The organism is Cobetia sp. UCD-24C, from assembly GCF_001306765.1.
GTDB lineage: Bacteria > Pseudomonadota > Gammaproteobacteria > Pseudomonadales > Halomonadaceae > Cobetia > Cobetia amphilecti.
Genome location: NZ_LJTD01000001.1, coordinates 230,687 through 458,555, shown reverse-complemented (window position 1 = coordinate 458,555; position 227,869 = coordinate 230,687). Strand labels below are relative to the sequence as shown.

The window sequence follows — 227,869 nt, the reverse complement described above, 5'->3', positions numbered from 1 at the left end:
CGTTGACCACAGCGGTGTCGTGATCGGCACCGTGGGACAGGGCAACGGACTCGGCGCCTTCCGGCAGAGCGATGTCGGACAGGTGCAGGGTGTGGCCAACTTCCAGCTTGGACACGTCCAGCTCCAGGTATTCCGGCAGGGCTTCCGGCAGGCAGCTGATTTCGACGTCAGTCGCCAGGACGTGCAGGACGCCGTCCTGGTCCTTGACACCGACACAGGCTTCCTGACCAGTGATGTGCAGCGGCACGTTCATGGTCAGTTTGTGGGTCGGATCGATGCGCAGGAAGTCGACGTGAGTCAGCAGCGGCTTGAACGGGTGACGCTGCAGGTCACGGATGACGACTTTCTCGGTCTTGCCCGCAACATTCAGGGTGATGATGGAGGAGTAGAACGCCTCATCGTCAACCGCCTTGTACAGGCTCGGCTTGTCGATCATGACCGGAGTCGGGGCCTGGTCGGCACCGTAGATGATGGCCGGCACGAAGTCGTTCGTACGACGCAGGCGGCGGCTCGCACCTTTCCCCAGGTCTTCACGAACTTCAGCATTCAGTTTGAACAGTTTCATTTTTGCAGATACCTCAAGGGTCTAATGAGAATCCGGTAGCCCCCGCGACCAGAGCGCTACCGGATCCATGAGGCCGGCCCGGAGATTTCCGGGCCGGCCGCTTGTCGGCAGATGACGGATCATCTGCCGTTGTCAGTGCCTCTTCCCCGAGCGGCGGCGAGCAGGGCCCGCCGACAGGACTCAGTGGAACATGGCGCTGACGGATTCTTCATTGCTGACGCGACGGATCGCCTCGGCGATCAGGCCAGCGACTGTCAGCTGGCGGATCTTACCGGAACGACGCGCGGCGTCGGACAGCGGGATGGTGTCGGCAACCACCACTTCGTCGAGGACGGAGTTGGTGATGTTGTCGACCGCCGGGCCGGACAGGATCGCGTGGGATGCATAGGCCACGACGCGGTTGGCGCCATGATCCTTGAGTGCCTCGCCCGCCTTGCACAGGGTGCCGGCGGTATCGATCATGTCATCGACCAGCACGCAGGTGCGGTCCTTGATATCACCGATGATGTTCATCACCTGGGCCTGGTTGGCCTGGGGACGACGCTTGTCGATGATGGCCAGCTCGCAGTTGAGCTGCTTGGCGATGGCACGGGCACGTACTACGCCGCCCACATCCGGGGAGACGACGATCAGGTTGTCATAGTTCTGACGTTCGATGTCGTCGAGCAGGATCGGTGAACCGTAGACGTTGTCCACCGGCACATCGAAGAAGCCCTGGATCTGATCGGCATGCAGGTCCATGGTCATGACGCGATTGACGCCAGCCTTGACCATCATGTCCGCGACCACCTTCGCCGAGATCGGCACGCGAGCAGAGCGCACGCGGCGGTCCTGACGGGCGTAACCGAAGTAGGGAACGACCGCAGTGATACGCGCCGCAGACGCACGACGCAACGCGTCCACCATCAGGATCAGCTCCATCAGGTTGTCGTTGGTCGGTGCGCAGGTGGACTGCATGATGAAGACGTCCTTGCCGCGAACGTTTTCGTTGATTTCTACCGCAATCTCGCCATCGCTGAACTGACCGACGGTTGCATGGCCCAGGCGGGTATCGAGGGCTTCAGCTACCTTGCGGGCGAGAGCGGGATTGGCATTCCCCGCGAATACCATCAGTTTTGACACGCGCAGCCACCTTTGGAGTCTTGTGGGATCTCGGGAGTGGAGAATTCCGGGTTGACCGGGAACGGCCAGGATTGGCTGGGGTACCAGGATTCGAACCTGGGAATGTCGGTACCAGAAACCGGTGCCTTACCACTTGGCGATACCCCAGCAACGTTCACTTCAACCAGTTGCTGTGCTCAGGCCGAAGCCAGAGCGGCATGTAGAGGGGAGATATTGCAACCGCGTGCCGAGAAGGCGTGCCACATCGGGCGCTCGAGTTCGAGTCGACCCAGCACCTCGCTGGCCTGTCGTGCGTCGTCAAACGCACAGAACACACAGGCGCCGGTGCCCGTCAGTCTGGCGGTGCCGAACTGGTCCAGCCAGTCCAGGGCGTCGGCGACTGCCGGGTACAAAGTGCGCACCACGACTTCACAGTCGTTGCGGCCCCCCTGCAGTGCGCGCGCCATACTAATCGCGAGGCTGGAACGTGTCAATTGCGGGTGGCCGAACACGGCCGGTGTCGCGACCTCGACACCGGGGTGGATCACCACGAACCATGGGGTGTCCAGCGGGGCTGGCACCAGGCGTTCACCGATGCCTTCGGCCCAGGCGGCGAAGCCGCGCACGAACACCGGCACATCCGCGCCGAGCGACAGGCCGAGCTCGGCGAGGGCGTCTTCGCCAAGCTCAAGCCCCCAGAGTCTGTCCAGCGCCAGCAGGGTCGTGGCGGCGTCGCTGCTGCCGCCCCCCAAGCCGCCACCCATCGGCAGCACTTTCTCCAGCGTGATATCGACACCGGGCAATGCGGTGGGTGACGCGACCTTGCCCTGCGCATGTGCGGCTTCTCGCAGCAGGCGCGCGGCGCGCACGATCAGGTTGGCCTCTTCGGGCACACCTTCAATAGGCGGCGAGAGGCGGATGGTCTCATCGTCGCGCAGCGTGAAGCTGAGGCTGTCGCCGTGCTCGAGAAACTGGAACAGCGTCTGCAGCTCGTGATAGCCATCGGCACGCTGGCCCGTGATATGCAGCATGCGGTTGAGCTTGGCCGGTGCCGGCAGCGTAAGAGTCATGGTCGATGCGGATGCGGCTGTCGATGTTGTCATGGAAGAAGGAGAAGGTGTCACGATCACAGCGCCTGCCACTGGTTGACGATGAGAGTGGCGGTGAGGTCGCCGTAGTAGAGCTTCATCTTGCGCGGCAGCCACAGGCCTTCGGCGCGGGTCCAATCCTGATAGTCCACTTCCCAGCCGTCCTGGTAGAGGGTGGTCGGGAAGCCCAGCTCATCTGTCTCGATGTCATGCTCGCCAGCGGCCGGTACGCCGCGCACCCAGTTGTCGAGGGCACCCAGCGGCAATGACCAGCCCAGTTGCGCCAGCATCAGGCTCTCGGCATCCGGGGCCTCGAAGTCACCCTCGGAGGAGGAGAGGCGCACACCATCGGCGTCGCGCACCAGGGTCGTGCGCCCCGCACCCAGCGGGCCGGTGATCAGCATGTGGTAGTCATCGCCGTCCTGCTGCCAGTCGAGGTTGGCGCTGTGGCCTTCCTCGGGGGTGCGAATGCCGACCTTGCCTGCCAGCTGCCAGTGGGTCAGGGCGGCAAGTTGCGCGTCCTGTTGCTGCCAGTCGCCGTCGCTGCGTGTCAGATCACCGGCATTGTCGCTGGCCATCTGGCTGGCGCAGCCGCTGAGTACCAGTGTCATGGCCAGCAGGGCTGGCCCGAGCAGGCGGCGTGCCTGGCTCAGCAGGGGAAGTGACAGGGGAGAAGTGATCATGAAGCGAAGGCCTTCCGGATGGCGAGAAGATAAGTGACGGTGAGTGAGACTCCACTCACTGACGGGTCAGGATAATGGACTCGCCAGTGGGCAGAAAGTGCCGGGTAGCGTGGCAGTGCCCTTCAGGGTGCGTCGACGACCGGACGTAGCTCGGGAATGTGCTGGAACAGGGCTTCGAGCTCGCTGGCTTCTTCAAAACGCTCGCTCAGCTCTACCGCCAGGCCGCGGGCTTCATCCTCGCGGCCCAGCGCCCACAGCACCTCGATGAGATGGGCGCCGATCTCGGCATCCTGCTGCTGGGCCCAGGCGGCTTCCAGCGGTGCCAGCGCATTGTCGAGGTCGTCAGTCAGATAGCGGCCCCAGCCGAGGCTATCCAGAATGGCCGCGTCGTCGGGCGACAGCGCATGGGCGCGCTCGATCAAGGCCAGTGCTTCCTCGAGGCGGTCCGTCTCCACCAGCAGGGTGTAGCCGAGCGCGTTGTAGGCGCTGGCGTTGTCGGGTTCCAGCGCGATGACTTCCCGCAGGTCTTCTTCCATGCCGCCCAGCTGATCATCTTCCAGGCGACGGATGCCGCGCAGGAACAACAGGCTGCCCAACTCGCTTTCCAGCGTGTTGCGCGTGTCGGTCTCCTGGGCGGCGATGGCTTGCGCAAGTGCCTTGCGGCGCGTGGTGATGCTGCTGCTCAGCAGGGCATCGGCCTCGGCATGCGCCTCCTGGGAGTCGAGCAGGTCGATCTCGAAGCTGAGCAGCGTCATGGCATGACGCGGATGGCGCAGGCGTTCCACGGCCAGGAACTGACGGGCCTCGTCCGTGCGCTCGTGTTCGACCAGCAACTGGGCGGCGCGGGCGCGGCTGGAAATGTAGCGCTCGCCGTCCGGCACCTGACGGTAGTAAAGGATGGCGTTGTCGACGTCGCCGCTGGACTCGGCGGCCAGCCCCAGCAGGGCGTAGGCGGCGTCCGGCACCGGGTCTTCGTCGAGCAGCGGCAGCAGCAGGCGATGGGCGTCCTCGGGGGAATCGGCATCAAGATAGAGGCTGGCCAGCGCCAGGCGCAGACGTGGCGCGTTGGGATGGCGGGTGATGAGGCTGTCGATGCGCTCGCGTGCGGCGTCCAGATCGCCGCTGGCCAGTTCGGTCTGCGCAGCGCTCAGGATCAGGCGGCTGTCATCGGGAGCGATCTCAAGGCCTTGGGCCACCGCGCGCCGCGCCGCCTCGAGACGCCCCGCACTGCGTTCGATCTCGCTGCGCGCCAGCCAGAGCTCCGCCAATGTGGCGTGAGCGCTTTCCAGGCGCACCAGGCGTGCACGCGCGGCTGTCTCATCGCCCAGCGCTGCCTCGAACAGTGCCGCGGCAATCTCGGGCATCGGCTGCTCGGGATGCTGGGCGATATGCGTCTCCAGCATCGCCAGCAGGGGTTCGAGCTCGGCGCCGGCATCGATCGCCTGCTCGGCCAGGGTCGCCAGATTGCCATTGCCGCCACTGGCGGTGAGCATCAGGCGCTGCTCGAGCGCGGCCTGCCAGTCGCCTCGCTCGACCGCCAGGCGCGCGCGGATGATGCCGGGCTCGCTGGCGGACTCATCGAGTTGCTGCCAGCGTTCGGCGGCGCGCTCCAGCAGGGCCGGGTTGTCGGCGAAACGGGCCGCGAGCACGGCGCGGCGCGCCAGTTCCGGGTCATCGAAGTGACGGCTGGCGGCCAGATAGCCATTGGCGGCGCGGGGATAGTCACCGCGCTGTCCGGCGAGTTCGGCGCTCAGCAGCTGATTGAGGCTGTCGGCATCGAGGCCCTGCTGGATGGGCGGCGCCGTGGCCAACGGGTCGGGCTGCGCCATCAGGGGCGCGGAGTCGCTCATCGACTGACAGCCGGTCATGCCCAGCAGCAATCCGCCCACGACGCAGGACTTCCACCCGCCGCGCGGGCGACGGGGGGCATCAAGGCAGGCGTGCGCGTGCGGGGGGCTATGTTCAGCGGCAGTCGAAGCGTGCATGCAACCTCGCGTTTGTCAGTGGGTGCAGGATGAGAGAACGGGGCGGTCGAGCCGCAGGCCGGGTCATGCGCGCAGTGTGGCGCTGACGAAGGCGTCGTGTCTCGCAGCATAACGGCTGGCGGCGAGCGGGGATAGCGTTGCCGATGCAAGCAAGTGGCATGACCCACCGGACGCCTCGTATGCCGACAGATACGCCGCGCGGGCTGATAGCGATAGCCTGCCAGCATCATGGAAAATCCTCATCGGCTGCGACATGCTGCGGGGTCGCGTGGTACAGACGCTGTGGTAGAATGAGCGCGCTAATATTACGATCTCAGCCGCTTCGGCAGCCCTGTGTGCCTTTATGTCAGCCGCCTTTGTCCCCATTGAGTCGACAGGTGTAAAGGCACCGAGCCTGCGCGGATTACCTGCTGTCCTGGCCTTGGCCTCGCGGCAGGCCAGCACCGAGAGCCGCCTGACATTGACGCCGATTCCTGCCGGCCAGACCCTGACGACTGACTCCATGACCCTTCTTGCCCTTGGCATCAATCACCGCACCGCCGCCGTTGACGTGCGCGAGCGCGTTGCTTTCACGCCTGCGCAGCTCGATGCCGCGCTGGGCGAATTGAAGCGCCTGCCGGCGGTCTCCGAAGCGGCGGTGCTGTCGACCTGCAACCGTACCGAGCTCTACTGCGTGACCAGCGATGGCGCCAAGTCGGTGCTCGAGTGGCTGGGGCGTTTTCACCGCCTGCCGGTGGAGGAGCTGTCGCGTTGCAGCTATCAGCACCTGGGAGAAGAGGCGGTACGCCATCTGATCCGTGTCGCGGTGGGGCTGGACTCGATGGTACTGGGCGAGCCGCAGATTCTGGGCCAGCTCAAGGACGCCTATCAGTTCGCGCGCAACTCGGTGGGGCTGGGCGGTGAGCTCGAGCAGCTCTTCCAGCATATCTTCCAGGTCGCCAAGCAGGTACGTACCGAGACCGGTATCGGCGAGAACCCCGTCTCGGTGGCCTACGCCGCCGTCAGCATGGCCAGCCACATCTTCGATGATTTCTCGCGGGCCAATGCCTTGTTGATCGGTGCCGGCGAGACCATCGAACTCGTCGCGCGCCATCTCAAGGAAGCGGGCATCGCCAACCTGTGCATCGCCAACCGCACCGTGTCGCGCGCCGAGCGTCTGGCCGATGAGCTGGGCGGGACCGCCATCGGCCTGGAAGGCATTCCGCATGCCCTCGAGAATGCCGATATCGTGATAGCCTCCACCGCTTCCCAGCTGCCGATTCTCGGCAAGGGCATGGTGGAACGCGCACTCAAGAAGCGCCGCTACAAGCCGGTGTTCATGGTCGACATCGCCGTGCCGCGCGATATCGAGCCGCAGGTCGGTGACCTCGACGACGTCTTCCTCTATACGGTCGATGACCTGCAGGAAGTGATCGACGAGAATCGTCGCCACCGCGAGCTGGCCGCTGCCCAGGCAGAAGAGCTGATTCGCCAGGGCGTCAACGCCTGGTTGCACCTCAAGCGGGTGCGCAGTGGCGGCGAAGTCATCAAGCGCTACCGCAGCCATGGCGAGCAACTGCGCGCCGAATGCGAGGCGCAGGCGCTGGCGGAGCTCGATCAGGGACGCGACCCCCAGGAAGTGGTCGCGCAGCTGGCACGCCAGCTGGCCAATCGCTTCATGCATCACCCGACGCTGGCACTGCGCCAGGCCTCGGGAGACGATCGCCAGGATATTCTTCAGACGGCCCAGACGCTTCTGCTCGCGCCGGCTGATTCATCACAGGACCCTTCATGAAAGACAGCCTCATCACCAAGCTCGACACCTTCCATGACCGCTTCGAGGAGATCTCCGCACTGTTGTCGGAGCCCGAAGTGATCGGGAACCAGGCCAGGTTCCGCGACCTGTCGCGGGAGTATGCCGAGCTTGAGCCATTGATCGAGGCATGGCGCCGCCATCGCGGCCTGAACGAAGACCGTGACGCCGCGCTGGCGATGGCGGAGGACAGTGATCCCGAGATGCGCGACATGGCGCGTGAGGAAGTCCGCGATACCGATGCGGCGCTCGAGACGCTGGAAGCCGAGATCACCCAGCTGCTGATTCCGCGTGACCCGGATGATGGCGCCAACGTCTTCCTCGAGGTGCGCGCCGGTACGGGCGGTGATGAGGCGGCGCTGTTCGCCGGTGACCTGTTCAAGATGTATTCGCGCTACGCCGAGCTCAAGGGCTGGAAGGTCGAGACCGTCAGCGCCAGCCACGGCGAGCACGGCGGCTTCAAGGAAGTCATCGCCCGCGTGAAGGGCGAGGGCGTCTACTCGCGCCTCAAGTTCGAGTCCGGCGCGCACCGCGTACAGCGTGTGCCCGCCACCGAATCCCAGGGGCGTATCCATACCTCGGCCTGCACCGTGGCGGTGATGCCCGAGGCCGATGAAGTCGGTGACGTCGACATCAATCCGGCCGACCTGCGCGTGGATACCTATCGCAGCTCCGGCGCCGGTGGTCAGCACGTCAACACTACCGATTCCGCGATTCGCATCACCCACCTGCCCACCGGCGTGGTGGTGGAGTGTCAGGACGAGCGCAGCCAGCACAAGAACCGTGCGCGCGCCATGTCACTGCTGGCGGCGCGCCTCAAGCAGGCCGCGGTGGACACCCAGGCACAGGCCACCTCCGATGCCCGTCGCAAGCTGGTCGGCTCGGGTGATCGCTCCGAGCGCATCCGCACCTACAACTTCCCGCAGGGGCGTCTGACCGATCACCGCATCAACCTGACGCTCTACAAGCTCAATGAAGTGATCGCCGGCCAGCTGGACGAAGTGATCGAGCCGCTGGTGGTGGAATACCAGGCCGATCAGTTGACCGCACTGCAGGAGCAATAAGGTGAGAATCGATGTCACCCTGGCAGCCGCGACTGCCCGTCTGAGCGAGGCGGGCAGCGATTCTCCGCGTCTGGATGCCGAGCTGCTGCTGGGCGAGGTAATGGGACGAGAGCGCACCTGGTTCTACACCTGGGGCGATCGGGATCTCGAGAGCGAGGCCGGCGCCGAGGGGGTGGCACGTTTCGAGGCGCTGCTGGCGCGTCGCGCCGAGGGCCATCCCGTGGCGCATCTGCTCGGGCGGCGTGAATTCTATGGCCTGACGCTGGCCTGTTCACCGGCCACACTGATTCCGCGCCCGGACACCGAGGTGATGGTGGAGTGCGCGCTGGAACTGGCCGAGGCCACCAGCGGCAAGCTGCTGGATCTCGGCACCGGCACCGGCGCCATCGCGCTGGCCTTTGCGCGTCACCGCCCGCAGTGGCAGGTGCTGGGGGTCGATCTCATCGAGGAAGCCGTGCAGCTTGCACGTGGCAATGCCGAGCGTCTGGCGATAGCCAATGCCGAATTCCGCCAAAGTGACTGGTTCAGTGCCGTCACCGAGAGCGGCTTTGCGCTGATTACCGCCAACCCCCCTTATCTGGCCGATGATGACCCACATCTTGCGCTGGGCGATGTGCGCTTCGAGCCGCGCTCGGCGCTGGTCGCGGCCGAGGCGGGGCTGGCGGACTTCCTGCATCTGATCGCCACTGCGCCGCAGCACCTGGCCGCAGGCGGCCACCTGATGCTGGAGCATGGTCTCACCCAGGGCAATGAAGTGCGCGAGGCATTGCGTGCCGGCGGCTTCATCGACGTCGAAACCCTGGAAGACCTGGGCGGGCGCGAACGCATCACGCTGGGCAAGCTGGCCTGATGCTCGCCGGGCGCCGTCTAGCGGTGCCCGTGCGTGGCCCCCGCTGACATCCTCGCGCTTGGCACCCCTGTAGTGCATTCCACCGTTTTCAGTGGAGTCTGCGTGGAATCCTCGTCACAGTACCGCCAGTGAAGGCGTATCCCCTGTTGGCCGGGTATGATAGTAATGAACCTGCATGATTGGCATGGTCATCTGATAACCCCCTTGTTATCCGACGGCCTGACTGCACGGAAGCCAGGAGCACGGATGATCCTGCTGCAAGTCACCCTGCTGGGAAAACTATTACAATGAAAGCAAAATCACGCTCTCTGGACCGCATCGACCTCAAGATTCTGCGTTGCCTGCAAGAGAATGCTCGTATCTCCTATGTCGACCTCGCCTCGGAAGTCGGCCTTTCCACCACGCCGTGCCTGGAGCGCGTCAAACGCCTCGAGCGTGCCGGCGTCATCCGCGGTTACAAGGCGGTGCTCGACCCCAAGGCGCTCAAGGCCAATCTGTTGGTCTTCGTCGAGATCAGTCTCGAGACGCAGTCGCCGTCGGTGTTCGATGAGTTCCGCCGCGCCGTCTCCAAGCTGCCGCAGATCCAGGAGTGTCATCTGGTCTCCGGGCAGTTCGACTACATCCTCAAGTGCCGGATTCCGGAAATGTCCGCCTATCGTCAGCTGCTCGGCGATGTGGTGCTGACGCTGCCCGGCGTCAAGGAATCCAAGAGTTATGTGGTGATGGAAGAGGTCAAGGAGCAGTTCTCGCTGCATGTGCCCGATATCGAGGAGCTGGATGCCAAGTAATGGCAAGCCCTGTTGTTGCCAGGCAGGGCTCATGGCTTCTCACTTCATTTACCGATAGGCGGCTTTTCTCCCATGCAAGATTCGCAATTGCTGCGCTACTCGCGCCAGATCCTGCTCCCTCAGGTCGACATCGCCGGACAGCAGCGCCTGTTGGCGGCGCGGGTTCTGGTGATCGGGGCGGGTGGTCTGGGCTGCCCGGCAGCGCTCTATCTGGCAGCCGCGGGCATCGGCACCCTGGTGGTGGCTGATGATGACCACGTCGAGCTGTCCAATCTGCAGCGCCAGATCGCCCATGGTGACGCCGACATCGATCAGCCCAAGGCGCAATCACTCGCCGCCTCGCTGTTGGCGATCAATCCCGATACCAAGGTGATCGCGTTGTCTGAGCGCCTGCAGGGTGAGGCGCTGTCCGAGCAGGTGGCCGCCGCAGACGTGGTGCTCGATTGCACCGATCGCTTCAGCTCGCGCTTCCCGATCAATGCCGCCTGCGTGGCAGCGGGCACCCCGCTGGTCTCCGGCGCCGCGATACGCTTCTCCGGCCAGCTGGCGGTGTTTGATCGCCGTGAGCCACAGGCGCCGTGTTATGGCTGTCTGTATCCGCCGGATGAGCTGGGCGATGAAGAGCTGACCTGTGCCGAGAGCGGGGTCATCGCGCCGCTGGTCGGCATCATCGGCGCCTTCCAGGCATTGGAGGCGCTCAAGCTGATCAGCGGTGCCGGCAGCGTGCATCGCGGCCTTGCCACCTTCGATGGCTTGAGCGGTGAATGGCGGCGCATGGGTCTCAAGCGCGACCCCGGCTGCCAGGTGTGTGGTCAAGCGTCATGATGTAGCCGGTCAAATCGACGGTATATCTGCAAGTCAGCATGTCTCCAGGACAGTCTGTCTCCAGGACAGCATATCTCTAAAAAGCCCCGCAGCCTTTCTGGCTGGCGGGGCTTTTTTGTCGCATGTTGTGGTGGAGCGGCCGGCGCTGCGCATGCCGCTTGTGCGCACCACCAGGGTGCGCCAATGCCGCGGGGTGTTGAAGATTTCTCCCATGCAGCGCAATCAACATGCAGCATTCCAGCGAAACGTGTGGTAAATATCGAAAATATTCCAGTCGATGGTGAATAAACTCAACAAGAGCGGATGAGGAGGTGCATGGGCGGCTTCAGATCAGGCACGCAGAACGAGTGTGCTGGCTCGTATTCCTACTACCAGGCCAGCCAGCGTGTGACGCTTGCCCCATGCCCGCCTCTTGCTGGTGAGCAGCGTGCCGATGTCTGCGTGATCGGCGGCGGTGTCACGGGCTGCTCCGCTGCGCTGCATCTCGCCGAGCGTGGCTATTCGGTCATTCTGCTGGAAGCGCAGACCATCGGTTTCGGGGCCTCCGGGCGCAGTGGCGGACAGATCCTGCCGGGGCTCGGCACCGATATCGCGACGGTCGAGAAGGCGCTGGGGCGCGAGCAGGCACGCGCCATCTGGGAGATGAGCCGCGAGTCCGTGCGCCTGACCGCCGAGCTGGTCGCCCGGCATCAGATTCCCTGCGATTTCACCCAGGGCTACCTGCATGCCGCGGTCAAGCCGCGTCATGTGCGCGAACTGCAGGAGTTCCAGGCGCGCATGGCACGCGATTACGACTATCACGCGCTGCAGTGGCTGCAGGGCGATGCGCTGCGCGAGCGGGTCGTCACCGACGCCTATCCGGGCGCGTTGCATGATGGTGAGGGCGGTCATCTGCATCCGCTCAACTATACCCTCGGACTTGCGCGAGCTGCCCAGCAGGCCGGCGTCATGCTCTGCGAACAGAGCCGGGTGCGTCAGCTCGACCACGGCCAGAGCGGCGATACACCCGATGGCACCTCACGGCGTGCTCGTATCCATACCGAGCATGGCTGCGTGAGCGCCGAATTCGTGGTCGTGGCCACCAATGCCTACCTCAATGGCCTCGTCGCCTCGCTGGAAGAGCGCATCATGCGTGTCGCCAATTACATCGTCGCCACCGAACCGCTCAGCGAGGCTCAGGTCGCGCAGGTCCTGCCGCAGGATGACGCGCTTTCCGATGCCAACTTCGTGCTCGACTACTACAGTCTTTCTGCCGACAGGCGCCTGCTGTATGGCGGTGAGGTGAGCTATACCGGTCAGGAGCCGCGTTGCCTCAAGGCGCGCATGGACAGCAAGATTCGCCGCCTGTTTCCGGTGCTCGATGGCGTGGCGATCGATTACCGCTGGGGTGGTGACGTGGCCATCACCATGAACCGCGCGCCGGACTTCGGGCGTCTCGCGCCGAATGTCTATTACGCCCAGGGCTACTCGGGACATGGCATGTCGCTTGCAGGATTGGCGGGCAAGCTGGTCGCCGAGACCATCGCCGGTCAGGCAGAACGTTTCGATATCTTTGCCGCCATGCCGCACCGCCCCTTCGTGGGTGGGCGCTGGCTGCGAACTCCTCTGCTGGTCCTGGCGACCAGCTTCTACACGTTGCGTGATCGGCTCTAGGCCGAGGCCATGATGAAGGTGCTGCACATTTGACACTGTTGAACACCCCGACAGCCCAAGAGCTGGAAACGACTGGTGAGTAATCGCAAGGGAGGCGCGATGAGCGCGGTGGATGGCAAGGACGCTGGTACGCCCGAGCAGCACACGACGAGAAAGCCTGCCGGCGTGCGGGCGCCTGGCGGCACGCACGCCAGCGAAAGCGTCAGTGAGCATGTCGGTGAGAGCTTCGACGATAATGCCGGTGAGAACCTTGGCGATACCGTCAATGAGAGCATCGGCGAGAGCCACGGCACCAATGCGGATCAGCCCGCGCTGCCGCGACGCGCGGCATCCTCCATCCAGCTCAAGGGGCTGCACAAGCGCTTCGGCAATGAGGTGGCGGCGCTGGATGGCGTGGACCTGAGCATCCAGCCCGGCGAGTTCTTCACGCTGCTGGGGCCTTCGGGCTGTGGCAAGACGACACTGTTGCGGATTCTGGCCGGTCTCGAGGCGCTGGATGAAGGTCAGGTGGTGATCGGCGGGCGGGATGTCACCGAGGTGCCGCCGCATCAGCGCAGCGTCAACACGGTCTTCCAGTCCTATGCGCTGTTTCCGCATCTGTCGGTGCGCGACAACCTGGCATTCGGCCTGAAGATGCGCGGTGTCGCCCCCCGGGAGCGCGAGGCCAGGGTTGCCGAGATGGCGGAGTTCATCAAGCTGGGCAGCCTGATCGATCGCCGGGTCGACCAGCTCTCCGGTGGTCAGCGTCAGCGCATCGCGCTGGCGCGGGCGCTGGTCTGCGAGCCGGATGTGCTGCTGCTGGATGAGCCGCTGTCGGCGCTGGATGCCGGCCTGCGCAGCCAGATCCAGATCGAGCTGCTGCGCCTGCAGAAGCGCCTGGGCATGACCTTCGTCTTCGTTACCCATGATCAGCAGGAAGCGATGGTGATGTCGGACCGCATTGCGGTGCTCGACAGCGGCAGCCTCCAGCAGGTGGGCTCGCCGCGTGAGATCTACGAGCGTCCGGCCAATGCCTTCGTGGCGCGCTTCATGGGCCATGCCAATCTGTTCGACGTCACGGCTCGCGATGACAGCCGCAGTGACGCCATCCGACTGACCACGCCGCTGGGCGTACTGACCGCACAGGCGCCGGGCACTGGCAGTCTGCTGCTGTTGCGTCCCGAGACGCTGGACCTGCGCCGGCGACCCGCCAGCGAGTTCGAGCGTCACGACGTGCTGGAAAATCACTTGCCGGGCCGAGTGCAGGAGCGACTCTACCGCGGCAGCCACGCCGAATATCGTGTCGAGGTAGCGGGTGTCAGCGTGCAGGTGGTGGTCAACAACCGAGGTGGCCAGTTGCCGGAAGTCGGCGACCAGGTCGATGTGGTGGTCGCCGCGCAAGACCTGATCACGCTGGGGAAATGACGATGGCCTATCACGCAACCCTGGCCACTGCGCGCAGCCGCGCGGTGGTCGCCGAGTCACGCCACCTGTTGCTGACGGTCGCGCCCGGTGCACTGTGGATCATCGTCTTTCTGGTGCTGCCCAGTCTCTATCTGATGAGCGTGGCCTTCATGACCAACGGCCCCTATGGGCTGCCGGAAATGCCGTTGTCATTGACCTCGTTTCAGCAGCTGGCCGGACAGGGCTTTCTCGGCTGGAGCCCGGGCAACCTGATGACGCTGGGGCGCTCGCTGTGGCAGACCGTGCTTTCCACTGTGCTGGTGGTGCTGGTGGCCTATCCGATCGCCTATTACATCTCGCAGTCAGACCAGCGCTGGCGGCCGATCATGCTGCTGGCGGTAGTCGTACCGTCCTGGACCAATCAGGTCATCCGCACCTTTGGCTGGATGAACCTGCTGGCGCCGGGCACGCCGTTGGCGGAGCTGGCCGAGGCCATGGGCATGATCGCGCCCAACATGGGGCTCTATCCGTCCAATTTCGCGGTCACGCTGGGGCTGGTCTACAACTTCCTGCCCTTCATGGTGCTGCCGCTGTATGCCGCTTTCGAGAAGCTCAATCTCTCGCTGGTGGAAGCGGCGCAGGATCTCTACGCCTCGCCGCTCAAGGCTTTCTGGCATGCGGTATTCCCCCAGACGTTGCCGGGGCTGCTGGCGGGGGTGGTGCTGGTGGCGATCCCGGCGTTCGGCATGTACGTGATTCCGGAACTGCTCGGCGGTGGCAAGGGCATGATGCTGGGCAATCTGGTCGCCAATCAGTTCTCCGGCAGTGCCAACTGGCCACTGGGGGCGGCGGGGGCGATCCTGATGTTGATCGCGACCTTCATCGGACTCTATGCCATGCGTCGCATCGGCAGGCGCCTGGGTGGCGGTGAAGAGGTGGTGATATGACGCGCGGCGGACTTCACAAGGGATTGCGGGGCTTCTGGTGGCTGACGCTCGGTTTTCTGTATCTGCCGCTGATCGTGGTGATGTTGTTCTCCTTCAATGCCTCCAACAGTGCCGCCAGCTTCACCGGCGTGTCACTGCGCTGGTATCGACGTCTGCTGGGCAATGACGCGATTCTGTCGGCGCTGGGCAATTCGCTGTGGCTGGCGGTGGTGTCGTCATTGCTGGCACTGATGATCGGCACGCTGATCGGGTATGGCATGTATCGCCACCGTCATCGCAAGCTGGGCTGGCTGATCGTGCTGATCTATCTGCCCATCGTGCTGCCGGACATCGTGTTCGGGATCTCGGAAATGACCTTCTTCGTCAAGATCAATGAGTTGACCGGTCTGCTGTCGCCGGGGCTGGGCACCATGATCATCGCGCATGTCACCTTCCAGATTCCCTTCGTGGCGCTGATCGTCTATTCACGCTTCGTCGGTCTGGATCCGACATTGTTCGAGGCAGCCAAGGACCTCTATGCCACGCCGCGCCAGCGCGTGCAGTTCTTCATGTTGCCGACCCTGAAGCCGGCGTTGATCTCGGGCTTCCTGCTCTCCTTCACGCTGTCGCTGGATGACTTCGTGATCAGCTTCTTTACCGCCGGACCGGAGAGCGCCACCTTGCCGATCTACATCTGGAGCGCGATACGCAAGGGCGTGACACCGGAGATCAATGCCATCGCCACCCTGATGATGGCGGTGGTCGCCCTGGCGGCGATCGTGAGTCTTGCGCTGTCACGCCGGCGCGCGGCGTCGTGAGCATACGCAATATCCACAGGCGGTCTGACACTGCTGTCCTTGCCGACGTCGGGCCTGATCATTCATCACGCACACCCCATCATTTCTCAAGCACATTGAGCGGAGCATCACAATGACAAACAACACGCTGCGTTTCGCTGTCGCCATCGGCAGTCTGCTGCTGGCAGGTGCCGTCCAGGCCGAAGACAAGAAGCTGTATCTCTTCAACTGGACCCAGTACATGGACCCGGAAATCATCACCGCTTTCGAGGAGAAGTTCGGCGTCGAGGTAGTCGAGAACTACTACAACTCGCTGCCGGAAATGCTGGCCAAGCTCAACGCGGGCGGCGTCTCCCAGTACGACATCATCGTGCCGTCCAACTATTACGTGCCGCGTCTGATCGAAACCGGCCTGGTGCAGAAGATCGACAAGGCCAAGGTCCCGAACCTGGCCAATGTCGCCGAGCAGTTCAGTGACCCGAACTTCGATCCGGGCGCCGAATATACCGCTCCCTATCAATGGGGCGTGACGGGGCTGGTCTACAACGCCAGCACCTTCAAGGACGCTCCCAAGAGCTGGTCGGTGTTGTTTGACCCTGAGGTCAATGGTGCCTGGCCGTTCAGCCTGATGGGCGATGGCCAGGTCAGCATGGGATCTGCCTGTGCCTATCTGGGGCACGGCTACGACTGCACCGACCTGGATGACTGGCGCGAAGCTGCCAAGTTGCTGATCGAGACCAAGCACCGCGACAACTTCAGCGGCTTCTCCGATGGCACGCCGGCGCTTCAGCAGCTGGCGCGCAAGGTCACCCATGGCGCGCTGTCCTACAACGGCGACTACCTGTTCTATCTGGAGGAAAACCCGGAGTCCTTCGCTGACATCAAGTTCGTGATTCCTGACGAAGGTGCCGAGAAGTGGGTGGATTCGATGATGATTCCGGCCAAGGCACCGCACCCGGAGCTGGCGAACGCCTTCATCAACTTCATTCTGGATGCCAAGGTCGGCGCGCAGCTCTCCAACTACAACTACTACGCCAGCCCCAATGCCGCCGCGGCACCGTATCTGGATGAGGTACTGACTCAGCCACCGATTCAGCCCTCTGAGGATGACATGGCGCGCCTGCGTTTCTCACCGAGTCTCTCCGGCCAGCAACTGCAGGTATTTCAGCAACTCTGGTCTGAGGTGCAGTCGCGCTGAACCGAGGGAGCTCTGAATCGAGGGAGCTCTGATTGATGTCTGAGTCGAAGCCACGCATGGAGCATCACGATGACAACTGACACGCTGCGTTTCGCTGCGGCCATCTCGTCATCCCCGATGAGGACACCGAGAAGTGGGTAGATTCGATGATGATTCCCGCCAGGGCGCCACACCCGGAGCTGGCGAATGCCTTCATCAACTTCATTCTCGATGCCCGGGTCGGCGCGCAGCTCTCCAACTACAACTACTACGCCAGCCCCAATGCCGCGGCAGAGCCGTATCTGGATGAGGTGCTGACTCAGCCACCGATTCAGCCCTCCGAAGAGGACATGGCGCGACTGCGTTTTTCACCGAGTCTCTCCGGCGAGCAGCTGCAGATATTCCAGCAGCTGTGGTCCGAGGTGAAGGCGCGCTGAGCGCTGGCAATCGGGTCTATCGAAGCAGGCTGCCGAGCGCGTGGCCTGCCCTGTAGCGTTCAAGGAAGGTGTCATGAAGTACGAACCCACTGGTCGCGAAGACGACGAAGCCGTGCTGCAGGAATGGTTCACGGCACATGGCATCACCGAGGTGGAATGTCTGGTCACCGACCTGACCGGCATTCTCAAGGGCAAGATCATGCCGGCGCGCAAGTACCTCAATGGCGGGCGACCGCGCCTGCCGGACTCCATCTTCATCCAGACCGTCACCGGCGGGTATCCGGATGATGAAGACAGCCGCTTCTGGAATCCGGCCGAGCAGGACATGCAGCTGATCCCGGATACCAGTGCCGTCTATCTGGTGCCGTGGGCGGAAGACCCCACCGCGCAGATCATTCATGACTGCTATTACCTCAATGGTGATCCGGTGGAGCTGTCGCCGCGCTATGTGCTCAAGCGAGTGCTGGCACTGTATGCCGCACGCGGCTGGAAGCCGGTGGTGGCCCCCGAAGCCGAGTTCTACCTCGTCAAGACCAACAAGGACTCCGACTATCCGCTGGAGCCGCCCATCGGGCGCAGCGGTCGTCAGGAGAGCAGCCGTCAGTCCTATTCCATCGATGCGGTCAATGAGTTCGATCCGCTCTTCGAGGAGATGTATGACTACTGCGAGGCCATGGGGCTGGATCTCGATACCCTGATCCATGAGGAGGGCGCCGGGCAGATGGAGGTCAATTTCGAGCATGGTGACCCGCTGGCGCTGGCCGATCAGGTCGTGATGTTCAAGCGCACGTTGCGCGAGACGGCATTGCGCCACGGCATGTACGGCACCTTCATGGCCAAGCCGATGGCCTATCAGCCGGGCAGCTCGATGCATATCCATCAGAGCCTGGTGGATGTCTCGACCGGCAGGAACCTGTTCGCGGATGATGAGGGGCGGGCCAGCACCCTGTTTCGCAACTTCATCGGCGGCTTGCAGACCTACATGCCGTCCGCGATGCCGTTCTTCGCGCCCAACGTCAATTCCTATCGCCGCCTGATGCGCAGCGAGACCAGTGGCTCCGCGCCGATCAACGTCGAATGGGGTTTTGACAACCGCACCGTCGGTTTGCGGGTGCCGGTGTCAGATGCCGAGGGGACGCGGGTCGAGAACCGTCTGGCCGGCGCCGACGCCAATCCCTATCTGGTGATGGCTGCCTCGCTGGCCTGTGGTTATCTGGGCATGATGGCGCAGATCGAGCCGCGTCCGCCGGCTGTGGGCTCTGCCTGGGAGGGCGGTAATTCCTTGCCGGACGATATCGGGCCTGCACTGAATGCGCTGCACTCCTGCAAGCCGTTGGCGGATATTCTCGGCGAGCGCTTCGTGAAGAGCTATCTGGCCGTCAAGCGCGCCGAGCATCGTGAGTACTTCCAGGTCATCAGCTCGTGGGAGCGGGAGCACCTGCTGCTGCGTGTCTAGCACTGTATGTCTCACCCTGCGGGGCAAGCCCATGACGGAGCCGAGAGGTCGTGACAGTCGTCACGGCCTCTCGGCGTTTCAGGTAGGGCACTCTGTGTTGGCAGGATGCTGCTTGTGGTGATTATTGCATGTCAAAGTCGACGTGATTGGCTCAATGATCCGTGATATCGTGCTTTGATGTTGATTAAAATAACCACAAGGAAATTGTCATGAGTGCCTCTCTGCCCCTGGAACATGCTGCCTCCTGGTATGCCGCCTCAGCCAATGCCGCGCCCGAACGGCCCCCGCTAGCGGGAGATGTCAGCTGTGATGTCTGCGTCGTCGGGGCTGGCTTTACCGGCATCTCGGCGGCGCTGCACCTGGCCGAGCAGGGCCTCAAGGTGATGGTGCTGGAGGCCGCCCGCGTGGGTTACGGTGCATCCGGTCGCAATGGCGGGCAGATCGTCAACAGCTACAGCCGCGACATGGATGTGATCGAGGAGCGTTTCGGCGCCCAGACGGCACGTGCGCTGGGCGACATGGCCTTTGAAGGCAACCGCATCATTCGTGAGCGTATCGCCGGTTATGGCATCGATTGTGACCTGCGCGAAGGCAATCTGTTTGCCGCCTGCAATGCGCGTCAGCTCAAGGGGCTCAAGGAGCACAAGGCGCTGTGGGAGCGCTATGGCAATACCAGTCTCGAATTGCTGGAAGGCGATGCCTACAAGCGTGAAGTGAGTGCCGAAGGCTATACGGGCGCGCTGGTCGATCACTCCGGTGGCCACATCCATCCGCTCAATCTGGTGTTGGGCGAAGCCGCAGCCTTCGAGTCACTGGGCGGCGTGATCTTCGAGCACAGCCCGCTGCTGAGTCTCGAGCATGGCAGCCCCGTCGTGCTCAAGACCGCGGGCGGTACCCTGCGGGCCGACCGCGTCGTAATGGCGGGCAATGCCTACCTCAACGGCGTGCTGCCGGAGCTTGAAGGTAAGTCGATGCCCTGTGGTACCCAGATCATCACCACCGAACCGCTGGCGGAGGATGTGGCGCGTAGTCTGCTGCCCAACAACATGGCGGTGGAAGACTGCAATTACCTGCTCGATTACTACCGCCTGACCCGTGACAACCGACTCATCTTCGGTGGCGGCGTCAATTATGGCGGCGAAGACCCCAGCAATATCGAAGCCTTGATTCGCCCCAAGATGCTCAAGGCCTTCCCGCAACTGGCCAACGTCAAGATCGACTACGCCTGGAGCGGTACCTTCCTGATGACGCTCAATCGTCTGCCCCAGTTCGGCGTGCTCAATGACAACGTCTACTACGCCCAGGGCTATTCCGGGCATGGCGTGACCTGCAGCCATCTGGCAGGGCGCTTGATCAGTGAGGTGATGACCGGCCGTGATGGCCGCTTCGATGCCTTCGCCGGCCTGCCGCACCTGCCGTTCCCCGGTGGCCGCATGCTGCGGGTGCCGCTGTCTGCCGTGGGTGCCTGGTACTACCAGACCCGCGACAAGCTCGGTATCTGATCAGCCTGTTCTCCAGAATGCCCCAAGCCGCCTCCCTTATCGGGAGGCGGCTTTTTCATGGGCTAGACAAAGAGGGACAAGACAGGCGGCCCTGATGAAAGCGAGTGGCCATGGTGAGAGGTGCAGGCAAACAGGTCATGCACAACGCACTGCGCCCCGCCTGTGAAAGCGGGGCGCAGTGCATGTCTTGCCGATTCATGGCGTGAGTGTTGGGTCAGCCGGCGATCCAGAACCCCATCAGCAGGAAGCCCAGCGTCGTGACCAGCGCACCGATCAAGGTGTAGGGCAGTTGCGTCAGCGCATGCTGCATCGGCTGGACCCCGCAACCTTGTGAGGACAGCACCGAAGAGTCCGAGAAGAAGCAGGCGTGGCTACCGAAGCTGGAGGCTGACAGCAGGGCACCGACGATCAGCGGCAGCGAGGCATCCATGTGCAGCGCGATGGGAATCACGATCGGGATCGAGATCACGAACACGCCCCAGGAGGAGCCGGTCGCGAAGACCACGACGGCCATGCTGACGAACACGATGGCCGGCAGGATCGCCGGAGTCAGGTAGGGTGTCAGGCTCTCGATCATGAAGGTGGTCATGCCGAGCTGGTCATTGACCTCGCGCAGCACGAACCCGACCGCCACGATGGCCAGGGGCAGCATCATGGTGCGAAAGCCGTCCATCACCGCGTCCATCAGCGAGGAAAACGACACCAGGCGCTGGGCGAGATACAGCAGGATGGTGAACAGCGTAGCGACGATCACGCCCTTGAGCAGGTCGATCTCGAACCAGGCGCTGGCGCCGATCAGCACGGCCATTGGCAGCACGAAGTTCATCAGGCCGACCCAGGGGCTGGACTGCGGCGCCTGGGCTTCCGGCAGGGGCTCCGGGGTGCCGTCAGGAATCGGCTGGCCGGCCTTGGCGCGTCGCTCGGCGGCCTTCATCGGGCCGATGTCCGGCATCAGGCCAATGGCGACCAGCATGGCCAGCGCCATCGCGATCCAGCCATACAGCATGTAGGGAATCGCTTGGATATAGAGCGACATGCCGCTTTCGGTGGCGCCGCCTTCCTCGAGCAGCTGGGAGAAGTACACCGCCCAGGTCGAGAGGGGCACCAGAATGCAGATGGGCGCGGCAGTCGAGTCGACGATATAGGCCAGCTTCTCACGCGAGACCCCGAAGCGGTCCGTCAGGCGTTTCATCGCCGCCGGCGTCGCCAGGGCATTCAGATAGTCATCGATGAAGATGAGGGTGCCGAGGATCACGGTGCCGATCAGCGACTGACGGCGTGTCTTGAGCAGGCGACCGATCATGTTGCTGAAACTCAGCGTGCAGCCGGACTTCTCCATCATGGCGATGAAACCGCCCATCAGCCCACAGACCAGAATCAGCCAGGCGATGGTCTCGTTCATCATCACGCCCAGCGAGATATCGGCCAGCTCTCCGATGTAGTCGTCAGGCTGCAGTATCAGCAGACCCGCGAGCGCGCCGATGGCCAGGGCTTCCAGGGTGCGATGGGTCGCGATGGCGACCACCAGCACGATCAGCGATGGCACGAGGCTGATCCAGCCGAACGGCGTGCCGGCCTCATGGGTAAAGGTGATGCCCAGCACCAGTGCCAGGATGACGCCGAACATGGCAATGCTGCGCCCCTTGCCACGGACGCTGACGGAGGGAGCGAAGGGGTGTGGGGACGCTGGGGGGACGGGAGAGACCTGATTCATGCCCGGGCCTCCCATGCAGCGAGGAAGTGCTCGGTACTGACTTGGTCAGCGCAGCAGCGCTCTGCGGGGAGCCGGTCTGCAAAGCCGTGGCCATGCAGCGAGTGACCAACGAAGTCGCGGGCAGCGACGGTTTTTATGATTGTCATGTCCTGAGCCCTGGAGTTGGTGGAGAGGTCGGTGTGGATCAGATGTTGCGCAGGTACCAGTCGTATTCCAGACGGCTGATGATCTGCATGGCCGCTTCACGCTCCGCGCGACGGCCAGCAATGAAGACGTTCAGGAAGCGCTCGCTGAAGGCATGGGCCAATGCTTCACTTTCCTCCAGCAGCGTCAGCGCCTCGGGCCAGCTGTTGGTCAGGCTCGGCTCGAACTGGTCATAGGCATTGCCGGTGACCGGCTCGCCCGGCGAGACCTGATGCGTGATGCCGTGGATCACCGAGGCCAGCAAGGTGGCCAGCAGCAGGTAGGGATTGACGTCGGCCCCGGCGACGCGGTGCTCGAGACGACGTGCCTCGTTGGGGCCGGAGGGGATGCGGATGGCGACCGAGCGATTGTCGAAGCCCCAGGTCGGCGCCATCGGCACGTACAGGCCCTGCTGAAAGCGGCGATAGGAATTCAGGTTGGGCGCAAACAGCGCCATCGAGGCGGGCATCAGTTCCAGCAGGCCGCCGATGGCGTGACGCAGGGTCTCGGTGCCCAGCGGATTCTCGTCCTGCGCGGCGAAGACATTGTTGCCGTGCTGGTCCAACAGGCTCATGTGCGCATGCATGCCGTTGCCGGCCTCGTCGCCATACGGCTTGGCCATGAAGGTGGCATCGAAGCCGTGGCGCAGGGCGACGCCCTTGATCAGACGCTTGAGCAGGACAGCGCTGTCACAGGCCTTCATGACATCGTCGAGATGGATCAGGTTGATCTCGAACTGGCCCGGCGCACATTCCTTGAGCGCGGTATCCAGCGGCAGCTGTTGGATACGCGCGGCAGTCTGGATCTCGTCGAGGAAGTCGGCGTACTCATCCAGCTCGCCGATGGAATAGAGCTGGCTTTCGCTGGCGCGCTCGCCTGTTAGCGGGGAGCACGGCGGCTGCACCATGCCCAGGTCATCGCGCTCGCGATCGACCAGATAGAACTCCAGTTCCAGCGCGACGACCGCCGTCAGGCCCATGTCGGCAAGAATATCGACCTGTTTCTGCAGCTGATTGCGCGGGTCGGCAAAGAAGGGGCCATCCTTGTCATCACGCATGTTCATCAGCAGCTGCCCCTGCTTGCCGTTGCGCAGCCAGGGGGCTGCCATCAAGGTGCCGGGGATGGGGCGGCAGACCTGATCACTGTCACCGCTGCTGAGCCCCAGCCCGGTTTCCTCGATGGTGTTGCCGGCGATATCCAGTGCGAAGACGGAGCCTGGCAGGTTGATGCCATTCTCATAGGCCTTTTCCAGATTCTCGCGCGGGATTCGCTTGCCGCGCTGGATGCCGCTGATGTCACTGATCAGCAGATCGATGTTCTCGATTTCCGGATGACGGTCCAGAAATTCTCTGGCCTCATCGACGGGGAGGCTGTACATGGATATCACCTGTGGGCATGGGATGTTGTGGTTTATATATCGCCATCATGGCCATTGTTGTCAAATATTTTACAACACATGATGGTTTGCGTTGCTGGGTGGTCTTGGCGTTATGGCAATAAATTGTTTTAAAACAGGATTTTGCATAGATTTCTGTGAAATCGTCGTTTCGTCGGGTTGGCAAGGAAAGACGTTCAGTCTATGTTGATTAAAACATACCAATTATCCAAGGCCTGCTTGTTCGCCTCAAAGGAGATCCCATGCCACCTCGTCCCCTGGTGGGCGTCATTGCCTGCCGTCGCACCGTAGAAGGTCATCCGGCGCATATGGTGACCGACAAGTACGTCAGCGCCCTGCGTGAATTCGGACTGGATCCGGTGGTCATTCCGGTCTGGGAGGATGTCGAGCCCGACGCCGCCAGCGCCTTGCTGGCACGCCTGGATGGTCTGCTGCTGACTGGCAGCTATTCCAACATGCACCCCTCACGCTACGGCGAGACCAGCGCGCCGGAGAACACCTATGAAGACCCGGCCCGCGATGCTGCGGTGCTCTGCTGGGTGCCGCTGGCGCTTGAGTTGCGACTGCCGCTGCTGGGGATCTGCCGCGGGTTTCAGGAGCTGAACGTTGCCTTCGGCGGCAGCTTGCACCAGGCGGTGCAGAAGGTGCCAGGCCTGATGGATCATCGTGAGCCCAAGGGCGATCTCGAGGCGCAGTTCGCGCCATCGCATGCCATCAGCATCTCGCCCGGCGGAGTGCTGGCAGGGCTTTACGCCGCGCCCGAGGCGCAGGTCAATTCCTTGCATCAGCAGGGGGTCGCCCGTCTTGGTGAGGGCCTGGATATCGAAGCGGTTGCCCCGGATGGGCTAATCGAGGCGGTCTCGGTCAGTGGTGTGGCGTCCTTCACGCTGGCGGTGCAGTGGCACCCGGAATGGAAGCCGCGTGAGCACGCCTTGTATCAGGCGATTCTGGAAGGCTTTGCCGCGGCCTGTCGTGACAAGGCCGAGGGCGGCACCTTGCCGACCTGTTACCCGACTCGCGAGGAGGCGTGAAGATGGCAATGAATGACGCTGGCGAACGCCTGAAGGTGCTGGATGCGCGCCACCACCTGCACCCGTTTACCGACTTCAAGCAGCTGGGCGAGCAGGGCAGTCGTATCATCACCGGTGCCAGCGGCGTCTATATCCATGACGCCGATGGCCAGCGGATCCTCGATGGCATGGCGGGGCTGTGGTGCGTGAATCTCGGCTATGACCAGCCGGAAATGGTCGCGGCGGCCAGCCAGCAGATGACGCAGCTGCCGTACTACAACACCTTCTTCAAGACCGCCCACCCGCCGGCGATCGAGCTGGCGGCCGAGCTGTGTCGTCTCGCGCCTGAGCATATCAATCATGTCTTCTTCACCGGCTCCGGCTCTGAAGCCAACGACAGCATGCTGCGCATGGTTCGGCGGTTCTGGGCGCTCAAGGGCAAGCCGGAAAAGCAGTGGATCATCGCGCGCGAGAATGGCTATCACGGCTCGACCGTCGCGGGTATGAGCCTGGGTGGCATGGCACCGATGCACGCCCAGGGCGGCCCCTGTGTGCCCGGCATCACGCATATCCGCCAGCCTTACTGGTTCGCGGAAGGTCGTGGAAAGGGTAGTGAAAGCCCGGCATCTGACACACATAGCCGAGACGATTTCGGGCGACTGTGTGCCGAGGCGCTGGATGCGCGCATTCAGGAACTGGGCCCGGACAATGTGGCCGCCTTCCTGGCGGAGCCCGTGCAGGGTGCCGGCGGTGCGATCATGCCGCCTGACAGCTACTGGCCTGCCATCAAGGCCGTGCTGGCGAAATATGACATCCTGCTGGTGGTGGATGAGGTCATCTGCGGCTTCGGTCGCCTCGGCGAATGGTTCGGCAGTCAGCATTACGACCTGAAGCCCGATCTGATGCCCATCGCCAAGGGGTTGTCCTCCGGTTACCTGCCGATCGGCGGTGTGCTGGTCGGCGACAGGGTCGCCGATACGCTGATCGAAGAGGGCGGCGAGTTCTTCCATGGCTTCACCTATTCCGGACACCCGGTGTGTGCCGCCGTGGCGCTCAAGACCCTCGAGATCATGCATCGCGAGGATATCGTCACCCGGGTGCGTGACGACCTGGGGCCGTATCTCGCCAGTCGCTGGGCCACGCTTGCAGACCACCCGCTGGTCGGCGAGGCGCGTTCGCTTGGCCTGATGGGGGCGCTGGAGCTGGTGGCCGACAAGGCCAGTGGCGAGCGCTTCGCTGCCAGCCTGGCCGTCGGCAACCTGTGTCGTGATATCTGTTTCGAGACGGGGCTGGTGATGCGCTCGGTGGGTGACACCATGATCATCTCGCCGCCGCTGGTGATCACGCATGAGCAGATCGATGCGCTGGTCAGTCTGGCGCGCGCGGCACTGGATGAAACGGCGCGCCAGCTGGCGAGTCACGCCGCCACTTGCTCTTCCGCAGCGCTGAAGGCCACTTCGCCCTCGTCCTCGCTGCCTTCTTCACTCTCCTCTACTCCATCCTCTGAACCTTCCTCTTCCCTGACCTCGGAATCCTGATCATGAGCCGTCCTCAGACATTGGCCGAATGGCAGGCGCTGGCCGCTCGCCTGACCCCGCAGTTGCAAGGCAATGCCTTCATCAATGACGAATTCGTGCCGGCGGTCAGCGGCGAGACCTTCGAGAGCCTCAACCCGGCCACCGGTGAGCGGCTGGCGATGGTCGCCAGCTGTGACAGCGCCGATGCCGAGATCGCCATTCGTCATGCGCGTGCCGCCTTCAAGAGCGGTGTCTGGTCGCGCATGGCCCCGACCCGGCGCAAGCAGGTGTTGCTCAGGCTGGCCGAGCTGATGGAAGCCCATCAGGATGAGCTGGCGTTGCTGGATAGCCTCGACATGGGCAAGCCGGTCACCAGCGCGCTGAACGACATGGCCGGGGCGATCGGCTCGATCCGCCACCAGGCCGAGTCCATCGACAAGCTTTACGGTGAGGTCGCCCCGACCGGTCAGCAGGCGCTGGGCATGGTGCTGCGCGAACCGCTGGGCGTGGTGGCCTCCATCGTGCCGTGGAACTTCCCGCTGATGATGACGGCGTGGAAGATCGCCCCGGCGCTGGCGGCGGGCAACAGCGTCATCCTCAAACCGTCGGAGAAGTCACCGCTGTCGGCGCTGCGTCTGGCGCAGCTGGCGCGTGAGGCCGGTATCCCGAGCGGCGTCTTCCAGGTGCTGCCGGGCTTCGGGCATACCGTCGGGCGTGCGCTGGCGCTGTCGATGGACGTCGAGTGCCTGGCCTTCACCGGTTCCACCGCCGTTGGCAAGCAGTTGATGCAGTACGCCGGGCAGTCGAATCTGAAGCGGGTGTTCCTGGAGTGTGGCGGCAAGAGTCCCAACATCGTCTTCGCCGATTGCGCCAATCTGGATCGCGTCGCCGAAAGCGCCGCTGCCGCCATCTTCTACAACCAGGGTGAGGTCTGCATCGCGGGTTCCCGTCTGCTGGTGGAGAACTCGATCCGCGATGCCTTCGTCGCCAAGGTAGTGGCGGCTGCCGAACGCATGCAGCCTGGCGACCCGCTGGACCCGGCAAGCTTCATGGGCGCGATGGTCGACAGCACACAATATGAACGCGTGATGGGCTATATCCGGCAGGGCATCGAGGAGGGCGCGGCACTGCGCGCCGGCGGTGAGGAGGTCGACGGGCCCGGACTCTTCATTCGTCCGGTAGTCTTCGACGGCGTCACGCCACAGATGGCGATCGGCTGTGAGGAAATATTCGGGCCGGTGCTGTCTGTGTTCGGCTTCGAGACCGAAGACGAAGCGCTGGCGTTGGCCAATGACAGTGATTTCGGGTTGGCGGCAGGGGTGTGGAGTCAGGACATCGATCGCATCATGCGCGTGACGCATCGTCTCGAATCCGGTCAGGTCTTCGTCAACAACTGGGCGGGGGGCGATCAGACCATGCCCTTCGGTGGGGTGAAGCAGTCCGGCAACGGCCGTGACAAGTCACATCACTCGCTGGCGGAATACACCCAGCTCAAGAGTGTCTGGATCGAGCTGAGCTGAATTGGAATGCGCTGAACTGAAATGAGCTGTGTAGGTTCCCGTGAACTCAGGAGCTTGCGAAGAAAGAAGAGGCCACGCGATTGCGTGGCCTCTTCTTTCTTGCCTTCGCCACAAGGGCTAGAACATCCGCGCCGGCGTCGCGCAGCTGACCAGGCGACACTCGACATCACCGATGTTGCGGAAGCGATGCGGCACGTTGGTATCGAAGTAGTAGGCGTCGCCCGCCTTCAATACCCGCGTGTCGCCACCGATGGTGATCTCTATCTCGCCCTCGATGACCACGCCCGCTTCCTCACCCTGATGGGTGATCATCTCGCGGCCGGTGTCAGTGACGGGCGGGTAGGTCTCGACCATGAACGACAGGGCGCGGTCACGCCGCTTGGCGCCCACCAGCTTGAAGATGACATCGCCGCTGCCGACGTTGATCAGCTCCTCCTCGCTGTAGAACACCTTGGCGGTGTTCTCGAGCTCCATGGTGAAGAAGTCGCCGACACTCATGGGAATGGCGGCGAGAATCTTCGACAGTGAACTCACCGACGGGCTGACCTTGCCCTGTTCGATCAGTGACAGGCTCGAGTGTGTCACACCGCAGCGCTTTGCCAGCTCGCGTTGCGAGATGCCACGCAAGGTACGCAATGCCCGCAGGCGAGCACCGACATCATCTGCCATCAGAACATCCTTCATGTCGCGACGAGTTGAGGAGAGGGGCAAGCCCTTCCAGACCGACGACGGCCAGCCACGGAGCTCCGCGACTGGCCGTCGTTCACGTGCTGGTGGTCAAGATCAGGGGCATCGGCATCAGAGCCGGCGCTGTCCTGATCATCGACCACGCGATCAGCTGAGGCTATCCAGCTTGTCTTTCAGCACCTTGTTGACCTGTTGCGGATTGGCGGTGCCGCGCGAGGCCTTCATCACCTGACCGACGAAGAAGCCGATCATCTTGCCACGCTTGTCCGGCTCGGCTTCCTGATACTGGGTCACCTGGGCCGGGTTGTCGGCGATCACCTGATCGACCACGGCTTCGATGGCACCGGTGTCGGTGACCTGCTTGAGGCCGCGTGACTCGATGATCTCGTCGGCGCTCTTGCCTTCGCCATCCCACAGTGCAGCGAACACCTGCTTGGCGGCCTTGCCGTTGATGGTCTCATCGACGATGCGCTTGATCAGGCCGCCCAACTGCGCCGCGGAGACCGGGCTGACGGTGATGTCGAGGTTTTCCTTGTTGAGACGACCGGCCAGCTCGCCCTGCACCCAGTTGGCGGCCTGCTTGGCGTCGCCGCAGACATCCTTCACTTCCTCGAAGAAGTCGGCCATCTCGCGGCTGGCGGACAGCACGCTGGCGTCATAGGCGGACAGGCCAAGTTCGCTTTCGAAACGGGCGCGTTTCTCGGCCGGCAGTTCCGGCAGGGTCTGGCGCAGGTGTTCGATGTAGGCCTCGTCCACTTCCACCGGCAGCAGGTCCGGGCACGGGAAGTAGCGGTAATCGTTGGCTTCTTCCTTGGTGCGCATGCTGCGCGTCTCGTCGGCGTCCGGATCATACAGGCGGGTTTCCTGCACGACCTTGCCGCCGTCCTCGATCAGCTCGATCTGACGCTCCACCTCGAAGTGGATGGCGCGCTCGATGAAGCGGAAGGAGTTGACGTTCTTGATCTCCGCGCGGGTGCCGAAGGCTTCCTGACCCTTGGGGCGCACCGAGACGTTGACGTCGCAACGAAGGGAACCTTCGGCCATGTTGCCGTCGGAGATGCCCAGGTAGGTGACGATGGCGTGGATCGCCTTCACGTAGGCCACCGCTTCCTTGGCGGAACGCATGTCCGGTTCGGAGACGATTTCCAGCAGCGGTGTGCCGGCACGGTTGAGGTCGATACCGGTCATGCCCTGGAAGTCTTCGTGCAGCGACTTGCCGGCATCTTCCTCGAGGTGGGCATGGTGGATGCGGATCGACTTGCGCGTGCCATCTTCCAACAGGATCTCGAGCACGCCAGGGCCGACGATGGGCTGATCCATCTGGCTGGTCTGGTAGCCCTTGGGCAGATCCGGGTAGAAGTAGTTCTTGCGCTCGAACACCGAACGGCCGGCAACGGCGGCATCGACGGCGAGGCCGAAGCGCACGGCCATGGCCACGGCCTGCTCGTTGAGCACCGGCAGGGTGCCCGGCAGGCCGAGGTCCACGGCGCTGGCCTGGGTGTTGGGCTCGGCACCGTAGGTGGTGGAAGAGCCGGAGAAGATCTTTGACTGGGTGGCGAGCTGAGCGTGAACCTCAAGCCCGATTACGACTTCCCATTGCATCAGGCTTGCTCCTGTCCGAATTCCGGGCGCTGGCGGTGCCAGTCGGTGATTTGCTGGAACTGGTGCGCGACGCCCAGCAGGGTCTGCTCACCGAAGTGCGGGCCGAGGATCTGCAGACCCACCGGACGCTTGCCTGAAAGGCCAGCCGGCACGCTGATGCCCGGAATGCCCGCCAGGTTGATGGCGATGGTGTAGAGATCCTGCAGGTACATGGACAGCGGGTCCTTGTGCGCGCCGAGATCGAACGCCGGGGTCGGCGCCGCCGGGCCCATCAGTACATCGACCTGGTCGAAGGCATCGAGGAAGTCCTGGCGGATCAGGCGACGCACCTTCTGGGCCTTGATGTAGTAGGCATCGAAGAAGCCTTCGGACAGGGTGTGCGTGCCGATGATGATGCGACGCTTCACCTCGTCGCCGAAGCCTTCCTCGCGGGTGCGCTTGTAGAGGTCTTCCAGGTCCTGCGGGTCCTTGCAGCGATGGCCGAAGCGCACGCCGTCATAACGCGACAGGTTGGAGGAGGCCTCGGCCGGCGCGATCACGTAGTAGGTCGGGATGGCCAGGTGGGTATGCGGCAGCGAGATTTCCTGCACGCTGGCACCGGCATCCTCGAAGACCTTGATCGCGGCACGCACGGAGGCTTCGACTTCCTCGGACAGGCCTTCGCCGAAGTATTCCTTCGGCAGGCCGATCTTCAGGCCCTTGAGGTTGTAGTCCAGTCCTTCGACGTAATCCGGCACGCCACGCACCACGCTGGTGGAGTCGCGCGGGTCGGCGCCGGCGATCACGTTCATCAGGCGCGCGCAGTCTTCGGCGGAGCGGGCCATCGGGCCGCCCTGATCGAGGCTGGAGGCGTAGGCGATCATGCCGTAGCGCGAGACGCGACCGTAGGTCGGCTTGAGGCCGGTGATGCCACAGAAGGCGGCCGGCTGGCGGATGGAGCCGCCGGTGTCGGTGCCCAGGGCGGCCGGGGCAAGGCCTGCGGCGACGGCGGCGGCACTGCCGCCGGAGCTGCCACCCGGGACGGCGGACAGGTCCCACGGGTTCTTGACGGCGCCGTAGTGGCTGTTCTCGTTCGAGGAGCCCATCGCGAACTCATCGAGATTGGTCTTGCCGAGAATCACCACGCCTTCGGCCTTGAGCTTCTCGATCACGGTGGCGTCGTAGGGCGCGACGAAGTTGTCGAGCATCTTCGAACCGCAGCTGGTGCGCACACCTTCGGTGCAGAAGATGTCCTTGATGGCCATCGGTACGCCGGTCAGCGCGGCGGCATTGCCAGCGGCGCGACGTGCATCGGCGGCATCCGCATCACGCAGCGCGTCTTCGCGGCACAGGGTGATGTAGCTGTTGAGCTCGCCGTCGAGGCGTTCGATACGGGCCAGGAAGGCTTCCGTCAGCTCGCGGCTGGTGTATTCGCCGGCCTCCAGGCCTTGCGCCAGCTCACTGAGCGTCTTGTCATGTAGTGCAATGGACGATGACATGTTCGATTCCATCAGTGCAGACGATGCGCCGGGCATCGTCCGCAGAAATTCCGGGGCGGACGGGGCGTGCCGCGTGACGTGGTATCCGATGGCAGCCGGTCACGATGCGTGAGCGACCTGCCAGGCGAGATCACTCGACGACGCGCGGAACCAGATACAGACCCTGCTCTGTGGCCGGGGCCACCTGCTGAAAACGCTCGCGCTGATTCGATTCGGTGACTTCGTCGGCGCGCAGGCGTTGCGTGGCTTCCAGCGGGTGTGCCAGCGGTGCGACGCCGTCGGTATCGACCTGTTGCAGCTGGTCGACCATGGCGAGAATCCGGTCGAGATCCTCGACGTAGGCTTCGGCATCCTGCGAGGCAAGACCCAGGCGTGCGAGGTGAGCGGCACGCAGCACATCTGAATGTTCAAGGGCCATTGAAGTTTCCCTGTCTTGGCTTCGAGAGGCTTGAGGTGACGGCAGGAGTCGGAGACGACCACGCGGAATCGGCTGGCGCTACGTGCGCGAAAAGCCGAATTCGAAAATTGTGGTGTCCCGGCAAACCCGATGCCCGTTACCCTGTAAAACAGCGCGCTTTGCAGCGATGGAGCAATCTGTCGCCGAATGCGCCGTTACAGTGTGATTCGGCGTGAAATGTACCACATCTGCGTCGCTCTGGCAGGCGTGTCAGCTTGCCGCCATGGGGTGGCAATGGTACCGTTCGCGTCTGCACAGGGTTCCGGTCTGGACTAGGTGATCAACTTCCATGTTTAAACGTTTACGTGGGCTGTTCTCGAGCGATCTGTCGATCGATCTGGGTACTGCCAACACGCTTATTTATGTGCGCGGTCGCGGTATCGTGCTCGACGAGCCCTCAGTCGTGGCCATTCGCCAGTCCGGGAATGCCCGCAGTGTGGCGGCCGTCGGTGCCGATGCCAAGCGCATGCTGGGGCGTACCCCCGGCAATATCACGGCCATCCGTCCGATGAAGGACGGCGTCATCGCCGACTTCACCGTTACCGAACAGATGCTCCAGCATTTCATCCGCAAGGTGCATCAGAGCACCTTCCTGACACCCAGCCCTCGTGTGCTGGTGTGTGTGCCGTGCATGTCGACCCAGGTCGAGCGTCGCGCCATCAAGGAATCGGCCGAAGGGGCCGGCGCACGTGAGGTCTACCTGATCGAGGAGCCGATGGCTGCCGCGATCGGTGCGGGCCTGCCGGTGGAAGAGGCGATGGGCTCCATGGTGGTCGATATCGGTGGTGGTACCACTGAAATCGCCATCATCTCGCTCAACGGCGTGGTCTATTCCGAATCCGTGCGTATCGGCGGTGACCGCTTCGACGAAGCCATCACCTCCTATGTGCGTCGCCATTACGGCAGCCTGATCGGTGAGGCGACGGCCGAGCGCATCAAGGAAGAGATCGGTTGTGCCTACCCGGGTGGCGAGCTGCGCGAGATCGACGTGCGCGGCCGCAACCTGGCCGAGGGCATTCCGCGTTCCTTCACGCTCAACTCCCACGAGATCCTCGATGCGCTGCAGGAACCGCTGGCGGCCATCGTCTCAGTGGTCAAGAGCGCGCTCGAGCAGTCTCCGCCTGAGCTGGCCTCCGACATCGCCGAGCGCGGCCTGGTGCTGACCGGTGGTGGTGCGCTGCTGCGTGACATCGACAAGCTGATCGCGGAAGAGACGGGCCTGCCGGTGATCATCGCCGAAGACCCGCTGACCTGCGTGGCGCGTGGCGGTGGCAAGGCGCTGGAAATGATCGATCAGCACACCTTCGAGCTGCTGTCGAGCGATTGACCTCGTCCGGGGCCGGGCATGCTGTGTGCTGTACGGCTGGTCCCGGCCTGTCGGAGGAAGTGCTATCAAACCCCTGTTCACGCGTGGCCCCGTGCCCGGCTACCGCATGCTGTTGTGCGCGGTGCTGTCACTCGCGCTGATGTTTGCCGAAGATCGCTTCAGCTGGATGGTCGATGTGCGCGCCAGCATGGCGACGCTGGTATCGCCCGTGCAGTGGGTCGTCAGCTTGCCGACGGAAGGCATCAGCTGGGGCGCGCTGGTGTTTGCCGACCAGCAGGAGCTGGCCGACGAGAATCGCGCGCTGCGCGAACAGCTGCTCAATCTGTCCAGCCGTGTGCAACGCATGGCGAGCCTGACCTCCGAGAATACGCGCCTGCGCGAATTGCTCAATGCCGGGCAGCGTAGCGACATCCCCTATATCACCTCCCAGTTGCTCACCCTCGATGCTGACCCGTTCTCCCACCGCATGGTGGTGGACCGCGGCGAGCAGGATGGCGTGCGCATCGGCTTGCCGGTACTCGATGCCTATGGTCTCGTCGGGCAGGTCATCTCCACCTCGGCCTACAACAGTCGCGTGCTGATGATCAGTGATGCCAGTCACGCCGTGCCGGTGGAGATCAATCGCAATGGTCTGCGCTTCATCGCCCAGGGCAGTGGCAAGATCGACCAGGTCGATGTGCTGCATGTGCCGGATACCGCCGACATTCGTGTCGGTGATCTGCTGGTGACTTCCGGACTGGCGCTGCGCTTTCCGCGCGGCTTGCCGGTGGCACGTGTCACCGAGGTCTACCATGATCCCGGCAAGCCGTTCGCCCGCGTGAGTGCCGAGCCCATCGCGCAGCTGGAGCGTTCGCGCAACTTCCTGATTCAGATGCCGCCGCCGGTGGACACCGACAACCTGTATGTCGATGACAGCCTCGATGAGTTGCCGCGCGACAACCTGGCGGCGCCCAGACCCGAGGGGGACGACGCCGCACAAGGCTCCGCCGAGGATGCGGCAGACGCACAGGCACCCACCGATGCTGCCGGGGAGAACAACTGATGGCCTTTCGTCCCCAGACCACCTTGCTGTGCTGGTTCTCGCTGCTGCTGGCGCTGTGTCTGCAGGTCATGCCATTGCCGGATGTATGGCTGATCTGGCGGCCCCAGTGGCTGGGTCTGATGCTGGTCTACTGGTGCATCGTCTCGCCGCAGAGTGTCGGAGTCTTCCACGGCTTCCTGTTCGGGCTGGCGCTGGATGTCCTGCAGGGCGCACCGCTGGGGCACAACGCCCTGGTGCTGTCGCTGACAGCCTTCATGGGTGTGCTGCTCTATCAGCGCATTCGCGCCTACTCGCTGTTGCAGCAGGCGTTGCTGGTGATCGTGGTGCTGGGCATCGCGCAGTTGCTGGATCAATGGCTGCGCAGTCTGTTCGGTGCCGGCCCCGTCAGCCTGTCGTTCCTGCTCTCGGCGGTCATCGGCGGCGCACTGTGGCCGTGGCTCTATACTCTGCTGCAGATGCTGCGTCGGCGGGTCGCGGCCTGAGTGCCACTGGCATGTCGCTAGCGCTTCTTGTCAGCTTCCAAAAGCCGCCTACGGGCGGCTTTCTGGTACTTGTCAGCCATGTTTCTCTTCATGAGGTCTTCCATGTCGTCCACTTCCAGGTCATCCACTTCCAGGTCATCCAGTTCAAGGTCATCCACTTCCAGGCCATCCACACCTGACACCGAAAGCCCCACTTCCTCACTCTTTGCGAACTCTGACGCCGCGACGCAGCGCAAAGTAAGGTCTCAGGACGTTGTTCAACAGGGCGTTGCTCAAGTGGAATTGATTCTGGCCTCGGGGTCGCCGCGTCGTCGTGACCTGCTGGCCAGTATCGGCATCCAATGTGAGGTGGCGCCGATGGATATCGATGAGACACCGCAGGCCAATGAGTCGCCGGAGCATTACGTGCTGCGTCTGGCGCGGGAGAAGGCGCAGGCCGGCTTCGCGGCCCTGGCTCAGCGGACGGCAGGCCAGACGGCGGGGCGGCGAGTGCTCGGCGCGGATACCGCGCTGGCATTGGATGGACGCATTCTCGGCAAGCCGCGCGATGAGGCCGATGCGCGCGAGATGCTGCTCAGCCTGTCGGGGCGCAGCCATCAGGTGCTCAGTGGCGTGGCGCTGTGTCATGGCGACGCCGGGCGCGACATGCGCTGCGCGAGCGAGCTGGTCGAGAGCCGCGTGACTTTCCGCACCATCACCCCGGAGGAGGCCGCGCGCTACTGGGCGACCGGTGAGCCCGCTGACAAGGCGGGGGGCTACGCCATCCAGGGGTTTGGCGCTGTCTTCGTCAGTCATCTCGAGGGCAGTTACAGCGCCGTGGTCGGGCTGCCGCTGCATGAGACCGCAGAGCTTCTGAGCAAGGCGGGCGTTCAGCCGTGGCAACCGCTCTGACGGGCGATGTTCTGCACTGCGTCAGTCGGGTGTCGAGACAGCTCTCCAGCGGCATCGTGAAGGACGATGGCTTGCGTGCGTGGCACAAAATACCCGTTGCAGGAAATCCTTAGTCGATAGATCACAGCCGGGGGCTCCCTTGCTATGTCATAATCGCAAGCAACGACTTTACAAGGACTTGCGCTATGAGCGGCGAGGTATTGATCAACCTGACACCGATGGAGACCCGCGTGGCGGTGGTCGAGAACGGTGTCCTGCAGGAAGCCTTCATCGAACGCAGCGGGCGACGCGGCATCGTCGGCAACATCTACCGTGGCAAGGTGGTGAGAGTGTTGCCCGGCATGCAGGCGGCCTTCATCGACATCGGTCTCGAACGGGCCGCCTTCATCCATGCCCAGGAAGTCATGCCGGCGCACACGCCGCATGATGAGCAGCTCTCGATCCGCGAGCTGCTCAGCGAAGGCCAGCCACTGGTGGTGCAGGTCACCAAGGACCCCATCGGCACCAAGGGCGCCCGGCTGACCACGCATCTGTCGGTGCCGTCACGCTATCTGGTCTATATGCCGGACTCGCCGCATACCGGCGTGTCGCAGCGCATCGAGAGCGATGCCGAGCGTGACCGCCTCAAGGAGCTCACCGAGCAGTGCCTGACGGCGCTGGACCCGGAAGCGCCCGGCGGCTTCATTCTGCGCACGGCGGCCGAAGGCATCAGCGAGGCGGAGCTCAAGCAGGACATGCACTTCTTGCTGCGCCTGTGGCGCAAGGTCAGCGAGCGTCGCCTGACCGCCGCCGTGCCCAGCGTGATCTATGATGATCTGCCGCTGTTCATGCGCACGCTGCGCGACGTGATGCGTGACGAGATCGAGCGCGTGCGCATCGACTCGCGCGAGAACTTCATCCGGCTCAAGGAATTCGCCAGCGAGTTCATGCCGGACATGGAAGGGCGCATCGAGTATTACCCCGGCGAGCGGCCGATCTTCGATCTGTTCAGTGTCGAGGATGAGCTGCACAAGGCGATGGGCCGCAAGGTGCAGCTCAAGAGTGGTGGCTATCTGGTGATCGACCAGACCGAGGCGATGACCACCATCGACGTCAACACCGGGGGTTTCGTCGGCCATCGCAACCTCGAAGAGACCATCTTCAAGACCAATCTCGAGGCGGCGACCGCCATCGCGCGCCAGCTGCGGCTGCGCAATCTCGGCGGCATCATCATCATCGACTTCATCGACATGGAAGAGACCGAGCACCAGCGTCAGGTGCTGCGCGTGCTCGAGAAGTCGCTGGAGCGTGATCATGCCAAGAACAAGATGACCGGCGTGACCGAGCTGGGCCTGGTGCAGCTGACGCGCAAGCGCACGCGCGAGAGTCTGGAGCAGGTACTGTGCGAGGCCTGCCCGACCTGTCAGGGGCGCGGCACTCTCAAGACGCCGGAGACGGTCTGCTACGAGATCTTCCGCGAGATCATGCGCGAAGAGCGCGCCTACAGCCCGGATACCTACATGGTGCTGGCCTCACAGAATGTGGTCGATCGCCTGCTGGACGAGGAATCCGCGGCCGTGGCGGACCTCGAGAGCTTCATCGGCAAGACCATCCGCTTCCAGGTCGAGGCGCATTACACCCAGGAGCAGTACGATATTGTGCTCATGTGATCTGTCAGCCGCCGCGCCTGCGATGAAGCCGGGAGTCGCGTTATCCACATCGTGAGTCTGTCCTGTTCGGAGAACCACCAGTGACCCGTTCTACCTCACCAGAGGCGGCACGTTCTACCTCGCAAGAGGCGGTGCAGGAGGGCGTCGACGACGCCCCGCCTTCGTCAGCTGCGACGCCAGCGCCACCCTCGCGTGGGCGGCGCTGGGCGCGCGGGCTGCTGATGGCGCTCGCGGTGCTGCTGGCGGTGCTGGCCATCCTGATCGGGGGCCTGCGCTGGTGGTTGACCACGCTGGATTCGCGCAGTGAGTCCATCAGTGACTTCATTGCCACCCAGACCCATTCCAATGTGGGGATGTCATCGCTTGAAGGCCGCATGGATCACCTTGATCCGGCCATCAAGCTGTCGGGGCTGAACCTCTTTCGTCCCAACGAGATGCAGGCGGCGCCGCTGTTGAGCGTGTCCCATCTGGAAACCCGTCTCGATGTACTTTCCTCCCTGCGCCATCTGGCGCCTGTCTTTGATCGCGCCACCGCCACCGGCGTCATCGTGCACCTGTACCAGCGCGAAGATGGCAGCTGGGGCTGGCCGGGGCCGCCGCGTCCTCCCGAAGCGCTCGAACCCGAAGGGCAGATGAGTCTTGCGCAGACGGAGCAGGGGCTGGCGCTTTTGGCGCGTCAGCGTGTGCGGCTCGAGGACGTGCGTCTGGTGCTGCATGGTCGCAACGATACCCTCAACCTGAATGCCGCCGAGCTGTTGCTGTCGGGAGAAGGCGATCGCGCGCATCTGGAAGGCCAGTTGCGGGTCGGGGAATCGCCTCAGGCCGGTGTCAGCGCCGTGCTGGAAGTGCTGCCGGGAGACGACGGCCTCGCCGACTACTCGGCCCAGCTGCAGGTAGAGCTGGACGCCGGTGCGCTGGCGAGTGTCGGGCGCCTGATGGGCGAGCGCGACAGCCTGATGCTGCGCGACGCCGATGGTAACGCGACGCTGTGGGCGCGCTGGCGTGACGCGCGACTGGAAGATGCTCGTCTGCGTCTTGATCTCAATCGCCTGACGCTGGATCACCATGGCGCCCAGCTGGCGCTCAAGGACATTCATGCGCGTGGCCAGTGGCTGCGCGATCTGGCAGGCAGTGATCGCTGGCAGGCCTGGCTCAATCAGATCTCGGTCGGCGCCACGCAACTCGATGACGCCCCGGCGGCCGGCGCCCCGGTGGCCGGCGCTCCGGTGGCCGGCACTCCGGCGGCCGACGCTTCGGTGGCTGACAGTGATGGCCAGACGCCGCAAGCGGCGTCATCGCCAGAAGTCTCCGCGGCGTTTGCCAGCCTGCCCGAGCGTATTTCGCTGTCGGGGGATCTCGCCGAGGGCAGCGTGTCGCTGGTCACCAGCAGTTTCGATCTGGAGAAGGTGGCACGTTGGCGCAATGTGCTGGTGCTCGGCGAGCTGGGCAATGTGCTCGAGTCTCTCGATCCGCGTGGCACGGCCACCGGCCTCTCCCTGTCGCTGGCAGGGATCGGCCTCGATACCCCGCTGACCATGAAGCTGGCGCTGGGCCTGACCGGCGCCGAGGTGGAACCCTGGCAGGGCGCTCCGGGGCTCGGTCCCCTGGCGGCCTGGGTCACCGCGCAGAGTCTTGATGAGGGTGGCATCGCGAGCCGGATCGCGTTTCGTGGTGACTCGGGGATGCGCTTTCACTTCCCCGAGGTCTTCGGCGACGGCTGGCAGCTCGAGGCAGCCGACGGGGTGGTCGAGGTCAAGGTCGATGACAGTGGCAGCAGCGTCTCGGGGCATGACCTGCATATCCAGCGCGCTGGCGCCGATGTGACGGGTGGCTTCGGCCTGCAGATTCCCGCACAGGACCATGATCGCTTCCAGCTGGATCTCGAGATGCGCGACGTGAACGCCCGCAGCATTCCGCTGGCCTCCTGGTTGCCGATGAAGGTGCTGGACCCGGCGCTGAGCGAGTGGTTGACACGCGATGTCGCGGGGCAGGTCCCCGAGGGCAGCCTGCATCTCACCCAGGTGTGGGATGACGACAATGGTGAAAATGGCTATGGCCCCGGCGATTCGATGGACCTTGAGCTGGCCATCGAGGATGGGCGACTCGGTTATGCCGAGGGATGGCCTGCGCTGGAGGGCGTGAAGGGCAACCTCGCGCTGCACGACAATACGCTGAGTGCCACGGTCGCGGCGGCGCGCTCTCAGCCGGCCACGGCGCTGGGCAGTGCAGCGCCCCTGGCGGTGCGTCAGGCCGACGTCGACATGCAGGACAACACCTTGAAGATTCAGGGTGACGTGACCGGCAGCGTCGAAGCGCTGTTCGATTTGCTCTCGCATGCGCCGCTGGAAGATACCGCTGCGCTGATCGCCGAATGGCAGGGCAAGGGCTCGGTGGATGCGACGATGGATATCCGCGTGCCGCTGGAGGATGCCGAGCAGACGCGCATCACCGCGGCGGGCAAGGTTGGCGAGCGCCAGGCGGCGACGCTTGCCTTCCCGGGGCCGGGCATCGAGGTTGACGGCATTCGCGGGCCGCTCGAGTTCGTGCATGACCCATCCCGCCCCGAGGGGCGCCGTGAACAGTTGACCGGCAATCTCTCCGGCAAGCTGTTCGGCGGTGCGGTCAAGGCGGCGCTCAACATCGGACAGGCAGATTCAAGCAGCAAGGGCGCGATCACCTTCGACGGCAAGGCGCCATTGGCACCGGTGCTGAGCTGGCTGGGCGCGCCCGAGCACCTGATCGGCGATGCCGCTGAGAACACCCGGGCCGCCTTGCAGGACGGCGAGACCCCGCGCGCGCTGGGCGGCGAGTTCAACTACCAGGCGCGCCTGATGCTGCCGGATGACGGCGCCAGTCTGGCGCTCTCGAGTGACCTCAAGGGAGTCGCCATCAATCTGCCGGCACCCTTTGGCAAGGCGCGCGATCAGGCGGCTCCGCTGGCGGTGGATATCGGGCTCGCGGAGGGTGGCGGCGATGTTCGCCTCGACAATCGCGCCCGAGCACGCTGGAAAGGCGGCAATACGCGCGACGATGGCAGCACAGTGCCGATGACGGGGCAGTTGTGGCTGGAGCGTTGGCCGAGCGACCCGCAGTGGCCCACCCAGACCGGCTGGGACATCGCCTGGCGCACACCGACCCTCGCCCCCGAGCTCTGGAAGCCGTGGGCGGGAGCGCTCTCCAGTGAAGGTGGCGCGAGTGGTGAGGGCAGCGCGAGTGGTGGGGGCAGCGACGCTGAGCAGAGCGACCCCCTGCGTGCCTTGTCACGCCTGCGCGTTGCCACCGATTGCCTGATGATCCAGTCCCGGTGTACGGGGCCGATGACGCTCGAGGCCGCGCCGCGCCAGAGCTCGCAGCAGCAAGGGCTGGGGCTGGCCGCGACGCTGGATGGTCAGCTCGCCAGTGGCGAGCTGGTGTGGCAGTCAGGCGCCGCGCGACCGCTGATTCTGGACCTGGACACCCTGAATCTCGATGCCCTGTGGCCCGCGGATGCCGAGCAGGAGACGCAGGCCGCCAGCGCGCCAAGCGACTTTACCGAGGCTATCGATGTCGGCATCGAACCGACGCCGTATCCCGCTGAGCTTGCCGACCTGCCCGCGGGCAGTCTGCGTCTGGCACACCTCATCTGGCGCGATCAGCAGCTGGGGCCGATCAGTGCCGATTGGACCGCCGACAGCCAGCAGCTGGTGGTGTTGCCGCTCTCCATCACGCTGGGCAAGATCACCGCGGTGGGCAACATCACCTGGGAAGATGCCGGCGCCAACAGTCTGACGCGCGCTCGCCTGTCCGCCGATGGCAGTGACCTGGGCGGGTTGCTCGAGCGTCTCTCCCAGCCGCGCGGCATCGAGGCGGACCGCGCCCGGGCCGAGGTCAAGCTGGCCTGGCCCGGCGCGCCGCAGGACTTTGCCCTGTCGCGCTCCAATGGTCGCGTCGAGATCAAGCTGGATGACGGACGCTTCCTGAATCTGGGCTCGACCTCCGCCCGCCTGCTGGGGCTGGTCAATGTGGATAACCTGCTGCGCCGGCTGTCGCTGGACTTCTCTGATGTCACCGACAAGGGGACGGCCTTCGACAAGGTGCGCGGCGCAGCGACGCTCTTCGATGGGCGGCTGGAAAGCGATGGCCCCTTGCGTATCGAGGCGCCGTCCACCACCGTGACACTCAACGGGCAGGTCGATCTGCTTCGCGGTACCCTTGATCAACGCATGGCCATCACGGTGCCGGTCAGCCAGAACCTTCCGCTGGCCGCCGTGCTGGCAGGCGCGCCCGCCGTGGGCGGAGCGCTGTTCGTGGCCGACAAGATCTTCGGCCGGTTCATCGACAAGGTGACGCAAATTCACTATCGGGTATCAGGCCCCTGGGGCGACCCGAACATTACTCTGGAAAGTGCTGAATGACGCAAAATGCGAGTTCCGGTCGCGTGCTCGACGATGCCGCGGCCCTGTTGCTGACCCCGGGCGGGCTCAGCCTGGATGATCTGGATGCTGGCCTGGCACATGCCATGGGCCCGGGCACCGACTATGCCGACCTCTACTTCCAGCGTGTCTGGCAGGAGAGCTGGGTGCTGGAAGACGGCGTCGTCAAGGACGCCAGCTACAACATCGATGGCGGCGTGGGCGTACGCTCACTGGCGGGGGAAAAGACCGGCTTCGCATACTCCAATCAGATCGATGCCGCCGCCCTTGCCGACACTGGCCGTACTGCGGCGGGTATCTCGCGCAGCGGCAGCAGCGGCACGGTCGCAAGCTCGATCATCACCGAGGCGCCGTCCTTCTATGCGGGCATCGACCCGCTGAATGGCCTGAGCGCCGAGGACAAGGTCGCGATGCTCAAGGAAGCGGACCGCATCGCGCGCAGCCTTGACCCGTCCATCAGTCAGGTGTCGGCCTCGCTGTCGGCGCTTTACGAGGTGGTGATGGTGCGTGCCAGCGATGGCACCCTCGCCGCGGACCTGCGTCCGCTGGTGCGTTTCAACATCAGCGTGATCGCGGTGCGCAATGGCCGTCGCGAGCGTGGCAGTGCTGGTGGCGGTGGTCGTTTCCCGCTGACCCGTCTGCGCGATGAGAATGTCGCCGAGCGTTACGCGCGTGAAGCCGTGCGCCAGGCGCTGGTCAATCTCGAGGCCATCGATGCACCGGCCGGTCAGATGCCGGTGGTGCTGGGCAATGGCTGGCCGGGCGTGCTGCTGCACGAGGCGGTCGGTCATGGTCTGGAAGGTGACTTCAACCGCAAGGGCAGCTCTGCCTTCTCGGGCCGCATGGGCGAGCAGGTCGCGGCACGCGGCGTCACCGTGGTCGATGATGCGACCCTGGCCGATCGCCGTGGCTCGCTGTCCGTCGATGACGAAGGCACCCCGGGACAGTACACGCCGCTGATCGAGGACGGCATCCTCACCGGCTACATGCAGGACAAGCTCAATGCCCGCCTGATGGGCATGGCGCCGACGGGCAATGCGCGGCGTGAGTCCTTCGCGCACCTACCGATGCCGCGCATGACCAATACCTACATGCTGGGTGGCGATCGCGATCCGCAGGAGATCATCAAGAGCGTCAAGCGTGGCATTTACGCGGTCAGCTTCGGCGGTGGTCAGGTCGACATCACCTCCGGGCGTTTCGTGTTCTCCGCCAGCGAAGCCTATCTGATCGAAGACGGCAAGGTGACCACGCCGGTCAAGGGCGCGACCCTGATCGGCAACGGGCCGGAAGCCATGGGCCGCGTCTCGATGATCGGCAACGACCTGGAGCTGGATACCGGTGTCGGCGTGTGTGGCAAGGACGGCCAGTCCGTGCCCGTCGGTGTCGGTCAGCCGACGCTGAAGCTCGATGAGCTGACGGTCGGCGGCACGCAATCCTGAGCGGGTCGCGTTCACAATGAAGCGATGAATACGACGACACCGCCGTGGCAGGGCCATGGCGGTGTCGAGGAAGCGCTTGAGGATCAGTGCGTGAGGTTCAGCACGAGAGACGCAGCGCGTGAGCGGCAGACCCCGTATCAGAGGTCGAGTTCGGCACGCAGTAGCTTGAAGAGCTTCTTGGCGCTGTTGGGCTGTTTGCCGGCGTCACGTTCGGCACGCGCATTGCGGATCAGCTGACGCAGGGCCTGACGGTCCACGTGAGGATAATCCTCGACGAAGATCACGAAGGCTTCATCGTCGTCCAGCAGTCGATCGCGCCAGCGTTCGAGACGCTGGAAGGAAGCATCGCGACGCACGTTCTGCTGCTCCATGGCTTCGAAGACGGCACGCACGGCGTCCAGGTCTTCCTTGCGCATCAGCTTGCCGACGTACTGCATGTGGCGACGCAGGCCTTCGTGACTACGAATGCGATGGGTCTCCTCGATGGCGGCCAGCATGTCGTCAGAGAGCGGGAACTTGGCGCGCTGGCCTTCCGGCAGATCGATGATCTTCTTGCCCAGCGCCTGCAGCTCGATCATCTCGCGCTTCAACTGGGACTTGCTGGGGCGCTCGACGAGCTCCTCGGGTCTTTCTTTACGCATGCCAATTCCAATGAGTCGGGGAAATTTGCGGCAGTATAGCACTGCCGGGCCCCCGTCTCCTCAGAAGGAGAACAACATGAGCCAGGCCTTTGATGCCGTTGCTCAGCAACAACTGCTCGAGCGTCGCGTCAGCGAAGCTCTCGAGCTTGCCCGCAGCCTGGGTGCCGACGCCTGTGAGGTCGGTGCCAGCGTCGATCAGGGTGTCAGCATCTCGGTGCGTGACGGCGAAGTCGAGACGGTCGAACTGTCACGTGACCAGGGCATCGGCGTGACCGTCTATCTCGGCAATCGCAAGGGCAGCGCAACATCTTCCGATGCAGGCAGCGACTCGATTCGTGCCGCGGTCGAGAAGGCGGTCTCCATCGCGCACTATACCGGCGAAGACAGCTTTGCCGGTCTGGCGCCGGCCGAGCTGATGGCCACCGACTTCCCTGATCTCCAGGCGCATCATCCTTGGGCGATCAGCGTCGATGAAGCGACTGACCTGGCACTGGCCTGTGAGCGTGCCGGGCTGGAAGTGGAGGGCATCGCGCAGTCCGAGGGCGCCAGCTTCTCCAGTGGCGAAGGCGTGCAGGTCTATGGCAACAGCCATGGGTTCCTGGCCAGCCAGTGCGGCAGCCGCCACTCGATGTCATGCATGCTGATCGCCAAGGATGCACAGGGCATGCAGCGTGACTATGACTACACCAGCGTGCGCAATCCGGCAGACCTGCGCTCTCCCGAGTCAGTGGGGCGTGAAGCCGCGCGCCGCACGCTGGCGCGCCTGAATGCGCGCAAGGTGGCGACGGGGCGCATGCCGGTGCTGTTCGACCCGCAGATGTCGGCCGGGCTGGTCGGTCACTACCTGTCTGCCATCGCCGGCGGCTCGCTGTACCGTGAGTCCAGCTTCCTGTGCGATAGCCTGGGTCAGCCGCTGTTCCCCGACTGGTTCACGCTGGGTGAGAAGCCGCGGGAAGTCGGTGGCATGTCCAGCGCCGCCTTCGACAACGATGGCGTCGCGACGCGTGACAATGTCTACTTTGCCGACGGCAAGGTGCAGAGCTACATGCTGAGCGCCTACAGCGCCCGTCGTCTGAACATGCAGACCACCGGCAACGCCGGCGGCGCGCGCAACGTGCGCATCACCGCGCCGTTGACCTCGCTCGATGAGATGCTCAAGCAGATGGGCACCGGCGTGCTGGTGACCGAGCTGATGGGCCAGGGCGTCAATGGCGTCACCGGTGACTACTCACGCGGCGCCTCCGGTTTCTGGGTCGAGAACGGCGAGATCCAGCATGCGGTCGAGGAGTTCACCATTGCCGGCAACCTGCGCGACATGGCGGCCAATCTGCTGGCGGTCGGCGATGATGTCGATACGCGTGGCAGTATCCACAGCGGTAGCTGGCTGATCGATGGCATGACCGTCGCGGGCATGTCCGAAGGCGAAGACGAAGAGCTGGAAGGTTGATCGCTGAGGCCTCTCTGATCGTATGACAGGCGAGAAACAACACGGCCGCTCCCAAGGGAGCGGCCGTGTTGTTTCTAAAGCAGTCACTGGAACCCGTCGGGGGGGATTACAGGTAGAGCCAGGTTGCCAGCCCCAGGAAGGCCATGAAGCCGATCACGTCGGTCACGGTGGTCAATATCACGCTGCCGGAGAGGGCAGGGTCGATATTGAGCTTCTTGAGCAGCACCGGCAACAGCGTGCCCGTCACGGCGGCGATCAACAGATTGATCATGATCGCGGCGCCGATGATGGCCCCCAGCTGGACATCCCCGAACCACACGATGGCGATGCCGGCTACCACCACGGCCCATAACAGGCCGTTGAGCCCCGCGACAATGACCTCGCGCTTGAGTAGCCAGCGGACATTGCCGCTCTTGACGTGCCCCAGCGCGATACCGCGAATCAGGACGGTGAGTGCCTGAGAGCCCGCGATGCCGCCCATGCTGGCGACGATGGGCATCAGTACGGCCAGCGCGGTGATCTTCTGGATGGTGCCTTCGAACATGCCGATCACGGCGGAGGCCATGAAGGCGGTCAGCAGGTTGATGCCGAGCCAGACGGCGCGGCGCCACGAGGTCCGCATCACGGGAGAGAAGGTGTCTTCGTCCTCATCCATCCCCGCCATCGACATCACCTGGTGCTCGGCGTCGCCACGGATGACGTCGACCACGTCATCGATGGTGATACGGCCCAGCAGGTTGCCATCGCCGCCGACCACGGGCGCCGAGATCAGGTCGTGCTTCTCGAACAGCGAGGCGACTTCGGTTTCCGGCATCAGGGCTGGAATCACCACGCTGTCGGTGTCCATCACTTCGCGCACCGTGACGCCGGGGTCCGAGACCAGCAGGCGATTGATGGGCAGGGCACCGATGAATTCATCGCGACGTGAGACGACCAGCAGGGTATCGGTGGAGTCGGGCAGGCGCTCGTGGCGGCGAATGTAGCGCAGCACCACGTCCAGGGTGATGTCCGGACGGATGGTGATGGTGTCCGTGTTCATCAGGCCGCCGGCGGTGTCCTCCGGGAAGGATAGTACCGTTTCGACGCGCAGGCGCTCCTGCGCCTCCATGGAGTCGAGCACTTCGAGAATCACCGCATTCGGCAGGCGCTGAAGAATGTCGGCGACATCATCCGGTTCCAGGTTCTCGGTGGCGGCGAGAACGTCGACGGCGTCCATGTCCTTGAGGAAGTCGGTCTGGATGTCTTCGCCTAGGTACTGAAGGACATCACCCTGCAGCTCGGCATCGACCAGCTCCCAGAGCAGATTACGCTCCTTGGGGGGCGAGGATTCCAGCAGGTGGGCCACGTCCACTGGCGCGAGGCCGCGATTGAGCATGCGTCTTGCCTGTTCCAGCTCGCCGCTTTCCAGCGCCTGTGACAGGCGATCAAGTCTTGGCTTGAGTTTACGAGACGTCTTGCTCATCTGTCGGCTTCCCCTGTCGACATGAAGGACAGCGCTGATTCTACCATTGGCGTAGGGGGGCGCGTCGACAAAAGAAAACAGTGTTTCTTATCGAAAGGACAATCCGCGTCCCGCCATTGGCACAAAAGCAGCGTTGCATGGCTGCCAGGCGCAAGGATAGGTGCAGGGAAAGATATAAGGGTAGGCGCAAGGACAGGTGCAAGATCAGGCGCTAGGCATCCTGCGCGAGCAGTTAATGGTGTCGCCAGGGGCCGCCAGAGGGGGCTGGCCGATAAGCGAGCGGGCCGAAAAGATAGTTGACCCAGAAGCGAGCTGGCTGAGGAAGGAAGGCTGAGCGCACAGCGCAAATGTACAGCACTGTCAGTAGCGGTTATTCGTCTTCCTCGAAACGCGCTTCGAACAGCGCCTCGATGGCCAGCATCGCCTCATCAGCCTGTTCGCCCTCGACATCGATCAGCAACGTGGTGCCGCAGGGCGCGGCCAGCATCAGCAATGCCATCACATTGGCCGCATTGGCCCGTCGCTCGCCATGGCTGACCATCACCGTCGCGCAATAGGGCGCACAGCAATTGACCAGCTTGGTGGCTGCGCGGGCGTGCAGTCCGCGGCGGTTGGTCAGCGTCAGCTCACGAGAGGCCATCGCGATGCTCCTGCTGATGCTCTTGCTGATGCTCTTGTTGCTGACCAATCGTCTCACCCGCGTTGCTCAGCGCGGTATGAATGCCCAGCTCGCGGTGACGCAGGCGCACCTCAGGCAGGCGCTCGGCAAAGTAGCTTGCCAGCTGCTCGCACAGGTAGACGCTGCGATGCTGGCCGCCGGTGCAGCCCACGGACACTGTCAGGTAGCTGCGGTTGCTGTCCTGATAGGCGGGCAGCCAGCGTTCCAGCCAGCCGGCGATATCGTCATGCATCGCCTGCACGGTGGGGTAGCGCTGCAGGAATTCGGCCACGCTGTCGTCGCGACCGGTATCGCCGCGCAGATTGATGTCCCAGTACGGGTTGGGCAGGCAGCGGGCATCGAACACCATGTCGGCGTCGGTCGGCACGCCATGCTTGAAGCCGAAGGATTCAAAGGTCAGCGTCAGGTGGCGGGAGCTGTGCTGGGCGACCTGCTCGGTGATCCGCGAGCGCAGGTCGTGCACGCTCAGGTTGGTCGAGTCGATGACCAGATCGGCCTTCTGGCGAATGGGAGCGAGCGTCTTCTGCTCGATCTCGATGGCCTCGGCTAGGGTGTGGTCGTTGTCGCGCGTCAGAGGGTGACGACGACGGGTCGCCGAGTAGCGTTCCAGCAGCACTCGCGAATCGGTGGTCAGGTAGACGACCTGCACGTCCATGCCGCTCTGGCGGACGTTGTCGAGCAATTCGGGGAAGCGGGTCAAGGCTTCCGGCAGGTTGCGGGCATCGATGGAGACCGCGATGCGCCGACGCGCCGGGCTGTCCTTTTCGAGCTGATCGACCAGTGGCGCCAGCAGCATGCCGGGCAGATTGTCGATGGCATAGTAGCCAATGTCTTCCAGCGCTTGGAGAGCGATGGATTTCCCGGAGCCGGAGCGGCCGCTGATGATCACGATCTTCATGAAGTGCTCTCCAAGGGCGAGGTCAACGTCGAAAGAATGCAGGGGTGGGGCAGAAGGCTGCCCGCTATCAGTGCGCTGCACGTCGGCCGATGGGAGGCCAGCAAGACGAAAGCCCGGACGATGTCCGGGCCTGTCATTCAGCGCGCCGGTAATTCGGCGATGGCTTGGGTCAATGCCTCAAAGAGTGCACGCTGGCTGTCTGCCTGGCGCAGGGCCGAGCGATTGGTCGGGGAATTGAGCAATTCCGCGACCTGTCCGAGCAGCGTCAGATGGGTCTCATCCGCTTCCTCAGGCACCAGCAGCACGAACAGCAGATCGATGGGTTCTCCGTCGATGGCATCGAAGTCGATGGGTTCACCGAGCTTCAGAAACGCAGCGATTGGCGTCTTGCAATGCGGGCTGCGTGCATGGGGCACGGCCACACCGTGGCCAATGCCGGTCGACCCCAGTCTCTCGCGCCCGATCAGGCGCGAGAAGACTTCCTGGCTATCCAGGCTGGGAATGTTCTGTGCGATGAAGGTGCTGAAGAATTCAAGCACCCGCTTCTTGCTCCCCCCGGGGACACCGTAAAGCGTGCGCTCGGGGGGAAGGATCTGATCAAGTGTCATGGCTGAAGGTCAACGGGTCCCGGTGCCCTGAGAGCGAGCCTGGGACTTTTCCTTGTGTTTGACCAGCTGGCGATCCAGCTTGTCGGCGAGCGCGTCGATGGCAGCGTACATGTTGGGGTCTTCTGCCAGGGCGTGGAGGTCAGCGCCTGCCGCGTGCAAGGTGCAGGCAGCCTGCTGGCGCTCCTTCTCGATCGACAGTGTCACCTGAACATTGGTGATGTTGTCGTAATGCCGTTCGAGGCGAGCGAGCTTCTCGTTGACGTAATCGCGGAGAGGATCGGTAAGTTCCACATGATGCCCGGTGATATTCACTTGCATGGACACGCTCCTTTATCCAGCGGGTTGCCATTCAATTGTAACCCTTTTTGACTACGAGCAAACCCTGATCGGACGCTCTGCAACAGGCTTGACGGCCACCGTCTGGCGATGTTTTCGCACCCTTGCCAGTGGCGTCAGATGTCGTGAGCGTCTGTACCGACAATGCCCAAGCTTTGCGCAAAGATCAACGCTGCGCTGCATCGTGGCTCAGTGCTTGTCTTCAACTCAGTGAGGGGTAACGGAGTGGACTTCAAGGGCACGTCTGGTGGGTGGTGCGTGAAAGACGCGCAAGAAGGCGGGTTTTCGTCGCCAATCCCTGCATGTACGTCGCCTTTCAGACGATTCGATTGCGTGGAGCAAGCGGCGTTACGGGAGGTTCGCCGGGTGTCATCCAGGTGCAATACGCGCAAAAGTGACTTTAAAAACATGCGATTGACGGTAAATGACGCTGCCGGAACGGCGGTTTTTTACCATCATTCTGCGCGCCGTCATGGGCCATGACGGGCAATTGGCGAGCGGTTGACGGCATGACAGAGCGCGCGACAGGCATACCGCTGCCCGCGAAGTCAGAGGCTGATGAGCGGAAAAATCCAGTGCTTGAGGTTGGCGGCGGCTGCCATTGTGGAGGTGAGAGCAGGGCATGGCAGCCGCAGGTGATGCGTCAGGCCAGACGCTTGCGCTCGCTGGAGGAGGGGATGCCCATCGCTTCGCGATACTTGGCCACGGTACGGCGTGCGACCTCGATGCCATCGCTGGCGAGCAGATCGACCAGCCGCGAGTCGGAGAGAGGCTTGCGGGCCGGCTCTTCCGCGATCAGCTTGCGGATGCGGGCACGAATGGCGGTGCTTGAGTGGGCGTCGCCACTGCCGCTGCCACCAACCTGGCTCGAGAAGAAGAACTTGAGCTCGAAGACGCCGCGCGGGGTGTGGATGTACTTCTGGGTCGTGACCCGCGAGATGGTCGACTCATGCATCTCGACCACTTCGGCGATGTTGGCCAGAATCAGCGGCTTCATGCCTTCCTCGCCTTGCTCGAGGAAGTCGATCTGGCGCGCCATGATCTCGCGGCCGACCTTGAGCAGGGTGTCATTACGCGATGACAGGCTCTTCATCAGCCAGCGCGCTTCCTGCAGGTTGTCCTTGAGGAAGGTGTTGTCGGCGGACTTGTCGGCACGCTTGATCAGCGCGGCGTATTCCGGCTGGATACGCAGCTTGGGCAGCGCTTCCGGGTTGAGCTCGACCTGCCAGCCATGGCGGGTATGGCGCACCAGCAGATCAGGGATCACGTAATCGCTGGCGGGCTCGCCCCAGGCGGATGCCGGACGCGGATCGAGCGCACGTACCAGGCGGATGACGTGATCCAGCTCGTCATCGTCAAGGCTCAGGCGCCGCTTGAGCAGCTTGCGGTCATCGTTGCCCAGTGCCTCGAGGAATTGACGTACCAGGCGGCGCGCCTGCGCCAGCAGCGGCAGATCATCCGGCAGCAGTGCCAGTTGCAGCAGCAGGCATTCGCGCAGATCACGGGCGAAGACGCCGGTCGGGTCGAACTGCTGCAGACGCAGCAATACCTGCTCGAGTTCGGAGGCCTTGAGGCCGGGCAGGCCCTGGCCGCGCAGGCCATCGACTAGCTCGTCGAGTGACAGGCTCAGATAGCCAGCACCGTCGACGGCATCGATCAGGCTCTCCGCCATCTGGCGTTCACGGCCATCGAGGTCGGTCATCGCCAGCTGCCAGCGCAGGTGGTCCTGCAGGCTCTCGACGCTGGTATTGCGATCGAAGTCCGGCCCTTCTTCGCTCCCGCTGCCACTGCCGGAGCTGGTCAGGCTACCGGCGTGGTCCTGGTAGAGGTCCGACCAGTCACTGTCGAGGGGGTATTCCTCGGGAATCTCGCTCGAGGAGTCGGCAGTGGAGATCTCGCTCGAATCCTGTGTCTCGACGACATCCAGCGACTCGTAGTCCTCGTCGAGCTCCAACATGGGGTTGGACTCGAGGGCTTGCTGAATCTCCTGACGCAGGTCGAGCGTCGACAGCTGCAGCAGCTGGATCGCTTGCTGGAGCTGCGGCGTCATGGTCAGCGAGGTGCCGAGGCGGAGTTGCAGGGTGGGTTTCATGGAGTCAGTCAATTCACGGCAAAGGAACGTGCTTACTACGCTATACCGTGACTCGGGGCACTGACAAGTGGTTGTCGTGAATATTCAAGCAACTTGCATGCCATGTTTCCACCAAGGTGGTATGGACGTCATGCATGCGTCTGATGTCAGACATGAAAAAGCCGCTACGCGATAAAATCACGCAGCGGCTTTTGAAGCTTTTGCCTCGCGAGGACTCAGCGCAGCCGCTGACCCTAGAGCGTGAACTCGTGGCCCAGGTAGACGTCGCGCACCTGCTGGTTGGCCAGGATGGAGTCCGCATCACCGTGGGCGATGATCTGGCCATCGCCGACGATATAGGCGGTGTCACAGATATCGAGCGTCTCGCGCACGTTGTGGTCGGTGATCAGCACGCCGATGCCACGATCGCGCAGTTGGCGCACGATGCTCTTGATCTCGCCCACCGAGATGGGGTCGACGCCGGCAAAGGGCTCATCGAGCAGCACGAAGTCCGGCTCGGTGGCCAGTGCACGGGCGATCTCGACCCGACGACGCTCACCGCCGGACAGGCTCATGCCGGCGCTGGCGCGGATGTGCGTGATGCTGAATTCCTCGAGCAACTCTTCAAGGCGTGCCTTGCGGCCATTGCGATCCAGGTCCTTGCGGGTTTCCAAAATCGCCATGATGTTGTCGGCCACCGACAGCTTGCGGAAGATCGACGCTTCCTGCGGCAGATAGCCGATGCCGGCGCGTGCACGCTGATGCATGGCGGCAGCGGAGAGGTCCTTGTCATCGATGGAGACGTTGCCGGCATCGGCGCGCACCAGCCCGACGATCATGTAGAACGAGGTCGTCTTGCCGGCGCCGTTGGGGCCCAGCAGGCCGACGATGTCGCCCTGGCGGATCTCCAGCGAGATGTCCTTGACCACCTTGCGGCCCTTGTAGGCCTTGGCCAGATGGCGAACGCTCAGCGTACGCGGAGTAGCAGCAGTCATGACTCAGTTTTCCTTGCTGGCATTGGCGCCGCGCGGCGACAGAGTCATGTGCACGCGACCGCCTTCGGTCTGCTGTGCCGTCTTGCTGTTGTTGGCGTTCACCTGGCGCTTGTCGAGGAAGTACTCCACGTAGCCGCCTTCGAAGGTGTCATCGCCTTTCTCGAGACGCGCGTTGCCGACCAGCTCCACGCGGCGCTCAAGTGCATGGTAGCGGATGGTGTCGGCCCAGCCCTTGACCAGCTTCTCGTCGGGTGCGGGTTGCTGTTCCAGGTAGGCACGCTTGCCGGTGGCCTTGACCAGCGAGATCTCGCCGCTGCCGGCGCGGCTGATATCGACGCGGCTGGCATCGAGTTTCATGCTGCCCTGGCGCATCTCCACCTGGCCGGTGTAGGTGGCGGTACCGGCCTTGTCATCGAGCGACAGGGCATCCGCGGCGATGTTGATCGGCTGGCTGGCATCGCTGTCCAGCGCCATGGCGGCCGGGGCGAAGGTGGACATGCCCAGTGCCAGGCAGAGCGCCATGACACCGCTGTTGAGGGTCTGGCGACAGGCCGTCAAGGGCTTGCGAGTCGTGGAAGTCATGGTGGCTCCTTGGCATGACGGGGTCGCCGCCCGAGCAATGATGCCATCGAGCGGCAGAGAAGAAGGTGGTGCGGCGCGGGTCATGGCGTGACGGCCAGCCCGGCGGGTTCATTCACCGCTGGCAGGCGCTGCCTCGAAGGTGCTGTTGACGCGCCCATCATCGGAGGTGGTGCTGTCGGCGCCCGAGTCGATGCGCTCGGCCTCCTTGCTGGCCTCGCTCTGGCCCGTGCCGGGTTGCAGGACGCTGCGAACACGGCCCTGCAGCACGGCGGAGTCCCGGGAGAGGTCGGCGCTGAAGCTGTCGCTTTCGACATGCTGGCCATTCTGGGTGATCACGACCGGCACGTCACTCCAGGCGCGATTCTGATCACGGCTGTAGTGCAGGACATCGGTATCGAGGGTCCAGCGGTCATCGGGCTGGCGCAGTCTGGCATTGCCCTCGAGGGTGAAGGTGTCGCCGCCGGCGCTCAACACGCCACTGTCACCCGTGGCATACCAGCGGCGGTCTTCACTGTCGTTGGTGCGAATCTTCGGGGTCTGCGCCCGGGTCACGTCATCGCCTGGCGTGTGCTCGATATGCGGCGAGGTCATGGACTGGATCGCCACGCCGCGCGCATCGAAGCGTGTCATGTCTGCCCCGTCGAGATAGTAATCCGGCTCACTGCTGTCGACCTCGACGTTGACGGTCGATTCCAGGCTGTTGCGCTGCTCGATCAGCGCCAGCACGCCACCGACGAGCAGCAACAGCAGCATCAGCCAGAGGCGCGGAGAAGGGCGGGGCAGACGTAACATCAGGGACGCGACTCCTGCAGGTAGGTATCCAGCACCGAGGCCCAGTGGCCCTGTGCCTTGAGCAGCAGATCACAGAGCTCGCGCACAGCGCCATCGCCGCCCTGGCGTGAGGTGACCCAGTTGGCCTCGCTCATCACGTAGGCCATGGCGTTGGGCACGCTGACGCCGAGACCGACACGACGAATGGCCTCGCGGTCCGGCAGGTCATCGCCACAATAGGCGACTTCTTCCAGCTCGATCCCGTGCTCGCGGCACAGGTCGGTCAACGCGACCAGCTTGTCTTCACGGCCCTGGATGACATCCTGAATGCCCAGTTCCTTGGCGCGACGCTCGACCATCGGCGAGCTGCGGCCGGTGATCAGCGCGACGCGAACGCCACTGCGCAGCACCAGCTTGAGGCCATGGCCATCCTGGACATGGAAGGACTTGGTCTCGACACCGTTGGCATCGTAGTGCAGGCGGTTGTCGGTGAGCACGCCATCGACATCCAGCGCCAGCAGACGCACGCGGCGTGCGCGGTCGATGATGTCCTGCGGATATTCTTCGCTCAGGGAATTCGTGTCGCTCATGGTCTTTCTCCTCGCACTCCGTGCATGCTTGACGCTGTCCTGTGAACGGCGCTGATAGGCGTTGAGCGGTAGCGTCTGCTGCCGGGACGATCTGCCGTCGAACAGAGACAGCGAACGCCCGCGGGAGTTCAGATCACGCCGCTGGCCAGCAGGCCGTGCATATGGATGGCTCCGATGGGGTGCTCATCCTCGTCACAGACTACCAGAACGCTGATGCGGTTTTCTTCCATGATGCGCACCGCTTCGGCGGCCAGCATGCTGGCGCGCACGGTCTTGCCGCCACGGGTCATGACATCATCGACCTTCAGCGCGCGCAGATCGCCGTGCTGGTCGAGGGTGCGGCGCAGGTCACCATCGGTATAGACGCCGACCAGGTGGTCGTCATCATCGATCACGCAGGTGAAGCCCATGCCCTGACGCGTGATCTCGAGCAGCGCATCGCGCAGCGGGCTGCCGAGCGCCACGCGCGGCAGGGCGTCGCCATGATGCATCACATCCTGCACGCGTAGCAGCAGGCGTCGACCCAGGCTGCCGCCCGGATGGGAAAGCGCGAATTCCTCGGCAGTGAAGCCGCGCGCCTCCAACAGTGCCACCGCCAGGGCGTCGCCCATCACCAGCGCGGCGGTGGTCGAGGCGGTCGGTGCCAGATTCAGCGGGCAGGCTTCCTGGGCGACGCTGGTGTCCAGATGTGCCTCGGCGTCACGCGCCAGGGTCGAGCCGGGCTTGCCGGTCATCGAGACCAGCGGGGTGCCCATGCGCTTCAAGAGCGGCAGCAGCGCCGTGACCTCGGCGGTCTCTCCGGAGTTGGACAGCGCCAGCACCACATCGGCCGGCGTGATCATGCCCAGGTCGCCATGGCTGGCTTCACCGGGGTGGACGAAGAAGGCCGGCGTGCCGGTGCTGGCCAGGGTGGCGGCGATCTTGCTGGCGACATGGCCGGATTTGCCCATGCCGGTCACGATGACGCGGCCCTTGGTCGCCAGCATCAGCTGACAGGCGCGGTCGAAGTCGTCATCGAGATGGCTTTCGAGCGCGGCGATGGCCGCTTCCTCAATGGCGAAGGTGCGACGGGCGCTGGCGCGAAAATCCGCCTGGCTGGCCGGAGTCTCATCGGCGGCGGACTGGCTGGCGGCAGACTGAGTTGAAGCAGAAGTGCCAGGCGTGGTGGCGTGCGGGGTGCTGGAAGGCTCGGTCATGATCGAATTGTTGCCTGTGGTTGGCCAGGGCTCATGCCGCGCGGGAAGGGCGTGTCATCCCGCGCGGCGGCGTGGCAAACGATGATGAAGACGCTGCCGTCAGCGAGTCAGGCTGATGGCAAGCCAGGCCGTGTAGGCCAGATAGCAGGCGAGCAGGATAACACCTGGGCCGCGACCGATGCGCCCACGGCGCTGCCAGATGAGCAGCGCGGCCAGCAGCAGCGTCAGCCCCAGCATCACCGGATAGTCGCGGCTGATGGCGCTGCCATCCACCGGGCCCGGCGCCAGCAGGCCCGGCACGGGCAGCACGGCGAGGATGTTGAACAGGTTGGAACCGATGACGTTGCCGATGGCGATGTCGTGATGGCGCTTGAGGGCGCTGGCCACGCTGGCGGCCAGTTCCGGCAGGCTGGTGCCGATGGCGATCACGGTCAGGCCGATGATCAATTCCGGCACGCCGAGTGCCTGGGCGATGTCGGTCGCCCCCCACACCAGCGCACGCGAGCTGGCGATCAGCACCGCCAGCCCGACCAGCAGCCAGAAGATGGCGCGTCCGGTGCTCATCTCGGGCACGTCATCCTGGCTTTCCGCCTCGCTCGGCGAATCGACCTTGAACAGCCACACCAGCGTGAAGACCAGCAGGGCCAGCAACAGGATGCCATCGAGACGCTCGAGCCCGCTGTTGGACAGCGCATAACCGCCCAGCGCCGTGGCCGCCAGCAGCAGCGGCAGCTCGCGACGCACCAGCCCGAAATGCACCGGGATCGGGGCGATCAACGCCGTGACGCCGAGCACCAGGCCGATATTGGCGATGTTGGAGCCCAGCGCATTGCCGGTCGCGATATCCGGAGTGCCATCAAGAGAGGCCATGATGGAGACGACGATCTCGGGGGCAGAGGTGCCGACGGAGACGATCGTCATCCCGATCAGCAGTTTGCTCATCCCGGCGCGCCACGCAGTGGCCGCGGCTCCTTCGACGAAGCGATCAGCACTCCAGACAAGACCAATCAGGCCGATGACGACTGCAAGGATGGGATATAGCATCAGAACTCTCGGGGCAGGGGGCAGGGCGGTGGCGTATCGCCGGGAACCGCGCCATTAAACGCATCCCCCCAATCCTTTGCAAGACAGTGGCCATGTTCCCATTGTCGAGCGTGCTGCCGAGCGCTTTGTTGAGCGCATCACCACCCGCGGCACGGCTCTGTTGCCTTGATGAGACTGGCGGCACAGGGGTGGGTTCGGATACGATGTTCGCTAACTAACTTGATCCTTGGATCCCATGACTCGGACATTCGACCTGTTCGCGAGCCGACTGCGTGTGGCTCGTCACGGCGAAGGTCCCTCACAGCGGATGCTTCTATGACTGATTTGCCCGGTCAGACCGCAACCCGGACGGGTGCGGACGGCCAGGATGCGCAGGCTTCTTCACGCGGCGCGGCAGGCGAGATCAATCTCGATGACGCCCTGATTCGTGTCGAAGGCCTGCGGTTCACCCGTGGAGAACGCGAGATATTCTCCGGCATCGACCTCAAGATCCCGCGCGGCAAGATAACCGCCATCATGGGGCCTTCCGGTACCGGCAAGACGACACTGCTCAAGTTGATCGGCGGCCAGTTGACGCCCTCGGCGGGGCGCGTCGAGATCGCCGGCTTGCACGTGCATGGCCTGTCGCGGCGCGAGCTGTTTCGCATGCGCCGTCGCATGGGCATGCTGTTTCAGAGCGGTGCCCTGTTCTCCGATCTGAGCGTGTTCGAGAACGTCGCCTTCCCGCTGCGCGTCCACACCGATCTCCCCGATGCGATGATTCGTGACATCGTGCTGATCAAGCTCGAGTCCGTCGGGCTGCGCGGCGCGCGTGAATTGATGCCGGCCGAACTCTCCGGCGGCATGACGCGGCGTGTCGCACTGGCGCGAGCCATTGCGCTGGACCCGGACCTCATCATGTACGACGAGCCCTTTGCCGGACAGGACCCCATCTCGATGGGCGTGCTGGTCAATCTGATCCGTCGCCTCAATGATGCGTTGGGCATGACGGCGCTGGTGGTCTCGCACGACATCAAGGAAACGCTGACCATCGCCGATTACGTCTATGTGATCGCCGATGGCAAGGTGATGGCGCAGGGTACCCCTGAGGCGCTGAACGCCGAATCGGACCCGCGCGTGGCCCAGTTCATCCACGGCAAGCCGGATGGCCCGGTGCCCTTCCATTACCCCGCCCCGGACTTCGCCGGCGACATTCTCGATGGTCGCGAATCGGCAACCCGCAGGAGAGAGTCATGAGTGGTCTGAATCGTGGCCCGCTCGGGGCCATCACGTCACTGGGCCGCAGCAGCATCGACGTGATCGCGGCCATCGGGCGTGCCGGCATGCTGCTGGTACAGGCCGGTATCGGCATTCCGTCCCGTGAGGGCATCGGCCTGTGGGTGCGGCAGATGCACTTCGTCGGTGTGCTGTCACTGGCCATCGTACTGGTCTCGGGGCTGTTCATCGGCATGGTGCTGGCGCTGCAGGGCTACACCATTCTGGTCGGTTTTGGTGCCGAGGAGGCGCTGGGGCAGATGGTGTCGCTGTCACTGCTGCGTGAGCTGGCGCCTGTGGTCGCGGCCTTGCTGTTTGCCGGGCGCGCGGGATCGGCGCTGACGGCGGAGATCGGCCTGATGAAGGCCACCGAGCAGTTGACCAGCATGGAGATGATCGGCGTCGATCCGCTCAAGCGCATCGTTGCGCCGCGCCTGTGGGCCGGTTTTGTCTCGCTGCCGCTGCTGACCATCGGCTTCAGTGTCGTCGGCATCTGGGGCGGCAAGCTGGTGGGGGTCGACTGGCTGGGCATCTACGAGGGCGCCTACTGGAGCAGCATGCAGTCGAACGTCGATTTCATCGGTGATGTCATGAACGGCGTCATCAAGTCACTGGTCTTCGGGCTGGTGGTCAGCTGGATCGCCGTCTTCCAGGGCTATGACCTGATCCCGACCTCGGAAGGCATTTCGCGCGCCACCACACGTACCGTGGTTTATTCATCTTTGGCGGTGCTGGGACTCGACTTTGTCCTCACGGCCGTCATGTTCGGAGAGATTTGATGAAACGTACCCGCATGCTCGAGTTCGGCGTGGGCCTGTTCATACTCGCTGGTTTCCTGGGAATGGTCTTCCTGGGGCTGCGTGTCAGTGGCGTCACGTTCCAGCAGGCCGATGACACCTTCGTGCTCAATGCCAACTTCTCAGGGATCGGAAGCCTCAAGGCGCGGTCAAAGGTCACGATGGCAGGTGTTGCCGTCGGCAGCGTCGAGAAGATCGAGCTGGACCCGAAGTGGTTTGATGCCCGTGTCACGATGAAGCTCGACAGCAGCCTGCGTGGCAAGCTGAGCAAGGACACCACCGCCGCCATCCTGACGTCCGGCCTGCTGGGCGAGCAGTACATCGGCCTGAGTACCGGGGGAGACCCGGACGTGCTGGAGGACGGCGATACCATTCGCGATACCCAGTCTGCACTGGTGCTGGAAGAGTTGATCCAGCAGTTCGTGTCCAATTTTTCGAAGAGCTGATTCTCGAAGCGTTGATATTCGAAGTATTGATATTCGATGCGCTGTTCATCGCAGTGCAGGCACCCGGTGCACGCATGTGATGCACCGGAAGACCTGACTCGGTGCCTGCGGTTTCACGTTCGAGCACGATGTACATTTTCAAGGAGCAACCCTGATGACCTCTAGCCTCAAGAAGCTGATTCGTCCGTTGAGCGTGCTGAGCCTGTCCGCCCTGATGGCGCTGAGCCCGCTGGCCATGGCCGCCCCGCAGGAGCCGGACGTGCTGCTACGCGACACGGTCGAGGGCCTGACCACCAAGATCGATAGCCGCGAGAGCTACTACAAGGACAACGTCGACGAGCTGGAAACCCTGGTGGATTCCGCGCTGAAGCCGGTGGTGGATTATCGCTACATCGCCGCCAGCGTGATGGGCAAGTACTTCAAGGGCGCTTCTCCTGAGCAGCGCACCGAATTTTCCAAGGTCTTCCATGACACCCTGATCGGCACCTATGCCAAGGGTCTGGTGAGCTTCGATTACGCCAGGCTGGACGTGAAGGACAGCGAAGGCGAGCGTCGCTATGAAGACCAGGACACCGTCTACATGGACGTGGTCGATACCAAGGGCAAGGTCTACCCGGTGGCCTATTCCATGCGTCTGCGCAACGACGAATGGAAAGTGGTCAACGTGATCGTCAATGGCGTCAACCTGGGCCTGACCTTCCGCAACCAGTTCGACCAGGCCATGCGTGACAACGGCCGCGACATCGATGCCGTCATCAAGGGCTGGCAGCCGGATGTCGACCTCGAGAAGGGTGAGGGGGATCAGGGCAACAGCTGAGCCCTGTCGTCGCCATGACCATGAAAACTCTCTTCGATCGCGAGGGCGTCACGCTGGAAGCCGGTGACGCACGGCTGAGCCTGAGTGGCCAGCCGGATTTCGACAATGCCGCAGAGCTGGCGGATTCCGGCAGGAAATGGCTGGGGCGCCGCGAGGATGGGGTTTCCATCGATCTGTGCGGCGTGGATAGCGCCAGTACTGCCACCCTGAGCGTACTGCTCGAGTGGCAGCGCCATCTGGCGGAGCATGGTGGGCATGTCGCTCACCTCGCGCTGTCTCCCGCATTGAGCCGACTGGCGGCAGTCTCCGGACTGGAAAACCTGCTGCCGGGGCTGAATGTCGCCGAGATCAGCGCAGAGCCCCCGCTGTCACTCGAGACGTCCTGAGTCAGCGGCGGCCTGACCGTCTGTCAGGCCGCACCGCTCTGCTGGAGGCTCGAGGCTTGTCCGTATCGCCATTCATGCGCGCGGCAACGTGGAGGCAGCGATTGACTGCCAATCGCGTTCCCGCGCGCTTTTGATTACCATGTGCGGTCATATCGCATCGATCGTCGCGCAAGGATTCCCTGCCACGATCCCGACATGTACCGCGAAGGAGTCACCGCCCGTCATGCAACCGAATGATGTCAAGGCCCTGCTCGAGGCTCGTATCGAGAACGTCGATTTTCATATCCAGGGTGAGGGCTGCAATTTCCAGGTCGTCGCCGTGGGGGATGTCTTTGCCGAGCTGAGCCGCGTCAAGGCCCAGCAGCTGGTCTACTCCGCACTCAATGACGAGATCCGCTCTGGCGCGCTGCATGCCATCAGCATTCGTACCTATACCCCGGCGCAGTTCGAAGCTGCCGCCGGCAACGCTCAGGGTTGACCGGAACATTTCATGGATAAGCTGATCATCACTGGCAACGGGCCGGTCAACGGGGAAGTCTGGGCCAGCGGCGCCAAGAATTCGGCACTGCCCATTCTGGCAGCCACGCTGCTGTCGGAAGGTCCCGTGACCATCAGCAACCTGCCGCATCTGCAGGACATCACGACCAGCCTCGAGCTGCTCGGACGCATGGGCGTCGAGCCGGTGATGGGCGACAACATGACCGTGCAGCTGGATGGCTCCAAGGTCGAGCATTGTCACGCGCCCTATGACCTGGTCAAGAAGATGCGTGCCTCGATTCTGGTGCTGGGCCCGCTGCTGGCGCACTTCGGCAGTGCCGAAGTCTCGCTGCCGGGTGGCTGCGCCATCGGCTCGCGTCCGGTGGATCTGCACATCCGTGGCCTGGAGGCGATGGGGGCCGAGATCACGGTCGAGAATGGCTACATCCGCGCCAAGGCACCGGGTGGCCGCCTGAAGGGCGCGCGCATCGTCTTTGACGTCGTGACCGTCACCGGCACCGAGAACCTGCTGATGGCCGCGACCCTGGCCGATGGCCGCACCGTGCTGGAAAACGCCGCGCGTGAGCCGGAAGTCGTCGATCTGGCCGAGTGTCTGATCGCCATGGGCGCCAGGATCACGGGCCAGGGCTCCGACACCATCGTCATCGACGGTGTCGAGAAGCTGCACGGTTGTGAATACTCCGTCATGCCGGACCGCATCGAGACCGGTACCTTCCTGGTCGCGGCGGCCGCCTCGCGCGGCAAGGTGCGTGTCACGCGTACGCGTGCCGATACCCTGGACGCCGTACTGGCCAAGCTGGAAGAGGCCGGTGCCACCATCACCACCGGTGATGACTGGATCGAGCTTGACATGCACGGCAAGCGCCCGAAGGCAGTCAATATCCGCACGGCGCCGTACCCGGCATTCCCCACCGACATGCAGGCCCAGTTCGTGGCGATGAATGCGGTCGCGGAAGGCACCAGCACCGTGATCGAGACCATCTTCGAGAACCGCTTCATGCACGTGCAGGAGCTCAACCGCATGGGTGCCCACATCGCGCTCGAGGGCAACACCGCAGTCGTGACCGGCACCGAGCGCCTGTCCGGCGCGCCGGTGATGGCGACGGACCTGCGCGCCTCTGCCTCGCTGGTGATCGCGGCGATCGTCGCCGACGGCGAGACCATGGTCGACCGCATCTACCACATCGACCGCGGTTACGAGTGCATCGAAGAGAAGCTGTCCGGGCTGAACGTGATCATCCGTCGCTCCGCCGGCTGATCAGTGCCCCACCTCGCGCTGTCGGCCTTGATTGACCGGCAGCGCGTGCCGAATTCCTACGTACAAGCACGGGCGAATACCCCATGAGCAAGCAACTGGTCGTCGCCCTCTCCAAGGGGCGTATCCTCAAGGAAACCCTGCCGCTGCTGGCTGACGCTGGCATCGAGCCGCTGGAAGATCTCGACAAGAGCCGCAAGCTGCTCTTCGATACCAATCTGCCGGACGTCAAGCTGGTCATCATCCGTGCCACCGACGTGCCGACCTACGTGCAGCTGGGTGCCGCCGATCTCGGCATCGCCGGCAAGGACGTGCTGCTCGAGCATGGTGCCGAAGGCCTGTACGAGCCGCTGGACCTGGAAATCGCCAAGTGTCGCCTGATGACCGCCGGTGTCGTCGGTCAGCAGCAGCAGGGCGCTCGCCGCCGTGTCGCGACCAAGTTCGTCGATGTCGCGCGTCGCTATTACGCCGAGCAGGGTATCCAGGCCGAAGTCATCAAGCTCTACGGCGCGATGGAACTGGCCCCGTTGATGAATCTGGCCGACGAGATCGTCGATATCGTCGACACCGGCAACACCCTGCGCGCCAACGGCATGGAGCCGCGCGAGCTGATCACCGACATCAGCACGCGTCTGGTGGTCAACAAGGCCTCCATGACCATGAAGCACGATCGCCTCAAGCCGCTGATCGATCGCCTGCGTCAGGCCGTGGAAGCCCGCCGCGAGGCGTGATGGCGGCGCGCTGTCGCATCGACCCGATGGATACCCAAGGTCGCATAGATGACCGTGGCAGAAGATGACTCTCGAAACGCCAGCTGCCGCCCCTGCTCGTCACGATGATCGTCGCGGTGCTCATCAAGAGTTCATCACGATGCTTATCAAGATGATGCGGGCAGGCGCTGGACGGAGCCCGTCCGGTTCAGCCTTCTCTGCCAAGCAATGAGAAAAGAGGTTCGCATGGATACCTTGATCAACCGGCTTGATAGCCGTGATACCGATTTTACTGCCCGCCTGGACCGCTTGCTGTCATGGGAGGGCGTGTCCGATGCCGAGGTTCAGCATCGTGTCACCGACATCCTCGCTCGCGTCAAGCAGGAAGGCGATGCGGCGCTGGTGGAGTTCTCCAACCGCTTCGACCGCCTGAATGTCTCGAGCATGGCCGAGCTGGTCATCGGTGCCGAGCGTCTGGCCAAGGCCTATGCCGACCTGCCGGCGGATCAGCGCGAGGCGCTGGCCGTGGCTGCCGAGCGTGTGCGTGTCTATCACGAGCATCAGAAGCCGGAAAGCTGGTCCTTCAAGGACGAGCACGGCAGCCTGCTGGGCCAGAAGGTCACGCCGCTGGACCGCGCCGGGATCTACGTGCCGGGCGGCAAGGCGGCCTATCCGTCTTCCGTGCTGATGAACGCGATTCCGGCGCATGTCGCGGGCGTGCGCGAGATCATCATGGTCGTGCCGACGCCGGACGGCGTGGTCAATGAGCTGGTGCTGGCCGCGGCGCACCTGGCGGGTATCGATCGTGTCTTCACCATCGGCGGCGCCCAGGCCGTGGCGGCACTGGCCTATGGCACCGAGACCGTGCCGCGCGTCGACAAGATCGTCGGCCCCGGCAACATCTACGTGGCGACTGCCAAGCGTGCGGTGTTCGGTCAGGTCGGTATCGACATGATCGCCGGGCCGTCCGAGATTCTGGTGGTCAGCGATGGCGTGACCGACCCGGATTGGCTGGCGATGGACCTGTTCTCCCAGGCCGAGCACGACGAAGATGCCCAGGCGATCCTGATCGGGTGGGATGACGAGCATCTGGCCGCCGTCGAGGCCGCCATCGAGCGCCTGGCGCCTACCATGGAGCGTGCCGAGATCATCCTGACCTCGCTGCGTGAGCGCGGTGCCCTGATTCGTGTCAGCGGGCCGGAGCAGGCGCTGGAGCTGACCAACCGCATCGCGCCGGAGCACCTGGAGCTCTCGGTGGCGAATCCCGAGGAGTGGGTCGAGGGCGTGCGTCACGCCGGCGCCATCTTCATGGGCTCGCACACCTCCGAGGCGCTGGGTGATTACTGCGCCGGGCCGAATCACGTGCTGCCGACCTCCGGCACCGCGCGCTTCTCCTCGCCGCTGGGCGTCTATGACTTCCAGAAGCGCTCCTCGCTGATCCAGTGCTCGCCGGAAGGTGCTTCGGTGCTCGGGCGTACTGCCTCGGTGCTGGCGCGTGGCGAGTCACTGACGGCGCATGCGCGCAGTGCCGAGAATCGCATTCTCGACTGAGCCTGAGCCTTGCCTGGTCAGTAAAAAAAGCCCCGCGACGGTCTCCGTCGCGGGGCTTCTTGTCATCATGGGGCGGGGGTCTGCCCAAGGCGTTGCGCCGATGTCCCGCCTCAGCCCTTGTCCTGCAGGGACGGCTCGACGGCCGCCGGTGTGTTGTCGGGAATCGGGCGCTCGCCGACCTTGACGTCGATGTCCAGCGTCTTGCCGTCACGCAGCAGGCGCAACTCCAGCGCATTGCCGGGTTTGACGGCGGCGATGTCGGCCATGGCCAGGCGAGCATCCAGCAGGCGCTTGCCGCCGATGGCGGTCAGGATATCCCCCGGTCGCAGGCCGGCACGCGCGGCAGGGCCATCACGCAGCACGGCGGCCACCACCACGCCTTGCGGGGCGCTCAGGCCGAAGGAGTGCGCCAGCGACGGCGTCAGCTCCTGCACTTCCAGGCCCAGCCAGCCTCGAATCACGCGACCGTGGTCGACCAGCGATTCGAGGATGTCGCGCGCCAGGTTGGCGGGGATGGCGAAGCCGATGCCCTGCGAGCCGCCGGAGCGCGAATAGATGGCGGTATTGATGCCGACCAGTGAGCCGTCGGTGTTGATCAGCGCGCCGCCGGAGTTGCCGGGATTGATCGCGGCATCGGTCTGGATGAAGTCTTCATAGGCGTTCAGGCCAAGATGGTTGCGTCCGGTGGCCGAGATGATGCCCATGGTGACCGTCTGGCCGACTCCGAAGGGGTTGCCGATCGCCAGCGAGACATCGCCGACGTGGACCTGGGTGGAATCGGCGATCGCCACGGTGGGCAGGTTGTCGAGGTCGATCTTGAGCGCCGCGAGGTCGGATTCCGGGTCCACACCCACGACCTTGGCGAATGTCTCGCGGCCATCGCGCAGGGCGACCTGAATCTGGTCGGCGCCCTGGATGACGTGGTTGTTGGTCAGGATATAGCCGTCACTGGAGAGAATGACCCCAGAGCCCAGGCTCGACAGCATGCGCTGGCTGCGCAGGGCGTCTTCCCCGTAGAACTGGTTGAAGAAGGGGTCGGACATCAGCGGATGCTTGCTGTCGTCCTTGATCTCGCGCGAGGAGTAGATATTGACCACCGCCGGGGCGGCGGCGTCCACCGCGGCCTGATAGCTGGCCGGGCCGCTGTTGCGTTGCAGCGGCGGTGCTTCACGCAGTACCGGGTCTGCCGACTCTTCGCGCTGCGCCGCTGACAGCGTCAGGCTCGGAGGCGGCAGCACCTGCTGATTGGCGGCAGAGTTCTGTGACGGGCTCGGGTAGGGGGTGTTGCCTGCCTGCTCGTTCTGCTGCGGGGCGGGTTCGCCCAGGCCCAGCGTCGGAAAGTGATCCAGCACGACGACGGCCAGCAGGACGCCGGTGACGACGGGCCACAGTAGCGGGAGCAGTGTGCTGCGAAGAGAACGGGGCATCGGATTACCTGATAAAAAGTCCGCGCACCGACGCGATGCTGCGGACATGAAGATGAATAGCCTGAAGATCCACGTGCCACGCGAAGGGATGGCCCCGGTCAAGGCGCGACACGCTTACATGGCGCCGATGCGCCGTTACAATGCTCGCCAGTGTAACACTCGATGACTCTGACTGCTGGAGGCCCAATGGCTGATCGTGACACGCTGATGAAGGCGCTGGATGGCTGTCTGGAGGCGCAGGCCTTCAAGGACTATACCGTCAATGGCTTGCAGGTGGAGGGGCGCCGTGAGGTGCGCCGCGTGATGACCGGCGTGACGGCCAGTCAGGCGCTGCTCGATGAGGCGCTCGCCTGGCAGGCGGACCTGGTGCTGGTGCATCACGGCTACTTCTGGAAGAACGAGCCGGCCCAGATCACCGGTATGAAACGTCGGCGCCTCAAGACCTTGCTGGCCAATGACATCAATCTGGCGGCCTATCACCTGCCGTTGGATGCGCATCCGACACTTGGCAACAATGCCCAGCTGGCCGAGCGTCTGGGGCTGGTCAGTGAAGGCTGTCTGGATGGCGTGCCCGGACGTGGTCTGGTGCATGTCGGGCGTCTGGCCGCTGAGGTGGAAGGGCTGGACAGCACCGCGCTGGGGGCCGAGTTCAGCCGGCGTCTCGGGCGTGAGGTGCTGGTCGTGGCCGGTCATGATCGCCCCATCAAGCGCATTGCCTGGTGCACCGGCGGCGCTCAGGACTATATCGGTCTGGCCATCGAGGCCGGTGTCGATGCCTTCCTCTCGGGCGAGATCTCCGAGCGCACCACGCATAGCGCCCGCGAAGAGGGAGTGACCTACTTCGCGGCGGGCCATCATGCGACCGAGCGTGACGGTGTGCGGGCCCTCGGCGAGTGGCTGGCCACCGAACATGGCGTGGAGCACCGCTTCGTGGATATCGACAACCCGGCGTGACATCTGATGCCGGAAACGACAACGGCCACCTCGAGAGGTGGCCGTTGTCGTTGTCGTTGTCGCTGTCGTTTTCAGATGCCGTGAGAGGTTCACGACAGCAGGGCGATCAGATACGCGGCGGGTTGGTGGCCGGTGTCTCGCCTTCACTCGGTTGCGGCTTGAGGCCGAAGTCCTCTGACAGGGTGCCACGGTTGTCGGCGTAATCACGCGGCAGGTCGACCTTGTCGGTCTCGCTGTCGTCCGGCGTGGTGTCAGTGTCCAGCAGGCGGCGCTTGAGCTGGCTGTCATCGCACAGCGCGGTGGCGCCAGTGGCCAGATGCTGGCGCAGCTCATTGCCGGCACGCTGGATCTGGTCGGTCAGGTCGCTGGCCTTGGAGAAGTGGTCGTTGAGGGCATCGCGGAACTGGGTCAGCTCCAGCTCGCGCTCAGCCAGCTTCTGGCGGGTCTTCTGATTGCGGGCCACATTGGCATTCAGCAGGTGGTAGCACAAGGCGCCGATACCGATGCCAGCCAGAAAACAGGCAATGGCCAGGATCCAGTCAATGTTGCTCTCGTTCACGTCGCTCTCCTTGTGTCACGACTGCGGTGATCGTCACCGCTGGGGCATGGTAGCGCTGAGATACGATGCCGGTATTCAATGATGTTCCATCACGCCGATCTCGGGATCGGTCTGGTGTCCAGCAGGTCAGCGCCGCTTGCCGCTGTCCTTCTTGCGTCAGTCTGTCGTGCCGCTTGCGTTTCAAAAGCGTCCACGCGCCATTATATCGGTGTGGTGCAGCGATGCGTCAATTCACGCGGCGCGCGACCTTGGTCGCCTGTCGGCGCAGCCGGCGGGGTGTGGGCGGATGCCAGCTCACGCCTTGCGAGCAATGCGCGCGGCGAAAGCCACGTCGCGCAGCCGATTGCTGGCCGGTGAGTGGGTAAAGTGGCCATCAAGGCGTATAATGCCGCGCAATTTCGTCCTTGCCTGCCCGCCGTGTCGGGTCAGGCGTGATCTTGTTCCTTTCATGTCAGGCGTGCGCCAGTCCGTAGCGCCTGACCTGCAGCGGGTTTCTCAATGCCAGCACCGACGCCTCTCGAGAAGTACCAGGCAGACCTCAAGCGTGATGACTTTGCCTACGATGCCGCCCAGGAAGATGCGGTCCGCCATCTGCAGCGTCTCTACGACGACCTCGTGCGCACGCCGCGCCAGACGCCCGACAAGGTGTCCGACGCGACGGGTGGCGGCGGGCTGGGCTCCAAGGTGCGTCGTCTGTTCGGCAAGCCGTCACGCACGGCGCCTGTCGATGAAGCGCCCGAGATCATGGGCCTCTACTTCTGGGGCGGCGTGGGGCGCGGCAAGACCTATCTCGTCGATACCTTCTACGAGAGCCTGCCGTTTGCCGACAAGATGCGCACGCACTTCCATCGTTTCATGCAGCGTGTCCACAATGAGCTCGGTCACTACAAGGGCGAGAAGAACCCGTTGACTCTGGTGGCGGCCAAGTTCGCCGTCGAGGCGCGCGTGATCTGCTTTGACGAATTCTTCGTCAAGGACATCACCGATGCGATGATTCTCGCCACCCTGTTCGAAGAGCTGTTCAAGCAGGGCGTGGTGCTGGTCGCGACCTCCAACATCGTGCCGGATGATCTCTACAAGGACGGCCTGCAGCGGGCGCGCTTCCTGCCGGCGATCGACCTGGTCAAGCGTCACTGCACGGTGGTCAACGTCGATTCCGGCATCGACTACCGCCTGCGCGCGCTGGAGCACGCCGAGCTCTTCCATAGCCCGCTGGGCGACAACAGTGCCGCGCGGCTGGCGCGGGAATTCCGCTCCATCGCCGGTGCCGAAGGCCATGCCGATGAAGGTCTGAGCATCAATCATCGCGTGCTGCACGCCCTGCGTCGCCATGAAGACGTGGTGTGGTTCCACTTCGATGAGCTGTGTGATGGCCCGCGTAGCCAGAATGACTACATCGAGCTGGCGCGTGAGTTCCACACCGTGCTGGTGTCCGAGGTGCCGCAGATGGGGCGCGACAGCGACGACCAGGTGCGTCGTTTCATCAACATGGTCGATGAGTTCTATGACCGTGGCGTCAAGCTGCTGATGAGTGCCGCGACGCCCGTCGAGGACCTCTATACCGGCGGCAATCTGGATTTCGAATTCCAGCGCACGCTGTCACGTCTGCAGGAAATGCAATCGCGTGAGTATCTCGCGCTGCCGCACAAGCCGTGAGACCCGCGGCAAGGGCAAAATAGCCTTTGTGGTAGGCGGGCATGACATGTACAATGCGCGCTCGCTCGAACTGTTGACCGGTTCTCGAGCCATCCTGAGTCATTCACTCCTGATGGGCGAGGGCAGTCTGGAGATGGGAGGTCAGTGACTGCGCAAGCAGCACGCCGCTCGCTGCCAGACGTCGGACAACCAAGAAAAATAGGGATTGGTCGCGCACACAAGTGCAAGACCCGACTATAGGTGATTCATCCATGAAGACGTTTACTGCTAAGCCGCAGTCCGTCCAGCGTGACTGGTTCGTCGTCGACGCAGCCGGCAAGACGCTGGGCCGTATGGCTACCGAAATTGCTCGTCGCCTGCGCGGCAAGCATAAAGCCGAGTACACTCCGCACGTTGATACTGGCGATTACATCGTCGTCATCAATGCCGAGAAAGTCGCTGTGACTGGTCGCAAGGCAGAAGCCAAGACCTACTACCGTCACACCGGTTACCCGGGCGGCCTGCGCTCCATGAACTTCAACCAGATGATCGAGCACAAGCCTGAGCGCGTGATCGAACTGGCTGTCAAGGGCATGCTGCCGAAGGGCCCGCTGGGTCGTGCCATGCAGTCCAAGCTGAAAGTCTATGCTGGCTCCGAGCATCCGCACGCTGCGCAGCAGCCGCAAGAACTGAACATCTGAGGGAAGCATCGCCATGACACAGCAGCACTACGGTACCGGGCGCCGCAAGACTTCTACCGCGCGCGTCTTCCTGAAGCCGGGCACCGGCAAAATCACCGTCAACCAGCGTGATCTGAACGACTACTTCGGTCGTGTGACAGGCCGCATGGTTGTCCGTCAGCCGCTCGAGCTGACCGAAACTACCGAACAGTTCGACGTCTACGTCACTGTTGCTGGTGGTGGTGGTTCTGCTCAAGCCGGCGCTATCCGTCACGGCATCACTCGTGCCCTGATGGCTTACAACGAAGACTTCCGTCCGGCCCTCCGCGCCGCCGGTTACGTCACTCGTGACGCCCGTGAAGTCGAGCGTAAGAAAGTCGGCCTGCGCAAGGCCCGTCGTCGTCCGCAGTTCTCCAAGCGTTAAGAGAACTCGCGTCGACCACAAGAACGTCCAGTGCCCGCAAGGGTGCTGGACGTTTTTTTTGCGGTCTCGCTGCACGATTGACGAAAGCGGCTTTGGTCAAGGTGGCTTTCTTGAGTTGTGAGCGCTCTGTTCTTGCCCTTTAATACAAGCAAGCATCAAGTGCTCGGCAAGTGGATGGCCCAGCATCAAGCGGTAGTGTTTGGGAGATAACAATAAAATGTCAGATCAAGCTGTGAACCGAGGGCGACGCCGCTTCCTCGTCAGCGCAACCACCGTGGTCGGGGCGGTAGGGGTGGTCGGTATCGCAACGCCCTTCCTGGCGTCCTGGCAGCCAAGTGCGCGTGCCCGTGCGGCAGGCGCGCCTGTCACGGCGGATATCTCGCGGCTGGCACCCGGCCAGCAGATGACCATCGAATGGCGCGGCAAACCGGTGTGGGTGGTGCGTCGCACCCCCGAGATGATCGCCGATATCCGCGCCATTCCCCCCGCAGAGCTGCAGGACCCCGAGTCACTGCGTCCCCAGCAGCCCCTATATGTCGATGCCGTGCTGCGCTCCATCAAGCCGGAATATGTGGTGTTGGTGGGTATCTGCACGCACCTGGGCTGCTCGCCTGGCTATCGTCCCGAGATCGGCGCGGCGGATCTCGGCGCGGACTGGCCGGGCGGCTATCTGTGTGCCTGTCATGGGTCCAAGTTCGATCTCGCTGGGCGAGTCTTCACCGGTGTGCCGGCGCCTTCGAATCTGGAGGTTCCGCCGCATCGCTACGAGAGTGAGCAGGTGCTGGTGGTGGGTGTCGATGAGGAGGCTGCCTGATGGGGAATCCAAACCGTGCCAAGGCGCCACGCGGCATCATGCGCTGGATCGATGACCGCCTGCCGGCCACCCAGTTTCTGCAGGACCATCTGACCGGCTACTACGCGCCGAAGAATTTCAACTTCTTCTACTTCTTCGGCTCGCTGGCCTTGCTGGTGCTGGTCAATCAGATATTGACCGGCATCTGGCTGACGATGAGCTATACACCGAGTGCCGAGGAGGCCTTTGCCTCCATCGAGTACATCATGCGCGATGTGGAGTACGGCTGGCTGATCCGTTACATGCATTCCACCGGCGCCTCGGCCTTCTTCGTGGTCATCTATCTACACATGTTCCGTGGCCTGCTGTATGGCTCCTATCGTGCGCCTCGCGAGCTGGTATGGATCTTCGGCATGTGCATCTATCTGGCGCTGATGGCTGAGGCCTTCATGGGCTATCTGCTGCCCTGGGGGCAGATGTCCTACTGGGGGGCGCAGGTGATCATCTCGCTGTTCACGGCGATTCCGGTCATCGGGGCAGACCTGGCGCAGATGATTCGTGGCGACTACCTGATCTCGGGAATCACCCTGAACCGCTTCTTTGCGCTGCATGTCATCGCCTTGCCGCTGGTGATCGTCGGGCTGGTGGTGCTGCATCTGGTAGCACTGCACGAGGTGGGCTCGAACAACCCCGATGGCATCGAGATCAAGGACAGGAAGGATGAGGCGGGGCAGCCGCTGGAGGGCATTCCCTTCCATCCCTATTACACGGTGAAGGACCTCGTCGGCGTCGGCGTCTTCCTGTTCGTGTTCTGTGCGGTGATCTTCTACTTCCCTGAAGGCGGCGGCTACTTCCTGGAGACGCCGAACTTCGAGCCGGCCAATTCGCTGAAGACGCCCGAGCACATCGCGCCGGTGTGGTACTTCACGCCGTTCTACGCCATGTTGCGCGCGGTCAATTACCCGCTGTTCGGCGTGGATGCCAAGTTCTGGGGCGTTGTGGTCATGGGGCTGGCGATCGCCATCCTGTTCGTGCTGCCGTGGCTCGATCGCTCGGCGGTACGCTCGATCCGCTACAAGGGCTGGCTGTCGCGTATCGCCATCGTCATCTTCGTGGTGAGTTTCGTGACGCTGGGCGTGTTGGGGGTGATGCCGCCCACGCAGGAGCGCACGATCATCGCGCAGCTGGCGACCGTGGCATATTTCGCCTTCTTCATATTGATGCCGCTGTATACGCGCTTCGAGACGACGCGAGCGGTGCCTGACAGGGTGACGGGCCGATGAGCGCGCTGATGAGTGGGTCAAGGGAGTGGCTCAAACGCGGGCTGGCAGCAGGGTTGCTGGCCGTAGTGAGCCTGATGGGGTCGGGCATGGTGAGCGGGGCGAGCAGCGCGGTGCCGCTGGAGACGATGGAGCCGGATCTGCACGATCAGCCCTCGCTGCAGCGAGGCATGCAGCTTTACACCAACTACTGCCTCGGCTGTCATAGTCTGCAGTATCAGCGTTACTCGCGTGCTGCAGAGGACCTGGGGATGCCCGAGGACCTGGTCGAGCAATATCTGATTCTCTCGCCAGCGCTCAAGATCAATGACACCATGCGCACAGGCATGCAGAAAGAAGATGCGGCCGGCTGGTTCGGCACGCCGCCACCGGATCTGTCGCTCGAGGCGCGTCTGCGCGGCACTGACTGGATCTACACCTATCTGAAGAGCTTCTATCGCGATGCGTCACGTCCGTGGGGCGTGAACAATGCGGTCTTCCCCCAGGTCGGCATGCCGCATGTGCTGGAGTCGCTGCAGGGCGTGCAGGAAAAGGTCTGTGGACAGAGTGACCTGGCGGTAGCGGGGGCGGAAATGGATCCCGACACGGGGCGTTATGCGTCCTGTGATATTCTAGAGATCACCCAGCCTGGCAGCATGACGGCAGGGGAGTTTGATCAAGCGATGTGGGATCTGACCAATTTTCTGGCCTATGTCGGCGAGCCTTCGCGACTCAAGGCTGAGAGCATGGCCCCCAAGGTGTTAATATTCATTCTGATCTTTACCTTGCTGGCGTATCTTCTCAAGAAGGAATACTGGCGCGACATTCATTGATGGCCCCCGGGGCGGGGTCTCAGTGATAATGGCGAGCCGGCAGTGACGGGCGCGCGGCTGATCAGTCGCGCGCCCGCTTGCGTCGCCTTGAGGTGGCGCAGGCTGACCCTCTGGCAGGGCCTGTTGTGACAAGGGCAGGCCAGAGGAAACTTATCCCCGTTTGTCAGGCCAAAAGCTGACACGGGCATGTCTCGAACAGATGCGAGGACAGTTTCATGGGTGTTGTGGCCAAGCGTTCATCGATGACCTTCTACTCCGGTGGTGACGACCACTTCAGCCACCGTGTACGGATCGTGCTGGCCGAGAAGGGTGTGGCAGTCGATATCATTGATGTGGATGATGACAGCCGTCCGGCCGAACTGGCCGACCTGAACCCGTACAACAGTGTGCCGACGCTGCTGGATCGCGACCTGGTGCTCTACGAGTCCAAGGTCATGATGGAATATCTGGACGAGCGTTTCCCGCATCCGCCGCTGTTGCCGGTGTATCCGGTGGCGCGCGCCCAGAGCCGTCTGTGGATGCATCGCATCGAGCGCGAATGGGTGCCGATGATGGAAACCATCCAGACAGGCACCAAGAAGGAAGCCGACAAGGCGCGCAAGGAATTGCGTGAAAGCCTGATCGGCATTTCCCCGATCTTCGACGACATGCCGTTCTTCATGAGCGACGAGTTCTCGCTGGTGGACACCTGCATTGCCCCGATCCTGTGGCGCTTGCCGACACTGGGAATCGAGCTGCCGGAGAAGCAGGTCAAGCCGCTGCTGACCTACATGGAGCGGTTGTTCGGGCGTGATGCCTTCAAGGCGTCGCTGTCCGAGGCCGAGCGCGAGATGCGCATCTGATCCGTGCGTGATCCTTCGGTCACTGATCGATCGGTCACGCATTCGGGCTTTCGTCTTCGCTCATCAGTCTGTGGATGATGGATGTGAGCGATGTGCGGGGCGTTGGCCCGTTGGCGGAATGGACTTCGGTCGTCGCTGACACTCATTGCAGTTCAAGAGGTTTTCCCATGCTTTCCAGTCGCCCTTATCTGGCACGCGCACTCTACGAGTGGCTGCTGGATAACGACAATACGCCGTACATCGTGGTGGACGCCGAGCAGGAAGGTGTCCAGGTGCCGCGTCAACACGTCCAGAACGGCCAGATCGTGCTCAATATCGCACCCGGTGCGGTGCGTGATCTGTTGATCGCCAATGAAGGGGTCAGCTTCAATGCCCGCTTCGGTGGTCAGCCGATGCACGTCAGCGTGCCGACGGCGGCCCTGGTCGCACTGTATTCGCGTGAAAACGGTGTCGGTATGGTCTTCGGTCACGAGCCGGTGATGCCGGGTGCCGATGAGATGACATTCGGTGAAGCCGCGCCAGATGCCGAGCCGGCCGCCGCAGCGCGCCCGACGCTGGCCAGTGTCGGCAGTGCGCCTGCCGAGGAAGAGGTGCCTGCCTCGGAATCAGCGGGTGCGTCCGTCGAGCCAGGCTCAGGCGCTGATGCCGAAGTCGCCGATGAAGAGCAGGCGTCCGACTCGGCCAGTGACGAGCAGGGGGCTGATGATAATGATCAGCCCAAGCCGCCGCGCAAGGGTCGTCCTTCGCTGCGCGTGATCAAGTAATCATGTCGGCAGGTGGGGGCGATGGATGAGGGTTGGCCATTGTCCGCTTGATGTCGCTCCTATCATGAAAAATGCCCCGCAGGCCGAAGCCTGCGGGGCATTTTTCATTCTGGGTGCGTTTCGTTCAGGGCACTTTTCGTTCAGGCACTTTGTTGCATGTCTGGCATGCAAGCGCGCCGCCTCGATCAGTCGAGGTACTCGAAGACCTTGGCGATACGCTGGATGCCGCCGACTTCAGAGACCTTGCTGACGATCTGGTCGGCTTCGGCGCGGGTCACGATACCCATCAGGTAGACGCTGGCATTCTCGGTGAGTACCAGGATGCGACCGGAGTCGATGTTGGCATCCGCCGCCAGCGTGGCCTTGACGCGCGTGGTCAGCCAGGTGTCCTGCACGCGTTGGCTGGCCGGGGCATTGGCGCTGATTTCCAGCGCATTGTGCACCTGGCGCACGCGACGCACGTCCTTGGCGATGTCCGTGGCCTTCTGCTTCAGCTCGTCGCTGGCGACCTGGCCGGTCAGCAGCACCATGCCGTTGTAGGAGTTCACGTTGACGTGGGCATCATTGAAGCGGGCATCGGTCTTGCCGAGATTGACCTCGATCTTGGTCTCGATGCTCTCGTCTTCCACCTGGGCGCCCAGGGTGCGATCGCCATAGTCTTCGTCGATCGGGCCGCTGTTGGTCAGGTCGGCGACGGTGGTGCAGCCGGCTAGCGTCAGGAAGCCGGCGGTGGCCATGAGGGAAAGCAGATTCTTGGGCGTCATGCCGTTTTCTCCTGGTGAATGCCGTGGGGCGCGCGGATTACTCGTTGCTGCCGAACAGCTGATGATCAATCAGGTCGCACAGGCAGTGGATGGCCAGCAGATGGACTTCCTGGATGCGTGCCGTAGAGGTGGCGGGAACACGAATCTCGCAGTCTTCGCTGCCCAGCAGTGACGCCATGTCGCCACCGTCGCGGCCGGTCAAGGCGACGACGCGCATGTCACGGTCGTGAGCCGCCTGGATGGCCTGCACCACGTTGGCGGAGTTGCCGCTGGTGGAGATGGCCAGCAGGATGTCGCCGGGCTGACCCAGGGCGCGGATCTGCTTGGAGAACACCTCGTTGTAGCTGTAGTCGTTGGCGATGGACGTCAGCGTGGAGGTGTCGGTGGTCAGCGCGATGGCCGGCAGGCTCGGGCGCTCACGCTCGAAGCGGTTGAGCAGCTCGGAGGAGAAATGCTGGCTGTCGCCGGCGCTGCCGCCGTTGCCGCAGGCCAGGATCTTGCCGTCATTGACCAGGCTCTGGACCATCATCTGGCTGGCCGCTTCGATGAAGGGCGGCAGCACTTCGCTGGCGTAGGTCTTGGTGTCAATGCTGGCGTTGAAGTGGCCGAGAATACGCGATTGGAAATCCATGATGGCTCTTGGTCGTTGGCTTCAGAACGCTTCGAAGGCGTGGCGAATCCAGTGAATGGAACGAGGGGAGGTCCCCTCCACGCCTACCACGTCGAAGCGGCAGGAACATGATAGCCCGTGCTGGGCCAGATAAAAACGCGCGGCAGTGATCAGCCGGCGTTGCTTGGTATGGGTCACGCTTTCCAGTGCGCTGCCGAAGCGGGAGTTGGCCCGGTAGCGCACCTCGATGAAGACCAGGGTCTCGGCGTCTCGCATGATCAGATCGATCTCGCCGCCCTTGGCATGCTGGTTGCGCGTGACGGGTGTCAGGCCACGCGCTGTCAGCCATTGTTCTACCTCCGCCTCGATGACGGCGCCGCGCGCTCGGGCGCGACGCTGGGGAGGCGGGTGCGCCTTGCCAGAGGGTGAGTCGGCGCGTGTCATGTCAGGGCGTGTAGGCTTCGACGGTGCGGCTGTTGGCGCCTTTCAGTGGCGGACGCGGTACGCCACCTCTGAATTCAGCCCAGGGCAGCGTGCGCTCGATGCGGCCATCGTGGCGCGGGAAGAGGCTGCCGGTGGCGCCGAAGAGTTCGCCGCCCGCACCGGCCAGCATCAGCGGTACGCGCTGGGCCAGACGATAGGCATCGACCCCCATGGCGTTGAGCTTGAGCATGCGCGGTGAAGCATCGGACAGGGCGCGGTAGGTGTCGACTTCCGGCAGGGACGCCTTGCCGCCGGAGGAGGCCTCCGGCACTTCCCAGGGAATGTCCACGAAGTCGACGCCATTGAGGTCGCCATCCTGATCGGGCTGCGGTGCGCCGTCATAGAGATGGGAGGTGCCGTAGATCGGCAGGTCGCCCGCATAGTAGAAGTCCAGCATCGGCGGCACCTGACGCGCATAGCTCGGCAGCGCCAGCAGGAAGATCATGTCGATGTTGCCGGAGTGCGCGCGGCCGTATTTGCTGCCGGATTTCTTGGCGGACTTCATGCGCGCCTGATCCTGGCTCGAGACCGACAGCAGGTCCTTGACGGCTGAGCTGACGGCGCCCTTGGGGTTGTAGCGCTCGACGGAGACGATGTCGCCGCCTTCCTGCTCGAAGCGGTCGCGGAAGGCGCTGTAGACGCGCTGACCCCAGGCATTGTTGGGCACCAGCGCAGCGGCGCCACGATGGCCGTCGAGTGCGGCGCGCATGGCGACCTGGCGGGCTTCGTCCTCGGCGGACAGGCCGTACTGGAACAGGTTGTCGGCACGGTTGCTGTCATGGGTGCCGTAGTTGAGGGCCAGTGTCGGCAGCGGCAGGCTGTTCTGGGTCTCGAGCTGGCTGACCAGCTTCTTGTCCAGCGGGCCGAGCACGACCTGGGCGCCATCCATGGTGGCACGGGCATACAGGGTCTTGAGGTCTGCGCTCGAGGTGTCATAGAAGCTCAGCTGCGGGGTGGCCTCGGCATTGTCGATGGCGCTGCGATGGCGCGCCTCGATGCCTTCACGGATGGCCTGGGCGATCCGCTTGAGCGAGCCGGACTCGGGCAGGAAGACGGCAATCTTGCGCACTTCCTGGCCGGAGAGCTCGCGCAGGTCGAGAATGCCCTGCGGCATCTGGCGTGCGGCGGGATGCTGCGGGTTGGCGTCCGACCAGTCGTTGATGGCGGAGAACATCTGGTCGATGTTGCCACCGAAGCGACGCTGCAGACGCAGCAGGTCCGTCCAGCCACTGGCGGTGGGGCTGGCACTGGCCAGCTCATTGAGCTGACTGGGCGAGAGGCGCGTGAGCTGCTCCCACAGGGTGTCGTTGATGCTCAGGTCATCGCTGTCGGCCTGCAGGGCGATCAGGGTCTGGGCACTGGCCAGGGGTTCGCCGACCATGCCGAGTGCCAGGCCGCGACGCTTGCGCAGTGTGCGCTGGTCATCGCCGGACATCTGGATGTTGTCCTCGAGCACCGAGGTGGCCAGGATCGTGTTCCAGCCGTCCTGCTGCTCAAGCGCGATACGCGACAGCAGCAGGGCCCATTGCACGCGCTCCTGCGGCTCGAGGCTTGTCGGGTCGATGTCGGATGCGATGGTGATCGCCTGCGCGTTGTCGCCGCTGCGTGCTAGGATGTCCGCAGCTTGCAGGCGCGTACTGGCCGCTTGCTGACCCTGTTGCTGCTCGGCCTGAGCGAGCAGGGCATCGGCCCCGGGGCCGCTGGAAAGCGGTGACTGGCCGGCACACCCTGCCAGCAGCAGGGCGGAGGCGGCGAGGCCCGCCAGCGTGCGCAGGCCGGAACGTGAACGGCGCGCGGCCTCCTGCCGGATGGCTGACGAAGTGCCCAGCGTATTGGCTGATGCACGATTCCATGTCTGGCGCATGTACGACGGTCCCTTGGCTGATGGGCGATGTGGTCAGGACTGCATCGCCGCCTACTGTGATGAAGGGTGAAAGGCATCATGGCACTCGGTCGATCAGGGCCACGCATGCAGCGTCCTTCGGATGAAATGTCCCAAGGCAATCTGCCTGTGTCTGACGACCATTTCTACCATTGAGTTCAACGAGTCGAAGCATTGAATGTCCGAGTCTTCTGAAGGCGTATTGTACGTGGTCGCCACGCCGATTGGTAACCTCGATGATCTCAGTCCCCGCGCCGCGCGGGTGCTGGGAGAAGTGGACCTGATCGCAGCCGAGGATACCCGCCACAGCGCGCGGTTGCTGCGTCACCTGGGCCTGGAAGTGCCCATGATGTCCCTGCACGATCACAACGAACGTGGCCGTGTCGACCAGCTGTGTCAGGCGCTGAAGGCAGGCCGACGCGTCGCGCTGGTCTCCGATGCCGGCACGCCGCTGATCTCCGATCCTGGCTTCATCGTCGTGCGCGCCCTGCGCGAGCGTGGCTTCAAGGTAGTGCCGCTGCCGGGGCCGTGCGCGTTGATCACCGCCCTCAGCGCGGCGGGCCTGCCGACGGATCGCTTCACCTTCGAGGGCTTTCTGGCCCACAAGGGTGGCCCGCGTCAGGCGCGCCTTGCCGCGCTGCGCGACGATAGCGCCACCCATGTGCTGTATGAATCTCCGCACCGCATCCAGGCGCTGCTCGGCGATATCCGCCAGGTGCTGGGCGAGCGCCGGGTCGTGCTGGCCCGTGAGCTGACCAAGACCTTCGAGACCTTCCTCGATGGCACGGCGGCCGAGCTGCTGGCGCAGATGGACGCTGACAGTGATCAGACCCGCGGTGAGTTCGTGGTCATGATCGAAGGAGCGCCAGCACGTGACGGCGACGAGGCAGCCAGTGTCGAAGGCGACGCCCTGTTGCAGGTGCTGTTCGAGGAGGGCGTCGGCGTCAAGCAGATGGCCGCCATCGCCACGCGTCTGGTGGGCGGGCGCAAGAAAGCCTGGTATGCCAAGGCGCAAGCCATGAAGGACGCGGCAGAGGAATAAGCAAACCTCTGTCATGCCAGACTTTTTTGCCGCTGCCATTGTTCGGCCTGCGCGGGCTTCGTCTTGTGAAAGGCCCATGACACTGGTAGTCTTGCGCGCTTGGGAGACGGCCAGACAGTCGCCGCCAGCGCAAGCTGGGGGAGGAAAGTCCGGGCTCCATAGGGCAAGGTGCCAGATAACGTCTGGGCGGCGCGAGCCGACGGCAAGTGCAGCAGAGAGAAGACCGCCTACGTCAGCTTCGGCTGACCGGTAAGGGTGAAAGGGTGCGGTAAGAGCGCACCGCGCGGCTGGCAACAGTTCGCGGCGAGGTAAACCCCACCTGGAGCAAGACCAAATAGGCCCCCTATGCTGCTGCCCGCAGTGGGGGCGGGTTGGTTGCTTGAGCCCTGAAGTGATTCAGGGCCTAGATGAATGACTGTCCACGACAAGACCCGGCTTATCGGCCATCTCCCGCCTTATAACGTCAGTGTGCTGCCAGCTTTCGCGATGCGAGCGATGGCAGCACACCTTGAATTCGCATGACCGGCGCCGTCCGCTGCGTGTTTCGTGAATGACCATTGCAGTTGGATGGCAACGAACACGCTGCCGTGACAGGCGCCGGTTGTCGGTTATGGCACTTGAATTCGTGTTTCAGCCGCTTGCCTGCTGCACGCAGGCGCTGTTTCCGCTCTTATGCTGTCGGTGCCCTTTGCCACCGGCTTTCACTGCTCGCATCGCGTGCCAAGGTCCAGAGTTTCATCATGTCCAAGCCCAGCGCTCCTTCCGTTACCGAGTCTGCCGATACCGAGTCCGTCGAAGTGGCTGATCGCTTCGCGCATGTCAGTGTCATGCTCGACGGCGCGGTCGATGGCCTGATTCAGGACACGGCCGGCGTCTACTTCGACGGCACCTTCGGTCGCGGTGGCCATTCGCGTCTGATTCTGTCGCGTCTGGCGCCCGAGGGGCGTCTGATCGCCTGTGATCGTGACCCCCAGGCGCTGGCGGAAGCCGCGACCATCGATGACGAGCGCTTCAGTATCCATGCCGGTGAATTCGCGCGTCTTGGCGAATATGCCGAGCGTGAGGGCGTGCATGGCCAGCTGGATGGCATCCTGCTCGACATCGGCGTGTCATCCCCGCAGCTGGATGATGCCGAGCGTGGCTTCAGCTTCATGAATGATGGCCCGCTGGACATGCGCATGGACCCCACAAGTGGCGAGAGCGCCGCCGAGTGGCTGTCGCGCGCCAGCGCCGAGGACATGGCCTGGGTCTTCAAGACCTATGGTGAAGAGCGTTATGCCAAGCGCCTGGCACGCGCCGTGGTGGAGCGTCGCGCCGAGCGCCCCATCACGCGCACCGGCGACTTCGCCAGCCTGATCAAGGATGCCCACCCCAACTGGGAGAAGCACAAGCACCCGGCGACGCGTGTCTTCCAGGCGATCCGCATCCACATCAATGGTGAGCTGGATGAGCTGACCCGCGCGCTGGATGCCGGTCTCGAGGCGCTCAAGCCAGGCGGTCGTCTGGTCGTGATCAGCTTCCACTCGCTGGAAGACCGCATCGTCAAGCGCTTCATGCGTGACAAGGCGCGGGGGGATCAGGCGCCGCGTGGCATGCCGATCCGCGAAGACCAGCTCAACAAGCGTCTCAAACTGGTGGGCAAGGCGCAGAAGGCCTCGCAAAGCGAAGTCGATGCCAATGTCCGTTCGCGCAGTGCCGTGATGCGCATTGCCGAAAAGCTCAAATAGCGTCAGTGCTCCCTCCGGGGAATCGTGCCTCTTTCTGCGCCTGCCTACCGGCAGGCGCGCGCGCAAGTGGGCTGTGGTGAAAGGACGACACAAGTGTTGCCGTGCTGCAACTCTTAGCGGCTAACGCCACTTGCTGACATAATGCGCCGGGCGCTTCAAACAAGTGAGCGAACATCGCGCCTGCACGTTGGCAGTCTGCAAGGATATTCGTGATGCGGGGCATCACGTTCAGAGTGATTAGGGAGTCGGCATGGCGGGACGGAGACAGGATGGCTGGACGGGTAACTGGCCGATAAAGGTGCAGATGCGTTGGCGTCACCTGTGTTTCGCGGTGCTGATGCTCAGTCTGCTCGGCTCTGCCGCTGCTGTCGTGATCAGCTCCCACCTCTCGCGCGGCCAATATGCCCAGCTGCAGAAGCTGGAAGCGGCGCGCGATGATGCGCGTGCACGCTGGGGCCGCCTGTTGCTGGAAGAAAGCGCCTGGTCGGCACCGGCGCGTATCGAAAGCATCAGCATCGAGCGACTCGAGATGCGCGTCCCGGATGTCCACGATGTCGAGGTCATTCGCTGATGGCCACGCGTCGCCCGCCTTCGTCTCGCCCGCGCAACCCGCGCAAAGCCGCCGGCGCTGAGGCGCCCGCTCGTCCCAAGGCCGCCAGCGGTGCCCGCAAGAGCGCGCGCGCGGCCATGGGGCCAGCCCGCTATCGCATCATGCTCTTCATCGTGCTGGCCGGGCTTGTCGCTCTTGTCGGCCGCATCGGCTATCTCCAGCTCTTCGATCAGCAGTTCCTGCAGGATCAGGGCGACGCACGCACCCTGCGTGTCGACAGCATCAATGCTCACCGTGGCATGATCACCGATCGCACCGGTGAGCCGCTGGCGATCTCCACGCCGGTCATCACCCTGTGGGCCGACCCGCGCAAGGTGCCTGACGACCCCGTGCGGCTGTCATTGCTGGCGCGCGCGCTGGGGCAGAAGCCGGATGACCTGATCGCACGCGTCCGCCGCTATCGTGATGCCGGCAAGGGCTTCATGTACATCAAGCGCCAGATGACCCCGCCGCAGGCCCAGCCTGCCATCGACCTCGATATTCCGGGCGTCAGCCACAAGCAGGAATACAAGCGCTATTACCCCTCCGGAGAAGTCTCCGCCCAGTTGATCGGCGTGACCAACGTCGATGACAAGGGCCAGGAGGGGCTCGAGCTTGCCTACAATTCCTACCTTTCCGGGACGCCGGGCAAGCGACGTGTGCTCAAGGACCGCAAGGGGCGCCTGGTGCGCGACCTGCATCTGATCAGCGAAGCCAAGCCCGGTGGCGACCTGACACTCTCCATCGACCTGCGTCTGCAATACATGGCCTACCGCGAGCTCAAGGCGGCAGTGGCGGAGCACCGCGCCGATGGCGGCACCCTGGTGATGATGGATGCGCGCACCGGCGAAGTGCTGGCGATGGTCAATCAGAAGTCCTATAACCCGAACAACCGCGCCGGGCTTGATCCCGCCGGGCTGCGTAACCGCGCGATCACCGATGCCTTCGAGCCAGGCTCGGTGATGAAGCCGCTGTCGATGAGCGCCGGCCTTGCCTCCAGCAAGTATCAGCCGGATTCGGTGATTGATACCACGCCGGGTTACATGCGGGTCGACCAGTTCACCATTCGTGACTTCCGCAACTACGGCAAGCTCGACATGGCGGGCATTCTCTATCATTCCTCGAATATCGGCATGAGCCGCATGGCGCTGAGTCTCGAGGATGATGCGGTGTGGAATCGCTACTATGAGCTGGGCCTCGGCCAGGCGCCGGGCACCGGCTTCCCGGGCGAGACGACCGGCGTGCTGCCGCCGCCGACCAACTGGTCGCGCAGCAAGCGGGCCTCCATCTCCTACGGTTACGGTATCAGCGTCTCGGCGCTGCAGCTGGCCAGCGCCTACACCGCGCTCGCCAACGACGGCCGTCGTGTGCCGCCGTCGCTGCTCAAGGTCAAGACGCCGCCGGTCGGTGATCAGGTGATCTCATCGGACAACGCGCACGCCTTGCTCGGCATGATGGAGAAGATCGTGCAGCCCAACGGGCCTGCCAAGCGGGCGGTGGTTGAAGGCTATCGCATCGCCGGCAAGACCGGCACCGTGCGCAAGGTGACGGCCGGTGGCTATCAGAAGACCGCGTATCGTTCGTTGTTCGCGGGTGTGGCACCGGTGTCTGATCCGCGTATCGTGACCGTGGTGATGATCGAGAACCCCAAAGGGGAAGAATATTACGGCGGCTTGGTGGCGGCGCCCGTGTTCGGGCGCGTGGTGGGCAAGGCATTGCGCCTGCTGGATGTGCCGCCGGACAGCAAGGTCGGTGAGTAACGCTTTTCATGTGGCACGGTCGCCGGCCTCGGGCGGGCGACTGCGTCTTTTTTCTCATGTAGTGAATACGTTCCGGGACATCGGGAACAAGGAAGGTCTTCCGACATGACTTCACCGCACGATTCCAGGCGCCTGGGCGAGTTTCTGGCGCGCCCGTTGGCCACGGCGACAGACATGCTGGCAGCATTGCTGGCGCTGTGGCCAGGCGCCCTCAATGACGATTGCCGTGCACGGCTTGCCGCGCGCGATGACTGGCACCTGACGATCGACAGTCGCAGTGCCGCGCAGGGCTCCCTCTTCATCGCCATCCCCGGCATCGCCAGCGATGGCCGCGACTATATCGCCGCGGCGCTTGAGGGCGGTGCCGAGCTGGTGCTGGCCGAAAGACCCGCCGGCGGGGATGCACGTCTCGCACTGCATTCAGACGATGCCAGAGTCGTCTGGCTCGAGAACCTGGGCGAGCAGCTCGGTGAGCTGGGCCGCCAGGCCTTCAGTGTGCCCGAGTCGCTGACGCTGGTCGGGGTCACGGGCACCAATGGCAAGTCTTCCGTCACCCATTACATCGCCGAGCTGGCCGAAGCGATGGGCACGCCCGCCGGCATGATCGGCACGCTCGGCATCGGGCGTCCCGGCGCGCTGGTCGCGGGCGAGCGCACCACGCCCGACGCCCTGGCCGTGCAGGCGGCGCTCAAGGGCCTGAGCCTGGCCGGTGCCGAGCTGATCGCGATGGAAGTCTCTTCGCATGCGCTGGATCAGGGGCGCGTCAATGGCTGTCGCTTCACCGTCGCGGGCTATACCAACCTTTCGCGAGACCACCTCGACTATCACGGCAGCATGGCGGCCTATGCGGCGGCCAAGGCGAAGCTGTTCAAACGCCCCGAACTCAAGCTTGCGGTGCTCAATGCCGACGATGCGCTGGCGCGTCTGATGCTGGCCGGCATGCAGCGCGGCGTGCGCGTGCTGGCGATGGGGCGTGATGATGTCGCGACCCTGCGCGTGCTGGATGTCTTCCCCGAGCCGCTGGGCCAGGTTGCCGTGATCGCGACACCGGATGGCGAGCGTGAGCTGGGCCTCAATCTGATGGGGCGCTTCAATCTCGACAACGCCTTGCTGGCAATGCTGATCTTGCATGGCCTCGACTATTCGTTCGAGGGGCTGTTTGCCGCCGCGCCGCGTCTGACGCCGGTACCGGGTCGCATGCAGCGTCTGAGCCGTGATGGCGCACCGGTGGTGGTGGTCGACTACGCCCACACGCCGGAGGCCGTCGAGACGGCGCTGACCGCGCTGCGTGCCCATCTGCCGGCGCGGGATGATGCGCGCCTGTGGTGTGTGCTCGGCTGTGGTGGCGATCGCGACAGCGGCAAGCGTCCGCTGATGGCCACGGCCGCCGAACAGGGCGCCGACCGTGTCGTGATCACCGATGACAATCCGCGTAGCGAGGATGCCGCCGCCATCCGTCAGCAGATGATGACCGGCATCCATGCCCGCGAGCGCGTGCTGGATATCGCCGAGCGGGGCGAAGCCATTGCCCAGGTCATCCGCGATGCCGGCGAGCATGATGTCATCCTGATCGCCGGCAAGGGGCACGAGGACTATCAGGAAATCGACGGTCAGCGACTGCCGTTTTCCGATGTGGCCCATGCGGTCGCGGCGCTGGAGCGTCGTGAGCTCTCGATGCTGGAAGGTCAGGAGCGTGACGCATGAGTGCGCCTGAACAGCTCGTCGGTCTGAGTACCTTCGAGGAAGTGGCCGCGGTGCTCGGGGCGCAGTTGCCGCAGGCATTGCGCGATCAAGCGCTGGGCACCATCGAGACGGACACCCGCAAGCTTGGCGAGCAGGTCGCACCGCTGTTCGTGGCGCTGAAGGGTGAGCGCTTCGATGCCCATGACTTCCTCGCCCAGGCTCGTGCCAATGGCGCCGTCGCGGCGCTGGTCGAGCGGGCAGTGGATGATCCGCTGCCGCAGATCGTCGTCGCGGATACCCGCCTGGCCTTCGGGCTGCTGGCGTCAGCGCGTCGCCGTGCCTGGGGGAAGCCGCTGATCGCGGTGACCGGCAACAGCGGCAAGACCAGCGTCAAGGGCCTGGTGCATGCCATCCTTGTGCGGGATGCCGCGCGTTTCGAGGCCGAAAGCCTCGCCAATCATGGCAATCTCAACAACGATTTCGGCCTGCCGATGACGTTGCTGCGCTTGAGCAACGCCCACCAGCACGGCGTGGTCGAGCTGGGCGCCAATCATCTCGGCGAGATCGCCTGGACGACGGCCCTGGCGCGCCCGCAAGTGGCGGTGATCACCAATGTCACCGGCGCCCATGTCGGCGAATTCGGCGGCATGGGGCAGATCGCCCAGGCCAAGGGCGAGATTCTGGCGGGCTTGAGCCCGTTGGGAGGGCGACGTCCGGTCGCGGTGCTCAACCGTGATGACGCCTACTTCTCGCTATGGCAGGCGCTGGCCGCAACCGGTCAGGCGGTCGATGTCATCGACTTCAGCGTTGCGGATGGCGTTGTGGATGGCAGCGTGGATAGCGGTGATCGCCCGGCACGCCTGCAAGCACGCGAGCTAGGCGCGGATGAACTCGGGCGTTATGCTTTCGAACTGACGTTTGATGGCCGCTCGCTCGGTCGTGTCCAGCTGGCGTTGCTGGGGCGTCACAACGTGGCCAATGCGCTGGCGGCGGCCGCGGCGTGCCTGGCACTGGGCATCGACAGTGATCTGGTGATCGCCGGGCTCGAGAGCGCCGAGAGCGTGCCCGGCAGGCTGGGGGTCGTGGCGGGCATCAATGGCTCGCGTCTGCTGGATGACAGCTACAACGCCAACCCCGGTGCCATGCTGGCGGCGCTGGATCTGCTGGCGACACTGCCTGCGCCGCGCTGGTGCCTGATGGGCGCCATGGGCGAACTCGGAGCCGACGCCGAGCGTCTGCATGCCGAGGTGGGCGATCACGCCCGCAAGCTGGGCATAGATTTCATTGCCACCTGCGGCGAGGGCGCTCAGGCGACTGCCGAGGCCTTCGGGGCCGGTGGCAAGCACTTTATCGAGCGGGCAGAGCTGGAAGCTTACGCCCGTAACCATCTACCCACCGGGGCCAGTGTTCTGGTCAAGGGGTCTCGCAGCGCTGGCATGGAGAATGTCGTTGCCGCGCTCAAGGTCGACGCATCAAGGTGAATGTGAGTCATGCTGCTGCTGCTTGCTGAGTTTCTGGCCCAATTCAATGGCGCCTTTACGGTTTTCAATTATCTGACCCTGCGCGTGGTATTGGCCACGTTGACGGCACTGTTGCTGTGTCTGTGGCTGGGTCCCTGGGTCATACGCAAGCTCGTCGATGGCCAGATCGGCCAGGCCGTGCGCGACGATGGCCCCAAGTCTCACCTTTCCAAGGCCGGCACTCCGACCATGGGCGGCGTGATGATCCTGCTGTCGATGGCCGTCTCCACCTTGCTGTGGGGCGATCTGACCAACCTGTATGTCTGGGTGGTGCTGGCCGTCACGCTGGGCTTCGGCGCCGTCGGCTGGGTCGATGACTACCGCAAGGTGGTGGAGAAGAATCCGCGTGGCCTGCCGGCGCGCTGGAAGTACTTCTGGCAATCGGTGGTGGGCATCGGCGCCGCTGTGGTGCTGTACCTGACGGCGAGCACGCCGGCCGAGACGGGCCTGCTGGTGCCGTTCTTCAAGGACGTCGTCATCCCGCTGGGCGTGTTCTACATGGTGCTGACCTACTTCGTGATCGTCGGCAGCTCCAATGCGGTCAACCTGACCGATGGCCTCGATGGTCTGGCGATCATGCCGACCGTGCTGGTCGCCATGGGCCTGGCCATCTTCGCCTACGCCTCGGGCAACCTGAAGTTCGCCGAGTATCTGCACATTCCCTTCATCGCCGGTTCCGGCGAGCTGGCGGTGTTCTGCGCCACCATCGCGGGTGCCGGCCTCGGTTTCCTGTGGTTCAACACCTATCCCGCCCAGGTCTTCATGGGCGATGTGGGCGCGCTGGCACTCGGTGCGGCACTGGGGGTCGTGGCGGTCATCGTGCGTCAGGAAATCGTGCTGTTCATCATGGGCGGCGTCTTCGTGATGGAAACTGTCTCGGTGATCCTGCAGGTCGGCTCCTACAAGCTGACCGGGCGACGCATCTTCCGCATGGCGCCGCTGCATCACCACTTCGAGCTGAAAGGCTGGCCGGAGCCGCGCGTCATCGTGCGCTTCTGGATCATCACCGTCGTGCTGGTGCTGCTTGGCCTGGCCACACTCAAGGTTCGCTGAGGACGCATTCGCGATGACCCTCTCTGTCACCTCTCAAGCACCGGCCTCGCCGGTGCCTGCCAAAGGACCGACCCTGGTGGTCGGTCTTGGTGTCTCCGGACAGGCGATCGCTCGCCATCTGAGTGATCGTGGTATCGACTTTGCCGTCGCCGATACCCGTAGTGCACCGCCGGGCCTCGAGAGCCTGCGCGAGCATGCGCCGCAGGCCGAGGTACATCTCGGCCCGCTGGAAGCGTTGGACCTGTCACGCTTCGGCGAGGTGGTGCTCAGCCCGGGCATTGACCCGCGTCAGGCGGTATTCGATGGGGTTCGCGAGCGACTGGTCGGCGAGATCGCACTCTTCGTGCGCGCGCTGGATGAGCGTCAGGCCCGCGACGCGCAGGGCAAGCGGCCCACGCTGGTCGCGATCACCGGCTCGAACGCCAAGTCCACAGTGACCACGCTGATCGCGCAGATGGCCGCGCGTGCCGGCCGCGATGTGGCGGTCGGCGGCAATCTGGGCACCGCCGCGCTGACATTGTTGCGTGCGCAGCCTGATGCCGAGCTCTACGTGCTGGAGCTGTCTTCCTTCCAGCTCGAGACCACGCCTGAGCTCAAGGCCGATGTCGCCTGCTTCCTGAATCTCTCCGAAGATCACCTGGATCGCCACGATGGCATGCGCGGCTATCAGGCCGCCAAGCGCGGCATCTTCCGCGGCGCAGGCCTTGCGGTCATCAATGCCGATGACGCCTGGAGCTGGCCGGCCGAGAATGATGCGGTGGCGCGAGTCAGCTTCAGCGTGCAGCTCGGTGAGTCAGCTGATGAGTCGACCGATGAGGCTGCCAGGCAGGCGCAATGGCGCCTGGCGGAGGAGGGCGGCACGCTGTCGCTGTGTCATGTCGAATCTGGCCAGCTGCGCGGCGTGATGCCTGCTGCGGAGGTGCGTCTTGCAGGCCGCCACAACCAGGCCAATGCGCTTGCGGCACTCGCGATGGGCACGGCGATCGGCCTCGACGAGACGGCGATGGTCGCCGAGCTTGAAAGCTTTGCGGGCTTGCCGCATCGCGGCGAGCTGATCGCCGAGGTGGCAGGCGTGCGCTGGATCAATGATTCCAAGGGCACCAATGTCGGGGCGACGCTGGCGGCGATCGCCGGTCTCGGCCCGACGCTCGAGGGCAAGCTGATATTGCTGGCCGGCGGTCAGGGCAAGGGCGCGGACTTCACGCCGCTGGCGGCGCCATTGGCCCGTTACGCCCGTGAGGCGGTGGTGTTCGGACAGGATGCGCCGCTATTGACGCAAGCCCTGGCCGATGGCGTTACCGTGACGCCAGTCATGACGCTGTTGGAGGCCATGCGTCATGCTCGACAGATCGCTCAGGCGGGGGACTGCGTGCTGCTGTCACCGGCCTGCGCCAGTCTCGATCAGTTCCCCAATTATATGGCACGCGGCGACGCGTTCCGTGACTGGATCACGCAGCACATCATGTCCGGTGCTGACTGCAATTCTGGCCCTGGCGGCAGCGACAAGGAAGCCTGCGATGCGTAACAAGGCTCGGCGAGTCCATGACACCCTGACAGCAGAGCGTCAGCCCGTCGACGGCTGGCTGCTGTTCTGCGCGCTGGCGATCCTGTGTATCGGCTGGGTGATGGTGACCTCTGCCTCCAGCGAGATCTCGAGCGAGCGCTTCGATGGCAATGCCTTCTACTACAGCATGCGCCACGGCATCTTCATCGTGATCGGCCTGGTGGCCGCGATCTGTACGCTGCGCGTGCCGATGTCCGCCTGGCAGCAGCGCAGCTTCGCGATGCTGATGCTGGGCTTCGTGCTGCTGGTGGTCGTGTTGGTGGTCGGGCGCGAGATCAACGGCGCCAAGCGCTGGATACCGCTGCCATTGGTCGGCGGGGTGCAGGCCTCCGAGATCGCCAAGCTGTGCCTGATGATCTGGCTGGCCGGCTATCTGGACCGCCGCCTCGACAAGGTGCGCGCCAGCGTCGTCAACGGCCTCATTCTGCCCTGCGTTCCCTTGTTGCTGATGATCGTGCTGCTGGCGCTGGAGCCTGACTTTGGTTCCATCGTGGTCATGGGCGGTGCCGTGATGGGCATGCTGCTGATGGCGGGCGTCGCCTGGTGGGGCTTCATCGTCTTGCTGGGCCTGGCGGGCGGCGGTGGTTGGCTCTTGGCGATCGCCGAACCCTATCGCTGGGAGCGTCTGACCACCTATACCGACCCGTGGGCCAACATGTATGACAGTGGCTATCAGCTGACCCAAGCGTTGATCGCCTTCGGTCGTGGCCACCTGAGCGGCATGGGGCTGGGCAACAGCGTGCAGAAGCTGTTCTATCTGCCGGAAGCGCATACCGATTTCGTGTTTGCCGTGCTGGCCGAGGAACTGGGCTTGATCGGGGCGACGGCCGTGGTGGCGCTGTTCGGACTGCTGATCTACCGCGCCTTCAAGATCGGTCGCCGCGCTGAACTCGCCGGCTTGCCGTTCAGCGCCTACCTCGGCTACGGTATCGCCCTCGTGCTGGGGGCGCAGGCCTTCATCAACATCGGTGTGGCCAGCGGACTGCTGCCCACCAAGGGGCTGACCCTGCCCTTGATGAGTTATGGCGGCTCCAGCCTGATCGTCAGTTGCGTGCAGATCGCGATACTGCTGCGTATCGATGCCGAGACCCGCAAGCTGACCCGCACCCCGACAGGAAATGCCGCCGCGCCCCGGCGCAAGGCCAAGAAGCCGACCGAGACACCGCAAGGAGCACAGGCATGACGTCATCTTCTTCTACCATCGCTCCCGAGAGGGCGGTTGACTCGGTAGACACTGTCTCCAAAGGCGTCGTGCTGATGATGGCCGGCGGCACGGGAGGGCATGTGATCCCGGCGCTGTCGCTGGCGCGTGCCCTCGCGGCGGCCGGTCACGAGATCCATTGGCTGGGCAGCCCGCGTGGCATCGAGAACCGTCTGGTGCCCGACGCCGGCTATCCGCTGCATCGGGTCGAGGTCGCGGGCCTGCGCGGCAAGGGGCTGGCGGGCTATGCGGCGATCCCGTTTCGTCTCGCGCGTGCCGTTCTGCAGGCGCGGCGCGTGATTCGTGAGCTCAAGCCAGTGCTGGTGGTGGGCCTCGGTGGCTTCGCCAGTGGTCCGGGCGGGCTCGCGGCGCGCCTTGAAGGCATTCCGCTGATCATTCATGAGCAGAACGCCATCGCGGGCCTGACCAACAAGGTGCTGGCGCGGGTGGCGACGCGTGTCTACGCCGCCTTCCCGGGCGCCTTCCCGCCGGCCCTCGGGGCTCAGGTGGTGGGCAATCCGGTGCGCGATGAGATCGCGAATGTCGGTGCCGCAGGTCATACGTCCGAGTCTACTGTCGAGGCGGCAGGCGAGCGTGCGTTGCATCTGCTGGTGATGGGCGGCTCGCTGGGGGCTCAGGCGCTCAACGAGACGCTCGCGCCGGCGCTGGCCTTGCTGCCGGAAGCCTCGCGCCCCGTGGTGCGCCATCAGGCCGGACGTGACAAGCAGGAGGCGACCCTTGCCGCCTATCAGGCAGCCGGCGTCACGGCTGAGGTCAGCGAGTTCATCGGTGACATGGCCGAGGCCTACGCCTGGGCAGACCTCGTGGTCTGTCGCGCTGGCGCCCTGACCGTGGCCGAGCTGGCTGCGGCAGGTCGGCCTGCGGTACTGGTGCCGTTCCCCCACGCCGTGGATGATCATCAAACCGTCAATGCCGCAGTATTGGTCAAGGCGGATGCCGCGCGCCTGATTCCCCAGAATACGTTGACTGCCGAGCGCCTCGCCGAGACGCTGGCAGAATTGCTCGACCCCAAGATACTCACTGGCATGGCCGCTCGCGCCCGCAATAGTGCGGAACTCGATGCGGTAGCGACCATGCTGGCAGGCTGCATGGAGACTCGCCTTGAACGCTAGCAATTCTGATCGCGGTGCAGGTATGCGCCGCATCCGTCGTATCCACTTCGTCGGTATCGGCGGTGTGGGCATGTGTGGTATCGCCGAAGTACTGGGCAACATGGGCTATGAGGTCAGCGGCAGTGACCTCAAGGAATCCGCCGTCACGGCGCATCTGCGTGAGTGCGGCGTGCGTGTCGCCATCGGTCATGCGGCCATCAATGCCGAAGGCGCGGATGTGGTCGTGGTCTCGACGGCAGTGGACACCACCAACCCGGAAGTGGCCTGGGCGCGGGAGCATCGCATCCCCGTCGTGCGTCGCGCCGAGATGCTCGCCGAGCTGATGCGCTTCCGCCAGGGCATCGCGATTGCCGGCACCCACGGCAAGACCACCACCACCAGCCTGACCGCGACCCTGCTCGCGGAAGGTGGCATGGACCCGACCTTCGTCATCGGCGGCAAGCTGACCAGCGCGGGCACCAATGCCCGTCTGGGCGAGGGCGAGTATCTGGTTGCCGAGGCGGACGAGTCCGATGCCTCCTTCCTGCATCTGCAGCCGTTGATCTCGGTGGTGACCAACGTCGATGCCGATCACATGGCCACCTATGAGGGCGACTTCAATCGCCTCAAGGACACCTTCATCGAATTCCTGCACAACCTGCCGTTCTACGGTCTGGCGGTGCTGTGTATCGATGATGCCAACGTGCGTGAGCTGCTGCCGCGTGTTCAGCGTCAGTTCGTGACCTACGGTTTCAGCGACGATGCCGATTACCGCATCAGCGATTTCCGCCAGGGTGGCGGTCAGCTCAGCTTCACGGCGCTGCGTCCGGAAGGCCATGCACCGCTCGAGATCACCCTGGCGATGCCGGGTGAGCACAATGCGCTCAACGCCCTGGCGGCGATCGCCATCGCCACCGATGTCGGTGTCAGCGATGAGGCCATCGCCCGCGCACTGGCAAGCTTTGCCGGTGTCGGTCGTCGCTTCCAGGTGCACGGAGAATTCGCGGCACCCGATGGTGAGCAGAGCGTGATGCTGGTGGACGATTATGGCCACCACCCGCGCGAAGTGGAGATGGTGATTCGCGCCGTGCGCGCCGGCTGGCCGCAGCGCCGTCTGGTGATGGCCTACCAGCCGCACCGTTATTCGCGCACCCATGATCTCTATGAAGACTTCGTGCGTGTGCTGTCCGAAGTCGACACCCTGTTGCTGCTGGATGTCTACAGTGCCGGGGAAGCGATGATTCCGGGCGCCGATGGCCGCTCGCTGGCGGGCTCGATCCGTCAGCGCGGTCAGGTGGACCCGCTGTTCGTCGAGCACAAGCGTGCGCTGCCGGACTTGCTCAAGAACGTGCTGCGTCCGGGCGATATCCTGATTACCCAGGGGGCGGGCGATGTCGGTGGCATTGCGCTGGCACTGGCGGGGGCCGACCTCAAGCTTGACGAGGTGACGCTATGACCGTCTCTTCCTCCCCATCCGGGTCGACAGGCGTGAATCCTGAACTGGCCACGCGCTATGGACGTGTCGTGGTGCTGTTCGGTGGCCTGAGCGCCGAGCGCGAGGTGTCGCTCAAGAGCGGTGCGGCGGTGCTGGCAGCCCTGCAGGGCGCAGGTGTCGATGTGCAGGGCTATGACATGGCGCACGGGCTGGCCGGTCTCGAGGCATTGCGCCCCGACCGTGTCTTCATCGCCATGCATGGTCGCGGCGGCGAAGATGGCACCTTGCAGGGTGCGCTGGAATTGCTGGGCATCCCCTACACCGGCAGCGGCGTACTGGCCTCTGCACTGGGCATGGACAAGCTGCGTACCAAGAAGCTCTGGGATATCGAAGGCTTGCCGACGCCACGCTCCTGTCGCCTGGCGGCGGACACGGACTGGCAGTCGGTGCTCGAGACGCTCGGTACCCCGGTGGTGGTCAAGCCGGTGCATGAGGGGTCGACACTCGGCATTCATATCGTCGAGGACGCCCAGGCGCTCCAGGATGCCTGGACGGATGCCAGCCGCTTCGATGCGGTGGTGATGGCCGAGCGTTTCATCAAGGGGCCGGAATACACGGTGTCGGTATTGGACGGCGAAGTCCTGCCGGCCATTCGCATCGAAGCCGATAGTGGGTTCTATGATTACGATGCCAAATACATCGCCAATACCACGCGCTATCTGCTGCCTTGTGGTCTGAGCGCTGCGCGCGAGGCGGAATTGGCCGAGATCTCGCTCAAGGCATTCAACGTGCTGGGCTGCGAGGGTTGGGGCCGTGTCGATGTGATGGAAGATGCGGACGGCGCCTTCTGGCTGCTGGAAGTCAACACCTCGCCGGGCATGACCGATCACAGCCTGGTGCCGCAGTCCGCGGCGCATGTCGGGCTCGATTTCGCCACCCTGGTGCTGCGTATTCTCGACACGACTCTCGCCGAGCGGGACGCAAACGACGCGTCAGTCGCTCAGCAGAGTGGTCATTGATCGATGGCGGCGCGTAGCACTACCGGCGCAATCTTCGGCCTCGTTCTCGGTCTTGCGCTGCTGGTCGCGGGCGGACAGGCATTGTGGACCTGGCTTGACCGTCCCATTGAGCGAGTCACCATCAAGGGTGACTTCGATCATGTCAGTGCTGCCTACCTTCAGCGTCATATCGCGCCGCTGATTCGTGGCCAGAGCTGGCTCTCCGTCCCATTGGGCGAGGTTCGGCGTCGCGCGTTGGCGATCGATTGGCTGAGTGAGGTCAGCATCTCGCGTCGCTGGCCGGATACACTCGAATTCGAGCTGTTTGAACAGCAGCCGGTGGCCTACTGGAATGATGGCGAATTGCTCAACGTGCGCGGTGATGCCTTCCAGGCGGGCCCGGTCACGCAGCTGGGCAACCTGCCCAATCTGGCGGGGCCCAAGGGCAGTGGATCCGAAGTGCTGGCCGAGCTTGACGCGCTGCAGAGCCAGTTGGGCGGGCTGGGGCTCAATGTCTCCCAGTTGCGATTGGAGCCACGCGGCGCCTGGCGCTTTCAGGTCAATGATTCGGTGTGGGTGATGCTGGGTCGCAATGATCGAGAGGCACGTCTGGCGCGTTTCATGGCGGCCTGGCAGCGGCGTCTGGGCGATGAGGCGTCGCAGATCCGCTACATTGATCTGCGTTACCCCAACGGAGTGGCAGTGGCGTGGCATGGGGAGACGACGGCACCCGAAGAAGGCAAGGACAGTTGAGTCAAATGGCGACACTCACTACATGCTTCATTTGCGTGTGAGTATTAGCAAAATGGCGATATCGCCAGTTTCATTTGTCGTCAATCCCGCCTATTCTAGCGGGGATTTGCGCCCCTCGGTATTTTAGGCTGGTATGCCCCAAGTGGCTGCTCCTATACTGGGTAGTCAAATCCCTCTGTACGGGTTAAACGGAACGTAAACCCGTTTTGGGTGGTGCGGCAGACATGTTGTCTGTCAAAGCGCGCAATTATTTTCATGATGAACCAGAATCAAGGAGCTGGCCCGACCTATGGCAGGACATTCCAAATCACAGGATATGGTGGTCGGGCTGGACATCGGAACCTCCAAGGTAGTCGCGATCGTGGGTCAGCCGACCGATGATGGCGGTATCGAAATTGCGGGAATTGGCTCCCACCCTTCACGTGGCATGAAGAAGGGTGTGGTGATCAACATCGAATCGACCGTACAGTCGATTCAGCGCGCAGTGGAGGAGGCTGAGCTGATGGCCGGCTGCGATATCCACTCGGTATATGTGGGCATCGCCGGCAGTCATATCAGTTCGATGAATTCCGATGGTGTCGTGGCGATCAAGGATCGCGAAGTGACGCCGTCTGATATCGAACGCGTGATCGACTCGGCGCGCGCTCGAGCGATTTCTGAAGGTCAGCGCATTCTTCACGTGCTGCCGCAGGAATATGCCATTGACCGTCAGGAAGGTATTCGCGAGCCGTTGGGCATGTCCGGGGTGCGTCTTGAGGCGCGCGTTCACCTGGTCACTGCCGCACTGAATGCCGTGCAGAATATCGAGAAGTGCGTGCGTCGCTGCGGGCTCGAAGTCGACGACATCATTCTCGAGCAGCTCGCCTCGAGTCATGCGGTTCTGACCGAGGATGAGCGTGAATTGGGTGTGTGCATGGTGGATATCGGCGGTGGTACCACGGATATCGCCGTCTTCACCGAAGGTGCCATTCGACATACGGCTGTGATCCCCATCGCGGGTGATCAGGTCACGAATGACATCGCCATGGCGCTGCGCACACCGACGCAATATGCAGAAGAAATCAAGGTCAAGTATGCCTGTGCTCTGACCCAGCTGGCCTCCAGCGACGAGACGATCAAGGTGCCGAGTGTCGGTGACCGACCGGCACGTGATCTGTCCCGTCAAGCGTTGGCCGAAGTGGTCGAGCCCAGGTATGAGGAACTGTTCACCCTGGTCCGCGATGAATTGCGTCGCAGTGGCTATGAAGATCTCGTGGCTGCGGGCGTGGTTCTGACGGGTGGAACGTCACGCATGGAAGGTGTCGTTGAGCTGGCGGAAGAGATCTTCCACATGCCGGTTCGCATCGCTTGCCCGCAAAATGTGCGTGGACTGGCGGATGTGGTCCGCAATCCGATTTATTCCACGGGTGTGGGTTTGCTACATTATGGGATGAAACAGGAGCGGCACACGCCATCGTCGACGACCGTCGCGGTGCGCAGAGAGGAATCTGCCGCGCGACGCGTTCACGGCCAAGAGCACGACACCTCCACGCTGGAGCGGATCAAGGGCTGGTTCAAGGGAAATTTCTGACAGGGATTACAGAAAGACTGTGATCCAGGAGACAGGGCATATGTTCGAACTGGTAGATAACGCACCCTCCAGCAGCGCGGTCATCAAGGTGATCGGTGTTGGCGGCGGCGGTGGTAACGCCGTCAATCACATGGTCGAGAGCAACATCGAAGGCGTCGAGTTCATCTGCGCCAACACCGATGCTCAGGCGCTCAAGCGCGTGGCCGCCAAGACTGTCCTGCAGCTGGGCAGTGAAATCACCAAGGGGCTTGGCGCTGGCGCCAACCCGGAAGTGGGCCGCCAGGCGGCGATGGAAGACCGTGAGCGTATCGTCGAGCTGCTGCAAGGCGCTGACATGGTCTTCATCACCGCTGGCATGGGGGGTGGTACCGGTACCGGCGGTGCTCCTGTCGTGGCGCAGGTCGCCAAGGAACTGGGTATCCTGACCGTGGCCGTCGTCACGCGTCCGTTCCCGTTCGAAGGGCCGCGTCGTCAGAAGGCGGCGGAGCAGGGCATGAAGGAGCTCTCCGAGCACGTCGACTCCCTGATCACCATCCCCAACGAGAAGCTGCTGTCTGTGCTGGGCAAGAGCGCCAGCCTGCTGAGCGCCTTCAGCGCCGCCAACGACGTGTTGCTGGGTGCCGTGCAGGGGATCGCGGAGCTGATCACCAGCCCGGGCATCATCAACGTCGATTTCGCCGACGTGCGCACTGTCATGTCCGAGATGGGCATGGCGATGATGGGTACCGGTGACGCCATTGGCGAGAACCGTGCTCGTGAAGCCGCCGAGAAGGCCATTCGCAGCCCGCTGCTCGAAGACATCGATCTGCACGGCGCGCGCGGTATCCTGGTCAACATCACGGCGGGCCCGGACCTCTCCATCGGTGAATTCAACGATGTGGGTGCCACCGTGCAGGAGTTCGCTTCTCCGGACGCCACCATCGTGGTCGGGACGTCCATCGACATGGACATGACCGACGAGCTGCGTGTCACTGTCGTGGCGGCGGGTCTCGACGGTCGCGTCGAGAAGCCGGCGGCGCGTGAAACGGCACCGGCCAAGCGTACCGTCGAGAAGCCGGCGGATTACCGCAGCTTGCAGACGCCGACGGTCACCCGTCAGGCCAAGGAAGAGCAGGAAGCGGCAGCCAAGAAGTCGGAGCCGCGCAAGTCGCGTGATATGGATGACTATCTCGATATCCCGGCCTTCCTGCGTCGCCAGGCTGACTGATGCGCACTGACTGACACGTCATTGACGCTCATGTGCCAGTCGGCACGAGGCTGAGATGACACGGCTCATCATGAGTCTGACTTCACCCATCCGGGGCTTCCCGGGTGGGTGAAGTCGTTTCCGGGGCAGACAAAAGGGGCTTTCGCCGCCGGCGCGGGGCGCTGCCTGTGCGTCACGGGTGCATCCGCCAGTGCCGTGGGCGCGTAGGGAAGGGAGGACTTCAAGCTGTCTTGCACATTGATTATCGTTTTATGGCAGTGCGAGTGAGAACTGTTTGGTGATTGCGTGTTCATACTCAGCACGAGGCCAGCAGGCGCGCGGGTCAGCCTCAATGGTGCTCGAAAGGCAATGTTGAATTTCCCTAACAGCGGCAGGTGACAATTTGTTGAATTCCTGCATTGCTGTTATCATGAACACTGTTTCCAAATTCAGGCTGACTGGCTATCTCCCTATGATTCGACAAAAAACACTCCAGAATACGATCCGCGCCACAGGCGTTGGTCTGCACTCAGGTGACAAGGTTTACCTGACGCTGCGTCCCGCTCCGGTCAACACCGGCATCGTCTTCATCCGCACCGATCTCGAGCCGCAGGCTCATATCCGTGCCGATGCGATGAGCGTCCGTGACACCACCATGTGCACCGCCGTCTCCAACGGTGAAGCCAAGGTGACGACCGTCGAGCACCTGATGTCCGCCTTCGCAGGCCTGGGCATCGACAACTGCTTCGTCGAGCTGTCCGCGCCGGAAGTGCCGATCATGGACGGCAGCGCCGGTCCGTTCGTCTTCCTGATCCAGTCCGCTGGTATCCAGGAGCAGTCGTCGCTCAAGAAGTTCATTCGCATCAAGCGCGAGATCGAAGTGCGTGATGGTGACAAGGTCGCGACCTTCCTGCCGCACAACGGCTTCAAGGTGTCCTTCGCCATCGACTTCGATCACCCGGTGTTCGAGCAGCAGAAGCAGACCACCACGGTCGACTTCTCTACCACCTCCTTCGTCAAGGAAGTGTCTCGTGCGCGTACCTTCGGTTTCATGCGTGATCTCGAGTTCCTGCGCTCCCAGAACCTCGCGCTGGGCGGAAGCCTCGATAACGCCATCGTCGTCGATGACTATCGCATCCTCAACGATGAAGGCCTGCGTTACGATGATGAGTTCGTCAAGCACAAGGTGCTGGACGCCATCGGTGACCTCTATCAGCTGGGCCACAGCATCATCGGTGAGTTCCGTGGCTACAAGTCCGGCCATGGCCTCAACAACATGCTGTGCCGCGCGCTGCTGGAAAATGCCGACAGCTACGAGATCGTCACCTTCGAGAACTCCGATGCGATGCCGATTTCCTATGCCTCTCCGGCGCTTGCCGTCTGAGTCGAGGCCAATGACATCTGCGAAAGCTGCAAGACGAGGTATTTCAGAAGAAAAGTACTCAGAGAGACAGTACGAGCAGAACACTGTGACCTAGCCCGTCCAGCCTGACAGCACTGCTCCGGCCTTAGCCAGCCGAAGATGGAAACGACAACAGCCGCGCCGCCCAAAAGGGCGGCGCGGCTGTTTGCATGCAAGACAAGAAATGCTTGAGTTGGCTCAGGGCGTCTCGGTGTCGTCGCTCGAATCCGATGCGTGGGCCGCCAGTCGCTCCAGGGCGAGGCGCAGACGCTCGTCCCGGGTATGGGAGGCGCAATCCAGCAGATGTTCCGCGGCGGCCTCTGGCAGGTGGCGTGGTTGGCGTGCGGGCACGAAGGCCGGGCGGATCGGGCGGACCTTGAAGGCCAGGCGGGCGAGGGTGGCGAGTTCTGGCAGCTCGCGCAGCACACTGATCAGGCGACGCTGCTCATAGCGCAGCCAGGTCAGCCAGGAGGCGCGGCTGGTGATCAACGTCAAGGTGTCATCGTGATAGCCGCCGACGAAGACCTGTTCCTGCATGTCCTTGGGCAGTGCAGCACGCAGGTGCAGCTGGGCCTGCTCGAGCATGCGCGCCTGGCGCATGACGCTGCCAAGTTGCCCCTTGCCGTTCAACAGGCGCGCCGCGGGCTGGGCGCGGAAACGCTTAGCCTTTATACTCATGGGCTTGCATGCCGGTTCAGTGATTTCCGGCAATCTATCATGAGCGGGAGTCCGGCAACAGCATGAGCCCTGTCGATGCCACAGCACGCCCTCGTGCGTTACCGGATTCCGGTAGCGGCGCTTCGCGTCGCTGGTCGGTACGCACGGCGCCGCGCTGGCTGCTGGCAGGCCTGCTGCTCAGCTGTCTGTTCCCCGCTGGACTGAGCGCGGCGCAGGTCGAGCGCGTCAATCTGACGCTGGCCAGCATCCAGTTGCTGGCACCCGCGGTGATTCGTGCCGAGAGTCGCCGTCAGGGGCTGCGCTGCCTGCGCAAGCGGGTGCGTCGTGCGCCCCAGGCCAGTCCCAACCTCCCGCGTCAGCGCTCCTTCGTTTCCTGCACACGCGTCCTGCTGCGTGGCCTCGTCAATGCCATCGCGCCGCGTGCGCCGCCCCTTCTGTCCTGACACCCCGTTCATCGTCCGCGCCGTGGATGATGAGGTTCGTTTTCTCTTTCGAGCGTAATGCCTGATGGGCCCCGGGCCACATCGAGCTGCCCTGTCATCGCGTTTGGCGGCAGCGCTTGAGTGTCATGATATGTGAAGGCGTGACCCGACCCCGGGTCACGTACAAGGACAGAATATGCTGGGTAAATTCCTGACCAAGGTAGTGGGTTCCAAGAATGATCGCGAAGTGAAGCGCCTGCGCAAGCGGGTCAACGCGATCAATGCGCTCGAGAGCGAGCTTGAGCCGCTCTCCGATGAGGCGCTGACAGCCAAGACCGCGGAATTCCGCGAGCGTCTCGCGCAAGGGGAAAGCCTCGACAAGCTGTTGCCGGAAGCCTTCGCGACCGTGCGTGAGGCCAGCAAGCGCATCATGGGCATGCGTCACTTCGATACCCAGATGGTCGGCGGCATGGCGCTGCACGAAGGTCGCATCGCCGAGATGAAGACCGGTGAGGGCAAGACGCTGGTGGGGACGCTGGCGGTCTACCTGAACGCACTGACTGGCGAAGGCGTCCACGTGGTGACGGTCAACGACTATCTGGCCACCCGTGATGCCAACTGGATGCGTCCGCTGTATGAATTCCTCGGCCTGAGTGTCGGTGTCATCTACTCCGGCCAGCCCAATGAAGACAAGCGCGCCGCCTATCAGGCCGATATCACCTACGGCACCAACAACGAATACGGTTTCGATTACCTGCGCGACAACATGGCCTTCTCGCTGGAAGACAAGGTCCAGCGCAAGCTGCACTTCGCCATCATCGATGAGGTCGACTCCATCCTGATCGATGAGGCGCGCACGCCGCTGATCATCTCCGGTCCGGTGGAAGAGAATACCGACCTCTACAAGATCATCGATCGCATGGCGCGCGAGCTCGAGCAGTGCAGCGATGAGGAAGATCCGGAAAGCGGCGATTTCACCCTCGATGAGAAGCAGAAGCAGGTCGAACTGACCGAGTTCGGTCACCAGAAGGTCGAGGCGCTGCTGCGTGCCCAGGAGCTGCTCGGGGAAGAGGATTCCCTGTATGCGGCCCAGAACCTGAGCCTGCTGCACCACGTGCACTCTGCGCTGCGTGCCCAGAACCTGTTCGTGCGTGACGTGGATTACATCGTCAACAACGGTGAAGTGGTCATCGTCGATGAGCACACCGGGCGTACCATGGTCGGTCGTCGCTGGTCTGAAGGCCTGCACCAGGCGGTCGAGGCCAAGGAAGGCGTTGCCATCCAGAAGGAAAGCCAGACGCTGGCATCCACGACCTTCCAGAATTACTTCCGTCTCTACGACAAGCTGTCCGGCATGACCGGTACGGCCGATACCGAGGCCTTCGAATTCCGTCAGATCTACAACCTCGACGTGATGGTCATCCCGACCAACAAGCCCATCGCGCGCAAGGACATGAATGATCTGGTCTATCTGACCGCGGAAGAGAAGTTCAACGCCATCATCGAGGATGCCCGCGAGAAGGTTGCGGAAGGGCGTCCAGTGCTGGTGGGTACCGCCTCGGTCGAGACCTCCGAGCTGCTGTCACAGATGATGCACAAGGCGGGCGTCAAGCATCACGTCCTGAACGCCAAGCAGCACGTCAGCGAGGCCGCCATCATCGCCCAGGCGGGTCGTCCGGGCGCCGTGACCATCGCGACCAACATGGCCGGTCGTGGTACCGACATCATGCTGGGCGGCAACTGGGAAGCCGAGCTTGCCGAGCTGGAAGCGCCGACCGAAGAGCAGATCAACGAGATCAAGCATGGCTGGCAGGAGCGTCACGAAGCCGTGCTGGCGGCGGGCGGTCTGCACGTGATCGGCTCCGAGCGTCACGAATCACGCCGTATTGACAACCAGCTGCGCGGGCGTGCCGGTCGCCAGGGTGACCCGGGCTCCACGCGCTTCTTCCTGTCGCTGGAAGATAGTCTGATGCGCCTGTTCGGCTCTGACCGTGTTCAGCGTCTGATGGGCGCGCTGGGGCTCGAGAAGGGCGAAGCCATCGAGCACAAGATGGTCTCCAATGCCGTCGAGCGCGCGCAGAAGAAGGTCGAGGGTCGCAACTTCGACGTGCGCAAGCAGCTGCTCGAGTACGATGATGTCGCCAACGACCAGCGCAGCGTGATCTACGAGCAGCGCAACGACATCCTCGAAGCCGACGAGATCGCCGAGAACATCGCCGGCATCCGTCGCGAAGTGCTCGATGACGCCATCTCCCTGCGTGTGCCGCCGCAGAGCCTGCCGGAACAGTGGGACCTGCCGAGCCTCGAGAACGACCTCAAGACCGACTTCAACCTCGACCTGCCGCTGGTGCAGTGGGCGGAAGAGGACGAGCACTTCCATGAGGAAACGCTGCGTGAACGTCTGCAGGCCGCCCATGAAGCGCTTTATGCCGACAAGGTCGAGGCCGTTGGCCCTGAGCTGATGCGCCGCTTCGAGAAGCAGGTCATGCTTCAGGTGCTGGACACGCGCTGGAAGGAGCACCTGCAGGCGATGGACAACCTGCGTCGCGGTATCCACCTGCGCGGCTATGCCCAGAAGAATCCGAAGCAGGAATACAAGCGCGAAGCGTTCGAGCAGTTCCAGACGCTGCTGGTCAACATCAAGTCCGACGTGGTGCGCATTCTCAGCCACGTGCAGGTGCGTCGCCAGGAAGAGGTCGACACGCTGGAAGAAGAGCGTCGTGCCAACCTCGAGCGTGAGCAGGCCAGCGCCGAAACGCGCCGTGTCGATGAAGATGCGGTCAGTGAAGACGGTGTCCAGGCGGCCGAAGAGGTCGTCGAGGCACAGTACGGCGCGCAGCCTCAGGCCCAGGGCGATGGCGAGCCGATGCGTCGCGATGTGCCCAAGGTCGGCCGCAACGACCCGTGCCCGTGCGGTTCCGGCAAGAAATACAAGCAGTGCCACGGCAAGCTGAGCTGACACTGCGCCAAACAGCCTCCCTGCGCGTCACGTCGATTCGGCTCGCAGGGGGCAGTTGTCACAGAACACCATGATTGGAGACGTGAGCGATGGCGGTAGGGCCTTCCACTTTTCCCGCTGACATGCCGGCGATTGCCGGCTTTCAGATCGGGGTTGCTGAAGCCGGTATCAAGAAGCCGGGTCGTCGTGATCTGGTGATCATGGCCCTCGAGGCAGGGTCGCGTCTTGCAGGCACTTTTACCCGCAACGCCTTCTGCGCGGCACCGGTCCATGTCGCACGTGAGCACCTCACGGCAGGCGTCGAAGGGCCGCGTTATCTGGTGATCAACACCGGCAATGCCAATGCGGGAACTGGCGAGCAGGGCATGACCGATGCTCGCGCGACCTGTCAGGCCTTGGCGGAGATCGCCGGCTGTGATGCAAAGGCAGTGCTGCCGTTCTCGACCGGCGTGATCGGTGAACCGCTGCCGATGGATCGCCTGACGGCGGCGCTGCCGACAGCCTTTGCCAACCTGGGCGAGGGCGACTGGTCTGCCGCGGCGCATGGCATCATGACCACTGATACTCGGCCCAAGGGCAGCTGGCGGACGCTTGCGCTGAGCAATGGCGAGAGCGTGACGCTGGCGGGTGTCTCCAAGGGCTCCGGCATGATCTGCCCGAACATGGCGACCATGCTGGGCTTCGTGGCCACCGATGCTGATCTCGCCATCGATCAGGCGGCGCTCGATGCCATGCTGCGCCGGGTGGTGGTCAAGAGCTTCAACAGCATCACCGTCGATTCCGATACTTCCACCAATGACGCCTGCATGTTGGCTGTCACGGGGCAGGCCGGGCGTGTCGAGGGTGAAGACCTGATCGCGTTCGAGGCCGCCCTGGCGGAGGTCATGCTCGAGCTGGCTCAGGCCATCATTCGTGATGGCGAGGGGGCGACCAAGTTCGTCACCATCGAGGTCAGCGAGGCGCGTTCACAGGAAGAGGCGCGTGCCGTCGGCTTTACCGTCGCACACTCGCCGCTGGTCAAGACAGCGCTCTATGCCAGCGACGCCAACTGGGGGCGCATTCTGGCGGCCGTCGGACGTGCGCCGCTGGAAGAGCTGGACGTCACGGGTGTCGCGATCACGCTCAATGGCGTCACCATCGTCGAACAGGGCGGTCGTGCCGACAGCTACACCGAAGCCGCCGGCAGTGCCGCCATGGCCGAGGAAGAGCTGGTGATCGGCATCCGCCTGGGACGTGGACAGCAGGAAGCTCGCATCTGGACATCGGATCTGTCCCACGATTACGTCTCGATCAACGCTGATTATCGTAGCTGACGCCCCAGGGCGGAGGCTTACGCTGAAACGGTAATGCAATATCTCCCGCAGGCTTCGCCTCTCGAGGCGGAGTCGGATGTACAACGCGAGTCAAAGGTACAGGCATCATGCCGAAGCGAAGGGTTCACGTGGCGGCTGCCGCCATCTTAAACGAACAGGGCCAGGTCCTGATTGCACGTCGTCCCTCGACGGTGGATCAGGGCGGCTTGTGGGAGTTTCCGGGTGGCAAGCTGGCGCCTTACGAAACCGGTCTGGAAGCGCTCAAGCGTGAGCTGTGCGAAGAGCTGGGCATCGAGATCATTCGTGCTCAGCCGCTGATCCGTATTCATCACGAATACCCGGACAAGCATATCCTGCTGGATGTGTGGGAAACGCGTCAGTTCACTGGCGAGCCCTTTGGTCGTGAAGGGCAGGCAGTGCGCTGGGTCGAGATCGAGGATCTCTACAAGTACGCCTTCCCGGCGGCGAATCTGCCGATTCTGCGGGCGGTCTCGCTGCCGCGCGAGTACCTGATCACGCCGGAAGAGGCCGATGAGGACGTCTTCGAGACGCGTCTGACGCGTGCGCTGGATGAGGACGGGGTGCGTCTGGTCCAGCTGCGCGCCAAGGAGCTGGATGAGGCGGCCTATATCGCGCGTGCCGAGAAGGCGCTGGCGATCTGTCATGCGCGTGGTGCTCGTCTGCTGCTCAACGCTGAACCGTCCATGCTCGGCAAGGTCGATGCGGATGGTATCCACCTGACCAGCGTGCGTCTGGCGGAGCTGGCGGAAAAGGGCGAGCGTCCGATTGCCGCCAACAAGTGGCTGTCTGCCTCCACCCATGATCAGCAGCAGCTGGACCAGGCCGGTCGTGTGGCGTGTGACTTCGTGTCACTGTCGCCGCTGCGTGTGACGCCGTCGCATCCGGAGCGTCCGCCGCTGGGCTGGCATGACTTCCAGGGGCTGGTCGAGCAGGCGTGCATGCCGGTCTATGCGCTGGGTGGCATGTCCCGCTATGACAGCGATCACGCACGCGCCGTAGGTGCCCAGGGGATCGCATCGATCCGTGATTTCTGGAAATGATGATCGCGCGTTGATGGCAGTTGCCTGAACGACAAAAGACCCTCGAGGCTAGCCTCGAGGGTCTTTTTTATGCCCAGCACCTTGAGTGTCGAGCTTTGTATCGGTCTGAACCAGCAGGGCTCTCTCGAGCGCTACTGCTGATGCATGTCGCGCTCCATGCGCGCCACCATCTCGTCGATGCTGGTCTCATCCATGGCGGGCTCACCGGCGATGCTGTGGGATTCGTCAGCCCAGGCGCCAAGATCGAGCAGTTGGCAGCGCTTGCTGCAGAAGGGACGAAATTCGCTGGCGGCACTCCATACCACGTCGGTACGGCATTGCGGGCAAGCGACGGTCAATGGTGTCTTGCCATTGTGGGAAGCGGTGGCATCAGACATGAGGGGTGTCCTGAAACGGTGTATGGGGGGCGCTCAGTGATCGATAGTAGGCATCCATGGCCACTACCTGTTCACGAAGATGCGCCTGGCTTCCGTCATTGTCGATGACATCGTCGGCCTTGGCCAGTCGTGTCTCGCGTGGCAGCTGGGCCGCGAGGATGGCGCGTACCTGCGCCTCGCTGACACCATCGCGGCTCAGCGTGCGCGCCAGCTGGACATCCTGGCTGACATCCACCACCAGGGTGCGTGAGACGAGGTTGTCCTGACCGGACTCGAACAATAGCGGAGAGACTAGCAGGCGATAGGGACTGGTCATGGCCGCCAGGTGCTGCACGATCCGCTCCCGGATACGCGGATGGGTGCAGCGCTCCAGCCATTGGCGCTCCTCGGGGGCAGCAAAGATCCGCTCGCGCAGCGCGGCGCGATCAAGCTCGCCCTGCGCCGTGACGATTGACTCGCCGAAGTGGGCGATGATCTCGGCCAGTGCGGTCTCGCCGGGGCGCACGATCTCGCGCGAGACATCATCGGCATCCACCCACTGGATGCCCAGCTCGCCGAACAGCCGCGCGACGCTCGATTTGCCGCTGCCGATGCCGCCGGTGACACCGATGATGGGGCCGTGGGTTGGAGAGGACGTCGTCATGCGCCGATCACGCTCAAGTAGAGGCTCATCAAGGGCGTGCCAAACAGCAGAGCGATCCAGCCGGCAACCGCCAGGTAAGGTCCGAAGGGCATCGGTGCGCCGCGCAGACGCGGTACCAGCAGTTGCAGCAGGATGCCCAGAACGGCCCCGAGACCAGCCGACAGAATCAGCAACAGCGGCAACCACTGCCAGCCGAGCCAGGCACCGAGAGCGGCGAGCAGCTTGAAGTCACCGTAGCCCATGCCTTCCTTGCCGGTGACCAGCTTGAATAGCCAGTAGAAGCTCCACAGCACCAGATAGCCCGCCATCGCACCGATGACAGCGCTGGGCAGCATCAGAGGCTGGAACAGCAACTGATAGGCGAGGCCTGCCCACAGCAGTGGCAGGGTGATGGCGTCAGGCAGCAGCTGGGTGCGGAAGTCGATGACTGACAGCACCAGCAGGGTCAGACAGGCGCCGAAGATCCACAGGCTCTGTGCCTCCAGGCCGTAGATCAACGCGATGGAAGCGCCGAGCGCGCCTCCGGCCAGCTCCACCAGCGGGTACTGCGCGCTGATGCGCGTATTGCAGCTGGCGCAGCGGCCACGGCGTTTCAGCCAACCGAGGATGGGGAGGTTGTCGTGCCACTTGATCGGCGTGTCACAGCCCGGGCAGCGTGATGCGGGCACCAGCAGATTGAAGCGCGGTGTATCTTCGGCTTCCAGCTCCAATGCCTCGCGGGCCTCGGCGCGCCATTGGCGCATCATCATCACGGGCAGGCGAGTGATGACGACATTCAGAAAGCTGCCGACCAGCAAACCGAATATACCGGCCAGGCAGGCCTGCAGTGTGGGGGAGAGTTGGGCGAATGAGTCCACGAGTCTTCCTTGTCAGTAAATGACACGGCCGCGTCCTTTTGGTGGCGCGGCCGCTTGGCATGAAAGCTTCTTTCGAGATACTGGCGGCGTTCTAGATCGCGTTGCCCAGCTCGAAGATGGGAAGATACATCGAGACCACAAGCCCGCCCACCAGGGTGCCTAGCACCACGATGATCAAGGGCTCCAGCAATGAGGTCAGCGCATCTACCTTGTTGTCGACATCTTCTTCGTAGAAATCCGCAACCTTGTTGAGCATGGCATCCAGTGAGCCGGATTCTTCGCCAATCGCCACCATCTGTACTGCCAGTGTCGGGAATAACTGGGTATTGCGCATGGCAAAGTTCAGCTGCTGGCCAGTAGAGACATCTTCCTTGATCTGGGCAATGGCGCGCTCGTATACCTTGTTGCCTGAGGCGCCGGCGGCAGTATCAAGTGACTCTACCAATGGAACACCTGCCTGGAAGGTCGTAGCCAATGTGCGTGAATAGCGAGCGACAGACGATTTATCCAGAATATCGCCGAGAACAGGCACCTTGAGCATGAAGCGGTGGCTGGCGTAGGCAAACTTCTCAGAGCGCTTGATTGCCTGCGCAATAAGAACGACGGTCAGGATTATCGCGCCTAGCGCAACATACCAATAATTCTGCGCATACTCGGACAAGGTGATCGTCAGCTGAGTAAATGCTGGCAGCTCTGCGCCGAAGCCCTGGAATAGGCTTTCAAATTGCGGAACTACCTTGATCAACAGGATCGCTGTTACCCCTATCCCGACACCGATCACGGCGATAGGGTAATAAAGGGCTTTCTTGACGCGCGCCTTGAGTGAATCAATTTTTTCTTTATAAGTCGCGACACGGTCGAGCATCTTGTCCAGGGCGCCAGCTTGTTCGCCGGCTTCAACCAGATTGGCAAACAGGTTATCAAAATGCTGGGGGTGTTTACGCAAGGCTTCCGAAAAGCTGGCACCTGCTCCGACCTGATTCATCATGTCTTCGACCAGATGACGCATGCCTGGACTCTTCATGCTTTCAGCCACGATGCCAAATGCCTGAAGTACCGGTACGCCAGCACGGATCATGGTCGCCATCTGACGGGCGAACATGGTGACATCCTTGCCACTGACCTTCTTGCTGCCGCCAAACAGGGAGGACTTCTTGCGCAGGTGCTTGAGCACGATCCCCTGGCTGACCAGCGTGTTCTTGACCTGATCGACGTTGGCCGACATCAGCTCGCCCTTGACGTTTTCACCGCGCGAGTTCTTGCCCGACCATTGCCAAGTTTCAATGCCCGCTTTTTTCTTGTCTTTCTTGGCAGTTCTGGGAGTTGCCATGTCAGTTATCGTTCCCTGATAAATGGGGAGCAGGCATTGAAGGTCGAGCCATGATCAATGCCTGGGTCATCTTGTCTTCAATGTGCCTGATGACTGAGCAAAAGTCAGCTATCTGTCGTATTGATCGCTGTCAGCCAGCATGGATGACTATCACATGCTAGGTTTGCCAGCAGCGACTCAGTCCTTGGTGATGCGATTGACTTCTTCCAGCGAGGTCATGCCAGACATCACCTTGCGCAAGCCACTACGCCTCAGGTCTGAAAGCCCTTCCTTGCGCGCCTGGTCTGCCAGCTCGATGGCGGTGCCCTCACGCATGATCAAGCGGCTCATCTCATCCGAGATCGGCATGACTTCATAGATGCCGACGCGCCCCTTGTAACCCAGCGTGCACTGACTGCAACCGACGGGGCGGAAAATTGTCGCCGCCTCGAGTTCTGCTGCGCTGAAGCCATTGTCTTCACTGAAGCCCATCGAGGCCATCGCCTCGGGCGGAATTTCCGCGGGCTGACGGCAGTGGGTGCACAGGCGGCGAGCAAGACGCTGAGCGATAATCAACGAGACGGAACTCGCGATGTTGAAGGGGGCAATCCCCATGTTGCTCAGGCGCGTCAGTGTCTCGGGCGCTGAATTGGTGTGCAAGGTAGAAAGTACCAGGTGACCGGTCTGTGCCGCCTTGACGGCAATCTCGGCGGTTTCCTTGTCACGAATCTCCCCCACCATTACCACATCGGGATCCTGGCGCAGGAAGGCGCGCAGGGCCGAGGCGAAGTCCAGGCCGATCTTGGGCAGCACGTTGACCTGGTTGACGCCTTCTACCTTGAGCTCGACCGGGTCTTCCGCCGTCGAGATATTGCGCTCCGGTGTATTGAGGATATTCAGGCCGGTGTAGAGCGTCACGGTCTTGCCACTACCGGTAGGCCCAGTGACCAGAATCATGCCCTGTGGCTGATCCAGCGTCTTCTCGAACATGGCGCGCTGTTCAGGTTCGAAGCCTAGCGCCTCGATGCCCATCTTGGCTGAGCTGGGGTCCAGGATACGCAGCACCAGTTTCTCGCCGTACACGGTGGGCAGTGTGTTGACGCGGAAATCGATGGAGCGTGACTTGGAAAGGCGCAGTTTGATCGCGCCGTCCTGCGGTAAACGGCGCTCAGAAATATCCATGCGCGACATGACCTTCAGGCGTGCCGAGATCCGATTGCGCATATTGAAGGGCGGGCGGGTATTCTCGACCAACATGCCATCGATACGAAAACGGATGCGATAGGTGGATTCGTAGGGCTCGAAGTGGATATCCGAGGCACCACGCTTGATGGCATCCAGCAGTACCTTGTGAACAAAGCGCACGACTGGCGCATCATCACTGCTGGCTGTAATGGCCAGATCGTTGTTGTTATCTTCTTCGCCTTCGAAATCCAGCCCATCAAGCGCTTCGCCATCTTCGCTCAGCATGTCCATGGCGCTTTCTTCGCCGGCTTCCAGGTACTGCTCCAATGCCGGCGTCAGCTGGTCGGCGGCGACCAAGACACTCTCGATCGACAAGCCCGTGGCAAATTGCAGTTCATCAAGATGCGTGAGCGTCGAGGGGGAGGGCACGCCCACGGTCAAGCGATGCTCACGGCGATAGAGTGGCAATACCCCCAGCTTACGCAGCACCTTTTCGGGCAGCTCATCAATGGAAGGCAGCGAGTCGGTGCGAACGGCATCGAGATCTACATACGGCAGGCCATATTCCCAGGCCGCCGCCAATGTCGCGTCACGTGCCGGTACCAGGCCGTGCGCGATGATATGCAGCAACAGGCTTCCCCCTGCCTCATTGGCTTCCTGTTCAGCCAGCTGTGCTGCCTGTGGTTCGAGCAGGCCAGAGTCGACCAGTCGAGCGGCAAATCCTTTTAGCGTGTGTTCTGACTGGGGCATGACACTCTTCCTGTTGCAGTTGCCGATGGGGCTACTTTGACTGCTTTAAACGTGAAGCAGGCACTGATGCGCTGTGCGCGAACTCTGGTGCGGTAAGCCATCGTATTACAAACATCGTCTTGCAGAAGAGTGTAGCTGGATTGCCCAGTGCTAGGAATGGCGCATTCGAGTCATGAGAAGGGAATAGAGTTTGTGGAGGGAGCTAGCCAAAAGCTGCTGGGTTGGGAGTAACGTTGAAGGGCGCCTGAGTCTCGATCACAAAGTTTTTGTGTTCGTTGCTTGCAATGTCACCGAGTGTAATCTATTGTAACAAACAAGCAGCCGTCAGCGCCGCCAAGCAAGCGTCTTGCGACATGGCAATGGCACCTGAACTGTGGCTGTGGTATCACTCGTCCCGTCCGGTCGACACCCCGTGATATCAAGATGTTATGCTGACGAAGATGTTGTTGGGGATATTAGAATCAAACGCCCACACTGACATTCTTCTGTAACATCCTGCTGGTCAGGGAAGGTAACCGGGGTTTCAGGACGTACGACCTGATCTCACTACGCAAATGCAAGGGAGTCACACCATGACACGCAAGCAACAAGCTGGTTTTACATTGATCGAGCTGATGATCGTTGTGGCGATTATCGGTATCCTGGCGGCGATCGCTATTCCGCGTTATCAGGATTATGTAGCGCGCTCACAAGTTAGTGAAGCTGTCACATTATCTGCTGGGTTGAAAACTTCAGTTAGTGAAATTTTTGCTCAAGACTCTACATGTCCAGCTAATGCAGACGCAGCTGTGAAAGGAATTGCTGCAGCTGGCGATATTACTGGTAAATATGTGCAGTCAGTAACTACAGCTGGTACTGCAGCTGCAACTGGTGGTTGTACTATTACCGCAAAAATGGCCGCTAGCGGTGTTGCCAGTGGTCTTTCAGAAAAGTCACTCGTCATGACATTATCTAATGCTGATAAAGGTTCTTATAAGTGGACATGCTCTTCTTCGGATATCCCGTCTGAATATCTCCCACAGGCCTGTCGCTAATAAAAAACCGCCCTTTGGGGCGGTTTTTTATTGTGCTCAATAAAGTGCTTCTTCCTCTTCCACCACATCCTTAAGCAGCTCCAGGAACAGCTTGTCTGCATCGGAGTGTTCTGCCGGGTCTTCCGGGATATGGATACTGGTAGTGTCAGAAATCTCGTTGGCGATGATGGCCAGCACAGCTTGCTCATTCTTTCCTTGTTCTGCCCCTTCTTTGAGGCGCGCTCGCGCCACGACCAGTGACTGCTCGAGAATCTTCGGGTCTTGCAGCAGCTTGCGGATGAAGCCTTTCAGCTCACTGATGATGCGTGTCTTGTTCATTTCGCCGGATGCGTTGCTCATGGTGTGCTCCTTGTCTGGTGGATGTCTGTCTTTGAGTTCAGCGTGAATTCTGGTCTAGATGACGATGCCTGGAACGCCTTTGAACGCTTTTGAACGATGAGGGATCAACTCAAGCCTGTCTCTGAAGTTCAGGATGCCATGCCTGCCTTTGCCTGCAGTGTAACCCACACGTCAGCGCTGGTGGATATGTGACATCACACCGATCTCCAACTGGCCAAACCACTCAAGACCCGCTGCAAGGCGTTCCATCTCGGCGATTGATGCGTTGCGCGAGTCGGCGTCGTGGTTACATTGCTGAGCTGTTTCTGAGGCGGCTTGCGTAGCACAACCCGGCAACTCCAGCAGGATATCCACATGCGGGGCTGACGCATCGGTATCAGTAGACGCGGTGGCATGGTTGACGTAATGCAGTGTAAGGCCGCTGCGCGCCTGCCAGAGGGGGGACTGCTGCCAGCATTCATCGAGTGTGGCGATGATATCGCTGCGTAGGGGCAGGGGCTGCTGCCGCGTGGGCTGCGCCAGGCTAGCCTGGCCGAGATGCGAGTCGTCTTCAGGATCGATGTGATAGAGCACATCACTGAGCTGGGGGAATTCGGCCTTGAGGCGAGCCACTGCATGATGACCGATGGCATGGCCTTCCGAGACGCTGATGCGTGGCGCGACCAGCAGGTGGACTTCCAGCACGATACGGCCGGCTAGCGTGCGGCTGCGCAAGTCATGTGCGCCACGCACCTCGGGCAGTGACAGCAAGCACTCACGCATGGCGTGTTGTTGTTCACGTGGCAGGGCGGTGTCGATCAGTTCGCGTGAGGCCTCCCAGGCCAATGAGGCGCCGATCTTGCCCACCATCACGCCAACGACGACCGCCGCGATGCCATCCAGCCAGCTGGCTCCCAGCTGGGTACCGATCAGGCCTATCAGCACCGCCACGGTGGAGAGCGCATCACTGCGCGAGTGCCAGGCATTGGCTTCCAGCAGCTTGGATTTCTGCCTGCGCGCGACCTTCAGTGTGGCGCGAAAGATACCTTCCTTGCCGAGCAGCGAGATGATCGCGATGCCGATGCCCAGCGCGCCGGGTAGCGGGATGGTCAGTGAGCCGAACATCAGCTCCCAGCTGCGCAAAATGCCTTCCCAGCCAATGGCGCCCGCCACGGCCAGCAGCAGACTGCCGAGCACCAGGGTGCCGAGCGTCTCGATGCGCTCATGCCCCCACGGATGTGAGCGATCCGGCGCCTGGCGGCCGTAGTGAGTCGCCACCAACACGAAGGCATCCGTCACCAGGTCTGACAGGGAGTGGATGCCATCGGCGATCAGTGCCTGCGAGCCGACCAGCTTGCCGATGACAAGCTTCGCGACACCCAGCACGCCATCCAGCGCCGCGCCGATCAAGGTGATGCGCTGTGCTTCACGCTTGGCGTTTGCCGTGCTGGCAGCATCTGCGGGTGACGATTGAGGCATGGGAAGGCTCGCTCAAAGGGGAGTCGGGTGCGTCATGAAGTCAGCGCCTACTCCTGCGCAGGGCAGGAGTCAGCGCACGCAGCTGTCTTCAGAGATCTCGCCGCTGGGGCGCAGGCGCCGCGCGAGGCTGTCAACGCCGATATTGAGTATGGCGGTGAGCACCAGCAAGGCAAATGCCTGATCAAACATCAGGTATTCGAAGCTCGAGTCGATATGGAAGCCCAGCGTCACCACCCCCAGCATGCCGAGAATGGCCGTCTCGCGAATGATGGTCTCGGCGCGGTAGAGCAGCAATGCGAACATGCCGGGGGCAACACGCGGGTTGAGCTCATAGAGCCAGCATTCGAACTTGCCCTGCGGGCGGCTGGGCGGCAGCTGAATCTGGTTGGCATGGCGAGCACACAGGAAGGCGATGATCGCGCCGTTGTGCAGCGCCAGCGCCAGCCAGGCGGGCAGCAGCGAGGGCCCCAGCAGCAACAGCAGGATGAAGGCCAGAATCAGCTCCGGCGTGGTGCGCAGGAAGATCAGCAGGCCGTTGGTCGAGTGTTGCGAGAGACGGTTGCCCACATGGCGGCTGGCCAGCGGCCATAGCAGCATGGCGATCAGCAGACTACCGGCGGTGCCCTGCAGGCCGAGCAGCAAGGTATTGCCGATGGCGGGCAGCAGATCGGGCAGGTGGCTGGCCCACTGCAGCAGGCCTGTCGCGAGCTCGCCCGAGACCAGCGACTCGAATGATGCATTGACCAGCGGCGCCGGCCAGATGTCATGGCTGATGAAGCGCCACAGCAGGGGCGGGCTGACATCGGGCCATGGCCCCAGCCACCAGAGGCTGGCGATGGCCAGTACCGGCAATACCCGACGGTGCCCCCACCAGGGTAGCGTGGCGATCAGCAGATAGAAGATCCATAGCAGGGCGCCCGCCTCGGCGTACCGGCCCTCGCGAAAGGCACTTTCCAGATAGAAGCCCAACGTGGGCAAGCCGACGAAGCCGAGCAGAACACTGGCGCGCAGTCCGCATTCGAAGCGATAGCGGGTGTAGCTGGCCATGCGTCTCCACGCCATCGGCAGTTCTGCATACACAAAGCGCATCGCGCGCGAGCTGGCCCAGGGCAGTGCCTTGAGCGGCGCCTGCGGCAGTTGTTCGAGAATCTCGGCATAGACCTTGGCGAAGGTCGCCGCATAGGGAATCGTGATCGCCGCCAGCGCCGTGGCGGCCGATAGCCCGAACACCTGCAGCAACAGCAGCGCCCAGAACAGCTCATGCACCGCACGCAGCCCGGCGCAGATGCCCCGTAGCAGACGCGAGCGGGAGTAGACCAATGCCAGTGGCAGCCCGATCAGCGCGCCCAGCAGAGTGCCCCATAGCGCGAAGGCGATGGTCAGGATCAGAGCGTGCAGCGGGGATTCCAGTGCGCCGGGAGCCGGCGACGCCAGACCCGCCAGCATGCGGCCCAGTTCCTGCCACGGGTCGCGCGAGGTGACGGAGAGATCGGCGAAGGGCACCAATACCAGCATGGCGATCACCAGACCACCACCGAGGCGCAACAAGCGCGCACCGTCACTGCGTGCCTGCCACCAGCGAGGGGGATGGCGCAGCTCTGCCGTCATGGTGGAGGGGTCAGCTGACATCGGATGACTCGCGCGTCGCCGCAGCGGGGTACAGGAAATCCAGGTCGCCAGGCGTCATTCCGTCGGTCGCGACATCCAGCAGCACGTGCCCCTGGCCGTCAGCCTGCTTGCCAAGCCCGATCACACGCGTGAAGTGAGTAAGCGCCAACTCGCGCTGATGAAGCGCTACCACGCTGGTCGCGTGACGGGCATGTATCAGCTGGATCAACTGACTGGCCTGATGCGGGTCCACGCTTGCGACGGGCTCGTCACCGAGGAACAGCTCATGACCCTGATAGAGCGCGCGTGCGATGGCGACACGCTGGCGCTGACCGCCGGAAAGCGCCTCGACGGAGCGTTCCATCAGGCCGGCGATACCCAGCGGTTCGCACAGCGTGGCGACCGCCTGCCAATGAGCCGGTTTCGGGCGCAGCAGATTGAGCAGGTTGGTCAGCCGTGAGTGCTGGTCCAACCGGCCCATGAAGATGTTGTGGTAGACCGACAATTGCGGCACCAGCCCCTGGCGTTGAGGGCACCAGGCGGCTGCTACGTCGCGCTGTTGCAGCGCGGCGCGCAGGGCTTCCAGCAACGTGGACTTGCCTGCGCCACTGGCACCGAGCAGGGCGATGCGCTCACCCGGCAGGAGGCGAATATCCAGATCACGCAAGACCACCTCGGCGCCATGGCCGAGGTGGTCTTGCGAAAGGTGCAGCAGTGGAGAGGGTGTTTCCTGGGTCATGAGTTCAGCGCAGCAGACCGAGCTGTTCACCGACGGTCTTGATCGGCGCGTAGTCATCGTTGCTGGCCGGAATGAAGCCGGAGCGCGGGAAGCTCTCGAGCAGGTCCGGGTCTTTCATGTCCAGCAGGGCCGTGGTGACATGGGCGGTGAAGTCCGCGCCGAAGTGGCTGTCGGCATCGCCACGAATGGTCCACTGATAATCCGGGTAGGCCGGCGTCTGCCACAGCACCTGCACCTTGCTCGGGTCGACCTTGCCGTCCTTGACTGCCGCTTCCCACACCGCGAAGTTGACCGCGCCCACGTCATAGGTGCCAGCGGCGACCAGTGCGATGGTGCGTGAGTGGTCGCCGGAGAAACCGACGCGGCTGAACAGGGCGTCCGGCGCCTGCTGGAACTGCTCGCGCAGATAGTATTCCGGCATCAGGCGACCTGAAGTGGAGGTCTTGGCGCCGAAGGTGAAGGAGTGGCCTTCGAGGGAGTCGGGCAGAGCGTCCAGCGGCTCGGCGGCATCGCCGGCCAGCTTGAGGTCGCGACGCGCGATGAAGTAGCTGCGGAAGGCAGCGTCTTCCACGCCTTGGGCGATGGCGACGGAGCCCGGCACCATCTGACGCGCCTGAACGCCTGTCAGGCCGCCGAACCAGGCCATCTGGATCTGATCATTGCGGAAGGCGCTGACGGCGGCGCTGTAGGATTTGACCGGCACATACTCGACATCGACGCCCAGCTTCTCTTCCAGATAGTCGGCGACCTTGTCGAAACGCTCGACCAGGCGTGACTCGTCTTCATCCGGAATCGCCGTGAACTTGAAGGTGTCGGCCTGAGCCAGACTCATGGTCACGGGAAGGGCGGAAATCAGGGTCAGAGCAGCAGTGGCCAGCCAGCGCATGGGAAGCATCCTCAGCATTCACGACATGAGACATCATGCGGCGAACACCGCATGTCAGGGGGTATGGCGCGTATTGTTGTGTCTTGATCACGCGGGTGCAAGCCCCGCGCCATGCCTGAAGGATCGCTCAAGTGACGCTGAAGCGTCAGTAGCGCGTTGAATGGCTGCGCAGGAAGAGCTCATTTGCCGTGGCTGGGGCTGATGACTTGGTGGCGAGTGCTCAAGACTCCGGTGGGAAACGGGTGTCCTTCAAGCTGTCCTTGATCTTCTTGAGGTGCTGCTGGAAGTCTTCTCCACGGCGCAGCGTCACGCCGGTGGCCAGCACGTCGATCAGGGCCAGGTGGATCATGCGTGAGGTCATCGGCATATAGATATCGGTGTCTTCCGGCGCCATGACTTCCAGCACTTCGGTGCACTCGCGCGCCAGCGGAGAGTCCGGTGCGGTGATGCCCAGTACCGCGGCGCCATTGCTGCGTGCGAGCTTGGCGATATCGACCAGCTCGCGGGTGCGTCCGGTGTAGGAGATGATGACGATCACGTCGCCGGTATGGCAGGCGGCGGCCACCATGCGCTGCATGAGCACGTCTTCATAGGCCATGACCGGCAGGTTGAAGCGGAAGAACTTGTGCTGGGCATCCGCCGCCACCGGGCCTGAGGCGCCAAGGCCGAAGAAGCAGATCTGCTTGGCCTGGCTCAGGTAGTCGACGGCGCGTTCGATGCGTCTGGGGTCCAGTGCGCGACGGGCATCGTCGAGCGCGGCCACGGTGGCGCCGAGAATCTTGTCGCCATAGGCCGCGGCATCATCGTTCTGATCGACGCTGCGCGACACGTAGGGCGTGCCGCCGGCCAGACTCTGGGCCAGCTTGATCTTGAAGTCGGGGAAGCCCTTGGCATCGAAGTTGCGACAGAAGCGGTTGACGGTCGGCTCACTGACCAGCGAGGCCTGAGCGAGCGCCGCGATGCTCATGCCGGTGGCCGCAGCCGGGTCCGCCAGAATGACGTCGGCGACCTTGCGCTCGGAGCGATTGAGCTCGTCGAGACGTTCACGGATGCGATTGATGAGGTCGTGTACTGCCATTCGCCTGTTACCCTGCCATTGTGTAGTGAAATAACTACGTAATCTGGGCATCCTAGCCTCACTCGTCTGGTAGGCCAAGCATCTCTTTGGGTCACTTGCTGATCCAGGGGCGCGAAGGACGAGGTGAAAGCGAAAGCGCCGCTGACTACCACTTTTAGGTAAGTTTACCTATTTGTGGGGCGAATTGTCTTGAGTGACAGCGGCGTTATCGCTACATTTGTTGTTAATATAACCAGCCATGTATCGCCAACGCCTTCCCGGTGCCGTGTGTCATTCGAGCCTCTCCTCGCCGCGCCAGCCTGCGCAGCCTTCCAGGAAGCGGGTTCGAAGTCGCCCACCTTGTCGGTCATTTCGGCATACAGGGCAGTTTCGACGGGAGAAATCGGCGGCATGAGTTCCGACATCATTCCGGGCGTGGATATTGCCCTGTTCGGCGCCTTGGGCGACCTCGCCAAGCGCAAGCTATATCCAGCCCTCTATCACCTCGACCGTGACGGTCTGCTCGAGAAGGCAACCCGCCTGATCGGTCTGGCGCGTCAGGATGTCAGCCTCGAATCCTTCAAGGACACCGTGCAGGCGGCGCTCAAGGAGCGCGTCAAGCCGGAACACCTCGAGAAGGAATGCATCGAGCGCTTCCTCTCTCGCATCAGCTATGCGGCGCTGGATTTCAGCACCGTGGAAGGCTATTCCGCGATCGCCGATTGGCGTGTGGATGCCAAGGGCAAGCCGTCGCCGCGCCCGCTGATGATCTATCTTTCCGTACCGTCGCGTATCTACGGCGACATCAGCAGCAATCTGCAGGCGGCTGGCTGCCTCGACGAGCACTCGCGTGTCGTGGTCGAGAAGCCGATCGGTTCTGATCTGGAGAGCTCGCGCGTCGTCAACGACGCGATCGGCGCCGTCTTCCACGAATCCCAGATCTACCGTATCGATCACTATCTGGGCAAGGAAACCGTCCAGAACCTGATCGCGCTGCGCTTCGCCAACCCGATGTTCGGCAACCAGTGGAATCAGAACCAGATTTCCCACGTCGAGATCACCGTGGCGGAGAAGGTCGGTATCGAAGGGCGCTGGGGCTACTTCGATCAGGCCGGTCAGCTGCGTGACATGGTGCAGAACCACCTGCTGCAGCTGCTGTGTCTGATCGCGATGGACCCGCCGTCCAACCTGGACGCAGACGCCATTCGTGACGAGAAGGTCAAGGTGCTCAAGGCGTTGCGCCCGATCACCGGCGAGCGTCTCAATACGGATCTGGTGCGTGGCCAGTACATCGCGGGTGCCGTCGACGGCCAGCACGTACCGGGCTACCTCGATGAAGAGGGTGCCAATACCGAATCCCAGACCGAGACCTTCGTGGCTTTCAAGACCGAAGTCTCCAACTGGCGCTGGGCCGGTGTGCCGTTCTACCTGCGGACCGGCAAGCGCATGCCGGAGAAGCTGTCACAGATCGTGATCCACTTCCGTCAGCAGCCGCACTACATCTTCGATCCGGACCAGCGCTCGCTGGCGGCCAACAAGCTGATCATTCGTCTTCAGCCGTCCGAAGGCATCTCCCTGCAGGTGCTGACCAAGGACTCCGGTCTCGACAAGGGCATGCGTCTGCGCCCGGGCCCGTTGGATCTCGACTTCAACAGCGCCTTCCCCAAGCGCCGTATTCCGGAAGCTTACGAACGTCTGCTGCTGGAGGTCATCAAGGGTCAGCAGTATCTGTTCGTGCGTCGTGACGAGATCGAACACGCCTGGCGCTGGGTCGATACTCTCATCGATGGCTGGGAATCCCGTGCCGCCACGCCGCGCCGTTATCCGGCCGGCTCCTGGGGGCCCGTCTCCTCGATCGCGATGATCACGCGCGATGGTCGCAGCTGGTATGAGGAGTATTGAGATGAGCGCCACCGTGACTGAGCAGGACCCGCGCGTACAGACCGCACACTCTCTCGCCGAGTATCTGGCCGCTGCCTTGCGTGCTGATCTCGACGTTGATCCGTCAGCGCGTGCGCTGCTGGTGGTTTCCGGCGGCTCCACGCCCAAGCCGCTGTTTGCCGCGCTGCGCGACAAGCCGCTGGACTGGTCGCGGGTCGATATCACCCTCGCCGATGAGCGTTGGGTGAGCGAAGACGCCGATGACAGCAATGCACGCTTCGTGCGTGAGCACCTGCTGAGCGGTGCGGCCAGTGCCGCTACCTTCCATCCGCTGACCAATGCCGAGGCAGAGCCGGAAGACGGTTGCGCAGAAGTGAGTGCTCGCATCGCGGCGCTCCCCTGGCCGGCTTCCGCGCTGATTCTCGGCATGGGCGGCGATGGCCATACGGCCTCGCTGTTCCCGGATGGTGACCGTCTGCAGGAAGCGCTGACCAGTGCGGATTGCTGTGTCCCGATGCGTGCACCCAGCGTGCCGCAGGCGCGTATCACGCTGTCTCTCGAGCGTCTTCGCCAGACGCGTCGTACCGTGCTTCATCTCACGGGGACCGACAAGCAGGCCGTGCTGTCGCGCGCGCTGAGCGATGTCGAGGCGGTCAGTGAACTGCCGATTCGTGCCTTCCTGTCCGCGCCGCTGGCGCTTTACTGGGCCCCCTGATCACATCGGCCGCGGCCAGCCACAAGGGAGGCTGGCCGCGGCACAAGGAGAACGCCATGAGCTTTGAAAAACAGCTTCCGTCGACTCGCACCACCGAGATCGACAGCATCTGCCAGAAAGCCTCCGTGCTGCCGGTGATCGCCGTCGAGCGCATCGAGGACGCCGTACCGCTGGGCAAGGCCCTTTACGAAGGTGGCCTGACCGTACTGGAAGTCACGCTGCGTACCGACTGCGCGCTGGAAGCCATCCGCCTGATGCGTGAAGCGCTGCCCAACGCCAGCATCGGTGCCGGCACCGTGCTTACGCCGGAACAGTATCGCCAGGTGGAAGAGCTGGGTGTCGACTTCATCGTCACGCCGGGCACCACCGAAGCGCTGTACCAGTACGGCGTGACCAGCAGCGTGCCGATGCTGCCGGGTGTCGCGACCGTCTCGGAGCTGATGACGGGCTGGCAGTACGGTTACCGTCGCTTCAAGTTCTTCCCGGCGGAAGCCGCGGGCGGCGTCAATGCGATCAAGTCCTTCGGTGGCCCGATCAGCGAAGCTCGCTTCTGCCCGACTGGCGGCATTTCCCTGAGCAACGCCGCTGACTACCTCGCGCTCAAGAACGTGATGTGTGTCGGTGGTAGCTGGGTCGCGCCGCAGAAATTGATCGATGCGGGTGACTGGGATGGTATCCGCGAGCTGGCGCGTGAAGCCTCAGAGCGTTTCCACCGCTGAAGTCTGATATCTGGATGAGTGCTGGCCACTGATCCAGCGGTTGCCTGCCAACGTCATGCACGCCGTCGTGCTTGAGGCTGACAGGCTGCCAGTACTGCTCTCTCTCGACAGCTTGGCTGTTGCTTGTGACCCGTCTCTTGCGAGGCGGGTCTTTTTTGTGCGCGTCATCTGGGGAGGGAGGCGAGGCTAACTTGTCTGGCTGGAGTCGATGGGCTGGTTGTGATGCCGGTCTCAGCGCTGCGGCGTGCTCAGCTGGCGGTAGAGGTCATCCAGCAAGGGCAGGGCCAGCCCATGTCGGGCAGCGGCAAGGCGCAGCGGGCCAAGGATCGCCTCGACCTCGGTAGGGCGATCGGCGAGCACATCCTGCAGCATCGAGGCGCGATTGTTGGCGGTCGCGCGGATGACCTGTTCGACCAGCGCCTGCCAGCCTTCCCTTGGGGCAGAGATGCCTTCGCTATCCAGTACCGTGCTGATCTCCTCGACCGCCTGGCGCACCATTGGCGCAAATGGCCGGTCACGCAGCTGGCCGTTGCGAATGCGATAGCGTGCCACCAGGGGATTGATCGCCGCATTGATCGCCAGCTTGTGCCACAGGCGAGTCTGGATGTCTGGCGTCTGTTCGCACGCAAACCCCGCAGCCTTGAGCCAGTCACATTGCATGAGAGCGGCCTGATTGGGCTGGCTGTCGGTATCGCCGTCGCCGTCACTCTGCCATGCGCCCAGCCAGGTGTGGCCGCGCCCGGCGTGTTGCACGCCAAGGTGCTGGAGATCATCCGCTGTTGAGCCAGCGTCAGGCGTCGTGTTTTCGCCAGTCTCGGCTGGCAACCAGGCGCCTTCGGTGGTGCTGGCGCATAGCAGGTTGGCGTGGCGTTCGGCCAGCCACGGCTGAGCGCTCAGTCCGTTCTGCCAGCAGGTCACGGGAGTCTCGGGCGTGATATGTGGTGCCAGTTGCTGCCAGGCGGCGGGTACGCCGTGGGCCTTGGTCGTCAGCCAGGTGGCGGAAGGCTTTCTGGGTGGCGAGTCTTGTAGTGTGTCAATTGATGAATAATTTATCTTTACGCTAACAGTAATTGATTCCGGCGTGGTCATGTCGAGCACGACTGCTTGCCCCGCCATTGCCTGACGCCCCAGCAGCAGGACATGCGGTAGCGCGGATGCCCCCTGCTCACGCAGCTCTCGCTGGCGTGCTGCCATCAGTGATGCCGCCAGCAGACGCCCGATGGCGCCCGGACCGATGATCCACAGCCAGTTATCTTCCGGATCAGTCATTGTGTGCATATTTGTCATCTTGTCATGGAGAGCAGAGCGGTGCGTCAGTGCAAGAGGAGGCCGGTTGTACTTCACCTGACCCGCTGTCAGCTATCGGTCTTGCGCCGTGACCCAGTCGCTCGCTTGCGGGGGCTCCTGGTGGAAGCACTTTTACGAGAAGCGCCGTCAGAAGTGCTGCCTGAAGCGGTCTTGCCAGAAGAGCTGCCAGAAGCGCGCTTCTTGTAGGAGGTGGCCTTGCGACGCGAGCCGCCCTTGCCGCCGCCCTTGCGCGGCGCGGGTGTCGCACCGCCGACGCTGGCCAGTGCCGTGCTCAAGCGGCTGGCGGAGCTATCGGCGAGCAGCGCACGCAGATCCACGATCAGCTCGCTCAAGAAGGGCGCCGCCGGGTCGCCTTGTTCGTGGATCATGCTCAGGCGTTGCTCCCACTGTGCGGTGCGCTCCGGGCGCGATACGGCGGGCGGCAGGGCATGAATCAGCGCGCGACCGATACGCGTGGAGCGCATCGCCTGGCCTTCGCGCACCAGATAGCCGCGATTGATCAGTGTCTCGAGCATGCCGGCGCGTGTCGCCTCGGTGCCCAGCCCATCCACATCGCGCAGCGTGCGCCGCACCGCTTCATCCTCGACGTAACGTGCGATGTTCATCATCGCCTGGATCAAGCTGGCGTCATTGAAGGGTTCCGGCGGGCGGGTCTCTCTCTCCTCGATACCGCAGTCGAGTACGCAGGCTGGTTCGCCTTCCGTCAGGGCGGGCAGCGGCGGTGGGGTCTTGTCATCGGCGGCTGCGTTCTTGTCAGAGGGCTTCTTGTCAGCGACATCTTTGTCAGCTGCCTCCCTGACCTCCGCAGTGCGCTGGAACAGCACCTTCCAACCCTCGTCGATGACGCTGCGGCCACTGGCGCGGAAGGGCTCCTTGGCGAAGCGCAGCTCGACCTTGACCTCGCGATAGCGATAGGCCGGGTAGAACTGGGCCAGCACGTTGCGCGTGATCATGCGGTAGAGATTGGCTTCATCGCGCGACAGGCGCGCATAGTCCGGCTCGCGCCCGGTCGGCGCCAAGGCGTGGTGCGCGCTGACCTTGCTGTCATTGAAGGCGCGCGAGCGCAGGCTGAAATCGGCGCCGCCACTGAAGCGTTCAAGCTCGCGGTCACCCACGCAGGCGCTGATCATCAGATTGGCCATGCCGGCGTGATGTTCGCGCGGCAGGTAGCGGCAGTCGGAGCGCGGATAGGTGATCAGCTGATGACGCTCGTAAAGCGCCTGACAGGTGTCGAGGACTTTCTGGGCGGGCAGGCGAAAACGGCGCGCGGCATCGACCTGCAGCGCCGAGAGCGAATAGGGCAGCGGCGCGGGCTGTGACTTGTCGCTGGCCTCGACACTTTCGACATGGCCATCGCCGAGGGTGGTCAAGGTCGCGAGATGGCGGGCCAGGCGCTCGGCGGGACGGCTATCCAGCAGGCGCCCCTTGTCATCCAGTGGCAGCGGGGTGCCCTTGTCCGCCAGGCGTTGCAGCCAGGGCGAGCTGGGCGCATGCCACCAGGCCTTGAAGCTGCCCGCCGCCACGCCAGCCTCTATCCACAGCGGGAAGAAGGCGCGAGGCTCGAAGGCCTCGATTTCCTCGTCACGGCGCACGACCAGCCCCAGCAGTGGCGTCTGCACGCGTCCCACTGACAGCACGCCGTCGTGGCCGGCCTGGCGCCCGGTCAATGTCCAGGCGCGGGTCAGGTTCATGCCATACAGCCAGTCGGCGCGCTGGCGCGCCAACGCGGCTTCATAGAGCGGCTGCCAGCGCTGATTGTCGTCCAGCTTGTTGAGGGCGCGGCTGACGGCAGGGCGGTTCATGTCACTGATCAGCAGGCGTTTGACCGGCCCGCGCCAGCGCATGTGCTCCAGCACTTCCTGCACCAGCAGCTGGCCTTCACGGTCGGGGTCGCCGGCATGCACGACCTCATCGGCCAGCTTGAGCTGCTCGCGGATGGTCTTGAGCTGACCGCGCGCCTGGCTGCGTGGTTTGAGCTTCCATTGCTCGGGGATGATCGGCAGGTGATCCAGCGACCAGCGCCTGAAGCGCTCGTCGTAGTCATCCGGCGGGGCCTGCTCCAGCAGGTGGCCGATGCACCAGGTGACACGGGTGTCACCGGCATCGATATAGCCGTCGCGCTTGCTTGAGCGTCCGGGCAGCGCCTCGGCAATGGCGCGGGCGAGGCTGGGCTTTTCGGCGATGATCAGGCGCATCGGGCATCCTGCGGTCAAAGGCTGTCGATATGATGATCCATACAGTATGCCGTTGGCCCGAGGCGGGGATCAATCGTCGTCGAGCGCGCGACGTGCCTGGACGAGGGCGCGATACCAGTCGCGGTTGGCGGTCTGGATCAGCGGGGGGCGATTGGAGAGATAGCTGACCGGGTGGTGGTCGGCGGGCTGATAGTTGCTGAGCATGTTGAGCGTCGCTTCACGGGCGCCGAAGGTATCGCGCAGGAACTCGATGGCCAGTGGCTCCAGCTCGACGCGGTAGTGGCGCACCAGCGCGATGGCCAGTGATTCGGCGGTGCGTGACAGGTCATCATCGATCTCGCGCACCATGGCGCTGCCCAGCGCCGCCTTGGCCGCCGCGGACTGATTGGGCTCCAGCTGGCCGAAATAGGCGGCATTGGAGCCATTGATGGCGCGCTGCACGGCCGGGCGTGACAGGTGTATGTGGGGCTCCAGCGCGAGGGCGATCTCGACCGCCATCGCCTTGGCCTTGTCGACACCGACGCGCAGCACCGTCTCGCGCGCCTGATAGGCGATCTCGCTGTCGACGCGCTTGATGCGGCTCTCGTTCAAGTGATCGGCCAGATGCTTGCAGACCTCCGCCTTGGCTTCATCGTCCAGCGCGATGGTCTTTTCCTGGATGCGCAGACCACGACGGCCCGGGCCGACCCGCAGGCGGGTGGCGTCATCGGACATCTGCGAGGCGATGTTTTCCCAGCGCTTGGACATCTTGAGGAAGACGGCGTGGCTGCGCCCGACCTGCTCGTAGGCATTGGTCACCGTCTTGTAGAGGCGGATGGCGTTGGTGAGGATGTCGGCGCGCGAGCGTAGCGCGGCGCGGTGTTCACGATCGCCCTCATTGACCGCGATCGCCAGATGCGTCACCTGCTCGGCAAGGGCGTCCATCGCCTGGGTGGAGCGCTCCAGCAGTACCTCGGCGCGCAGGCCGGAGGCGGCATCCTCCACCAGGGTGCCGGACTGCTCGGCCAGATAGACCGTCAGCGCCTTGAGGCGTGACAGGCCGGTGGCCTGACGTATGCGATAGCGCGAGCGGGCATGCTCGAGGTTGTCCAGCGCGCGCGCCAGCTTCCAGCGGCCACGGTATTCGAAGGTCAGCAGCGGGATCTTGCGCCCGCTGATCAGCTCGAAGGCCAGAATCAGCATCTCCTCCACGTCCTGCAGGGTCATCAGCAGGTCGTTGTCCTGCTCGATGGCCGCCAGCACACGCTCGATGAAGTTCTCGTCACGCGGCACGCCGCTGTGCAGGTCGGGCGCGCGCCCTTCGAAGCGCTCACGCAGCAGGCCGATGGCCTCGGGGGCCAGCTCGGCCAGCTCATTGAACTGGGGCTCGAGCCATTCGCGGTTGAGGCTGTTCATGTCGCGGATACGTGCATGCAGGCCCACGCGACGGTAGACGTCGATCTGGCTGATGATGCGCGCGGCATCACGGTCATCGAGCAGCTCCAGCGCCGCCAGCTCGACCCCCTCCGGCGCCAGATCCTGCTTGCGCAGCAGCATGGCCGCCGCTTCACGCCGGCGGGCATCGCCTTCGAGGCTCTCGACGATCAGATTGCGCGTGGCGAGGATCAGCTCCGGCACGGTGTCGATGACGCGCTCGATCTTGGCTTCGGTGCGGTCATAGCGCCGTGAGCTGGTCAGGTTGTGGGCGATATTGGCCACGATGCCCGCGACACCGGTGATGACGGTGTAGGAGATGAAGAAGATGTAGTTCTCGAAGGTCGGTTCCTTGCCGTAACCGAGCAGATAGCCGCCCCAGGCGCCGATCAGCGTCACCGGGCCTGCGGTCCACAGGATCTGCATCAGGCTCACCGACCAGGGCACACGCTCCACGGCCTGGGTAATGCGGCGAATCTCGTCGCGGCCCTCACGCTCCAGACGCACCTGGGGCGCGTCGTTGGCAGTGTTGGCTCGGGGACGAAAGGGGCTCGGCAACAGCAAGGCAGGCTTCCTTGATTGAACGGGGTGGGGCATCTGGCGCGACATGGGCTGCCGAGAGGTTCGTGAGCACGAGCCTCGAGCGCAGCGCGGGGCAAAGGGTGTCGTCAACAGTAGCATTGGGCAGCCTTTTGGCTCCAGTGAGCAAGGGCCGCAAGCGGGTCGAGCGTGGTAGAATTTCGCCCGCCACTGACTGGCCAGCGGGTCTCGCCAGGTCGTCAGGCTCACGCTAGGACATCAAAAAGCTCTGGAGGTTGTGTGGAACGAGACTTGGAAGCAGGAAAGGGGGCAGGTGACGGGGCTGAAGTCGTGTTGCTGGACGGCGGCATGGGCCAGGAACTGGTGCGTCGTAGCGGTCGTGAGCCGACCCCGTTGTGGTCGTCTCAGGTGATGCTGGACCAGCCTGAGCTGGTGCGTGACCTGCACCTCGATTTCATTCGTGCCGGCGCGCGCGTCATCACGCTCAATACCTACACGGCCACGCCGCAGCGTCTGGGCCTGGCGGGTGTCGGCGAGTCGATCGCGGCCATTCATGCCGCCGCCGGCAAGGCCGCGCGGGATGCCATCGCCCTGAGTGGCGAGGCGGATGTGCGAGTGGCAGGCTGCCTGCCGCCGCTGGTCGCCACCTATCGCCCCGATGTCGCGCCGAGTGCTGACGAGTCCCTGGCCAGCTATCGCCGGCTGGTGGGATTGCAGGCGCCGCAGGTCGATGTCCTGCTGTGTGAGGCGCTGTCTTCCTGCATCGAGGCTCGCGCCGCTGCCACCGCCGCACTCGAGAGCGGCTTGCCGGTGTGGGTCTCGCTGACGGTGAAGGATGACCTGACCGCGACCCTGCGCAGCGGTGAGCCGCTGGCCGACGCGATCAGCATGCTGCAAGCGATGGGCGTGGACGCGATCCTGATCAATTGCAGCGCGCCGGAAGCCATTCAGGGTAGTCTGGAAAATCTGCTGGCCAGCCCGCTGCCGACCGGTGCCTATGCCAATGGCTTCACCTCCATCGCGGAGCTCAACCCCGGCGGCACCGTCAAGGACCTCAAGGCGCGCGAAGACCTGGGGCCGGAGCAGTACGCGGCGCATGCGCTGGGGTGGGTCAATGCCGGCATTCGTATCGTCGGCGGTTGCTGCGAGGTGGGCCCGGCGCATATCGCCTGCCTGGCCGAACAGCTCAGGTCAGCAGGTTATCGCTGCGTCAGCCGCTTGAGTGAGTGAACGATGAGGGGCGAGGCTTCCTCGTGATAGACTTCGCCCCTTGATTCGCAGGTTCTGACGGGCATCGCGCCTGAGGAAACGCCGAGGTGAACGCCGAGGCGACGACCGGGATGCGGTGCCTGCAGGGCTGTGAAACGCTTTTTTAGGGAGATGCCATGCTTGCCGAGTGGGTCGAACGGCTCTTGAGTTACGCCAGTGGGGCACTTGATGCCATCCGCGCCGATGAATCCTTTCCTGCCTTCATGCAGTGGGCGCATTCGGAGGGCGTGAACTACAGCGGTGGCGACGAAGCGCTGGCGGTAGCGCTGGCGCCGGTGCTGTGGAGCCAGACTCCGCTGGTGCGACTCGACTTCGCGCGCGAGTCGTTGGCACCGCCCGGGCGCAACGAGCCTTGCTGGTGTGACTCGGGTCGCAAGTACAAGCAATGCTGCGACAAGGTGCAGCTGCCGGCGATTCCGGATCACCTGATGTGGATGCTGTCGCTGCGCGAGTTCAAGGGTGAACAGCTCAAGGCGGCGCTGGCCTCTGGTCTCGCGCCGGCACAGGCGCTGCTCGAAGCGGGGCTGATCAGCGCCGAGAGCGGCAATCGTGGTCGGGCTCAGCAGATCATGGAGGCGCTGTTCGATACCAGCGACTGGTCGCGTCTGCCCGAGCAGGCCGAGCCTGGCTTCGAGCTGCTGCTGGATCTCTATCAGGAGCGCGGCTTCACCCGCAAGAAGGCGCTGCTGCTCGATGAAGTGCTGGAGCGTGGCCCTGCCTTCCTGCGCGGCGTCGCCCTGGAGCATCAATGTCTGCTGCATCTGGACAGCGATGATCTGGGCTCGGCGCGCGCCGCCTTCATTCGTGCCCAGCAGACGCTGCCCGATTCGCCGACGCTGGCGTATATCGAAGCCATGCTGCTGCTGCACGAAGGTCAGCCGGAAGAGGCGCAGGATCGTGCGCGCTTCTGGTGGCGTCGTCTGTCCAAGCAGAAGGACATCGAGCCCGGTCAGCTGGAATTCCTGGCGGATCTGGCCGAAAACCCGCGTGCCACGCTCGCCGAGCAGATGGTCAATTCCGATGAGTCGCTGTCGGATTCACTGGCCGCTCTGCAGGCGCTGTTCGAGGTGATCGAGCATCCGCCGCGTCTGGCGCTGGAAACGCAGGACGATGGCAGTCTGCTGTTCCGTCAGAATGCGGAGCAGGCCGTGACACTCGGGCTCTGGGAGGCGGTCTTCCCGGCGCGCATCGAGGAAGAGGCAGCGCTGGCGCTGGATATCGATCCCTGGGATGTCCAGGACCCCAACGAGTGGCTGCAGCAGCTGTGCGCCAGCCCCGAGTGGCTGGACGTTCCGGCGGTGTGTCAGGGGCTGATCCTGGCGCTGGCCAGTCGCTTCGGTAGCCTGCCGTGGATGTCGGACACCTTCTTCGTGCCGCTGGCACAGCGCTTCGATCGCTGGCTCGATCAGATCGAACAGGCTGGCGGCCTGTTGCGCTGGGAAGATGGCGACAACGCCCAGTTGCTGCGCTGTGGGCTGGGGCTGGTGATCGGCATGGAGCGCGGTGAGCGCGAGCGTTCGCGCCAGCTGGCGGAGCGCCTGCTCAAGCTCGACGAGGAAGACAGCCTCGGCCTGCGTGAGCTGGTGCTGGATCAGCTGCTGCGCGAAGGCCGCAACGACGAGGCCGTGACCCTCGCCGAGCATGATATCGAGCGACGTGCCGTCGATGAGGAAATGCCGCTGTTGGGCATCCTGATGGGCCAGGTGCTGGCGCTCTATCGACTGGGTCGCGACAAGGACGCCGAGCAGGCACTCGAGATCGTGCGGGAAGCCAATTCGCATCTGATCAGCCTGCTGCTGGCGGAGCATCCGCGGCCGGTGAGTCTGGCGGTGGAAGCGCCGGAACCCGGCACGCGTGGTGAGGCCTGGCAGTACCGCACCCTGATGCGCGACCAGTGGAAGCGCAGCGAAGGCGCGCTTGCCTGGCTGGCCAAGCATCGCTGAGCCGGTGTCAAAGGCCGCTCATGCTGCCTGACGAGTGATCGCAAGCGCTCGTATGACGAGGCCCGTATGAAAAAACCCCGCAGTGCCACGGCACTGCGGGGTTTTTTGTGTCTTGCCTTGCATCGGGAGGCGACTCAGGGGGAAGCGTGAACGGGGGCGATCACTGCTGCTTGCCTTGCTGACGCAGACGCCAGGCTTCTCGAATGGCGCCGCGTAGCCCCGGCGTCTGGCCGACCTGGATGGCCTCCAGCGTTGCGGCGAAGGCATCCGGCGTGGCACGCCAATCCGGGGGCTGGATGGCGCCTGCACTGCTGATGCCGACCCTGTCCAATGGCGGTGGCGAGCGCTCGGGCAGAGCCCCTAAAAGCCGCATGCGGCTGTCCTGCACCTGGCGCAGGCGATGGCGAAGCTCCTTGTAGCGCGAGCCGAAGGGGCGTGTGGCCAGGGTGATCAGGGCCGCCAGAATCCGTTCTTGCCACTCGGGGCGTGCCGGGTTGCGGTAGGCGACGCCGCGTTGCGAGGCGGCGCCTGCCTGACGGCGGTCCTTGAGCCAGTGCGGGGCCGTCCTGTCGAGCGCCTCGCCTTCGAACAGGATGCCGGCGTTGACCTGCTGGCCACCGTGTACGCGGGTGAAGGGCAGGATGACGCAGTCCTCGAGCATGGCGCCTTCTTCCACGTAGCTGCCCTGTTCGAGGCAGCAGTGTCCCTTGAGCAGCACGCCGGGCTCCACGTGGGTGGTGATGCCGGCGAAGCCACCAGTGAGGCGCGATTCATCCAGGCGGGTCGCGCCGGCGGCGTAGTAGACGTGGTGCAGGTCCTGCTCGCCGGGCAATACTCCGCGTTCGCCATGCGGTGTCAGGCCTGAGTCATCGGCATCCAGTGCCTGCATCACCGAAGCGTGATAGTGCGACAGTGAGGCCAGCAGGGCCGGCCCAAGCCCGGGATTGTCGCGCAGCTCCGGCCAGTGAAGACGAGCGAGCGACGGGTCTGCCACGCTGGCCGGATGGCAGACCGGCGCACCCGACGCCATGGCCTGCTCGCTGATCGCGAGGCTGTCATCCTTGAACCACTCCGGCATCAGCAGCACATCGGCGCGCAGCACCGGGGCAGGCAGGGCGGCCATGGCGCCGAGTCGCTTGATCTGCTCGCGCGGGTCTCGCTCGCCGGGCATCGGCAGAATGTCGAGATCGATGCCCCAGCGTGAGCCATCGGCGATACGCGCCCGGAACCACTCGGGGTCACGGGCGATGATCAGGCTGATATGCGTCACGCCTCGCCCGACCAGCAGGTCGAGATTGCGCTCCAGCACGCTGCGTCCGGCAATCGGCAGCAGGGCCGGCGAGTAACGGCGGTCAATCGGCGCGACTTCCTGGCCGAGGCGGTCCGCCAACAGGATCACATGCATTGCACACCTCCTTGGCATGAGTCGTGACACTGGGGCAGCGCAGCACGAATGAGAGAGGGAGTCTCACGCATCAGTAGGCTCCACGGCTGGTCAGAACGGCAGGAATCGTACGCAGCAGCAGCTTGATGTCTTCCTTGATGCCCTGACGATGCAGGTAGAAGAGATCCAGATGGATCTGTTGCTCGAAGGAGAGGTCCGAGCGGCCCGACACCTGCCACAGCCCGGTCAACCCCGGCGTGGCATCCAGACGCATGCGCGCACGCGCTTCGTAGAGCGCCACCTCACGGGCGAGGGCGGGGCGCGGCCCGACCAGCGCCATCTCGCCGCGCAGCACGTTCCACAGCTGCGGCAATTCATCGATGGACAGCTTGCGGATGATACGACCCACCCGCGTGATCCGCGGGTCCTGCTTCATCTTGAACAGCACCCCACCCTCGCTCTCGTTGGCGGCCTGCAGTTCGCGCAGACGCTCTTCGGCGTCGATGTACATGGAGCGGAACTTCCACAGCTTGAACGGCTTGCCGTGACGCCCGATACGCTCCTGGCCGAACAGCACCGGGCCTGGCGATTCCAGGCGGATGGCCAGCATCGTGCCCAGCAGCAGCGGCGACAGCACCAGCAGTACGCCGCTGGCACCGACGATATCCATGGCGCGGCGCGCGCGCGGGGTCAGCCAGTTGCTCACTCGCCATCGAAAGTGGCGCCAGTTGGAGCGTGACTTCATCCACAGGCCGCGGCCGGGAATCGCCTCTTCCCCATACTTGCGCACGCTCATCAGAAAGCTCGGGTTGCCAAGCACGTAGCGCTTGAACATGCGGCGTGGCTCCATCAGCAGCCGCCAGGCCCATTCCATGCCCAGTCTGCGCACGACGCCCGGCGCACGCGGGATGCGCTGGGAATAGAAGTCGAACAGACCGCCGACGCCCATGACCACCGGCACCTCGAGTCGCTCACGGTAGGTCGAGATCCACTTCTCCTGGGCCGGCACGCCCATCGCCACCAGCAACAGGTCAGTGCCCTGATTGATCTGCGCCAGCACGTCGTCGATGATTTCCGGGCCGATGAAGCCGTGATGCACGCCACTGATCTCGAGTGTCGGCCATTGCTCGCGGAGCTTGTCAGCCATCCTGTCGGCCACGCCCGGCGCGGCGCCGAGCAGGAACAGGCGCTTGTTCTCCGCCACCAGCATGTCGCACAGGTGGGGCAGCAGGTCGGTGCCATTGAGGTTGGCTTCGAGCTCCTGGCCGAGCATGCGGCAGGCCATCTTCACGCCGCTGCCATCAGGCAGCAGCAGGTCGCTGTCATGCAGCACCTGCATGTAATAGCGATCGACCTGGGCCACGTTCAGGCAGTGCGCATTGACGAAATTGACGGTGCGCGGCTGCGGGTCGCTGATCCAGCTCTTGAGCAGGCTCAGGCAGGTGTCGAGGCTGGTGTTGACGAAGGGCACCCCCAGTACCTTGACGTGAGGCAGCGTCTTGACGCGCTCAGTGGTGAAGAGGGCTTGATCCAATGGCTGGCTCATCATGGCGACTCCACTTCATGAGCGTCCTGCTGTTGATTCGGTCTGGCCGGCTGCGGGCGCGGCGCATTGTCGATCTTCTTCTTCTGCGCCTTGCCGATGACCCCCTGGGCGAGCCCTTCACAACGCAGATAGAGACTCTTGGGCATCACGCGCAACATCAGGGCGGCCCCTGCCGTAGCAGCGGTGCGCCCGAATTCCGCCTTCCAGATGCCCGGCCATGCCTTGACGGCGCGGCGGCAATACTCCCAGGCAGCATCACCGTCACGCAGGCGAATCGCCTGACGCGACAGATAGCGCAGTTGGTAGGCCTGGGCGCGGGGATACCATTGTTCGATGAAGTCAGGCGCGTACGCGCGCGTCAGCTCGACGATCGCAAGCCAGCTCTGGTATTGGCGCTCCAGTTGTGCCGAAAGCCCGCCTTCATTGAGTCGGTAGCGGGTGAGCGGCTCGGGAATGCCTTCCACCGTGGTGCCGGTCTTGAGGGCGATGCGTGTCCAGCACTCGATGTCTTCGCTCTGGCGCAGACTCTCATCGAAGTAACAGGGCAGCACGCCGCCCCCCTTGACCTCACAGTCGAAGGTGATGGCCTCGAGAATCTCGCGGCGGATGACCGGCGCCGAGCCATTGCCCACCGGGTTGCGACAGAACAGCAGCCCCGGCGTGATGTCGGTCAGGCTCGGCATCTGGTAGTAGTCCAGCGGTTCGCCGTCGGCATCGATGAAGGCCGAGCGCGAGAAGGACAGGCCTACCTCGGGGCGTGCCTCGAGGTGCTCGCGGTGGCGCGCCAGCTTGGCGGGCTCCCAGATGTCATCGGAGTCCAGAAAGGCCAGATAGCGGCCCTGAGCGGCACGTACGCCGGTGTTACGGGCCCCGGCCAGGCCGCGATTGACCGGATGCGTGATCAGCGTGACACGCGGGTCGTCATAGGCCTCGCAGATCGCCCGGCTGCCATCGGGGGAGCAGTCATCGATGATGAGCAGTTCAAGATCGCCGTCCTCCTGCGCCAGCACGCTGTTGATGGCGGCCGCGACGAATCGTTCGACGTTGTAGATCGGCATGATGACCGAAAAGGTCGGGGTCATGGTCTGGCCTCCTGGACGTCCCTGTCTGGGGAAAGCGATGCGGTGGATGCTGCGTGAGGTGTGTCTGGTGTGTCTGGTGTGTCTGGTGTGTCTGGTGGCGGCGCATGTGTCACGCGGCCGTCCTGAGCGAGGATCAGCCGGCGTGTCCACAGGTAGCCGGGCAGGGCGGCCAGGCTGATGCCGACCAGAATGCCGGCCGCGACGCCATTGATGCCGAAGGGCACGCCGGCGAACATGCCGGCGCCGAGCATCAGCGTCATGAAGATCTGCAGCTTGAGGTCTGCCCCCGGCATGCCCTGGGCGCGCAGCAACTGGCCGCAACTGTCGAGCAGGATACGCGGCAGGGCGGAGAGGCAGATCAGGATCAGGATCGGCAGGGCGCCACGCTCGACCCAGGCCTCTCCGAACAGGATCGGCACATACCAGGGCGCCAGCAGGCTCTGGGCGATGATGGCGGGCACGGCGACCAGCGCGAACAGACGCATACCGTGGTGCATGCGTGCCAGTCGTTCGCGAGACGTCATGTCGCCGCACAGTTGCGGGAAGATGGCGGTGGAATAGGCGCGCAAGAGGCCAAGGCTGATGCCGAGTCCGGCATTGAAGGCAAAGAAGTAGACGCCGAGCACGTCCATGGCGAACAGGGCGCCGACCAGCAGGTAATCCATCTGCTGACGCAGCACCGAGACCACCTCGACGCCCATCATCGGGCGCGCGAAGCTCATCAGCGGCCGCGACCACAGCGTGGAGGGGCGCTCATCGATGCGCCATGATTCGCACCAGCGGTAGGTCAGGGTCCAGATGGGTGTCACGATCAGCTTGGGCAGGATCAAGGCCCAGAACCCGGCACCCATGGCGGCCAGCAGCATCACGCCGACGGCCTCGCCGATGCTCTGGCCCATCTCGATGCGCGCTGTGATGTGCAGGCGGTTGCTGCGCAGAATTCGCGCCGCGTTGATGGCGGCGGGGGGCAGCATCGGGAAGATCAGTGCCAGTGCCATCAGCGGCAGGGTCAGATCGGGAGCGTCATAGAGGTAGGCCAGCAGCGGGGCCAGTGCCATCTGCAGCACCATCAGGCCAAGACACACCACCCAATTGAACCAGTAGGCATCGCGGCACAGGCGTTCATATCCCTCGCGACCGGCCTGCACCAGAGCGGGTACCACGGCGGCATTGGAGATGGCGTGCATGATCTCGTGCGCGGTGAGCACGATGGCGGCGATACCGAAGGACTCCGGCGCGATCATGCGCGCCGCCACCAGGGTCGCGCCCAATCGCGCGATGCGGTGCACCCCTTGCGACATGCCCATCCAGGCCAGATTGCGGATCAGGCGGCCATTGCCACCGTCTCCGCCACCTGTCAGACGTGTCTTGAGTCGCGTGATCACACCCATCGCCTGGCTCCCTGGCTTGTCGTGCCTTTCGAGGCATCTGGTCTTGTCGGTCATGCTTTTGAACGGCTGGTGTAGCCACTCTAGCGCAATGTACTGATGAATTGGCGTGATCTGGCGCAGCCTTGTTCCACTATCCCATGATCGGGCTAGGTTGCCGTATCGCTGCTGCCGGCATCGGCGGAGGCGGGCGCTGCACTTGAAAGCGGCTTCTCCACATGCACCGGCCCCATGTTGTGGATATGCCCTTCGCTGGCGGGCAGGCCCGCCAGCTGGTGAGCCTTGCCGATCAGGATCAGTCCCGGCCAGATCAGGTAGGCCAGAATCTCCAGGTTCTCGCCGAAGGAGTAGACGAACAGCAGGCCGACCATGATCAAGCCCAGCTGCACGACAGGGCGGCCGACCACGAAGCGCAGCAGATGCAGCAGGCTGACCAGCATCGGCACCAACAGCGCGAACAGGCCGAAGATGCCCTTGACGAACAGCAGCCCATACCAGCTGTGGTGTGAGCCGATCGGCATGTACTCCACCAGGTGCGGGCCGCGTTCGACGATGCCGTGGCCGAACCACGGCGCCTCGTTGCGCCAGCGATCCACCGCGATGCGCCCCAGCGCGGCCCGCACGCGGGTCGAGTCCGCCCGCGAGCCCTTGAAGGCGGCGATGAAGTTGTCGATGGCCTCCAGAATCGGCGCGCCGAGAAAGCCACCGATCAGGCTGACGCCGGAAAAGCTGAACCACAGCCACGGCTTGTGCAGACGCTTGAGCAGGAACATCCCGGCGCTGATCAACACCAGCGACACCAGCGCCATGCGCGAGCCGGACATCAGGATCATCAGCACGCTCCCGCCGATGCCGATCGCCTTCCACAAGGGATGTTTCTCGAGCAGGGCGCAGGCGAAATAGATGCTGGCGACAAAGCCCACCGCCGGCGCCCAGGGCGTGAACAGGCGCCAGCGCGGCATGCCGCTGCCGGGGTCGATCTCATAGAGCGAGACCGCGAAGAATTCCGGCCCCGGCCCACCGATGGCCTGCAGTGGCGAGACGAAGGGCACCTGGGGCAGTCCCGCCAGCCAGGCGCCGACGAACACCGGCAGCAATAGCATGGTATGCAGGCACACATGCATGGCCGCGCGGATGATCACCGCCGGGCGGATCGCCAGACAGCCGATGATGGGGAAGACCGCCAGCAGCGCCCAGCCCTTGGCCCAGCCGATGGAGGACTTGATCAGCTTGCCGGTGCCGAGGTTCTCGATCAGGTGGCCGGCCAGCAGCGAGAACTCCATCACGATCATGCCGATGATCCACACCCACAGTGGCCAGGGCAGGCGCGGAAAACGCTGGCGGCCCTTGAAGTGCAGCCAGGCGGCACGCATCACCAATGACCATGCCAGCACCGGTGCCAGCACATAGAGGCCGCCGACCAGATAGAACAGGTAGGTCGCGGTGATCGAGAACCAGATGATGCGTTCTTCCGGGGTCTCGGGGCGGACATCCGCCTCTGGCCCCGCCTTCAGGGAAAACATCGGCGGCTCACACGCTTTGCTGCAGACGCAGCAGGTAGGGTTTTCTGATCCACAGGAGAATCAGGCCGATGATGCTGAAGACGCTCGCCGCGAGCGCGCCGACGATGGCCAGCTTGATGCCCAGCGAATCCGCCTTCTCGGGCAGTGGCGGCGGATCGAGGATCTGCAGCATCGGGTAGCTGGCGAAGGGGTCGATCTGACCGATGTCGATCTTGGCCAGCGCCGTGGTGTAGACCGCCGTGGCGACCTGTTGCTCGCGCAGCAGGTCCTGCAGCTGGGCGGCCTTGGCGACGCTGTTGTCCAGCCGCTGCTGGCGGGCCGCCAGATTGGCCCGCCCAGTGGCAAGCTCGCTGATCACGCCACGCCGCAGGGTATCCAGGGTGATCAGCTCGCCGACCAGGGTGTCCTGATTGGCATGGCCGGACGCGGCACGCAGGGCATTCTGATTGCGCGAGGACTGGCGGGGCAGCAACTGGCGCATGCGTGAGGCCAGCGAGCGCTCGAGGGAATCAAGCCCCGCGGCCAGATTGATGACCTCCGGATTGCGCTCGCCCCATTTGCCGCGCGCTTCATCGAGACTGGCCGCCTGCTCCGCCGCCTGCGTCAGCAGCGCCTGATAGCGGGCGTCGCGCTGCAGGGCGATCACGCCACCGGCCTGGCCGGCGTCCAGTCCCAGGCGACTGGATAGGGTGGCGAGCCGGGCGTTGAGGGCCGACAGCTCGCCATCCCGCGTCTCGAGTGTGTCCTTGAGCGCCTCGACACTCAGCGTCAGTTCCTTGAATTGCTCCATGGAAACCAGCCCTGAGGTGGACTGGAACTCGAGCAGCTTGCGCTGGGTTTCCTTGAGTGTGCGATCGTAGGTCTCGAGCGAGCGGCGGATGACGGCTTCGCGGCGCGCCTGCTCATCATTGCGCAGCTGTTCGATCACCTCATTGAAGGCATCGATGTGCGCATTGGCGCGTGCAAGCGCGGCCTTGGCGCTCGGCGCGCTGGTCTGGAAGGCGATCAGGGCGGTCTGGTCGGTCAGCTTGATCTTGGGCTTGCCGTAATCGTCGGGATGCATGTCGACCGTGCTGGCGGCACGCTCGAGCACGGCAGGGCTCTCGGCGATGGCGCGGTAGTTGACCTTGGGGTCCAGCGAGGAGCTTGAGTAGGAAGAGTTGGCGCTGGTGCTGGCCTGGCCGATGCTCTCGAAGTTCACCGACAGACCGGAGCCGGTGCCCGGCAGGATCATCGTCCAGCTGGTGGTGTAGGTGACAGGTGCCACGGCGATGAAGGCGATGGTCAAACCCCAGATGACACTCAGGATGGCGGTCGCCAGCAACAGGTAGGCCGCGCGGCGGGTGCGCGGGCGCATGCTGGAGCCACGCGCCGCCCAGCCCAGCAGGACGCCCAGGAGTCGGCGCCCCAGTGAGGGCTTGGCTGCGTCTTGTGGTGTGTCGGGTGAGCGGGACTCTGTCATGCACATCCTTGTCGCGTGGTTGTGATCAGTCGCATTCCATCAACGGACAGGCGATGGGTTACAGCAGAGTGGCCGGCGTGAGCAGGTCAGTCAGCGTGCGGGCGATATCACGGATGTTGGTGACGCCGGAGTCGTAGCAGCCGACCACATCTTCGGGCATCAGATAGGGATTGACGCCCACATCCGCCGGATTGGCCAGCAGGGCATCGATACCGCGATCGACCACGACCGGCTGATGCGTCATCGGGTTGGTACTGATCAGCACCGCGCGGCGCGAACCGGAGGTCGCCTGGATTCCGCCGACGCAGTTGGCATTGATCACGCCCTGCAGCATGCGCACGCCGTAGGGCACCTGCGAGCGCAATACCGTGTAATTGCTGACGTTGTTGTTGTTGGCAGGGGTGGTCAAGTTGGAGGCATAGATGACGATGCCCGGCGCGGTGAGCGGCGAGGGGCGCATCAGTGCGGCCTGGAAGGCGCCGCTGGAGGGCACGTGGATGCGGTCACCCACACGCAGCCAGGGATTGGCGGCATATTCGCCGTCGATCAAGCCGCGCATGTCGAGAATCTGTGTCTGGCCGTCGCGAATCAGCTCGATATGGCTCAGGTCCGCGTCGGGGCGGATGCCTCCAGCCGTGGTCAAGGCCGCCGACAGACGACGCTGTTGACTGGCATCGCCGCCGGCGAAATCGCGGCGCACCATGCGCTCTTCGGGCAGGCGGGTATTGATGACCGCCTCGCCCGGGAAGAACACTGCGCCGGACACCGCAACGGCCAACGGCGCCCATTCCTCGAGCCGGATGCTGACATGCGCCAGACCCGGGCGAATCAGCTCTTCCTGCACCAGACGCCGGGTGATCTCATCCGCCAGGGCGTCGATGGTCTTGTTGGAGGCCTCGACCGGCGAGAGCCACGGCAGGCGCAGGCGTCCGTCATGATCCACCTCGTAGCTGCCATCGAAGAGTTCGCTACCGGCGACCCTGACGCTCAGACGATCGCCCGCCGCCAACCGCTGGTCATCGCCCGCGGGCAGCTGCATGAAGCGATCGTCGGCATGAGGGGCAGGCAGCTCCAGCGGCCAGTGGGTCGCCTGTTGCCAGTGATCCTCGGCGGGGGTGTCGTCCAGCATGATCGGCGTACAGCCGCCCATCAGGCCGGCCGTGATCGCGACGCCCAGCAGGCGTCGAAGAGAGCGGAAAAGGGAGCTGGGCCGAGTCAGGTCGCGTTTCATCAGGCTACCTCACGAGAAGGCCCTGTCCGCGTGTCACCGCTCGACTCCAGCAGCGGGTCGCGCTGATAGTAGATATCGAAGAGCTCGAACAGGCGCACGCGCTCCAGCTCTGTCTGCATGACCGGCGAGGGCTCGACCACCACCAGCGCCGCCGGGGACAGCGCATCATGCAGACTGACCAGCACTGAGAGCCCATCGGCATCGATGGCCTCGACATGGCTGAGGTCCACCGCCAGCGTGCCGGTGTGATCAGGAATCATCGCCAGCATCTCCTGGCGGAAATAGCGCGCGAGTTCGCCTGTCAGCTGGGCAGGCGGCGTGATCATGATGCCTTCGTGAATCCGGGTGGTGATGGGCATGACGGGCTCCCTGTCCTTGATGTCACCGTCTGGCGCCAGCTGGGCCTGCGGTGCAGCTTGTTATCTTTATGCACTATGCCGCATAAGCATCGTTTACCTGCTGTTACAGTGTCAACGACGCCGACTGACTTGCCTCATTCTTTCTTGCTGGGTTTCGTGGTGCTGCCTGCTGTTTTCGGGCTCTCCAGGTTGCCTGCGCGGCGTTGTCACTCGCCCGACATGGCGGGTGACTTGTGCGGCGTGGCCAGCATCGCGCCCCAGTGGCGGAAGCGCAGCAACAGCAACAGGCCCGGTATGGCGGCCAGCGTGCAGATCCAGAAGAAGCTGTCCCAGCCGGCCGCATCGGCCAGATAGCCGGAGGGCGCGGCAATCACCACGCGTGGCAGGCCCATGATCGAAGAGAGCATCGCGTATTGGCCGGCGGTGAAGCGCTTGTCGGTCAGCGCGCCCATGAAGGCGATGAAGGCGGCGCTGCCCATGCCGGCCGCCAGGTTCTCGAAGGCGACCACCGCCGCGAGCCACGCCAGCGAATCACCGACGTGATGCAGCCAGACGAAGCCGGCAGTCGACACCATCTGCAGGATGCCGAACCACCAGAGCGCCCGATAGATGCCGATGCGCATGATCATCAGGCCGCCGAAGAAGGTGCCGGCCAGCAACGGCCACAGGCCGAACAGCTTCACGGTCGCGCCGATCTGGGAGTTGCTGAAGCCGATGTCCTTGTAGAAGGGCGTGGTCAGGTTGCCTGCCACGGAATCGCCCAGCTTGTAGAGCAGGATGAACAGCAGCAGCCAGATGGCACCATCGCGCTTCATGAAGTGGCGGATGGGGTCCCACAGGATCTCATGCAGATGATGGGCGCGCGGTGCGGCCTGTGCCTCGGGCTCCGGTGCCAGCAGTGTCACCAGCATGCAGGCGCCCAGGGTCGCGGCCATGATCAGGTAGGTCACGCGGAAGCCGATCATGTCGGCCAGCACCAGGCCGCCGGCCGAGGCCATCAGCATGCCGATGCGGTAGCCGTAGACATAGAAGCTAGAGCCCAGCCCCAGCTCGTTGTCCGGGAGATGCTCGCGCCGATAGGCGTCGATCACGATGTCCTGGGTGGCGCTGAAGAAGCTGACCGCCAGCGCGATGGCGCCCATGGTCAGCGGCGACATGTGCGGGTCCTGCAAGGCAAGCAGCGCGATCAGTGCGGTCAGGGCCAGCTGGGCGATCATCAGCCAGCCACGGCGCCGACCGAGCACCGGCGGCATGATGCGGTCCAGCAATGGCGCCCACAGAAACTTGAGTGTGTAGGGCAGGCCGACCAGCGCGAGCAGGCCCACGGCGTCCAGTGATACACCGGCATCCGTCATCCAGGCCTGCAGCACGCTACCGGTCAGCAGCAGTGGCAGCCCGGAGGCGAAGCCCATCAGGAACGTGATACCATGACGGCCAACGAGTAAGCGTAAATCCTTTGAAGTCAAAGCCTTGCCTGTCCATGCAGAGGGTGTGGCCGCGCGTGTCACACGCACGGTGAGCGGCTATCTGCCGCTTGCGTCATTCATGGCCGGATTGTCGCACTGCCTGAGGGCAAGAGCCATGCATTGTCCTGCCGGTCAGCCGACAGGCATGATGCAGGTCGAGACACGCATGAGTGGGGCAGGCAGGCAATGAGAGGTCATCATGAGTGAAGCCCGAGAAGCTGCCAAGGCGCATTGGTATCTGATCCAGTGCAAGGGCGGGGAATCCTTCCGTGCGGCGGAGAACCTCACTAATCAGGGATTTCACGTTTTCCACCCCCTGTTGGAGGTGGAAAAGAAGCGCGGCGGCAAGCTGCGTTGGGTCGAAGAGCCGCTCTTCCCCTATTACCTGTTCATACGCCTTGATCAGATGGATGACAACTGGCGTCCGATTCGCTCGACCCGTGGCGTGCTCAAGCTGGTCAGCTTCGGCAACACGCCGACGGCGGTGCCGACGCCTCTGGTGGAAGCCCTGATCGCCAGCGGCGAGCAACGCCAGGAGCAACCGTCGGAGAATGTCTATTTCCGGGCCGGCGAGCAGGTCGAGATCATCGATGGCCCCTTGAGTTCGCTCAGTGGCGTCTTCGAGAGCGCGAAGGGCGATGAGCGCGTCATCGTGCTGCTCAATCTGATCAATCAGCAACAGCGTGTCGAGCTGTCCAGTCGTCAGCTGCGGCGCAGCGAAAGCTGAGCTGCCGACCTGTCTCATCCGACTTGATCCGCGAGACCGCATTGCACCTTTCTTCTGGAGTGGTTCCCATGGCGATTACTTCCCAGCAGGTCGTCAGCCTGCATTACACCCTGCGCACCGCTGATGGCACTGTGCTGGATAGCTCCCTTGAGCGTGAGCCGATGGATTACCTGCATGGCCACGACAATATTCTGGCAGCGCTCGAGAGCGCGCTTGAGGGCTGCGATGTCGGCGACCGCAAGGTCGTCAATCTGACGCCAGCCGAAGGCTTCGGTGAGCGGGATGAGGGCCTGGTGCAGTACTTCGGGCGTGATGCCTTCGGCTCGGGCGAGATCAACGCCGGCATGCGCTTTCAGGCCCGCACCCCGGAAGGCCAGCGGTCGGTCACGGTGCTGGAAGTCGGTGAACAGCAGGTCAAGGTCGACGCCAATCATCCGCTGGCAGGCCAGGCGCTGAGCTGGGAAGTCGAAGTGCTGGAAGTGCGCGATGCCACGCGTGCCGAACTCTCGGCCGGTCATCCGCTCGGTCTCGATGTCAGCCATACCGAGATCGAAGACAAGAAGGTACGTCGCTGAAGCGCTGAAGCTCATTGTTGCAGCCCCTCTTCAACAACAGACAGCCCCGCTGCCGAGGATTCCGGCAGCGGGGCTGTCTGTTGTTGGGGCCTATAGTGATGGAGAAAATTGATATGGATCAGTCGTCTGCGCGCCAGCCGCACGGATCGAGCCGTGAAGCCTTCAGGACTTGATGCAGATCAGATTCGCGCGGGGCATGGCGGGGTAGAGTGTCTCTGTCGAGGCCGCAGCAGGCCGACACAGGCGGAAGAGCTATTGATGTCGGAGCTATTGATATCAGAGCTATCGATGTCAGAAGCAGAGGTGTCAGCTGCCGACAGAGGCTGGCATTCAGGGAGCCCCTTGGGGAAGGGGCAGGCCAGGATGGCCGCTGTCAGAATCGGGCTTTTTTGCAGGTGCCGATTCGCCGTCAGGGGAGGGGGAAACCCCGCTAGCCGACCTTCGGGTCGGCTTTTTTGGTTGTGGGGGCCAGAGAGAATGGCTAGCACCGCGTTTCATGTTGATGGCTTGCCTGCGGGCTGCTTGAAAGCTTTTGCCAGTTCTTGCCAGTTCTCTGGGAGGAAGAGAGTCGCTGGACAGGCAGCCCCGCAACCGACACGAGGTTTGCCTGCCCAGCGAGACGGCTCAACTATTGTTGCTGGCAGTCTTGCGGCTCTCGACTTCCTTGTGGGAATCGACGGCCTTTGGGGTGGTGGTCTTGTCGATGCTCTGGCTTTTCTTGACAGCCTGGCTCTTCTGGATAGCCCCGTCTTGCTTGACCGAGGGGCTCTTCGTGTTGATGGCCGAGGTCGTCTTGCCCGGCTCGCCCAGCGTCAATGTCGTGTTCATGCGCTTGAGCGTATTGGGGCCGATTCCCTTGATCTCGGTCAACTGTGCCACGTCGGTGAAGGGCCCGTTCGCCTTGCGCCATTCGATGATGGCCTGGGCCTTCTTGCCACCGATGCCCTTGAGCTCGGTCAGTTGTGCGGCAGTGGCGGTATTGATGTTCATGTCTGCGGCCTGGCTGGTCGGTGACAGTACCAGCAGGCTGGTCACGAGAAGTGTTCCTAGCAGGGTTTTCATGGTCGCTTCCTATGCTCACATCAGGGCGGTCGATGGGGAGTGCGCGGGGCGACCACCCGAGGCCCTGCGCGAGAAATACTCTGGCTCAGGTATTATGTTTGTAGTCATTTAGGTTTAAACGATTTCTCATCCTTGCGCGGCTTTCTGCGCTCAACGCAAGAAAGCACTACGAGCGTTAGCCCGCTGATTCGATTCGTCTTTCCCTGGGCATACAACGACAGAGCCGAGCGCTATAATGTTGCCCCGAGCCCATGACCTCCTGTCATTGCGCCTGCCACATCGCCTGGAGCCCGGATGCCTGCCACGACTTCCCCCCTGATCATCGCCCTCGACTACCCGGACATGAGTGCTGCGCTTGCCATGGCAGACCAGCTGGATCCTGCGCGCTGTCGCGTCAAGGTAGGCAAGGAGCTGTTCACGCGTGTGGGTCCCGAGATTCTCAAGGCATTGCATCAACGCGGCTTCGAGGTCTTTCTCGATCTCAAATTCCATGACATCCCCAACACCACCGCCCAGGCCGTGCTGGCGGCTGCGGAGCACGGCGTGTGGATGACCAATGTCCACGCCTCTGGTGGTGCGCGCATGATGCAGGCCGCCGCAGAAGCCCTTTCGACTCGCGGCCTCGATACCCAGCTGATCGCCGTCACGGTGCTGACCAGCATGGAACAGACCGATCTGGCCGGTATCGGGCTGGATGTCACGCCGCTTGCGCAGGTCGAGCGGCTGGCGGCCCTCGCCCAGCAGAGCGGCATGAACGGTGTAGTGTGCTCCGCACGTGAGACCCCGAGCCTCAAGGCGCTGTGTGGTCCTGAGTTCCTGAAGGTGACGCCGGGTATTCGCCCGAGCTTCGCGCAGGCCGGTGATCAGCGGCGCACCATGACGCCCGGTGAAGCCATGGCGGCCGGTAGCACCCATCTGGTGATCGGGCGCCCTGTCACCCAGGCGGAGGATCCGCTGGCGGCGCTGGCGCTGATCGAGCAGGAGCTGGGCGCCTGATCGGCTGATTGCCTGCCTCATGGGCAAAAAAAGACGCCAGTCGCAGACTCTGCGGCTGGCGTCTTTTTCATGGCAGTGATCACTGCTGCTGATCACTCGTTCACGCTTTGCGCGACTGCCTCAATCGGTAGACTTGATATGCCAGCTGACCTGAACGCTGCTCTCGAGGCTCAGCTCGCCGGGGCGGTACTCGCTGCCGCTGCTCTTGGCCTCTGCCATGTCGGCACGCATTGCCATCATCTGCGGGCGCGGGCTGTGTGAGGACTCATTGATCGACTGCACGCTGCCCAGGGTCGCGCCGAGGGTCTTGGCCATCAGTTGTGCCTTGTGACGTGCCTTGGTCAAGGCTTCCTGCAATACCTTGTCTTCCAGGGCATCCCGTTCACTGATCTGATACTGCACACCGGCCAGTTGGTTGACGCCAGCGCCCAGCAGCAGGTCGATGACTTCCGGTACCTTGTCCAGGTCATCGAGAGTGAGGCTGATCGGGCGTTCGAGGTGTGTACGGCGCCATTGCTGGGGCTGCTGCTGACCATTGTTGCGCTCGTAGTACTGCTCAGGACGCAGGTTGAGGCTGCCGGCGCTGATCTGACGGCTGTCGATGCCCGCTTTCTCCAGTGCCTGAATCAGGGTCGTCATGCGTGATTCCAGTGACTCGCGTGCCTTGCGGGCCGCCTGGCCCTCGGCCTTGCTGTCGGGAGCCTTGTCATCCACCTTGCGCGCGGGCGTCTTCTCCCACAGGCGCGCCTGGATGGTTGCCTTGTCGGGCGCCGCCTCCAGGCTGGCGCTGGCGCTGACATGCACCAGAGCCGGTGCGGGCGTCTGGTCGGCGCGGGCCAAGTGTGTGGCGCTGGCGGTGCAGAGCGCCAGGCCGCATAGCATGGCGGTACGACGCAGGCGCTGGGCGAGGGGGGCGGGGCCTCTGGTGGCGTGGTTCATCAGCATGGGAAATCCCTTGAGTAAAGTGGCAACATTGTTGCCTGGCGCTTGGTGAGGGGCATGAATGCGGGCGCGATAGGCTTGAAAGTATCAGCAATGAGGGCGATGCGTGAAGGTACACGAGAGACTGCGCTCTATACGTGGCGCTGCACAGGCAGTGTCGGTGCTCGTCATGTCATTACTGATGGCGTCGCCTGCCTTGGCCGCAGAGCGTGAGGTGATCGACGATGCAGGCGATGTCGTGACGCTGTCACAGCCAGCGCAGCGGGTGGTCACGCTGGCCCCGCACGCGGCCGAGCTGGTGGCGGCGGCGGGAGGCTTGCCGGCCTTGATCGGCGTGAGCCAGGGCAGCGATCATCCCCCTGCGGTCAGCGAGCTGCCGCGCCTGGCCAGCTATCACGGGCCCAACCTGGAAGCATTGCTGAGTGCCCGGCCTGATCTGATCGTGGCATGGGGCAGCGGGCTTTCCGATGAGATGCATGCGCGTCTGACGGCGTTGGGGATGCCCGTCTTCGTCAGCGAGCCCGCCACACTCGATGATGTGCTGTCCAATATCGCGCGGCTTGGCGCCTTGCTGGGCACCCGTGACATCGCGGATAAGCATGTGACGACGCTCGCAGCGCGCATCGAGCAGCTGGAGCGCGCGCGCGACAGCGACCCCTTGCCGGTCTTCTTCCAGCTGGGGGAGAGCCCGATGACGACATTGGGTGGCAATCACCTGGTCAATGAGCTGATTCGGCGCTGCGGCGGTGAGCCGCTGCTGACGGACTCGCCCGCCGTGGTGCCGCAGATCAACCGGGAAGCCTTGTGGCTGGCCAGACCGCACCTGATTCTGCATCCGGTCGCGAAGGGGCCGGCGCGCAGGGAGTGGATTGCCGCCTGGCGCGCGGATGAAGGGCCACTTTCCGAGGTGGCACTGGCGGGTCTGACTCCTGACCTGATCAGTCGTCCCGGCCCGCGCAGTGTCGAGGCGATGGCAGAGGTCTGCGCTGCCATCACGAAAGTGCAGGCGTCGGACTGAGGGCGTCAGAGTAAGCGCGTCGGATTGAGGGCGGCGGAGTCAGGGCGGCTTCGTGCAGCACGCTCAGAAATCGATGCCGCGCCGCGCCTTGAGGCCATGATTGAAGCCGTGGCGAATCTCGGTCATCTCGGTGACGGTATCGGCACAGGCGACGATTTCACGATTGGCATTGCGCCCGGTGATGATGACGGTCTGCTCCGCAGGACGATTCTCGAGTGCCGTCATCACTTCCTCTAGCGGCAGATAGCCGAACTTGACCATGTAGGTCAGCTCGTCGAGCACCACCAGATAGACGCTGTCATCGCGCATCAGGCGCTGTGCTTGCTGCCACACGGCCTGACAGGCAGCGGTATCGGCCTCACGATTCTGGGTGTCCCAGGTGAAGCCGGTGGTCATGGCATGCACTTCGAGATTGGCATCCTCGGCGAGCCGTTCGCGCTCGCCGCATTCCCACAGCCCCTTGATGAACTGGATGACACCGACCTTGTAGCCATAGCCGAGCGCGCGGGTGATGGTGCCCCAGGCGGCGGTCGTCTTGCCCTTGCCATTGCCGGTAAACACCAGCAGCTGGCCGCGCTCCTCAGTGGCCTGTGCCACCTTGTCATCGACATGCGATTTGAGCTTTTCCATCGCGGCCTTGTGGCGGGTATTGCGGTCCGTCATGCGTATGCTCCGTGAGTCAAAGGCACAGCACTGTCCCGGGGGACGGTGCTGTGATCGGTGCTGTGGTATGTGTGGCTGCTTGTCGCCCGAGGCTCTTCAAAAGAGGCATCCCGGGAAAGCCGATCAGAAGAAGAAGGTGACGCCGCCTTCCACATAACGGCCCTGGGTGTTGTAGCCATTGACCAGCTGATATTCGCGATCGAAGACGTTATCCAGCTTGGCGCTCAGCTTGACGTTCGGCATCACCTGCCAGCTGGTGCGTAGATCGACCACGCCATAGCCGGCAGTGCGCGTGTCGGTGTAGGTGTCTGCGTCAGTATCGCTGCGGCTGGCGCTGCCACGCAGTGTGGCGCCGAAGCTCCAGTCGTCGAGTGCGTAATCGGCGTCCAGACGCGCAAAGCGCTGGGCGCGGCGCTTCAATTGCTCACCGGTATCGCGGTCCTCCGGGTCCTGCCAGGTCATGGCAAGGTTCACGCTCAGGGCCTCGCCTTGCCAGCCACTGCTCAGCTCGACGCCACGGATGCGCGAGCGATCGATATTGATCGGTGAGAAGTCGGCTCCCTCGTAGCTGATCAGATTGTCGATATCGGTCTGGAAGGCATTCAGGCCCAGATGCCAGTGATGTTGCTGCAGGCGCCAGAACAGCTCGGCCGTGGTGGAGGTCTCGGCATCGAGGTCCGGATTGCCGGAGCCGTAGGGGCTGTAGAGGTCGATCAGATTCGGTGCCTTGAATGCGCTGGAATAGCTGGCCCCGAGCTGTTGCGCGGCCGTCAGATCATAGGCGTAGCTGGAGCCGCCCGTCATCTGGTGGCCATAACGATTGTCGTCGTCGTAACGCAGGCTGGTCGTGACGTGGTGACGCTGTTGCTGAAGATGCCAGCTGCCGTAGACGCCGGTGGCATAGCGGCTATCGACGCTGTAGCCCTCGGCGGTGAAGTAGGGGCCATCGGCATCCAGGCTTTCCTCGCGATGGTCCACCCCCAGACTGAGCGTGCCGAGGTCGGTGTAGAAGTCGTGGCGCAGGCCGACCTCGTTGCGAGTACTGGCGACACGCCCCGCATCGCTGCCGGCTTCGGTGTTCTCGTACTCATCCCGCGTGCGCGCCACGCTGACTGTCATGTCCCAGTTCGGGTTCAGGTGCGTCAGCAGGCTGGCATCCAATACCATCTGGCTGCCTTCGCCGTGGCAGTCTTCCGAGGCACTGAAGCTGCTGTCGTAGCAGTCGTCATAGTCGTAATCGGTCTCGGTGTTGGCGACGCCGAGGCTGAGCGTGGCCTGCTGACCGAAGTCGTGGCCAAGACGCAGTTCGGCGCCCGTGGCCTCGTAGCCATCATCTTCACTGCCGGTATCGCGGGCCGAGAAGCCATCGCTCTCATCATGATGGAGATTGGCCGAGAGGCGCGTGTCGTCTTCCACCGAGCTGAACTGGGCGTTCTGGCGGAAGGTGCCATCGCTGCCGGCACGCAGGGTGACTTCTGCATGCTGACCGACTTCGCTGCCGCCACGCGTGATCAGGTTGATCACACCGCCGATGGCATCGGCGCCGTAGACGCTGGCGCGCGGACCACGCACGATCTCGACACGCTCGACGGCGGCGAGTGGCAGGAATTCGAAATGCGCCAGGCCATCGGCACTGTTGGCGACGCGCTGCCCATTGACCAGAATCAAGGTGTGGTCGGATTCGGTACCGCGCATGAAGAGGCTGGTCTGGCTGCCCATCGGGCCGCTGCGGGCGACCTCGATACCATTGCGTGATTGCAGCAGATCGACCAGCGAATTGGCCTGCAGGCGATCGATCTCGTCACGCGTGATGACGTCGGTGCTGGCCAGCACATCATTCTGCAGTTGCGGAATGCGATTGGCGGTGACCTGAACGGTGTCCAGGTCCTCGGATGAATCGGTGGTCAGCGCATCAGCAGCGACGGCGGGCGGGGTCAGCAGCAGCAGGCTACCGACGAGGGTGAAGCTGGCCTGCGCAGATGCGCGACCACGAGTGTTGTTGTGTTTCATGAATGATCCTCAAGCGTCAGACGCAATGAGGAGGACAGCGTGACAGGGTGTGCGAGCACACGTCCCCCGCACGCGCCCTGATCAATCAGGCCCGTCGCGGGAGACTTGCCACTGGTGAGGCCCTCCGCATCAACCAGTGTGGAAGCGAGGGCCGGTCTCCGGACTGACGCCTGGTGGACTCCAATGGCAGGAGTCTCACCCCCTCATGCGCCTTCCCACCTCCTTCCCTTGGGGGAGGCCTGAATGACAGGACCTCCCGGAGGCAGTGGCTGGCCGTGTCGATCTTGTCGATCGTGGTCGACCTGCATGAGCGTTGCGATCACCGTTGCGGGGGCAGTACGGGGTTTTCACCCGTTTCCCGAACACCCTGGCTTCAACGTGAACCATTGTCTGGGGCGGGGGGGGAGGGAGTCAATCGGCAAACCGGCGTTGCGCAGGCTGCCACCCAGGGCCGCTCAGACGCGGTCATTCAGGGGGAGAAGTCAGAGGGCAAGTCTTCGGTTGTGCCAGATACGACAACGCCCGCACGGGGCGGGCGTTGTCAAGATGACGGTCTGGCCAGATGACGGTGTCTGCTCCATGGAAGCTCATGCTACAGAAGCCAGCTCTCTGGAGACTGGCTCACAAGCGAGCGTCTCTAGAGAGACAGGAACAGGCCGGCAAGACTCGCTGACATCAGGTTGGAGAGAGTGCCGGCGAGAATCGCCTTCATGCCCATCTGCGCGATATCACCGCGACGGTTCGGTGCCATCAGCCCCAGGCCGCCCATCAGGATGGCGACGGAGGACAGGTTGGCGAAGCCGCACAGTGCGAAGATGATGATGGCTTCAGAGTGCTCGGACAGCTTGATCTGGTGGCTGGCGAGATCGGCGAAGGCGACGAACTCATTGAGCACCAGCTTCTGACCGATGAAGCTACCCGCCTGGATGGCTTCGTGCCACGGCACGCCGATGACCCAGGCCACCGGTGCGAAGGCATAGCCCAGCAGCAGCTGCAGCGTGATGTCTTCATAGCCGAACAGGCCGCTGACCCAGCCGACGATGATGTTGCCCAGCGCGATCAACGCGATGAAGGCCAGCAGCATGCCGCCGACATTGATCGCCAGCTGCACGCCAGAGGCCGCGCCGGAGGCGGCAGCGTCGATGACGTTGGTCGGACGATCGATGTCCTTGCCCAGCGCTTCTTCGACGCTCTGGGTCTTGGTCTCGGTCTCCGGGATCAGCATCTTGGCCATCAGCAGGCCACCCGGCGCCGCCATGAAGGAGGCTGCCAGCAGGTACTTGAGGTCGATGCCCAGCGAGGCATAGCCCACCAGTACGGAACCGGCCACCGAGGCCAGGCCACCGGTCATCACGGCGAACAGCTCCGAGCGGGTCATGCCGGCGATGAACGGGCGCACGACCAGCGGGGCTTCGGTCTGGCCGACGAAGATGTTGGCGGCCGCGGACAGGGACTCCGGACGGCTGGTGCCGAGCACCTTCGACAGGCCACCGCCGAGCACGCTGATCACGACGTTCATCACGCGCAGGTGATAGAGCACCGCGATCAGTGAGGAGAAGAACACGATGATCGGCAGTACGCGTAGCGCGAACACGAAGCCGCCGCCGCCGAAGACTTCGAACATTTTGTCGCTGACCAGGCCGCCGAACAGGAAGTCCATGCCGACGTTGGCACTGGACATTACGGCCTGTACACCTTCGCTGAGCCCAAGCAGCATGCTCTTGCCGGCAGGCACGTAGAGCACGAAGATCCCCAGCATCGCCTGGATGGCAAAGGCACCCAGTACGGTGCGCAGGCTGATGGCGCGTCGGTTTTCAGAGAGAAGGAAGGCAATCCCCAGCAGGGCGAAGACGCCCACCAGGCCCATGACGATCTGCATCAAGCAGCTCCTGAATGCGTAGGTGTTACGTTGAGGACAAGGCAATAGCGCTGGCCACAGGACGGTATGGCCAAAACTGGCGCGTACTCTACCAGTATTTTTGCCCTCTGTCGGAGTCTGCCACTAACGTTTGACGGATTTTTTGTGAATCGCGCGAGGCGTGTCTGCGTCAACACGCACGAGGCCCGCCATGGGCGAGCCTCGTGCCTTCCGTCGTGATATTCCGACGTGATGCTGACTATGCCTGCTGTCAGGTGCCGGCGCCCGGCAGACGACTGGCCGGCAGGGGGCCTGACCCCGAGCCCGGCGGCGTCTGTGAGGACTTGCTGCCCGCGCCCTTGTCGGCTTGGGGAGCTTCGGCCTTGTCGGTCCTGGGCTGGGAAGACTTGTTCAGCTCCGGCGAGTCGGCATGGATCAGGCTGATCAGCGTCTCGCCGGCCTTGGGCTCCAGCGCCACGGCCGTGTTGGCGATCCGGATGCGACCCTGGCTGCTGATGCAGAACAGTGGCAGCAGGCGCTCTTCGTGAATTTTGCGGTAATCCTCGAGGCTGAAGCTCTCGGTGATGCGGGCACGCCGGAACTGCGCGCCCTGAGAGAGCAAGCTCGCCAGCTTGGCATAGGTGATCTTGCCATCGAACAGCAGCGGCAGATGCCCCAGCGCCTGGTCCTGCTGGCGCTTGGCATTCTTGCCGTTGTCCTCGGCGAGCCGGAAGACTCGCCCATGCCCCAGGATGTGCTCGAAGTGCAGCGCGGCCAGGCTATTGAGTTCGCGATAGGGCGACAGCGGCATCAGGTGGCCGATACCGGTCAGCTCGAGATGCTGGGCGGCATGTTCAGACAGCGGGTTGCCGTAGTAGACCGGCAGGCCCGCCATGCGCGCTTCCTGCACGGCGTCCCAGTTGGTATCGGTCAGGCGCACCGAGAAACCGGCATCGACCAGTTCACGGGCGACCTGGCGCGATACCGAGTTGGCGCCCAGGATCAGGAACCCCGAGGGCGGCGGCTCGCCGACGCCCAGCACCTTGACGATGGGGCGCGACAGCAGGCTCTGGACCACCACGGTGCCGATGATGACCAGGAAGGTCATCGGCACCAGCATCTCGGCGCCCTCGATGCCCTGGGATTCGAGCTTGAGGGCGAACAGCGAGGCGACCGCTGCCGCGACGATGCCGCGCGGTGAAAGCCAGGCCAGCAGGGCCTTCTCGCGCAGCGTCAGCCCGCTGCCCAGGGTGCACAGCCAGACCGTCAGGGGGCGTGCGACCCACATCAACACCGCCAGGAAGATCCACGCCGGCCACGACAGCAGGGACAGCTGCTCGACGGTCAGGCGTCCCGCCAGCAGCAGGAACAGTCCCGAGATCAGCAGAACCGTCAGGGTCTCCTTGAACTCGATGATCTGCTGGGTCGGCACGCCGCGCATGTTGGCCAGCCACACGCCCATCACGGTGACGGTCAGCAGGCCGGATTCATGGAACAGGGTGTTGGAGATGGCGAACAGCCCCAGCATCACCATCAGGGTGCCGAAGTTGTGCAGCTTCTGGGGTAGCCAGAAATGACGCAGCACCAGCCCCCAGCACCAGCCACCCAGAGCCCCCATGCCGAGCCCGAGGCCCACCGTCTGGGCGAACAGCAACAGGGTATGCGAGGCCGCATTGCCGGTCATGCCGAGCGCGACGTACTCATAGACCAGTACCGCCAGCAGCGCGCCGACCGGGTCGATCATGATGCCTTCCCAGCGCAGGATCTGGGTCAGGTTGCCGCGCGCGCGCAGCGTCTGCAGCAATGGCATCACCACCGTCGGACCTGTCACCACCAGCAAGGCGCCGAGCACGGCGGCCATCTCCCAGCGCATGTCGAGCAGATAGTGGGCGGCCACGGTGCCGATCACGCCGGTGATCACCACGCCGGTGGTGACCAGTCGCCTGACGATATGGCCATGGCCGCGCAGGTCCTTGAAGTCCAGCGTCAGGCTGCCCTCGAACAGGATGACCGCCACCGCCAGCGAGACCAGCGGGAACAAGAGATCGCCGAGCAGCTCATCCGGCTTCAGCCAACCCGTGACGGGGCCGGCGAGGATGCCGACGATCAACAGCGGCAGGATGGCGGGCAGACGCATGCGCCAGGCCAGCCACTGGCAGCCGAGGGCCATCAGACCGATCAGGGTCAGGGCCAGAGCAGGTTCGGTCATCGGGTGTCTTCCTTGGAGTCAGCGAAAATGAGCGGTGCCACTGTTGCGGTCACCGCTCATCGTTTCGTTGTGTCTCAGCCGTCTGTCAGTGGCCCTTGCTCCTGCTGGTCTGTACAGGCTTGAAGCAGGGGGCAGGCGCCACTCAGCTGCCGCGCGGCAGGCCGAAAGGGCGCAGCCTAGCGATTGATTCCGTGGTATGCAACGTCGCGTTGCCTTATCGCGCTCTCCTCATTTCCTTTCTCTCTCGTACCCACGTGATGGCGTCGGGCAGACGCGATCACTCATTGGGCGCGACGCAGCAGCGGCAGCAATGCCTGCAGCGGATGCGGCAACTGGCTGCCGGAGAAACGCTTGCTCTGACTGCGGCACGAGTAGCCACTGGCGACCAGCTTGCCCTGATTGGCGTCGTCTTCGACCACGGCCTTCCACGACAGGTCATAGATGGCACGCGAGGTCTCGAGATTGCGCGCTTCGTGGCCGTAGGTACCGGACATGCCGCAGCAGCCGGTGGCGATGGTCTCGAGCTTGAGGCCGAAGGCGGAGTAGACCTGCTGCCAGGCCTTGGCCGAACCCGGGGCATTGGTGCTCTCGGTGCAGTGGCTCAGAAGTTTCATGCCCGGGTCCATCTTGCCCAGCACTGTCTTGGTGACGCCGACCGGCAGCAGCTTGCGCAGGCTGATCAGCCATTCCTGCAGCAGCAGGACATCGGGCACCGCGTCCGGGCCGAGGGTCTTCACGTACTCCTGACGATAGGTCAGGGTCATCGCCGGGTCGATGCCGACCAGCGGCACGCCGAAGTCGGCGATCGCCTTGAGGCGGTCGGCCTGGGCACGCGCGGTACGCTGGAAGGCGCCGGTGAAGCCCTGCACCTGCAGCGGCTTGCCATTGGGGGCAAAGGGCGCGACGAAGACATGGATGTCGAGTCGCGACAGCAGTTCGATGATGTCGATCACCAGCTGGGCCTCGAAGTGACTGGTGAAGGCGTCCTGCACCAGGATCACGCTTCTGGCCTTCTGGGATTCGGTCAGGCGGCCTAGCTGGGTCGGCGTCGCCTCGGACACGCCCCAGCTCTTGAGCTGTCTGCGCAGGCTGGCGCGTGACAGGCGCGGCGCATCGACCATGCCGATCGGGCCTTCCAGCAGACGACTGACCAGCTTGTTGGTCAATAGGCCGTTATAGAGCGGCGTGACGCGCTCGGCCCACGGCAGCACGAATTCGAGGCTGCCGATCAGGTAATCGCGCAACGGACGCTGATAACGATGGTGATAGACCTCAAGGAAGCGGCTGCGGAAATCGGGCACGTTGACCTTGATCGGGCACTGGCCCGCGCAGGACTTGCACGCCAGGCAGCCGGACATGGCGTCGTAGACCTGCTGGTCGAAGTTGGCGTCAGACTGACCCTCAGCCTGTGCGGTGCCGGCACGGCGTGCCTTGAGCGAGGCGCTGATACGCGCTGGCAGACGCGCCAGCCACATGCCGGTGCCCTTGAGGCCCGGGGTACGCGCGGCCTGGGCCTCGGCGATCACGTCGCGTCCGGCGTTGCCTTCCAGGCGCAGCCACTCACGCATCAGGCTGGCACGCCCCTTGGGCGAGTGGATGCGCTGGCGAGTCGCCTTCCACGACGGGCACATGGCGTCGTTGGGGTCGTAGTTGTAGCAGGCGCCATTGCCGTTGCAGTAGACGGCACTGGCGTATTCCTGCCACACGCGCTCATCGATCTGACGGTCGAGATCACCGCGCATGGTCACGTCATCGATACGCATCAAGCGAGGGTCGAAGGCCTCCACGGTGCTGTCAGCGTGATCACGCTTGGCGCTTTCGCTGCCCCCTTCGCTGGCGCCTTCGCTGGCGCCAGCGTCACTCGCGCCTGCATCCTCGACCAGCGCCACTGACAGGCGCGGGGAGGCGATCTTGCCCGGATTGAGCTGGTTGTGCGGGTCAAAGGCCGCCTTCACGTCCTGCAGCGCGCCGTAGAGGCTGCCGAAGAAGCGTGGCGAGTACTCGGAGCGCACGCCCTTGCCGTGCTCGCCCCACAGCAGGCCACCGTACTTGTGGGTGAGGGCGGCGACCTCATCGGAGATCTCGCGGATCATCGCCTGCTGTGCGGGGTCCTTCATGTCCAGCGCCGGGCGCACGTGCAGCACGCCGGCATCGACATGCCCGAACATGCCATAGCGCAGGCCACGGGCATCCAGCGCGGCGCGGAATTCGGCGATGTAATCGGCCAGATGCTCCGGAGGGACGGCGGTGTCCTCGACGAAGGGCAGCGGGCGGGCTTCACCGTCGACATTGCCCAGCAGGCCCACCGAGCGCTTGCGCATGCCATAGACACGACCGATCTGCGCGCGACCACGGGCTTCGGTGAAGCCGAGACGCTCGACGCTGGTATCGCTGGCCAGGTGCTCGCTGAAGGCGCGGACCTTGGCATCCAGCACCTCTTCGCTGTCGGCATTGAATTCGATCAGGTTGATGCCGCCGATGGCCGGGGTGCCTTCGGCGCTGGCCGGGAAGAATTCCTCGACGCTATCCCACACGAAGTCCTGCATGGCGAGGTTGAGCACGGTGTCATCCACCGTCTCGATGGAGGTCGGGCGATTGCCCTCGACCGCCATCAGCGCCTTGGCGTCGCGCAGTGCATCCATGAAGCTTGCGTAGCGCAGGTTGATCAGCGTCGAGCAGGGCGCGATGGGCAGCGCATTCAGCTCGGCCTCGACCACGAAGCCCAGCGTGCCCTCGGCGCCGCACAGCAGGCTGTTGAGGTTGAAACGCCCATCGGCCTCGCGCAGGTGGGCGAGGTCGTAGCCGGTCAAGCAGCGGTTGAGCGGCGGGAAGATGTCGGCGATTTCCTCGGCGCGCTCATCGGCGATCGCACGTGCGGTGCGGTAGACCTCACCAACGCGATCCTCACGCGCGCACAGTGTCTCGAGCTCGGCATCATCGATGGCATGGCTCGACAGTCGTGTCCCGTCGAGCAGAACGCTGTCGAGCGCCAGCACGTGGTCACGCGTCTTGCCGTATTCGCAGCTGCCCTGGCCGGAGGCATCGGTATTGATCATTCCGCCAATGGTGGCGCGGTTGGAGGTCGAGAGCTCCGGGGCGAAGAACAGGCCATGCGGCTTGAGCGCGGCATTCAGCTGGTCCTTCACCACGCCGGCCTCGACGCGCACTCGGCGGTTCTCGACATCGATCTCGAGAATGCGGTTCATGTGCCGCGAGACATCCACCAGCACGCCGTCATTGAGCGACTGGCCATTGGTGCCGGTACCGCCGCCGCGTGGCGCCAGGGTGACGCCCGAAAAGCGTGGCTCGTGGGAGAGGCGCGCGATGCGCTGGACATCCTCGGCATGGCGCGGGTAGACCACGGCCTGAGGCAGCACCTGATAGAGCGAGTTGTCGGTCGACAACACGGTGCGGTTGGCATAGTCCGGACTGATGTCACCGGCAAAGCCTGCATCTCGCAGGGCGGCCAGGAAGTCCAGATAGAGGGAATCGACGGGGGCGGGCATATCCAGCAGGCGTTCGGTCATGATCTCGCTCGGGCAGTGAGTCGCGTCAGGCAGGCATCCAGGGCCAATGGGCCTAAGCTTACCTGAGCTGGGCGTGTGGCCCCAGCCCAGCGCGGCATTGCGTCACTCGCGAGACGGGAATTCAGGTGAAAGGAGTGAGGAATGACTACGCTGTGAGGAGTCATCAAATCAAGGCGTGAGCGCCCGAATGCAAGCAACAAGGGGGATGATGTGCACATGCTGCGAGCGATTGTCAGACGCCAGTCGCCGCTTCAGTGGTACCGTCAGCCATCGCAAGGCAGGCCGTCATGGCGTATCCCCTCCGTTTCTTCCCCTGAAGCTGTCTTCCCTCTTCCGCTGAGTCATCAGGAGTTAGCTCATGGCATCGTCCACCTATTCCTCGACCTCCACCTGTCATCGCGAGTCTCGCCAGCCGCCCACGCGATTGGGAGTGCTGGGGGTGGGGGAGTTGGCGGAGTCATTGCTGGTCGCGTTGGCGCGCGGTTGTCAGCGCGAAGGCCGCTCGCGGCATGATCTGGAATTCCACCTCTCGCCGCGCAACGACGTGCGCAGTCACCGTCTGGGCTGGCGTTTCGGTGCCATCCGCCACGTAAGCAACGTCGCGGTATGTGAATCGAGCCTGTGCATGCTGGTCGGGGTGCGACCAGAGCAGCTCGAGGCGCTGGCAAGTGAGCTGCGTGAAAGCCACGCACTGAGCAAGGATCATCACCTGATGGTGCTGGCGGCCGGGGTGCCACTGCAGCAGCTGCAGCGCTGGTTCGCGCCGGCGCGAGTGGTGCGGGTGATGACGGGGCTGGCAGTCTGTGAAGGGCAGAGCGCCCTCACGCTCTATCCGGAAGACCCGCTGACGCGCGACCTGCTCGGGCCGGCGGTCCGGCAGATCATCGCCTTCGATGATGAAGCGGCCTTCGAGGCCAGCATGCTGGCGGTCTGCGTGAATGCCTGGCAGATGGCGCAGCAGCAGGCGTTGCTCGACTGGTTCCAGACGGTGCCCGGCATGAGCGGCCCCCAGGCGCGCCTGTTGCTGATGGCGCAGTTGCGCGATGCGCTGGCCTTGATGGAAGCCCACCCCGATACCCCGCCCGGCGAGCTTGCCTCGCGTATCGGCACCCCCGGCACCTGGACGGCACGCGGCCTGGAGCAGCTGGGGGGCAAGGAGGGCGCACACCGCCAATGGCAGCATGTGCTGGAGCAATTGCGCGCGGAGATCGAGCAGGGCAGTGCGTCACCCGGCAGTGAATGAGTCGCTCTTCCGCCTGATGCCTTCCGCTCTCAGCCACCCTCAGACACCCGCGATGCCCATTGGTCAGGAGGCGCATCGCGGGTGTCGTGCTTTGTTCAATCTGCCTTTCGTGAGTCGTGGATTCCCCGTGGCTGGCGATTTTCCTACAATGGAGCGCTAGGCGGCACCCTCGGGTGCCAGAGTGGCTGGCGGCCGATCCATGGCGTAGCGCAGCACTCACTCGCATTGAATCGAGCACGGGGCATACAAGGCACATGGGAACCTGGTTGGCAGTAGCAGCGGGCGGCGCCATCGGGGCGCTGGGACGGTATCTTGTCAGTGGCTGGATCGTCGGCGCCGCCGGGCGTGGTTTCCCGTGGGGGACCCTCGGGGTCAATCTGATCGGCAGCTGCCTGATGGGGTTCCTGTTCATCTGGGTGACCCAGGAGCTCAAGCTGGCCCCCGTCTGGCAGGCGATCATGGTGGCTGGCTTCACCGGTGCATTCACCACCTTCTCCACCTTTGCCCTCGAGGCGCTCAATCTGATGATGAGCGGACGCATGCTCGCGGGGCTGGTCTATGTCGCCGTCAGTGTGGTGGCGTGTCTTGGCATGGTCGCGCTGGGCATGAAGATCGCACGCGTCCTGCTGTGATTCTCGTGCCCGGGCGCGCCCTCCTGTCGCCTGGGCGGCTGCGAAGCAGGGCATGGCTGAGGTAGACTAGTGCGCATAACCTTTCCGCGCCGCGATGCGGCCTGAGTGATCCGACGAGAGAGCCTTCCCACATGCTGGACCCGAAACTTCTGCGCGCTGATCTTGAAGCGACTGCCGAGCGCCTCGCACGTCGTGGCTATCAGCTGGATACCGAAGCCTTTGCCGCGCTGGAAGCGCGCCGCCGTGACCTGCAGGTCGAGACGGAATCCCTGCAGAACGAGCGCAACACCCGCTCCAAGTCCATCGGTAATGCCAAGGCACGTGGAGAAGACATTGCGCCGCTGCTGGCAGAAGTCAGTGATCTGGGCGAGCGTCTCGATGCCGCCAAGTCCGAGCTCAATGAGCTGCAGGCCAAGGCCGACGCCATGGCGGCCAGCCTGCCGAACCTGCCGGACGCCGAAGTGCCGGAAGGCGCTGAAGAAAGCGACAACGTCGAGCTGCACCGCTGGGGCACGCCGCGTGAATTCGATTTTGACGTGCGCGACCACGTCGACCTCGGTGAGCTCAAGGGCCAGCTGGACTTCGAGCTGGCGGTCAAGATCACCGGTTCACGCTTCGCCGTGATGCATGGCTCCATCGCGCGTCTGCACCGTGCGCTGGTGCAGTTCATGCTCGACAAGCAGACGCTGGAGCATGGCTACGAAGAATATTACGTACCCTATATCGTCAACCGTGATTCCCTGATGGGTACCAGCCAGCTGCCCAAGTTCGAGGAAGACCTGTTCAAGCTCAACGATGATCGAGATTTCTTCCTGATCCCGACCGCCGAAGTGCCGCTGACCAACATGGTGCGCGACGAGATCATCGACGCCGGCAGTCTGCCGCTCAAGTTCACCGCCCATACCCCGTGCTTCCGCAGTGAAGCCGGTGCCTATGGTCGTGATACCCGCGGCATGATTCGCCAGCACCAGTTCGACAAGGTCGAGATGGTACAGGTCGTCGCGGCGGAGAAGAGCGACGAAGCCCTCGAAGAGATGCGCGGCCACGCCGAAGCCATCCTGCAGGCGCTGGAACTGCCGTACCGTGCCGTGACCCTGTGCACCGGCGACATGGGCTTTGCCGCCGCCAAGACCTATGACCTGGAAGTCTGGCTGCCGAGCCAGGCGACCTACCGCGAGATCTCCTCCATCTCCAACTGCCGTGACTTCCAGGCGCGCCGCATGCAGGCGCGTGTGCGTGTCGAAGGCCAGAAGAAGCCGCAGCTGGTGCATACCCTGAATGGGTCCGGTCTGGCCGTGGGCCGCTGTCTGGTCGCCGTGCTGGAAAACCATCAAAACGCCGATGGCTCCATCACTGTGCCGCAGGCGTTGCGTGGCTACATGGGTGGTGTGGAAACCATCAACGTCTGAAGTGCGTGAATCGCCGTAGTGGATTCGCGTAGTTAAGGCCCCCGCTTTCCCATGGAAGCGGGGGCCTTCGTTTATCGCGGAGACAGAAGCCTTGCCCGATCGCACCACTCGTTATTCCCTCTGCGCGACTACAACGTAGCATCAGGGTTGTTATTCTTATTGGTTATTTTAGAGAGTGGTTCTTATGCTCTAAAATGCGACCCATCGAAGGCTGCTCCCCAGCCTCGCCGCGTTTGTGGATGTGCCCCATGGAATTTCTCAATCTCTCCTGTGACCCCTCACGACTCCAGCTGTGCCTGATCGGTGGCGGCCAGGAGGCTGTCGCGCTGGCCGAGCGTTTTGCCGGCCTCGGTGCAGACCTGTGTGTCTACGGCGATGCCCGCATGCCGATGCTGGAGACCCTGTGTGGTCGTGAAGGTTGGGAGGTTGCCGATACCCTGTTGCCCGTGCCGGCCCCCGGCCAGCTATGGCTGGTCGCCACCGGCAGCGAAGGGCGCGATCGCGGCATCCTGCGTCATGCGCGCGAGCAGCACGTGATGGTGTTCGCGCCGAGCCACCCCCGGGACTCCAGCGTGCGCCTGCCGCCGCGTCTGGTGGCCGGCGAGGCGGTATTGCCCGTGAAGGAGGAGGACCGCTTCACGGGCACGCAGGGCCAGGTGGCGTTGGTCAGCGCGGGGCCGGGTGATCCGGAGCTGCTGACGCTCAAGGCGCTGCGCCATCTGCAGCAGGCCGATGTCATCATTCATGATCGCCTGGTCAGTCACGAGATTCTGGCGCTGGCCAATCCGGAGGCGCGTCGCCTGTATGTCGGCAAGGCGCGCAGCGATCACAGCGTGCCCCAGGAAGGCATCAATCAGGCGCTGGTGGATTACGCCCGCGCCGGGCATCGCGTGGTGCGCTTGAAGGGCGGTGACGCCTTCATCTTCGGGCGCGGCGGGGAAGAGCTCGAGACCCTGGCCGGCGCCGGCATCAGCTTCGAGGTCGTGCCGGGCATCACGGCGGCTTCCGGTTGCGCGGCTTACGCGGGTATCCCGCTGACCCATCGCGACCACGCCCAGTCGGTGCGCTTCGTCACCGGCCACTTGAAGGATGGCAGCTGTGACCTGGATTGGGAGGCGCTGGCGCGTCCGGCCCAGACACTGGTCTTCTACATGGGGCTCGGCAGCCTGGGGCTGATCTGCGAGCAGTTGATCGCCAATGGTCTGGCGGCGTCCACGCCGATCGCGCTGGTCGAGCAGGGCACCACCGCGCGTCAGCGTGTGCATGTGGCAACGCTGGCGGACATGCCGGCGCAGATCGCCGGTCAGGGCCTCAAGCCGCCGACGTTGATCATAGTCGGGGATGTGGTCAAGCTGCACGATTCGCTCAAGTGGTTCTCGCCGAATGCCAACAGCAGCCTGGGGTGGGAAGATGGCAAGCACCCGACGCCGCTGGCCAATGTGGTATCGGTCTAGAGCGACCCTAGCGAAAGCGCTGAAAGCAGCGCCATGAGCAGTGACAAGACGCCGCCTCGGTAACCCCGGGGCGGCGTCTTGCGTTGTGTCGCTGGTCACGGAGGGGCTGGTGGTCGTTGGCCTGACCATCGTTGGCCTGATCACCGTGCTGGCACATGGCTGGGCGGCTCTTGGGCCAAGGTCGAGATGACGTGGCATCTGATTGCGCCTATTGTTTAAAGCAATCGTTTGAATTCTGCTGAGCGAAGCCCGTCGTTCATCACGGGGTGAGAGGCAAGTCTTTCGCGAAAGCCCTTAGCACATGAGTCAGTGAGGACAGTGATATGGCCAAGTATCAGGCGCCACTCAAGGATGCACGCTTCATTCTCGATGAGGTGTTCGCCGCCGAGCAGGAATGGGCGGGCATGGCAGCCACCGAAGAGGTGAATGTCGAGCTGGCCGAGGCGATTCTCGAGGAAGGTGCGCGCGTGACCCAGGCCGAGCTGCTGCCGCTCAACCTGAGCGGTGATGCCGAGGGCGCGCATTTCGAGAATGGCCACGTCACGACGCCCAAGGGCTTCAAGGAGGCCTATCGGGTGCTCGCCGAAGGCGGCTGGATGGGGCTGGGCGGCAATCCTGAATACGGTGGTCAGGGCATGCCCAAGATGCTCACCGTGGCGTTTGAAGAGATGCTCTACGCCACCAATACCAGCTTCGCGCTCTATCCGGCACTGAATGCCGGTGCCTGTCTGGCGGTGGATAGCCATGCGCCGGAGTCCGTCAAGCAGGTGTTTCTGCCGCGCATGTATGCCGGCGACTGGCTGGGCACCATGTGTCTGACCGAGCCGCATTGCGGCACGGACCTCGGCCTGATTCGCACCCGTGCCGAACCCCTCGAGGGCGATGACCTGCTGCTAGGGCTGCCGCGCTATCGCCTCACCGGCACCAAGATCTGGATCACCGGCGGCGAGCACGACATGGTCGACAACATCGTGCATCTGGTGCTTGCCAAGCTGCCGGATGCGCCGCCGGGCACACGCGGCATCTCGCTGTTTCTGGTCTCCAAGTATTTGCTCGACGCCGACGGCCAGCTGACGACACCGAATGCGGTCAGCTGTGGCTCCATCGAACACAAGATGGGCATCAAGGGCAGCGCGACCTGCGTGATGAACTTCGACGGTGCCGAAGGCGTGCTGATCGGCGAGCCGCATCAGGGGCTAGCGGCGATGTTCACCATGATGAACTACGAGCGTCTCTCCATCGGCCTGCAGGGGCTGGGGCTGGGCGAGGTGGCCTATCAGAGCGCGATGGATTTCGCCGCCGAGCGCCTGCAGAGCCGGGCACCGACAGGCGCCAAGGCGCCCGACAAGCCGGCCGACCCGATTCTGGTGCATCCTGACGTGCGCCGCATGGCGCTTGAGGTGCGCGTCTGGAACGAGACCGGACGCGCTTTTGCCGTCTTCGTGGGCCAGCAGCTGGACCGCGTCAAATATCACGCCGATGACGCGGTGAAGGCCGATGCGGATGCGCTGGTGCAATTCATGACGCCGATCGCCAAGGCGCTGCTGACCGACCGTGGCTTCGATGCCACCGTCATGGCGCAGCAGCTCTATGGTGGCAATGGCTACTGCGTGGAGTGGGGCGCCGAGCAGTACGTGCGCGATGCACGCATCGCGATGATCTACGAAGGCACCAACGGCATTCAGGCGATGGATCTGGTCGGGCGCAAGCTCTACCGCAATCGTGGTGCCCATGTGGCGAGCTTTGCCGCCCTGGTGCGAGCCGAGCTTGAGCGTCAGGCCGACGACGCCCAGACCCGCCCATTCGCCGAGGCCTGCAAGACGGAGCTTGAGCGCCTGGAGCGAGTGTCGGAGCAGTTGCTGGCCCGCGCCGATGACAACCCGGAAGAGCTGGGCGCGGCGGCCTGTGACTACCTCAACCTGGCAGGGCTGTGTGTCTACAGCTATCTGTGGCTGCGCATGGCGCGAGCTGCGGCGCATGGACTGGCGCAAGCAGGTGCCAGCGGTGAGGCCTTCTATCGCCGCAAGCTGGCGCTCGGGGAGTACTTCGTGGCACGCGTGCTGCCGCGCGCCGTCGCTCTGGAAGCCCAGATCAGTGCTGGCGCAGCGCCATTGATGGCCTTCAGTCTCGAGGATTTCGCGCCGGAGCAATGACGCAAGACACCGTGACCATCAGTAGCGTCATATGAAAAGCCCAGCGACCGTGTCAGGTCGCTGGGCTTTTTGTGTTGTCGGAATCCCTGTCCATCGGGTCGTGTCGGCAAGCTTGCATGCCTACTGGCCGCTCATGACCGCTCGGTCGGCTCATCCTACTTCAGCAACCAGTCACGCATGGCGGGGAACAGCTCGACCAGCACGAACAGTGGACCGATGAGCAGCTGACGCAGATCATCGAGGAAGGCCGGTTTGCGGCCCTCGATACGATGGCCGACGACCTGACCGACCCAGGCGACCACGAAGGCTGCCAGCATCATCGGTGTCACCGGCCAGTTGAGCCCGAGCATCACGAACATCAGCGCCAGGCTTGCCAGGGCCCAGACGGCCATCACGCCAAGTACCCTGAGGGAGAAGCGCGCATAGACGGCCAGGACCGCCAGGGTGACCACGCCACCGGGCAGCATCCACACACCCAGCCCCGGTTCACTCGATAGCCCCTGCCCCCCGAGCAATCTCCACAGCAGGATCAAGCTGGCAGTGAAGATGACAGGCACGCAGACAAGATGCATGCGGATGTTCTCACGATGCTGATGACTGGCCGCGTAGTGCTCGAGTGCTTCATGCAGACGCCGGTGAGCGGCTGTCTTGACATGAGGGTGCGATAATATACCCATGAGACATTCTCCAGACAGACATTGAAAACGCCCGCATGCGCAGGTGCGCAGCGGGATCGATGGCGTGTTATGTCAAGGAGCAATGGCGTGAGCCAGCAGGGCCCGGCAACCCTGCTGGCTCCTGTCAGCGTAGCGTATTGCCACGCGGACAGCCTGTGTCAGCACAGGGCTGACTGACGAACCCGGCACTTTTCAGGCGTGAATCAAGTGGCCCTGGCCCTTCAGAGATGGAACTGACCGCAGGCTTCCGGCTGATGCAGGATGGCTTCCAGACGAATGACGTCACTCTGGCCATCTTCCCGGGGCAGCGTGATCTGCTCGCCGACCGCCATTCCCAGCAGCGCGATGCCCAGTGGTGACATGATGCACAGCGCCAGTGAGGTCTCTTGCTCTTCGGGTTGCGGCAGGTGGCTGCGCAGCGACATGCACTCACCATCCTCCGGGGTAGGGTAGTGCAGTGTCAGCTCGCTATCGCCGGAGCGCGACCCCTTGAGACGTAGGCGGCTGCGCATGCTGACGCGGTCTTCGGGGAAGTCATCGGGGGGCACGATCTCTGCCTGGACCAGGCGGCTTTCGAGGCGAAGGGACAGCTCATCATCGTGTTGCTGAGCGTCGATCAGGCGCTGGAGGCGGTCAGCATCCAGGCGGTTGATGATCAGTCGTTGCCGAGTCATCGTGGGGTTCCTTGTTATCGAGTCACTGCGCGATATCATGCGCAGCAAGACGGCGCCAATCCTGGCTTAGTCAATACGGAGAGACGGACAGGGAATCCATCGGCCGTGATTGTCCATGGATTGTCCGCTAATTAATCCTAGCGGCTTTTGACGGGGTGCGGGAGTCGTCTGATGCCGACAACTTTCATGGCGCTGTCACCCAGGGCTGCCAACCTCACGCGAGACTCATCGATGTCGATTCTCTGGATATATCCGCTGGCGGCGCTCGCCGAGATCGCCGGCTGCTTCAGTTTCTGGGCCTGGTGGAAACTGGAGCGCAGCCCCGGTTGGCTGATTCCCGGCATGCTCAGCCTGGCGCTGTTCGCCTGGCTGCTTTCACTGGTCGACGTCAGTCACGCCGGGCGCGCCTTTGCCGTCTATGGCGGTGTCTATATCGCCGCGTCAGTGGCCTGGCTGTGGCTGGTCGAGCAGCAGTTGCCCAGTCGCTGGGACTTGCTGGGGACACTAGTCTGCCTGGCGGGCAGTGCCATCATCGTGCTGGGCGCTCGTGCGCAATGAGCGCAGATGTCTTGTTTATTAGTATTTTATTAAATATGTCGGGCGTTGAGCATGAGAGCGCTCATTGTTGGGTATACTGCGCCAAGATGAGGCAATGACCCTCGGGATTCGATCTGACGCAATGAGGCACCAGCATGCAGTGGGAATGGTTATGGGGGCTGGGCGGCCTTGGCATCGGCGGTTTCATCGGCTTCTGGCTCGGTCGCTGGCGGCCGCGCAGAGAGGAATGGAATCAGGCCGTGCAACCACTGCTATCGGCATTGGTGGAGGCGGAGCCAGACGTTGCGCGTGGTGAGCGGCTGGCACTTGATCCCTCGCTGCTCGACGCCTTTCGCCAGGTGGCCTCGCGTCGCGAGTTCTATCGCTTTACCAGCGGGATCGAATACGTGAACCTGCAGCTCGCCGCGGCGCATGCCGCGCATCATGACCGTGAAGAGCGCCAGCTGTTGCTGGATCAGGCGCGTGTCAGCCTGGCCAATCTGCAGGACAGCCTAAGACGACGCTGAGGTTCGTCCAGACGCGCGAATGCCGCACCGCAGATCGACCGAGGGTCGCAAAGCAGAGGAACGCAGAGCAGGAGAGCGTCGAGCAGGTTGTTTGCAAAGCAGAGTAATGCAGAGCGCGGGCGTGAAACGGGTATAGCAACCAACGGGAAGGCACTGACGATGATGATGGGTGCAGAAGGCATCAGATGACACGACGCATGCACGACAGACAAAAGCGGGAGGACTTGCTGACTGCGCGAGGCAGCTGGGGAGCATCAGCAGAGTATGCTGATGGTGCGGAAGGGGGGACTCGAACCCCCACACCTTGCGGCACCAGAACCTAAATCTGGCGTGTCTACCAATTCCACCACTTCCGCGAGAAGCAGGGCTGCATTTTACCTGTGATGCCTTTCAAGTCAATCGCTTGTGTCGATTATCCCCTGAAATTCCCCGCCTTGCGCTGCGCCTTCAGTGCCTCACTCCTGTATGACATGCACGCTGCGTGATTCCAGCCCGCAGGGCAGTTGCAGATAGCTGGCGGCGCGCTCGGCGGCGTGGCGTGTATTGGAGAGATCTTCATCGCACATCCACGGCACGACGCCTAGGCAGGGGGCCCGCAGCGTGCGTGACAACGTCGCCATGTTGTCTTCGCTGACCTCGATATCCGCTTCCAGATGGTTGATGACGTAGCCGGCGATCTCCAACCCATCGCGTTCGATGGCCTCAAGCGTCAGGCGCGCATGATTGATGCAGCCCAGGCGCAGCCCGACGACCAGAATCACCGGCAAGCCCAGCTCGATGGCCAGGTCCGAGAAATCCTCATCGTCATTCAGCGGTACCCGCCAGCCGCCAGCGCCTTCCACCAGCAGCAGGTCGCGCGGTGCGCTTGTCTGCTGGCCCCGCACATGCGCCGCGATTTTCGCCACCTCGAGATTGACGCCCACCTGACGCGCGGCAATGTGCGGCGCGATGGCCGGCGCGAAGCGCCAGGGGTTGATGCTTTCGTAATCCGCTTCCGGTTCGCACTGCGCCTGCAATGACAGGGCGTCGGCGTTGACCAGACCATCGTGATTCTCGAAGCAGTCAGAGGCCACGGGCTTGAGGCCCAGCGTGGTCAGGCCGCGCAGGCGAGCACGTGCCAGCAGGGCACTGGCGATGAAGGTCTTGCCGATTTCGGTATCGGTGCCGGTCACGAAGGCGGCGATGCCATGTTCGGCTCGCGCAGGCGGAGCAGTGTCCCGTGACGAGCTGTCCGCGGTTTTCATATCAATTTTCATTGTATCCGAGCGAGGCAGGTAATTGCCTTCAAGCAAAGTATCAGTGTTATCCGTACGCAATTCTGAACGGTTTTTCGAGCACAAGTTCAATGACTTGATAGCTTACAGGCAATCCCTTCGCAGTACGCAACGTTTCATGTCGCGCCTTGGCCTGCTGCACCTCGGCGCGTGTCAGGCGCCGGCCAGTGGCGATCTGTGCCCCGATGCCCTTGATCGAGGCCATGACCGCGGCGACATCGGGATAGTGAAATATCCGCGGGCGTAACTGCCAGTGGCAGCGCAATCCGGCGGCTTCTGCATGGCGTGCAAGATGGGCGGCGCTGGGGAAGTGACGCACGGAATCATCCGCGCGCTGCCAGGCATGGCGTACTTCCTTGAGGGTGCCGGGCCCCAGGGTGTTGATGTGCGCTCGAGCGCCGGGTTTCAAGGTGCGTGACAGTTCCGCGAGCCATTGCCGAGGGCTATCGCACCATTGCACGGCGAGGCTCGAGAACACCAGGTCCAGACTCGCATCGGCCAGTGGCAGGCGTTCGGCATCGGCGCGTAGCCAGTGCGGGCGTTCAGGGCTGCCACTCGCAAGCTCGCTCGTCTGGCGTGCGGCTTCACGCAGCATCTCAAGCGAAAGATCCAACCCCATGCAGCAAGCCCCAGAGTAGCGCTGCGCCAGTTCGAGGGTCCAATGTCCGGGCCCACAACCGAGATCGAGCACACGGGCATCGGCTGGCAGCCGCTCAGGGAGCGAGGCGAACAGGGTGGCCGCCATGGCGTGCTGCGCCTGCGCCAGCGTGAGGTAGTCGGCAGCGCCGCGATCAAAGGCGCGGGCAACCTGCTGACGGCTCGTGGCAGGCGTGAGCGAGGGCGTTGCAAGCTCTGCAGGCGGCATGCTGACGGCAATCGACATCTCAGGCCTCCTCGCTGATACGCGTGACGTGGTGGGTGGCGAGGCCCATGCGCGTGAGCAGGGCATCGGCAAGCGCCTCGGTCGCGCTCAATGGCAGGCAGTGGCCACCCTCGAATTCCGCAACCACCTGGCCCTGCGCGCGCAGCGCCGCATTCAGGCCCGGCGCCAGTAGCGGGTCCTGCTTGCCGAGCCAGAACTCGAGCGGTAACTCTGATTGAGGTGCCAGCGACATCTGGCGGCTGGCCAGTTCCGCCAGTCCTGCCGACAGCACCGCTTCGCGACTGACGGGGTGGCGACCGATCAATTCGCGCAACTGTCTGAGGCAGTCACGCGCAGAGGTCTCACCATTGGCCTGCCAGCGTAGAAAATGTTGCCAGCTGGCGGTGGGGTTGCGCGCGAAGGCTGCGCGGAAGGTGTCCAGCACTTCTGGTGCCAGGGCGGGAATCGTCTGTTCAGATGGGGCCTGGTGGATGAAGCTTGGCCCCATGGCCAGCGAGACAAGGGCGGCCGGCGCCTGCTTCTTCGCCAGCGCTTCGGCCCGCAGGGCACCCAGCGACCAGCCCAGCCACAGGGTATCGGCGCCGCCCAGTGAGGCTCGCGAGGCAGTCGGTTCTGAGCCTGCCCGTGACTCGGCTTGCGGGCCTTCTTCTGGCCAATCCGGCGCGATGATCTCCAGCGGGCGACTCTTTGCCTGATCATCTGCCCCGTCATCTGCCTCATCATTCGTCTCGGTGGCGTGAGCGAGGCGTGCTTGGAGGCAGGCGATCAGGGGCTGCCAGATGCGCGCATCGATACCCCAGCCGCTGAACAGCACCAGACGAGTCAGCGTCATGGCGTGACTCCTTCTGGGCTGATGGTTGGGGAATCCGAGCGGGGCTGGGCCTTTTCCGCTGCCAGTACCGCTTCGAGAGCCTCGAGCAGTGCCACGATATCCTCGGCCGTGTGCTCGGCGGAGAAGGTGAAGCGCAGGCGCGAGCTGCCGGCGGGCACCGTGGGCGGGCGGATGGCCGAGACCAGCACGCCACGCTCGCGCAGTGCCGCGCTCCAGGCCAATGTCCGCGCCTCGCTGCCCAGAATCAGCGGCTGAATCGGGGTCAGCGGGGCAGAGGGTGAAATGTTCGTGTCGGCTGGCGTCAGCCCGAGCGCGAGCCCACTGCCCGCCAGCAGATGCGTACAACCTTCACGGAACTGCTGCACGCGCGCCTGCAATTGCTCACGGCGCTGTGGTTCGTGCGCGACGATTTCCAGCGCCGCCAGGGTAGCGGCGGCGACATGCGGTGGTTGCGCGGTGGTGTAGATGTAGGGGCGCGCCAGCTGGATCAGACTCTCGATCAGCGCATCGCTGCCGGCGACGAAGGCGCCGCTGCTGCCGAGCGCCTTGCCCAGGGTGCCGATCAATACCGGCACGTCAGCCAGTGGGGTATCGCGCCCGACCAGCCCTTCGCCATGCTCGCCCAGCACGCCCAGCCCATGGGCATCATCGATCATCAGCCAGGCGCCATGCCGGGCGCAGGCCTGGCTCAGGCCCGCGATATAGGCGCAGTCGCCATCCATGCTGAACACGCCATCGCTGATCACCAGCTTGTCGTCGGCCCGGGAGCGCGCCAGCTGGCGTTCGAGGTCCTCGATATCGCGATGGTGGAAGCGACGCGAGCGCACGGCAGTGGTGCCGGAGGACGCCAGGCGCGCACCATCGAGGAGGCTGGCGTGATTGAGGCGATCATGGAATATCTCGAGGCTGCGACCGGCCTCGCGCGAGGCACTCGCCAGCGCATCGATCACGCCCAGATTGGCCATGAACCCGGTGGAGAACAGCAGCGCGCGTGGCCGCCCGGTCAGCTCGGCCAGGCGAGCCTCCAGCTGGTGGTGAGCGCTCTGGTGGCCATTGACCAGGTGAGCGCTGCCGCTGCCGACACCGAATTCACGCGCCGCGCGACAGCCGGCCTCGACCAGTGCCGGGTGGTTGGCCAGCCCCAGATAATCGTTGGCGGTGAAGTTGAGCAGCGGGCGCATTCCTGCACCGGCTTCCTGCCCGGCGAGGTTGACGTGGGGGCCCTGTGGCGAATCCAGCGTCAGGCGCCGGCGATAACGGCCGACCTGCTCACGCTGAGTGAGCAGGTCCTCCAGATGCGTGAAGCTGGCGCTGGACTGAGGGCTTAAGCGCGCGCTGGCGGGCGTATCGGTGGCCACGAGCGATCAGACCACCAGGCCGCAGGGCTTGCGTTCGCGCACCTGGCCTTCGCTGCTGGCGGGCGTCGCCTCGCGCGTGGCGTCATAGAACAGGCTGCCCTCGACATTGGCACGTGCCTGTTCTTCCATGGCGGCCTTCAGGGCGGCTTCACGCACTTCGTCGCTGGCGACTTCCTGGCGGGTCTCCGGGTGCAGACCGAGGCGCTCGAACAGCTCGCGGTCACGGTTGGCCTGCGGGTTGCCGGTGGTCAGCAGACGCTCGCCATAGAAGATGGAGTTGGCGCCGGCGAGGAAGGCCAGTGCCTGGGTGGAATCGTCCATCTGCTCGCGGCCGGCGGACAGGCGCACGTGACTCTTCGGCATCATGATGCGCGCCACGGCGATGGCGCGGATGAACTCGATGGGATCGAGGTCATCGACATTTTCCAGCGGCGTGCCCGCCACCTTGACCAGCATGTTGATCGGCACCGATTCCGGCTGCGGCTCCAGATTGGCCAGCTGACGCAGCAGGCCGGCGCGGTCGGTGGTGGTCTCGCCCATGCCGAGGATGCCGCCGGAGCACACCTTCATGCCGGCTTCGCGCACGCTGGCCAAGGTATCCAGGCGCTCGCTGTAGCTGCGCGTGGTGATGATCTCGCCGTAGTACTCCGGTGAGGTATCCAGATTGTGGTTGTAGTAGTCGAGGCCGGCATCCGCGAGTTTCCTGGCCTGATCGGTATCGACCATGCCCAGCGTCATGCAGGTCTCGAGCCCCAGCGACTTCACCTGACGCACCATCTCGGTGACCACTTCGAGGTCACGCTCACGCGGGCTCTTCCAGGCCGCGCCCATGCAGAAGCGGCTGGCGCCGGCGTCCTTGGCGGCACGCGCCTGCTCGACCACCTTCTCAATCTCCATCAGCTTTTCCTTGCCAAGGCCGGTGTTGTAGTGGCCGGACTGCGGGCAGTACTTGCAGTCTTCCGGGCAGGCGCCGGTCTTGATCGACAGCAGGGTGGAGACCTGCACCGCATTCGGGTCGAAGTGCTGGCGGTGCACCTGCTGGGCACGGAACAGCAGGTCATTGAAGGGCAGGGCGAACAGCGCCTCGATTTCCGAGACGCTCCAGTCATGGCGTACCACGCTGTCATCAGTAGGCGCAGGGATATTCGTGGCTTGTGTGGTCACGCGGGAGGCTTCTACGGTCATGAGCTTGGGGTCCTTCATCAGGCGGGCAGAGCGAGAGCGCGCTGAGCCGTTCATCCGTGGGTGAGTCCGGGAGTCGGCAGCCGAGCTGGCAAGTGGCCAGTCAACGCATCGAATAAGGTCAGGTTAACTGAGATGATAGAGTTTCCGCGGGCGCTGTCAACGATGAGAACTCTGCTGGTTGACCACTGGCAGCTGTCGCGACCCTGCGCCTTCTGTCAGCGTCAGCTGACGACAGCCATGCCCGGCGCGACCGAACGGCAGAGCGCTTCAGTTTCACCTCCCCCTTCATTTTCCTCTCTAGCGACTCGCTCGCGTCATGAGCGAGAGCTGTCATCGCGCCGCGAGTGGTGCGACGCCTGCGAGGCGAGAATCGCGCGCAATCAGCATGCCTGTCCGCGTTGTGCTGAGCCTGTCGCCTCATTGGCCTTGAGTCAGCAGGCCTGTGCGCGGTGCCTGTCGTCACCGCCTGCCTTTGCACGCTGCTTTGCGCCGCTGCGGTATGAAGGGTTGCTGGCGGGACTGTTCCAGCGCTACAAGGACCAGCATCAGCATCAGCGCCGCGCCGGGCGACTGTTGCGCCAGCTCATGCAGCGGGAGCTGGCGCACTTCTGCCGCGAGTGGCGCCAGGCGCATCCTCACGGCGCAGTGCTGCTGGTACCGGCAGATGCCTGTCGTCGTCGCCAGCGCGGCCATGATGCGCTGGCGGAACTGTGTCGCGGGCTGAGCCCCGCCATTGCTGGCCATCCGCGGGATATGGCGCGGGTGCGCGGCAAGCGCATGCCGCACGAGGCGTCAGTCGCGGTGGCCAGGGCGGCGCCGGATCAGCGCCTGCGGGATAGGCGCGGGCGTCTGAAGGCCCAGCGTGGGCGTTATGACATTGACGGCCTCTTGCCGGAGCACGTGCTGCTGATCGATGACGTCATGACCAGCGGTGCGACGCTCGACAGTCTTGCTCAGGCCTGCCTGCGAGCCGGTGCCCGTGAGGTCGATGCCTGCGTGCTGGCGCGGACTCCCCTGGCCTTGCGCGGGGCGCTGTGACCCGCAAACGCGACACGAAGTAGAGCTGCCCGACACATGCCGCCGGGGCTGAGCCTCGAAACGGGCGTTGAACTCAGCGGGCAGGAGGGGTCAATCAGGGAGAAGACTGGCGTGCAGAGGGTCTAATCTCATAGCATGCAAGGTCCGGCAGCCGTTTGCTGGTCCATGCCCGAGGAATTGCCATGCCTATTGATCCTGTTTCCCCCGATGACTCGCAATCTTTCGGCACCTCGCGCGAGTTGGATGCGCGCTCCAATGGCAACACCTGGTCGACGACATCCGCGCCAGGGGGCCATGGAGACACGCGTTTTCATCCCTTCGATGCTCTCGCGCCGGACCGTGTCGTGGCCGCTGTCGAATCGCTGGGCTTCTGGTTGCCCGGCGAGCCGTTCGCGCTGAACAGTTACGAGAATCGTGTCTACCATCTCGCCGATGATGACCGACGCCGCTGGGTGGCCAAGTTCTATCGCCCCGAGCGCTGGAGCCGTGCCCAGATTCTCGAGGAGCACGCCTTCCTGGCCGAGCTGGATGAGGCCGGTGTCCCGGGGGCGCCCGCGTGGGCGAACGAGGCCGGCGAGACGCTGCATCGATTCGAGGGCTTCGACTTCGCCCTCTTCCCGCATGTGGTGGGGCGTGCCCCGGAGCTTGAATCTGCCGAGCACCTCTATCAGCTGGGTGAGCTGATCGGCCGCGTGCACGCGGTGGGGCGCAAGAGCGCGTTTCGCGAGCGGGAGACGCTCTCGCCGCTGCGGATTCTCGAAGAGAGCTGCGCCAGCGTGCTGGCCTCCGACTGGCTGAGTGAGCGCCAGCGCGACAGCTACCAGCGTGTCATTGAGGCGCTGCGCCCGTTGGTCGCGGAGCAGAGCTGGCCGGAAAGCGCCCTGATTCGTACCCACGGCGACTGCCACATCGGCAACATGCTGGGGCGCGATGACAGCTTCGCGCTGGTCGACTTCGATGACTGCCTGAGCGCCCCGGCGGTGCAGGACCTGTGGATGCTGTTGACCGGTCAGAGCGACCCGGAGCTGCACATGCAGCTGTCCGAAGTGCTGGAGGGCTACGAGCAGCATTGTGAGTTCAATCGCAGCGAGCTCAAGTGGATCGAGACGCTGCGCACACTGCGCATGGTGCGTCACAGCGCCTGGGTGGTGCGGCGCTGGTCGGACCCCGCCTTCCCGCAGGCCTTCTCGCACGTGGCGAGCCTGGGCTACTGGGACGACCACATTCGCAGCCTGGAACAGCAGCGCGTCGCGCTGTCTGCGCCGCGTTGGCTGGCCTAGCGATCGCGACATGGCCTAGCAGTCGTGACATGAGCTGGTAGTCGCGACATGAGCTGGCAGTCGTGACATGACCTGAAGGTCGCCGCGAGGCCTGAGCCCCTTTGGCGAAGTGAGTGACATCGCCCCTTCATGCGCCCCCATCGGTTACCGATGGGGGCGCATGTGTTGCATAGATACGACAATCGCGTGAACAGGCCTGCGTTGACGGCATGCCTGAGGTAGAATCTGGCCCTGACATTGAACACGAAGTTATACGATTTCTTGCCATCTGATCGCTTGTGTATGACTTTTGTGCTTTACCCCTGCTATGCGTGCGCTAGTGCGCGCCCCTGACCGATACCATAGGCAGACGGATGACCGAAGAGATTGCCAACCACTACCGCCAGATCATCACCGCGTTGGGTGAGGATCCAGAGCGTGAGGGCCTGCTGGATACGCCCAAGCGCGCGGCCAAGGCCATGCAGTACCTGACTCATGGCTATCAACAGTCGTTGGAGGAGATCGTCAACGGCGCTGTCTTCACCTCCGATACGGACGAGATGGTACTGGTCAAGGACATCGAGCTTTACTCGATGTGCGAGCATCACCTGCTGCCGTTCATCGGCAAGTGCCACATCGCCTATCTGCCGTCTGGCAAGGTGCTTGGTCTGTCCAAGTTCGCGCGTATCGTCGACATGTATTCGCGTCGCATGCAGATTCAGGAAAACCTCACCAAGCAGATCGCCGAGGCCGTTCAGCAGGTCACCGGTGCACGTGGTGTGGCCGTCGTGGTCGAAGCGCGTCACATGTGCATGATGATGCGTGGGGTGGAAAAGCAGAATTCCAGCATGAAGACGTCCGTGATGCTGGGCGCCTTCCGCGACAATCAGCCGACCCGTCAGGAATTCCTGACGTTGATCAGCTGACAGCAGAGTGAAGACGCCGCCTTTCGAGGCGGCGTTCTTGTCTGGGAGTCATCTCGCGCGTTTCCCTTGATCAGGAGTCCCTGCCGATGCCGATGCATGCCTTGCACGATGAACATCTCGATCACGATCTCGCCACCATTCGCATCAAGAATCTGCGCCTGAGAACCTATATCGGGATCAATGAAGACGAGATCCAGAACCGCCAGGATGTCGTGATCAACGTGGTGATCCGCTATCGCGCGGCACGCGCCGTGCAATTCAATCACATCAGTGAAGCGCTCAATTACCGCACCATCACCAAGCAGTTGATCCGTCATGTCGAGGAAGGGCGCTTCGCGCTGCTCGAACGCATGACCCGTGAGGTGCTGGATATCGTGATGGCGCACGAACAGGTGCTGACAGCGCAGGTCGAGATCGACAAGCCGCATGCCTTGCGCTTCTCTGACTCGGTGTCCATCACCCTGTCGGACAGTCGCGAAGCACATGACTAGTCGGCCCGTGCAGGCGTTGAGAAGCTCAGGTGTCGAGAAAGTCAGATGTCGAGAAGATCAGATATCGAGAAGCTCAGATGTCGAGAAGATCAGGCGCAGAAGCCTGAAGAGTCGGGAGACATGATGTGATCGGGGAAATCATCCGTTTCGATGATGCAGAACAGCAGGGCACCATTCGGGACGAGAAGGGCGGTGAGCATGCCTTCGATCTGGTCGGCTGGCGCGGGCGTGGCTTGCCGGGGCCGGGGCTGGCGGTGGACTTCGAGCTTCGCGACGGGCGTGCAGTGCAGGTCTTCAATGCGCGAATCAAGCAGCAGAAGGCGCGGCGAGTCGTCTCGATGCCGCCCGAGGCCAGGCCGGCAACGCGCAAGCGCTGGTGGCTCGCCGGGCTGGCCATCGTGGTACTAGTACTGGCAGGGTTGTGGATCTAGCGTCACGCCCGCATCTAGGCTATATCAGGTTAGTCTTGAGTAGTCTCGGTTAGCCGGGAATCACTGCCTTGACCCACAAGCACGCCTCGGGAGTCTTCATGGAACATCTCAACGATACCAGTCTGTTTCGTCCATTTGCCTATATCGACGGTGGCTGGGTAGCCGCGGATTCCGGCGAGCAGATCGAGGTCGACAATCCTGCCACCGGCGAGATCATCGGCCGCGTGCCTCGGCTGGGTTACGCCGAGACCGAACGCGCCATCGAGGCGGCGCAGCACTCCTTCGCGGACTGGAAGGAGACGCCGGCGCTGGAGCGCGCTGACATCCTGATGAAGTGGTACGCCTTGATGCTGGAGCACAAGGATGATCTGGCGCAGATCATGACGCTGGAGCAGGGCAAGCCCCTCGCCGAAGCCGCCGGTGAAATCCAGTACGCGGCCAGCTTCCTGCGCTGGTTCGCCGAAGAAGGTCAGCGCGTGTATGGCGACACCATTCCGGCCGCCAAGCGCGATCAACGTATCCTGGTGCTCAAGCAGCCGGTCGGAGTGGTGGGGGCGATCACGCCTTGGAACTTCCCGGCCTCGATGATCACCCGCAAGGCGGGCGCCGCGCTGGCCGCGGGCTGTCCGATCGTGGTCAAACCGGCCAGCCAGACGCCGTTCTCGGCGCTGGCGCTGGCGGTGCTGGCGGAGCGCGCTGGCGTGCCGCGCGGCGTCTTCAATGTCGTGCCGGGCTCGGCCAAGGACATCGCCAAGGCGATGACCGATTCCAGCATCGTGCGCAAGGTGACCTTCACCGGCTCCACGGAAGTCGGGCGTGGCCTGATGGCAAATGCCGCGCAGCATATCCAGAAGATCTCGCTGGAGCTTGGCGGCAACGCGCCCTTCCTGGTGTTCGAAGACGCCGATCTCGATGCGGCGGTGGAAGGCGCGATGGCGGCCAAGTTCCGCAATGCCGGTCAGACCTGCGTCTGCACCAATCGCTTCCTGGTGCAGTCCAGCGTGGTCAATGCCTTCAGCGAGAAGCTGGCCGCCGCCATGAACGCCGAGCTGACCGTGGGCAATGGCCTGGAAGAGGGCGTCAAGGTTGGCCCGTTGATCGATGGCGACGCCGTCGAGAAGGTCACCGAGCACGTGCAGGATGCCCTCGACAAGGGTGCCGAGTTGCTTCTGGGCGGCCATCCGCATCCGCTGGGGGGCAGCTTCTTCACGCCGACCCTGATCTCGCAGGTGACGCCGGAGATGAAGGTTGCCCGTGAGGAAACCTTCGGTCCGCTGGCGGCGATCTTCCCCTTCGAGAGCGAGGAAGAGGCGATCGAGATGGCCAACGACACCGAATTCGGCCTGGCCAGTTACTTCTACAGCAGCGACCTCAAGCGTGTCTGGCGCGTCTCGGAAGGTCTGGACTACGGCATGGTCGGTATCAATACCGGGCTGATCTCCAACGCCGCGGCGCCCTTTGGTGGCACCAAGGCGTCGGGGCTGGGCCGTGAAGGCTCCAAGTATGGCCTCGAGGAATACATGGAAACCAAGTATCTGTGTCTCTCACTTGGCTGATCCATCGTCATCGGGTCCGCAATGTCGATCTTTGCTTGAGCCTTGCATCGCTGATTGATGGTCAACGCTCAATGCAATGATCGGACACGCCATCAACTGGCAAAAAGCCCGCATGGGAAACCGGGCGGGCTTTTTCATGCCATGCATTTATCCCACCTGTCTGCGCTGAGTGTGCCTGCAACTTGGCCATGGAATTTTCGCTGCTGATGAGAGCGATCTTTTTGCTTCTGATGAGAGAGCGGCATGCGCGAGAGGCGGGCAATCTCGCGACAAGAGGCGCATGAGTCATTGGTCGTAGAGATGGAGAGTCTCGGAGATTGATGGCGCTGCGCGTGTCAGACCAAAGCGGTATGCCGCGGCCTTTTTGCGCAGATCAGGGCCAAAGACAGGTGTGCTTTGTCGGCATTCTCTTACTTGTGCATATGCTTATTTACGCTACAGTCAAAGAGCGGGACCTGTGGTGATAGTCTTCAAGGATTGAAGACAGGGCGAGTGGCGTGGCGGACGCGACTCGCCCTTTTTTATTGCCGGATCTCTGATCTCGGGTACGGATCTCGAGTTCGGGGCTCGGCTCTCGTGCCGCAATCCTGATGCCTCAACGCTCACTTCTCAACCCTCCCATCTCAGCCCTCTCTTCTCGGCTCGCAGGTCTCACCCCAGTGGCGAAAGCCCCATGCCCGCCACCAGGCCTTCCAGTGCATGTCGCCCGGCAATCGAGTTGCCGTAGCCGTCCAGGCGTGGCGACCAGACGCAGATGCTCATCTGTCCCGGCAGGATGGCGATGATGCCACCGCCGACGCCACTCTTGCCCGGCAGTCCCACTCGCCAGGCGAAGTCGCCTGCCGCATCGTAAAGCCCGCAGGTCAGCAACAACGCATTGAGCTGGCGTGTCTCCAGCGGCGAGACCACTTCCTTGCCATCCAGCGGATTGACGCCGCGATTGGCGAGGAAGGCGAAGCTGCGCGCCAGTTCCACGCAGTTCATCGACACCGAGCAGCTGTGGAAGTAGGTGTCCAGCAGGTCATCCACATCGGAATGCACATTGCCGTAGGCCTGCATCAGGTAGGCGAGCGAGGCATTGCGTGCCTTGTGGTCCATTTCCGAGCGCGCGACCTTTTCATCGAAGCCGATATCGTCGCTGCCGGACAGACGCCTGAGCTGCTCACGCAGGGTGTTCTGGATCGAGACGATGCGCGACACCAGCAGGTCGGTGATCAGCAGGGCTCCGGCATTGATGAAGGGATTGCGCGGGATGCCGTTCTCGACCTCCAGCTGCATGATCGAGTTGAAGGCCTGGCCGGAAGGCTCACGGCCGACGCGCGACCAGATCTCGTCGCTCTCAAGACGCTGCATCGCCAGTACCAGCGCATGCACCTTGGAGATCGACTGGATCGAGAAGCGAGTATGCGCGCTGCCGGCATACTGTACACGGCCATCGACATGGCAGACGGCGATGCCGAACTGGTCAGGGTCGACCTGCGCCAGTGCCGGGATATAGTCCGCGACCTTGCCCTCGTTGAAGCAGCGGCTGGCATCATCGGACAGGCGTTCGAGCAGTGTCTGGAGAGCATCGGGGTCGAGTGGCGGCGTCATGGCAACCTTGAAGCAGCGGTAGAGGGAAAAGGGCGCGAAACTGGCCGGGCCATCGTGACAACGGCGCCATCGGGCATCAGGTCGAGAGTGGCGCGAGGGGCCGGCAGGGCATTCTAGCGGATATGACCGCAGCTGGCGCGCTCGATGCCGCTGGCAGGGTGTGCCGTCAGGCCGGCTCAATCGCGTGATAGTTGACGCTTATCAGCCAGGTAGGGCAAAGTGATTTCTACATGCAGTTGAGAATCGTTATTATTGGTTCATCAAGGCAGCACGCAGTTGCCTGGCCCCATGACATGCGACGCGCTGAGGCTCAGCGTCTCGCTGAGTAGACCGCCCGGAGGGCAGCCAACATGATCAAGACATTGACCTTTGCCAGCATGCACTTCTCCATCGCCTTCGGCGTCACCTATCTGCTGACCGGCGATATCGTGGTCGGCGGCCTGGTCGCCATCGTCGAGCCGGCGGTCAACACCGTCGCCTTCTTCTTCCACGAGAAGGTCTGGAACCGTGTCACCGCGCGCCGCCAGCAGGCTGCTGAGAGCGAGGCGAATTCGCGAAACGCCATGAGCGGGGCGGCGCTGGCGGGCTGAAGCTGCTTGCGCGTGGCAGGGATGCGCCGCAGAATCGAGCGACCTTTTCCCGGAGCTCCCCATGCTGAAGCTTGCCCCTCGCGCCGCCCGTTTCTCTATTCTTGCCAATCCCTCTTGTCCTGCCCAGCCCTCTCATCCTGCCCGCGCCCGCCAACGTCCTCTCGTCCAGGGGGCGTTGGCGTTGCTGCTGGGGCTTGCCGGCAGTCTGGCTGGCCTCGAGGCCGTGGCCGCAGACGAGACACGCGATTATCACTACAGCGACGCCCATCTGCACTTCGTGGACTTCTTCCAGCAGGGGGATGGTCTGGGGGCCTTGCTGGATGCCATGGACGAGGCGCAGGTCGATCACGCCCTGGTCACGGGCATCGGCGTTGCCAAGAAATGGCAGCAGGACGCACCCAAGAAGCCACGTTACTACATGGGCGATGATGCGCCGGTCTACTGGTATTCCGGTACCGATTACATCCTGGCCGAGGCGCTGACCCGCGCGCCCGAGCCGGTACAGGCGCGTTTCTCGCCGTTCATCACCGGCTTCAATCCCACTGATCTGAATGCTGCCGATGAGATTCGCCAGTTGATGGCGATCTATCCCGGCTTCTGGAAAGGCATCGGCGAGGTCTTCACGCGTCATGATGACCTGACGCGCCTGACCGAGGGCGAGACGCCACGAGCCAATCATCCCGCCTTGAGAAAGGTCTATGCGCTGGCAGCGGAGAAGAGCCTGCCGGTGATGGTGCATTCCAATGTCACCAGCAAGCGTGAGGGGCATGAGGGGCTGTATCTCGAGGAATTCGAGAGTGCGGTGCGCGACAATCCGGACACGACCTTCATCTGGGCACATGCGGGTACCAGTGCCGAGCTCAATCGTCGCCTGGGGCGCATGACATGGCTGCACGGCGAGATCGAGCGCATGCTGGAAACCTATCCCAACCTGAATATCGACCTGTCCTGGTCAGTGCTGGAGCCGTATCTGCTGGATGACAAGGGCCAGCCGCGCCCGCGCTGGGTCAAGCTGGTCGAGCGCTTCCCACAGCGCTTCGTGCTTGGCAGTGACGTGGTCGGGCGCTTCGGCTCGGTGGGCGATATCCTGGCAAGTTACACGCCATTCCTCGATGCCCTGTCGCCACAGACGGCGCACAATGTCGCCCGTGACAACTTCCTGCGCCTGGTCAGACTGCCTGTCGAATAGGGGCAGGCGTTGATGCCCCGGCATACGAAAAGCCCCCGTCAGCGATTCGCTGGCAGGGGCTTTTTCGTGAGCGTCAGAGAGGCTCACACTTCATGTGTCAGAGCCGTCGATCAGTGACGGAAGTGACGCATGCCGGTGAAGACCATGGCGATGCCGGCTTCGTTGGCCGCATCGATGACTTCCTGATCACGCATGGAGCCACCCGGCTGGATGACGGCCGTGATACCGGCCGCCGCCGCGGCGTCGATGCCGTCGCGGAACGGGAAGAAGGCATCGGAGGCCATCACGGAACCCGGCACTTCCAGACCTTCATCGGCGGCCTTGATGCCGGCGATCTTGGCGGAATAGACGCGGCTCATCTGGCCGGCGCCCACACCGATGGTCTGGCCATCCTTGATGTAGACGATGGCGTTGGACTTGACGAACTTGGCCACTTTCCAGGCGAAGGTCAGGTCGTTGAGTTCCTGCTCGCTCGGTGCACGCTCGGTGACGACCTTGAGCTCATCACGGCCGACCATGCCCTGGTCGCGGTCCTGGACCAGCAGACCGCCGGTGACACGCTTGAAGTCGTGACCGCCGGTACGCTCGGCCGCCCAGGCATCCGCGACGTCGAGCAGGCGTACATTGGCCTTGGTGGCGACGATGGCCGCCGCCTCTTCACTGATGCCCGGGGCGATGATCACCTCGACGAACTGACGCGAGACGATCGCCTGCGCGGTCTCGGCGTCCAGCGGCACGTTGAAGGCGATGATGCCGCCGAAGGCGCTGGTCGGATCGGTCTGATAGGCACGATCGTAGGCGGCCAGGGCAGACTCGCCGATGGCGACGCCACACGGGTTGGCGTGCTTGACGATGACACAGGCGGTCTCGTCGAAGGCCTTGACGCACTCGAAGGCGGCATCGGTGTCGGCGACGTTGTTGTAGGACAACGCCTTGCCCTGCACCTGCACGGCCGTGGCGACGCTGGCCTCGGTGGCACCGTCCTCGACGTAGAAGGCCGCCTTTTGGTGCGGGTTCTCGCCGTAACGCATGTCCTGCTTCTTGCTCAGGCTGACGTTGTACTGACGCGGCAGGCCTTCGCTGCCGCCTTCGACTCGCTGGCCCAGCCAGTTGGCGATGGCGCCATCGTAGGCGGCGGTGTGCTCGAAGGCGGCCACGGCCAGATCGAAGCGCGCGTCATCGCTGACGGCATTGTCGTTGGCATCCATCTCGGCGATCACGCGGTCATAATCCGAGGCGTTGACGACGATGGTGGTGTGGGCGTGGTTCTTGGCGCAGGAACGCACCATGGTCGGGCCACCGATATCGATGTTCTCGATGGCGTCTTCCAGCGAGCAATCCGGGTTGGCCACGGTAGCGGCGAACGGGTACAGATTGACGATGACCATGTCGATGGGGTCGATGCCGTGCTCGGCCATCACCGCATCATCCTGGCCGCGGCGGCCGAGAATGCCACCGTGGATCTTCGGGTGCAGGGTCTTGACCCGGCCATCCATCATTTCCGGGAAACCGGTGTGCTCGGACACTTCCGTGACGGCAAGGCCGTTGTCCTTGAGCAGGCGGAAGGTACCGCCGGTGGACAGCAGGGCGACGCCGCGGGCGTCCAGGGCACGAGCGAATTCGACGATTCCGGTCTTGTCGGAAACACTCAGGAGGGCGCGACGGATGGCTTGGGGCTTGGCTTGCATGATGCTCCACTCGTGGATCAACAAAAAGACGCCGGGGCACCTGTAAAGGTGCCCCGGCGGGGTCAGATCAGATCAAACTGCTTGAGCTTCTTGCGCAGTGTGCCTCGGTTGAGGCCCAGCATGTCGGCGGCGCGGGTCTGGTTGCCCTGCGCGTGGGCCATCACCGCCTCCAGCAGCGGCGCCTCGACCTCGGCCATCACCATGGCATGCAGGTCGGTGACCTGCTCGCCATCCAGGTGGGCGAAGTAGCGCGCCATGGAGTGCTCGACGGCCTCGCGCAGGGTCTGATGGTGCCGCACGGGCGTCATCAGGGTGGCCTGGCTTGCGTCGTCGGGTGAAAGAGGGTGCCTGCTGGTCATGCTGCGTGACTTCCTTGCGTCTCGGTGCGGGCGTTGCCATCCGGCTCGCCGAACAGGCGGGTCAGGAACTGGCGCTGTTCATCCGGCTCCTCGAGGGGATTGAAGTAGCGCTTGAGCTCACTGCCATCCTCCCGCGTCGCCAGATACCAGCCCACATGCTTGCGCGCGATGCGCGTTCCCATGTAGTCACCGTAGAATTCGTACAGGGCCTCGAGGTGGGTGCGCATCACGATGGCGCGCTCCGCATCGCTCGGGCCACAGGCTACCTGGCCGGTGGCCAGGTAGTGATTGATCTCGCGGAAGATCCAGGGATTGCCCTGGGCCGCACGGCCGATCATCACGGCGTCGGCGCCCGTATAGTCAAGCACATGTCGCGCCTTCTCGCCGCTGTCGATATCGCCATTGGCGAAGACCGGAATCGACACCGCGGCCTTCACGGCGGCGATGGTGTCGTATTCGGCCTCACCGGTATATTTCTGCTGGCGAGTACGACCATGCACGGACAGCGCCTGGATGCCGGCGCTTTCGGCCATGCGCGCGATGGCGATGGCGTTGCGCGTCTCTTCGCACCAGCCGGTGCGCATCTTGAGCGTGACCGGCACGTCCACGGCGCGTACCACGGCATCGAGAATCTCGCCGACGAGCTTCTCGTCGCGCATCAGGGCAGAACCGGCGGCCTTGTTGCAGACCTTCTTGGCCGGGCAGCCCATGTTGATGTCGATGATCTCTGCGCCCATCTCGGCGTTGAGCGCCGCGGCCTCGGCCAGCATGGCGGCGTCACCGCCGGCGATCTGCACGGCACGCGGGCCGGGTTCGCCGGCATGGTTCATGCGCGTGCGGGACTTGACGGTATTCCACAGCCGCTTGTCACTGGTCACCATCTCCGATACCACCAGCCCGGCGCCCAGCTCACGACATTGCTGTCGGAACGGGCGATCGGTGACACCGGCCATCGGGGCCAGAATCACGCGATTGGGAAGCTGATGTACGCCGATGCGGGGCAGGTCGGCGGGAAGCGGGGTATCGGTCATGGGTCTCGTGTCATGCGAGTGATGTCAGGCGCGCGAGCCGCTGTCGTGTCAGGGATTCGCGGGGGCGTCATGATACCTAGAGCGCCGCAGGGTTTGAAGGGCTATTTCATCCACAATGCATCGCGGATGCGTTATCCCTGCGCGGCTGCGGCGCTCATGGCGTGGCTCAGCCCATCAGTGGACGCTGACCATTGAGGCGTACCCAGCCATCGCGCTCGGTGGGTTCTTCCATGATCAGGCCGGCTTCACGATAGGCGTCGAGCACCTCTTCCGCCTGGGGCGCGAGAATGCCGGAGAGCGCCAGCAGGCCACCCGGGGCGACGCTGCCCGCGATCTGCGGGGCCAGCTCGACCAGCGGGCCGGCCAGGATGTTGGCGACCACGATCTGATAGCCCGCGTCCGGCAGGCGGTCCGGGTAGCACAGGGTCAGCTGGTCGCTGACGTCATTGCGCTGGGCGTTCTCCCGCGAGGCCTGCAGCGCCTGCGGGTCGATATCGGTGCCCAGCGCATCCACCGCGCCGAGCTTGAGCGCGGCGATGGCGAGGATGCCGGAACCGCAGCCGAAGTCGAGCACGCTGTGCTGGGCGAGCTTGCCATCGACGGCCAGCCCATCGAGCCATTCCAGGCACAGGGCGGTGGTCGGATGGGTGCCGGTGCCGAAGGCCAGGCCCGGGTCGAGCATCAGGTTGACGGCGTCCTGCTCCGGCGCATCGTGCCAGCTGGGCACGATCCACAGGCGCTGGCCCATCCTGAGCGGCTCGAAACCGTCCATCCATTCCCTGGCCCAGTCACGGTCCTCGAGGATCTCGACCTCGATCTCCGGGCAGGGCTCATCGGGAATCAGCGCCGCCCAGCCGGCCTTGACCCGCTCGCGCATGGCCTCGATGCCTTCGGTGCCATCCCACAGGCCAGTGAGGACTGTCTCGCTCCATAGCGGCGTGCTGCCGAGGTCCGGTTCGAACAGCGGTTGGTCTTCTGCATCCTGCAGCGTGATGGCGCAGGCGCCTTCTTCCATCAGCAGATGCTCGAGAATCTCGGCGTGGTCGGGGGCGATACGCGCCTTGAGTTGCAGCCAGGACATGGTGACTCCTGTCGATGGGCGATAAGAAAGGGGAGGAGGGCACAGACGACAGAAGGGCAGCCGAGGCCACCCTTCTGTCGTGCGTCTATCGGCAACCAGGTCACCGATCTCAAGCGGGGCGTCTTACAGGCCCAGCTTCTTCTCCAGATAATGGATGTTGACGCCACCTTCCTGGAAGCCGGCATCACGCACCAGATCCTTCTGCAGGTCAGTGTTGGTCTTGATACCTTCCACCAGCAGCTCGTCGAGGGCATTGCGCATGCGCGTCAGTGCGATCTCGCGGCTCTCGCCCCAGGTGATCAGCTTGCCGATCAGGGAGTCGTAGTGCGGCGGAACGGTGTAGCCGGAGTACAGGTGCGAGTCCATGCGCACGCCCAGACCGCCCGGCGCGTGATAGAGCTCGACCTTGCCCGGAGACGGCATGAAGGTGCGCGAATCCTCGGCATTGATACGGCACTCGAAGGCGTGACCGCGCAGCTCGATATCTTCCTGCTTCACGGACAGCGGCAGGCCGGAGGCGATGCGCAGCTGTTCCTTGACGATATCGATGCCAGTGACCATCTCGGTCACCGGGTGCTCGACCTGAACACGAGTGTTCATCTCGATGAAGTAGAAGCCGCCGTTCTCGTACAGGAACTCGAAGGTGCCGGCGCCACGGTAGCCGATCTCGATGCAGGCATCGGTGCACGACTTGAGTACCTTGGCACGCGCCTCTTCGTCCAGCTGCGGCGCCGGTGCTTCTTCCAGCACCTTCTGGTGACGACGCTGCAGGGAGCAGTCGCGGTCATACAGATGGATGGCGTTGCCCTGGCCATCGGCCAGTACCTGGACTTCGACGTGACGCGGGTTCTGGAGGAATTTCTCCATGTACACCGTGCCGTCGCCGAAGGCCGCGGCCGCTTCACCCTGGGTGATGCTCACCGAGGACAGCAGGCTGGCCTTGGAGTGCACCACGCGCATGCCGCGACCACCACCGCCAGCGGCGGCCTTGATGATCACCGGATAGCCGATGCGCTCGGCGATGGCGTACATCTCGTCTTCGTCTTCCGGCACCGGGCCGTCGGAACCCGGCACGGTCGGAACGCCGGCCAGCTTCATCGCCTCGATGGCCGCGACCTTGTCACCCATCATGCGGATGGTGTCAGCGCGCGGGCCGATGAAGGCGAAGCCGGAACGTTCGACCTGTTCGGCGAAGTTGGCATTTTCCGACAGGAAGCCGTAGCCCGGGTGGATGGCGTCGGCGTCCGTCACCTCGGCGGCTGCGATCAGCGCCGGGATGTGGAGATAGGATTTGGCAGAGGAGGCCGGGCCGATGCACACAGCTTCATCCGCCAGGCGGACGTGCATCAGGTCGCGGTCGGCCTTGGAGTGCACCGCTACCGTCTTGATGCCCAGTTCCTTGCAGGCGCGAAGGATGCGAAGGGCGATCTCGCCGCGGTTGGCAATCAGTACCTTGTCGAGCATGGTGACGTGTCCGTTGGGATCAGGAAATGACGATCATGGGCTGGTCGAATTCAACCGGCTCGCCGTCTTCGATCAGAATGGCTTCGACGACGCCATCCTTGTCGGCTTCGATCTGGTTCATCATCTTCATGGCTTCGACGATGCAGACGGTATCACCTTTCTTGACGCTCTGGCCGACTTCGATGAAGGCCTTGGAGCCCGGCGCCGGAGAACGGTAGAAGGAGCCGACCATCGGGGAATTGATGGTGTGACCCTGCGGCGCAGCCGGTGCTGCCGGAGCGGCCGGTGCTTCAGCGGCGCCAGCGGCTGCCGGAGCGGCCTGCTGCATCGGCTGCTGCTGCATCATCATCGGGGCCTGCATCATCGGCTGCTGGGCGAAGCCCTGCGGATGGCGGCTGATGCGAACGGACTCTTCGCCTTCCTGGATCTCGATTTCGCTGATGTTGGACTCTTCGAGCAGCTCGATCAGCTTCTTGACCTTGCGGATATCCATGAAATTAATCCCGATGTAAATGTGGCTGGAAATGGGGGTGTGCAGCCGTGATAGCGGCGGCTGCGGGCGACAGCCCCGACGGCTGTCCCGACCATGGCGATGGCCGGTGAATCCTGATATCAGGCAGTGATGAGGCCTGAGGGCGGTGCGTGAACACCGCTCTGGACGTGCCCTTACTGCGCGAGATCGTCCAGGGCGGCGTCAAGCGCCATGTCATAGCTTCGAGCGCCAAAGCCCATGATCACGCCGCGTGCCACATCGGAAAGATACGAATGGTGGCGGAACGGCTCGCGGGCATGGGTGTTGGAAAGGTGCAGCTCGATGAACGGGAGTGCGACGCCGAGTAGCGCATCGCGCAGCGCAACGCTGGTATGGGTAAAGGCCGCCGGATTGATCAGGATGATGGCGGTGCCATCTTCACGGGCAAGGTGGATACGCTCGATCAGCACATGCTCGGCATTGGACTGCAGCCAGTCCAGCTGATGGCCGGCCGCGCTGGCGCGCTGGACCAGACGCTGGTGGATATCCTCCAGCGTGGTGGTGCCATACACCTCGGGTTCACGGGTCCCCAGCAGATTGAGATTGGGGCCGTTGAGTACCAGGATGCGCGCCATGAAAGTCCCTTATGTCAGCCGTGCTCGAGCACCAGGCTCATTGAGCTGTTAACCCATGAAGAAAATGCAAAGATACCGTCACTATCCACGACGTTTACCTATTGAGCGTAGGCTGTTGCCGTAGTGACGCGGATTCTGCCGAAATTCTCGAACGCTGTCCAGTTTGGCACTGAACCGAAGATTTTGCCGCATTCTTCGTCCTCGCGTGCATCTCGGCAGCAGCTGCGCTGCGCCGGGCGTGTGGCAGGCACGCCGCTCAGTTCGCGCGCTGTGACGTGCCGCGCAGCTGATCCAGCACCGCTGTCAGGTGCTGGCCGAGCTGACTGGCGTCGACTTCTCCCTGAATGCGCGCCGCCTTGAGCTCGCGTTCATCGGCGAAGAACAGCAGGCTGGGGGGGCCAAACAGGCCGAATTGCTTGAGCAGCGCCTGGGTCGCGGCCCCGGTACTGGTGACGTCGGCGCGAATCAGGTGGAACTGGCGCAACTGGCTGGCGACTTTGGGGAAGACCTCGCGCTCCATCACCTTGCACGAGATGCACCAGTCGGCGTAGTAGTCGACGAACACCGGCTGGCCGCGGCTGGCGGCCAGTGCCAGTTCTCGCTCGAGCTCGCTCATGTCGCTGACGGTGGTGAAGTCCAGTGACGTCTCGGCGGCCTGCCCGGATGATGTGCCGCCAGTGAAGGGCGCCAGCGGGCGCAGCGGGTCGCTTGCGCCGCCTGCCACGCCCAGCAGGCTGATCATGCCCCAGCCCAGCGCGACCAGTCCCAGTGCCTGACGGGCACGCGCCCAGCCTCGGGTCTGTGTGCTGAGCGCTCCCAGCGCCACGCCGGTGCCGATGGCCAGAATGGCCCAGCCCAGCACCGCCAGCGAGGCCGGCAGCAAACGCTCCACCAGCCACAGCGCCACCCCCAGCAGCAGGATACCGAAGGCCTGCTTGATGCCATCCATCCAGCCGCCGGCCCTGGGCAGCAGGCTGGCGCCGAAGGTGCCGACCAGAATCAACGGCACGCCCATGCCCAGCCCCAGCGCGAAGAGTGCCAGCCCGCCGGTCATGGCATCGCCACTGGCGGAAAGATAGACCAGCGCACCGGCCAGAGGTGCCGAGACGCAGGGCGATACCACGAGTACCGATAACGCGCCTGCCAGCGCCAGTCCGCCGGGGCCGGCATTCATCAGGCGCCCTTGCAGCGCGTCGAGCCGTGAGTGCATGCCGCTTGGCAGGCCTAGATTGAAGGCGCCGAACATGGCCAGCGCGAACAGCACGAACAAAGCAGCGAAGGGGATCAACACGGCAGGCGCTTGCAGATGTGCCTGCAGGTTGAGCCCCGCGCCGAACAGTCCCATCAAGGTGCCGGCCGCGGCGTAGGTCAGGGACATGCCCAGGGCGTAGCTCGTGGAGAGCAGCAGGGCGCGCGGGCGGCTGGGGCGCTGGCCGACGATGATCGAGCTCAGGATCGGAATCATCGGCAGCACACAGGGCGTGAAGGTCAGCCCGAGACCGGCGAGGAAGAATAGCCCCAGAGCCGTCAGCAGGCTGGCATCCGCGAACAGTGCGCTGAAGCCGGCATCGGTGCCGCCGATCGGGGCTGTTGTGGTGCGGCTTACCGTCGACGCCGTCGTATCGCTCGACTGGCTGGCGGTCGGCATCAGCTGCGCGAACGGGGCAGGGGCGCTCTGCTCGCCGGCCTGCAGCGTGACGGTCTCCGGTGGATAGCAGAGCCCGGCATCGGCGCAGCCCTGGAAGGTGATGGAGAGCGGGATCGGGCCGCTGGCCGGTGTGTCTTCATGCACTGCCTTGCCAGAGGAGGCGCTCATAAGCGGGATGCGAATGACCAGCGCATCATGGAAGACATGCACCTCGCCCATGTAGGGATCGTTCTTCAGCTCTCCCGGCGGCAGGTCGGCGTCGCCCAGAGCGACCTGGTCGCTGGTGGTCGCGAAGCTGAACTGATGCCGATAGAGGTAATAGCCTTCGGCACTGGTGAAGCCGACATACAGGGTGTCGCCCTCGCGCCAGCTGCGCGGCTTGAAGGCTTCACTGACCGGCAGGAAATCGCCCTGATTGCCGCCGCCGAACAGGCTGGACGCTGCACCGCTTGAGCCGCTGCCGGCGTTTGAACTTGAGCCTGAGCCTGAGCTGAACAGACCGGCATTGGCGGGCAGCGCCGTCATCGCCTGCGCGACCACCAGCGCGATTGCCAGCAGGGTTGCCAGCAACTCAGGGCCCAGCAGGCGTGAGAACGCGGAGGGGCGTGCGCGGCCCGTTGGCAGCGCCATGCGGACTTTCAAGAACGAACGAAGCACGGAAGCATCCTTATACAGTGCCGAAAGAACATCCTGCAGGCCTCAAGGCACCGCAGTCTCGCACCGCCACCATCCTGCTCCGGGGCGAGCGCTGGCTCGAGAGCAGGCCCATCATCGCCGCGCACGACTTGCACGCGGATGAATGTGCCACCATGTAGCAGACATCCCGCTCGTGTGAGGGCGCGTGAAGACGTATCGGGCTCGAGTGGTGAAGCCGCCTGCGCGGGTGGCAGTGTGGCACTCGGCTCGTACCGCGACTCGGTCCACGACCAGGCCCGTGGCTCGGTCCACGACCAGGCCCGCAATCCGGAGCGCATCGCACCTTGTCACAGAACCGGCACTTCACCGAGTGCGACTGGCACGTGCAGGGGCGCATGATAGGATAGGACGTACGTCATGAGTACCTGCGCTGGATGCATCGGCGCGGCTCACATCCGTTCAGGCAGGTCTGACTCGTCTCTCACACGGCTTTTTCTACAAGGCTTCATACAAGGAAGAACGCATGGCCCTATTCGGTAAAGGCAGCAAGCGCGGCGCCAATCGCGATGTGCTGGAAACGCCTCAGTATGGCTGGATCTGGAAACCACTGATCGGGCTGTTCGTCATTTATCTGCTGGTCTGCGTTGGCCTTGGTATCTACTGGAGCAGTGAACCGGACGAGTTCAACATCGATCAGGCCACGCGCACCGAACTGGCTCGCGTGCATGGTCTGGCCGCACCGGTGGCCAAGGTCGAGGGTGAAGAGCCGGCACCGGCTTTCGAGACCCTGCCGACAGGCACCGCGACCGTCGCCACCCTGATGAAACTCAACGATACCCTGCTGCACAAGCCGGGCGGTTATCTCAAGAATGATGTGGCGCCGCCGGGGCTGATGCTCGACAACATGCCCAACTGGGAATATGGCGTACTGGTACAGGTGCGTGACATGACGCGTGAGCTGCGCAAGGAATTCAGCCGCTCGCAGTCCCAGTCCAGCGATGACAAGGCGCTGGGCAAGGCCGAATCTCTGCTGTTCATCGATGCCAATGCCTGGATGCTGCCGGAAGCCGAGCACGAATATGCCGACGCCAACCGTGAGCTGGGCGACTACCTCAAGCGTCTGAGCGATGACACCCAGAACAACGGCCAGTTCTACGCGCGTGCCGACAACCTGGTGGCGTGGCTGTCCGATGTCGAGAATCGCCTCGGCTCCCTGTCCCAGCGTCTGTCGGCGAGTGTCGGCAAGTCGCAGCTCAACCTGAGCCTGGCCGGCGACAAGAGCGCCACCTCGGCCAAGAGCACCCAGACGGAAGAAGAGATCAAGACGCCGTGGCTCGAGATCGACGATGTCTTCTATCAGGCACGCGGCACCTCCTGGGCGCTGATCCATCTGCTCAAGGCAGTGCGTCATGACTTCCAGGGCGTGCTGGAAGACAAGAACGCGCTGACCTCCATCGACCAGATCATCCGTGAGCTGGAAGCGACCCAGACCGATATCGGCAGCCCGATCATCCTCAATGGCTCCGGCTTCGGCTTCTTCGCCAACCATTCGCTGGTGATGGCCAACTACGTCGCGCGTGCCAACTCCGCGATCAGTGACCTGCGCAGCCTGCTCGAGAAGGGCTGATCCCGTGACGCCCGATGCCGCCTGAGGGCCTCCTCCCGGTGTCGGGCGTCAGCCGGAAACGAAAAAGCCCCCGTCATTGACGGGGGCTTTTTTGCATCGTGATGCCTGAATCGCGCATCACTTCAGAAGGACTCAGTCCTTCTGGTAGGCAGCGGCTGCCTTCTCGATCGCGGCACGGGCGGCATCAGCACCGTCCCAGGAATCGATCTTGACCCACTTGCCTTTCTCGAGATCCTTGTAGTTCTCGAAGAAGTGCGCGATCTGCTGACGCAGCAGTTCCGGCAGATCAGTGACTTCCTGGACGTCGTCGTACAGGGAGGTCAGCTTCTGGTGCGGGACGCAGACCAGCTTGGCGTCTTCACCGGCTTCGTCGCTCATGTTGAGCACGCCGACCGGACGCGCACGGATGACGCTGCCCGGAGCGACCGGATACGGGGTCACGACCAGTGCGTCGAGGGCATCGCCATCGTCGGCCAGGGTGTTCGGGATGTAGCCGTAGTTGGCCGGGTAGAACATCGGGGTGGCCATGAAACGATCCACCATGAGCGCATCGATGTCCTTGTCGATCTCGTACTTGATCGGCGCGTGATTGGCCGGAATCTCGATCGCTACGTAGACGTCGTTCGGCAATTCCTTGCCAGCGGGGATCTTGTCGAAACTCATTGTCGAGTCCTTGGGTTTGCGGGTTGAAGGCCTGCGGGTCAAAATTCCGCTGAATTATACGAACTGGCAGACCGTTTTGCCATTATGCCACGCTCGATCGCCTTGCGTTGCACCAACGAGTGGTGGCACTGCAGGCTGACTCGGGTAACACTTGGGGCCGTCCAGCGCGGCGCAACGGCGATTGTGCGTTCAGCATCGGCTGGCGCTGCGTCACCACCGCATGCATGAAACGTAACGGCAGGATCGAGACGCAAGGAGACCGCCTTGGCGGATGCAGAGCTTTCACTCAGTTACGGTCAGGCCTTCGTGGCTCCCGACCGCAAGCGTCATCGCAGCTCGATGTCGCTGGAGATACCGCTGGAGCGCGGCCCGCTGGCGGCCAAGGGCGGCTGTGCGCTGATCGCCGACACCACCAGCAAGAACGCGATTGCCAAGCAGGCCGGCGACCTTGCCGTGCGTGGCTTTCTGGCCGATTACTTCGCCACGCCCGACAACTGGAGCGTCAAGTATTCCGCGACCCGCGTGCTGCGGGCGCTGAACAGCTGGTGCTACAGCCAGAGCCGCTTCGTGCGGGGCGGCAGTTACGTGACCTCTATTTCCGCCGTCGTCTTCCGGGGCCAGTCGGCGCATCTGTTCCATGCCGGCGACACGGTGGTCTTCCGGCTGCGTGGCGGCGAGTTCGAGCAGATCTCGCGCGACCATGTCACCGATCTCGGCGGCTATCGTTATCCGTCGCGGGCGCTGGGCATGGATGTCAGCCTCGACATCGACTACATCGAGCTGCCGCTCAAGCAGGGCGATATCTTCCTGTTCACCACCCAGGCGGTGCGCGGCACTCTGCTGCCTTCCGATTTCGTGTCACTGATTCGCGATGACGTCTCGGATCTCGATGCCGCCAGTGAGCGCCTGGCGCATGCCGCGGCGGACCGCGCCGATGAGCGCGGCTACACGGCCGATCAGTTCTGCTTCCAGCTGGTGCGCATCGATCGCCTGGCGACTGCCTCCGACGATACGCCGGGGCGCGTCTATGGCGACCTGCCGGTGCCGCGTGAGCTGGAGCCGGGCGACCGCATCGATGGCCTGGAAGTGATGGAGGTCATGTCACGCAGCGCGCGGGTACGCGTCTACAAGGTGCGTGACCTCAAGAGCCGGCGCGTGATGGTGATGAAGGCGCCCAGCCCGGAGCTGTCGCTCAAGAATGCCTATCTCGAGCACTTCCTGCTCCAGCAGTGGGTGGTGGACCGCGTCAGCTCGCCCTTCGTGGTCAAGGTGGTGGAGCCGTCACGCCCGCGTGATCACCTCTACTATCTGCTTGAGCACTTGGAGGCGCAGACACTGACCGAATGGGCACGCATGCACCCGCAGGCCAATCTCGAGCAGCGTCTCGACATCGCGCGCCAGCTCGGCAAGGCCGTGCATGCCCTCAATCGTCGTGAGGTGCTGCACCAGCTGATTCACCCCGACAACGTGATGATCGACCGTCATGGCAAGGTGGTGCTGGTCGATTTCGGCGCTTGCCATCTGCGTGAAGGGGATGGCCACGAGAGCGCCGGTCCGCTGGCGCGTCAGGTGGGCCTGACCGAACACAGCGCGCCGGAATATGCCCTTGGCGCCGATGTCAGTCGACGCAGCGATCAATACGGCCTGGCCTCGGTGATCTACTGGCTGCTGACCGGCATGCAGCCCTACGCCCAGTCGATGGAGCAGCTGCGCACCCACACCGACCTCGAGTTGCTGGAATATCAGCCAGCCCGCATGCGCAATCCCCAGGTGCCACAGATACTGGACGACGCCCTCAGGCGCGCCCTGGACCCGCAACGCACCCTGCGCTATCGCCGCCTGTCTGAGCTGCTTTACGCGCTGCGCCTGCCGCAGCAGGACCCCGGCAAGGCGCTGACGCCCTCGGAGGCGATACGTGAACCGGCCAATTTCTGGCAGGGCGTCGCCGGCATCCTGCTGTTGCTGCTGGTGCTGTCCTGGCTGCTGAAGTGAACGCAGAGCCTGATGGGGCTCAAGGCCATGGTGGGAGGAAGAGGTGTATGGGGCAGACCGCGATCGTGATCGGGGCGACCGGCGTGGTGGGGCGCGAGGTGGTGGCTGAACTCATCGCCTGCGAGGCCATCGCCCGAGTCGTCACGCTGACGCGCCGGCCGGCGCCTGGCGACTCTGACAAGGTCGAGAACCATGTGGTCGACTTCGCGCGCCTGGAATACTGGGCCGATTGTTTCCAGGCAGACCTGCTGTTCTCGTGCCTGGGCACCACGCTCAAGCAGGCGGGGTCGCTCGAGGCCCAGCGGCGTGTCGACATCGATCATCAACTGAATGCCGCCCGGCTGGCGGCCGCCCAGGGAGTGACGCACTACTTGCTGGTCTCCTCCAGCGGCGCCAATCACGCGAGCCGCAATGGCTATCTCAGGATGAAGGGCGAGCTGGAAGTGGCCATCAAGGCGCTGCCTTTTGCGCGTATCAGTGTCTTCCAGCCGTCATTGCTGGTAGGGGAGCGCAGCGAGTTCCGCCTGGGCGAGACGCTGGGTCGCTATCTGTTGCCGTTGCTCACCCGCTTGCCGGGCTTGCAGCGCTATCGACCGATCCGTGGCGCTCAGGTAGCGGCGCGTATGGTCGAGGTCAGCCAGCGTCAGCCGCCGCCGCATGCGGTGTACCGGCTGGAGGAGGTGTTTCCCCGTACCCCCGCATGACAACTGACAGCCATCAAAAAGCCCCGCACAGTTGCCTGTGCGGGGCTTTGTTACACTCGCTTCACTGTCAACGACCGACTCTGTCAACGACCAGCTCTGTCAACGACCGGGACAGTCAGCTATCGGTACTGTCACCAACTGGCCGTGTCAGCGCCGGACCCGTCAGGCGCATCAAAGTCAGGCGATCAGATCGTGAACGGTGTCAGCTTCTTCTCGACCTTGGCCAGCGTGAGCCTGGCGACCGCCGGCAGACCATTGACGAACGGCGGGAAGTCCTCACCCTGGATCAGCGGCGACAGATATTCGCGGCAGGCGTCGGTGATGTAGAAGCCATCTTCGGTGATGAACTCCAGCGGCATGAACTTCTCATGGTTGGCGATCTGCTCCAGCGGCGCCTCGATGATGTCCCAGGCGTAGTCAGCGCCATCGCCGAGGCGACGGATCGCCGGCATCACGGCATTCTTGCCGGCCAGCGCCATCTCGACGGCGGCACGGCCAGTGGCGTAGGCCTGCTCGACGTCGGTCCTGGAGGCGATGTGACGCGCTGCGCGCTGCAGGTAGTCGGCCACGGCCCAGTGGTACTTGTAGCCCAGGTCCTGCTTGACCATGCCGGCCAGTGTCGGCGCGACGCCGCCCAGCTGACGGTGGCCGAAGGCATCGGTGTTGCCGGCATCGGCCAGGAAGGTGCCATCTTCGTAACGCGCACCTTCGGAGACCACGACCACGCAGTAGCCGTGTTCCTTGACGCAGGCATCGACGCGCGCCATGAATTCCTTGCGGTGGAAGGCGACTTCCGGGAAGACGACGATGTGCGGCGGCTGGGTGGCATCTTCACCGGCCAGGGCACCGGCAGCGGCGATCCAGCCCGCGTGACGACCCATGACTTCCAGGATGAACACCTTGGTGGAGGTGGCGCACATGGAGGCGATGTCGAGACCGGCTTCACGGGTGGAGGTGGCGATGTACTTGGCCACGCTGCCGAAGCCCGGCGAGTTGTCGGTGATCGGCAGGTCGTTGTCCACGGTCTTCGGCACGTGGATGGCCTGGATCGGGTAGCCCATGGTCTCGGCCAGCTGAGAGACCTTCAGGCAGGTATCGGCGCTGTCGCCGCCACCGTTGTAGAAGAAGTAACGGATGTCGTGGGCCTTGAACACCTCGATCAGACGCTCGTACTGGGTACGGTGGTCCTCGATGCTCTTGAGCTTGTAGCGGCAGGAGCCGAAGGCACCGCCCGGCGTGTGGCGCAGCGCGGCGATGTTCTCGTCGCTTTCCTGGCTGACGTCGATCAGGTCTTCGGTCAGGGCACCGATGATGCCGTTGTGGCCGGCATACAGCTTGCCGATCTGGTCGCCGTTTTCACGAGCGGCTTCGATGACGCCACAGGCACTGGCGTTGATGACGGCGGTAACGCCACCGGACTGGGCGTAGAAGGCATTGTGCTGGGGCATGGGCTTCTCGTCTCTGCTTCCTTGTCATGGTCTTGAACGGGCTGGCGCTTACCCGCCGCATCATATCCGAAAGACATGACCCCTGCACGACGCCCGAATGCCACTGGGGGTGTCGTCCATCCCTGACAGGCCGCGCGCTACTCGCCGCCTGGCGGGCATGCTAGGCTGCTCGGGCTTCCGGATTGGAGAAACAGATGCACCTTCACGTCATCGGTATTTGCGGTACCTTCATGGGCTCTCTGGCGCTGCTGGCGCGCGCGCGCGGTCATCGCGTCACGGGGAGCGATGTCAACGTCTATCCGCCCATGAGCACACAGCTGGCCGAGGCCGGTATCACCCTGATGGAAGGCTATGCGGCCGACAATCTCGTCCCCGCGCCTGATCTCACGGTGGTCGGCAATGCCGTCTCGCGCGGCAACCCCGAAGTCGAGGCGCTGCTCGAGCGTGGTCTGGCCTATACCTCCGGCCCGCAATGGCTGTGTGACGAGGTGCTGACCGGCCGTCCGGTGATCGCCATCGCCGGCACCCACGGCAAGACCACCACCGCGACCATGACCGCCTGGATTCTCGAATGCGCGGGCCTCGCGCCGGGCTACCTGATCGGTGGCGTGCCGCCGCAGCTGGGCGATTCCGCGCGTATCGGCGACCCTCGGGCGCCCTTCGTGGTCGAGGCCGATGAATACGACACGGCCTTCTTCGACAAGCGCTCCAAGTTCGTGCATTACCGTCCGCGCATCGCCGTGCTCAACAATCTTGAGTTCGATCACGCCGACATTTTCCCGGATCTCGCCGCCATCGAGCGTCAGTTCCACCATCTGGTGCGCACCGTGCCGGCTGGCGGCAAGCTGGTGGTCGCGGCGGACGCCGTCGCCGGTGCCGAGGCCCTGGAGCGCGTGCTGGATCAAGGCTGCTGGACGCCGGTGGCGCGCTTCGGCGATGAGAGCGGTATCGAGAATGCCGGTGGCGACTGGCGCTATCGCCTGATCAGTGCCGACGGCAGCCACTTCGCGCTGGCACCGCCGGTCGATGACTCAGGCGAGACGGATCGCTTCGTCGAGTGCCAGTGGGCGATGCGCGGACGCCACAACGTGGCCAATGCCTGCGCCGCCGTGGCCGCGGCCGTCGAATGCGGCGTGGGTCTCGAGGTGGCGCTGGAGGCGCTCGCACGCTTCGCGCCGCCCAGGCGTCGCCAGGAGCTGCGCGGTGAGGTGGCAGGCGTCAAGGTCATCGATGACTTCGCGCACCACCCGACCGCCATCGCCACCACGCTCGAGGGCCTGGCGCCGGGCGTTGCGGCCGAAGGGCAGGGCGGTCGCCTGTGGGCGGTGATCGAACCGCGCTCCAACACCATGAAGCTCGGCACCATGAAGGCGCGCCTGCCGGCTTCAGTGACCGCGGCCGACCGCGTCAGCTGGTTCGCGGGCCCCAGCCTTGGCTGGTCATTGGAGGAGACGGTCAGCGAGTGCCGCGCGCTCGGCGTGGAGGCGGAGGTCGAGCAGGACCTTGACACTCTGATCGCGAAGATCGCCAATCAATCCCGCGCCGGCGACTGGGTGGTGGTGATGTCCAATGGCGGCTTCGGCGGTATCCACGAGCGCCTTCTTGTGGCGCTGGCAGCACGTGAAGGTGAAGCATGAAGACGCAAGCGACAGCCCCAGAGGGCGAGTTCAAGTCGGCGGTCACCGTCGCGCTGACCGGGGCCTCCGGCGCCCAGTACGGCCTGCGCCTGATCGAGTGTCTGGTCGCGGCCGGTCATGAAGTGATGGTGATGGTCTCCAAGGCGGCGCACATGGTGATCGCCACCGAGACCGACGAGGAGCTGCCGGCGCGCCCGGCGCGTCTCACCGAGGTGCTCACGCAGCGCTACGCCGCCAGACCCGGCCAGATTCGCTGCTTCGGACGCGAGGACTGGATGGCCCCGGTGGCCTCCGGCTCCGGCGCGCCGAGCGCCATGGTGGTGTGTCCGTGTTCCACCGGCTCGCTGTCCGCGATCGCGACCGGGGCCAGCAACAACCTGATCGAGCGCGCCGCCGACGTGGCACTCAAGGAGCGTCGCACCCTGATTCTGGTGCCGCGCGAGACGCCGTTCTCGGCCATCCATCTCGAACACATGCTGAGTCTGACGCGCATGGGCGCCGTCATCCTGCCCGCCGCGCCCGGCTTCTATCATCGTCCGCAGACCCTCGATGACATGATCGATTTCATCGTCGCGCGCATTCTCAACCAGCTGGGAATCTCGCATGCGCTGATGCCGCGCTGGGGCGAGGGGCATGTCAGCGGCGATTGAAGGGCGGTCAGTCGATCCGCTCGGGTGAGAGCTTGTCAGAGGCATCCCTCTGGCACTGCATCAGACTGTGCAAGGAGAGCAGGGAATGCTGAATTGGTCATTGTTGTCGGTGTTCGTGCCGACATTCTTTCTGGTCTCGCTGACGCCGGGCATGTGCATGACGCTGGCGATGACCCTGGGCATGACCCAGGGCGTCAAGCGCACCCTGTGGATGATGGTGGGCGAGCTGCTGGGCGTCGGGCTGGTGGCGGTGTCGGCGGTGATCGGCGTCGCGACCATCATGCTGCGCTATCCGATGGTGTTCTCGGCCTTCAAGCTGGCGGGGGGCGCCTATCTGGCCTGGCTGGGGATCCAGATGTGGCGCTCACGTGGTCGTCTGGCCCTGGGGGTAGCAGGGGAGGATCCGGCGGCACCGCGTGCCTCGCGCCGTGCTCTGGCCGCACAGGGCTTCGTCACCGCAATCGCCAATCCCAAGGGCTGGGCGTTCTTCATTGCGCTGTTGCCACCATTTCTGGATGCCAGCCTGCCGCTGGCGCCGCAGCTGATCGCGCTGGTCGGCATCATCCTGACGCTGGAATTCACCTGTCTGCTGCTCTATGCCGGCGGTGGCAGCAGCCTGGCGCGCTGGCTGGGGCGTGGCTCGCGTGTGCGCCTGATGAACCGCGTGGCCGGCACGCTGATGATCGGCGTGGGAATCTGGCTCGCGACCGGTTGATGTCGGCATGACTGAGCCAGGCATTGCAGCTTGAAAACACATCAAGGCCCGCCATTGGCGGGCCTTGATGCATTCAGGGGCGTGGCTTTGATTCAGCTGCGACGCAGTGTCTCAAGTGCAGCCGCCGCCACGATGAAGCTGCCGCCGACCAGCGTCAGCCAGGTGGGCACCTCGCCGAGAATCAACCACGCCAGCAGCACGCCGTAGACGGGTTGCAGGCAGCCGATCATGCCGACGGTCTTGGCCTTGAGGCCGCCGAGGGCGAAGGTCATCAGTGCATGCGGCGCAGCCGTGAAGACGATGGCCAGCACCAGCATGGCGATCCCCGTCGAGGGGCTGGCATCCATGATCTCGCCGGAGACGAACGGCAGCGTCAGCACCACGACGCCCAGCGCCTGCAGGCTCATCGACAGCACCGGATTGAGGTGGCTGAGACGGTAGCGCACCAGCAGATTGCGCGCCGCGAACAACAGGCCCGAGAACACGCCCCATAACACTCCCGCCAGGCTGTCGCCCTGCGCACTGCTGTCGCCGCCGGGGACGAGCAGCCAGACGCCGATGCAGACCAGTCCCGCTGCCGCCAGGTCCTTCGCTTTCAGGCGCGTGCCTTCCACCCAGGGCTCCAGCAGCACGATGAAGATGGGATAGGTGAACAGCGCCAGCATGCCGGTGGCCACGGAAGACACCTGCATCGAGTGAAAGTAGCTCACCCAGTGCGCGGCCATCAGCGCGGCGGCGATGCCCAGCAAGGCCCAGTCGCGCCCGCTAAGACGCAGCGAGACATGCCACTTCAGGCGTGCCAGCCACAGCAGGAACAGCCCCGCCAGCAGGCTGCGCCAGGTGGTGATATCGAGCGCCGAGAGGGGCACGCCTTTCGAGAACAGCGCCGTACCGCCGAGCAGCGCGATGCCGAGATGAATCGACATCAGCGCCTGGGGCTGGTTGGCGGGAGGGGCAGCAGGGCCGGGCATGAGGTTCCTCGTCATCAGGGGGTAGTGAAAAAGCCGCCATCTCAGGCGGCTCATCGGTTTACAGCGCTATCACGGCAACGTTATCGCGACGGCCTGAGCGGCAGCAGTCTGATCGCGACAGACTAGAGCGGCAGCCAGACGAAGCGTGCCGCCAACAGCAGCAGGCTCGCCATGCTCAACCACAGCAGCGGAGCTGGCGAGTCGAGGGGGGCAGAGGGCTGGCGCACGAAGGCGGGATAGCTGATGCGCACCAGCGCACAGACCAGCAGCCCCAGACAGGCACCGCCCAGCACATCGCTGAGGTAATGGACGCCAAGCGTGATGCGTGACAGTCCGACGAGCGTACAGGCGGCGATGGCTGCCCAGTAGATCCAGCGACGTCGCGAGGAGGGCTGGCGCTCGGCGATGAAGGCGGCGGCCAGCCCGAACACTGCCACGCTGCCGGCGGCATGGGCGCTGGGAAACGACATCGATCCTTCCAGGAAGGCGGGGGTATCCGGTCGCGGGCGCTGGATCAGGTGCTTGAGTACGGTATTGGCGCTGGCGATGCCCAGCCAGGCGGCCGTCAGATGCAGCCACACCGCATGGCGACCCTTGAGCAGTAGCCATACCAGCCACGGAGCCACGAGCGCCGCCAGGCCGGTGCCATCGGCGAGGCGAGACAGCACGAGGCTTGCCTCGCGCAGCCAGTCCGCGGGCATCAGTGAGGTGAGGCTTGCGGCCAGTGAGGCGGCCACGCGGTCGATCCACCACGGCTCGGGATGGGCCAGCACCGCCAGGCTCATGGCGGGCACGCTGATCACCGCGAAGATCAGCAGCGCCATCGAGGCGAGCGGGAATTCGCCCTCGGGGTCGGGATGGCGCAGCTGCCACCACAGGCGCCGCCCGGAAGGGCTGCGACGCATGCGACGAGCCAGCCAATGATAGAGGCGGCCCTCGCGGCCCAGCTGGCGGCGCAGGAAGGAGAAGGCGAAGGCACAGGCGATCAGGCCGCTGGCCAGGCCGACCAACAGGCCGTCGGCCCCTTCCGGCAGGGTGAACAGTGACTGCCAGGTCTGGCCCAGCAGATAGCCCGGCAGCAGGTAGGCCGGTGCCCAGGCCAGTGCCGAGAGGCCATTGACCAGGAAGAAGCGCGCCGGCGGCATGTCGAGCATGCCGGCGACCAGCGGGATGATCGGGCGTACCGGGCCGACGAAGCGTCCGAAGGCGATCGACCAGCTGCCGTGGCGATGAAAGAACTGCTGGCCGTGCTCGATCCACTCGGGATGGCGCGAGAAGGGCCAGCGGCCGGGCAGTTGATCGCGATAGCGGATGCCCAGCCAGAAGCTCACGCCATCGCCGATGATGGCGCCCAGCGCCCCGGCGGCCAGCAGTATCGGCAGCGAGAGTTCGAGATGGCCGGCCAGTGAGGCGCCGGCGGTGAGAATGACCACGCCCGGCACCAGCAGGCCGATGATGGCGAGAGATTCAAGCAGTGAGACCAGGCCGATGACGGCGACAAGGGCTGCCGGGTGATCGCTCAGCGTGGTCATCAGGGTGTCGATCATCACACTGGGGTTCAGCCAATGCAGCAGTGACGCAAGGGTGTCGCTCATTCATTGAGATCCATCAGGGCAAGCTGGCTGGCCAGCAGGCGTTGCTCGAGTTTCTGGGTGGTGTCATCGGCCTTGTACGTCACCAGGCGCGCGCGGGCAATGATGGAGCCGGTTTCCGGCTGTGTGGCCGCTGCCAGCGCCGCGGTCAGGCGCTCGCGCATGATCAGCGCTCCCGCCTCGCCGGTATTGGGCAGCATCAGCCAGAAGGACGACTTGTCGCTGCGACACAGCAGGTCGCCCTGGCGCGAGACCTCCTGCATCACGTCGCAGGCCATCGCCAGGCATTCGACGCGCCTGTCTTCGCCGAACTGCTCGCCGAGCATGTCCAGTTGTGGCAGATAGACGACCAGAATGCTGAACGGTTGGTCCAGCGCCCGGGCACGCGCCGCCTCACTGATCAGTCGTTGCTGACCGGTGCGGGCGTTGAAGGCGTTGCACTCGGTTTCCTCGCTGGCGGTCAGGCTCATGACACCCGCCTGCAGGCTGTTGATGACGAACGGCTGGCTGGCCACCAGCAGCAGACACAGGTAGCGCAGTATCTCGCCGAAGTTGTCTTCCTGCTGGCCCAATAGCCATAGCCACAGCGGTGCCAGCACCAGATTGAGCAGCATCGCCGGTGCCAAGGGCAACAGCAGCAGTGTCAGCACGCTGGGCAGCCCCAGCCACAGCGACATGCCCGGATAGGTACCCGGCGCCTCGAGTGCCAGCATCAGATAGCTGGCGATCAGCGTCAGATAGGAAGGCAGCGGCTGCTCATCATCGAGGTGATTGAGGCCGGCGGCAATCGCCATCAGCAAGGTGGCCAGCACCGGCGTCAGGATATGCTCGAAATCGCCCACCAGGTAGCGCCACAGGGCGTAGGTGGCGATCACCGCGGCGGCCAGCAGCATGATCAGAGTCTTGCGATTGGCGAGTTCCCGACGCTCGCGATGGGCCAGGCTGTGCAGAGGAGACATCAGTGATCATTCCCCCGCGACGGTGCCACGGCGACCTTGTCTGCCGCGCTGGCCGGTTTGAGGATGTCTCGCCCATGGTCTGACGGGGCATCGCCTGTCGAGGTTTCATCTGACGAGGCATCGGCAGGCTTGCGAGGCAGTGGCGGCAGCAGGGTGATCGGCTGCGGTTCATCGCTCAGGTGGGCGCTGAGGCGCTTGAGGTCCAGCGCACTGGGGTCGCTGTCGTTGAGAGGCTGCACGCGGGCGCGGATCGGCATCGCGAGATGCTCGATCAACTGGCGACGGCGCAGACTGGCCATGCGCTCGCCGCGGGTGACCAGCAGGACGGCCAGTGCTCCGTCATCGAGCTGGTAGCGGGTCTCATGCGGCAGCGCGGCACTGTCGAGGGTGTTCATCAGGCGACGATTGGCCAGACGACCGGTATTGACCGGTGCCAGCAGGATCAATTCGATATGGATGTCCTCGCGATCGGCACGGGCAATTTCCCGCGGCAGGTCGCGCATCAGCTGGTATTGTGACCAGATCGCGCGGCTGGAATCACGCCGACCACGCCGCTCCAGCTGCATCCAGACCTGCTGCTGGCGTCGCCCACCGATGGCACCGAGCGCCATCAGGGTCGCGGTGATGCCGATGCCCAGGCTCAGCCAGTCGCTGCCCAGCTGAGCGAGCGCCAGCCAGATGGTGACCAGCCCGATCAGTGCGCAGGCCGGTGCCAGCCAGCGCGGGCGCGGATAGAGCAGCAGGACGGCAAAGCCCCACAGCCACATCAGGTGCTGTTGCGGGGCCAGCAGTACCAGCGCACTCATGATCAGCGCGACGCTGAGCATCACCAGCGTGCGGAACCAGCGCAGGGTGAACAGCTCGTGGGCGAGAGAGACCACCAGCAACATCGTGCCGCCCACCGCCAGCAACAGGGCAGTGAGCGTCAGGCCGATACTGATCTGTCGTGCCGCTTCCAGCAGCAGCAATACAGAGCCGAGCAGACAGACGAACTGACTGATACGGACTTTGAACTTGATCTCCATGGTGACTTATATTGGCACCTTTGCCGTGGATGGCGCGAAATCGGCCGAATTCCCTGGCCGAACGGTCTGTGACGTGGGCATTGCCTGCACGTTTGCAAGATGCGACGGTGCTCCGATCATGCAACGTCGTCTGCAATAATGGCAGCATACCCCAAACGGCGAGTGACAAAAGTGTCTACGCCTCTGAGGCTTTCACATACGACCACCACGTCTGGCCTTCACAACAGGCCTTTACGTCAGGGCTGTACGTCAGAGCTTCATGTCGAGGCTTCTCTGGGGAATGCCCTCGCGGGGCCCGGCCGATGATGAAATGAGCACGTGGACACTGACAACCAGCGAGATTAGGCACATGAGTGAGCAGGGCAAGCACGACACCACGGACGTCGTGGCGTACATGAATCGTCTGGGGCACGCAGCGCGCGCGGCAAGCGTCGTGATGCGTCGCGTCGATAGCGGCATCAAGAATCGTGCTCTGCAGACCATGGCGCGTCTGATCGATGAGCGTCGCGAGACACTGGCAGAGGCCAACGCCGAGGACCTGGCGCGTGCACGCGCCAATGGGCTCTCGGAGGCGATGGTCGATCGTCTCGCGCTGACGCCGGCGCGTATCGACGGCATGATCGAAGGGCTCGAGCAGGTCGCGGCGCTGCCGGACCCGGTCGGCGAGGTCGATGGCCTGCGCTCGCGTCCGAGCGGCATTCAGGTCGGCCACATGCGCGTGCCGCTGGGCGTGATCGGCATCATCTTCGAGTCACGCCCCAATGTGACCATCGAGGCGGCCAGCCTGTGTCTGAAGTCCGGCAATGCCTGCATCCTGCGCGGTGGCTCCGAGGCCGCGTCCAGCAACCGTGCGCTGAGCGAGATCATCAGCGAGGCGTTGGTGCTCTCCGAGCTGCCGGCCACGGCAGTGCAGGTCGTCGCCACCACGGACCGCGCCGCGGTCGGTGAGCTGATCGCGATGCCCGAGTTCGTTGATGTCATCATTCCGCGCGGTGGCAAGAGCCTCATCTCGCGTATCTCGCGTGATGCGCGCGTGCCGGTCATCAAGCACCTCGATGGCATCTGCCACGTCTATATCGATGCCACGGCTGACCTGGCGATGGCGGTCCGGATCGCCGAGAACGCCAAGACCCACCGCTACGGCACCTGCAACACCATGGAAACCCTGCTGGTCGATGCGCCGGTTGCCGCCGAGGTCCTGCCGCGTATTGCCGAGCGTCTGGCAGCACATGAGGTCGAGATTCGCGGTTGCGAGCGCACCTGCGAAGTGCTGCCGCAGGCCGTGGCCGCCAGTGCGGAAGACTGGGACACCGAATACCTGGCGCCGATTCTGGCGATTCGCGTCGTGGATGGCGTCGATGAGGCGATGGCGCATATCGAACGACACAGCTCCGGGCATACCGAGGCCATCATCACCGAGAACTATGCGCTGGCGCGCCGCTTCATGGCGGAAGTCGATTCCAGCTCGGTGATGGTCAACGCCTCCACCCGCTTCGCCGATGGCTTCGAATATGGCCTGGGTGCCGAGATCGGCATCTCCACCGACAAGCTGCATGCGCGTGGTCCGGTCGGGCTTGAGGGCCTGACGACCCGCAAGTACATCGTGTTCGGTGATGGGCAGATTCGCCAGTGAAGGACCAGGTCTCACCCGCCAAGGGTCAGGTTGCGTCCGAGCAGACCTTGACGAACGAGCAGGCCCTGTCGCCCGAGGCGCTGGAGGACACCCAGCGCCCCTTGAATGCCGATGGGCTCGCGCAGGAGCGTGAGGCCGTGCATCACAGCACCGAGTCGGCACATGATTCGCGCTCAAGGACTGACACGGCAGCGGAGCCGGGCTTCGAGGGCTGCCTAGGCCCTGTACCGCGTGTCGCCATGCTCGGCGGTACCTTCGATCCCATCCATCACGGCCATCTGCGCAGTGCCATCGAGCTGCGCGAAGCGCTGGGGCTGGACCATGTGCTGCTGGTGCCTTCGCATCAGCCGCCGCATCGCGCCGCGCCCGGCGTCAGCAGTGATCAGCGTCTGGCGATGCTGGAAGCCGCGATAGACGCAGAGCCGGGCCTCAAGGCCGATGGGCGTGAGCTGCTGCGCGATGGTCCCTCCTACAGTGCCGACACCCTGGCCAGTCTGCGCGCCGAATATGGCCCGCAGGCGCGGCTGGTGATGGCCATCGGCCATGACGCCTTCCTCAAGCTCGGGGAGTGGCATGCCGCCGATCGTCTGTTCGATGACGCCCATGTGGTGGTGATCGAGCGTCCGGACCATGATGCACCGCTGCCCCGGGCGCTCGAAGCGTTGATCCAGGGGCGCGAGGTCGACTCGGTGGCGGCCTTGATGGCGCGCCCGGGTGGCCATCTGTTGCGCCTGTCGCTGCCGACACGCATGGCCATCAGTGCCACCTTCGTGCGCGAGCGTCTCGCGCTGGGTGACAGCGTGCGCTACCTGCTGCCGGAAGCGGTGATCCGTCACATCGAGGCGCATGGCCTCTATTGTCCGTCATCGAGCTGAACCCATCATCGAGCTGAGCGTTGTGGCTCTGAACGTCTTGTCGCGTGCGAGCGTGGCATCATGAGAGGGGCGTCACTGCCGCGATCCCGCATCGCCGTGCGTGGCGCCCCTTTGGCGAGTAAATGACGATGCCCATAGGCGCGCGCATCGCCAACGGGTAGAATGCGCCCCCTGCCGAACAAACTCCCGAGGAATCATGCAGACCGAAGCTCTTAAAAACCTGGTTGTCGACGCCCTTGAAGAACTCAAGGCCCAGGAAATCAGCGAGATCAATGTCTCCAAGCTGACCAGCGTCACCGATGTGATGGTGATCGCGACCGGTACGTCCAGCCGCCATATCTCCGCGCTGGCCAACAACGTGCAGGTCACCGTGAAAGAAGCCGGCGTCAAGCCGCTGGGTTGTGAAGGCGACAACGGCTCCGACTGGGTGCTGCTGGATCTGGGCGATGTCGTCGTCCACGTCATGCTGGCCGAAACCCGTGCCCTGTACGACCTCGAGCGTCTGTGGAGCGATCTGCCCCGCGAAACGCGTGAAGAGTACGAGCAGAGCCACTGATCCTGCCAGCCTGACCCGACGGGTTGCTCGTCGGGGCATGCCAACCGCGCGTTACGTCCTTGCCGGTCGCGATGTCGCGGGCAGGGAGTATCCGATGGAAGGACTGCGGGCTTGCCCGTCGTTCTGACACAGCACGGGACAGGACATGAAGATCCGAGTTTTGGCGGTCGGGCAGAAGATGCCGGACTGGGTGGAGAAGGGTAGCCGGGAATATCTCAAGCGCATGCCGCGGGATTTTTCGCTTGAGTTCATCGAGCTGGCGCCCGGCAATCGCGGCAAGAATGCGGACATCGCCCGTGCCATGGCCAGTGAAGGCGACCGGATGCTTGAAAAACTCAAGGGAAATGAACATGTTGTCGCCCTTGATGTCCTAGGTAAGGCTTGGAGTACCGAGCAGCTTGCCCAGCATGCCGATGATTGGCGGCTGGGAGGGCGAGACGTGGCCATCCTCATCGGTGGTCCGGATGGGCTCGACCCACGCCTGCTGGCACGTGCCGATCAGCGCTGGTCGCTCTCGGCACTGACGCTGCCGCACCCCCTGGTGCGCATCGTGCTGGCGGAACAGCTTTACCGCGCCTGGACATTGCTGGTCGGGCACCCCTATCACCGGTAAGCGCCTGCCGCTTGCGACACGACACTGGTTGCGAGACCCGCCATGCGCCAACGCCGGGCGACGATAAAGAATCCTCAACAGGAAGTGCGGATCTTTCGCCTTCGCAGCATCGTGGCTGCTGGCCTTGTGCTGGTGCTGGCCGGGTGTCTGCTGGCGCGGCTGCTCTTCCTGCAGGTCGTGGAACACGACATCTATACGACGCGCTCGGACAAGAACCGTGTGCGTGTCGAGCCCTTGCCGCCCACGCGCGGCTTGATCTATGACCGCAATGGTCAGCTGCTCGCCGAAAACCGCCCCAACTACAATCTCACCATCGTGCGCGAACGCGCCGGTGATCTCGAGACGACGCTTGAGCGCCTGGTCGAGATTCTCGATCTGCCGCCCGATGAAGTCGAAGACTTCAAGGAACGCTCGCGTCAGCGTCAACGCCCCTATCAGCCCGCCCTGTTGATGAGTGAATTGAGTCAGGAGCAGATCGCGCGTCTGGCCGTCAATCGCTATCGCCTGCCCGGCGTCGAGGTTGAGGCGCAGCTGCTGCGCTACTACCCGGACGCCAAGCCGCTGTCGCATACCCTGGGGTACGTGGGGCGCATCAATCAGGCCGAGCTCAAGACCCTCGACAAGGGCAACTATTCGGGCACCCACTTCATCGGCAAGACCGGTATCGAGCGCTTCTATGAAGAGGAGCTGCACGGTCAGGCGGGCCTGCGCAAGGTGGAAACCAATGCGCGGGGCCGCGTGCTGCGTGAGCTGTCGCGGATCGATCCGGTGCCGGGCAAGGACCTGACGCTGACCATCGACCGCGGCCTGCAGGATCTCGCCTATCGGCTGCTCAAGGGGCGGCGTGGTGCCATCGTGGCCATCGAGCCAGAGACGGGCGACATCCTGGCGATGGCCTCCGTGCCGGGCTTCAATTCCAATGAATTCGTCACCGGCATCAGCGTCAAGAGCTATCGCGCGCTGCAGAATGATATCGACCTGCCGCTGTTCAATCGTGCTATTCGCGGCCAGTACCCGCCGGCCTCGACCGTGAAGCCCTTCATGTCGCTGGCGGGGCTGGAGAACGGTGCCATCACCACCAGCACCACCTTCTACGACCCCGGCTATTTCCAGCTGCCCAATGACAGCCACAAGTATCGCAACTGGCTGCGCTGGGGGCATGGGCGCGTCAACATGCGGCGTGGCATTGCGGTGTCCAATGACACCTTCTTCTACAACGTCGCCTATCGCCTGGGGATCGACCGCATCAGCGAGTACATGCACAAGTTCGGCTTCGGTGAGCAGACGGCGCTGGACGTGCAGGGCGCGCTGCCCGGCCTGATGCCGTCCAAGGAGTGGAAGCGCAATCGCTACGACAAGCCCTGGTACCCCGGCGAGACCATCTCCATCGGTATCGGTCAGGGCTACTGGCTTGCCACGCCGTTGCAGCTCGCCTCGGCGGAGGCCGTGCTGGCCAATCGCGGCAGGCACGTGACGCCTCACCTGGCCAAACGCATCGGCGACGAGACGGTGTTGCTGCCCCGTAGCGAGGAGAAGCCGGATGTGGTGCTGGACAATCCGGCGTGGTGGGACGATGTCATCGCCGCCCTCGAGGACGTGGTCAGCGGGCGAGAAGGCACGGCGCGCAAGTATGTCGGGCCCGGCCTCAAGTACCGCATGGCCGGCAAGTCCGGTACCGCCCAGGTCTTCACCCTCGGGCAGGACCAGAAATACAACGGCAAGGAGCTCGCGGAGCGTCTGCGTGATCACGCCCTGTTCGCCGCCTTTGCGCCGGTCGAGCACCCGGAGATTGCCGTCTCCGTGGTGATCGAGAATGGCCAGGGCGGCAGCTCCGTGGCGGGCCCGATGGCGCGCGCCGTCACCGATTACTGGCTGTTGCCGCGCATTGACCCCGAGGCGCGTGAGGCGGCGCTCACGCTGGCTGCCGCTCTGGCACCCCCGGAGGCACCGGCGGGCGAGGGTGAGCAAGGAGAGAACGATGCCGACTGATTATCAGCGCTCGATGCGTGGTGTAGGTGGGGATCTCAGTCATCGCCGCCGCACCAGCCTGTGGGAGCGTATCCACCTCGACCCCTGGCTGTTGCTGTTGCTGCTGGCCGTGCTCGGCTGCGGGCTGATCGTGCTCTACAGCGCCAGCGGTCAGGATATCGACTTCACGTTGCGCCAGGCCTCACGCCAGGCGCTGGCACTGGTGATCATGATCGGGCTCGCCCAGCTGTCACCCGCAACCCTTTACCGCTGGGCGCCGGTCGCCTACGGTGCCGGCTTCCTGATGCTGGTGGCGGTGGAGGTGCTCGGCGATGTCGGCATGGGCGCCCAGCGCTGGCTGGTCATCCCCGGGGTGGTGCGCTTCCAGCCCTCGGAGCTGATGAAGCTGGCGATGCCGATGATGGTCGCCTGCTGGCTCGGGCAGCGCCCGCTGCCCCCTCGCTGGCGAGACTTGGCCATCTGCGCCGTGATCATCGTCGCGCCGGTGCTGCTGATCGCGCGCCAGCCGGACCTCGGCACCTCGTTGCTGGTCGCGGCGGCGGGCGTGTTCGTGATCCTGCTGGCGGGGCTTTCCTGGAAGCTGATCGCCTTCTTCGGCGCCTTGATCGCCTCGGCATTGCCGCTTCTGTGGATGGTGATGCACGACTATCAACGCCGCCGTGTGCTGACATTCCTCAATCCGGAGTCTGACCCGCTCGGCGCGGGCTGGAACATCATCCAGTCCAAGACAGCCATCGGCTCGGGCGGCATCTTCGGCAAGGGCTATACCCTGGGGACCCAGTCCCAGCTCGAGTTTCTGCCGGAGCGCCATACCGACTTCATCGTCGCGGTCATCGGGGAGGAGTTCGGCCTGATCGGCATGAGCTTCTTCCTGGGGCTCTACGTGCTGATCGTGCTGCGCGGGCTGGTGATGTCCAACAATGGCCAGGACAGTTTTGCACGGCTGACGGGGGGCGCGATCATCCTGACGTTCTTCGTCTACGTCTTCGTCAACATCGGCATGGTATCGGGTATCTTGCCGGTCGTTGGCGTCCCGTTGCCGCTGGTCAGTTATGGTGGGACCTCCAGCGTGACCTTGCTGGCAGGCTTCGGTATTCTCATGAGCATTCATACCCACCGGCGCCTATTGTCGCGATGACGTGGCGGCCAGTTGCCGAGTGGCAAGGACATTCGCGAGCCCAAGCTCGCAGACAGGCAAGGAGAGAGTCGATGACGGTGATCAATGCGCGTGGGCGACGTCTGAAGCACTGGGGCGCAGCCCTGGTGATGGTGGCACCGCTGCTGGGAATGTCAGGCGTGGCCAAGGCGGCGCCTGATGGCTTCGCCCCGGCGACTCACCCGGAAACGGCCAAGCTGGTCGACGAGCTGGTGGCCAAGGGGCTGGATCGCGATCGCGTGACCGAGCTGATGAACCAGGCCGATTACAGCCAGAAGGTGCTGGATGCCATGTCGCGTCCGGCGGAAGGTCATCTGCGCTGGGACCAGTACCGCGCCATCTTCATGAAGCAATCACGCATCGAAGCCGGTGTGAAGTTCATCGCCGAGCATCGTGAGACCTTCGATCGCGCCCAGGCCGAGTATGGCGTGCCGCCGGAAGTCATCGCCGCCATCATCGGTGTCGAGACCTTCTTCGGCAAGCACACCGGCACTCACCGCGTGATCGATTCACTGTCCACGCTGGCCTTCGATCATCCGCGTCGCGGAAAGTTCTTCCGTGGCGAGCTGTCAGCCTTCCTGCAGCTGACGATAGAGCAGGGCATCGACCCGCTCTCCATCAAGGGCTCCTACGCCGGCGCGATGGGCTATCCGCAGTTCATCCCGACCAGCTATCAGGCCTATGCGGTCGATTTCGATGGCGATGGCGTGCGTGATCTGTGGCACAACCCGGTCGATGCCATCGGCAGCGTCGGCAACTACTTCGCGCGTCATGGCTGGAAGGCCGGTGCGCCGGTGGTCAGCGCCGCGGATGGCCCCGGGACGCCGCCGTCCTCCGTCACCTTCAACAAGACGAAAAAGCCGTACATGAGCGTTTCCGCGCTCGAGGCGGCCGGTGTCCAGGTGGCAGACGACGTGGCCGGCAATACTCAGGTGATTCCGTTGGCGCTGGACCTGAAACAGGGCTACCGCTACGCCGTCGGCTACGACAACTTCTACGTCATCACGCGCTACAACCACAGCCACATGTATGCGATGGCCGTGGATGAGCTCTCCCGGGCGATCAAGCGTCGTCTCGAGGACGGAGGTGCGGGATGAGCTGGTCACGCGCGCTACCGCTGACCCTCGCGCTTGCCCTGCTGGCCGGCTGTGCCAGCAGTGGGGGTGGCACCCAGGTCAGTGATGGTGCCTCGGCGAGCACCGGCAAGAAGGCGGGCAAGAATGGCCGCTACGAGATGGACAGCGATGCCTATCCCGATGATGCGCCGGATGTCTCGGCGGTGCCCGATGAGGTGCCACGTATCGAACCCTATACTCGCAGCGGCAATCGCAGCGAGTACGAGGTATGGGGCAAAACCTATCGCGTGATGGATGATCCGCGCGGTTACGTGGCCGAGGGCACTGCTTCCTGGTATGGCAAGAAGTTTCATGGCTACGCCACCGCCAGTGGCGAGATCTATGACATGTACACCATGACGGCGGCCCACAAGTCGCTGCCATTGCCGACCTATGCGCGTGTCACCAATCTGGACAACGGCAAGCAGGTCATCGTCAAGGTCAACGACCGTGGCCCCTTCCATGAAGACCGCCTGATCGACCTGTCCTACAGCGCGGCGTGGCGCCTGGACATGCTGGGTCACGGCACTGGACACGTGCGTGTCGAGACCCTCGACGCCACGACCTGGAAGCCGGGCCCGAGCCCGACCCAGGGCACGGCAGAGTCCGAGCGTCTGCTGGCGCGCAGCCAGGCGGTACGCCGCGAGCAGGGCATTGCCGGGCTTGACGCGATGCAGGCAATCGGCGGTTCCGTGGCCTCGAGCGCGTCCAGCGCGAGCGTTGCCGCCAAGCCCGTGGTAGCCTCTGCTGCGCCGAGCAGCACGTCCTCCGTGGCGAACGGGGAAGCTACCTTCCTGCAGGTCGCGGCGGTCAGTGATCTGAGCAAGGCCGACAGCATTCGTGCCAGTGTCAGCTCCCGTCTGGGACGACCGACTCGTGTGCTGGGCAGCGGCGACCTCTACAAGGTTCAGGTCGGCCCGCTGGAAGACAATGTCCGTATTGAATCGCTCAAGTCGGCGCTGGCCGATGCTGGCTATGCCGGGGCCTTCAGCGTCACGGCAGAGCGATAAGGGCCGCAGGCCCGTTTTCATCCATCATGCGCTTCGTGAAGAGGCGCAACCTGGCCGAGGCGCAAGCCTCGGCTTATGCATGAGTGTCAAAGAGATTCCAACATGTCCCTGAAAGCCCGACTTCTTCCTCTTCGGCGTCGATTCTCCGCGCTGATGGCGGCCAGCGGCATTGCGCTGTTCGCAGGCGTTGCCGCCACCCCGGCCCATGCCATCGAGACGGATACCCTGATTCCGGCGGCGCCGCAGCTGGCGGCTTCTTCCTGGATCCTGATGGACGCCAATTCCGGGCGCATCCTGGTCGAGCACAACGCCGACAAGCGCCTGCCGCCGGCCAGTCTGACCAAGATGATGACGGCCTACCTGGTCGAGAGCGAGATGGACGACGGCAAGCTGAGCCCGGACGAGAAGGTCCGCATCAGCGTCAATGCCTGGAAGACGGGTGGCTCGCGCATGTTCATCCGCGAAGGCACCAGCGTCACCGTCGATGACCTGCTGCACGGTGTCATCATCCAGTCCGGCAACGACGCCAGCGTCGCGCTGGCCGAGCGCATCGGCGGCAGCGAAGGTTCCTTCGCCGACCTGATGAACCAGCACGCCAAGCGTCTGGGCATGAAGAACACCCACTACATGAACGCCACTGGCCTGCCGCACGCGGAGCATTACTCCACGGCGCACGACCTGGCGATCCTGGCGCGTCGCATCATCAAGGACTACCCGGATCACTACGAGATCTATTCCCAGAAGTACTTCACCTGGAATGGCATCAAGCAGCCGAACCGCAACAAGCTGCTGTGGCGTGACAAGGATGTCGATGGCCTCAAGACCGGCCACACCGAAGAAGCTGGCTACTGCCTGGTGGCATCCGCCAAGAAGGAAGATACCCGCCTGATCAGTGTCGTGATGGGCACCAAGTCCGAAGAGGCGCGTGCGCAGGAATCCCAGAAGCTGTTGACCTATGGTTTCCGCTACTTCGAGAGCAAGAAGCTCTATGACAAGGGCGCGGTGCTCAACCAGGCGCGTGTCTGGGGTGGCGAGAAGGATCAGGTGCGTCTGGGCATGGCTCAGGACGTCTTCCTGACCGTGCCGAGTGGTCAGGCTGACAAGCTGACCGCGCGTCTTGATCTCAAGGACACCATCAAGGCCCCGGTTCAGGCCGGCGAGCAGTACGGTACCCTGCAGATCAAGCTGGACGACAAGGTGCTGGCCGAAGAACCGCTGGTCGCACTGGAGCCGGTGGAGCAGGGCGGCCTGTTCAAGCGTCTGTGGGATGCCCTGATGCTGTTCTTCCACGGCCTGTTCAACTGAGTCAGTCTTCTGGCTGTGCGAAGTGACGCGGCCGATGACATGATTCAGTGATGGCAGTGGGGCGCGCGTGCTGGCGGTGCCAGGCGCGCGCCCCTGAATATCGCGGTCGTGTACTCAACAAAGGGCGATCCGGCTGACGGATCGCCCTTTGTTGAGTAGAATGGTCGGAAATAGAGTTACCTGAAGGGCTATCCCCATGGCCAAGACGCCAGCAGCTGGTGGGCAGACGCCCCCGAAGATTGAATTCCCGTGTGATTTCTCCCTCAAGATCGTCGGCACCGCCGCAGAAGATCTCGTCGAAGTGGTCTGCAATATCCTGGAAGTGCATGCGCCGGGCTTCGATGCGACGGCCATCACCTGGCAGGACAGCAAGAACGGCAACTACCGCAGCATCCGTGTGGTGATCCGTGCCACCGGTACCGATCAGCTGGATGCGCTGCACCGTGACCTCAAGGCCACCGGTCGCATCCACATGGTGCTGTGATCCAGGCATGAAACGCTGGATTTCCTTGTCTTGCGCCTTGATGACAGGAGCGCATGCATGAACACGATTCACGTCTACCACCTCGGCCTCAAGGCCTATGATGAGGTGTGGTCGGCCATGCGCCACTTCACCGATACGCGTGCGGCCGATGCGCCGGACGAGCTGTGGGTGGTGGAGCACCCGCCGGTCTTTACCCAGGGCCAGGCGGGCAAGCCGGAGCATCTGTTGATGCCGGGCGACATTCCGGTGGTGCAGACCGACCGTGGCGGCCAGGTGACCTATCATGGGCCCGGCCAGCTGGTGCTCTACCCGCTGCTCAACGTCAAGCGGGGCGGCATCGGCGTTCGCCAGCTGGTGACGGCGCTGGAAGAGACGGTGGTGGCGGCGATGGCCGAGCATGGCATCGAGGCCTATCCGCGTCCGGACGCGCCTGGCGTCTATGTGAAGAAGTCGGCGCAGCGTGGCGATGACCCGCGTCGTTCGATGGAAGAGGCCAAGATCGCCTCGCTGGGACTGCGCATCCGGCGTGGTTGCAGTTTCCATGGTGTGGCGATCAATCTGGACATGGACCTCGCGCCCTTCGGGCGCATCAATCCCTGCGGCTATGCCGGCATGGCGATGACCCAGCTGCGCGATCTCGTTCGCGCACCGGTGGATCTTGCCAGCGAGCGTGACCGCCTGGTGCGTTGTCTGGGCGCAAGCCTGGGCGATGTGACCCTGACTCCGGTGAGCGGCCTGCCCGCGGCACTGGCTGACATTTCTCGAACAGCAGGACAGAACTGATGACCGAGACCATCGCTACCACGAAGCCCGCTCCCTCCGCTGCTCCTGCCCGCAAGGAGCGTGGCGTGAAGCTGCGCGGCGCCGAGAAGGTTGCCCGCATTCCGGTCAAGGTGATTCCCACCGAGACCTTGCCCAAGAAGCCGGACTGGCTGCGTGTGCGCATGCCGGCCTCGCCGGAAGTCACGCGTATCAAGCAGACGCTGCGCAAGCACGGCCTGCACACGGTCTGTGAAGAAGCCTCCTGCCCGAACCTGGGCGAGTGCTTCAGTGGCGGCACCGCGACCTTCATGATCATGGGTGACATCTGCACCCGTCGTTGCCCGTTCTGCGACGTGGCGCACGGTCGCCCCAACGCGCTGAACGCTGACGAGCCGCGCGAGCTGGCCGAGGCCATCGCCGAGATGCGCCTGAATTACGTCGTCGTGACCTCCGTCGACCGTGATGACCTGCGCGACGGTGGCTCCAACCACATCGCCGAGTGCATCCGCGAGATTCGCGAGAAGTGCGACGGCACCGAGATCGAGGTGCTGGTACCGGACTTCCGTGGCCGCATGCAGGTCGCGCTGGATGTGCTCGAGCAGACGCCGCCGGACGTCTTCAACCATAACCTGGAAACCGTGCCGAGCCTTTACCGTCGCGTGCGTCCGGGTGCCGACTATCAGTGGTCACTTGATCTGCTCAAGGGCTACAAGGAGCGTCGTCCGGAAGTGAAGACCAAGTCCGGCCTGATGCTGGGTGTCGGCGAGACTGACGAGCAGGTGCTCGAAGTCATGCAGGACCTGCGCAACCACGGTGTCGACATGCTGACCCTGGGTCAGTACATGCAGCCTTCGCGCAACCACCTGCCCATCGACCGCTGGGTGCACCCGGACACCTTCGATTGGCTCGGCCAGAAGGCGCGCGAGATGGGCTTCTCGCATGTCGCCTCCGGCCCGCTGGTGCGCTCTTCCTACCACGCCGACAAGCAGGCGCACGGTGTGGAAGTGAAGTAAGCCGCACTGCTGACATGCCGTCAGTTGCCTGAACGAAAAAACCGCCATGGAGCTTGTCTCCATGGCGGTTTTTTCATGTGGCTTGCGCCATCAGGACGCTATGTTCATTGCTCGGTCGCCAGCGGCAGGCAGGCCACGCTGTGCCCGGGGATGGGCTCCATCGGCGCGCTGAAGTGAGCATTGAGCTCCGGCAGCAGCTCGCGCACGAAGCGCAGGAACAGCTCGGTGACCGGCGTGGGGTAGCGGTCCTTGGGGTAGACGGTGCACCAGCTGCGTCTGAGCGGGAAGCCCGGCAGTGAGGGCGAGGCCAGCAGGCCTGAGGCCAGCTCGAGCTGAACCGACAGTCGCGGCAGGATCGCCACGCCCAGGTGCGCCATCACGCCTTGCTTGATGGCCTCATTGGAGCCCAACTCCAGCGTATGGCGCAGCGAGACGCGCTCGCGTGCGGCGAACTCCTCGAAGGCGGTACGTGTGCCGGAACCGGGTTCACGCATCAGCATGTAGTACTGCGCGAGGTCTTCCAGGGTGATGCCCTTGACCTCCAGCAGTGGATGACCGGGCCAGACGACGGGGATCAGCTCGTTGTCGAGAATCGGCATGAAGGCCAGATTGGCGTCATCCGGCACCATGCCCATGATCACCAGATCATCGCGCCGCTCGGCGAGGCGCTCGAGCGCCTGACCGCGATTGCAGACGCGCAGGCGCACCGAGACTTCCGGATACCGCGCCCGGAAGCGCGCCAAAATATGCGGCACCACGTACTGAGCGGTGGACACGGCGGCCAGATTGAGCTCGCCGCGGATGGTGCCAGCGATCTCCGACAGCTCCATCTGCAGGCTCGAGACCTCGCCGAAGATCGACTGCACCGAGTTTGCCAGGGCATCAGCCGCCGGCAGGATATGCAGCGTCTTGCCGGCATATTTGAACAGCGATTGCTCGAGTGCCTGCTCCAATTGACGAATCTGGGCACTGACGGCGGGTTGCGTCAGGCCAAGTTGCTCGGCCGCACGGGAGTAGGACTGTTGGCGATGAACCGCTTGGAACACCTGTAACTGTCTGAAAGTTAAGCGATTCAACAAGTTTGGACGCGACATGACACACCCAGTCATAAGGTTTTACTTATAGATTGGCAAAAAAATATCAACTTTTCTATTGGTCTCTCGCTGGGTAGCGTGGAACGCATGCTACCTCGTGTCTGTCAGCGCCGTTGTCGCGTCTGGCGGTCAATGACAAGCGCACGACCAGAGCACCACAACAAGATCACGCGTCACGTCCGGGAGAGTCACCATGTTTCGCAAGTTGCTGATTGCCAACCGAGGGGAAATCGCAGTGCGCATTGTACGCGCCTGTGCCGAGATGGACATCCGCTCAGTCGCTGTCTACACCGAACCTGATCGTTTCTCCTTGCACGTCAAACGCGCCGATGAAGCGCATTTCATTGGCGAAGACCCGCTGGCCGGCTATCTGGATGCCCGCCGCCTGGTCGATCTCGCGCGCGAGACCGGCTGTGACGCCATCCATCCGGGCTACGGATTCCTGTCGGAGAATGCCGAATTCGCGGCCATCTGTGAAGCGGCGGGTATCGCCTTCGTGGGGCCGGCCAGCAGTGTCATCGCCCGCATGGGTGACAAGACTCAGGCCCGCGATGCCATGAAGGCGGCCGGCGTGCCGGTGACGCCGGGCTCGGCCGGCAATCTGGCCGATGTCGAGGAAGCGCTGAGTGTCGCCGAGCAGGTCGGCTACCCCGTCATGCTCAAGGCTACCTCAGGCGGTGGGGGGCGCGGTATCCGGCGTTGTGATGATGCTCATCAGCTCGAGCAGGCCTGGGGTCGCGTGATCTCGGAAGCCACTAAGGCCTTCGGCAGTGCCGATGTGTTCCTCGAGCGTTGCGTGGTCGACCCGCTGCATATCGAGGTGCAGATCCTGGCCGACAATCACGACAACGTGATTCATCTGTTCGAGCGTGACTGCTCCATCCAGCGTCGCAACCAGAAGCTGATCGAGATCGCCCCCAGCCCGCAGCTGACACCGGAGCAGCGCTCCTACGTCGGGGAGATGGCGGTACGTGCCGCCCGCGCCGTCGGCTATCGCAACGCCGGTACCGTGGAGTTTCTGGTCAAGGGCAACGAGATCTACTTCATGGAGATGAACACTCGCGTGCAGGTGGAGCACACCATCAGCGAGGCCATCACCGGCGTGGACATCGTGCGCGAGCAGATCCGCATCGCCTGGGGCCACAAGCTGGCCTTCCGTCAGGAAGACATTCGCCATCACGGCTATGCGATCCAGTTCCGCATCAACGCCGAGGACCCCAAGAACGACTTCCTGCCAAGCTTCGGGCGCATCACGCGCTACTACGCGCCGGGCGGGCCTGGCGTGCGTACCGATACCGCGATCTATACCGGCTACACCATCCCGCCGTATTTCGATTCCATGTGTCTGAAGCTCATCGTGTGGGGGCTGACCTGGGAAGAGGTCATCAATCGTGGTTCACGTGCCCTCAATGACATGCGTCTGCAGGGCGTCAAGACCACGGCGCCTTACTATCAGGAAATCCTCAAGCACCCTGATTTCCGCAACGCACACTTCGATACCGGCTTCGTGGCCGCCCACTCGGAATTGACCCAGTACTCGGTCAAGCGCCTGCCGGAACAGACGGCGCTGGCGATCGCGGCGGCCATCGCGGCCCACGCCGGTCTCTGATGCGCACCTGATGCCCCTGATGTCGTGAATCTTCCCTGAGCTTCCCCCGGTTCACGTAGCCAACAATTAGAAGGACCCCAGACATGACAGCTGCAACCCCCAACACCAACGCCGTCGATCACGCCGAGCGCGTCAAGGTCACCGAAGTCGTGCTGCGCGATGGCCACCAATCGTTGATCGCGACCCGCATGCGCACCGAGGACATGCTGCCGATTGCCGCGCGCCTCGATCAGGCCGGTTTCTACAGTCTCGAAGTGTGGGGCGGCGCGACCTTCGATGCCTGCGTGCGTTTTTTGAAGGAAGACCCCTGGGCGCGCCTGAAAGCGCTCAAGGAAGCCATGCCCAACACCCCGCTGCAGATGCTGCTGCGCGGCCAGAACCTGCTCGGCTATCGTCACTACGCCGATGATGTGGTGGAGGCCTTCGTCGAGCGCGCCGCGGCTGGTGGCATCGATATCTTCCGTGTCTTCGATGCCCTGAATGACCTGCGCAACATGGAAACCGCCATGCGCGCGGTCAAGAAGGCCGGCAAGCACGCCCAGGGCACCATCTGCTACACCGTAAGCCCGGTGCATACGCTGGAGATGTACGTCGAGCAGGCGCGCAAGCTGGTCGAGATGGGAGCCGATTCCATCGCCATCAAGGACATGGCCGGCCTGCTGACGCCGTACGCCACCTACGACCTGGTCAGCGCGCTGGTCGAGGCGGTCGAGGTGCCGATCCACCTGCACAGCCACGCCACGGCGGGCCTGGCGCCGCAATGCCAGATCAAGGCCGTCGAGGCGGGCTGTCGCCATATCGACACCTGTATCTCGGCCTTCGCCGGCGGCACCAGCCATCCGGCCACCGAATCCTTCGTGGCCTCGCTGCGCGGCACCCAGTGGGATACCGGCCTTGAGCTGGAGTCGCTGCGCGAGATCGGCGATTACTTCCACGAGGTGCGCAGCAAGTACTCGGCCTTCGAGAGCGAATTCACCCGCGAGGATGTCTCGGTCCAGATCAGTCAGATCCCTGGCGGCATGATGTCCAACCTGGCCAGCCAGCTGAAGGAGCAGAACGCCCTGGAGCGCATCCGCGAGGTGTTCGATGAGATTCCGCGTGTGCGTGCCGATCTCGGCTACCCGCCGCTGGTCACCCCGACCTCGCAGATCGTCGGCACCCAGGCGGTACTCAACGTGCTGACCGGCGAGCGCTACAAGAGCATCACCAACGAGGTGAAGCGCTACCTGCAGGGCGGTTATGGCCAGGCGCCGGCACCGGTCAACGAAGAGGTCCGCTCGCGTGCCATCGGCAACGCGCCTGTGGAAGTCGGGCGCCCGGCTGACCTGCTCGCGCCGGAGATGACGCGCCTCACCGAGGAGCTGGGCGAGCTGGCCGAGTCCCCCGAGGACGTGCTGACCTTCGCCATGTTCCCGGAGCTGGGACGTGATTTCCTCAACGAGCGCCGCGCCGGCACGCTCACACCGGAAATCATCCCCCAGGGCGAGGCGGAACGCCCGGTGACCTCTGGCGTGCCGACCGAGTTCGTCATCGACGTGCACGGCGAGTCCTACGCGGTGCAGATCACCGGCGTCGGCGGCGCCAAGGGCAGCAAGCGTCACGTCTACCTGACCCTGGACGGCATGCCCGAAGAGGTGGTGTTCGAGGCCAAGGACGATTACGTGGCGGGCGGCCAGAGCGGCGGACGTGCCAGCGCCTCGGCGCCGGGCCATGTCACCACCGCGATGCCGGGCAACATCGTCGAGGTATTGGTCGCGGTCGGTGACAGCGTCACCGCGGGCCAGTCGGTGCTGATCAGTGAGGCGATGAAGATGGAGACCGAGATCGCCGCGCGTGTCGACGGTACCGTCAAGGCCATTCATGTCGCGCGTGGCGATCGTGTCACGCCGGGGGAAGTGCTGATCGAGATCGCGTGATGCCAGCGGCGGCGAGGTTGCAAAATCTGACCGCCGTCACCATCTGACAGCTATACGATCACTAGGGGCGGCCGGGCATCTTCGAGGCTCTGCCGTCCTTTCCTGTGGAAGGACCAACATGGCAACACATTTCGAGCAGGTTCCCGGCCTGAGTGAGCAGATTGACCCGGCCACCCGTGGCTACGTCTTCAACCAGACCATGCTGCGCATCAAGGACCCCGTGCGCAGCCTGGATTTCTACACCCGCGTGCTGGGGATGCGTCTGGTGCGCAAGCTCGACTTCCCGGAAATGCAGTTCAGTCTCTATTTCCTCGCCTATCTGGATGACGACCAGGCCAGTGAAGTGCCCGGTGATGACCTGAAGCGCACCACCTACACCTTTGGGCGTGAGGCGATGCTGGAGCTGACCCATAACTGGGGCACCGAGAATGACCCGGATTTCGCCTACCATGACGGCAACGCCCAACCGCAGGGCTTCGGCCATATCGGGGTCAGCGTGCCGGATGTCTACGCGGCTGCCGAGCGTTTCGAGTCGCTGGGCGTCGAGTTCGTCAAGCGTCCCGACGATGGCAAGATGAAGGGTCTGGCCTTCGTGAAGGACCCCGATGGCTACTGGATCGAGATCCTGCGTGCCGATACCTTCGAGCGTCAGGCCAACGGCGAAGCCTGAGGCAGGCCGCCGCTGTAAACAACCGCCACCACCGGCATGTCCGGGGTGGCGGTTTTTCGTTTATACGAAACCTTGTGTTGCAGGGGTGTCAGCGGCATTCGCTTGCTGCAATGATGATGTCTGACTGACACTCGCAAGGCGCTCATTATTGATGGTCCTTGAGATCGATGGTCCTTGAGATCGATCGCCCATGACGAAAGAGGAGACAGCTATGTCGGAGAATGCACAGCGGTTGAGCGGCAAGGTGGCGGTAGTCAGTGGGGCTTCACGCGGGATCGGCGCCGGGATCGCGCAGCGTCTGGCGGCGGACGGCGCTCACGTCATCGTCAACTATCGCAGCGACAGTGATGGTGCCTTGCAGGTCGTGACGGATATCGAGTCGCGGGGCGGCAAGGCGATCGCCGTTCAGGCCGATGTCGGTGTCAGCAGCGACGCGGCACAATTGTTCACCGAAGCCCGGCGCGTGTACGGCGGGGTGGATATCCTGGTCAACAATGCCGGCATGAGCATCTACAAGCCCATCGCCGATTTCACGGATGACGACTTCGCCAACCTGATGCAGGCCAATCTGACCGGCTCCTTCAATCTGATGCGTGAGGCGGCGCGGCATCTGCGCGATGACGGACGTGTGATCAACATTTCCACCTCGGTGACGCGGCAGATGTTCGCGACCTATGGGCCCTATGCGGCTTCCAAGGCCGCAGTGGACCAGCTGACACGGGTGCTGGCCAAGGAAGTCGGCGAGCGAGGCATCACGGTCAATGCCGTGGCACCGGGCCCGACGGACACCGGCCTGTTTCGTCATGGCAAGAGTGAAGAGACCATCGAGCGCCTCAAGGGCATGGCGGCGCTGGGGCGCATTGCGGACCCGCAGGATGTCGCAGCCGTGGTGGCCTGGCTTGCCAGCGAAGATGCCGGCTGGGTGAGTGGCCAGGTCATCGGTGCCAATGGCGGCTTTGCCTGAGGTCGCCGAGGTGGGTTTTGCCTAACACCGCCCATGTTTGCGGCTATGCTGTTGTCAGGATGAGGTTTGTTCAGACATTGGCATGAGGGGCTGGTATGAAGGTGACAGCTAGCGAAGTCCACGGCGATATCTCGCCGCAGGGCGTGATCCCGGCTCCCGATGGTTTGCGCGTGGGTTATCCCGGGCACCTTGGGGGTTACTCGCGCGAGTGCGCGCTCAAGCTCTATGCCAACGACGCCCAGCTCAAGGCTTACGCAGGCATCGACGAAGTCATCAGGGCGCTGGCGGAAGGCGAGATCGATACCGCCGTGGTGCCCTGGTCGCGTGGGCATCAGCGTCCGGTGCGCACCACGCATCAGGCGCTGGCCTTCTGGACGGGCATCTGCGTCGAGCGGCGCGTCTTCCGTGCCATCAGTCTTAGTCTGCTGGGGCCGCCCGGGGCTTCACCGTCAGCGGTGAGGCGTATCGTGGCGCGCGAGGCCCTGTTTGAAGAGTGCGATGCCTGGCTGCAGCAGAACCTGCCGGAGGTCGAGCGGGTGGAGTGCCTGCACATGGCGGATGCGCTGGACATGGCAGAGAGTCGCAGCGATACGCTGGCCATCGCGCCGCCATCACTGGCGCGTCGCCCGGGGCTTGTGTGCCTCGCGCAGCGCATCGAGGATGACCCTGGCCGTGTGGCGCAATTCGCGGTACTGAGGCGTGATCACGCGCGGGTGCGCGGCCAGTGCTTTTCCTGTGATGCCACGGTGGATGAAGGGCAGGGTAACGCCGTGCTGTCCGGTGCCAGCGAGCCCACCGGATGAGGCTCGCCGCTCGGCCCTGAGTTCCGTTATGCTGAAGGCCATTCGTCATCAGAGGCCTTTTGCATGGTGTCTTCCGACCAGCGCTCATCCGCACCCTCCGTATCCTCCGCATCCTCTACACCAGAGACGCAGGACGCCGCGACTTCATCCGATGTCGCGGCGTCCTGCGTGGTGCAACGCATTCCTGCCACTCCCGCCGAGTGGATGACCTCCGGCGAGCTTGATGCCCGCCTGCCGGTGCGGCCGGCCGTGGTGCCGGTCTCGCTGCCGACGGCCGGGCTGATCATCGTCGATGAGATCAACGGCTTCTGTCAGGTCGCAGGCGGTGCGCTGGCGCCTCAGGCGCCCAATGCCCAGGTCAGCAGGATGATCGCCCTCAGCGATACGCTGGCGCGAACCTTCAGTGAGCGCAGACGCCCCTTGCTGGCCTTCATTGATTCCCATGCGCCGGGCAAGCCGGAGCCGCCTTATCCCGCCCATTGTGAGCAGGGCAGTGGCGAGGATGAGCTGGTGGCGGAACTTGCCTGGCTGGAGGAGGAGCCGCAGGCCACGCTGGTGCGCAAGGACTGCATCAATGGCTATGTCGGCGCGATTGATCCCCATACCCAGGTCAATGCGCTGCAGGAGTGGGTGAGCGACGAAGGGCTGGAAACCCTGGTCGTGGTAGGCATCTGCACCGATATCTGCGTGATGGACCTGGTATTGACGTTGCTGTCGGCGCGCAATCACGGCCTGTTGGGCAAGGTGCGTGACATCGTGGTGCTGGAGCCCGGCTGTGCCACCTACGACCTGCCGGCCGAGGTGGTCGCGCAGCTGGGGCTCCCCGATACGGCGACGCATCCCCAGGCAGACAGTCATCACATCGGGCTTTACTGCATGGCGGCACGTGGTGCGGTGATCGCCAGTCAGCTTGAGCTGACTTCTTGAGCAGATGTCGTGAGCTGCTGTCATGGATTGAGCTGCGTCTCTCGCATAGCGTCGCCGGATAGCGGGATAGCGGGATAGCGGGATAGCGTGAAAGTGGAGAGAGGAAGAGCTGGGAAGGTGGCAGGAAGGCAGCAATTTCGTCAGAGGCCGCGCAGGCAATGCCGCCCATCTGCGCAAAAGGTAGTTTGATTACAACATCTGGCCATGAAAACGCCGCCTCTCTTGCGAGCAGGCGGCGTTTTCATGGGGCGACAGCCAGCGTCATTCAGGCGCGGGTGCTGACCCAGTCATTAGCGTCCGGCACGGCCACTTCGACTTCCTCGGAGATCAACTTCGAGTGGAAGAGGAAGTCCGCGCTGGCCGCATTGCTGGCGACCGGCACGTTCCACAATGCCGCCAGGCGCAGCAGCGCCTTGACGTCAGGATCGTGCGGCATCGGCGCGAACGGGTCCCACAGGAAGACCAGCAGGTCCAGATTGCCTTCGGCGATGCGCGCGCCGATCTGCTGATCACCGCCCAGCGGGCCGCTCAGCAAGCCCTCGACCTCGAGACCCAGCTCCTTGCTGATGCGGCGGGCAGTCGTGCCCGTGCCCAGCAGCTGGTGGCGGGACAGCTCATCGCGCCAGCGATTGGCCCACGCCAGCATTTCATCCTTCTTGCCATCGTGCGCCACCAGCGCAATGCGCTTGCGTGCTGGCAGGGTGCGCCGTGCCTGGCGCTTGGGTCGTTGTTCGCTCATTCCCTGACCTCCTGAGGATGGGGCAATGTCGCTGGCCTCCCGCCCTGAAAGGCCCGGGGCGGGAGGCCAGCGAGGCCGATCAGTCGATGGTGCTGCCGACAGTGACGATCTTCATGGTGTTGGTGCCGCCATGTGCGTTCATCTGGTCGCCACGGGTCAGGATCACCAGGTCACCGCGAGTCGCGATGCCACGGGCTTCCAGCTCCGCGATGGCGCGACGATTGATTTCCGCCGCCGGCAATTCGCTGGAATCGAAGGGCAGTGACACCACGCCGCGGTAGAGGGCCATGCGACGCTGGGTCTTCTGGTCCTGCGCCAGGCCGACGATGGGCAGACCGGAGCGGATGCGCGAGGCGATCAGCGGGGTATAGCCGGATTCCGTCATGCACACGATGGCCACGACACCGGTCAGGTGGTTGGCGGCATACATCGCGGACAGCGCGATGGTCTCGTCGGTCTTGCTGAAGCCTTCGTGGATGCGGTGCTGGGATTCCTGCGCGGCACGCTCACGTTCGGCGCCCAGGCAGACGCGATCCATGGTCTCGATGGTCTCGACCGGGAAGTCGCCGGCGGCGGTCTCGGCCGACAGCATCACGGCGTCGGTGCCGTCGAGCACGGCATTGGCGACGTCGAAGACTTCGGCGCGGGTCGGCAGCGGCGCGCTGATCATGGATTCCATCATCTGGGTGGCCGTGATGACTACGCGGTTGAGGCTGCGCGCGCGGCGGATCATGCGCTTCTGCACGCCGATCAGCTGAGCATCGCCAATCTCGACGCCCAGATCGCCACGCGCCACCATCACGCCTTCACTGGCGAGGATGATGCCATCCAGCACGGCGTCGTCGGCCACGGCTTCGGCGCGCTCGACCTTGGCGATCAGGCCGATGTCACGACCTTCCTCGCCCAGCAGCTCACGGGCCAGCTGCATGTCGGCGCCGCTGCGCGGGAAGGACACGGCCAGATAGTCGACGCCGATATCGATGGCGGTCTTCAGGTCAGCCTTGTCCTTGTCGGTCAGGGCTTCGGCAGACAGGCCGCCGCCTTGCTTGTTGATGCCCTTGTTGTTGGACAGCTTGCCGCCGACCTTGACGGTGGTGTGGATCTCGTTGCCCTTGAGCTCATTGACCTCAAGCACCACACGGCCATCGTCGAGCAGCAGCACGTCGCCCGCGACCACGTCATCGGCCAGTTCCTGGTAGTCACAGCCGACACGCTCGACGGTACCTTCATCACGGCCCAGGCCGATATCGAGGATGAACGGCTGGCCTTCGCTCAGCTTGACGGCGGTATCCTTGAAGCGCGCGATGCGGATCTTCGGACCCTGCAGGTCGCCCAGCACGGCGACGCTGCGGCCCTGGGCGGCGGCGGCCTGACGTACGGCCTCGGCGCGCATGCGGTGATCTTCGGGGCTACCGTGGGAGAAGTTGAGGCGTACCACATCGACTCCGGCACGAATCATCGCGTCGAGCACACCCGGCTTGTCACTGGCAGGGCCGAGAGTGGCGACAATCTTGGTGCGGCGGATCGGGCCGTTGAACGCGTGCGGCATGAAAGCATACTCCTTGAACACTGGCGTGATGGACTGGCTGAAAACGCAAACCAGGTTGTTGTCATTTTACTACATTGAAGGCTGAAAGGGAGCCTGTCGAGTATCGTCGGCTGTCGTTGTCCATTCTCGTGATCACGATCGGGACTGCAAGGGGTGACGTGAAGTATGCCGAGCGATTGTTGCGAATACGTTGTCGCGGGTACGCGGACATGGGCTGGGGCGCTAGGGTATGCCGCGCTGCGCCATGCGGGCGCGGCCCGTCATTTCGACGCCTGACGGCCAGGCGTCGCATGCTCTCTGCGGCAGCGTCGTGGTGACCGCCCCGTCACGCCAATGTCCGCCGGCTGGCTTTCACTGACAGCCATTCCAGTGCTACCTATATAGTGGCAATACCCTGCTGGGCGAAATTTCCGCTCATCGGCCCAGCGCAGACCCTGTATCGGCCCCGTGTATCGGGCCCGTTGACCGCTGCCATGCGTTGATGACCTATGCTCAAACCCGGCTCGAATGCCGGATTGCCACGACCACATGCCTGACGGCTGTCGATGTCATTCGGCGCAAGCCGCACGCTGACATGGCGGGTGGCATGGCATGTCTCGAGGCTGTCGCAGAGGCGCCCTGTCGAGCCGCCCTGACGAGGCGTCAGTCTCAACATTGCTGGTCAGCGCTGAAATGCTGGGGTAGGGTAGGCGCATTTTTCGGCTGGGACAAAACCCAGCGCGACGAGTCATTCGCCGGCGCAATCAGCGCCGGCCAGGAGATGCGAGCAACCATGGGCAAGTCACTGGTGATCGTCGAGTCGCCCGCCAAGGCCAAGACCATCAACAAGTATCTCGGCAACGACTTCGTGGTGAAGTCGAGTGTCGGGCACATCCGCGACCTGCCGACCAGCGGTAGCGGCAAGCAGGCCACCGACCCCAAGGAACGTGCCCGTCAGGCGGCGGAGACTCGCAAGATGTCGCCCGAGGTCAAGGCGGCTCACAAGGCGCAGAAGGCCAAGACCCAGTTGATCCGCCGCATGGGGGTCGACCCGGAGAATGGCTGGGAGGCGCATTACGAGATCCTGCCCGGCAAGGAAAAGGTCGTTTCCGAGCTGACGCGTCTGGCCGAGAAAGCCGACACCATCTATCTCGCGACGGATCTGGACCGCGAAGGTGAGGCGATTGCCTGGCACCTGCGCGAGACCATCGGTGGCGACGATTCGCGTTACAAGCGCGTGGTGTTCAACGAGATCACCAAGAAGGCGATCACGGCGGCCTTCGATGAGCCGGGCGAGCTGAAGATGGACCGCGTGCATGCCCAGCAGGCACGCCGTTATCTGGATCGCGTCGTCGGCTTCATGGTCTCGCCGCTGCTGTGGGCCAAGGTCGCTCGTGGTCTGTCCGCCGGGCGTGTGCAGTCGGTTGCCGTGCGTCTGATCGTCGAGCGTGAGCGCGAGATCCGCGCCTTCATCCCCGAAGAGTTCTGGGATGTCCACGCTGAGCTGGCCGCCGCCAGTGGTGAGGCGATCCGTTTCGAGCTGGCGCGTCAGGATGGCAAGGCCTTCCGTCCGACCAGCGAGAAGGAGACGATGGACCGCATCGCGGCTCTGCGCACGGCCAAGCTCGCGATCACCAATCGTGAAGACAAGCCGACGCGCTCCAAGCCGAACGCACCGTTCATCACCTCGACCCTGCAGCAGGCGGCCAGTGGTCGTCTCGGCTTCTCGGTCAAGAAGACCATGATGATGGCCCAGCGTCTCTACGAGGCGGGTTACATCACCTACATGCGTACCGACTCGACCAATCTGTCGGCGGACGCGGTGGCCACGGCGCGCGACTTCATCAGTGAAGAATACGGCAGCAACTACCTGCCGGAAGCGGCCAACGTCTACTCCAGCAAGGAAGGCGCCCAGGAAGCGCACGAAGCGATTCGTCCTTCCGAAGTGTCGCGCCGCGCCACCGATCTCGCCGGCATGGAGCGTGACGCCGAGCGGCTGTATGAGCTGATCTGGCGTCAGTTCGTGGCCTGTCAGATGCTGCCGGCCGAATACCTGTCCTCCACGCTGACCATCGAAGTGAATGGCTACGAGCTGCGT

At 63.7% G+C, this 227,869-nt stretch carries 199 protein-coding genes, 2 tRNA genes, 1 other RNA gene and 1 riboswitch (2 of these 203 cut by a window edge); of the genes, 114 read left to right on the top strand and 88 right to left on the bottom strand.

The window, feature by feature from the left end:
* The 6 genes from AOG28_RS01955 to AOG28_RS01930 all read right to left on the bottom strand — a co-directional run.
* On the bottom strand, positions 1-565 hold the 5' portion of the coding sequence (locus AOG28_RS01955) for a 50S ribosomal protein L25/general stress protein Ctc (RefSeq protein WP_043335898.1). 71 nt of this gene lie to the left of the window's left edge; only the first 565 of its 636 coding nucleotides appear in the window; the start codon lies at positions 563-565; the stop codon falls past the left edge of the window.
* Positions 566-745: 180 nt separating this feature from the next.
* The gene (locus AOG28_RS01950) at positions 746-1,687 is read right to left on the bottom strand and encodes a ribose-phosphate pyrophosphokinase (RefSeq protein WP_172978614.1); all 942 of its coding nucleotides are present in this window, start codon (positions 1,685-1,687) and stop codon (positions 746-748) included.
* Between the two features lie 72 nt (positions 1,688-1,759).
* A tRNA-Gln gene (locus tag AOG28_RS01945) sits at positions 1,760-1,834 on the bottom strand.
* A gap of 29 nt (positions 1,835-1,863) precedes the next feature.
* Positions 1,864-2,736 carry a 4-(cytidine 5'-diphospho)-2-C-methyl-D-erythritol kinase gene (ispE, locus tag AOG28_RS01940; protein WP_054555126.1) on the bottom strand — a complete coding sequence of 291 codons (873 nt, stop codon included), beginning with the start codon at positions 2,734-2,736 and terminating at the stop codon, positions 1,864-1,866.
* Positions 2,737-2,792: 56 nt separating this feature from the next.
* On the bottom strand, positions 2,793-3,437 hold the full coding sequence (lolB, locus tag AOG28_RS01935) for a lipoprotein insertase outer membrane protein LolB (protein ID WP_054555125.1): 645 nt from the start codon (positions 3,435-3,437) through the stop codon (positions 2,793-2,795).
* Between the two features lie 122 nt (positions 3,438-3,559).
* Complete coding sequence (locus AOG28_RS01930; protein WP_160317843.1) at positions 3,560-5,326, bottom strand: tetratricopeptide repeat protein; 1,767 nt, start codon at positions 5,324-5,326, stop codon at positions 3,560-3,562.
* Positions 5,327-5,924: 598 nt separating this feature from the next.
* Here AOG28_RS01930 and hemA point away from each other — a divergent pair.
* From hemA to AOG28_RS01865, 13 genes are all read left to right on the top strand, one after another.
* The gene (hemA, locus tag AOG28_RS01925) at positions 5,925-7,196 is read left to right on the top strand and encodes a glutamyl-tRNA reductase (protein WP_043335883.1); all 1,272 of its coding nucleotides are present in this window, start codon (positions 5,925-5,927) and stop codon (positions 7,194-7,196) included.
* Positions 7,193-8,278, top strand: a complete 1,086-nt coding sequence (gene prfA, locus AOG28_RS01920; protein ID WP_043335881.1) for a peptide chain release factor 1 — start codon at positions 7,193-7,195, stop codon at positions 8,276-8,278. Before hemA ends, prfA begins: the two co-directional genes overlap by 4 nt.
* Position 8,279: 1 nt before the next feature.
* A complete protein-coding gene (gene prmC, locus AOG28_RS01915; protein ID WP_043335879.1) occupies positions 8,280-9,128 on the top strand; it encodes a peptide chain release factor N(5)-glutamine methyltransferase in 849 nt (282 codons plus the stop codon).
* Between the two features lie 287 nt (positions 9,129-9,415).
* Complete coding sequence (locus AOG28_RS01910) at positions 9,416-9,916, top strand: Lrp/AsnC ligand binding domain-containing protein (protein WP_043335877.1); 501 nt, start codon at positions 9,416-9,418, stop codon at positions 9,914-9,916.
* 72 nt (positions 9,917-9,988) lie between these two features.
* Positions 9,989-10,741 carry a HesA/MoeB/ThiF family protein gene (locus AOG28_RS01905; protein ID WP_054555123.1) on the top strand — a complete coding sequence of 251 codons (753 nt, stop codon included), beginning with the start codon at positions 9,989-9,991 and terminating at the stop codon, positions 10,739-10,741.
* A gap of 315 nt (positions 10,742-11,056) precedes the next feature.
* Positions 11,057-12,394, top strand: coding sequence for an NAD(P)/FAD-dependent oxidoreductase (locus AOG28_RS01900; protein WP_054555122.1), 1,338 nt, complete (start codon positions 11,057-11,059; stop codon positions 12,392-12,394).
* A 75-nt stretch (positions 12,395-12,469) separates the two neighbouring features.
* The gene (locus tag AOG28_RS01895) at positions 12,470-13,798 is read left to right on the top strand and encodes an ABC transporter ATP-binding protein (protein WP_235506911.1); all 1,329 of its coding nucleotides are present in this window, start codon (positions 12,470-12,472) and stop codon (positions 13,796-13,798) included.
* 2 nt (positions 13,799-13,800) lie between these two features.
* Entirely contained in the window at positions 13,801-14,724 is a 924-nt protein-coding gene (locus AOG28_RS01890; RefSeq protein ID WP_054555121.1) for an ABC transporter permease, read from the top strand.
* The gene (locus AOG28_RS01885; RefSeq protein WP_054555120.1) at positions 14,721-15,521 is read left to right on the top strand and encodes an ABC transporter permease; all 801 of its coding nucleotides are present in this window, start codon (positions 14,721-14,723) and stop codon (positions 15,519-15,521) included. The genes AOG28_RS01890 and AOG28_RS01885 overlap by 4 nt, the downstream gene beginning before the upstream one ends.
* A gap of 112 nt (positions 15,522-15,633) precedes the next feature.
* Positions 15,634-16,698 carry an ABC transporter substrate-binding protein gene (locus tag AOG28_RS01880; RefSeq protein WP_054555119.1) on the top strand — a complete coding sequence of 355 codons (1,065 nt, stop codon included), beginning with the start codon at positions 15,634-15,636 and terminating at the stop codon, positions 16,696-16,698.
* Between the two features lie 110 nt (positions 16,699-16,808).
* Positions 16,809-17,114 (top strand): ABC transporter substrate-binding protein, encoded by a 306-nt coding sequence (locus AOG28_RS01875; RefSeq protein WP_268750728.1) that lies wholly within the window; start codon positions 16,809-16,811, stop codon positions 17,112-17,114.
* A 73-nt stretch (positions 17,115-17,187) separates the two neighbouring features.
* Positions 17,188-18,570 (top strand): glutamine synthetase family protein, encoded by a 1,383-nt coding sequence (locus AOG28_RS01870; protein ID WP_054555117.1) that lies wholly within the window; start codon positions 17,188-17,190, stop codon positions 18,568-18,570.
* Positions 18,571-18,779: 209 nt separating this feature from the next.
* Entirely contained in the window at positions 18,780-20,072 is a 1,293-nt protein-coding gene (locus tag AOG28_RS01865) for an NAD(P)/FAD-dependent oxidoreductase (protein ID WP_054555116.1), read from the top strand.
* A gap of 214 nt (positions 20,073-20,286) precedes the next feature.
* On the opposite strand, the gene AOG28_RS01860 is transcribed toward AOG28_RS01865, so the two are convergent.
* Both AOG28_RS01860 and AOG28_RS01855 read right to left on the bottom strand, forming a co-directional pair.
* Positions 20,287-21,786 (bottom strand): Na+/H+ antiporter NhaC family protein, encoded by a 1,500-nt coding sequence (locus AOG28_RS01860; protein ID WP_054555115.1) that lies wholly within the window; start codon positions 21,784-21,786, stop codon positions 20,287-20,289.
* 184 nt (positions 21,787-21,970) lie between these two features.
* Positions 21,971-23,347 carry a glutamine synthetase family protein gene (locus AOG28_RS01855; protein WP_054555114.1) on the bottom strand — a complete coding sequence of 459 codons (1,377 nt, stop codon included), beginning with the start codon at positions 23,345-23,347 and terminating at the stop codon, positions 21,971-21,973.
* Positions 23,348-23,607: 260 nt separating this feature from the next.
* Between AOG28_RS01855 and AOG28_RS01850 the strand changes: the two genes are divergently transcribed.
* The 3 genes from AOG28_RS01850 to AOG28_RS01840 are packed head-to-tail and all read left to right on the top strand — an operon-like array spanning position 23,608 to position 27,412.
* Positions 23,608-24,396 (top strand): gamma-glutamyl-gamma-aminobutyrate hydrolase family protein, encoded by a 789-nt coding sequence (locus AOG28_RS01850; RefSeq protein ID WP_054555113.1) that lies wholly within the window; start codon positions 23,608-23,610, stop codon positions 24,394-24,396.
* 2 nt (positions 24,397-24,398) lie between these two features.
* Complete coding sequence (locus AOG28_RS01845) at positions 24,399-25,913, top strand: aspartate aminotransferase family protein (protein ID WP_082388139.1); 1,515 nt, start codon at positions 24,399-24,401, stop codon at positions 25,911-25,913.
* Between the two features lie 2 nt (positions 25,914-25,915).
* Positions 25,916-27,412 (top strand): aldehyde dehydrogenase, encoded by a 1,497-nt coding sequence (locus tag AOG28_RS01840; protein WP_054555112.1) that lies wholly within the window; start codon positions 25,916-25,918, stop codon positions 27,410-27,412.
* Positions 27,413-27,529: 117 nt separating this feature from the next.
* On the opposite strand, the gene AOG28_RS01835 is transcribed toward AOG28_RS01840, so the two are convergent.
* The 4 genes from AOG28_RS01835 to gatC all read right to left on the bottom strand — a co-directional run bounded on the left by AOG28_RS01835 (position 27,530) and on the right by gatC (position 31,597).
* Positions 27,530-28,081: a cupin domain-containing protein gene (locus AOG28_RS01835; protein WP_054555111.1), complete on the bottom strand. Its 552-nt coding sequence runs from the start codon at positions 28,079-28,081 to the stop codon at positions 27,530-27,532.
* A 165-nt stretch (positions 28,082-28,246) separates the two neighbouring features.
* Positions 28,247-29,701, bottom strand: coding sequence for an Asp-tRNA(Asn)/Glu-tRNA(Gln) amidotransferase subunit GatB (gene gatB, locus AOG28_RS01830; protein ID WP_043332582.1), 1,455 nt, complete (start codon positions 29,699-29,701; stop codon positions 28,247-28,249).
* Positions 29,701-31,179, bottom strand: coding sequence for an Asp-tRNA(Asn)/Glu-tRNA(Gln) amidotransferase subunit GatA (gene gatA, locus AOG28_RS01825; protein ID WP_043332580.1), 1,479 nt, complete (start codon positions 31,177-31,179; stop codon positions 29,701-29,703). The genes gatB and gatA overlap by 1 nt, the downstream gene beginning before the upstream one ends.
* Before the next feature lie 130 nt (positions 31,180-31,309).
* Positions 31,310-31,597: an Asp-tRNA(Asn)/Glu-tRNA(Gln) amidotransferase subunit GatC gene (gene gatC / locus AOG28_RS01820; protein WP_054555110.1), complete on the bottom strand. Its 288-nt coding sequence runs from the start codon at positions 31,595-31,597 to the stop codon at positions 31,310-31,312.
* Positions 31,598-31,925: 328 nt separating this feature from the next.
* Here gatC and AOG28_RS01815 point away from each other — a divergent pair, with 328 nt between their 5' ends.
* From AOG28_RS01815 to tldD, 8 genes are all read left to right on the top strand, one after another.
* Positions 31,926-32,963 (top strand): rod shape-determining protein, encoded by a 1,038-nt coding sequence (locus AOG28_RS01815; protein WP_043332576.1) that lies wholly within the window; start codon positions 31,926-31,928, stop codon positions 32,961-32,963.
* Positions 32,964-33,027: 64 nt separating this feature from the next.
* On the top strand, positions 33,028-34,005 hold the full coding sequence (gene mreC / locus AOG28_RS01810) for a rod shape-determining protein MreC (protein WP_268750727.1): 978 nt from the start codon (positions 33,028-33,030) through the stop codon (positions 34,003-34,005).
* Positions 34,005-34,487, top strand: a complete 483-nt coding sequence (gene mreD / locus AOG28_RS01805; RefSeq protein WP_043332574.1) for a rod shape-determining protein MreD — start codon at positions 34,005-34,007, stop codon at positions 34,485-34,487. The genes mreC and mreD overlap by 1 nt, the downstream gene beginning before the upstream one ends.
* A gap of 11 nt (positions 34,488-34,498) precedes the next feature.
* A complete protein-coding gene (locus AOG28_RS18490; protein ID WP_162490620.1) occupies positions 34,499-34,666 on the top strand; it encodes a hypothetical protein in 168 nt (55 codons plus the stop codon).
* 97 nt (positions 34,667-34,763) lie between these two features.
* Positions 34,764-35,378: a Maf family protein gene (locus tag AOG28_RS01800; protein ID WP_054555109.1), complete on the top strand. Its 615-nt coding sequence runs from the start codon at positions 34,764-34,766 to the stop codon at positions 35,376-35,378.
* 185 nt (positions 35,379-35,563) lie between these two features.
* Entirely contained in the window at positions 35,564-37,027 is a 1,464-nt protein-coding gene (gene rng / locus AOG28_RS01795) for a ribonuclease G (RefSeq protein ID WP_043332570.1), read from the top strand.
* A gap of 80 nt (positions 37,028-37,107) precedes the next feature.
* Entirely contained in the window at positions 37,108-41,421 is a 4,314-nt protein-coding gene (locus AOG28_RS01790) for a YhdP family phospholipid transporter (RefSeq protein ID WP_152965306.1), read from the top strand.
* Positions 41,418-42,878: a metalloprotease TldD gene (tldD, locus tag AOG28_RS01785; protein WP_054555107.1), complete on the top strand. Its 1,461-nt coding sequence runs from the start codon at positions 41,418-41,420 to the stop codon at positions 42,876-42,878. Before AOG28_RS01790 ends, tldD begins: the two co-directional genes overlap by 4 nt.
* Before the next feature lie 137 nt (positions 42,879-43,015).
* On the opposite strand, the gene yjgA is transcribed toward tldD, so the two are convergent.
* Positions 43,016-43,519, bottom strand: a complete 504-nt coding sequence (gene yjgA / locus AOG28_RS01780; protein WP_043332563.1) for a ribosome biogenesis factor YjgA — start codon at positions 43,517-43,519, stop codon at positions 43,016-43,018.
* Positions 43,520-43,595: 76 nt separating this feature from the next.
* Between yjgA and pmbA the strand changes: the two genes are divergently transcribed.
* A complete protein-coding gene (gene pmbA, locus AOG28_RS01775) occupies positions 43,596-44,966 on the top strand; it encodes a metalloprotease PmbA (RefSeq protein ID WP_054555106.1) in 1,371 nt (456 codons plus the stop codon).
* 106 nt (positions 44,967-45,072) lie between these two features.
* On the opposite strand, the gene mgtE is transcribed toward pmbA, so the two are convergent.
* The 12 genes from mgtE to AOG28_RS01715 form a co-directional block, all read right to left on the bottom strand.
* On the bottom strand, positions 45,073-46,428 hold the full coding sequence (mgtE, locus tag AOG28_RS01770) for a magnesium transporter (protein WP_043332561.1): 1,356 nt from the start codon (positions 46,426-46,428) through the stop codon (positions 45,073-45,075).
* Between the two features lie 370 nt (positions 46,429-46,798).
* Complete coding sequence (locus tag AOG28_RS01765) at positions 46,799-47,068, bottom strand: HPr family phosphocarrier protein (protein ID WP_043332560.1); 270 nt, start codon at positions 47,066-47,068, stop codon at positions 46,799-46,801.
* Positions 47,055-48,005, bottom strand: coding sequence for an RNase adapter RapZ (gene rapZ / locus AOG28_RS01760; RefSeq protein WP_082388137.1), 951 nt, complete (start codon positions 48,003-48,005; stop codon positions 47,055-47,057). The genes AOG28_RS01765 and rapZ overlap by 14 nt, the downstream gene beginning before the upstream one ends.
* A gap of 137 nt (positions 48,006-48,142) precedes the next feature.
* Positions 48,143-48,613: a PTS sugar transporter subunit IIA gene (locus AOG28_RS01755; protein ID WP_043332557.1), complete on the bottom strand. Its 471-nt coding sequence runs from the start codon at positions 48,611-48,613 to the stop codon at positions 48,143-48,145.
* Positions 48,614-48,622: 9 nt separating this feature from the next.
* Positions 48,623-48,931 carry a ribosome hibernation-promoting factor, HPF/YfiA family gene (hpf, locus tag AOG28_RS01750; protein WP_043332555.1) on the bottom strand — a complete coding sequence of 103 codons (309 nt, stop codon included), beginning with the start codon at positions 48,929-48,931 and terminating at the stop codon, positions 48,623-48,625.
* Between the two features lie 661 nt (positions 48,932-49,592).
* The gene (locus tag AOG28_RS01745; RefSeq protein WP_054555105.1) at positions 49,593-51,041 is read right to left on the bottom strand and encodes an RNA polymerase factor sigma-54; all 1,449 of its coding nucleotides are present in this window, start codon (positions 51,039-51,041) and stop codon (positions 49,593-49,595) included.
* A 233-nt stretch (positions 51,042-51,274) separates the two neighbouring features.
* A complete protein-coding gene (lptB, locus tag AOG28_RS01740; RefSeq protein ID WP_054555104.1) occupies positions 51,275-52,015 on the bottom strand; it encodes an LPS export ABC transporter ATP-binding protein in 741 nt (246 codons plus the stop codon).
* 3 nt (positions 52,016-52,018) lie between these two features.
* Positions 52,019-52,597, bottom strand: a complete 579-nt coding sequence (lptA, locus tag AOG28_RS01735) for a lipopolysaccharide transport periplasmic protein LptA (protein WP_235506910.1) — start codon at positions 52,595-52,597, stop codon at positions 52,019-52,021.
* Positions 52,598-52,705: 108 nt separating this feature from the next.
* Positions 52,706-53,389, bottom strand: a complete 684-nt coding sequence (gene lptC, locus AOG28_RS01730; protein ID WP_054555103.1) for an LPS export ABC transporter periplasmic protein LptC — start codon at positions 53,387-53,389, stop codon at positions 52,706-52,708.
* The gene (locus AOG28_RS01725) at positions 53,389-53,958 is read right to left on the bottom strand and encodes a KdsC family phosphatase (RefSeq protein WP_052384400.1); all 570 of its coding nucleotides are present in this window, start codon (positions 53,956-53,958) and stop codon (positions 53,389-53,391) included. Before AOG28_RS01725 ends, lptC begins: the two co-directional genes overlap by 1 nt.
* A 128-nt stretch (positions 53,959-54,086) precedes the next feature.
* Positions 54,087-55,154: a KpsF/GutQ family sugar-phosphate isomerase gene (locus AOG28_RS01720; protein ID WP_082388136.1), complete on the bottom strand. Its 1,068-nt coding sequence runs from the start codon at positions 55,152-55,154 to the stop codon at positions 54,087-54,089.
* 99 nt (positions 55,155-55,253) lie between these two features.
* Positions 55,254-56,198 (bottom strand): calcium/sodium antiporter, encoded by a 945-nt coding sequence (locus tag AOG28_RS01715; protein ID WP_043332549.1) that lies wholly within the window; start codon positions 56,196-56,198, stop codon positions 55,254-55,256.
* 315 nt (positions 56,199-56,513) lie between these two features.
* On the opposite strand from AOG28_RS01715, the gene AOG28_RS01710 reads away from it, so the two are divergent.
* From AOG28_RS01710 to hisD, 9 genes are all read left to right on the top strand, one after another.
* On the top strand, positions 56,514-57,434 hold the full coding sequence (locus AOG28_RS01710) for an ABC transporter ATP-binding protein (protein WP_082388135.1): 921 nt from the start codon (positions 56,514-56,516) through the stop codon (positions 57,432-57,434).
* Positions 57,431-58,231, top strand: coding sequence for a lipid asymmetry maintenance ABC transporter permease subunit MlaE (gene mlaE / locus AOG28_RS01705; protein WP_043332547.1), 801 nt, complete (start codon positions 57,431-57,433; stop codon positions 58,229-58,231). Before AOG28_RS01710 ends, mlaE begins: the two co-directional genes overlap by 4 nt.
* Positions 58,231-58,695, top strand: a complete 465-nt coding sequence (gene mlaD / locus AOG28_RS01700) for an outer membrane lipid asymmetry maintenance protein MlaD (protein ID WP_043332545.1) — start codon at positions 58,231-58,233, stop codon at positions 58,693-58,695. Before mlaE ends, mlaD begins: the two co-directional genes overlap by 1 nt.
* Before the next feature lie 154 nt (positions 58,696-58,849).
* The gene (locus AOG28_RS01695) at positions 58,850-59,512 is read left to right on the top strand and encodes an MlaC/ttg2D family ABC transporter substrate-binding protein (RefSeq protein WP_043332543.1); all 663 of its coding nucleotides are present in this window, start codon (positions 58,850-58,852) and stop codon (positions 59,510-59,512) included.
* Between the two features lie 14 nt (positions 59,513-59,526).
* A complete protein-coding gene (locus AOG28_RS01690; protein WP_054555102.1) occupies positions 59,527-59,898 on the top strand; it encodes an STAS domain-containing protein in 372 nt (123 codons plus the stop codon).
* A 223-nt stretch (positions 59,899-60,121) separates the two neighbouring features.
* Complete coding sequence (locus AOG28_RS01685) at positions 60,122-60,376, top strand: BolA family protein (RefSeq protein WP_043332541.1); 255 nt, start codon at positions 60,122-60,124, stop codon at positions 60,374-60,376.
* A 12-nt stretch (positions 60,377-60,388) separates the two neighbouring features.
* Positions 60,389-61,654 carry a UDP-N-acetylglucosamine 1-carboxyvinyltransferase gene (gene murA, locus AOG28_RS01680; RefSeq protein WP_043332539.1) on the top strand — a complete coding sequence of 422 codons (1,266 nt, stop codon included), beginning with the start codon at positions 60,389-60,391 and terminating at the stop codon, positions 61,652-61,654.
* Positions 61,655-61,737: 83 nt separating this feature from the next.
* A complete protein-coding gene (gene hisG, locus AOG28_RS01675) occupies positions 61,738-62,382 on the top strand; it encodes an ATP phosphoribosyltransferase (protein WP_054555101.1) in 645 nt (214 codons plus the stop codon).
* Positions 62,383-62,607: 225 nt separating this feature from the next.
* Positions 62,608-63,912 carry a histidinol dehydrogenase gene (gene hisD / locus AOG28_RS01670; RefSeq protein WP_152965305.1) on the top strand — a complete coding sequence of 435 codons (1,305 nt, stop codon included), beginning with the start codon at positions 62,608-62,610 and terminating at the stop codon, positions 63,910-63,912.
* 110 nt (positions 63,913-64,022) lie between these two features.
* On the opposite strand, the gene AOG28_RS01665 is transcribed toward hisD, so the two are convergent.
* On the bottom strand, positions 64,023-65,339 hold the full coding sequence (locus AOG28_RS01665; RefSeq protein WP_054555099.1) for a S1C family serine protease: 1,317 nt from the start codon (positions 65,337-65,339) through the stop codon (positions 64,023-64,025).
* Between the two features lie 186 nt (positions 65,340-65,525).
* On the opposite strand from AOG28_RS01665, the gene AOG28_RS01660 reads away from it, so the two are divergent.
* Positions 65,526-66,293: a Nif3-like dinuclear metal center hexameric protein gene (locus AOG28_RS01660; RefSeq protein ID WP_054555098.1), complete on the top strand. Its 768-nt coding sequence runs from the start codon at positions 65,526-65,528 to the stop codon at positions 66,291-66,293.
* 106 nt (positions 66,294-66,399) lie between these two features.
* Here AOG28_RS01660 and AOG28_RS01655 read toward each other — a convergent pair whose 3' ends face one another.
* A complete protein-coding gene (locus AOG28_RS01655; protein ID WP_043332529.1) occupies positions 66,400-66,852 on the bottom strand; it encodes a YhcB family protein in 453 nt (150 codons plus the stop codon).
* A gap of 498 nt (positions 66,853-67,350) precedes the next feature.
* On the opposite strand from AOG28_RS01655, the gene zapE reads away from it, so the two are divergent.
* The 8 genes from zapE (at position 67,351) to AOG28_RS01615 (ending at position 74,082) form a co-directional block, all read left to right on the top strand.
* Entirely contained in the window at positions 67,351-68,508 is a 1,158-nt protein-coding gene (gene zapE, locus AOG28_RS01650) for a cell division protein ZapE (RefSeq protein WP_054555097.1), read from the top strand.
* 251 nt (positions 68,509-68,759) lie between these two features.
* The gene (gene rplM, locus AOG28_RS01645) at positions 68,760-69,188 is read left to right on the top strand and encodes a 50S ribosomal protein L13 (RefSeq protein ID WP_043332524.1); all 429 of its coding nucleotides are present in this window, start codon (positions 68,760-68,762) and stop codon (positions 69,186-69,188) included.
* A 13-nt stretch (positions 69,189-69,201) separates the two neighbouring features.
* Positions 69,202-69,591 (top strand): 30S ribosomal protein S9, encoded by a 390-nt coding sequence (gene rpsI, locus AOG28_RS01640; RefSeq protein ID WP_043332522.1) that lies wholly within the window; start codon positions 69,202-69,204, stop codon positions 69,589-69,591.
* 217 nt (positions 69,592-69,808) lie between these two features.
* Positions 69,809-70,405 carry a ubiquinol-cytochrome c reductase iron-sulfur subunit gene (petA, locus tag AOG28_RS01635; RefSeq protein WP_054555096.1) on the top strand — a complete coding sequence of 199 codons (597 nt, stop codon included), beginning with the start codon at positions 69,809-69,811 and terminating at the stop codon, positions 70,403-70,405.
* Entirely contained in the window at positions 70,405-71,667 is a 1,263-nt protein-coding gene (locus AOG28_RS01630; protein WP_054555095.1) for a cytochrome b, read from the top strand. The genes petA and AOG28_RS01630 overlap by 1 nt, the downstream gene beginning before the upstream one ends.
* Positions 71,668-71,675: 8 nt before the next feature.
* A complete protein-coding gene (locus AOG28_RS01625; protein WP_054555094.1) occupies positions 71,676-72,476 on the top strand; it encodes a cytochrome c1 in 801 nt (266 codons plus the stop codon).
* 215 nt (positions 72,477-72,691) lie between these two features.
* On the top strand, positions 72,692-73,318 hold the full coding sequence (gene sspA, locus AOG28_RS01620) for a stringent starvation protein SspA (protein ID WP_043332516.1): 627 nt from the start codon (positions 72,692-72,694) through the stop codon (positions 73,316-73,318).
* A 167-nt stretch (positions 73,319-73,485) separates the two neighbouring features.
* Entirely contained in the window at positions 73,486-74,082 is a 597-nt protein-coding gene (locus AOG28_RS01615; RefSeq protein WP_054555093.1) for a ClpXP protease specificity-enhancing factor, read from the top strand.
* 185 nt (positions 74,083-74,267) lie between these two features.
* Here AOG28_RS01615 and AOG28_RS01610 read toward each other — a convergent pair whose 3' ends face one another.
* Genes AOG28_RS01610 through AOG28_RS01595 form a run of 4 tightly spaced genes read right to left on the bottom strand, consistent with a single transcriptional unit; the run spans position 74,268 to position 77,803 of the window.
* Positions 74,268-74,846 carry a BON domain-containing protein gene (locus AOG28_RS01610; RefSeq protein WP_054555092.1) on the bottom strand — a complete coding sequence of 193 codons (579 nt, stop codon included), beginning with the start codon at positions 74,844-74,846 and terminating at the stop codon, positions 74,268-74,270.
* A 37-nt stretch (positions 74,847-74,883) separates the two neighbouring features.
* On the bottom strand, positions 74,884-75,477 hold the full coding sequence (locus tag AOG28_RS01605) for a phosphoheptose isomerase (protein ID WP_043332512.1): 594 nt from the start codon (positions 75,475-75,477) through the stop codon (positions 74,884-74,886).
* Between the two features lie 21 nt (positions 75,478-75,498).
* Complete coding sequence (locus AOG28_RS01600; protein ID WP_054555091.1) at positions 75,499-75,900, bottom strand: YraN family protein; 402 nt, start codon at positions 75,898-75,900, stop codon at positions 75,499-75,501.
* Position 75,901: 1 nt separating this feature from the next.
* Positions 75,902-77,803 carry a penicillin-binding protein activator gene (locus tag AOG28_RS01595; protein ID WP_082388134.1) on the bottom strand — a complete coding sequence of 634 codons (1,902 nt, stop codon included), beginning with the start codon at positions 77,801-77,803 and terminating at the stop codon, positions 75,902-75,904.
* Positions 77,804-77,999: 196 nt separating this feature from the next.
* Between AOG28_RS01595 and rsmI the strand changes: the two genes are divergently transcribed.
* The 17 genes from rsmI to lpxC all read left to right on the top strand — a co-directional run bounded on the left by rsmI (position 78,000) and on the right by lpxC (position 98,398).
* Positions 78,000-78,863 (top strand): 16S rRNA (cytidine(1402)-2'-O)-methyltransferase, encoded by an 864-nt coding sequence (rsmI, locus tag AOG28_RS01590; protein WP_054555090.1) that lies wholly within the window; start codon positions 78,000-78,002, stop codon positions 78,861-78,863.
* Between the two features lie 102 nt (positions 78,864-78,965).
* An RNA gene (gene rnpB, locus AOG28_RS02315) (RNase P RNA component class A) lies at positions 78,966-79,318 on the top strand.
* A gap of 285 nt (positions 79,319-79,603) precedes the next feature.
* Positions 79,604-80,590, top strand: coding sequence for a 16S rRNA (cytosine(1402)-N(4))-methyltransferase RsmH (rsmH, locus tag AOG28_RS01585; RefSeq protein ID WP_054555089.1), 987 nt, complete (start codon positions 79,604-79,606; stop codon positions 80,588-80,590).
* A 250-nt stretch (positions 80,591-80,840) separates the two neighbouring features.
* Positions 80,841-81,161: a cell division protein FtsL gene (gene ftsL, locus AOG28_RS01580; protein WP_043332508.1), complete on the top strand. Its 321-nt coding sequence runs from the start codon at positions 80,841-80,843 to the stop codon at positions 81,159-81,161.
* 116 nt (positions 81,162-81,277) lie between these two features.
* The gene (locus AOG28_RS01575; protein ID WP_054555193.1) at positions 81,278-82,939 is read left to right on the top strand and encodes a peptidoglycan D,D-transpeptidase FtsI family protein; all 1,662 of its coding nucleotides are present in this window, start codon (positions 81,278-81,280) and stop codon (positions 82,937-82,939) included.
* A 105-nt stretch (positions 82,940-83,044) separates the two neighbouring features.
* Complete coding sequence (locus AOG28_RS01570) at positions 83,045-84,643, top strand: UDP-N-acetylmuramoyl-L-alanyl-D-glutamate--2,6-diaminopimelate ligase (RefSeq protein ID WP_082388133.1); 1,599 nt, start codon at positions 83,045-83,047, stop codon at positions 84,641-84,643.
* On the top strand, positions 84,640-86,103 hold the full coding sequence (locus AOG28_RS01565; protein WP_054555088.1) for a UDP-N-acetylmuramoyl-tripeptide--D-alanyl-D-alanine ligase: 1,464 nt from the start codon (positions 84,640-84,642) through the stop codon (positions 86,101-86,103). The genes AOG28_RS01570 and AOG28_RS01565 overlap by 4 nt, the downstream gene beginning before the upstream one ends.
* A gap of 9 nt (positions 86,104-86,112) precedes the next feature.
* Positions 86,113-87,195, top strand: coding sequence for a phospho-N-acetylmuramoyl-pentapeptide-transferase (mraY, locus tag AOG28_RS01560; protein ID WP_043332504.1), 1,083 nt, complete (start codon positions 86,113-86,115; stop codon positions 87,193-87,195).
* 13 nt (positions 87,196-87,208) lie between these two features.
* Complete coding sequence (murD, locus tag AOG28_RS01555; RefSeq protein ID WP_054555087.1) at positions 87,209-88,720, top strand: UDP-N-acetylmuramoyl-L-alanine--D-glutamate ligase; 1,512 nt, start codon at positions 87,209-87,211, stop codon at positions 88,718-88,720.
* Positions 88,713-89,942: a putative lipid II flippase FtsW gene (gene ftsW, locus AOG28_RS01550; protein ID WP_054555086.1), complete on the top strand. Its 1,230-nt coding sequence runs from the start codon at positions 88,713-88,715 to the stop codon at positions 89,940-89,942. Before murD ends, ftsW begins: the two co-directional genes overlap by 8 nt.
* 77 nt (positions 89,943-90,019) lie before the next feature.
* Complete coding sequence (gene murG, locus AOG28_RS01545) at positions 90,020-91,093, top strand: undecaprenyldiphospho-muramoylpentapeptide beta-N-acetylglucosaminyltransferase (RefSeq protein WP_054555191.1); 1,074 nt, start codon at positions 90,020-90,022, stop codon at positions 91,091-91,093.
* A 22-nt stretch (positions 91,094-91,115) separates the two neighbouring features.
* Positions 91,116-92,528 carry a UDP-N-acetylmuramate--L-alanine ligase gene (murC, locus tag AOG28_RS01540; protein WP_054555190.1) on the top strand — a complete coding sequence of 471 codons (1,413 nt, stop codon included), beginning with the start codon at positions 91,116-91,118 and terminating at the stop codon, positions 92,526-92,528.
* Complete coding sequence (locus tag AOG28_RS01535; RefSeq protein ID WP_082388132.1) at positions 92,525-93,526, top strand: D-alanine--D-alanine ligase; 1,002 nt, start codon at positions 92,525-92,527, stop codon at positions 93,524-93,526. Before murC ends, AOG28_RS01535 begins: the two co-directional genes overlap by 4 nt.
* A 3-nt stretch (positions 93,527-93,529) precedes the next feature.
* The gene (locus tag AOG28_RS01530; protein WP_043332498.1) at positions 93,530-94,258 is read left to right on the top strand and encodes a cell division protein FtsQ/DivIB; all 729 of its coding nucleotides are present in this window, start codon (positions 93,530-93,532) and stop codon (positions 94,256-94,258) included.
* A 289-nt stretch (positions 94,259-94,547) separates the two neighbouring features.
* Entirely contained in the window at positions 94,548-95,828 is a 1,281-nt protein-coding gene (gene ftsA / locus AOG28_RS01525; protein WP_043332496.1) for a cell division protein FtsA, read from the top strand.
* Between the two features lie 40 nt (positions 95,829-95,868).
* Positions 95,869-97,035 carry a cell division protein FtsZ gene (gene ftsZ / locus AOG28_RS01520; protein ID WP_043332494.1) on the top strand — a complete coding sequence of 389 codons (1,167 nt, stop codon included), beginning with the start codon at positions 95,869-95,871 and terminating at the stop codon, positions 97,033-97,035.
* Positions 97,036-97,486: 451 nt separating this feature from the next.
* Entirely contained in the window at positions 97,487-98,398 is a 912-nt protein-coding gene (lpxC, locus tag AOG28_RS01515; RefSeq protein WP_054555085.1) for a UDP-3-O-acyl-N-acetylglucosamine deacetylase, read from the top strand.
* 216 nt (positions 98,399-98,614) lie between these two features.
* Here lpxC and AOG28_RS01510 read toward each other — a convergent pair whose 3' ends face one another.
* A complete protein-coding gene (locus tag AOG28_RS01510) occupies positions 98,615-99,094 on the bottom strand; it encodes a DUF721 domain-containing protein (protein WP_054555084.1) in 480 nt (159 codons plus the stop codon).
* Positions 99,095-99,156: 62 nt separating this feature from the next.
* On the opposite strand from AOG28_RS01510, the gene AOG28_RS01505 reads away from it, so the two are divergent.
* From AOG28_RS01505 to AOG28_RS01490, 4 genes are all read left to right on the top strand, one after another.
* A complete protein-coding gene (locus AOG28_RS01505; RefSeq protein ID WP_054555083.1) occupies positions 99,157-99,537 on the top strand; it encodes a hypothetical protein in 381 nt (126 codons plus the stop codon).
* A gap of 175 nt (positions 99,538-99,712) precedes the next feature.
* The gene (gene secA / locus AOG28_RS01500) at positions 99,713-102,475 is read left to right on the top strand and encodes a preprotein translocase subunit SecA (protein WP_054555082.1); all 2,763 of its coding nucleotides are present in this window, start codon (positions 99,713-99,715) and stop codon (positions 102,473-102,475) included.
* An 89-nt stretch (positions 102,476-102,564) separates the two neighbouring features.
* On the top strand, positions 102,565-103,788 hold the full coding sequence (argJ, locus tag AOG28_RS01495; RefSeq protein ID WP_054555081.1) for a bifunctional glutamate N-acetyltransferase/amino-acid acetyltransferase ArgJ: 1,224 nt from the start codon (positions 102,565-102,567) through the stop codon (positions 103,786-103,788).
* A 107-nt stretch (positions 103,789-103,895) separates the two neighbouring features.
* A complete protein-coding gene (locus AOG28_RS01490; RefSeq protein WP_043332483.1) occupies positions 103,896-104,849 on the top strand; it encodes a Nudix family hydrolase in 954 nt (317 codons plus the stop codon).
* Between the two features lie 131 nt (positions 104,850-104,980).
* Here the strand turns inward: AOG28_RS01490 and yacG are convergent, their stop codons facing one another.
* The 5 genes from yacG to pilB form a co-directional block, all read right to left on the bottom strand.
* On the bottom strand, positions 104,981-105,226 hold the full coding sequence (yacG, locus tag AOG28_RS01485; protein WP_043332481.1) for a DNA gyrase inhibitor YacG: 246 nt from the start codon (positions 105,224-105,226) through the stop codon (positions 104,981-104,983).
* Positions 105,219-105,869 carry a dephospho-CoA kinase gene (coaE, locus tag AOG28_RS01480; RefSeq protein WP_054555080.1) on the bottom strand — a complete coding sequence of 217 codons (651 nt, stop codon included), beginning with the start codon at positions 105,867-105,869 and terminating at the stop codon, positions 105,219-105,221. The genes yacG and coaE overlap by 8 nt, the downstream gene beginning before the upstream one ends.
* Positions 105,866-106,726: a prepilin peptidase gene (locus AOG28_RS01475; RefSeq protein ID WP_054555079.1), complete on the bottom strand. Its 861-nt coding sequence runs from the start codon at positions 106,724-106,726 to the stop codon at positions 105,866-105,868. Before AOG28_RS01475 ends, coaE begins: the two co-directional genes overlap by 4 nt.
* A gap of 91 nt (positions 106,727-106,817) precedes the next feature.
* Complete coding sequence (locus AOG28_RS01470) at positions 106,818-108,056, bottom strand: type II secretion system F family protein (protein ID WP_054555078.1); 1,239 nt, start codon at positions 108,054-108,056, stop codon at positions 106,818-106,820.
* Between the two features lie 177 nt (positions 108,057-108,233).
* Positions 108,234-109,970: a type IV-A pilus assembly ATPase PilB gene (gene pilB, locus AOG28_RS01465; RefSeq protein WP_054555077.1), complete on the bottom strand. Its 1,737-nt coding sequence runs from the start codon at positions 109,968-109,970 to the stop codon at positions 108,234-108,236.
* A 572-nt stretch (positions 109,971-110,542) separates the two neighbouring features.
* On the opposite strand from pilB, the gene AOG28_RS18805 reads away from it, so the two are divergent.
* Positions 110,543-111,004 carry a pilin gene (locus tag AOG28_RS18805; protein ID WP_082388131.1) on the top strand — a complete coding sequence of 154 codons (462 nt, stop codon included), beginning with the start codon at positions 110,543-110,545 and terminating at the stop codon, positions 111,002-111,004.
* A gap of 36 nt (positions 111,005-111,040) precedes the next feature.
* Here AOG28_RS18805 and AOG28_RS01460 read toward each other — a convergent pair whose 3' ends face one another.
* The 6 genes from AOG28_RS01460 to AOG28_RS01435 form a co-directional block, all read right to left on the bottom strand.
* Entirely contained in the window at positions 111,041-111,343 is a 303-nt protein-coding gene (locus tag AOG28_RS01460; protein WP_054555076.1) for a hypothetical protein, read from the bottom strand.
* Between the two features lie 171 nt (positions 111,344-111,514).
* Positions 111,515-112,801 (bottom strand): cation diffusion facilitator family transporter, encoded by a 1,287-nt coding sequence (locus AOG28_RS01455; RefSeq protein WP_054555075.1) that lies wholly within the window; start codon positions 112,799-112,801, stop codon positions 111,515-111,517.
* Positions 112,802-112,870: 69 nt separating this feature from the next.
* Positions 112,871-114,430, bottom strand: a complete 1,560-nt coding sequence (locus tag AOG28_RS01450) for an ABC transporter permease (protein ID WP_235506909.1) — start codon at positions 114,428-114,430, stop codon at positions 112,871-112,873.
* Positions 114,420-115,148 (bottom strand): ATP-binding cassette domain-containing protein, encoded by a 729-nt coding sequence (locus AOG28_RS01445; RefSeq protein ID WP_054555187.1) that lies wholly within the window; start codon positions 115,146-115,148, stop codon positions 114,420-114,422. The genes AOG28_RS01450 and AOG28_RS01445 overlap by 11 nt, the downstream gene beginning before the upstream one ends.
* Before the next feature lie 4 nt (positions 115,149-115,152).
* Positions 115,153-116,034 carry a putative selenate ABC transporter substrate-binding protein gene (locus AOG28_RS01440; protein WP_199852379.1) on the bottom strand — a complete coding sequence of 294 codons (882 nt, stop codon included), beginning with the start codon at positions 116,032-116,034 and terminating at the stop codon, positions 115,153-115,155.
* Between the two features lie 220 nt (positions 116,035-116,254).
* Complete coding sequence (locus tag AOG28_RS01435) at positions 116,255-117,112, bottom strand: MurR/RpiR family transcriptional regulator (RefSeq protein ID WP_043332471.1); 858 nt, start codon at positions 117,110-117,112, stop codon at positions 116,255-116,257.
* A 390-nt stretch (positions 117,113-117,502) separates the two neighbouring features.
* Here AOG28_RS01435 and zwf point away from each other — a divergent pair, with 390 nt between their 5' ends.
* From zwf to AOG28_RS01420, 3 genes are read left to right on the top strand one after another with little or no spacing between them, the layout of a single operon-like run.
* Complete coding sequence (zwf, locus tag AOG28_RS01430) at positions 117,503-118,993, top strand: glucose-6-phosphate dehydrogenase (protein WP_054555073.1); 1,491 nt, start codon at positions 117,503-117,505, stop codon at positions 118,991-118,993.
* A 1-nt stretch (position 118,994) separates the two neighbouring features.
* Complete coding sequence (gene pgl, locus AOG28_RS01425) at positions 118,995-119,687, top strand: 6-phosphogluconolactonase (RefSeq protein ID WP_054555072.1); 693 nt, start codon at positions 118,995-118,997, stop codon at positions 119,685-119,687.
* A 56-nt stretch (positions 119,688-119,743) separates the two neighbouring features.
* A complete protein-coding gene (locus tag AOG28_RS01420) occupies positions 119,744-120,406 on the top strand; it encodes a bifunctional 4-hydroxy-2-oxoglutarate aldolase/2-dehydro-3-deoxy-phosphogluconate aldolase (RefSeq protein WP_043332465.1) in 663 nt (220 codons plus the stop codon).
* Positions 120,407-120,637: 231 nt separating this feature from the next.
* Here AOG28_RS01420 and AOG28_RS01415 read toward each other — a convergent pair whose 3' ends face one another.
* The 3 genes from AOG28_RS01415 to AOG28_RS01405 all read right to left on the bottom strand — a co-directional run bounded on the left by AOG28_RS01415 (position 120,638) and on the right by AOG28_RS01405 (position 125,886).
* The gene (locus AOG28_RS01415) at positions 120,638-121,684 is read right to left on the bottom strand and encodes a ketopantoate reductase family protein (protein WP_054555071.1); all 1,047 of its coding nucleotides are present in this window, start codon (positions 121,682-121,684) and stop codon (positions 120,638-120,640) included.
* 77 nt (positions 121,685-121,761) lie between these two features.
* Positions 121,762-123,909: a DNA topoisomerase III gene (locus AOG28_RS01410; RefSeq protein WP_054555070.1), complete on the bottom strand. Its 2,148-nt coding sequence runs from the start codon at positions 123,907-123,909 to the stop codon at positions 121,762-121,764.
* A 69-nt stretch (positions 123,910-123,978) separates the two neighbouring features.
* Positions 123,979-125,886: a hypothetical protein gene (locus AOG28_RS01405; protein WP_043332458.1), complete on the bottom strand. Its 1,908-nt coding sequence runs from the start codon at positions 125,884-125,886 to the stop codon at positions 123,979-123,981.
* 267 nt (positions 125,887-126,153) lie between these two features.
* On the opposite strand from AOG28_RS01405, the gene AOG28_RS01400 reads away from it, so the two are divergent.
* Entirely contained in the window at positions 126,154-127,092 is a 939-nt protein-coding gene (locus AOG28_RS01400) for a homocysteine S-methyltransferase family protein (protein ID WP_234368246.1), read from the top strand.
* A 155-nt stretch (positions 127,093-127,247) separates the two neighbouring features.
* Positions 127,248-129,074 carry an SEC-C domain-containing protein gene (locus AOG28_RS01395; RefSeq protein ID WP_054555069.1) on the top strand — a complete coding sequence of 609 codons (1,827 nt, stop codon included), beginning with the start codon at positions 127,248-127,250 and terminating at the stop codon, positions 129,072-129,074.
* A 160-nt stretch (positions 129,075-129,234) separates the two neighbouring features.
* On the opposite strand, the gene AOG28_RS01390 is transcribed toward AOG28_RS01395, so the two are convergent.
* From AOG28_RS01390 to AOG28_RS01350, 9 genes are all read right to left on the bottom strand, one after another.
* Positions 129,235-130,479 (bottom strand): hypothetical protein, encoded by a 1,245-nt coding sequence (locus AOG28_RS01390; protein ID WP_054555068.1) that lies wholly within the window; start codon positions 130,477-130,479, stop codon positions 129,235-129,237.
* A gap of 70 nt (positions 130,480-130,549) precedes the next feature.
* The gene (locus tag AOG28_RS01385) at positions 130,550-132,004 is read right to left on the bottom strand and encodes a WecB/TagA/CpsF family glycosyltransferase (protein WP_054555067.1); all 1,455 of its coding nucleotides are present in this window, start codon (positions 132,002-132,004) and stop codon (positions 130,550-130,552) included.
* A complete protein-coding gene (locus AOG28_RS01380) occupies positions 132,004-133,086 on the bottom strand; it encodes a glycosyltransferase family 2 protein (protein WP_054555066.1) in 1,083 nt (360 codons plus the stop codon). The genes AOG28_RS01385 and AOG28_RS01380 overlap by 1 nt, the downstream gene beginning before the upstream one ends.
* Positions 133,083-134,477: an oligosaccharide flippase family protein gene (locus tag AOG28_RS01375; protein WP_054555065.1), complete on the bottom strand. Its 1,395-nt coding sequence runs from the start codon at positions 134,475-134,477 to the stop codon at positions 133,083-133,085. The genes AOG28_RS01380 and AOG28_RS01375 overlap by 4 nt, the downstream gene beginning before the upstream one ends.
* Positions 134,478-134,623: 146 nt before the next feature.
* On the bottom strand, positions 134,624-135,997 hold the full coding sequence (locus AOG28_RS01370; protein ID WP_200906713.1) for an O-antigen ligase family protein: 1,374 nt from the start codon (positions 135,995-135,997) through the stop codon (positions 134,624-134,626).
* 7 nt (positions 135,998-136,004) lie between these two features.
* On the bottom strand, positions 136,005-137,459 hold the full coding sequence (locus tag AOG28_RS01365; protein ID WP_054555064.1) for a GumC family protein: 1,455 nt from the start codon (positions 137,457-137,459) through the stop codon (positions 136,005-136,007).
* Positions 137,460-137,517: 58 nt separating this feature from the next.
* Positions 137,518-138,690, bottom strand: coding sequence for a polysaccharide biosynthesis/export family protein (locus AOG28_RS01360; protein WP_052384387.1), 1,173 nt, complete (start codon positions 138,688-138,690; stop codon positions 137,518-137,520).
* Positions 138,690-139,049, bottom strand: coding sequence for an STAS domain-containing protein (locus tag AOG28_RS01355; protein WP_054555063.1), 360 nt, complete (start codon positions 139,047-139,049; stop codon positions 138,690-138,692). Before AOG28_RS01355 ends, AOG28_RS01360 begins: the two co-directional genes overlap by 1 nt.
* 206 nt (positions 139,050-139,255) lie before the next feature.
* Positions 139,256-140,461 carry an AmpG family muropeptide MFS transporter gene (locus AOG28_RS01350; RefSeq protein WP_082388128.1) on the bottom strand — a complete coding sequence of 402 codons (1,206 nt, stop codon included), beginning with the start codon at positions 140,459-140,461 and terminating at the stop codon, positions 139,256-139,258.
* 253 nt (positions 140,462-140,714) lie between these two features.
* Between AOG28_RS01350 and rfaH the strand changes: the two genes are divergently transcribed.
* Both rfaH and AOG28_RS01340 read left to right on the top strand, forming a co-directional pair.
* Positions 140,715-141,242, top strand: a complete 528-nt coding sequence (rfaH, locus tag AOG28_RS01345; RefSeq protein ID WP_054555061.1) for a transcription/translation regulatory transformer protein RfaH — start codon at positions 140,715-140,717, stop codon at positions 141,240-141,242.
* Between the two features lie 68 nt (positions 141,243-141,310).
* On the top strand, positions 141,311-141,817 hold the full coding sequence (locus tag AOG28_RS01340) for an FKBP-type peptidyl-prolyl cis-trans isomerase (protein WP_054555060.1): 507 nt from the start codon (positions 141,311-141,313) through the stop codon (positions 141,815-141,817).
* 624 nt (positions 141,818-142,441) lie between these two features.
* On the opposite strand, the gene AOG28_RS18910 is transcribed toward AOG28_RS01340, so the two are convergent.
* Positions 142,442-142,879 (bottom strand): ComEA family DNA-binding protein, encoded by a 438-nt coding sequence (locus AOG28_RS18910; RefSeq protein WP_082388127.1) that lies wholly within the window; start codon positions 142,877-142,879, stop codon positions 142,442-142,444.
* 294 nt (positions 142,880-143,173) lie between these two features.
* On the opposite strand from AOG28_RS18910, the gene pyrF reads away from it, so the two are divergent.
* Positions 143,174-143,875 carry an orotidine-5'-phosphate decarboxylase gene (gene pyrF, locus AOG28_RS01330; RefSeq protein ID WP_054555059.1) on the top strand — a complete coding sequence of 234 codons (702 nt, stop codon included), beginning with the start codon at positions 143,174-143,176 and terminating at the stop codon, positions 143,873-143,875.
* A gap of 120 nt (positions 143,876-143,995) precedes the next feature.
* Here pyrF and AOG28_RS01325 read toward each other — a convergent pair whose 3' ends face one another.
* Positions 143,996-144,820, bottom strand: coding sequence for an SIMPL domain-containing protein (locus AOG28_RS01325; RefSeq protein ID WP_152965304.1), 825 nt, complete (start codon positions 144,818-144,820; stop codon positions 143,996-143,998).
* Positions 144,821-144,986: 166 nt separating this feature from the next.
* Between AOG28_RS01325 and AOG28_RS01320 the strand changes: the two genes are divergently transcribed.
* The gene (locus tag AOG28_RS01320; RefSeq protein WP_152965303.1) at positions 144,987-145,835 is read left to right on the top strand and encodes a helical backbone metal receptor; all 849 of its coding nucleotides are present in this window, start codon (positions 144,987-144,989) and stop codon (positions 145,833-145,835) included.
* Between the two features lie 63 nt (positions 145,836-145,898).
* Here the strand turns inward: AOG28_RS01320 and cobO are convergent, their stop codons facing one another.
* The 5 genes from cobO to AOG28_RS01295 form a co-directional block, all read right to left on the bottom strand.
* The gene (gene cobO / locus AOG28_RS01315) at positions 145,899-146,498 is read right to left on the bottom strand and encodes a cob(I)yrinic acid a,c-diamide adenosyltransferase (protein ID WP_043332442.1); all 600 of its coding nucleotides are present in this window, start codon (positions 146,496-146,498) and stop codon (positions 145,899-145,901) included.
* A gap of 123 nt (positions 146,499-146,621) precedes the next feature.
* Positions 146,622-148,508 (bottom strand): TonB-dependent receptor domain-containing protein, encoded by a 1,887-nt coding sequence (locus AOG28_RS01310; RefSeq protein WP_054555057.1) that lies wholly within the window; start codon positions 148,506-148,508, stop codon positions 146,622-146,624.
* Between the two features lie 132 nt (positions 148,509-148,640).
* Positions 148,641-148,893: riboswitch (cobalamin riboswitch) on the bottom strand.
* A gap of 252 nt (positions 148,894-149,145) precedes the next feature.
* Complete coding sequence (locus AOG28_RS01305; protein WP_043332439.1) at positions 149,146-150,387, bottom strand: NupC/NupG family nucleoside CNT transporter; 1,242 nt, start codon at positions 150,385-150,387, stop codon at positions 149,146-149,148.
* 250 nt (positions 150,388-150,637) lie between these two features.
* On the bottom strand, positions 150,638-152,575 hold the full coding sequence (locus tag AOG28_RS01300; protein ID WP_082388126.1) for a cation:proton antiporter: 1,938 nt from the start codon (positions 152,573-152,575) through the stop codon (positions 150,638-150,640).
* Between the two features lie 281 nt (positions 152,576-152,856).
* Complete coding sequence (locus AOG28_RS01295) at positions 152,857-156,102, bottom strand: FAD-binding and (Fe-S)-binding domain-containing protein (protein WP_054555056.1); 3,246 nt, start codon at positions 156,100-156,102, stop codon at positions 152,857-152,859.
* Between the two features lie 358 nt (positions 156,103-156,460).
* On the opposite strand from AOG28_RS01295, the gene AOG28_RS01290 reads away from it, so the two are divergent.
* The 5 genes from AOG28_RS01290 to AOG28_RS01270 all read left to right on the top strand — a co-directional run bounded on the left by AOG28_RS01290 (position 156,461) and on the right by AOG28_RS01270 (position 162,993).
* Positions 156,461-157,345, top strand: coding sequence for a hypothetical protein (locus AOG28_RS01290; RefSeq protein WP_054555055.1), 885 nt, complete (start codon positions 156,461-156,463; stop codon positions 157,343-157,345).
* A 254-nt stretch (positions 157,346-157,599) separates the two neighbouring features.
* Entirely contained in the window at positions 157,600-157,977 is a 378-nt protein-coding gene (crcB, locus tag AOG28_RS01285) for a fluoride efflux transporter CrcB (RefSeq protein WP_054555054.1), read from the top strand.
* 131 nt (positions 157,978-158,108) lie between these two features.
* Entirely contained in the window at positions 158,109-159,386 is a 1,278-nt protein-coding gene (gene serS, locus AOG28_RS01280) for a serine--tRNA ligase (RefSeq protein ID WP_054555053.1), read from the top strand.
* A gap of 248 nt (positions 159,387-159,634) precedes the next feature.
* A complete protein-coding gene (gene cobA, locus AOG28_RS01275) occupies positions 159,635-160,840 on the top strand; it encodes a uroporphyrinogen-III C-methyltransferase (RefSeq protein WP_054555052.1) in 1,206 nt (401 codons plus the stop codon).
* A 323-nt stretch (positions 160,841-161,163) separates the two neighbouring features.
* Complete coding sequence (locus AOG28_RS01270) at positions 161,164-162,993, top strand: acyl-CoA dehydrogenase C-terminal domain-containing protein (RefSeq protein WP_054555051.1); 1,830 nt, start codon at positions 161,164-161,166, stop codon at positions 162,991-162,993.
* 155 nt (positions 162,994-163,148) lie between these two features.
* On the opposite strand, the gene AOG28_RS01265 is transcribed toward AOG28_RS01270, so the two are convergent.
* Together AOG28_RS01265 and AOG28_RS01260 are read right to left on the bottom strand one after the other, a co-directional pair.
* The gene (locus AOG28_RS01265) at positions 163,149-163,670 is read right to left on the bottom strand and encodes an Mpo1 family 2-hydroxy fatty acid dioxygenase (protein ID WP_054555050.1); all 522 of its coding nucleotides are present in this window, start codon (positions 163,668-163,670) and stop codon (positions 163,149-163,151) included.
* A gap of 221 nt (positions 163,671-163,891) precedes the next feature.
* Positions 163,892-164,344, bottom strand: a complete 453-nt coding sequence (locus tag AOG28_RS01260; RefSeq protein WP_054555049.1) for a hypothetical protein — start codon at positions 164,342-164,344, stop codon at positions 163,892-163,894.
* 171 nt (positions 164,345-164,515) lie between these two features.
* On the opposite strand from AOG28_RS01260, the gene AOG28_RS01255 reads away from it, so the two are divergent.
* Together AOG28_RS01255 and AOG28_RS01250 are read left to right on the top strand one after the other, a co-directional pair.
* Complete coding sequence (locus tag AOG28_RS01255) at positions 164,516-164,902, top strand: YnfA family protein (protein ID WP_318527676.1); 387 nt, start codon at positions 164,516-164,518, stop codon at positions 164,900-164,902.
* Between the two features lie 134 nt (positions 164,903-165,036).
* A complete protein-coding gene (locus AOG28_RS01250; protein ID WP_043332422.1) occupies positions 165,037-165,408 on the top strand; it encodes a hypothetical protein in 372 nt (123 codons plus the stop codon).
* 271 nt (positions 165,409-165,679) lie between these two features.
* Here the strand turns inward: AOG28_RS01250 and AOG28_RS01245 are convergent.
* The 6 genes from AOG28_RS01245 to bioB all read right to left on the bottom strand — a co-directional run bounded on the left by AOG28_RS01245 (position 165,680) and on the right by bioB (position 170,940).
* Positions 165,680-165,764, bottom strand: a tRNA-Leu gene (locus tag AOG28_RS01245).
* Positions 165,765-165,863: 99 nt separating this feature from the next.
* Positions 165,864-166,652, bottom strand: a complete 789-nt coding sequence (gene bioD / locus AOG28_RS01240) for a dethiobiotin synthase (protein WP_082388124.1) — start codon at positions 166,650-166,652, stop codon at positions 165,864-165,866.
* Positions 166,653-166,710: 58 nt separating this feature from the next.
* Complete coding sequence (locus AOG28_RS01235) at positions 166,711-167,565, bottom strand: methyltransferase domain-containing protein (protein WP_235506908.1); 855 nt, start codon at positions 167,563-167,565, stop codon at positions 166,711-166,713.
* 1 nt (position 167,566) lies between these two features.
* Entirely contained in the window at positions 167,567-168,397 is an 831-nt protein-coding gene (locus tag AOG28_RS01230) for an alpha/beta fold hydrolase (RefSeq protein WP_054555048.1), read from the bottom strand.
* Positions 168,394-169,755, bottom strand: a complete 1,362-nt coding sequence (locus AOG28_RS01225; protein ID WP_442854939.1) for an aminotransferase class I/II-fold pyridoxal phosphate-dependent enzyme — start codon at positions 169,753-169,755, stop codon at positions 168,394-168,396. The genes AOG28_RS01230 and AOG28_RS01225 overlap by 4 nt, the downstream gene beginning before the upstream one ends.
* A gap of 6 nt (positions 169,756-169,761) precedes the next feature.
* Entirely contained in the window at positions 169,762-170,940 is a 1,179-nt protein-coding gene (gene bioB / locus AOG28_RS01220) for a biotin synthase BioB (protein ID WP_082388159.1), read from the bottom strand.
* 420 nt (positions 170,941-171,360) lie between these two features.
* Between bioB and AOG28_RS01215 the strand changes: the two genes are divergently transcribed.
* The 6 genes from AOG28_RS01215 to AOG28_RS01190 all read left to right on the top strand — a co-directional run bounded on the left by AOG28_RS01215 (position 171,361) and on the right by AOG28_RS01190 (position 176,641).
* Positions 171,361-171,978, top strand: a complete 618-nt coding sequence (locus tag AOG28_RS01215; protein WP_152965302.1) for a ComF family protein — start codon at positions 171,361-171,363, stop codon at positions 171,976-171,978.
* Between the two features lie 182 nt (positions 171,979-172,160).
* Complete coding sequence (locus AOG28_RS01210) at positions 172,161-173,258, top strand: serine/threonine protein kinase (RefSeq protein ID WP_082388123.1); 1,098 nt, start codon at positions 172,161-172,163, stop codon at positions 173,256-173,258.
* Positions 173,259-173,611: 353 nt separating this feature from the next.
* A complete protein-coding gene (gene folE, locus AOG28_RS01205; protein WP_043332418.1) occupies positions 173,612-174,163 on the top strand; it encodes a GTP cyclohydrolase I FolE in 552 nt (183 codons plus the stop codon).
* 86 nt (positions 174,164-174,249) lie between these two features.
* On the top strand, positions 174,250-174,654 hold the full coding sequence (gene folX, locus AOG28_RS01200; protein WP_043332416.1) for a dihydroneopterin triphosphate 2'-epimerase: 405 nt from the start codon (positions 174,250-174,252) through the stop codon (positions 174,652-174,654).
* Between the two features lie 125 nt (positions 174,655-174,779).
* On the top strand, positions 174,780-175,085 hold the full coding sequence (locus tag AOG28_RS01195) for a hypothetical protein (protein ID WP_054555046.1): 306 nt from the start codon (positions 174,780-174,782) through the stop codon (positions 175,083-175,085).
* 98 nt (positions 175,086-175,183) lie between these two features.
* Positions 175,184-176,641 carry an NAD-dependent succinate-semialdehyde dehydrogenase gene (locus AOG28_RS01190; RefSeq protein WP_043332412.1) on the top strand — a complete coding sequence of 486 codons (1,458 nt, stop codon included), beginning with the start codon at positions 175,184-175,186 and terminating at the stop codon, positions 176,639-176,641.
* A 651-nt stretch (positions 176,642-177,292) separates the two neighbouring features.
* Here the strand turns inward: AOG28_RS01190 and glsB are convergent.
* Entirely contained in the window at positions 177,293-178,234 is a 942-nt protein-coding gene (gene glsB / locus AOG28_RS01185) for a glutaminase B (RefSeq protein ID WP_054555045.1), read from the bottom strand.
* 350 nt (positions 178,235-178,584) lie between these two features.
* On the opposite strand from glsB, the gene AOG28_RS01180 reads away from it, so the two are divergent.
* Positions 178,585-178,824, top strand: a complete 240-nt coding sequence (locus AOG28_RS01180; protein WP_043331997.1) for a DUF2061 domain-containing protein — start codon at positions 178,585-178,587, stop codon at positions 178,822-178,824.
* Between the two features lie 61 nt (positions 178,825-178,885).
* Complete coding sequence (locus AOG28_RS01175; RefSeq protein WP_082388122.1) at positions 178,886-180,013, top strand: amidohydrolase family protein; 1,128 nt, start codon at positions 178,886-178,888, stop codon at positions 180,011-180,013.
* 110 nt (positions 180,014-180,123) lie between these two features.
* On the opposite strand, the gene purH is transcribed toward AOG28_RS01175, so the two are convergent.
* From purH to dsbD, 8 genes are all read right to left on the bottom strand, one after another.
* Entirely contained in the window at positions 180,124-181,701 is a 1,578-nt protein-coding gene (gene purH, locus AOG28_RS01170; protein ID WP_054555043.1) for a bifunctional phosphoribosylaminoimidazolecarboxamide formyltransferase/IMP cyclohydrolase, read from the bottom strand.
* Positions 181,702-181,763: 62 nt separating this feature from the next.
* Positions 181,764-182,060, bottom strand: coding sequence for a DNA-binding transcriptional regulator Fis (gene fis / locus AOG28_RS01165; RefSeq protein WP_043331993.1), 297 nt, complete (start codon positions 182,058-182,060; stop codon positions 181,764-181,766).
* Positions 182,057-183,091 carry a tRNA dihydrouridine synthase DusB gene (dusB, locus tag AOG28_RS01160; protein WP_054555042.1) on the bottom strand — a complete coding sequence of 345 codons (1,035 nt, stop codon included), beginning with the start codon at positions 183,089-183,091 and terminating at the stop codon, positions 182,057-182,059. The genes fis and dusB overlap by 4 nt, the downstream gene beginning before the upstream one ends.
* Positions 183,092-183,257: 166 nt before the next feature.
* Positions 183,258-184,172 (bottom strand): 50S ribosomal protein L11 methyltransferase, encoded by a 915-nt coding sequence (prmA, locus tag AOG28_RS01155; RefSeq protein ID WP_054555041.1) that lies wholly within the window; start codon positions 184,170-184,172, stop codon positions 183,258-183,260.
* Positions 184,173-184,295: 123 nt separating this feature from the next.
* A complete protein-coding gene (accC, locus tag AOG28_RS01150; RefSeq protein ID WP_043331987.1) occupies positions 184,296-185,636 on the bottom strand; it encodes an acetyl-CoA carboxylase biotin carboxylase subunit in 1,341 nt (446 codons plus the stop codon).
* Between the two features lie 19 nt (positions 185,637-185,655).
* On the bottom strand, positions 185,656-186,129 hold the full coding sequence (gene accB, locus AOG28_RS01145) for an acetyl-CoA carboxylase biotin carboxyl carrier protein (protein WP_043331985.1): 474 nt from the start codon (positions 186,127-186,129) through the stop codon (positions 185,656-185,658).
* A gap of 173 nt (positions 186,130-186,302) precedes the next feature.
* The gene (gene aroQ / locus AOG28_RS01140) at positions 186,303-186,743 is read right to left on the bottom strand and encodes a type II 3-dehydroquinate dehydratase (RefSeq protein WP_043331983.1); all 441 of its coding nucleotides are present in this window, start codon (positions 186,741-186,743) and stop codon (positions 186,303-186,305) included.
* Between the two features lie 256 nt (positions 186,744-186,999).
* Positions 187,000-189,021: a protein-disulfide reductase DsbD gene (gene dsbD, locus AOG28_RS01135; RefSeq protein ID WP_054555040.1), complete on the bottom strand. Its 2,022-nt coding sequence runs from the start codon at positions 189,019-189,021 to the stop codon at positions 187,000-187,002.
* A gap of 529 nt (positions 189,022-189,550) precedes the next feature.
* Here dsbD and AOG28_RS01130 point away from each other — a divergent pair.
* Entirely contained in the window at positions 189,551-190,654 is a 1,104-nt protein-coding gene (locus tag AOG28_RS01130) for a DUF2333 family protein (protein ID WP_043331981.1), read from the top strand.
* Between the two features lie 132 nt (positions 190,655-190,786).
* Here AOG28_RS01130 and ppa read toward each other — a convergent pair whose 3' ends face one another.
* Positions 190,787-191,317, bottom strand: a complete 531-nt coding sequence (ppa, locus tag AOG28_RS01125; protein ID WP_043331979.1) for an inorganic diphosphatase — start codon at positions 191,315-191,317, stop codon at positions 190,787-190,789.
* 264 nt (positions 191,318-191,581) lie between these two features.
* Between ppa and AOG28_RS01120 the strand changes: the two genes are divergently transcribed.
* Entirely contained in the window at positions 191,582-193,309 is a 1,728-nt protein-coding gene (locus AOG28_RS01120) for a bifunctional protein-serine/threonine kinase/phosphatase (protein WP_043331977.1), read from the top strand.
* A gap of 47 nt (positions 193,310-193,356) precedes the next feature.
* A complete protein-coding gene (locus AOG28_RS01115) occupies positions 193,357-194,013 on the top strand; it encodes an NAD(P)H-binding protein (protein WP_054555039.1) in 657 nt (218 codons plus the stop codon).
* Between the two features lie 185 nt (positions 194,014-194,198).
* Here AOG28_RS01115 and AOG28_RS01110 read toward each other — a convergent pair whose 3' ends face one another.
* Positions 194,199-195,461, bottom strand: a complete 1,263-nt coding sequence (locus AOG28_RS01110; protein ID WP_043331973.1) for a 6-phosphofructokinase — start codon at positions 195,459-195,461, stop codon at positions 194,199-194,201.
* A 194-nt stretch (positions 195,462-195,655) separates the two neighbouring features.
* Here AOG28_RS01110 and mpl point away from each other — a divergent pair, with 194 nt between their 5' ends.
* From mpl to AOG28_RS01095, 3 genes are all read left to right on the top strand, one after another.
* Positions 195,656-197,098, top strand: coding sequence for a UDP-N-acetylmuramate:L-alanyl-gamma-D-glutamyl-meso-diaminopimelate ligase (mpl, locus tag AOG28_RS01105; protein WP_054555038.1), 1,443 nt, complete (start codon positions 195,656-195,658; stop codon positions 197,096-197,098).
* A complete protein-coding gene (locus tag AOG28_RS01100; RefSeq protein ID WP_043331969.1) occupies positions 197,095-197,748 on the top strand; it encodes a flavin prenyltransferase UbiX in 654 nt (217 codons plus the stop codon). Before mpl ends, AOG28_RS01100 begins: the two co-directional genes overlap by 4 nt.
* A gap of 85 nt (positions 197,749-197,833) precedes the next feature.
* Complete coding sequence (locus tag AOG28_RS01095; RefSeq protein WP_200906712.1) at positions 197,834-198,463, top strand: LysE family translocator; 630 nt, start codon at positions 197,834-197,836, stop codon at positions 198,461-198,463.
* A gap of 92 nt (positions 198,464-198,555) precedes the next feature.
* Here AOG28_RS01095 and AOG28_RS01090 read toward each other — a convergent pair whose 3' ends face one another.
* The 4 genes from AOG28_RS01090 to AOG28_RS01075 all read right to left on the bottom strand — a co-directional run bounded on the left by AOG28_RS01090 (position 198,556) and on the right by AOG28_RS01075 (position 203,010).
* Positions 198,556-199,434 carry a DMT family transporter gene (locus AOG28_RS01090; protein ID WP_054555037.1) on the bottom strand — a complete coding sequence of 293 codons (879 nt, stop codon included), beginning with the start codon at positions 199,432-199,434 and terminating at the stop codon, positions 198,556-198,558.
* A 122-nt stretch (positions 199,435-199,556) separates the two neighbouring features.
* Positions 199,557-201,029, bottom strand: coding sequence for a bifunctional DedA family/phosphatase PAP2 family protein (locus AOG28_RS01085; RefSeq protein WP_235506907.1), 1,473 nt, complete (start codon positions 201,027-201,029; stop codon positions 199,557-199,559).
* On the bottom strand, positions 201,026-201,985 hold the full coding sequence (locus tag AOG28_RS01080; RefSeq protein WP_052384343.1) for a diguanylate cyclase domain-containing protein: 960 nt from the start codon (positions 201,983-201,985) through the stop codon (positions 201,026-201,028). The genes AOG28_RS01085 and AOG28_RS01080 overlap by 4 nt, the downstream gene beginning before the upstream one ends.
* On the bottom strand, positions 201,985-203,010 hold the full coding sequence (locus AOG28_RS01075) for a hypothetical protein (RefSeq protein WP_054555036.1): 1,026 nt from the start codon (positions 203,008-203,010) through the stop codon (positions 201,985-201,987). The genes AOG28_RS01080 and AOG28_RS01075 overlap by 1 nt, the downstream gene beginning before the upstream one ends.
* A gap of 349 nt (positions 203,011-203,359) precedes the next feature.
* Here AOG28_RS01075 and AOG28_RS01070 point away from each other — a divergent pair, with 349 nt between their 5' ends.
* The 12 genes from AOG28_RS01070 (at position 203,360) to lipA (ending at position 215,521) form a co-directional block, all read left to right on the top strand.
* The gene (locus AOG28_RS01070; RefSeq protein ID WP_054555035.1) at positions 203,360-204,643 is read left to right on the top strand and encodes a glutamate-5-semialdehyde dehydrogenase; all 1,284 of its coding nucleotides are present in this window, start codon (positions 203,360-203,362) and stop codon (positions 204,641-204,643) included.
* A gap of 239 nt (positions 204,644-204,882) precedes the next feature.
* Entirely contained in the window at positions 204,883-205,518 is a 636-nt protein-coding gene (nadD, locus tag AOG28_RS01065; protein WP_054555178.1) for a nicotinate-nucleotide adenylyltransferase, read from the top strand.
* A 196-nt stretch (positions 205,519-205,714) separates the two neighbouring features.
* Entirely contained in the window at positions 205,715-206,074 is a 360-nt protein-coding gene (gene rsfS / locus AOG28_RS01060; RefSeq protein WP_043331961.1) for a ribosome silencing factor, read from the top strand.
* A gap of 145 nt (positions 206,075-206,219) precedes the next feature.
* Positions 206,220-206,687, top strand: coding sequence for a 23S rRNA (pseudouridine(1915)-N(3))-methyltransferase RlmH (gene rlmH / locus AOG28_RS01055; protein ID WP_043331959.1), 468 nt, complete (start codon positions 206,220-206,222; stop codon positions 206,685-206,687).
* A 42-nt stretch (positions 206,688-206,729) separates the two neighbouring features.
* A complete protein-coding gene (gene mrdA / locus AOG28_RS01050) occupies positions 206,730-208,676 on the top strand; it encodes a penicillin-binding protein 2 (RefSeq protein ID WP_082388120.1) in 1,947 nt (648 codons plus the stop codon).
* Positions 208,666-209,814, top strand: a complete 1,149-nt coding sequence (gene rodA / locus AOG28_RS01045) for a rod shape-determining protein RodA (RefSeq protein WP_043331958.1) — start codon at positions 208,666-208,668, stop codon at positions 209,812-209,814. Before mrdA ends, rodA begins: the two co-directional genes overlap by 11 nt.
* Positions 209,815-209,885: 71 nt before the next feature.
* A complete protein-coding gene (gene mltB, locus AOG28_RS01040; RefSeq protein ID WP_054555034.1) occupies positions 209,886-210,929 on the top strand; it encodes a lytic murein transglycosylase B in 1,044 nt (347 codons plus the stop codon).
* Positions 210,926-211,957, top strand: coding sequence for a septal ring lytic transglycosylase RlpA family protein (locus AOG28_RS01035; protein ID WP_054555033.1), 1,032 nt, complete (start codon positions 210,926-210,928; stop codon positions 211,955-211,957). Before mltB ends, AOG28_RS01035 begins: the two co-directional genes overlap by 4 nt.
* A 102-nt stretch (positions 211,958-212,059) precedes the next feature.
* A complete protein-coding gene (locus tag AOG28_RS01030) occupies positions 212,060-213,262 on the top strand; it encodes a D-alanyl-D-alanine carboxypeptidase family protein (protein WP_054555032.1) in 1,203 nt (400 codons plus the stop codon).
* A gap of 196 nt (positions 213,263-213,458) precedes the next feature.
* Positions 213,459-213,746, top strand: a complete 288-nt coding sequence (locus AOG28_RS01025; RefSeq protein WP_043331948.1) for an HP0495 family protein — start codon at positions 213,459-213,461, stop codon at positions 213,744-213,746.
* Between the two features lie 57 nt (positions 213,747-213,803).
* Positions 213,804-214,529, top strand: a complete 726-nt coding sequence (gene lipB / locus AOG28_RS01020; protein ID WP_082388119.1) for a lipoyl(octanoyl) transferase LipB — start codon at positions 213,804-213,806, stop codon at positions 214,527-214,529.
* Positions 214,529-215,521: a lipoyl synthase gene (lipA, locus tag AOG28_RS01015; RefSeq protein WP_052384342.1), complete on the top strand. Its 993-nt coding sequence runs from the start codon at positions 214,529-214,531 to the stop codon at positions 215,519-215,521. Before lipB ends, lipA begins: the two co-directional genes overlap by 1 nt.
* A gap of 104 nt (positions 215,522-215,625) precedes the next feature.
* Here lipA and AOG28_RS01010 read toward each other — a convergent pair whose 3' ends face one another.
* The gene (locus tag AOG28_RS01010) at positions 215,626-216,615 is read right to left on the bottom strand and encodes a LysR family transcriptional regulator (protein WP_043331946.1); all 990 of its coding nucleotides are present in this window, start codon (positions 216,613-216,615) and stop codon (positions 215,626-215,628) included.
* Between the two features lie 193 nt (positions 216,616-216,808).
* On the opposite strand from AOG28_RS01010, the gene AOG28_RS01005 reads away from it, so the two are divergent.
* From AOG28_RS01005 to AOG28_RS00980, 6 genes are all read left to right on the top strand, one after another.
* Entirely contained in the window at positions 216,809-218,224 is a 1,416-nt protein-coding gene (locus tag AOG28_RS01005; RefSeq protein ID WP_054555031.1) for an acetyl-CoA carboxylase biotin carboxylase subunit, read from the top strand.
* 83 nt (positions 218,225-218,307) lie between these two features.
* Entirely contained in the window at positions 218,308-220,140 is a 1,833-nt protein-coding gene (gene oadA / locus AOG28_RS01000) for a sodium-extruding oxaloacetate decarboxylase subunit alpha (protein ID WP_054555030.1), read from the top strand.
* 118 nt (positions 220,141-220,258) lie between these two features.
* Positions 220,259-220,810, top strand: coding sequence for a lactoylglutathione lyase (gene gloA, locus AOG28_RS00995; RefSeq protein ID WP_054555029.1), 552 nt, complete (start codon positions 220,259-220,261; stop codon positions 220,808-220,810).
* A 211-nt stretch (positions 220,811-221,021) separates the two neighbouring features.
* On the top strand, positions 221,022-221,774 hold the full coding sequence (locus AOG28_RS00990; protein ID WP_054555028.1) for an SDR family oxidoreductase: 753 nt from the start codon (positions 221,022-221,024) through the stop codon (positions 221,772-221,774).
* A 95-nt stretch (positions 221,775-221,869) separates the two neighbouring features.
* Positions 221,870-222,577, top strand: a complete 708-nt coding sequence (locus AOG28_RS00985; protein ID WP_054555027.1) for a prephenate dehydratase domain-containing protein — start codon at positions 221,870-221,872, stop codon at positions 222,575-222,577.
* Between the two features lie 63 nt (positions 222,578-222,640).
* Positions 222,641-223,504 (top strand): isochorismatase family protein, encoded by an 864-nt coding sequence (locus AOG28_RS00980; RefSeq protein ID WP_200906711.1) that lies wholly within the window; start codon positions 222,641-222,643, stop codon positions 223,502-223,504.
* Between the two features lie 265 nt (positions 223,505-223,769).
* Here the strand turns inward: AOG28_RS00980 and AOG28_RS00975 are convergent, their stop codons facing one another.
* Both AOG28_RS00975 and pyk read right to left on the bottom strand, forming a co-directional pair.
* Positions 223,770-224,243 (bottom strand): methylglyoxal synthase, encoded by a 474-nt coding sequence (locus tag AOG28_RS00975; RefSeq protein ID WP_054555025.1) that lies wholly within the window; start codon positions 224,241-224,243, stop codon positions 223,770-223,772.
* A 79-nt stretch (positions 224,244-224,322) separates the two neighbouring features.
* Complete coding sequence (pyk, locus tag AOG28_RS00970) at positions 224,323-225,792, bottom strand: pyruvate kinase (protein ID WP_043331933.1); 1,470 nt, start codon at positions 225,790-225,792, stop codon at positions 224,323-224,325.
* A gap of 772 nt (positions 225,793-226,564) precedes the next feature.
* On the opposite strand from pyk, the gene topA reads away from it, so the two are divergent.
* On the top strand, positions 226,565-227,869 hold the beginning of the coding sequence (topA, locus tag AOG28_RS00965) for a type I DNA topoisomerase (RefSeq protein WP_054555024.1). 1,338 nt of this gene lie beyond the right edge of the window; the window shows 1,305 of its 2,643 coding nt (coding positions 1-1,305); it begins with the start codon at positions 226,565-226,567; its stop codon lies beyond the right edge, outside the window.

What these genes read in the sequence shown, in the direction of transcription:
- ispE (WP_054555126.1), bottom strand. Translation starts at nt 2,736, where the DNA reads ATGACTCTTACGCTGCCGGCACCGGCCAAGCTCAACCGCATGCTGCAT.
- lolB (WP_054555125.1), bottom strand. Translation starts at nt 3,437, where the DNA reads ATGATCACTTCTCCCCTGTCACTTCCCCTGCTGAGCCAGGCACGCCGC.
- hemA (WP_043335883.1), top strand. Translation starts at nt 5,925, where the DNA reads ATGACCCTTCTTGCCCTTGGCATCAATCACCGCACCGCCGCCGTTGAC.
- prfA (WP_043335881.1), top strand. Translation starts at nt 7,193, where the DNA reads ATGAAAGACAGCCTCATCACCAAGCTCGACACCTTCCATGACCGCTTC.
- AOG28_RS01910 (WP_043335877.1), top strand. Translation starts at nt 9,416, where the DNA reads ATGAAAGCAAAATCACGCTCTCTGGACCGCATCGACCTCAAGATTCTG.
- AOG28_RS01905 (WP_054555123.1), top strand. Translation starts at nt 9,989, where the DNA reads ATGCAAGATTCGCAATTGCTGCGCTACTCGCGCCAGATCCTGCTCCCT.
- AOG28_RS01900 (WP_054555122.1), top strand. Translation starts at nt 11,057, where the DNA reads ATGGGCGGCTTCAGATCAGGCACGCAGAACGAGTGTGCTGGCTCGTAT.
- AOG28_RS01890 (WP_054555121.1), top strand. Translation starts at nt 13,801, where the DNA reads ATGGCCTATCACGCAACCCTGGCCACTGCGCGCAGCCGCGCGGTGGTC.
- AOG28_RS01885 (WP_054555120.1), top strand. Translation starts at nt 14,721, where the DNA reads ATGACGCGCGGCGGACTTCACAAGGGATTGCGGGGCTTCTGGTGGCTG.
- AOG28_RS01880 (WP_054555119.1), top strand. Translation starts at nt 15,634, where the DNA reads ATGACAAACAACACGCTGCGTTTCGCTGTCGCCATCGGCAGTCTGCTG.
- AOG28_RS01870 (WP_054555117.1), top strand. Translation starts at nt 17,188, where the DNA reads ATGAAGTACGAACCCACTGGTCGCGAAGACGACGAAGCCGTGCTGCAG.
- AOG28_RS01865 (WP_054555116.1), top strand. Translation starts at nt 18,780, where the DNA reads ATGAGTGCCTCTCTGCCCCTGGAACATGCTGCCTCCTGGTATGCCGCC.
- AOG28_RS01860 (WP_054555115.1), bottom strand. Translation starts at nt 21,786, where the DNA reads ATGAATCAGGTCTCTCCCGTCCCCCCAGCGTCCCCACACCCCTTCGCT.
- AOG28_RS01855 (WP_054555114.1), bottom strand. Translation starts at nt 23,347, where the DNA reads ATGTACAGCCTCCCCGTCGATGAGGCCAGAGAATTTCTGGACCGTCAT.
- AOG28_RS01850 (WP_054555113.1), top strand. Translation starts at nt 23,608, where the DNA reads ATGCCACCTCGTCCCCTGGTGGGCGTCATTGCCTGCCGTCGCACCGTA.
- AOG28_RS01845 (WP_082388139.1), top strand. Translation starts at nt 24,399, where the DNA reads ATGGCAATGAATGACGCTGGCGAACGCCTGAAGGTGCTGGATGCGCGC.
- AOG28_RS01840 (WP_054555112.1), top strand. Translation starts at nt 25,916, where the DNA reads ATGAGCCGTCCTCAGACATTGGCCGAATGGCAGGCGCTGGCCGCTCGC.
- AOG28_RS01835 (WP_054555111.1), bottom strand. Translation starts at nt 28,081, where the DNA reads ATGGCAGATGATGTCGGTGCTCGCCTGCGGGCATTGCGTACCTTGCGT.
- gatB (WP_043332582.1), bottom strand. Translation starts at nt 29,701, where the DNA reads ATGCAATGGGAAGTCGTAATCGGGCTTGAGGTTCACGCTCAGCTCGCC.
- gatA (WP_043332580.1), bottom strand. Translation starts at nt 31,179, where the DNA reads ATGTCATCGTCCATTGCACTACATGACAAGACGCTCAGTGAGCTGGCG.
- gatC (WP_054555110.1), bottom strand. Translation starts at nt 31,597, where the DNA reads ATGGCCCTTGAACATTCAGATGTGCTGCGTGCCGCTCACCTCGCACGC.
- AOG28_RS01815 (WP_043332576.1), top strand. Translation starts at nt 31,926, where the DNA reads ATGTTTAAACGTTTACGTGGGCTGTTCTCGAGCGATCTGTCGATCGAT.
- mreD (WP_043332574.1), top strand. Translation starts at nt 34,005, where the DNA reads ATGGCCTTTCGTCCCCAGACCACCTTGCTGTGCTGGTTCTCGCTGCTG.
- AOG28_RS18490 (WP_162490620.1), top strand. Translation starts at nt 34,499, where the DNA reads ATGTCGCTAGCGCTTCTTGTCAGCTTCCAAAAGCCGCCTACGGGCGGC.
- rng (WP_043332570.1), top strand. Translation starts at nt 35,564, where the DNA reads ATGAGCGGCGAGGTATTGATCAACCTGACACCGATGGAGACCCGCGTG.
- tldD (WP_054555107.1), top strand. Translation starts at nt 41,418, where the DNA reads ATGACGCAAAATGCGAGTTCCGGTCGCGTGCTCGACGATGCCGCGGCC.
- yjgA (WP_043332563.1), bottom strand. Translation starts at nt 43,519, where the DNA reads ATGCGTAAAGAAAGACCCGAGGAGCTCGTCGAGCGCCCCAGCAAGTCC.
- pmbA (WP_054555106.1), top strand. Translation starts at nt 43,596, where the DNA reads ATGAGCCAGGCCTTTGATGCCGTTGCTCAGCAACAACTGCTCGAGCGT.
- mgtE (WP_043332561.1), bottom strand. Translation starts at nt 46,428, where the DNA reads ATGAGCAAGACGTCTCGTAAACTCAAGCCAAGACTTGATCGCCTGTCA.
- AOG28_RS01765 (WP_043332560.1), bottom strand. Translation starts at nt 47,068, where the DNA reads ATGGCCTCTCGTGAGCTGACGCTGACCAACCGCCGCGGACTGCACGCC.
- rapZ (WP_082388137.1), bottom strand. Translation starts at nt 48,005, where the DNA reads ATGAAGATCGTGATCATCAGCGGCCGCTCCGGCTCCGGGAAATCCATC.
- AOG28_RS01755 (WP_043332557.1), bottom strand. Translation starts at nt 48,613, where the DNA reads ATGACACTTGATCAGATCCTTCCCCCCGAGCGCACGCTTTACGGTGTC.
- hpf (WP_043332555.1), bottom strand. Translation starts at nt 48,931, where the DNA reads ATGCAAGTGAATATCACCGGGCATCATGTGGAACTTACCGATCCTCTC.
- AOG28_RS01745 (WP_054555105.1), bottom strand. Translation starts at nt 51,041, where the DNA reads ATGAAACCCACCCTGCAACTCCGCCTCGGCACCTCGCTGACCATGACG.
- lptB (WP_054555104.1), bottom strand. Translation starts at nt 52,015, where the DNA reads ATGACTGCTGCTACTCCGCGTACGCTGAGCGTTCGCCATCTGGCCAAG.
- lptA (WP_235506910.1), bottom strand. Translation starts at nt 52,597, where the DNA reads ATGACTTCCACGACTCGCAAGCCCTTGACGGCCTGTCGCCAGACCCTC.
- lptC (WP_054555103.1), bottom strand. Translation starts at nt 53,389, where the DNA reads ATGTTACGTCTGCCCCGCCCTTCTCCGCGCCTCTGGCTGATGCTGCTG.
- AOG28_RS01725 (WP_052384400.1), bottom strand. Translation starts at nt 53,958, where the DNA reads ATGAGCGACACGAATTCCCTGAGCGAAGAATATCCGCAGGACATCATC.
- AOG28_RS01720 (WP_082388136.1), bottom strand. Translation starts at nt 55,154, where the DNA reads ATGACCGAGCCTTCCAGCACCCCGCACGCCACCACGCCTGGCACTTCT.
- AOG28_RS01715 (WP_043332549.1), bottom strand. Translation starts at nt 56,198, where the DNA reads ATGCTATATCCCATCCTTGCAGTCGTCATCGGCCTGATTGGTCTTGTC.
- AOG28_RS01710 (WP_082388135.1), top strand. Translation starts at nt 56,514, where the DNA reads ATGACTGATTTGCCCGGTCAGACCGCAACCCGGACGGGTGCGGACGGC.
- mlaE (WP_043332547.1), top strand. Translation starts at nt 57,431, where the DNA reads ATGAGTGGTCTGAATCGTGGCCCGCTCGGGGCCATCACGTCACTGGGC.
- mlaD (WP_043332545.1), top strand. Translation starts at nt 58,231, where the DNA reads ATGAAACGTACCCGCATGCTCGAGTTCGGCGTGGGCCTGTTCATACTC.
- AOG28_RS01695 (WP_043332543.1), top strand. Translation starts at nt 58,850, where the DNA reads ATGACCTCTAGCCTCAAGAAGCTGATTCGTCCGTTGAGCGTGCTGAGC.
- AOG28_RS01690 (WP_054555102.1), top strand. Translation starts at nt 59,527, where the DNA reads ATGACCATGAAAACTCTCTTCGATCGCGAGGGCGTCACGCTGGAAGCC.
- AOG28_RS01685 (WP_043332541.1), top strand. Translation starts at nt 60,122, where the DNA reads ATGCAACCGAATGATGTCAAGGCCCTGCTCGAGGCTCGTATCGAGAAC.
- murA (WP_043332539.1), top strand. Translation starts at nt 60,389, where the DNA reads ATGGATAAGCTGATCATCACTGGCAACGGGCCGGTCAACGGGGAAGTC.
- hisG (WP_054555101.1), top strand. Translation starts at nt 61,738, where the DNA reads ATGAGCAAGCAACTGGTCGTCGCCCTCTCCAAGGGGCGTATCCTCAAG.
- hisD (WP_152965305.1), top strand. Translation starts at nt 62,608, where the DNA reads ATGGATACCTTGATCAACCGGCTTGATAGCCGTGATACCGATTTTACT.
- AOG28_RS01665 (WP_054555099.1), bottom strand. Translation starts at nt 65,339, where the DNA reads ATGCCCCGTTCTCTTCGCAGCACACTGCTCCCGCTACTGTGGCCCGTC.
- AOG28_RS01660 (WP_054555098.1), top strand. Translation starts at nt 65,526, where the DNA reads ATGGCTGATCGTGACACGCTGATGAAGGCGCTGGATGGCTGTCTGGAG.
- zapE (WP_054555097.1), top strand. Translation starts at nt 67,351, where the DNA reads ATGCCAGCACCGACGCCTCTCGAGAAGTACCAGGCAGACCTCAAGCGT.
- rplM (WP_043332524.1), top strand. Translation starts at nt 68,760, where the DNA reads ATGAAGACGTTTACTGCTAAGCCGCAGTCCGTCCAGCGTGACTGGTTC.
- rpsI (WP_043332522.1), top strand. Translation starts at nt 69,202, where the DNA reads ATGACACAGCAGCACTACGGTACCGGGCGCCGCAAGACTTCTACCGCG.
- petA (WP_054555096.1), top strand. Translation starts at nt 69,809, where the DNA reads ATGTCAGATCAAGCTGTGAACCGAGGGCGACGCCGCTTCCTCGTCAGC.
- AOG28_RS01630 (WP_054555095.1), top strand. Translation starts at nt 70,405, where the DNA reads ATGGGGAATCCAAACCGTGCCAAGGCGCCACGCGGCATCATGCGCTGG.
- AOG28_RS01625 (WP_054555094.1), top strand. Translation starts at nt 71,676, where the DNA reads ATGAGTGGGTCAAGGGAGTGGCTCAAACGCGGGCTGGCAGCAGGGTTG.
- sspA (WP_043332516.1), top strand. Translation starts at nt 72,692, where the DNA reads ATGGGTGTTGTGGCCAAGCGTTCATCGATGACCTTCTACTCCGGTGGT.
- AOG28_RS01615 (WP_054555093.1), top strand. Translation starts at nt 73,486, where the DNA reads ATGCTTTCCAGTCGCCCTTATCTGGCACGCGCACTCTACGAGTGGCTG.
- AOG28_RS01610 (WP_054555092.1), bottom strand. Translation starts at nt 74,846, where the DNA reads ATGACGCCCAAGAATCTGCTTTCCCTCATGGCCACCGCCGGCTTCCTG.
- AOG28_RS01605 (WP_043332512.1), bottom strand. Translation starts at nt 75,477, where the DNA reads ATGGATTTCCAATCGCGTATTCTCGGCCACTTCAACGCCAGCATTGAC.
- AOG28_RS01600 (WP_054555091.1), bottom strand. Translation starts at nt 75,900, where the DNA reads ATGACACGCGCCGACTCACCCTCTGGCAAGGCGCACCCGCCTCCCCAG.
- AOG28_RS01595 (WP_082388134.1), bottom strand. Translation starts at nt 77,803, where the DNA reads ATGCGCCAGACATGGAATCGTGCATCAGCCAATACGCTGGGCACTTCG.
- rsmI (WP_054555090.1), top strand. Translation starts at nt 78,000, where the DNA reads ATGTCCGAGTCTTCTGAAGGCGTATTGTACGTGGTCGCCACGCCGATT.
- rsmH (WP_054555089.1), top strand. Translation starts at nt 79,604, where the DNA reads ATGTCCAAGCCCAGCGCTCCTTCCGTTACCGAGTCTGCCGATACCGAG.
- ftsL (WP_043332508.1), top strand. Translation starts at nt 80,841, where the DNA reads ATGGCGGGACGGAGACAGGATGGCTGGACGGGTAACTGGCCGATAAAG.
- AOG28_RS01575 (WP_054555193.1), top strand. Translation starts at nt 81,278, where the DNA reads ATGGGGCCAGCCCGCTATCGCATCATGCTCTTCATCGTGCTGGCCGGG.
- AOG28_RS01570 (WP_082388133.1), top strand. Translation starts at nt 83,045, where the DNA reads ATGACTTCACCGCACGATTCCAGGCGCCTGGGCGAGTTTCTGGCGCGC.
- AOG28_RS01565 (WP_054555088.1), top strand. Translation starts at nt 84,640, where the DNA reads ATGAGTGCGCCTGAACAGCTCGTCGGTCTGAGTACCTTCGAGGAAGTG.
- mraY (WP_043332504.1), top strand. Translation starts at nt 86,113, where the DNA reads ATGCTGCTGCTGCTTGCTGAGTTTCTGGCCCAATTCAATGGCGCCTTT.
- murD (WP_054555087.1), top strand. Translation starts at nt 87,209, where the DNA reads ATGACCCTCTCTGTCACCTCTCAAGCACCGGCCTCGCCGGTGCCTGCC.
- ftsW (WP_054555086.1), top strand. Translation starts at nt 88,713, where the DNA reads ATGCGTAACAAGGCTCGGCGAGTCCATGACACCCTGACAGCAGAGCGT.
- murG (WP_054555191.1), top strand. Translation starts at nt 90,020, where the DNA reads ATGGCCGGCGGCACGGGAGGGCATGTGATCCCGGCGCTGTCGCTGGCG.
- murC (WP_054555190.1), top strand. Translation starts at nt 91,116, where the DNA reads ATGCGCCGCATCCGTCGTATCCACTTCGTCGGTATCGGCGGTGTGGGC.
- AOG28_RS01535 (WP_082388132.1), top strand. Translation starts at nt 92,525, where the DNA reads ATGACCGTCTCTTCCTCCCCATCCGGGTCGACAGGCGTGAATCCTGAA.
- AOG28_RS01530 (WP_043332498.1), top strand. Translation starts at nt 93,530, where the DNA reads ATGGCGGCGCGTAGCACTACCGGCGCAATCTTCGGCCTCGTTCTCGGT.
- ftsA (WP_043332496.1), top strand. Translation starts at nt 94,548, where the DNA reads ATGGCAGGACATTCCAAATCACAGGATATGGTGGTCGGGCTGGACATC.
- ftsZ (WP_043332494.1), top strand. Translation starts at nt 95,869, where the DNA reads ATGTTCGAACTGGTAGATAACGCACCCTCCAGCAGCGCGGTCATCAAG.
- lpxC (WP_054555085.1), top strand. Translation starts at nt 97,487, where the DNA reads ATGATTCGACAAAAAACACTCCAGAATACGATCCGCGCCACAGGCGTT.
- AOG28_RS01510 (WP_054555084.1), bottom strand. Translation starts at nt 99,094, where the DNA reads ATGAGTATAAAGGCTAAGCGTTTCCGCGCCCAGCCCGCGGCGCGCCTG.
- AOG28_RS01505 (WP_054555083.1), top strand. Translation starts at nt 99,157, where the DNA reads ATGAGCCCTGTCGATGCCACAGCACGCCCTCGTGCGTTACCGGATTCC.
- secA (WP_054555082.1), top strand. Translation starts at nt 99,713, where the DNA reads ATGCTGGGTAAATTCCTGACCAAGGTAGTGGGTTCCAAGAATGATCGC.
- argJ (WP_054555081.1), top strand. Translation starts at nt 102,565, where the DNA reads ATGGCGGTAGGGCCTTCCACTTTTCCCGCTGACATGCCGGCGATTGCC.
- AOG28_RS01490 (WP_043332483.1), top strand. Translation starts at nt 103,896, where the DNA reads ATGCCGAAGCGAAGGGTTCACGTGGCGGCTGCCGCCATCTTAAACGAA.
- yacG (WP_043332481.1), bottom strand. Translation starts at nt 105,226, where the DNA reads ATGTCTGATGCCACCGCTTCCCACAATGGCAAGACACCATTGACCGTC.
- coaE (WP_054555080.1), bottom strand. Translation starts at nt 105,869, where the DNA reads ATGACGACGTCCTCTCCAACCCACGGCCCCATCATCGGTGTCACCGGC.
- AOG28_RS01470 (WP_054555078.1), bottom strand. Translation starts at nt 108,056, where the DNA reads ATGGCAACTCCCAGAACTGCCAAGAAAGACAAGAAAAAAGCGGGCATT.
- pilB (WP_054555077.1), bottom strand. Translation starts at nt 109,970, where the DNA reads ATGCCCCAGTCAGAACACACGCTAAAAGGATTTGCCGCTCGACTGGTC.
- AOG28_RS18805 (WP_082388131.1), top strand. Translation starts at nt 110,543, where the DNA reads ATGACACGCAAGCAACAAGCTGGTTTTACATTGATCGAGCTGATGATC.
- AOG28_RS01460 (WP_054555076.1), bottom strand. Translation starts at nt 111,343, where the DNA reads ATGAGCAACGCATCCGGCGAAATGAACAAGACACGCATCATCAGTGAG.
- AOG28_RS01455 (WP_054555075.1), bottom strand. Translation starts at nt 112,801, where the DNA reads ATGCCTCAATCGTCACCCGCAGATGCTGCCAGCACGGCAAACGCCAAG.
- AOG28_RS01450 (WP_235506909.1), bottom strand. Translation starts at nt 114,430, where the DNA reads ATGTCAGCTGACCCCTCCACCATGACGGCAGAGCTGCGCCATCCCCCT.
- AOG28_RS01445 (WP_054555187.1), bottom strand. Translation starts at nt 115,148, where the DNA reads ATGACCCAGGAAACACCCTCTCCACTGCTGCACCTTTCGCAAGACCAC.
- AOG28_RS01440 (WP_199852379.1), bottom strand. Translation starts at nt 116,034, where the DNA reads ATGCGCTGGCTGGCCACTGCTGCTCTGACCCTGATTTCCGCCCTTCCC.
- AOG28_RS01435 (WP_043332471.1), bottom strand. Translation starts at nt 117,112, where the DNA reads ATGGCAGTACACGACCTCATCAATCGCATCCGTGAACGTCTCGACGAG.
- zwf (WP_054555073.1), top strand. Translation starts at nt 117,503, where the DNA reads ATGAGTTCCGACATCATTCCGGGCGTGGATATTGCCCTGTTCGGCGCC.
- pgl (WP_054555072.1), top strand. Translation starts at nt 118,995, where the DNA reads ATGAGCGCCACCGTGACTGAGCAGGACCCGCGCGTACAGACCGCACAC.
- AOG28_RS01420 (WP_043332465.1), top strand. Translation starts at nt 119,744, where the DNA reads ATGAGCTTTGAAAAACAGCTTCCGTCGACTCGCACCACCGAGATCGAC.
- AOG28_RS01415 (WP_054555071.1), bottom strand. Translation starts at nt 121,684, where the DNA reads ATGCACACAATGACTGATCCGGAAGATAACTGGCTGTGGATCATCGGT.
- AOG28_RS01410 (WP_054555070.1), bottom strand. Translation starts at nt 123,909, where the DNA reads ATGCGCCTGATCATCGCCGAAAAGCCCAGCCTCGCCCGCGCCATTGCC.
- AOG28_RS01395 (WP_054555069.1), top strand. Translation starts at nt 127,248, where the DNA reads ATGCTTGCCGAGTGGGTCGAACGGCTCTTGAGTTACGCCAGTGGGGCA.
- AOG28_RS01390 (WP_054555068.1), bottom strand. Translation starts at nt 130,479, where the DNA reads ATGCATGTGATCCTGTTGGCGGACCGCCTCGGCCAGGAAGTCGCGCCG.
- AOG28_RS01385 (WP_054555067.1), bottom strand. Translation starts at nt 132,004, where the DNA reads ATGAGCCAGCCATTGGATCAAGCCCTCTTCACCACTGAGCGCGTCAAG.
- AOG28_RS01380 (WP_054555066.1), bottom strand. Translation starts at nt 133,086, where the DNA reads ATGACCCCGACCTTTTCGGTCATCATGCCGATCTACAACGTCGAACGA.
- AOG28_RS01375 (WP_054555065.1), bottom strand. Translation starts at nt 134,477, where the DNA reads ATGGGTGTGATCACGCGACTCAAGACACGTCTGACAGGTGGCGGAGAC.
- AOG28_RS01370 (WP_200906713.1), bottom strand. Translation starts at nt 135,997, where the DNA reads ATGTTTTCCCTGAAGGCGGGGCCAGAGGCGGATGTCCGCCCCGAGACC.
- AOG28_RS01365 (WP_054555064.1), bottom strand. Translation starts at nt 137,459, where the DNA reads ATGACAGAGTCCCGCTCACCCGACACACCACAAGACGCAGCCAAGCCC.
- AOG28_RS01360 (WP_052384387.1), bottom strand. Translation starts at nt 138,690, where the DNA reads ATGAAACGCGACCTGACTCGGCCCAGCTCCCTTTTCCGCTCTCTTCGA.
- AOG28_RS01355 (WP_054555063.1), bottom strand. Translation starts at nt 139,049, where the DNA reads ATGCCCATCACCACCCGGATTCACGAAGGCATCATGATCACGCCGCCT.
- AOG28_RS01350 (WP_082388128.1), bottom strand. Translation starts at nt 140,461, where the DNA reads ATGGGCTTCGCCTCCGGGCTGCCACTGCTGCTGACCGGTAGCGTGCTG.
- rfaH (WP_054555061.1), top strand. Translation starts at nt 140,715, where the DNA reads ATGAGTGAAGCCCGAGAAGCTGCCAAGGCGCATTGGTATCTGATCCAG.
- AOG28_RS01340 (WP_054555060.1), top strand. Translation starts at nt 141,311, where the DNA reads ATGGCGATTACTTCCCAGCAGGTCGTCAGCCTGCATTACACCCTGCGC.
- AOG28_RS18910 (WP_082388127.1), bottom strand. Translation starts at nt 142,879, where the DNA reads ATGAAAACCCTGCTAGGAACACTTCTCGTGACCAGCCTGCTGGTACTG.
- pyrF (WP_054555059.1), top strand. Translation starts at nt 143,174, where the DNA reads ATGCCTGCCACGACTTCCCCCCTGATCATCGCCCTCGACTACCCGGAC.
- AOG28_RS01325 (WP_152965304.1), bottom strand. Translation starts at nt 144,820, where the DNA reads ATGCTGATGAACCACGCCACCAGAGGCCCCGCCCCCCTCGCCCAGCGC.
- AOG28_RS01320 (WP_152965303.1), top strand. Translation starts at nt 144,987, where the DNA reads ATGTCATTACTGATGGCGTCGCCTGCCTTGGCCGCAGAGCGTGAGGTG.
- cobO (WP_043332442.1), bottom strand. Translation starts at nt 146,498, where the DNA reads ATGACGGACCGCAATACCCGCCACAAGGCCGCGATGGAAAAGCTCAAA.
- AOG28_RS01310 (WP_054555057.1), bottom strand. Translation starts at nt 148,508, where the DNA reads ATGAAACACAACAACACTCGTGGTCGCGCATCTGCGCAGGCCAGCTTC.
- AOG28_RS01305 (WP_043332439.1), bottom strand. Translation starts at nt 150,387, where the DNA reads ATGCAGATCGTCATGGGCCTGGTGGGCGTCTTCGCCCTGCTGGGGATT.
- AOG28_RS01300 (WP_082388126.1), bottom strand. Translation starts at nt 152,575, where the DNA reads ATGACCGAACCTGCTCTGGCCCTGACCCTGATCGGTCTGATGGCCCTC.
- AOG28_RS01295 (WP_054555056.1), bottom strand. Translation starts at nt 156,102, where the DNA reads ATGACCGAACGCCTGCTGGATATGCCCGCCCCCGTCGATTCCCTCTAT.
- AOG28_RS01290 (WP_054555055.1), top strand. Translation starts at nt 156,461, where the DNA reads ATGGCATCGTCCACCTATTCCTCGACCTCCACCTGTCATCGCGAGTCT.
- crcB (WP_054555054.1), top strand. Translation starts at nt 157,600, where the DNA reads ATGGGAACCTGGTTGGCAGTAGCAGCGGGCGGCGCCATCGGGGCGCTG.
- serS (WP_054555053.1), top strand. Translation starts at nt 158,109, where the DNA reads ATGCTGGACCCGAAACTTCTGCGCGCTGATCTTGAAGCGACTGCCGAG.
- cobA (WP_054555052.1), top strand. Translation starts at nt 159,635, where the DNA reads ATGGAATTTCTCAATCTCTCCTGTGACCCCTCACGACTCCAGCTGTGC.
- AOG28_RS01270 (WP_054555051.1), top strand. Translation starts at nt 161,164, where the DNA reads ATGGCCAAGTATCAGGCGCCACTCAAGGATGCACGCTTCATTCTCGAT.
- AOG28_RS01265 (WP_054555050.1), bottom strand. Translation starts at nt 163,670, where the DNA reads ATGGGTATATTATCGCACCCTCATGTCAAGACAGCCGCTCACCGGCGT.
- AOG28_RS01260 (WP_054555049.1), bottom strand. Translation starts at nt 164,344, where the DNA reads ATGACTCGGCAACGACTGATCATCAACCGCCTGGATGCTGACCGCCTC.
- AOG28_RS01255 (WP_318527676.1), top strand. Translation starts at nt 164,516, where the DNA reads ATGCCGACAACTTTCATGGCGCTGTCACCCAGGGCTGCCAACCTCACG.
- AOG28_RS01250 (WP_043332422.1), top strand. Translation starts at nt 165,037, where the DNA reads ATGCAGTGGGAATGGTTATGGGGGCTGGGCGGCCTTGGCATCGGCGGT.
- bioD (WP_082388124.1), bottom strand. Translation starts at nt 166,652, where the DNA reads ATGAAAACCGCGGACAGCTCGTCACGGGACACTGCTCCGCCTGCGCGA.
- AOG28_RS01235 (WP_235506908.1), bottom strand. Translation starts at nt 167,565, where the DNA reads ATGTCGATTGCCGTCAGCATGCCGCCTGCAGAGCTTGCAACGCCCTCG.
- AOG28_RS01230 (WP_054555048.1), bottom strand. Translation starts at nt 168,397, where the DNA reads ATGACGCTGACTCGTCTGGTGCTGTTCAGCGGCTGGGGTATCGATGCG.
- bioB (WP_082388159.1), bottom strand. Translation starts at nt 170,940, where the DNA reads ATGACCGTAGAAGCCTCCCGCGTGACCACACAAGCCACGAATATCCCT.
- AOG28_RS01210 (WP_082388123.1), top strand. Translation starts at nt 172,161, where the DNA reads ATGCCTATTGATCCTGTTTCCCCCGATGACTCGCAATCTTTCGGCACC.
- folE (WP_043332418.1), top strand. Translation starts at nt 173,612, where the DNA reads ATGACCGAAGAGATTGCCAACCACTACCGCCAGATCATCACCGCGTTG.
- folX (WP_043332416.1), top strand. Translation starts at nt 174,250, where the DNA reads ATGCCGATGCATGCCTTGCACGATGAACATCTCGATCACGATCTCGCC.
- AOG28_RS01190 (WP_043332412.1), top strand. Translation starts at nt 175,184, where the DNA reads ATGGAACATCTCAACGATACCAGTCTGTTTCGTCCATTTGCCTATATC.
- glsB (WP_054555045.1), bottom strand. Translation starts at nt 178,234, where the DNA reads ATGACGCCGCCACTCGACCCCGATGCTCTCCAGACACTGCTCGAACGC.
- AOG28_RS01180 (WP_043331997.1), top strand. Translation starts at nt 178,585, where the DNA reads ATGATCAAGACATTGACCTTTGCCAGCATGCACTTCTCCATCGCCTTC.
- AOG28_RS01175 (WP_082388122.1), top strand. Translation starts at nt 178,886, where the DNA reads ATGCTGAAGCTTGCCCCTCGCGCCGCCCGTTTCTCTATTCTTGCCAAT.
- purH (WP_054555043.1), bottom strand. Translation starts at nt 181,701, where the DNA reads ATGCAAGCCAAGCCCCAAGCCATCCGTCGCGCCCTCCTGAGTGTTTCC.
- fis (WP_043331993.1), bottom strand. Translation starts at nt 182,060, where the DNA reads ATGACCAGCAGGCACCCTCTTTCACCCGACGACGCAAGCCAGGCCACC.
- dusB (WP_054555042.1), bottom strand. Translation starts at nt 183,091, where the DNA reads ATGACCGATACCCCGCTTCCCGCCGACCTGCCCCGCATCGGCGTACAT.
- prmA (WP_054555041.1), bottom strand. Translation starts at nt 184,172, where the DNA reads ATGTCCTGGCTGCAACTCAAGGCGCGTATCGCCCCCGACCACGCCGAG.
- accC (WP_043331987.1), bottom strand. Translation starts at nt 185,636, where the DNA reads ATGCTCGACAAGGTACTGATTGCCAACCGCGGCGAGATCGCCCTTCGC.
- accB (WP_043331985.1), bottom strand. Translation starts at nt 186,129, where the DNA reads ATGGATATCCGCAAGGTCAAGAAGCTGATCGAGCTGCTCGAAGAGTCC.
- aroQ (WP_043331983.1), bottom strand. Translation starts at nt 186,743, where the DNA reads ATGGCGCGCATCCTGGTACTCAACGGCCCCAATCTCAATCTGCTGGGG.
- dsbD (WP_054555040.1), bottom strand. Translation starts at nt 189,021, where the DNA reads ATGGCGCTGCCAACGGGCCGCGCACGCCCCTCCGCGTTCTCACGCCTG.
- AOG28_RS01130 (WP_043331981.1), top strand. Translation starts at nt 189,551, where the DNA reads ATGGCCCTATTCGGTAAAGGCAGCAAGCGCGGCGCCAATCGCGATGTG.
- ppa (WP_043331979.1), bottom strand. Translation starts at nt 191,317, where the DNA reads ATGAGTTTCGACAAGATCCCCGCTGGCAAGGAATTGCCGAACGACGTC.
- AOG28_RS01115 (WP_054555039.1), top strand. Translation starts at nt 193,357, where the DNA reads ATGGGGCAGACCGCGATCGTGATCGGGGCGACCGGCGTGGTGGGGCGC.
- AOG28_RS01110 (WP_043331973.1), bottom strand. Translation starts at nt 195,461, where the DNA reads ATGCCCCAGCACAATGCCTTCTACGCCCAGTCCGGTGGCGTTACCGCC.
- mpl (WP_054555038.1), top strand. Translation starts at nt 195,656, where the DNA reads ATGCACCTTCACGTCATCGGTATTTGCGGTACCTTCATGGGCTCTCTG.
- AOG28_RS01100 (WP_043331969.1), top strand. Translation starts at nt 197,095, where the DNA reads ATGAAGACGCAAGCGACAGCCCCAGAGGGCGAGTTCAAGTCGGCGGTC.
- AOG28_RS01095 (WP_200906712.1), top strand. Translation starts at nt 197,834, where the DNA reads ATGCTGAATTGGTCATTGTTGTCGGTGTTCGTGCCGACATTCTTTCTG.
- AOG28_RS01090 (WP_054555037.1), bottom strand. Translation starts at nt 199,434, where the DNA reads ATGCCCGGCCCTGCTGCCCCTCCCGCCAACCAGCCCCAGGCGCTGATG.
- AOG28_RS01085 (WP_235506907.1), bottom strand. Translation starts at nt 201,029, where the DNA reads ATGAGCGACACCCTTGCGTCACTGCTGCATTGGCTGAACCCCAGTGTG.
- AOG28_RS01080 (WP_052384343.1), bottom strand. Translation starts at nt 201,985, where the DNA reads ATGTCTCCTCTGCACAGCCTGGCCCATCGCGAGCGTCGGGAACTCGCC.
- AOG28_RS01075 (WP_054555036.1), bottom strand. Translation starts at nt 203,010, where the DNA reads ATGGAGATCAAGTTCAAAGTCCGTATCAGTCAGTTCGTCTGTCTGCTC.
- AOG28_RS01070 (WP_054555035.1), top strand. Translation starts at nt 203,360, where the DNA reads ATGAGTGAGCAGGGCAAGCACGACACCACGGACGTCGTGGCGTACATG.
- nadD (WP_054555178.1), top strand. Translation starts at nt 204,883, where the DNA reads ATGCTCGGCGGTACCTTCGATCCCATCCATCACGGCCATCTGCGCAGT.
- rsfS (WP_043331961.1), top strand. Translation starts at nt 205,715, where the DNA reads ATGCAGACCGAAGCTCTTAAAAACCTGGTTGTCGACGCCCTTGAAGAA.
- rlmH (WP_043331959.1), top strand. Translation starts at nt 206,220, where the DNA reads ATGAAGATCCGAGTTTTGGCGGTCGGGCAGAAGATGCCGGACTGGGTG.
- mrdA (WP_082388120.1), top strand. Translation starts at nt 206,730, where the DNA reads ATGCGCCAACGCCGGGCGACGATAAAGAATCCTCAACAGGAAGTGCGG.
- rodA (WP_043331958.1), top strand. Translation starts at nt 208,666, where the DNA reads ATGCCGACTGATTATCAGCGCTCGATGCGTGGTGTAGGTGGGGATCTC.
- mltB (WP_054555034.1), top strand. Translation starts at nt 209,886, where the DNA reads ATGACGGTGATCAATGCGCGTGGGCGACGTCTGAAGCACTGGGGCGCA.
- AOG28_RS01035 (WP_054555033.1), top strand. Translation starts at nt 210,926, where the DNA reads ATGAGCTGGTCACGCGCGCTACCGCTGACCCTCGCGCTTGCCCTGCTG.
- AOG28_RS01030 (WP_054555032.1), top strand. Translation starts at nt 212,060, where the DNA reads ATGTCCCTGAAAGCCCGACTTCTTCCTCTTCGGCGTCGATTCTCCGCG.
- AOG28_RS01025 (WP_043331948.1), top strand. Translation starts at nt 213,459, where the DNA reads ATGGCCAAGACGCCAGCAGCTGGTGGGCAGACGCCCCCGAAGATTGAA.
- lipB (WP_082388119.1), top strand. Translation starts at nt 213,804, where the DNA reads ATGAACACGATTCACGTCTACCACCTCGGCCTCAAGGCCTATGATGAG.
- lipA (WP_052384342.1), top strand. Translation starts at nt 214,529, where the DNA reads ATGACCGAGACCATCGCTACCACGAAGCCCGCTCCCTCCGCTGCTCCT.
- AOG28_RS01010 (WP_043331946.1), bottom strand. Translation starts at nt 216,615, where the DNA reads ATGTCGCGTCCAAACTTGTTGAATCGCTTAACTTTCAGACAGTTACAG.
- AOG28_RS01005 (WP_054555031.1), top strand. Translation starts at nt 216,809, where the DNA reads ATGTTTCGCAAGTTGCTGATTGCCAACCGAGGGGAAATCGCAGTGCGC.
- oadA (WP_054555030.1), top strand. Translation starts at nt 218,308, where the DNA reads ATGACAGCTGCAACCCCCAACACCAACGCCGTCGATCACGCCGAGCGC.
- gloA (WP_054555029.1), top strand. Translation starts at nt 220,259, where the DNA reads ATGGCAACACATTTCGAGCAGGTTCCCGGCCTGAGTGAGCAGATTGAC.
- AOG28_RS00990 (WP_054555028.1), top strand. Translation starts at nt 221,022, where the DNA reads ATGTCGGAGAATGCACAGCGGTTGAGCGGCAAGGTGGCGGTAGTCAGT.
- AOG28_RS00985 (WP_054555027.1), top strand. Translation starts at nt 221,870, where the DNA reads ATGAAGGTGACAGCTAGCGAAGTCCACGGCGATATCTCGCCGCAGGGC.
- AOG28_RS00980 (WP_200906711.1), top strand. Translation starts at nt 222,641, where the DNA reads ATGGTGTCTTCCGACCAGCGCTCATCCGCACCCTCCGTATCCTCCGCA.
- AOG28_RS00975 (WP_054555025.1), bottom strand. Translation starts at nt 224,243, where the DNA reads ATGAGCGAACAACGACCCAAGCGCCAGGCACGGCGCACCCTGCCAGCA.
- pyk (WP_043331933.1), bottom strand. Translation starts at nt 225,792, where the DNA reads ATGCCGCACGCGTTCAACGGCCCGATCCGCCGCACCAAGATTGTCGCC.